This window comes from Chryseobacterium aurantiacum (assembly GCF_003020585.1).
Taxonomy (GTDB): Bacteria; Bacteroidota; Bacteroidia; order Flavobacteriales; family Weeksellaceae; genus Chryseobacterium; species Chryseobacterium aurantiacum.
The window spans coordinates 1-230686 of the sequence record NZ_PXUE01000005.1; the positions used below are offsets into that span (position 1 = coordinate 1).

218 protein-coding genes, 1 other RNA gene and 1 pseudogene (1 of these 220 cut by a window edge) are annotated in these 230686 nt (G+C 35.6%); 89 read left to right on the forward strand and 131 right to left on the reverse strand.

Going from position 1 to position 230686, the window contains the following annotated elements:
- Window positions 1-322 precede the first annotated feature (322 nt).
- From C7D53_RS16100 to C7D53_RS16120, 5 genes are all read left to right on the forward strand, one after another.
- Complete coding sequence (locus C7D53_RS16100; RefSeq protein ID WP_106917449.1) at window positions 323-652, forward strand: ArsR/SmtB family transcription factor; 330 nt, start codon at window positions 323-325, stop codon at window positions 650-652.
- 123 nt (window positions 653-775) lie between these two features.
- A complete protein-coding gene (locus tag C7D53_RS16105; protein ID WP_106917450.1) occupies window positions 776-1240 on the forward strand; it encodes an SRPBCC family protein in 465 nt (154 codons plus the stop codon).
- 128 nt (window positions 1241-1368) lie between these two features.
- Window positions 1369-1947 (forward strand): YdeI/OmpD-associated family protein, encoded by a 579-nt coding sequence (locus C7D53_RS16110; RefSeq protein WP_106917451.1) that lies wholly within the window; start codon window positions 1369-1371, stop codon window positions 1945-1947.
- Between the two features lie 16 nt (window positions 1948-1963).
- Window positions 1964-2362, forward strand: a complete 399-nt coding sequence (locus C7D53_RS16115; RefSeq protein ID WP_106917452.1) for a DoxX family protein — start codon at window positions 1964-1966, stop codon at window positions 2360-2362.
- A 146-nt stretch (window positions 2363-2508) separates the two neighbouring features.
- On the forward strand, window positions 2509-3063 hold the full coding sequence (locus tag C7D53_RS16120; protein WP_106917453.1) for a DUF4256 domain-containing protein: 555 nt from the start codon (window positions 2509-2511) through the stop codon (window positions 3061-3063).
- A gap of 380 nt (window positions 3064-3443) precedes the next feature.
- On the opposite strand, the gene C7D53_RS16125 is transcribed toward C7D53_RS16120, so the two are convergent.
- From C7D53_RS16125 to C7D53_RS16135, 3 genes are all read right to left on the reverse strand, one after another.
- Entirely contained in the window at window positions 3444-4124 is a 681-nt protein-coding gene (locus tag C7D53_RS16125) for a MarR family winged helix-turn-helix transcriptional regulator (protein ID WP_106917454.1), read from the reverse strand.
- Window positions 4125-4188: 64 nt separating this feature from the next.
- Complete coding sequence (gene hemH, locus C7D53_RS16130) at window positions 4189-5217, reverse strand: ferrochelatase (protein WP_106917455.1); 1029 nt, start codon at window positions 5215-5217, stop codon at window positions 4189-4191.
- A gap of 30 nt (window positions 5218-5247) precedes the next feature.
- Complete coding sequence (locus tag C7D53_RS16135) at window positions 5248-6534, reverse strand: cryptochrome/photolyase family protein (RefSeq protein WP_106917456.1); 1287 nt, start codon at window positions 6532-6534, stop codon at window positions 5248-5250.
- A gap of 141 nt (window positions 6535-6675) precedes the next feature.
- Here C7D53_RS16135 and C7D53_RS16140 point away from each other — a divergent pair, with 141 nt between their 5' ends.
- On the forward strand, window positions 6676-6978 hold the full coding sequence (locus tag C7D53_RS16140) for a hypothetical protein (RefSeq protein ID WP_106917457.1): 303 nt from the start codon (window positions 6676-6678) through the stop codon (window positions 6976-6978).
- 29 nt (window positions 6979-7007) lie between these two features.
- Here the strand turns inward: C7D53_RS16140 and C7D53_RS16145 are convergent, their stop codons facing one another.
- From C7D53_RS16145 to C7D53_RS21260, 16 genes and pseudogenes are all read right to left on the reverse strand, one after another.
- Window positions 7008-7379: a response regulator gene (locus C7D53_RS16145; RefSeq protein ID WP_106917458.1), complete on the reverse strand. Its 372-nt coding sequence runs from the start codon at window positions 7377-7379 to the stop codon at window positions 7008-7010.
- Between the two features lie 27 nt (window positions 7380-7406).
- The gene (locus C7D53_RS16150) at window positions 7407-7976 is read right to left on the reverse strand and encodes a chemotaxis protein CheB (RefSeq protein ID WP_106917459.1); all 570 of its coding nucleotides are present in this window, start codon (window positions 7974-7976) and stop codon (window positions 7407-7409) included.
- A gap of 12 nt (window positions 7977-7988) precedes the next feature.
- Window positions 7989-8819: a CheR family methyltransferase gene (locus C7D53_RS16155; protein ID WP_106917460.1), complete on the reverse strand. Its 831-nt coding sequence runs from the start codon at window positions 8817-8819 to the stop codon at window positions 7989-7991.
- Complete coding sequence (locus tag C7D53_RS16160) at window positions 8820-9185, reverse strand: response regulator (protein WP_185126709.1); 366 nt, start codon at window positions 9183-9185, stop codon at window positions 8820-8822.
- Window positions 9186-9200: 15 nt separating this feature from the next.
- Complete coding sequence (locus C7D53_RS16165) at window positions 9201-12803, reverse strand: response regulator (protein WP_106917462.1); 3603 nt, start codon at window positions 12801-12803, stop codon at window positions 9201-9203.
- Window positions 12804-12808: 5 nt separating this feature from the next.
- Window positions 12809-14284, reverse strand: a complete 1476-nt coding sequence (locus C7D53_RS16170; protein WP_106917463.1) for a hybrid sensor histidine kinase/response regulator — start codon at window positions 14282-14284, stop codon at window positions 12809-12811.
- 623 nt (window positions 14285-14907) lie between these two features.
- The gene (locus tag C7D53_RS16175; RefSeq protein WP_106917464.1) at window positions 14908-15207 is read right to left on the reverse strand and encodes a hypothetical protein; all 300 of its coding nucleotides are present in this window, start codon (window positions 15205-15207) and stop codon (window positions 14908-14910) included.
- 183 nt (window positions 15208-15390) lie between these two features.
- Window positions 15391-15981 (reverse strand): GTP cyclohydrolase II, encoded by a 591-nt coding sequence (ribA, locus tag C7D53_RS16180; RefSeq protein ID WP_106917465.1) that lies wholly within the window; start codon window positions 15979-15981, stop codon window positions 15391-15393.
- A gap of 25 nt (window positions 15982-16006) precedes the next feature.
- The gene (locus tag C7D53_RS16185) at window positions 16007-16555 is read right to left on the reverse strand and encodes a lipocalin family protein (protein WP_106917466.1); all 549 of its coding nucleotides are present in this window, start codon (window positions 16553-16555) and stop codon (window positions 16007-16009) included.
- A complete protein-coding gene (locus C7D53_RS16190) occupies window positions 16545-17234 on the reverse strand; it encodes a lycopene cyclase domain-containing protein (RefSeq protein WP_106917467.1) in 690 nt (229 codons plus the stop codon). Before C7D53_RS16190 ends, C7D53_RS16185 begins: the two co-directional genes overlap by 11 nt.
- The gene (locus C7D53_RS16195) at window positions 17231-17683 is read right to left on the reverse strand and encodes a sterol desaturase family protein (protein WP_106917674.1); all 453 of its coding nucleotides are present in this window, start codon (window positions 17681-17683) and stop codon (window positions 17231-17233) included. Before C7D53_RS16195 ends, C7D53_RS16190 begins: the two co-directional genes overlap by 4 nt.
- A 1-nt stretch (window position 17684) precedes the next feature.
- A complete protein-coding gene (locus tag C7D53_RS16200) occupies window positions 17685-18152 on the reverse strand; it encodes an SRPBCC family protein (RefSeq protein ID WP_106917468.1) in 468 nt (155 codons plus the stop codon).
- 58 nt (window positions 18153-18210) lie between these two features.
- The gene (locus C7D53_RS16205; protein ID WP_106917469.1) at window positions 18211-19047 is read right to left on the reverse strand and encodes a phytoene/squalene synthase family protein; all 837 of its coding nucleotides are present in this window, start codon (window positions 19045-19047) and stop codon (window positions 18211-18213) included.
- Between the two features lies 1 nt (window position 19048).
- Window positions 19049-20539 (reverse strand): phytoene desaturase family protein, encoded by a 1491-nt coding sequence (locus tag C7D53_RS16210; RefSeq protein WP_106917470.1) that lies wholly within the window; start codon window positions 20537-20539, stop codon window positions 19049-19051.
- Window positions 20540-20583: 44 nt separating this feature from the next.
- Window positions 20584-21240 (reverse strand): MarR family winged helix-turn-helix transcriptional regulator, encoded by a 657-nt coding sequence (locus C7D53_RS16215; protein WP_106917471.1) that lies wholly within the window; start codon window positions 21238-21240, stop codon window positions 20584-20586.
- Window positions 21241-21600: 360 nt separating this feature from the next.
- Window positions 21601-21813, reverse strand: a pseudogene (locus C7D53_RS21260) (RteC domain-containing protein); the annotation flags it as partial.
- A gap of 111 nt (window positions 21814-21924) precedes the next feature.
- On the opposite strand from C7D53_RS21260, the gene C7D53_RS16225 reads away from it, so the two are divergent.
- The gene (locus C7D53_RS16225; protein ID WP_106917473.1) at window positions 21925-22425 is read left to right on the forward strand and encodes a hypothetical protein; all 501 of its coding nucleotides are present in this window, start codon (window positions 21925-21927) and stop codon (window positions 22423-22425) included.
- 53 nt (window positions 22426-22478) lie between these two features.
- Here the strand turns inward: C7D53_RS16225 and C7D53_RS16230 are convergent, their stop codons facing one another.
- Window positions 22479-23513 carry a threonine aldolase family protein gene (locus C7D53_RS16230; protein WP_106917474.1) on the reverse strand — a complete coding sequence of 345 codons (1035 nt, stop codon included), beginning with the start codon at window positions 23511-23513 and terminating at the stop codon, window positions 22479-22481.
- 85 nt (window positions 23514-23598) lie between these two features.
- Between C7D53_RS16230 and C7D53_RS16235 the strand changes: the two genes are divergently transcribed.
- Window positions 23599-24252 carry a metal-dependent transcriptional regulator gene (locus C7D53_RS16235; RefSeq protein ID WP_106917475.1) on the forward strand — a complete coding sequence of 218 codons (654 nt, stop codon included), beginning with the start codon at window positions 23599-23601 and terminating at the stop codon, window positions 24250-24252.
- 46 nt (window positions 24253-24298) lie between these two features.
- Here the strand turns inward: C7D53_RS16235 and C7D53_RS16240 are convergent, their stop codons facing one another.
- Entirely contained in the window at window positions 24299-26728 is a 2430-nt protein-coding gene (locus C7D53_RS16240; RefSeq protein ID WP_106917675.1) for a TonB-dependent receptor, read from the reverse strand.
- A 283-nt stretch (window positions 26729-27011) separates the two neighbouring features.
- Here C7D53_RS16240 and blaIND point away from each other — a divergent pair, with 283 nt between their 5' ends.
- Window positions 27012-27731 carry an IND family subclass B1 metallo-beta-lactamase gene (gene blaIND / locus C7D53_RS16245; RefSeq protein ID WP_106917476.1) on the forward strand — a complete coding sequence of 240 codons (720 nt, stop codon included), beginning with the start codon at window positions 27012-27014 and terminating at the stop codon, window positions 27729-27731.
- Between the two features lie 73 nt (window positions 27732-27804).
- Here blaIND and C7D53_RS16250 read toward each other — a convergent pair whose 3' ends face one another.
- Genes C7D53_RS16250 through C7D53_RS16260 form a run of 3 tightly spaced genes read right to left on the reverse strand, consistent with a single transcriptional unit; the run spans window position 27805 to window position 30846 of the window.
- Entirely contained in the window at window positions 27805-28944 is a 1140-nt protein-coding gene (locus tag C7D53_RS16250; protein WP_106917477.1) for a hypothetical protein, read from the reverse strand.
- A 27-nt stretch (window positions 28945-28971) separates the two neighbouring features.
- Window positions 28972-29874 carry a TssN family type VI secretion system protein gene (locus C7D53_RS16255; RefSeq protein ID WP_106917478.1) on the reverse strand — a complete coding sequence of 301 codons (903 nt, stop codon included), beginning with the start codon at window positions 29872-29874 and terminating at the stop codon, window positions 28972-28974.
- 54 nt (window positions 29875-29928) lie between these two features.
- Window positions 29929-30846 (reverse strand): type VI secretion system baseplate subunit TssG, encoded by a 918-nt coding sequence (locus C7D53_RS16260; RefSeq protein WP_228422389.1) that lies wholly within the window; start codon window positions 30844-30846, stop codon window positions 29929-29931.
- A 481-nt stretch (window positions 30847-31327) separates the two neighbouring features.
- Between C7D53_RS16260 and C7D53_RS16265 the strand changes: the two genes are divergently transcribed.
- From C7D53_RS16265 to C7D53_RS16295, 7 genes are all read left to right on the forward strand, one after another.
- On the forward strand, window positions 31328-32119 hold the full coding sequence (locus C7D53_RS16265; protein WP_106917480.1) for a S1/P1 nuclease: 792 nt from the start codon (window positions 31328-31330) through the stop codon (window positions 32117-32119).
- A gap of 269 nt (window positions 32120-32388) precedes the next feature.
- Window positions 32389-33255, forward strand: coding sequence for a sigma-70 family RNA polymerase sigma factor (locus C7D53_RS16270; RefSeq protein WP_002979276.1), 867 nt, complete (start codon window positions 32389-32391; stop codon window positions 33253-33255).
- Window positions 33256-33433: 178 nt separating this feature from the next.
- Window positions 33434-34666 carry a hypothetical protein gene (locus C7D53_RS16275; RefSeq protein WP_106917481.1) on the forward strand — a complete coding sequence of 411 codons (1233 nt, stop codon included), beginning with the start codon at window positions 33434-33436 and terminating at the stop codon, window positions 34664-34666.
- A gap of 18 nt (window positions 34667-34684) precedes the next feature.
- Entirely contained in the window at window positions 34685-35479 is a 795-nt protein-coding gene (locus tag C7D53_RS16280) for an alpha-ketoglutarate-dependent dioxygenase AlkB (RefSeq protein WP_106917482.1), read from the forward strand.
- A 16-nt stretch (window positions 35480-35495) separates the two neighbouring features.
- Window positions 35496-36089 (forward strand): hypothetical protein, encoded by a 594-nt coding sequence (locus C7D53_RS16285; protein ID WP_106917483.1) that lies wholly within the window; start codon window positions 35496-35498, stop codon window positions 36087-36089.
- Window positions 36090-36099: 10 nt separating this feature from the next.
- Window positions 36100-36600: a GNAT family N-acetyltransferase gene (locus tag C7D53_RS16290; RefSeq protein WP_106917484.1), complete on the forward strand. Its 501-nt coding sequence runs from the start codon at window positions 36100-36102 to the stop codon at window positions 36598-36600.
- 37 nt (window positions 36601-36637) lie between these two features.
- On the forward strand, window positions 36638-37756 hold the full coding sequence (locus C7D53_RS16295) for an FAD-dependent monooxygenase (RefSeq protein WP_106917485.1): 1119 nt from the start codon (window positions 36638-36640) through the stop codon (window positions 37754-37756).
- 114 nt (window positions 37757-37870) lie between these two features.
- On the opposite strand, the gene C7D53_RS16300 is transcribed toward C7D53_RS16295, so the two are convergent.
- The 8 genes from C7D53_RS16300 to C7D53_RS16335 all read right to left on the reverse strand — a co-directional run bounded on the left by C7D53_RS16300 (window position 37871) and on the right by C7D53_RS16335 (window position 50728).
- Window positions 37871-40630 carry a multicopper oxidase domain-containing protein gene (locus C7D53_RS16300; protein ID WP_106917676.1) on the reverse strand — a complete coding sequence of 920 codons (2760 nt, stop codon included), beginning with the start codon at window positions 40628-40630 and terminating at the stop codon, window positions 37871-37873.
- Window positions 40631-40735: 105 nt separating this feature from the next.
- Window positions 40736-41209, reverse strand: a complete 474-nt coding sequence (locus C7D53_RS16305; RefSeq protein WP_106917486.1) for a DUF3347 domain-containing protein — start codon at window positions 41207-41209, stop codon at window positions 40736-40738.
- 118 nt (window positions 41210-41327) lie between these two features.
- Window positions 41328-41708: an HYC_CC_PP family protein gene (locus C7D53_RS16310; protein ID WP_228422393.1), complete on the reverse strand. Its 381-nt coding sequence runs from the start codon at window positions 41706-41708 to the stop codon at window positions 41328-41330.
- Between the two features lie 142 nt (window positions 41709-41850).
- A complete protein-coding gene (locus C7D53_RS16315) occupies window positions 41851-44088 on the reverse strand; it encodes a TonB-dependent receptor plug domain-containing protein (RefSeq protein ID WP_106917487.1) in 2238 nt (745 codons plus the stop codon).
- A 43-nt stretch (window positions 44089-44131) separates the two neighbouring features.
- Window positions 44132-44941 (reverse strand): 3-deoxy-8-phosphooctulonate synthase, encoded by an 810-nt coding sequence (gene kdsA, locus C7D53_RS16320; protein WP_076351837.1) that lies wholly within the window; start codon window positions 44939-44941, stop codon window positions 44132-44134.
- A 144-nt stretch (window positions 44942-45085) separates the two neighbouring features.
- Window positions 45086-45610 carry a DUF1697 domain-containing protein gene (locus tag C7D53_RS16325; protein WP_106917488.1) on the reverse strand — a complete coding sequence of 175 codons (525 nt, stop codon included), beginning with the start codon at window positions 45608-45610 and terminating at the stop codon, window positions 45086-45088.
- A 55-nt stretch (window positions 45611-45665) separates the two neighbouring features.
- The gene (locus tag C7D53_RS16330; RefSeq protein WP_106917489.1) at window positions 45666-47153 is read right to left on the reverse strand and encodes a hypothetical protein; all 1488 of its coding nucleotides are present in this window, start codon (window positions 47151-47153) and stop codon (window positions 45666-45668) included.
- A gap of 89 nt (window positions 47154-47242) precedes the next feature.
- Complete coding sequence (locus C7D53_RS16335) at window positions 47243-50728, reverse strand: glycosyltransferase family 117 protein (protein ID WP_106917490.1); 3486 nt, start codon at window positions 50726-50728, stop codon at window positions 47243-47245.
- 221 nt (window positions 50729-50949) lie between these two features.
- Between C7D53_RS16335 and C7D53_RS16340 the strand changes: the two genes are divergently transcribed.
- The 5 genes from C7D53_RS16340 to C7D53_RS16360 all read left to right on the forward strand — a co-directional run bounded on the left by C7D53_RS16340 (window position 50950) and on the right by C7D53_RS16360 (window position 57694).
- The gene (locus C7D53_RS16340; RefSeq protein ID WP_106917491.1) at window positions 50950-51987 is read left to right on the forward strand and encodes a PLP-dependent cysteine synthase family protein; all 1038 of its coding nucleotides are present in this window, start codon (window positions 50950-50952) and stop codon (window positions 51985-51987) included.
- Between the two features lie 82 nt (window positions 51988-52069).
- Window positions 52070-53341 carry an aminotransferase class I/II-fold pyridoxal phosphate-dependent enzyme gene (locus C7D53_RS16345; RefSeq protein WP_174567009.1) on the forward strand — a complete coding sequence of 424 codons (1272 nt, stop codon included), beginning with the start codon at window positions 52070-52072 and terminating at the stop codon, window positions 53339-53341.
- Window positions 53342-53420: 79 nt separating this feature from the next.
- Complete coding sequence (locus tag C7D53_RS16350; protein WP_106917492.1) at window positions 53421-54299, forward strand: DMT family transporter; 879 nt, start codon at window positions 53421-53423, stop codon at window positions 54297-54299.
- A 351-nt stretch (window positions 54300-54650) separates the two neighbouring features.
- On the forward strand, window positions 54651-55400 hold the full coding sequence (locus tag C7D53_RS16355) for a polymer-forming cytoskeletal protein (RefSeq protein WP_162926206.1): 750 nt from the start codon (window positions 54651-54653) through the stop codon (window positions 55398-55400).
- 104 nt (window positions 55401-55504) lie between these two features.
- Window positions 55505-57694, forward strand: a complete 2190-nt coding sequence (locus C7D53_RS16360) for a B12-binding domain-containing radical SAM protein (RefSeq protein WP_106917494.1) — start codon at window positions 55505-55507, stop codon at window positions 57692-57694.
- A gap of 207 nt (window positions 57695-57901) precedes the next feature.
- Here C7D53_RS16360 and C7D53_RS16365 read toward each other — a convergent pair whose 3' ends face one another.
- The 3 genes from C7D53_RS16365 to atpD form a co-directional block, all read right to left on the reverse strand.
- Window positions 57902-58720 carry a hypothetical protein gene (locus C7D53_RS16365; RefSeq protein ID WP_106917495.1) on the reverse strand — a complete coding sequence of 273 codons (819 nt, stop codon included), beginning with the start codon at window positions 58718-58720 and terminating at the stop codon, window positions 57902-57904.
- Window positions 58721-58800: 80 nt separating this feature from the next.
- Window positions 58801-59082, reverse strand: coding sequence for a FoF1 ATP synthase subunit delta/epsilon (locus tag C7D53_RS16370; protein ID WP_076351811.1), 282 nt, complete (start codon window positions 59080-59082; stop codon window positions 58801-58803).
- Between the two features lie 89 nt (window positions 59083-59171).
- Entirely contained in the window at window positions 59172-60680 is a 1509-nt protein-coding gene (gene atpD / locus C7D53_RS16375) for a F0F1 ATP synthase subunit beta (protein ID WP_106917496.1), read from the reverse strand.
- A 288-nt stretch (window positions 60681-60968) separates the two neighbouring features.
- On the opposite strand from atpD, the gene C7D53_RS16380 reads away from it, so the two are divergent.
- The gene (locus C7D53_RS16380) at window positions 60969-61889 is read left to right on the forward strand and encodes a bifunctional riboflavin kinase/FAD synthetase (protein ID WP_106917497.1); all 921 of its coding nucleotides are present in this window, start codon (window positions 60969-60971) and stop codon (window positions 61887-61889) included.
- Window positions 61890-61933: 44 nt separating this feature from the next.
- Here C7D53_RS16380 and C7D53_RS16385 read toward each other — a convergent pair whose 3' ends face one another.
- The 3 genes from C7D53_RS16385 to C7D53_RS16395 form a co-directional block, all read right to left on the reverse strand.
- Complete coding sequence (locus tag C7D53_RS16385; RefSeq protein ID WP_228422395.1) at window positions 61934-62416, reverse strand: hypothetical protein; 483 nt, start codon at window positions 62414-62416, stop codon at window positions 61934-61936.
- Between the two features lie 169 nt (window positions 62417-62585).
- Window positions 62586-66341: a DUF3857 domain-containing protein gene (locus C7D53_RS16390; RefSeq protein WP_106917499.1), complete on the reverse strand. Its 3756-nt coding sequence runs from the start codon at window positions 66339-66341 to the stop codon at window positions 62586-62588.
- A gap of 16 nt (window positions 66342-66357) precedes the next feature.
- On the reverse strand, window positions 66358-66711 hold the full coding sequence (locus C7D53_RS16395; RefSeq protein WP_106917500.1) for an MmcQ/YjbR family DNA-binding protein: 354 nt from the start codon (window positions 66709-66711) through the stop codon (window positions 66358-66360).
- A 176-nt stretch (window positions 66712-66887) separates the two neighbouring features.
- On the opposite strand from C7D53_RS16395, the gene C7D53_RS16400 reads away from it, so the two are divergent.
- Window positions 66888-67547 carry an NAD(P)H-binding protein gene (locus C7D53_RS16400; RefSeq protein ID WP_106917501.1) on the forward strand — a complete coding sequence of 220 codons (660 nt, stop codon included), beginning with the start codon at window positions 66888-66890 and terminating at the stop codon, window positions 67545-67547.
- Between the two features lie 124 nt (window positions 67548-67671).
- Here the strand turns inward: C7D53_RS16400 and C7D53_RS16405 are convergent, their stop codons facing one another.
- The 11 genes from C7D53_RS16405 to C7D53_RS16455 form a co-directional block, all read right to left on the reverse strand.
- Window positions 67672-68247: a glutathione peroxidase gene (locus C7D53_RS16405; protein WP_106917502.1), complete on the reverse strand. Its 576-nt coding sequence runs from the start codon at window positions 68245-68247 to the stop codon at window positions 67672-67674.
- Between the two features lie 37 nt (window positions 68248-68284).
- On the reverse strand, window positions 68285-68947 hold the full coding sequence (locus tag C7D53_RS16410; protein ID WP_106917503.1) for a histidine kinase: 663 nt from the start codon (window positions 68945-68947) through the stop codon (window positions 68285-68287).
- A gap of 114 nt (window positions 68948-69061) precedes the next feature.
- Window positions 69062-69784, reverse strand: a complete 723-nt coding sequence (kdsB, locus tag C7D53_RS16415; protein ID WP_106917504.1) for a 3-deoxy-manno-octulosonate cytidylyltransferase — start codon at window positions 69782-69784, stop codon at window positions 69062-69064.
- Window positions 69785-69926: 142 nt separating this feature from the next.
- Window positions 69927-70913 carry a phosphatase PAP2 family protein gene (locus tag C7D53_RS16420; protein WP_106917505.1) on the reverse strand — a complete coding sequence of 329 codons (987 nt, stop codon included), beginning with the start codon at window positions 70911-70913 and terminating at the stop codon, window positions 69927-69929.
- Window positions 70914-71045: 132 nt separating this feature from the next.
- The gene (locus C7D53_RS16425) at window positions 71046-71636 is read right to left on the reverse strand and encodes a hypothetical protein (RefSeq protein WP_106917506.1); all 591 of its coding nucleotides are present in this window, start codon (window positions 71634-71636) and stop codon (window positions 71046-71048) included.
- Between the two features lie 112 nt (window positions 71637-71748).
- On the reverse strand, window positions 71749-73002 hold the full coding sequence (locus C7D53_RS16430) for a pyridoxal phosphate-dependent aminotransferase (RefSeq protein WP_106917507.1): 1254 nt from the start codon (window positions 73000-73002) through the stop codon (window positions 71749-71751).
- A gap of 27 nt (window positions 73003-73029) precedes the next feature.
- Complete coding sequence (locus C7D53_RS16435) at window positions 73030-73929, reverse strand: hypothetical protein (protein ID WP_106917508.1); 900 nt, start codon at window positions 73927-73929, stop codon at window positions 73030-73032.
- Between the two features lie 21 nt (window positions 73930-73950).
- Window positions 73951-75666 (reverse strand): phospho-sugar mutase, encoded by a 1716-nt coding sequence (locus C7D53_RS16440; RefSeq protein WP_106917509.1) that lies wholly within the window; start codon window positions 75664-75666, stop codon window positions 73951-73953.
- An 82-nt stretch (window positions 75667-75748) separates the two neighbouring features.
- Window positions 75749-76450 (reverse strand): GIN domain-containing protein, encoded by a 702-nt coding sequence (locus C7D53_RS16445; protein WP_106917510.1) that lies wholly within the window; start codon window positions 76448-76450, stop codon window positions 75749-75751.
- Window positions 76451-76875: 425 nt separating this feature from the next.
- On the reverse strand, window positions 76876-77826 hold the full coding sequence (locus C7D53_RS16450; protein WP_106917511.1) for a glycosyltransferase family 2 protein: 951 nt from the start codon (window positions 77824-77826) through the stop codon (window positions 76876-76878).
- 15 nt (window positions 77827-77841) lie between these two features.
- Window positions 77842-78444, reverse strand: coding sequence for a DUF4199 domain-containing protein (locus C7D53_RS16455; RefSeq protein ID WP_106917512.1), 603 nt, complete (start codon window positions 78442-78444; stop codon window positions 77842-77844).
- Window positions 78445-78575: 131 nt separating this feature from the next.
- Between C7D53_RS16455 and ffs the strand changes: the two genes are divergently transcribed.
- Window positions 78576-78673, forward strand: an RNA gene (gene ffs / locus C7D53_RS16460) — signal recognition particle sRNA small type.
- Window positions 78674-78789: 116 nt separating this feature from the next.
- On the opposite strand, the gene C7D53_RS16465 is transcribed toward ffs, so the two are convergent.
- The 6 genes from C7D53_RS16465 to gyrA form a co-directional block, all read right to left on the reverse strand.
- Window positions 78790-79476 carry a metal-dependent hydrolase gene (locus C7D53_RS16465; protein ID WP_076351782.1) on the reverse strand — a complete coding sequence of 229 codons (687 nt, stop codon included), beginning with the start codon at window positions 79474-79476 and terminating at the stop codon, window positions 78790-78792.
- Between the two features lie 130 nt (window positions 79477-79606).
- On the reverse strand, window positions 79607-80053 hold the full coding sequence (locus tag C7D53_RS16470; protein ID WP_106917513.1) for an SRPBCC family protein: 447 nt from the start codon (window positions 80051-80053) through the stop codon (window positions 79607-79609).
- A gap of 17 nt (window positions 80054-80070) precedes the next feature.
- The gene (menA, locus tag C7D53_RS16475) at window positions 80071-81000 is read right to left on the reverse strand and encodes a 1,4-dihydroxy-2-naphthoate octaprenyltransferase (protein ID WP_106917514.1); all 930 of its coding nucleotides are present in this window, start codon (window positions 80998-81000) and stop codon (window positions 80071-80073) included.
- Window positions 81001-81098: 98 nt separating this feature from the next.
- Window positions 81099-81935: a 1,4-dihydroxy-2-naphthoyl-CoA synthase gene (locus C7D53_RS16480; protein WP_076351776.1), complete on the reverse strand. Its 837-nt coding sequence runs from the start codon at window positions 81933-81935 to the stop codon at window positions 81099-81101.
- Window positions 81936-82093: 158 nt separating this feature from the next.
- Entirely contained in the window at window positions 82094-83119 is a 1026-nt protein-coding gene (locus C7D53_RS16485) for a tetratricopeptide repeat protein (RefSeq protein ID WP_106917515.1), read from the reverse strand.
- Window positions 83120-83146: 27 nt separating this feature from the next.
- Entirely contained in the window at window positions 83147-85732 is a 2586-nt protein-coding gene (gene gyrA, locus C7D53_RS16490; protein ID WP_106917516.1) for a DNA gyrase subunit A, read from the reverse strand.
- A gap of 148 nt (window positions 85733-85880) precedes the next feature.
- Here gyrA and C7D53_RS16495 point away from each other — a divergent pair, with 148 nt between their 5' ends.
- The gene (locus tag C7D53_RS16495) at window positions 85881-86195 is read left to right on the forward strand and encodes a DUF4286 family protein (protein ID WP_106917517.1); all 315 of its coding nucleotides are present in this window, start codon (window positions 85881-85883) and stop codon (window positions 86193-86195) included.
- 59 nt (window positions 86196-86254) lie between these two features.
- Here C7D53_RS16495 and C7D53_RS16500 read toward each other — a convergent pair whose 3' ends face one another.
- From C7D53_RS16500 to C7D53_RS16510, 3 genes are all read right to left on the reverse strand, one after another.
- Window positions 86255-86431, reverse strand: a complete 177-nt coding sequence (locus C7D53_RS16500; RefSeq protein WP_317047262.1) for a quinol oxidase subunit 4 — start codon at window positions 86429-86431, stop codon at window positions 86255-86257.
- A gap of 132 nt (window positions 86432-86563) precedes the next feature.
- A complete protein-coding gene (locus C7D53_RS16505) occupies window positions 86564-87055 on the reverse strand; it encodes a GNAT family N-acetyltransferase (protein ID WP_106917519.1) in 492 nt (163 codons plus the stop codon).
- A 5-nt stretch (window positions 87056-87060) separates the two neighbouring features.
- Window positions 87061-87573: a DUF421 domain-containing protein gene (locus C7D53_RS16510; protein WP_106917520.1), complete on the reverse strand. Its 513-nt coding sequence runs from the start codon at window positions 87571-87573 to the stop codon at window positions 87061-87063.
- 384 nt (window positions 87574-87957) lie between these two features.
- Here C7D53_RS16510 and C7D53_RS16515 point away from each other — a divergent pair, with 384 nt between their 5' ends.
- Window positions 87958-88491: a DUF3828 domain-containing protein gene (locus C7D53_RS16515; protein ID WP_106917521.1), complete on the forward strand. Its 534-nt coding sequence runs from the start codon at window positions 87958-87960 to the stop codon at window positions 88489-88491.
- A gap of 35 nt (window positions 88492-88526) precedes the next feature.
- Here C7D53_RS16515 and C7D53_RS16520 read toward each other — a convergent pair whose 3' ends face one another.
- The 7 genes from C7D53_RS16520 to C7D53_RS16550 all read right to left on the reverse strand — a co-directional run bounded on the left by C7D53_RS16520 (window position 88527) and on the right by C7D53_RS16550 (window position 97487).
- Window positions 88527-88661, reverse strand: coding sequence for a bacteriocin-like protein (locus C7D53_RS16520; protein WP_076351761.1), 135 nt, complete (start codon window positions 88659-88661; stop codon window positions 88527-88529).
- 172 nt (window positions 88662-88833) lie between these two features.
- A complete protein-coding gene (locus C7D53_RS16525; RefSeq protein ID WP_106917522.1) occupies window positions 88834-89238 on the reverse strand; it encodes a hypothetical protein in 405 nt (134 codons plus the stop codon).
- Between the two features lie 268 nt (window positions 89239-89506).
- Window positions 89507-92338: an excinuclease ABC subunit UvrA gene (uvrA, locus tag C7D53_RS16530; RefSeq protein WP_106917523.1), complete on the reverse strand. Its 2832-nt coding sequence runs from the start codon at window positions 92336-92338 to the stop codon at window positions 89507-89509.
- A gap of 235 nt (window positions 92339-92573) precedes the next feature.
- A complete protein-coding gene (gene bla, locus C7D53_RS16535) occupies window positions 92574-93464 on the reverse strand; it encodes a class A beta-lactamase, subclass A2 (RefSeq protein ID WP_106917678.1) in 891 nt (296 codons plus the stop codon).
- A 93-nt stretch (window positions 93465-93557) separates the two neighbouring features.
- On the reverse strand, window positions 93558-95441 hold the full coding sequence (locus C7D53_RS16540) for a type VI secretion system baseplate subunit TssF (RefSeq protein ID WP_106917524.1): 1884 nt from the start codon (window positions 95439-95441) through the stop codon (window positions 93558-93560).
- A gap of 23 nt (window positions 95442-95464) precedes the next feature.
- The gene (locus C7D53_RS16545; protein WP_076351749.1) at window positions 95465-95905 is read right to left on the reverse strand and encodes a GPW/gp25 family protein; all 441 of its coding nucleotides are present in this window, start codon (window positions 95903-95905) and stop codon (window positions 95465-95467) included.
- A 169-nt stretch (window positions 95906-96074) separates the two neighbouring features.
- Window positions 96075-97487: an APC family permease gene (locus tag C7D53_RS16550; protein ID WP_106917525.1), complete on the reverse strand. Its 1413-nt coding sequence runs from the start codon at window positions 97485-97487 to the stop codon at window positions 96075-96077.
- A 142-nt stretch (window positions 97488-97629) separates the two neighbouring features.
- On the opposite strand from C7D53_RS16550, the gene C7D53_RS16555 reads away from it, so the two are divergent.
- Window positions 97630-98145, forward strand: a complete 516-nt coding sequence (locus C7D53_RS16555; protein ID WP_106917526.1) for a DUF4920 domain-containing protein — start codon at window positions 97630-97632, stop codon at window positions 98143-98145.
- Window positions 98146-98239: 94 nt separating this feature from the next.
- Here the strand turns inward: C7D53_RS16555 and C7D53_RS16560 are convergent, their stop codons facing one another.
- Complete coding sequence (locus tag C7D53_RS16560; protein WP_106917679.1) at window positions 98240-99349, reverse strand: M14 family zinc carboxypeptidase; 1110 nt, start codon at window positions 99347-99349, stop codon at window positions 98240-98242.
- 959 nt (window positions 99350-100308) lie between these two features.
- Here C7D53_RS16560 and C7D53_RS16565 point away from each other — a divergent pair.
- The gene (locus tag C7D53_RS16565) at window positions 100309-100845 is read left to right on the forward strand and encodes a helix-turn-helix transcriptional regulator (protein ID WP_106917527.1); all 537 of its coding nucleotides are present in this window, start codon (window positions 100309-100311) and stop codon (window positions 100843-100845) included.
- A 477-nt stretch (window positions 100846-101322) separates the two neighbouring features.
- On the opposite strand, the gene C7D53_RS16570 is transcribed toward C7D53_RS16565, so the two are convergent.
- From C7D53_RS16570 to atpB, 28 genes are all read right to left on the reverse strand, one after another.
- Window positions 101323-102492 carry a proline dehydrogenase family protein gene (locus tag C7D53_RS16570; protein WP_106917528.1) on the reverse strand — a complete coding sequence of 390 codons (1170 nt, stop codon included), beginning with the start codon at window positions 102490-102492 and terminating at the stop codon, window positions 101323-101325.
- A 63-nt stretch (window positions 102493-102555) separates the two neighbouring features.
- Entirely contained in the window at window positions 102556-103485 is a 930-nt protein-coding gene (locus tag C7D53_RS16575) for a UbiA family prenyltransferase (RefSeq protein ID WP_106917529.1), read from the reverse strand.
- 10 nt (window positions 103486-103495) lie between these two features.
- Complete coding sequence (locus C7D53_RS16580; protein ID WP_106917680.1) at window positions 103496-104422, reverse strand: mevalonate kinase family protein; 927 nt, start codon at window positions 104420-104422, stop codon at window positions 103496-103498.
- A gap of 202 nt (window positions 104423-104624) precedes the next feature.
- Window positions 104625-106115, reverse strand: a complete 1491-nt coding sequence (locus C7D53_RS16585; protein WP_106917530.1) for an MFS transporter — start codon at window positions 106113-106115, stop codon at window positions 104625-104627.
- Between the two features lie 106 nt (window positions 106116-106221).
- Window positions 106222-107400, reverse strand: a complete 1179-nt coding sequence (locus tag C7D53_RS16590; protein ID WP_106917531.1) for an acetyl-CoA C-acyltransferase — start codon at window positions 107398-107400, stop codon at window positions 106222-106224.
- Between the two features lie 58 nt (window positions 107401-107458).
- A complete protein-coding gene (locus tag C7D53_RS16595) occupies window positions 107459-107869 on the reverse strand; it encodes a hypothetical protein (RefSeq protein ID WP_106917532.1) in 411 nt (136 codons plus the stop codon).
- Window positions 107870-107871: 2 nt separating this feature from the next.
- Window positions 107872-108276, reverse strand: coding sequence for a hypothetical protein (locus C7D53_RS16600; RefSeq protein WP_106917533.1), 405 nt, complete (start codon window positions 108274-108276; stop codon window positions 107872-107874).
- A gap of 296 nt (window positions 108277-108572) precedes the next feature.
- Window positions 108573-109955 (reverse strand): nucleoside permease, encoded by a 1383-nt coding sequence (locus tag C7D53_RS16605; RefSeq protein ID WP_106917534.1) that lies wholly within the window; start codon window positions 109953-109955, stop codon window positions 108573-108575.
- A gap of 22 nt (window positions 109956-109977) precedes the next feature.
- On the reverse strand, window positions 109978-110577 hold the full coding sequence (locus C7D53_RS16610) for a bifunctional nuclease family protein (RefSeq protein ID WP_106917535.1): 600 nt from the start codon (window positions 110575-110577) through the stop codon (window positions 109978-109980).
- Window positions 110578-110758: 181 nt separating this feature from the next.
- Window positions 110759-111706, reverse strand: coding sequence for an electron transfer flavoprotein subunit alpha/FixB family protein (locus C7D53_RS16615; RefSeq protein ID WP_106917536.1), 948 nt, complete (start codon window positions 111704-111706; stop codon window positions 110759-110761).
- A 41-nt stretch (window positions 111707-111747) separates the two neighbouring features.
- Window positions 111748-112494, reverse strand: a complete 747-nt coding sequence (locus C7D53_RS16620) for an electron transfer flavoprotein subunit beta/FixA family protein (RefSeq protein WP_106917537.1) — start codon at window positions 112492-112494, stop codon at window positions 111748-111750.
- A 149-nt stretch (window positions 112495-112643) separates the two neighbouring features.
- The gene (locus C7D53_RS16625; protein ID WP_106917538.1) at window positions 112644-113351 is read right to left on the reverse strand and encodes an SDR family oxidoreductase; all 708 of its coding nucleotides are present in this window, start codon (window positions 113349-113351) and stop codon (window positions 112644-112646) included.
- 77 nt (window positions 113352-113428) lie between these two features.
- A complete protein-coding gene (locus C7D53_RS16630; RefSeq protein WP_106917539.1) occupies window positions 113429-114322 on the reverse strand; it encodes a T9SS-dependent choice-of-anchor J family protein in 894 nt (297 codons plus the stop codon).
- Between the two features lie 362 nt (window positions 114323-114684).
- On the reverse strand, window positions 114685-115599 hold the full coding sequence (locus C7D53_RS16635) for a T9SS type A sorting domain-containing protein (protein WP_106917540.1): 915 nt from the start codon (window positions 115597-115599) through the stop codon (window positions 114685-114687).
- A gap of 211 nt (window positions 115600-115810) precedes the next feature.
- Window positions 115811-117190: a dipeptidase gene (locus tag C7D53_RS16640; protein WP_106917541.1), complete on the reverse strand. Its 1380-nt coding sequence runs from the start codon at window positions 117188-117190 to the stop codon at window positions 115811-115813.
- A gap of 171 nt (window positions 117191-117361) precedes the next feature.
- Window positions 117362-117637 carry a hypothetical protein gene (locus tag C7D53_RS16645; protein ID WP_106917542.1) on the reverse strand — a complete coding sequence of 92 codons (276 nt, stop codon included), beginning with the start codon at window positions 117635-117637 and terminating at the stop codon, window positions 117362-117364.
- Between the two features lie 55 nt (window positions 117638-117692).
- The gene (locus C7D53_RS16650) at window positions 117693-118841 is read right to left on the reverse strand and encodes a class I SAM-dependent methyltransferase (protein ID WP_106917543.1); all 1149 of its coding nucleotides are present in this window, start codon (window positions 118839-118841) and stop codon (window positions 117693-117695) included.
- A gap of 140 nt (window positions 118842-118981) precedes the next feature.
- A complete protein-coding gene (locus tag C7D53_RS16660) occupies window positions 118982-120145 on the reverse strand; it encodes a methylmalonyl-CoA mutase family protein (RefSeq protein ID WP_106917544.1) in 1164 nt (387 codons plus the stop codon).
- An 85-nt stretch (window positions 120146-120230) separates the two neighbouring features.
- Window positions 120231-120587: an FtsB family cell division protein gene (locus tag C7D53_RS16665; protein WP_106917545.1), complete on the reverse strand. Its 357-nt coding sequence runs from the start codon at window positions 120585-120587 to the stop codon at window positions 120231-120233.
- 4 nt (window positions 120588-120591) lie between these two features.
- On the reverse strand, window positions 120592-121206 hold the full coding sequence (udk, locus tag C7D53_RS16670) for a uridine kinase (protein ID WP_076351707.1): 615 nt from the start codon (window positions 121204-121206) through the stop codon (window positions 120592-120594).
- A gap of 210 nt (window positions 121207-121416) precedes the next feature.
- A complete protein-coding gene (locus C7D53_RS16675; RefSeq protein WP_106917546.1) occupies window positions 121417-121722 on the reverse strand; it encodes an ATP-dependent Clp protease adaptor ClpS in 306 nt (101 codons plus the stop codon).
- A gap of 11 nt (window positions 121723-121733) precedes the next feature.
- On the reverse strand, window positions 121734-123092 hold the full coding sequence (locus C7D53_RS16680; protein WP_106917547.1) for a hemolysin family protein: 1359 nt from the start codon (window positions 123090-123092) through the stop codon (window positions 121734-121736).
- Window positions 123093-123356: 264 nt separating this feature from the next.
- Window positions 123357-124220 (reverse strand): ATP synthase F1 subunit gamma, encoded by an 864-nt coding sequence (gene atpG, locus C7D53_RS16685; protein WP_106917548.1) that lies wholly within the window; start codon window positions 124218-124220, stop codon window positions 123357-123359.
- 77 nt (window positions 124221-124297) lie between these two features.
- Window positions 124298-125875 carry a F0F1 ATP synthase subunit alpha gene (atpA, locus tag C7D53_RS16690; protein ID WP_106917549.1) on the reverse strand — a complete coding sequence of 526 codons (1578 nt, stop codon included), beginning with the start codon at window positions 125873-125875 and terminating at the stop codon, window positions 124298-124300.
- A gap of 16 nt (window positions 125876-125891) precedes the next feature.
- Entirely contained in the window at window positions 125892-126431 is a 540-nt protein-coding gene (gene atpH / locus C7D53_RS16695) for an ATP synthase F1 subunit delta (RefSeq protein WP_106917550.1), read from the reverse strand.
- 2 nt (window positions 126432-126433) lie between these two features.
- The gene (locus C7D53_RS16700) at window positions 126434-126928 is read right to left on the reverse strand and encodes a F0F1 ATP synthase subunit B (RefSeq protein ID WP_106917551.1); all 495 of its coding nucleotides are present in this window, start codon (window positions 126926-126928) and stop codon (window positions 126434-126436) included.
- A gap of 101 nt (window positions 126929-127029) precedes the next feature.
- Window positions 127030-127248 carry an ATP synthase F0 subunit C gene (locus C7D53_RS16705; RefSeq protein WP_007844726.1) on the reverse strand — a complete coding sequence of 73 codons (219 nt, stop codon included), beginning with the start codon at window positions 127246-127248 and terminating at the stop codon, window positions 127030-127032.
- Between the two features lie 42 nt (window positions 127249-127290).
- Window positions 127291-128418 carry a F0F1 ATP synthase subunit A gene (gene atpB / locus C7D53_RS16710; protein ID WP_106917552.1) on the reverse strand — a complete coding sequence of 376 codons (1128 nt, stop codon included), beginning with the start codon at window positions 128416-128418 and terminating at the stop codon, window positions 127291-127293.
- Between the two features lie 614 nt (window positions 128419-129032).
- Between atpB and ffh the strand changes: the two genes are divergently transcribed.
- Window positions 129033-130394, forward strand: a complete 1362-nt coding sequence (gene ffh, locus C7D53_RS16720; RefSeq protein ID WP_106917554.1) for a signal recognition particle protein — start codon at window positions 129033-129035, stop codon at window positions 130392-130394.
- Between the two features lie 77 nt (window positions 130395-130471).
- Here the strand turns inward: ffh and C7D53_RS16725 are convergent, their stop codons facing one another.
- The 6 genes from C7D53_RS16725 to C7D53_RS16750 form a co-directional block, all read right to left on the reverse strand.
- The gene (locus C7D53_RS16725) at window positions 130472-131137 is read right to left on the reverse strand and encodes a porin family protein (RefSeq protein ID WP_106917555.1); all 666 of its coding nucleotides are present in this window, start codon (window positions 131135-131137) and stop codon (window positions 130472-130474) included.
- 74 nt (window positions 131138-131211) lie between these two features.
- Window positions 131212-131880 carry an outer membrane beta-barrel protein gene (locus C7D53_RS16730; RefSeq protein WP_106917556.1) on the reverse strand — a complete coding sequence of 223 codons (669 nt, stop codon included), beginning with the start codon at window positions 131878-131880 and terminating at the stop codon, window positions 131212-131214.
- Between the two features lie 75 nt (window positions 131881-131955).
- A complete protein-coding gene (locus tag C7D53_RS16735; protein WP_106917557.1) occupies window positions 131956-132606 on the reverse strand; it encodes an outer membrane beta-barrel protein in 651 nt (216 codons plus the stop codon).
- Window positions 132607-133065: 459 nt separating this feature from the next.
- Window positions 133066-133563, reverse strand: coding sequence for a hypothetical protein (locus C7D53_RS16740; protein WP_106917558.1), 498 nt, complete (start codon window positions 133561-133563; stop codon window positions 133066-133068).
- 145 nt (window positions 133564-133708) lie between these two features.
- Complete coding sequence (locus C7D53_RS16745; RefSeq protein ID WP_106917559.1) at window positions 133709-134386, reverse strand: porin family protein; 678 nt, start codon at window positions 134384-134386, stop codon at window positions 133709-133711.
- A gap of 115 nt (window positions 134387-134501) precedes the next feature.
- Complete coding sequence (locus C7D53_RS16750) at window positions 134502-135461, reverse strand: PhoH family protein (protein WP_106917560.1); 960 nt, start codon at window positions 135459-135461, stop codon at window positions 134502-134504.
- 132 nt (window positions 135462-135593) lie between these two features.
- Here C7D53_RS16750 and C7D53_RS16755 point away from each other — a divergent pair, with 132 nt between their 5' ends.
- The 9 genes from C7D53_RS16755 to rplI all read left to right on the forward strand — a co-directional run bounded on the left by C7D53_RS16755 (window position 135594) and on the right by rplI (window position 142048).
- Entirely contained in the window at window positions 135594-136421 is an 828-nt protein-coding gene (locus tag C7D53_RS16755; protein ID WP_106917561.1) for an SAM hydrolase/SAM-dependent halogenase family protein, read from the forward strand.
- 63 nt (window positions 136422-136484) lie between these two features.
- Window positions 136485-137792, forward strand: coding sequence for a dihydrolipoamide acetyltransferase family protein (locus tag C7D53_RS16760; RefSeq protein WP_106917562.1), 1308 nt, complete (start codon window positions 136485-136487; stop codon window positions 137790-137792).
- 62 nt (window positions 137793-137854) lie between these two features.
- Window positions 137855-138046, forward strand: a complete 192-nt coding sequence (locus C7D53_RS16765; RefSeq protein WP_106917563.1) for a hypothetical protein — start codon at window positions 137855-137857, stop codon at window positions 138044-138046.
- Window positions 138043-138387, forward strand: coding sequence for a hypothetical protein (locus C7D53_RS16770; protein ID WP_106917564.1), 345 nt, complete (start codon window positions 138043-138045; stop codon window positions 138385-138387). The genes C7D53_RS16765 and C7D53_RS16770 overlap by 4 nt, the downstream gene beginning before the upstream one ends.
- 194 nt (window positions 138388-138581) lie before the next feature.
- The gene (locus C7D53_RS16775; protein WP_106917565.1) at window positions 138582-139211 is read left to right on the forward strand and encodes a hypothetical protein; all 630 of its coding nucleotides are present in this window, start codon (window positions 138582-138584) and stop codon (window positions 139209-139211) included.
- A gap of 42 nt (window positions 139212-139253) precedes the next feature.
- Window positions 139254-140606, forward strand: a complete 1353-nt coding sequence (locus C7D53_RS16780; RefSeq protein ID WP_106917566.1) for a chloride channel protein — start codon at window positions 139254-139256, stop codon at window positions 140604-140606.
- 150 nt (window positions 140607-140756) lie between these two features.
- Window positions 140757-141098: a 30S ribosomal protein S6 gene (gene rpsF, locus C7D53_RS16785; RefSeq protein WP_034695444.1), complete on the forward strand. Its 342-nt coding sequence runs from the start codon at window positions 140757-140759 to the stop codon at window positions 141096-141098.
- A 32-nt stretch (window positions 141099-141130) separates the two neighbouring features.
- A complete protein-coding gene (rpsR, locus tag C7D53_RS16790; protein WP_034706728.1) occupies window positions 141131-141433 on the forward strand; it encodes a 30S ribosomal protein S18 in 303 nt (100 codons plus the stop codon).
- 111 nt (window positions 141434-141544) lie between these two features.
- A complete protein-coding gene (gene rplI, locus C7D53_RS16795) occupies window positions 141545-142048 on the forward strand; it encodes a 50S ribosomal protein L9 (RefSeq protein WP_106917567.1) in 504 nt (167 codons plus the stop codon).
- 196 nt (window positions 142049-142244) lie between these two features.
- Here rplI and C7D53_RS16800 read toward each other — a convergent pair whose 3' ends face one another.
- Window positions 142245-143048 carry a helix-turn-helix domain-containing protein gene (locus C7D53_RS16800; protein WP_106917568.1) on the reverse strand — a complete coding sequence of 268 codons (804 nt, stop codon included), beginning with the start codon at window positions 143046-143048 and terminating at the stop codon, window positions 142245-142247.
- A gap of 214 nt (window positions 143049-143262) precedes the next feature.
- Between C7D53_RS16800 and C7D53_RS16805 the strand changes: the two genes are divergently transcribed.
- The 3 genes from C7D53_RS16805 (at window position 143263) to C7D53_RS16815 (ending at window position 147417) form a co-directional block, all read left to right on the forward strand.
- Complete coding sequence (locus tag C7D53_RS16805; protein WP_106917569.1) at window positions 143263-144519, forward strand: TolC family protein; 1257 nt, start codon at window positions 143263-143265, stop codon at window positions 144517-144519.
- A gap of 5 nt (window positions 144520-144524) precedes the next feature.
- Window positions 144525-145571 carry an HlyD family secretion protein gene (locus C7D53_RS16810; RefSeq protein ID WP_106917570.1) on the forward strand — a complete coding sequence of 349 codons (1047 nt, stop codon included), beginning with the start codon at window positions 144525-144527 and terminating at the stop codon, window positions 145569-145571.
- Between the two features lie 283 nt (window positions 145572-145854).
- Window positions 145855-147417, forward strand: a complete 1563-nt coding sequence (locus C7D53_RS16815) for an MFS transporter (protein WP_106917571.1) — start codon at window positions 145855-145857, stop codon at window positions 147415-147417.
- Between the two features lie 46 nt (window positions 147418-147463).
- On the opposite strand, the gene C7D53_RS16820 is transcribed toward C7D53_RS16815, so the two are convergent.
- Entirely contained in the window at window positions 147464-147973 is a 510-nt protein-coding gene (locus C7D53_RS16820; protein WP_106917572.1) for a hypothetical protein, read from the reverse strand.
- 19 nt (window positions 147974-147992) lie between these two features.
- On the reverse strand, window positions 147993-149627 hold the full coding sequence (locus C7D53_RS16825; RefSeq protein WP_162926207.1) for a hypothetical protein: 1635 nt from the start codon (window positions 149625-149627) through the stop codon (window positions 147993-147995).
- A 224-nt stretch (window positions 149628-149851) separates the two neighbouring features.
- On the opposite strand from C7D53_RS16825, the gene C7D53_RS16830 reads away from it, so the two are divergent.
- Window positions 149852-151213: an aldehyde dehydrogenase gene (locus tag C7D53_RS16830; RefSeq protein WP_106917574.1), complete on the forward strand. Its 1362-nt coding sequence runs from the start codon at window positions 149852-149854 to the stop codon at window positions 151211-151213.
- Window positions 151214-151310: 97 nt separating this feature from the next.
- Here C7D53_RS16830 and C7D53_RS16835 read toward each other — a convergent pair whose 3' ends face one another.
- The gene (locus C7D53_RS16835) at window positions 151311-151880 is read right to left on the reverse strand and encodes a thioredoxin family protein (RefSeq protein WP_106917575.1); all 570 of its coding nucleotides are present in this window, start codon (window positions 151878-151880) and stop codon (window positions 151311-151313) included.
- A gap of 80 nt (window positions 151881-151960) precedes the next feature.
- Between C7D53_RS16835 and C7D53_RS16840 the strand changes: the two genes are divergently transcribed.
- From C7D53_RS16840 to C7D53_RS16850, 3 genes are all read left to right on the forward strand, one after another.
- Window positions 151961-152845 (forward strand): lysophospholipid acyltransferase family protein, encoded by an 885-nt coding sequence (locus tag C7D53_RS16840; RefSeq protein WP_106917576.1) that lies wholly within the window; start codon window positions 151961-151963, stop codon window positions 152843-152845.
- 6 nt (window positions 152846-152851) lie between these two features.
- On the forward strand, window positions 152852-153829 hold the full coding sequence (locus tag C7D53_RS16845) for a glycosyltransferase family 2 protein (RefSeq protein WP_106917577.1): 978 nt from the start codon (window positions 152852-152854) through the stop codon (window positions 153827-153829).
- Window positions 153830-154001: 172 nt separating this feature from the next.
- The gene (locus tag C7D53_RS16850; protein WP_106917578.1) at window positions 154002-154556 is read left to right on the forward strand and encodes a 3'-5' exonuclease; all 555 of its coding nucleotides are present in this window, start codon (window positions 154002-154004) and stop codon (window positions 154554-154556) included.
- Window positions 154557-154674: 118 nt separating this feature from the next.
- On the opposite strand, the gene apaG is transcribed toward C7D53_RS16850, so the two are convergent.
- The 8 genes from apaG to glgB form a co-directional block, all read right to left on the reverse strand.
- On the reverse strand, window positions 154675-155064 hold the full coding sequence (gene apaG / locus C7D53_RS16855; protein WP_106917579.1) for a Co2+/Mg2+ efflux protein ApaG: 390 nt from the start codon (window positions 155062-155064) through the stop codon (window positions 154675-154677).
- An 80-nt stretch (window positions 155065-155144) separates the two neighbouring features.
- Complete coding sequence (gene odhB / locus C7D53_RS16860) at window positions 155145-156398, reverse strand: 2-oxoglutarate dehydrogenase complex dihydrolipoyllysine-residue succinyltransferase (RefSeq protein ID WP_106917580.1); 1254 nt, start codon at window positions 156396-156398, stop codon at window positions 155145-155147.
- Between the two features lie 39 nt (window positions 156399-156437).
- On the reverse strand, window positions 156438-159251 hold the full coding sequence (locus C7D53_RS16865; protein ID WP_106917581.1) for a 2-oxoglutarate dehydrogenase E1 component: 2814 nt from the start codon (window positions 159249-159251) through the stop codon (window positions 156438-156440).
- Between the two features lie 125 nt (window positions 159252-159376).
- On the reverse strand, window positions 159377-160417 hold the full coding sequence (locus C7D53_RS16870) for an SRPBCC domain-containing protein (protein ID WP_106917582.1): 1041 nt from the start codon (window positions 160415-160417) through the stop codon (window positions 159377-159379).
- Between the two features lie 70 nt (window positions 160418-160487).
- Window positions 160488-161756: a glucose-1-phosphate adenylyltransferase gene (locus C7D53_RS16875; protein ID WP_106917583.1), complete on the reverse strand. Its 1269-nt coding sequence runs from the start codon at window positions 161754-161756 to the stop codon at window positions 160488-160490.
- Window positions 161757-161870: 114 nt separating this feature from the next.
- Window positions 161871-162053 carry a hypothetical protein gene (locus tag C7D53_RS16880; protein ID WP_106917584.1) on the reverse strand — a complete coding sequence of 61 codons (183 nt, stop codon included), beginning with the start codon at window positions 162051-162053 and terminating at the stop codon, window positions 161871-161873.
- A gap of 68 nt (window positions 162054-162121) precedes the next feature.
- Complete coding sequence (locus C7D53_RS16885) at window positions 162122-163528, reverse strand: glycogen synthase (RefSeq protein WP_106917585.1); 1407 nt, start codon at window positions 163526-163528, stop codon at window positions 162122-162124.
- 2 nt (window positions 163529-163530) lie between these two features.
- Window positions 163531-165462, reverse strand: coding sequence for a 1,4-alpha-glucan branching protein GlgB (gene glgB, locus C7D53_RS16890; protein ID WP_185126710.1), 1932 nt, complete (start codon window positions 165460-165462; stop codon window positions 163531-163533).
- Between the two features lie 198 nt (window positions 165463-165660).
- Here glgB and C7D53_RS16895 point away from each other — a divergent pair, with 198 nt between their 5' ends.
- The 8 genes from C7D53_RS16895 (at window position 165661) to C7D53_RS16930 (ending at window position 174970) form a co-directional block, all read left to right on the forward strand.
- Complete coding sequence (locus tag C7D53_RS16895; protein WP_228422397.1) at window positions 165661-166785, forward strand: alpha/beta hydrolase; 1125 nt, start codon at window positions 165661-165663, stop codon at window positions 166783-166785.
- Between the two features lie 80 nt (window positions 166786-166865).
- Entirely contained in the window at window positions 166866-168281 is a 1416-nt protein-coding gene (locus tag C7D53_RS16900; protein ID WP_106917588.1) for a leucyl aminopeptidase family protein, read from the forward strand.
- A gap of 141 nt (window positions 168282-168422) precedes the next feature.
- On the forward strand, window positions 168423-169637 hold the full coding sequence (locus tag C7D53_RS16905) for an ATP-grasp domain-containing protein (RefSeq protein ID WP_106917589.1): 1215 nt from the start codon (window positions 168423-168425) through the stop codon (window positions 169635-169637).
- Window positions 169638-169667: 30 nt separating this feature from the next.
- Window positions 169668-170381: an alpha/beta fold hydrolase gene (locus C7D53_RS16910; RefSeq protein WP_106917590.1), complete on the forward strand. Its 714-nt coding sequence runs from the start codon at window positions 169668-169670 to the stop codon at window positions 170379-170381.
- A gap of 212 nt (window positions 170382-170593) precedes the next feature.
- Window positions 170594-171547 (forward strand): ATP-grasp domain-containing protein, encoded by a 954-nt coding sequence (locus C7D53_RS16915; RefSeq protein ID WP_106917591.1) that lies wholly within the window; start codon window positions 170594-170596, stop codon window positions 171545-171547.
- A 31-nt stretch (window positions 171548-171578) separates the two neighbouring features.
- Window positions 171579-172697, forward strand: coding sequence for a carboxylate-amine ligase (locus tag C7D53_RS16920; protein WP_106917592.1), 1119 nt, complete (start codon window positions 171579-171581; stop codon window positions 172695-172697).
- A 34-nt stretch (window positions 172698-172731) separates the two neighbouring features.
- Entirely contained in the window at window positions 172732-173565 is an 834-nt protein-coding gene (locus C7D53_RS16925; RefSeq protein WP_106917593.1) for a type 1 glutamine amidotransferase, read from the forward strand.
- A 220-nt stretch (window positions 173566-173785) separates the two neighbouring features.
- Window positions 173786-174970: an ATP-grasp domain-containing protein gene (locus tag C7D53_RS16930; protein WP_106917594.1), complete on the forward strand. Its 1185-nt coding sequence runs from the start codon at window positions 173786-173788 to the stop codon at window positions 174968-174970.
- Window positions 174971-175050: 80 nt separating this feature from the next.
- On the opposite strand, the gene cphA is transcribed toward C7D53_RS16930, so the two are convergent.
- On the reverse strand, window positions 175051-177681 hold the full coding sequence (gene cphA / locus C7D53_RS16935) for a cyanophycin synthetase (protein WP_106917595.1): 2631 nt from the start codon (window positions 177679-177681) through the stop codon (window positions 175051-175053).
- 201 nt (window positions 177682-177882) lie between these two features.
- Here cphA and C7D53_RS16940 point away from each other — a divergent pair, with 201 nt between their 5' ends.
- The 19 genes from C7D53_RS16940 (at window position 177883) to C7D53_RS17030 (ending at window position 194716) form a co-directional block, all read left to right on the forward strand.
- Entirely contained in the window at window positions 177883-178770 is an 888-nt protein-coding gene (locus tag C7D53_RS16940; protein ID WP_106917681.1) for a cyanophycinase, read from the forward strand.
- Between the two features lie 475 nt (window positions 178771-179245).
- On the forward strand, window positions 179246-180301 hold the full coding sequence (locus tag C7D53_RS16945) for an MFS transporter (RefSeq protein WP_106917596.1): 1056 nt from the start codon (window positions 179246-179248) through the stop codon (window positions 180299-180301).
- A 15-nt stretch (window positions 180302-180316) separates the two neighbouring features.
- The gene (locus C7D53_RS16950) at window positions 180317-182548 is read left to right on the forward strand and encodes a molybdopterin oxidoreductase family protein (RefSeq protein ID WP_106917597.1); all 2232 of its coding nucleotides are present in this window, start codon (window positions 180317-180319) and stop codon (window positions 182546-182548) included.
- A gap of 10 nt (window positions 182549-182558) precedes the next feature.
- The gene (locus tag C7D53_RS16955) at window positions 182559-183134 is read left to right on the forward strand and encodes a 4Fe-4S dicluster domain-containing protein (protein WP_106917598.1); all 576 of its coding nucleotides are present in this window, start codon (window positions 182559-182561) and stop codon (window positions 183132-183134) included.
- A gap of 10 nt (window positions 183135-183144) precedes the next feature.
- Complete coding sequence (locus tag C7D53_RS16960) at window positions 183145-183675, forward strand: QcrA and Rieske domain-containing protein (protein ID WP_106917599.1); 531 nt, start codon at window positions 183145-183147, stop codon at window positions 183673-183675.
- 15 nt (window positions 183676-183690) lie between these two features.
- On the forward strand, window positions 183691-183972 hold the full coding sequence (locus tag C7D53_RS16965; protein WP_106917600.1) for a DUF6755 family protein: 282 nt from the start codon (window positions 183691-183693) through the stop codon (window positions 183970-183972).
- Window positions 183953-184954, forward strand: coding sequence for a GTP 3',8-cyclase MoaA (moaA, locus tag C7D53_RS16970; RefSeq protein ID WP_106917682.1), 1002 nt, complete (start codon window positions 183953-183955; stop codon window positions 184952-184954). Before C7D53_RS16965 ends, moaA begins: the two co-directional genes overlap by 20 nt.
- Window positions 184955-185084: 130 nt before the next feature.
- The gene (locus tag C7D53_RS16975; protein ID WP_106917601.1) at window positions 185085-185699 is read left to right on the forward strand and encodes a molybdopterin-dependent oxidoreductase; all 615 of its coding nucleotides are present in this window, start codon (window positions 185085-185087) and stop codon (window positions 185697-185699) included.
- A gap of 29 nt (window positions 185700-185728) precedes the next feature.
- Window positions 185729-186925 (forward strand): molybdopterin molybdotransferase MoeA, encoded by a 1197-nt coding sequence (locus C7D53_RS16980; RefSeq protein WP_106917602.1) that lies wholly within the window; start codon window positions 185729-185731, stop codon window positions 186923-186925.
- On the forward strand, window positions 186913-187278 hold the full coding sequence (locus C7D53_RS16985) for a winged helix-turn-helix domain-containing protein (RefSeq protein WP_106917603.1): 366 nt from the start codon (window positions 186913-186915) through the stop codon (window positions 187276-187278). Before C7D53_RS16980 ends, C7D53_RS16985 begins: the two co-directional genes overlap by 13 nt.
- The gene (gene mobA, locus C7D53_RS16990) at window positions 187226-187798 is read left to right on the forward strand and encodes a molybdenum cofactor guanylyltransferase (RefSeq protein ID WP_106917604.1); all 573 of its coding nucleotides are present in this window, start codon (window positions 187226-187228) and stop codon (window positions 187796-187798) included. The genes C7D53_RS16985 and mobA overlap by 53 nt, the downstream gene beginning before the upstream one ends.
- On the forward strand, window positions 187795-189858 hold the full coding sequence (locus C7D53_RS16995; RefSeq protein ID WP_106917605.1) for a TonB-dependent receptor plug domain-containing protein: 2064 nt from the start codon (window positions 187795-187797) through the stop codon (window positions 189856-189858). Before mobA ends, C7D53_RS16995 begins: the two co-directional genes overlap by 4 nt.
- An 11-nt stretch (window positions 189859-189869) precedes the next feature.
- Window positions 189870-190103: a MoaD/ThiS family protein gene (locus C7D53_RS17000; protein WP_106917606.1), complete on the forward strand. Its 234-nt coding sequence runs from the start codon at window positions 189870-189872 to the stop codon at window positions 190101-190103.
- 12 nt (window positions 190104-190115) lie between these two features.
- A complete protein-coding gene (locus C7D53_RS17005; RefSeq protein ID WP_106917607.1) occupies window positions 190116-191210 on the forward strand; it encodes a ThiF family adenylyltransferase in 1095 nt (364 codons plus the stop codon).
- On the forward strand, window positions 191197-191640 hold the full coding sequence (locus tag C7D53_RS17010) for a molybdenum cofactor biosynthesis protein MoaE (RefSeq protein ID WP_106917608.1): 444 nt from the start codon (window positions 191197-191199) through the stop codon (window positions 191638-191640). Before C7D53_RS17005 ends, C7D53_RS17010 begins: the two co-directional genes overlap by 14 nt.
- Entirely contained in the window at window positions 191637-192542 is a 906-nt protein-coding gene (gene moaCB, locus C7D53_RS17015) for a bifunctional molybdenum cofactor biosynthesis protein MoaC/MoaB (protein ID WP_106917609.1), read from the forward strand. The genes C7D53_RS17010 and moaCB overlap by 4 nt, the downstream gene beginning before the upstream one ends.
- Window positions 192543-192612: 70 nt before the next feature.
- Window positions 192613-193398: a molybdate ABC transporter substrate-binding protein gene (gene modA / locus C7D53_RS17020; protein WP_228422399.1), complete on the forward strand. Its 786-nt coding sequence runs from the start codon at window positions 192613-192615 to the stop codon at window positions 193396-193398.
- A gap of 17 nt (window positions 193399-193415) precedes the next feature.
- On the forward strand, window positions 193416-194096 hold the full coding sequence (gene modB / locus C7D53_RS17025) for a molybdate ABC transporter permease subunit (RefSeq protein ID WP_106917611.1): 681 nt from the start codon (window positions 193416-193418) through the stop codon (window positions 194094-194096).
- Window positions 194093-194716 carry an ATP-binding cassette domain-containing protein gene (locus C7D53_RS17030; protein ID WP_106917612.1) on the forward strand — a complete coding sequence of 208 codons (624 nt, stop codon included), beginning with the start codon at window positions 194093-194095 and terminating at the stop codon, window positions 194714-194716. Before modB ends, C7D53_RS17030 begins: the two co-directional genes overlap by 4 nt.
- Window positions 194717-194729: 13 nt before the next feature.
- On the opposite strand, the gene C7D53_RS17035 is transcribed toward C7D53_RS17030, so the two are convergent.
- From C7D53_RS17035 to C7D53_RS17050, 4 genes are all read right to left on the reverse strand, one after another.
- Window positions 194730-195143 carry an RrF2 family transcriptional regulator gene (locus tag C7D53_RS17035; protein WP_106917613.1) on the reverse strand — a complete coding sequence of 138 codons (414 nt, stop codon included), beginning with the start codon at window positions 195141-195143 and terminating at the stop codon, window positions 194730-194732.
- Between the two features lie 234 nt (window positions 195144-195377).
- Window positions 195378-196661 carry an alginate export family protein gene (locus C7D53_RS17040; RefSeq protein WP_162926208.1) on the reverse strand — a complete coding sequence of 428 codons (1284 nt, stop codon included), beginning with the start codon at window positions 196659-196661 and terminating at the stop codon, window positions 195378-195380.
- Window positions 196662-196695: 34 nt separating this feature from the next.
- Window positions 196696-198027: an MFS transporter gene (locus C7D53_RS17045; protein WP_106917615.1), complete on the reverse strand. Its 1332-nt coding sequence runs from the start codon at window positions 198025-198027 to the stop codon at window positions 196696-196698.
- A 36-nt stretch (window positions 198028-198063) separates the two neighbouring features.
- Window positions 198064-199539, reverse strand: coding sequence for an MFS transporter (locus C7D53_RS17050; protein ID WP_106917616.1), 1476 nt, complete (start codon window positions 199537-199539; stop codon window positions 198064-198066).
- A gap of 355 nt (window positions 199540-199894) precedes the next feature.
- On the opposite strand from C7D53_RS17050, the gene C7D53_RS17055 reads away from it, so the two are divergent.
- Complete coding sequence (locus C7D53_RS17055) at window positions 199895-200737, forward strand: isoaspartyl peptidase/L-asparaginase (protein WP_106917617.1); 843 nt, start codon at window positions 199895-199897, stop codon at window positions 200735-200737.
- 97 nt (window positions 200738-200834) lie between these two features.
- The gene (locus tag C7D53_RS17060) at window positions 200835-201071 is read left to right on the forward strand and encodes a YtxH domain-containing protein (protein WP_076351621.1); all 237 of its coding nucleotides are present in this window, start codon (window positions 200835-200837) and stop codon (window positions 201069-201071) included.
- A gap of 147 nt (window positions 201072-201218) precedes the next feature.
- Here the strand turns inward: C7D53_RS17060 and C7D53_RS17065 are convergent, their stop codons facing one another.
- The 4 genes from C7D53_RS17065 to C7D53_RS17080 form a co-directional block, all read right to left on the reverse strand.
- Complete coding sequence (locus tag C7D53_RS17065) at window positions 201219-201752, reverse strand: PH domain-containing protein (protein WP_106917683.1); 534 nt, start codon at window positions 201750-201752, stop codon at window positions 201219-201221.
- A 119-nt stretch (window positions 201753-201871) separates the two neighbouring features.
- A complete protein-coding gene (locus C7D53_RS21110) occupies window positions 201872-202732 on the reverse strand; it encodes a PH domain-containing protein (protein ID WP_185126711.1) in 861 nt (286 codons plus the stop codon).
- Between the two features lie 12 nt (window positions 202733-202744).
- Window positions 202745-203614 carry a PH domain-containing protein gene (locus tag C7D53_RS17075; protein WP_106917618.1) on the reverse strand — a complete coding sequence of 290 codons (870 nt, stop codon included), beginning with the start codon at window positions 203612-203614 and terminating at the stop codon, window positions 202745-202747.
- 141 nt (window positions 203615-203755) lie between these two features.
- Window positions 203756-204619: an SHOCT domain-containing protein gene (locus C7D53_RS17080; RefSeq protein ID WP_106917685.1), complete on the reverse strand. Its 864-nt coding sequence runs from the start codon at window positions 204617-204619 to the stop codon at window positions 203756-203758.
- Between the two features lie 271 nt (window positions 204620-204890).
- Between C7D53_RS17080 and C7D53_RS17085 the strand changes: the two genes are divergently transcribed.
- The gene (locus C7D53_RS17085) at window positions 204891-205856 is read left to right on the forward strand and encodes a dimethylarginine dimethylaminohydrolase family protein (RefSeq protein ID WP_106917619.1); all 966 of its coding nucleotides are present in this window, start codon (window positions 204891-204893) and stop codon (window positions 205854-205856) included.
- A 22-nt stretch (window positions 205857-205878) separates the two neighbouring features.
- Here C7D53_RS17085 and C7D53_RS17090 read toward each other — a convergent pair whose 3' ends face one another.
- The 5 genes from C7D53_RS17090 to C7D53_RS17110 form a co-directional block, all read right to left on the reverse strand.
- On the reverse strand, window positions 205879-206361 hold the full coding sequence (locus C7D53_RS17090; RefSeq protein WP_106917620.1) for an SHOCT domain-containing protein: 483 nt from the start codon (window positions 206359-206361) through the stop codon (window positions 205879-205881).
- Window positions 206362-206491: 130 nt separating this feature from the next.
- Entirely contained in the window at window positions 206492-207859 is a 1368-nt protein-coding gene (hisS, locus tag C7D53_RS17095; RefSeq protein ID WP_106917621.1) for a histidine--tRNA ligase, read from the reverse strand.
- A gap of 121 nt (window positions 207860-207980) precedes the next feature.
- Complete coding sequence (locus C7D53_RS17100) at window positions 207981-208436, reverse strand: HRDC domain-containing protein (RefSeq protein WP_228422401.1); 456 nt, start codon at window positions 208434-208436, stop codon at window positions 207981-207983.
- A gap of 14 nt (window positions 208437-208450) precedes the next feature.
- On the reverse strand, window positions 208451-208783 hold the full coding sequence (locus C7D53_RS17105) for a single-stranded DNA-binding protein (protein WP_106917623.1): 333 nt from the start codon (window positions 208781-208783) through the stop codon (window positions 208451-208453).
- 165 nt (window positions 208784-208948) lie between these two features.
- Complete coding sequence (locus C7D53_RS17110) at window positions 208949-209974, reverse strand: methyltransferase (protein WP_106917624.1); 1026 nt, start codon at window positions 209972-209974, stop codon at window positions 208949-208951.
- A gap of 233 nt (window positions 209975-210207) precedes the next feature.
- On the opposite strand from C7D53_RS17110, the gene C7D53_RS17115 reads away from it, so the two are divergent.
- The 9 genes from C7D53_RS17115 (at window position 210208) to C7D53_RS17155 (ending at window position 215989) form a co-directional block, all read left to right on the forward strand.
- On the forward strand, window positions 210208-211101 hold the full coding sequence (locus tag C7D53_RS17115; protein WP_106917625.1) for an arginase family protein: 894 nt from the start codon (window positions 210208-210210) through the stop codon (window positions 211099-211101).
- 10 nt (window positions 211102-211111) lie between these two features.
- Window positions 211112-211714 carry an HPP family protein gene (locus C7D53_RS17120; protein WP_106917626.1) on the forward strand — a complete coding sequence of 201 codons (603 nt, stop codon included), beginning with the start codon at window positions 211112-211114 and terminating at the stop codon, window positions 211712-211714.
- A 5-nt stretch (window positions 211715-211719) separates the two neighbouring features.
- Window positions 211720-212064, forward strand: a complete 345-nt coding sequence (locus C7D53_RS17125; RefSeq protein ID WP_106917627.1) for a hypothetical protein — start codon at window positions 211720-211722, stop codon at window positions 212062-212064.
- Window positions 212065-212094: 30 nt separating this feature from the next.
- On the forward strand, window positions 212095-213003 hold the full coding sequence (locus C7D53_RS17130; protein ID WP_106917628.1) for a TIGR01777 family oxidoreductase: 909 nt from the start codon (window positions 212095-212097) through the stop codon (window positions 213001-213003).
- A 29-nt stretch (window positions 213004-213032) separates the two neighbouring features.
- Complete coding sequence (gene nudK, locus C7D53_RS17135) at window positions 213033-213614, forward strand: GDP-mannose pyrophosphatase NudK (RefSeq protein ID WP_106917629.1); 582 nt, start codon at window positions 213033-213035, stop codon at window positions 213612-213614.
- Between the two features lie 32 nt (window positions 213615-213646).
- Window positions 213647-214108 (forward strand): hypothetical protein, encoded by a 462-nt coding sequence (locus C7D53_RS17140; RefSeq protein WP_228422403.1) that lies wholly within the window; start codon window positions 213647-213649, stop codon window positions 214106-214108.
- 47 nt (window positions 214109-214155) lie between these two features.
- On the forward strand, window positions 214156-214614 hold the full coding sequence (locus tag C7D53_RS17145) for a DUF2750 domain-containing protein (RefSeq protein ID WP_106917630.1): 459 nt from the start codon (window positions 214156-214158) through the stop codon (window positions 214612-214614).
- Window positions 214615-214677: 63 nt separating this feature from the next.
- Complete coding sequence (locus C7D53_RS17150; protein ID WP_162926209.1) at window positions 214678-215331, forward strand: DUF2306 domain-containing protein; 654 nt, start codon at window positions 214678-214680, stop codon at window positions 215329-215331.
- Between the two features lie 277 nt (window positions 215332-215608).
- Entirely contained in the window at window positions 215609-215989 is a 381-nt protein-coding gene (locus tag C7D53_RS17155; protein WP_106917632.1) for a VOC family protein, read from the forward strand.
- 85 nt (window positions 215990-216074) lie between these two features.
- On the opposite strand, the gene C7D53_RS17160 is transcribed toward C7D53_RS17155, so the two are convergent.
- Together C7D53_RS17160 and C7D53_RS17165 are read right to left on the reverse strand one after the other, a co-directional pair.
- On the reverse strand, window positions 216075-218543 hold the full coding sequence (locus C7D53_RS17160; protein WP_106917633.1) for an SEL1-like repeat protein: 2469 nt from the start codon (window positions 218541-218543) through the stop codon (window positions 216075-216077).
- Between the two features lie 18 nt (window positions 218544-218561).
- Window positions 218562-220865 carry a tetratricopeptide repeat protein gene (locus C7D53_RS17165; RefSeq protein WP_106917634.1) on the reverse strand — a complete coding sequence of 768 codons (2304 nt, stop codon included), beginning with the start codon at window positions 220863-220865 and terminating at the stop codon, window positions 218562-218564.
- Window positions 220866-221088: 223 nt separating this feature from the next.
- Between C7D53_RS17165 and C7D53_RS17170 the strand changes: the two genes are divergently transcribed.
- The 5 genes from C7D53_RS17170 to C7D53_RS17190 all read left to right on the forward strand — a co-directional run bounded on the left by C7D53_RS17170 (window position 221089) and on the right by C7D53_RS17190 (window position 225181).
- The gene (locus C7D53_RS17170; protein WP_228422405.1) at window positions 221089-221853 is read left to right on the forward strand and encodes a hypothetical protein; all 765 of its coding nucleotides are present in this window, start codon (window positions 221089-221091) and stop codon (window positions 221851-221853) included.
- Window positions 221854-222010: 157 nt separating this feature from the next.
- A complete protein-coding gene (locus C7D53_RS17175) occupies window positions 222011-222766 on the forward strand; it encodes a hypothetical protein (RefSeq protein ID WP_228422407.1) in 756 nt (251 codons plus the stop codon).
- A 174-nt stretch (window positions 222767-222940) separates the two neighbouring features.
- The gene (locus C7D53_RS17180; RefSeq protein ID WP_106917636.1) at window positions 222941-223837 is read left to right on the forward strand and encodes an aspartyl protease family protein; all 897 of its coding nucleotides are present in this window, start codon (window positions 222941-222943) and stop codon (window positions 223835-223837) included.
- Window positions 223838-223976: 139 nt separating this feature from the next.
- On the forward strand, window positions 223977-224381 hold the full coding sequence (locus C7D53_RS17185; protein ID WP_106917637.1) for a helix-turn-helix domain-containing protein: 405 nt from the start codon (window positions 223977-223979) through the stop codon (window positions 224379-224381).
- A 68-nt stretch (window positions 224382-224449) separates the two neighbouring features.
- Window positions 224450-225181: an SDR family oxidoreductase gene (locus C7D53_RS17190; RefSeq protein WP_106917638.1), complete on the forward strand. Its 732-nt coding sequence runs from the start codon at window positions 224450-224452 to the stop codon at window positions 225179-225181.
- 119 nt (window positions 225182-225300) lie between these two features.
- Here C7D53_RS17190 and C7D53_RS17195 read toward each other — a convergent pair whose 3' ends face one another.
- The 3 genes in view from C7D53_RS17195 to C7D53_RS17205 are tightly spaced (at most 9 nt apart) and all read right to left on the reverse strand, a layout consistent with a single transcriptional unit that may run on beyond the window.
- A complete protein-coding gene (locus tag C7D53_RS17195; protein WP_106917639.1) occupies window positions 225301-228489 on the reverse strand; it encodes an efflux RND transporter permease subunit in 3189 nt (1062 codons plus the stop codon).
- A 7-nt stretch (window positions 228490-228496) separates the two neighbouring features.
- Window positions 228497-229558, reverse strand: a complete 1062-nt coding sequence (locus C7D53_RS17200; protein WP_106917640.1) for an efflux RND transporter periplasmic adaptor subunit — start codon at window positions 229556-229558, stop codon at window positions 228497-228499.
- Between the two features lie 9 nt (window positions 229559-229567).
- Window positions 229568-230686: the 3' portion of a TolC family protein gene (locus C7D53_RS17205; protein ID WP_106917641.1), read on the reverse strand. The gene runs 234 nt beyond the window's last position; the window shows 1119 of its 1353 coding nt (coding positions 235-1353); its start codon lies off the right edge, out of view; it ends in the stop codon at window positions 229568-229570.

Here is a 230686-nt window from a genome sequence, read left to right on the forward strand (position 1 = left end):
ATTTAATGTACTAAGAAATCGCTCGCTGATTAAGCTGATATAGCAGATTCCTGTTATGCTTTCTAAAATCTGCGTGATCTCCGAAATCTGCGTGAAAACATTTAATATACTAAGAAATCGCTCGCTGATTAAGCTGATATAGCAGATTCCTATTATGCTTTCTAAAATCTGCGTGAAAATATTTAATGTACTAAGAAAACAAATAATTACCTAGCAAATTCATAGAGTATGAAGAATTTTAATCATAATAATAAAATATTTAACAGAAAAAATTTGCGTAGCTAAATAACTACATATATATTTGTAGTCAAATAACGACGTAATGAATTTAAGAAGAGATGTATTTCAGGCGATATCAGATCCTACCAGAAGATCCATATTGATGTTGGTTGCGGCACAATCTATGACTGCAGGGGCTATTGCATCCAATTTTGATACGGCAAGACCAACCGTTTCCAAGCATCTCCAGATCCTTACAGAATGTGAGTTACTGAGATCAGAACAAAACGGTAGAGAAATTATCTATCACCTAAATCCCAATAAAATGAAAGAAATAGCCGACTTTATAGAACCATTCCGCCAAATGTGGGATGAGAAATTCAACAAACTGGAAAGTGTCATGAAAGCCTTCCAAAACTTAAAAAATGAATAATTAGAGATAAATAAAGAACAATCATTTCTTACCCTAAAACATTCAAACTCTCCCACTCTAATACTCTAAAACTCTAATACTCTAAAACTCTAATACTCTAAAAATCAAAACAAAACACCAAATATGGAACTTAAAACAAAAATCCACGCAGAAGACGGAAAACAGGAAATCTTTATTACCAGAGAATTTGATCTTCCTGTAGAGCTGCTTTTCAAGGCGTATACAGAAGCTGAACTTTTCGAACAATGGATGGGAACCAAAGTGACAAAATTTGAAAATAAGCAGCATGGAAGTTACCGATTTGAAACATCAAACCCTCAGGGTGACGTAATTTTCAGTGCTAACGGAACCATTCACGAAATTATTCAGAATGAGAAAATTACAAGAACTTTTCAGATGGAAAACACTCCTTTTCCTGCACAGTTCGAGTTTTTAGAATTTGAAAAACTAACGGATACCAGCAGCAAAATCACCATCCAGTCCATTTATAAATCGGTAGATTTTAGAGATCAGCATTTGAAAATGCCTTTTGCACAGGGCATTAATATGGCACATAATCGTTTGCAGAAACAGCTAGGTAGCAAGTAGCAGATTATAGGTTTCAGGCTAAACATTGTAAAAATCACCTCATTTCCCCTAGCCCAATAACCCTCCCACTCTAATACTCTAATACTCTAATACTCTCTAACACCCTCAAACCCTTAAACATAAAACCCATGAATCAAAAAGTTGATTTTTTCTTCGATAAAGCCATACAATGGAAAGAAGAATTTGAAAAATTAAGAGCAATTGCCCTAAGCACCGAACTTGTAGAAGATCTAAAATGGGGCTGTCCCTGTTATACCTACGAGGGTAAAAATATTTTCTTAATTCACGGATTTAAAGAATATTGCGCACTTCTCTTTTTTAAAGGTGCTTTAATGAAAGATCCGGACCAGATCCTGATCCAGCAATCTGAAAATGTACAGGCTGCAAGACAAATTCGTTTTACAGACTTGCAACAAATTGCTGATTTGGAAAAAAATATTCAAGCTTATATGTTTGAAGCCGTTGAAATTGAGGAATCAGGAGCTAAAGTTGAAATGAAGAAAACCAAAGAATTTGAAATGCCTGACGAGTTTCAATCTAAACTGGACAATGATTCCACGTTAAAAAAAGCTTTTGAAGCCTTAACCCCTGGAAGACAAAGAGCTTACCTCCTCCATTTTTCCTCCGCTAAACAGTCTAAAACCCGTGAAGCCCGCATTGAAAAATGCATTCCACAAATCAGGAACGGAATAGGATTAAAAGACTAACTATAAAAAACAAATCATGAACACACCACAACAATCACAAAAAAGAACAAGGATCATCTATTGGATATTCACGCTTTGGATGGCCCTGGGAATGGTTTCTACAGCAATTGTCCAGCTGATGAAAAGTAAAGATGAACTGCTCAATTTCACTAACCTTGGCTATCCATCTTACCTGATGACCATTATCGGAATATGGAAAATCCTTGGCGTTATTGCCATACTGATTCCTAAACGCCTTCTTTTAAAGGAATGGGCTTATGCCGGGTTTTTCTTTGTAATGTCAGGAGCTGTTATTTCCCATCTGATCGTGGGTGACACGGGTGGCAGAACTTTTCCGGCAGTATTATTATTCGTGCTGGTTTTCATTTCCTGGTATTTCAGACCTGCAGACAGAAAAATCACTATTATTGATTAATAAATCTTTAAGAAAAAAATCAAAAATTTATCTTCAACAAAATCTTTGTTCCTTAAATAATCTATTAGCAAAATTTACCCCTTTACAATTTCCAACATCACAAATCAACTCTATTCAAAAGAGTAAACTGTAAAACAAAATTTGATATGAAAAAGAAACTGACCCAAGAACAAATCAACCAACTTTTAAAAATAATAAAAGTTCGATTCGAAAAAAATATGTCTCGCCATAAGGATCTGAAATGGGAGAAAATTCAGGCCAAGTTGGTAGCCAACCCTGAAAAACTATGGTCTTTACATGAAATGGAAGATACAGAAGGCGAACCTGATGTTGTAGATTATGATAAAAGAACGGATGAATACATCTTCTTCGACTGCTCCCCCGAAAGTCCCAAGCGTAGAAGTCTTTGCTATGATTATCAAGCCTGGAATTCCCGAAAAGCCAACAAACCTGAAAGCAACGTTATAGATAAAGCTTCTGAAATGGGAATTGAACTTCTAACCGAAGAACAATACCGCCAACTTCAGGAACTTGGAAAATTCGATCAAAAGACTTCAAGCTGGGTACAAACTCCGGCTTCCATCAGAGAACTGGGAGGTGCAATCTTTTGTGACAGACGTTACAATAAGGTATTTATGTATCATAATGGTGCAGATTCCTATTATGCAGCAAGGGGCTTTAGGGGGAGTTTGAGGGTTTGAGGATGTTAGAGTGTTAGAGTGTTAGAGTGTTAGAGTGTTAGAGTGTTAGAGTGTTAGAGTAAGTTCATTATTCTATCCTAAAAGCGCAAAATTTTCAACAGATAATCATTTTATATTTATATCCAATTTTTAATATAAAACTAGGGGCTACTCTATAGAAATGTTATTTACTTTACCAAATTTAATGCATATTGCACAATATGCAGCGTTATTTTGTTTGGATCATCTAACAGCTGTAATTTCCTATCATTGGCTTTTTCAAAGGAAACGAGCAAACATAGGATAAGTTGGATAAAAAAATCATTGATATAGGGTAAGTTTAATTAAAAACCTTTCACCTGAATGCTTTATGCTACAAAGACGATATAAGAGGCAATATTCTAAGAAATTTTAAATGTATACTCATCATAAACAGTATTGATAAGTTGCTCTGAATTAATATTTCGCGAAAAAATAGGGTAATGGAAACGATCCAGCTTATTAAGGATACGTATAAGTTCCATCTTTTCTGTGTGAGTAAGATTTCCTGCAACAATATTGGTAGCCTGGCGGATCTTTTTCATTTGGCTTTCCAAGATCTTGAGTCCTCTTTCAGTAATACGGATCAATTTACTTCTTTTATCTAGATCAGAATCTGTTTGCTCAATAAGTCCCTGACGCAGAAGTCTGGTAATAATGAGCATCCCTACAGGTTTTTCATGAATATTTTTTTTGATAAGAGCCATCTTCGTCATCTCACCAAAAGCTTTCAGATTAATAAGATAGATAAAGTCTTCCTGAGTGGAAAATTCAGAGTCCAGGATAGCAGACTTTGAATAGGTTTTAGCATACCGGTTAAGATGGACAAGCAATGTACTTATTGCACTTTCGGCTGTTCTTCCATTCTCTTTGCCTTCCCAGTAGGGTTCTTTGGGATTATTATTCTGTTCTGTATTCTCCTTATCAGAAATCCAAGCTTTAAAGCCTTGAACTGTTCCCGGATATAATTCAGGATAAGCCGCGGTTTCGTTTTCGAACTCCTGCAACAGGTCTATATAATCTTTAATAAGTGTATAATTCATATCCGTTAAATAGTTTACAAAAATACCTAATTTTCTAAAGAATCGTGCAATAATATACTCAAAACTAAAGGAAATAAAATTGTTGTAGTTGCTCTTCGCACAAGGTTCGGATCACTTCAATCCAGCGATCCTCGTCATTCAGGCAAGGGATATAGGTGAAATTCTCACCCCCAGCTTCCAGAAAGAGCTCTTTTCCTTCAACCGAAATTTCTTCAAGAGTTTCCAGGCAGTCTGAAACAAATGCCGGGCAGACCACTGCAATATTTTTAATGCCTTTTCCTGGAATAGTTTCTAACGTATGGTCTGTATAAGGCTCTATCCATTTGTCTTTTCCCAATCTGGATTGAAAAGAAACAATGACCTTATCTTTTGGTAATTCTAGTTTTCTGATGACCTGTTCAGTTGTACTAAAACACTGGTGGCGATAGCAAAATGCATGGCTTGGATGGGAGTCTTTATAGCAGCAATCATTCATATTACATGTTTTTGTAGGGTCTGTTTTGTAAATATGTCGCTCAGGAACACCATGATAGGAAAATAATAAGGCATCAAAATTTTCAGGAAGTTTCTCCCTTATATTTTCCGCCAGACAATCTATATAAAAATCTCGGTTATAAAAAGGCTGTACATAGTTTATTCTTACATCTGGAAATTTCTTCTTTCTAATTTCTTCTGCTTTTTCAATCACTGTTTCAGTGGTACTCATTGCATACTGCGGATAAAGGGGAAAGAGTACAATTTCTTTGATCCCTTTTTCAACAAGATTCCTGATCCCTGTTTCAATGCTTGGTTCTGAATACCTCATGCCTATTTCCACAGGGATATCCACCAGATTCTGCAATTTTTGCTGTACCTTTTTTGTGATTACAATAAGTGGAGAACCTTCGTCTGTCCATACGGTTTTATAAGCTTCTGCAGATTTTGCAGGCCTGGTTTTAAGGATTATTCCCTGAACAAGAAGCGCCCGGAAGATCCAACGATAATCAATTACTTTTTCATCCATCAGAAATTCATCCAGATATTCCTTCACATCTTTTACAGCAGTTGACCTCGGTGATCCAAGATTAATTAATAAAATTCCTTTTTTTGCCAATGTTATTTATTTTATAATTGAATGGTTATACTAGTATTCTGCGAGTGCTTCTTTATAGACCTTTAATGCTCTCTCCCTTGCTTTTGCATGTTCTACAATAGGCTCTACACTGTAATCTTCAGGAAGCCATTTTCTGATGTAGTAATTATACTTATCAAACTTTTTTGTCTGTTCGTAAGGATTGAAAATCCTAAAATAGGGCGCTGCATCACAACCACAGCCTGCAGCCCACTGCCAGTTTCCGTTATTGGCCGAAAGGTCATAGTCTAATAATTTTTCAGCAAAATAGGCTTCACCCCATCGCCAGTCAATAAGCAGGTGTTTAGTAAGAAAACTGGCTGTGATCATTCTTACCCTATTGTGCATAAATCCTGTTTCATTAAGTTGTCTCATTCCCGCATCTACAATGGGATATCCTGTTCTTCCCTCACACCATGCCTTAAATTCATTTTCATTATTTCTCCATCCAATATTCTCATATTTTGTTTTAAAGCACCGATGGACAACACTCGGAAAATGATATAGGATCTGCATAAAAAATTCTCTCCAAATAAGTTCATTAAGCCAGGCTTCATTATGTTTAAGGGCATATTGTACACATTTCCGAATCGAAATGGTTCCAAAACGCAATGCTGTACCAAGACGGGTGGTATGATCCATTGCGGGGAAATCACGGTAATCTCCGTAAGAATCTATTATATCCCTATTCAGTTCAGGTTTTACAAATTCAAGATTTGATTTCTTAAATCCGATCTCTTTTAACGAAATGATATCCGACGGCCCTCTATAATTGGCAAACTGATCCAGGTTTGTATCAAGCGTTTTTATATTTTTTAGATTTTCTTTCCATTTTCTTGAGTATGGGGTAAAAACAGTATATGGAGAAAGATCATTTTTCAGAATATCATTTTTTTCAAACATGACTTGATCTTTAAAATCCTTCAGCTTGATATGATAATTCAGAAGAAGATCAGCTATATGCCAATCCCTTTTTATAGCCTGCGGTTCATAATCCCTATTACAAAAAACACTATCTACATTAAAATCCTTGATTATTTTTTTAAAGACTTCCATTGGAGTCCCATAATAAACATAAAGTCCACTATCATACTTCTTAAGTTCTTTATGAATCTGCTGTAAAGCCTGATGGATATAGTCTACCCTTCTGTCACTTTTATTCTGAAGATTATTTAAAATATCAGTATCAAAAATAAAGATAGGAACAACTTTTAACCCTGTATTAAGGGCATGACAAAGCCCTGTATTGTCTTCCAGTCTGAGATCTCTCCGGAACCAAAAAATATTCACTTTTTTCATGATTTGATCTTTAAAAGATAACTCTTATTTTTCAATATTAAAACACAAATATACTAATAATAATCAATAAAGTATATTAATACACCAATAATATACATGGCATAAAGTTTGTCAAATTTTAAACAGAATAAAATAAGTATTATGGACTCGTGGGAAACTGAACGATTAGATGTGATGAAAGATCAAAAACTCATTGCTGAGTATTTTCAGTGGGTTATAAAGAAAGATTTGAATATTCATATAAATGTAAGTAATGAATATTTTGCCACCCATAATATTGTATCCAAAAAATTAATTCTTGTCAAGACTTTTTCAAACATCATTTTTGAAAACCCTGATCTTTATTTTTTATTGTCTTCTTTGATTCAGGATATCAATAGCGGATCATTAACAAAAATCAGAATCCACGACCTTCTTAAAAAGAAAAAACTCCCAGAAAATTGAGAGTTTTTATAGATTTATATGACAGACGTTTATGCTTGTGCTTTTATATACTTATCCACCATTATTTCCAGATCATCCAGATTAAAAGGTTTTGAGACATAATCATCTGCCTGAGCCTGTGATGCTAAAGCTACAATATCATTATTGGCAGTAACGTAGATAACAGGAATATGCTTAAATGCTTCGGTACTTTTAAGAAGTTTGGTCGCTTCTACACCACCGATTTTCGGAATCCAGTTATCCATCAAAATAACGTCCGGCTGATAGTCTGCCACTTTCTCAAGGATGTCATGTGATGTTTCTGAGATTTTTACCTCATATCCGTTTTCTTCAAATATGATCGTAATTACTTCTAAAATTGCCGTATCATCATCAAAAATTAAAATTCTCTTTTTACTCATATTATTTATATATTTTTTTCTAAAATTTTATAATTGTTTTATATAGTTTGCTAAAGTACCTGGTGTAATCATCAGGTCGTAATCAATTTCGTCCATAGCATGTCTGGGCATATATTCTATTTCTGCGGTTTCAGGATCCTGAATCCATACTTTTCCATTATGCTTTTTGATATAACTTAACCCTTCTACTCCATCAGCATTAGCCCCCGACAAAAGAACACCAATTACATATTCCCCATAAATCTCTGCCGCAGATCTGAATGTCACATCTATTGATGGTCGTGAATAATTCATTTTCTCAGAGCTGTCTAATGACATATTTTTATCATTCTCAAACAATAAGTGATAATCGGCAGGAACAATATATATGGTATTCTCTTCAATCTGTGTTTTATCCTCAACCTCCACAACGGATATTCTTGTAAACTGTTGCAGTAAAGTCCTAAGAACATCTCCTGATTGTGCTTTACGATGAATTACCAGTAAAATGGGAATATGAATTTTATTATCCAGGTTTTTAATCATTTCAATAAGGACCTGAAGACTTCCTGCTGATCCTCCAATAACAATTAATCTCGTATTGCTTTGTGACTCCATACGTATCAGATATTAATGATGATCAATTTTTTTCCAGATCTTCTGATCTTCGATCTGATGATAATTCTTGTCAATAGTAGAAAATCGTAAGGTTTCTTTAGCTCCCAATGCAAGAAAGCCCAAATTTTCCAAGCTGTTATCAAAAAGCTTGAAAACTCTTTCCTGAAGGTCCCTGTCAAAGTAAATCAGAACATTTCTGCATACAATCAGTTGAAAACTATTAAAAGAGCTATCTGATACAAGGTTATGAGTTGATAAAATCAGTTTTTCCTGCAAGCTTTTATCAAACCTTACACTGTCATAATTGGCAGTATAATAATCAGAAAAATCTTTTATTCCACCGGAAAGCATATAATTTTCTGAATAAAGTTTCATCTGCTGTAAAGGAAAGATCCCTGCTCTGGCTGTTTCAAGAACAGCTGGATTCAAATCAGTACCATAAATCAAGGATTTATTATAAAGGCCGGCTTCTTTCAGCAGAATAGCAATAGAATAAGCCTCCTCTCCCGTTGAACAGCCTGCAATCCAGATCCTGATGAGCGGATAGGTACCTAACTGAGGTAATATTTTTTTTCGTAATGTTTTAAAAAAAGAGGGATCTCTGAACATTTCTGTAACATTCACTGTAACTTCCTCTACAAAACGTTTTAAATATTCACTATCATTCATAATGGTATATCTAAGTTCTGCAAAGCTTGTGAACCTGTCCAATAGACATATACGGTTTACTCTTCTTTTAAATGAAGCCCTGCTATAGCCAGAAAAATCATAGCCATAAAGCTGATAAACATCTCTGATAAGATATTCTATTTCTTCATCTCTTACGATACTTGGTTCCAGCATCTATGAAATTTTTTGTATTGCTAGTATTAAAAGATCCACATCAATTGGTTTTGATACATAATCATCTGCTCCTGCTTCCATACATTTCTGACGATCCTCAGGCATTGCCTGCGCAGTTACAGAAATTACAGGAACATGCTTGATTTCGGGAGTAGTTCTTATCATCCTGACTGCCTCATAGCCATCTATTCCGGGCATCATCATATCCATCAAAACAATATAGGACGCAGATCCGAATTTCAGTATTTCTAGAGCCTCCTGAGCCATTGTACAGGATTCAACTGCATATCCACGCGCTTTAAGAGTTAATTTCAATGCAAATATATTGCGTGGGTCATCATCCACAATTAAGATTTTCTTATCCATCAGAATTTTATCTGTTTAACTTTCATACATCCAAACACGAAGGAGCGATAATAACTGATCAATATCTACTGGTTTTGAGATATAGTCAGAAGCTCCTGCCGTAATACATTTTTCACGCTCCCCGATCATAGATTTAGCAGTAATAGCTATAATAGGTAATTTTTTAAATGCCGGCATATTTCTTATTACCCTAATAGTTTCATAACCATCCATTTCCGGCATCATCATATCCATTAAAACAACATCCACATCAGGATTTTGGCTGATTTGTTCAAGGGCGTGCTTACCATCCATGGCTACAATTACTTCAACCTTATACTTTTCAAGTGCCTTAGTTAAAGAAAAAATATTGCGTACATCATCATCGGTAATAAGGATTTTTTTTCCACTAAGAACTTCCGTTAAAGACCCAAGCATCTTGCCTCTGCTATTTTCAGTTGAACCATTTTTCTCTTCCACCAGATGTAGGAATAAACCTACTTCATCCAAAACTCTCTGATAAGAATGTGCTGTTTTCACAACAATGGAGTCTGCATATTGTTTTATTTTAAGTTCTTCTTCTTTAGATAAATGATGTTCAGTAAAAATAATGATTGGGAGATTCTCCAGCCCTTCATAGCTTTTTATTGATTCAATAATATGGTAATCATTCCCTTTTTCAGCCCCAACATCCAGGATTACACAATCAACAAGATTTGAAGTAAGTGCTTTTACGCTATCTTCAACATTGTGTTCCACAGATAAGGAAATATTGAAATTACTCAGAAAATAGGACAATGCGCTGGCATGTTTGGCATTTTCCTCAACAATCAAAACTTTTTGAGGTCCCTTTTGTAATGCTTCTTCAATTTTCTTAAATACATCAGTCATTTTATCGAGGGCTACCGGCTTATTAATAAAATCAACCGCACCCTTCATAAGGCTTTCTTTTTTCACATGAAGCGCAGACATCATGTGCACAGGAATATGTTTCACATTAGGATCCGACTTTAGTTCGTCCATCACTTCCCATCCATCTTTTACAGGAAGTTGAACATCCAATAAGATCGCATGAGGATGATATTGCTGAGCTGCTGAAAGAGCGTAATCACCCCTAACAACCACAATCCCTTTATAGGCCTGCAAATGGGCATATTTCAGTAAAGCTTTTGCAAAATTAGTATCATCTTCAATAATAAGAATGATTTTATCCCCTTCCTGGATGTTCTCTCTGTCATCCTCAATATCTTCTGGTATTTTTAAGGTATTTACTTGAAATGCATCTCCTTTATCAAGGATATTTTGGATTTCTTCAACATCTTCACGAATAATCTCTACCAGGTCCTGGTCTGTTTCAGAATGAGCAATTTCAGTGAAGGGGTAGATAGGAATAGCAAAACTGAATTCACTGCCTTTATTCATTTCACTTTCCAGAACTAATTCACCACCTAAAAGTTTTGCAATTTCACGGCTTATGGAAAGCCCCAGACCGGTACCTCCAAATTTTCTTTTTGTAGATCCATCCGCCTGCTGGAATGCTTCAAAGATAATTTTCTGTTTATCTGCTGCAATGCCAATACCTGTATCTTTAACTGAGAATATAATAAATTCAGGCTTTTGAGAATGTCTTTTGATATGTAAATCAATGCTTCCTTTTGTTGTAAATTTTAAAGCATTAGATAACAGGTTTCTTAGGACCTGATCAATTTTGAGACGGTCACTTTCAATGACTTTCTCTGTGTCTGAATCAATTTTAATATTGAATGGAAGTGCTTTTTCCTGAAATATAGGACTGAAAAGGTCTTTGAGATCTTTTACGATGTCTTCAACTGTCACTTTCTGGTATTCCAATGTCATTTTACCAGATTCTATTTTTGCAAGGTCAAGGATTTCATCTATTAGGGTTAATAAACTTGTTCCTGAACTTTGGATGACTCTGGCAGATTCTACCTGATCTTCATTAAGGTTTTCATCCGGATTTTCTGCCATTAGCCTTGATAAAAGAAGGATTGAATTAAGGGGTGTTCGCAATTCGTGAGACATATTGGCTAAGAATTCAGACTTATATTTTGTGCTAAGTGCAAGTTCCTCTACTTTTTTCTGAATCTCATTATTTCGTTCCGCAATTAAATGATTTTTTTCTTCAAGTAATCTTGAGCGTTCTTCCAGTTCTGCATTGGCCTGCATCAATTCTTCCTGTTGTACTTTTAACTCTTCTTCTGAGGCTTGAAGCTTTTGTGTCTGAGCTTCCAATTCAGTATTGAGATTTTCAAGCTCAGAGTGCTGTACCTGTAATTCTTCAGACTGAGCCTGTGTCTCTTCCAGGAGTTGTTGTTCTTTTTCTCTTCCTTTGGCAGCATTCAGGGCTATTCCTATATTCACACAACACTCCTCAAAATAACTGATTTGGTCTTCCTCGAAGTTGGAGGTAGATCCCAATTCAAGAACTCCTATTACAAGTCCATCTGCAAAAACAGGTATCAGAATTATTCCATAAATCTTAATGGTACTGCTGGCAAAGGTTACGACAAAGTCTTCTTCACAAAGATTATTATATACCTGTGTCTTACCATTCAGGAAAGCCTGTCCAACCATTCCCTCTCCAGGGTCAAAGGTTCTTTTCATGTTTGTTTCTAATCCAAATGCTTTATTAAGCCTTAGAATACCCTCATCAAAAAGATAAAGTGAACCGTTGATACAATTTCCATATTCAATCAACTGGTGCAAAGCCTTGTCTGATACTTCCTGCACTGATGTATTCCCAACCATGGATTCATTCAGCAAAGCAAGTCCTTTCTGTCTCCAGTCGCTTTTATTAATTTTATCAAAGGATGCTTTAAGGGATTCGGTCATGTGATTCAGGGATTCTACAAGATCTCCAAGATCATCTTCAGAATTATCCACTGCTTTCTCGCTGTAATCACCATTGGCTACTCTGTTCGCAATTTTCTGAATGGCACTTACACGTCGCATCATTTCCTGATCCTTATCTCTAAGCATTTTCTCAAGTTCGTCTCTTCTGATAAGATCTGCACGCATTTTAAAATAGAAAAATGCAGTCACAACTACTGCAGCCAATGCAGAAAAAACAATAAAAATCACTGTTGTTTCGGATGAACGTGTTAAATCTTTATTTTTAATTTCAACCTGGCTCTCCTCATATTGTACAAAGTCTCTTACAATCTTACGGCATTCATCCATATAGGCTTTACCAGTAACAATCTGCTGCTGGGTCATGACAATTCCTCTTCGTCTGTTTTCCACAAGGTTTTTCAGATTATCCATCACCTGACTGACTGCTATTTTTAATCCAGAGAGTCTTTCCTGTTGGTTCTTATCCTGTACTCCTAATGACTCTGCCAGCACCAAAGCTTTAGAATATTCTCTAACGCCACGTTTGTATGGTTCCAGAAAATCTTCCCTACCAGTCAACTGATAGCCCCTGTTTCCCGTTTCTGCATCCAGCAGGGCTACAAGAATATCTTTAACAGCCGTTACAGAACGCCTGCTTTGGGAAAGATTTTCACGGTGGTTCATCTGATTCTGGATGCTCCAGTATGAGGCCACTGAACTAGTTATTAAAATCAGAAGGGAAAGACCTATCCCAACCTGAAGATTTCGTATAATTTTTTTAGGCATGAAAATTAATTTAGAGGTAGGGTAAAATAAAACGTAGAGCCCTCGTTCACGATACTGGAAACCCCAACACTTCCATGGTGCTGTTTGATAATTTCAGCACATATATACAGGCCGATTCCCATTCCCTGGAACTGCAATGACGATTCTTCTACACGATAGAACTTTTTAAATACTGCCTCCTGCTTAAAATCAGGAATTCCAATCCCAAAGTCAGTCACATTTACTCTAACTTCCTGGGCTTCCTTATCTACAAATGTTGTCACAATTACCTGATTATTGTCAGGCGAATACTTAATGGCATTCGTAAGAAAATTAATGAGTACCTGCTCAACGCGAATCTCATCCAATGGAATTAAGATATCGGGTTTTGTTCCGTGGCGCTCAATTCTTACCTGCTGCTCATCATGGGTCTGCAATATTGTTTCAACCGCATTACTGATAACGCTTTCCAAATTAACAGGCTTTTTATTAATCTTAAGTTTGCCATTTTCAATTTTTGAAACATCCAGAAGATCTGTGATAAGGCTATTCAGTTTTTCAATCTGCCCCTGAACTTTAGTAACAAATCCGGCTTCTGGACTTTCTTTGTCTAATTTCAGCTTTCTTTCCAATAGCTGAACGTATGCTTTAATACTGGTTAAAGGAGTTTTTAATTCATGGCTTGCAATACTTAAAAACTCATCTTTTTCCTTTTCTACTTTTTTCTGATCGTCAATATCAGTAAATGTTCCTACCCAGTTTTTAATACGATTTTCATCATATACAGGAGTTATTCTCAGTAAATGATACCGGTACTTACCTAAGACAATATTTTTAATTCTGATTTCTAATTCCAGTGCTTTTCCTTTTTTTCTGCATCTCTCTAATTCTTCACCTATATCCCGATCATCAGGATGTGTTTCAGGGAAATTTTGCTCTGTGTCGGAATATTGGTACCATTTACCATTAACAAAATCCACAATCCCGTCCTCATTAAGCGTAAATGCAATCTGAGGAAGTGACTCTAGCATCAAATGAAAGTGATCTATCTGGGACTTCATGGTAACCTGTAACTCTCGTCTACCCTTCACTTCAAGTTCAAGATTTTGCTGTGTTTTTTTCATGGCAAGATTCTTCTCCTGAAGATTATAGAATGTTTTTACCTTAAGCAAAAGTATCTCGGGATCTACGGGTTTGGTAACATAATCCTTAGCGCCGGACGCGTAGCCTTGTGTTATAAATTTTTTATCCGTATTGACAGCCGACAAAAATATGATAGGTACATCTTTCGTCTTGCTGTAATCCGAAAGTGTTTCAGCAACTTCAAAGCCGTCCATATCTGGCATCTGAACATCTAAAATAATTAAGGCATAGTCTTTTTTCAGCGCTTTACCAAGAGCCTCTTCACCGGAGCAGGCCGTTTCGACCTGAAAATCCTTAGATTCAAGTAATTTTTGAAGTGAATAAAGATTACTTTGGTTGTCATCAACAATTAAAATCATAGAAATTAAAATCAATAATTAGTTACGGATACTTAAGCCTCAAAAATACTCACAATATTTCGAAAAACAGCAATTTTTAAAGGTTATATATGAAGATTTGATACCACATTATATTGAAAGAAATATGAATAGCATAGGGATTAAAATCCTTTGTCAGGTACAAGAAAATCTGCATTAATTTTCAGAAAAATAAAACTATGAAAAAGACAATAAGCTGTATGAATATCGAGGTAAAAACTCTTTACTTATTTGGAGGTGAAACTATGACCTTTAAGGCCAAAGAATTCATTTTAAAGAGGGGAAACATTTACAATATTATTTCCAGATTATTAGTAGCAAAGTAAAACTGAATACATTTAGTGGAAAAGGAAAAGAATCTATTCATGACATCATGGATAAAAATCAAAGTCTTGGATACCCTTCTATTGTTTATTGAAAAGTTTGAGCCAGTGAACAGAACAGTAAAAAAGAGGGTTAACTGGAAGGCTGTAGAATTCTATACTAAAATTGTATGTCATTTCTAACTACGGCTTTGTAATAAACTCAAAAAATAGTACATAAAAAAACTATTATAAACAACAATGACCGGAATCTTACGATTCCGGTCATTGCTTAAACTTACATTAATTGGTTTTTTTTCTCCATTCTGCCTTTACATCTTCAGCGGCATCTTTGGTACTTTCCCATGCCTCATCGGCTTTATCCTTAATATCTTCCCAAGCATCGGAAACATTTGACTTTACTCTGTCTAACCAGTCTTCCTGCGTAGCTTCCTGATCATTACCTCTTTTTTCATTGATGTAGTCTTTCGCTTTATCTGCTAATTCACTGATCTTCCATTTTGCATTATCAGCTGCATTTTTTAAAGAGTTTTCTGTTTCATTAACTGCATTTTCCGCTTTGTTGTAATCTGAATTATTCATAATATAATATTTTAGTAATTGGTATATAAATAAACAATGTCTATGCCTAAAACATGATTTACAATGTTAAAATTTCTTAAATTCTCAAAATAGAATTGATGGCCTTACTTTCTTTCTATCTATACCATTCATATTCAAAGTCATAACTATTTTTATACTAATACCAAGAATAAATTAAACATATTATATGTTCTCCAAAAGGTGACCAAAGTATTTTTTCTTCTTCGCAAGATAGCTTTCATTTACTTCATTGGAATCAATTTCCAAAGGAATTCTGCTGTTGAAAATAATTCCACTGTTCTCTATTGATCGGATCTTATCAGGGTTATTTGTCAACAGATTAATATTTGTGATCTCCATCATAATGAGTATTTCAATGGCAATATCAAAGTTTCTTGCGTCTGCCGGGAGCCCCAGTTTCAGATTAGCCTCAACGGTATCCAATCCTTTTTCCTGAAGCTCATAAGCCCGGAGCTTGTTGATGATCCCAATATTTCGCCCTTCCTGACGGAGATAGATTATCACTCCTCCATTTTCAGACATATATTTCATGGCAGCATCCAGCTGTTGTCCACATTCGCATTTTTTGGAGTGAAAAACTTCTCCTGTTATGCATTCCGAATGAAAACGTACATTTACTGTCCCTACAAAATCTGTATTTTCTGCCACCCAAACCAAATGGGGACTCCAGTCTTCTTCATTTTCTGAAAATGCATATACTGTGAATATCCCATAATCTGTAGGTATTTTTGATTGTGCTTGTATTTTGAGCATTTTTTATGATTTTAATTAGTATAATCTATTTGTCGAACGGACTTTTTTTATCCTGCTTTACCCAGATAAGTTTTGATGTATCGTAACCGATCTCCTTAGCCTCAGTGATAAAATGTTGTTTTACATTATCCGGAATAGTCTTCTCACGGGACAGAATCCAGAGATAATCTAAGTTTTTCCCTGCAACCAACGCATATTTAAAATCTTGTAGAGCAACTACGTTATATCCGGCATAGAAAGGACCAAAAAAGCTAACCTTAAGTGCAGCAATGTTCTTATCTCCTCTAAATTTAGCAGTCCCATTGGCAGACACCCATTTGTTCTTTTTAAAATTATACCCACTGTTGACTACATTTACAGTTCCATCTGGGTTAAGGCTATACTGCGCAATTGCATTATCAAGATCTTTTTCAAAATAATAATCGAATCTTGCTATTTCATACCATGTTCCTAAATACCTATTGACATCAAATTGTTTGACAGGTTGTGCTTTCTCAGGCATCGAGGAACAGGAGGTCATACTATTCAACAACACAAAGCATAGTAATACTGTAGGAATTATTCTATTTTTCATTTTCAGTTATTTTTTTAAAGAAATAAATATTAAGTAAAAACTGGCTGTAACCGTACACGGCATCTTCAACAGGAATCGTTCCCATTCTAATGCCTAAAAACTCATCAGGATTATAATTAACAACCGGAGAAGGAATTAAAGAGCCTGTCAGGATTCCATTCACAGCAAAAAAGCCAGGCATCAAGATCAGATAAACCAGACTGGCCATTCCTATCCATTCTTTTTGAGCGATAAAATGCAGATAGCAAAGCGTAAATAGCGTTACAATTACCGTCAAAAAAGTATATATTCTTTCATAATACAGAAGCCCTACGACACCAAGAACAATAAAAGACGTAAATACAATGAGATTATTAAAGGATCTAGTCCAACCAAGGGTAAAATACTTTTCCAGGCAATAGTAAGTAAAAACACAGGCGAAAGGAATGCAGTAAAAAAAAAGCCATTCCTCTATGGGAAGTCCCGCTATTTTAATTCCTAGTGTATACTTGAGATCAAACCACCATACACCTTTTGCAGTAAACCATATATCCCAGGCAATAAAAGGAATTGCCACAATAGTGGATGACAGCAGAAATTTTCCGAAAAGCTTATTAAACTTTATTCTTCCATCAAAAGAAGCCAAAAAGCAGATAATGACGGTGAAAAAGTTAATCAGTATGTAAGTATAGGACATCATTTTTTATTGAAATACATTTTAAAATATTTGACAGGAACCCACAGAAAACCGAAACACTCTCCGTCTTCTTTTCCCAAATGTTTGTGATGCTGCTTATGGGCACGTCTAATGGCAAGGAAATATGGGTTCTTTGTGTGGGTAAAGACCTTTGCCCTCTGATGGATAAAAACATCATGCACAAAGAAATAGGCCATTCCGTAAAGGCTTATTCCCAGGCCGATAAAAAACCAATAACTAAAATCCTGCTGTACTCCAAGATATAATAAAGCAATAGCCGGACTTGCAAAAATGAAAAAGAACCAATCATTTCTTTCAAGTTTGCCATCATGGCTATGATCATGATGATCCCGGTGCAGGAACCACAAAAAGCCATGCATAATATACCTATGGATAAGCCATGTAGCTCCTTCCATTGAAATAAATACTCCCAAAACGATCAGAACATTCATTTTAATTACATTTATTGTTAAAAAGATCATTCAAGACCTTATATCTGAAATTAAAAATATTTTTAAGCTTTTCTTTTACGAATAACTGATGGGCTATTTTACCCAAAATCCCCAGCGGGAGCTTATAGTCCACTGTATCCTTCATCAATACTCCGTACTCATTGGGAATAAATTCATGAAAATGATTCCAGTGCTTATATGGACCTTCTTTTTGAAAGTCTGTAAAACTTTTATAGTCTTCAACCTGGCTAATAATGGTCTTCCATCTCATTGGGATTCCCAACAAGGGAGAAACCGTGTAATCTATTTCCATTCCTTTAAAAATAGGCTTATCCTTCACATTTGAAAGAACTACAAAGCCCATGCTCTCAGGGGTTATTTCCGATAAATTATGAGGGGATGAAAAAAATTTCCTTGCCGTTTCAATATTGCAACTCAGTTGTTGTTCTCTGTATAATCTGTACATCACTTATTTTTTATTGATCGTTAAACACTGCAAAAAATCATTTTCACCCGGAATTCTACTCTCAAAAATAAGCAGACTTGTACCGGATATAACTTTTAAATGCAACCAGCAGCTTTTGCGAATTAGCAATTCTGATTCTTTGCTGCAATATATTCTGGGAACTTGTTTTTTTTATTTTTTCAAACAGGGAAAGATAATATCTGTAGGCAAGATATACTCCGAAAATGGATGAACCCGGCAGTTTTTTAATTCCCTGTAATGCTTCTTTGAATTCTTCTTCAATTTCCTTTTCAATCACCGTTTTTACTGTATTATCAAAAACTGAAATATTCAGGGAAGGAAAATAGGTCCTTCCTAAAATTTGATAATCATCCTTCAGATCCCGCAAAAAATTAACTTTCTGAAAAGCTGACCCCAATTTCATGGCAAAGGGTTTAAGCTTATCATATTGATGCTTGTCACCTTCTGTAAATATCTGGAGACACATCAGTCCTACAACTTCCGCAGATCCATAGATATACTCCTTATATAGTTCGGAATTATAATCCATTTTGTGAAGATCCATTTCCATACTGTGCAAAAACTGATCAATTAGCTGTCTGTTTATGTCATACTGACGGACCGTTTCTTGAAATGAATGCAAAATGGGATTGAGTGATATACCATCTTCCAGTGCCTCATAGGTTTCAGCCTTTAATCTCTTGAGAAGCTTCTCTTTATCATAGCCATGAAAACTATCTACAATTTCATCCGCCAGGGGCACGTATCCGTAAACGGCATAAATGGCAGGCCTTATGGATGGCTTCAATGCCAGTATTCCCAATGAAAAACTTGTACTGTATTTTTGCGTAGTGTACTTACTGACTTCGTAAGACAACTCATCAAACAATTTTTTCATATTATTTTATTTTTAGTTTACATACTTCAGATGCTACAATTTTTCCTGAAATTATCGATGGAGGAACACCAGGTCCCGGAACCGTTAACTGCCCTGTATAAAACAGGTTCCTGATCTTTCTGTTTCGAATCTTGGGCTTCCGTACTGCCGTCTGTGATAAGGTATTGGATAATCCGTAGGCATTGCCCTGATAAGCATTATAATCCGAAATAAAATCACTTACACAATAGCTTCTTTTATATTCAATTCTGGAAATAAGCTCAGCTTCACTGGTATGTTTTTCAATTCGTTCAAGCATTTCAATCAGGTATTTTTCTCTTACAGATTCCTCATCATATATTCCAGGGGCAAGAGGTAACAGTAAAAAAAGATTCTCACAACCCTCAGGTGCGACCTCCGGATCTGTTTTAGAAGAACAACATGCATAAAAAAGTGGTTTGGAAGGCCATTTCTTATTTTTATAAATACAATCTATATGATTGTCAAGGTCGTTTTCGAAAAATAAGGTATGATGTTTTAAGTGAGTAATCTTCCCCTTGATCCCCAGGTAATAAATGAGGCATGAAGGTGCAAAGGTTCTGGTTTCCCAGTATGATTCATTGTAGTTTCTAAGAGATTTAGGTAGTAACGTTTCTGAATGATGATAATCTGATGAGGCGATTACGGCATCAAACTCATACGTTTGACCATCTACTGTTATTGAAGACGCCTTTCCGTTTTCTGTATTTATTTTCTGTACTTCATGATTAAAATGAAAGATTACCCCTTGCTTTTCCGCCACTTTCTTCATGGCTAGCACAAGCTGGTAAAAACCTCCCATAGGATATTTTGTTCCCAAAACATACCCTCCGTAATTCATAAGACTGTATAGAGCAGGAATATGCTTTGGAGAAGCACCCAAAAATATAACCGGAAATTCCATTAAGGATCTGAGTTTGGGATCAGTAAAATACCTTGAAACATAATTTCTGAAATTACTTAAAAGATCAAGTTTCAATGCACTTCCCGCTATTTTTAAAGAAGCAAATTCCAGCCAGTTATAACAAGGTTTTGTTACAAAATCTTTCATTCCTACTTCATATTTAAATTGGGCAGCGTGCATAAACCGATCATATTGCCCAGCCGCACCAGTTTCTATTTTTTCAAACAACTCACGGATATCATCATTTTTTCTAGGAACTGAAATCTTTTCTTGTGAAAAAACCATTTCAAACTGAGGATCCAAAGAAACAAGATTAAAAAAATCGGATGCTTTACAACCAAAATCGCTAAAAAAGCCTTCGATAATATCAGGCATCCAATACCAACTGGGGCCCATGTCAAAAACATATCCCCCATCCGTTTTAAATTGTCTTGCACGACCACCTGGCTGATGATTCTTTTCAAATACATGTACCTCATTTCCTGACTTTGCAGCATAAGCTGCCGCTGAGATCCCGGAAAATCCGGAGCCTATCACCGCAATTCTCTTTCTTAATTTTCCAGTATTCATTGTTGTTTATTTAATAGTTTTTTACAGGTTCTTTTAATATGTTATCAGTTCAGTCTTTTGTGCACGATATCCAGCAAGTCTGTAGCTTCAATATTCATACGGTAAAAAGAATCATGAAATTCATCCAATTTAGAAAGTATAGCAATGAGCAGCATTTGTTCAGAATGGTTCAAATTTCCCACTACTACCCTTGAAGCTTTGCGGATCTCATCCATATGTTCCTCCAGTACAGAAATTCCTTTTTCGGTTATCAGAATATGTTTGATTCTTTTATCTTTCTGAGAGACGGTCTGTTCAGCCCAGCCATAACGGATTAAGCGGTTAATAATAAGTATTCCGGAAGATTTCTCACTTACATTATGCCTTATAAGCTCCATTTTTGTCATAGCTCCCATTGTTTTCAGGCTTATCAGATAAATAAAATCATCCTGGCTTGAAAAAACGGAATTACCAATTGACCTGGAGTACGTTTTTGCATACCTTCCCATTTTTATCAATAAGGTATTGATTATACTTTCAGAACTTCTTCCTAATTCCTTCCCCACCCAATCCGGATTTCCCTGCTCAGAATAAGATTTTGAAGAAGCATTGATCCATTCTGTAAATCCCTGAAGATCATTACTGTAAAGTACATTATCTTCATTCTGTTCCATGAATTGCTGAACAAGTCCAACAACTGCTTTTATAAGATCAAAATTCATATAGAATAAATTAGTATACAAATATACTTATTAAGGTTTATAAATATACTTTTATTTATTTTATTTTTATCCTTTACAATTATAACTGAGTGTTTAAAGCATTTATTTATAGAAAGAAAAATAAAAAACCTGTCTTTAAAAAGGCAGGCGTGAAATAGTATATAAATCAACTTAATTGTAATTTATTCTAAAAAATGCATTAAAATAACTTGATATATAAGGAATAAATCAAATTATCATTGCCATGAAAATAGCCATTCTGCTTAATTTTGAAATTCTGGAAGCTATAATAGGGCCAGATTTTGAAGAAGACCAGTACAGTAGTGATTTGTCATTTATTTTTTCATAAACATATCCTTCAGTTTCATTGATGGATTTCAGGAGATATTTTTCCAAAAGGTCATTGACTAAATCATGGGAAGTAGCAAATTTTTCATCGCAGTTATATATTCCTGATTCAAGCTTTGTTGTAAGGTCAAATTGGTTTCTGACAAAATATATTTGATTCAGAAATCCTGCTTTTCGTCTGTAGTATTCATAAAAACCAATATGATGCTGGTAAAAATTCTTTATTTATGCGGGACTTTATTCCTTTTTACATTTTTCTGAGAGCTAAGGACTTTTTATATACAAATACTATTATTAATTTAGCAGCATAGAAATTTGATTATAATAATTAAGGATATGAAAAAATTAATCTTATTGGGTGCTGTTTCAGCTTTTTTAATCAACTGTAATAAAAAGGCAGAAGCTCCCGCTCCGAAAGTTGAAACGGATACCATTGCTGTAGCTGAGCCTGTAGTGGATACATTAGGTCCAAAATCTTTCTGTTATATTGGAGCCACAGGAAAAGACAGTGTTTTTGCTTCTATAGATGACAATCTTGGAACCATTACCGGAAAATTATCTTACAAAAACAGCGAGAAAGACAGCTCAAAGGGTGATATAACAGGTTTTAAGTCTGGAGATACTTTGAAACTGACGTATGAGTTCACTTCTGAAGGTAAAAAAAGCAAAAGAGATATTTACTTTCTTCAAAAAGATAATGTCTTAACCGAGGGTATTGGAGATCATAAAGAAGAAGACGGACTATCTAAATATGCCGACGAAAAAAAGATAAGCTATAAAGAGGGACAAAAACTGAATACAGCAGATTGTAAAGTAGTTAACAAAGCTTTAAAATAATTGCTAACCTCTATATTAACAAAACCAGCCCTCATGAGGGCTGGTTTTACATTTTATGGTAATTCTCTTTTTATTATTTCAATAAATTGATTTACAGCATCATCACCCGTACTCCAGGATGTGATAAGGCGAATCGCAGAAAACTCCTCATTTATTTTCTTCCATACATAAAATTCAAAGTTTTCAGATAAAACCTGGATCAGGCCATTACTTACAATCGGGAAAATCTGATTGGTATAGGTATCCGAAAGAAATTCTACTCCTTTTTCCTGCAATGCCTGTTTTATTTTCATAGCTTGTTGATTGGCATGCTTGGCCAATTCAAAATACAGATCATCCTTCATGAGTTCCAGAAACTGAATTCCCAGCAGTCTTCCTTTGGCCAATAACGCTCCTTTCTGTTTGATATTAAATGCAAAATCCTCTTGAAGTACAGGATTATTAATCACAATAGCTTCTCCTATCAACGCTCCGTTCTTGGTTCCTCCAAGGTAAAATACGTCTGTAAGCTCAGCAACTTTCTCCAGGGTTAGATCACTGATTTCTGAAGTTAACCCATGTCCTAGTCTCGCTCCGTCCATAAATAAGTAGAGGCGATTTTGTCTGCAAAATTCAGAAAGTTCTTCCAGTTCTTTTGCCTGATAAATAGTACCCAATTCCGTAGAATTTGATATATAAACAAGCTTTGGCATTACTTGATGAGGAACATTTCTATGGTTTTCCAAAACTGGAATAATATCGGATGGTCTTAGTTTTCCGTCTTCAGTTTCAATACTTAATATTTTGTGTCCGGTAGCTTCAATGGCACCGGTCTCATTATTTAAAATATGTCCTGTAGAGGCAGAAACTGCACATTGATAAGGTTTTAAAACAGATGAAATCACTATTAAATTCGCCTGTGTTCCTCCGGAAACAAAGTAAACCTCTGAATCTTTCTTATTTATTTTTTCCTTAATTAATTCTTTTGCTTTCAAAGAATATTCGTCCTCACCATAACCGGCCTGCTGGTCAAGATTATATTGTAAAAGAGCTTGCAAAATATTGGGGTGACATCCCTCAGAATAATCGTTTTTGAATGAAAATTTCATCTTGTAAAATTAAAAAAAGTTAAAATAACAAGAGTGATCTTTCCATATTATTTTGTTAGTTTTGTATTGAAAATCATCTAACATTTTGAGAACAACCCTAACAGAAGAGAATTACCTGAAAGCTTTGTTTCATTTAGTTGACAATGAAGGAAAGGTGACCATTAATGAACTCAGCAAATTTTTAAATGTAAAAATGCCGAGCGTTAATAATATGATGAAGAAATTTGCTGAGAAAAAGTGGGTCATTTATGAGACCTACAAACCCCTGATTGTAACAGAAAACGGAAGACGGGAAGCCGCCCTTGTAGTTCGCAAGCACAGACTTACAGAAATGTTTCTGGTCAAAAAAATGAATTTTGGCTGGGAAAATGTGCACGAAATTGCCGAACAACTGGAGCATGTACACTCTCAAATTTTCTTTGATAAAATGGATGAGATTCTTGATCATCCTAAATTTGATCCTCATGGAGAACCTATCCCCGATAAAGATGGTAACATCATCGCTCAGGATCTTCAGAAATTAAGCAGCTGTAAAGTTGGAGAAACAGTTGTTTTTGCTTCAGTTACGCTCTCTGACGACGCTTTCCTTACTTACCTGAATGACAGGAAGCTTCTTCTTAATACCAAGGTAATAATTACCAAGATTGAAAGTTTTGACAAGTCAATGACTATCGAAATTGATGGTAAGACTGAAATTCTAAGTAAAAAGGCAACGGAAAAGATATTGGTAAAAAAATAAATAAACAAAAGGTGGCCTTATAATACGGCCACCTTTTGTTTATTGATTAAAAAGGAACAATAAGCTTTAAAGATATATTTCTTCCCATATTATACATATTTCCTAAGTATTTTAACCTGCTAAGGTGGGACTGATAGGCTCGATCCAATACATTATTTACCTGAAATTGCAAGATTGCAGAATGGTTTTCAGAGTAGTGAATGGCAACAGAGGTTCCTACATTAAATAAGGTATAATCGGGTGTTGCAGTTTCCGTATTATCCAATCCCATATATCTGTTCTGTGCTGCTGAAAACTCTACTTCTGCTGTGGGAGTAACTGATGAGATCAATTTTGATTGAAGAGATATTTTCTGCGATAGGTTTCCAGATAATTTTAATGGAGAAATCAATGGAAGGTATTCTCCCTGAGTCTCTTTATTTTTGAATATCTTATCACGGTTGAATCCATAGATAACAGATAGGCTGGTTTCAAAATTAAATCCTTTCCATTTTTCAGGATGCAACGATACCCAAGCTTCCATTCCATAAAGCTGAGCTGAAGACTGCTGATACTGATAGGTTTTATTTCCCTGTGCATCTACAACAGGCTTTCCCTGCCCATCCACAAGTAACGAGAGATAAATATAATTCTGAATATTATTGTTAAACCAACTTACATCCGCAGAGAAATCCTTGAATCTTGTACTCACTCCCAAATCTTCCTGTAATGAGAACTCAGGATTGAAATTTCTGTTTCCTTTATAAATAATATGAGCTCCGGGATCCAGTCCGTTAGAACCAATCTCTGTAATGTTTGGTGCTCTGTAGCTTCTTCCAATATTAGCCTTAAGGCTGATCTGTTTCGTCAATTGAAAGGCAGATCCAATACTGGCTGAAAGCCCTCCGAACGTCTTGTCGTAAGATGCAAATCCAAGTCTGGTATTGGAAGATGCCTGAGCAACATGCTCTTCAAATTGGGTTACCGGATTGGTTTGTATGTAGAAATTTCCCCAACCTAATTTTCGAATATCATAACGGGCACCACCACTTATATTGAATCTTTTATATTTCCATTTGATATAAGTATAGATACCTCCCTCACTTAAATCATAATCGGGAATGGGAAAATCTGTAGCCGATTTATTTTTATTATTCTGAACCATTCCATTAATACCCGCAGAAATTTCAATTGCTGAAAATTTAGGGAAATTATAGCGTATTCCATAGTTTAAAGTATTAAGACGTACATACATTCCGGGTTGCGAGGGAGCAGTGGGATGATTATACTCTCTACGGATATTTTGTTGTAAAGCCAGCTGAACATCCAGATCACCTTTCCCAATCTGCTGATTGTGTTGAATATACAATCTATAATGTTGAATTCTCTGATGTAAAGGAGAAAGGGTGTAAGAATTGAGGTTTTTTTCTGAAACAACAGGTCTTTTTTCTGCATCATCCTCATCTCCCTCTCCTATCTGGTATGTAAATTTTCCGGTATTTGGATCCCGGCTTCCATCTGGTATTCCCTGAAGGTTATCATAAAGTGTAAAATTAATTTTTGAAAAACCGGTATTTGTTTTGCGCCCTAAGAGAAAAGAGAAGTTTTTTTCTTCAAAATTGGTATTATAAACTCTGCCGTCTATAGCATTTCTGTAGTTTTTTGCCATTCTGTAAGAAGCATTCAAGGAAGCTATAAGAGAATTTTTTTTGTAGCCCAACTGCATCCCATTTCCGATCAGATTATTATTTCCTTGATATTCACTGGTTATTTTTCCATGTACTATGCCATCATTCTGAGTTGGTAAATAAGGAAAAAGGCTCACTACCCCCGCCAAAGCATCAGAACCATACATTAAACTGGCTGGCCCTTTTATGACCTCTGCCCGTTCCACAATATAGGGAGCGACTTCTATACCATGCTCATCTCCCCATTGCTGGCCCTCCTGACGAATACCGTCGTAAAGAGTCAATACCCTATTATAACCCAATCCCCGAATAAATGGCTTGGAAATATTAGGTCCGGTTTCTACAACGCTTAACCCCGGAGCAGATTTCACCAATGAACTGATGATATTGGTAGCTACTGCCCTTTCAAGCTGTTTGGAAGATATACTGAGGATTGCAACTGGTGTTTCTTTAATTAAAGTCTCCCTTGAAACTCCTGTTATTGCTATTTCATCGATGCTATTACTATTACGGATGAGTATAATATTGGGAAGCTGTGTATTTTTTCTTCCTACATGGATTTCCTGTTCAAATTCTTCATATCCTTTAGCTTTCACCAAAAGCTGGTAATTTCCAGGAACCAGATTTTTAATCACATAATCACCATTTTTATCAACCGTAGTTTTTGCTGAAATGTCTTTCAGTATTACTTCAGCAGCCGAACTGCCTCCATTTTCAAAAAGTATTTTCCCCGTCACTTCTGTCTCCTGAGCTTTGACCATCGAAACAATGGAGATCGCAAAAACGGACAGCATCAATCTGAATTTCATAAACATTAAGATTTTTATTAAAGTCTGTTAAACATTAAAAAATGGTTATTAATAAAAATCAAAAGTAATAAAAAAAACACTATCGCAACTATGTTGCGATATTTAATTTTAAATTATTTTTCCACTTGTTTTTCTGAAAAGCAATGATAGTATAATTGTTAAAAAAGGGTTAAACTCTCCATCCTAAAATATATGAAGATTTATTTTTAACTAGGTTTGCAAAACTTTCTACAGACTTTATCATTCCAACAACTACAAAACTTAATTATTACTTAAAAAAATTATGAAAAAAAGCATTCCATTTTTAATTGCTTCTATGTTGCTGAGCCCGCTTGCAAATGCTCAGGTAAGAGATTTTGTGATTGAACCTCCCATTCAGCCCAACTTTTATATTTACAAAACTTTCGGAGTATTCGGAGGTAAGGAATATTCTACCAATGCTGTTTATCTGGTAACTAAAAAAGGAGTTGTTTTATTTGATGTTCCATGGCAGAAAACACAATACCAAAGCCTTCTTGATACAATTCAACAACGACATAACCTTCCTGTAATTGCGGTATTTGCTACTCATTCACACGAAGACAGAGCCGGAGATTTAAGCTTTTATAACAATAAAGGAATTAAAACCTATGCAACGGCAAAAACCAATGAATTACTAAAGAAAGACGGAAAAGCTACCTCTACAGAAATTATAAAAACAGGAAAACCTTACCACATTGGTGGAGAAGAATTTACAGTAGACTTCCTTGGTGAAGGGCATACTGCTGATAATGTAGTAGTTTGGTTCCCAAAGTATAAGATATTAGATGGCGGATGTCTGGTAAAAAGTAAAGCGGCGGTTGATCTTGGATATACAGGAGAGGCCAATGTTGCACAATGGCCACAAACTATGGCTAAACTAAAGTCTAAATATGCCCAGGCAACTCTGGTCATTCCGGGACATGATGAATGGAAAGGAGGCGGACATGTAGAGCATACTCTTGATCTGCTGAACAAAAAATAAATTTGCTTATATTTTTTTACAATAAAAAATCCCGAATGAAAATTCGGGATTTATATTTTAGTAACAGATGGTATTAATCCAGTACACTCCAACCTCTCTTAGGATTAGAATTGCTAGAAACCTCCTGCTCATTAACAATAATATTTTCTTTTCTCTGACCGATATAATCCAGTTCACTTAGTTTAGCAAAAATAGTTTCTAAGCTTCTCAACATCTGCTGGATGTAAAGTAATGGTTCACCACAATTGTGGTGGTCATAATTAGTCTCTGCCACAATAGAAAGCTGGTTCAGTAAGGTATGTGGGGCAATTTCACTCCATTCTAAACTGTAGTTCAACATTTCTTCTAATTCAGCTGGAACCAGAAGCTGGGTTGAGTTGTATAAATGAAGCGCCAGTCTTGCAAACGATTCAATTAAAAATACAGGTGGCTGCCAAGGGGTAATGTTTCTGAATTGGAAATACATATCCCCAAAGTTGTTCACCATCGTACTACACAAAAACTTAACGTTCTGCGCCAATGCTGTATTTTGATTTTTGTGAGACGCTTTTTGAATGATTTTAAAAGCATACTGCTGTAGATTTCCGATGGATTTTGCAAAGCTTCCATAATAATCTACCAAAGCAGGATGGCTCTGAATAGAAGTACACGGCGGAATAAAATTGGAATCTACCTGTGCAATATTTGCTTTTAGATCTACTTTCCCGATTATCAGATAATTCCCTCCAGAATAACTGCTGTTCAGGGAAGTTACAGGAAGTAGCTCAATATGATGGTTAGGCTGTGCATTAGGGTGGCGTGGCGGAATTTCTTCCGGGTCAATATCTCCAAACGGAACTTTGTCAAAAGGATTTACAGAAATCAGAATATAATATTCCCCGTCTACCTGCTCCTCGTTCATGGACTTTGCCAATGATTTCACACTGATTCTTCTATCGATCAATTCTATACGATATCCTGCCATAGTTACAGCGCTGCATCTTTTGATCACCAGCTGCACATCATTGGTTGCAGTATTATGAACATCAAAAATAGTACGGTCTGTAAACTCTGTAGAAATAGGCAGAAGCCCATAGTTATATGTAGTAATCCCAAGTGAATTGGAATCTCTGATGGTATCAATTAAGAAATTATCCTGATCATTAAGGTGTCTCTGGGAAACTTTCATCCCATCCACCCAATTGATTGCAAAATGTTTAATAGGTTGTATCATGCTTAATACTTTTTAATTTTTTTGTGTTTATGATTTTCTTGTGACTCCCTCCTCTTCATGCTGAATAACTCTCTTACAAATAACCACTTCATTTTCAGAAATGCTGTTTGTATTAATGTCCTGGTCGAAATCTATATATTTTCTAAAGCTGAAAAACGATTTTTTAGTATAAAAGATCCAGTAATAAGGCTCTCTTATCTCATCTGAAAGGTGAATAATAGATCCCGGATTTTTGTGGTTATAATCATCCACTACTCTATAAAACCAGTCTCCAAAAGTAATCCCTGTAGGAAGTGTTTTTGCTTTAATTCTGAATCGGTTTGAATCTTCAAGGTTTTTACTCAATTCAACATTTAATACCATTAACCTATCAAAGTCAACCCCATCAAAATCAGGAAGTTTCTGCTCCGGAGAATATCTCCATGTCTTATAGATATCAAAAGGAATGCTGATAAACTGAATATAACAGTAGTAAAATACCATTGGTACCAAAAAGATCAGCATACTGGTGGCTGCCATTACAGCATATCCCGTTCCTTTGCTCATCCAGTTAAATAACAAGGTGAACAAAAATCCTCCCAATGCTATACACGTTAAAGAAAGTATAGACTCAAATAGAATATTCATTGCCAGAGATTCGATATGCTTTTTAAAATATCTATGCAATAAGTTCACGTGAATGATTCCAAAAATAAGATAAATCACCTGTGCAATGAGATACCAATAAGGATTAAAAAGATTTCCGGCAAATCCAAAAACACCCGGAATAGCCAGGCACAAGCTGCACAGAAGAACGTATATAATAATGACTTTAATTTTTATCGCAGGTTTATTTCTCCTGATAATTCCCAGGATAAACATCATTATAATTGCGATTAAAGGCATTAGGATATACCTTAAAAAAATACCTTTTACTGAAGAAATTTCCATTTTTTTCTTTTCGAATTTATACTTTGTTGGTAGTTGTAAATATAATAAAATAATTTAGAGGAAAGTAGAGTATCCAAGGCGGCTGGCATTTCTTTCATCATCCATAAGGCTGAATGAGTATTCTTCCTTTTCTGTGACAAAATTTTCCTCAATATCCACCGTTACCGGCAGAAAATAATCATATAGAGCCTGAAGAACATTTCTGAATGGACTTCCGGGAATATATTTCTTCATCTCCTCATAAGGAATTGGGCCAATATTAACCACCCAGTTCCGTTGTCCGTCCATATGTCTTCCACTCGGAATATAAGTAACACCCAGCCTTGAATTCCCCAGCAGCATAGAATCATTATTTTTTTCTATCTCATCAATAATATTGGGAGAAAAGGTTACTTCCACCGGTACTTGTAGAAATGCAGTCATACACCTTTCAAACCATTTTTTATCTCCGCGGATCTGATGGAAAAAGGGTAAAATATGCATAAAGACATAGGCATTTTTCTTATCCAGCATATTAATCAGGGGCCAAAGTTCACTTACGGTTTCCAGTAAGGAATCTGTATGACTAGAAATATCAAACTCTGATTCTTTAAGTAAAGAACTGATCTCCGTAAAAAAAACTTCCAGCTCAAAAGGACGGAAAAATTTGCGGGCATCATCTTCTACTCTTTTCTGTTTCCGAATTTCCCTTACAACGGTATCTACATTTTTTCTGGAGGCTCCAAGTGACGGCGGATGAAATAATCCCTCCGGAAGATAATCATAAATCCCCTCCCGATAGCTTTCTATCGTGAATACTTCCTCATCAAAGCCTAGATAACTGCTCGAAATGCTTTTAATATCCTTTAGATAAGCACGGTCATTAACACCGACCCTTTCAATAAAAATATTGCTTACTGTCCGGTGATATTTTAAAAGGTTAACAGCCACTGCTTCAGCCTTAAAGTCTGTCTGCAGCTTATTGTAATTCATGTCTACAATATTATTCTCATGCATAGTGTTTCCTGTGATTATGACTTGTAAAGATAATATATCTCGTAAGTTTGAAAAAATATTTTGCCAATAATTTTATTCTAAAAATACTAATTTATTGACATTAAAAGGAATAATTTAAAGTAAATTCCGTAAAAATACGGTAAAAAGCATATTTGATCCTTGTTTAAAAGTAAAAGTTTAATGCTCAAAACCAGTTATTTAAAATTTTGTTCCGCTATTTTGTAAAATCATTTGCTATACAATTCTTTCACTCCATTATACATTATACATTATACATTATACATTATACATTATACAAAAATAATCTTCCTCGTCAACTTCCTTTCAAACCTAGTACAATTTGCTATTTTATTGAGATTAAATTTTATTAACACTTTATTATGGAATAAATTCAGGATAATTAACGCTCATTCGGAAAGCGGGCCGTATCTTTGCAGACTGAAAATTGTTATTTAAAATGAAAAGTATTTATTCTAAAATTCTGATTTTAGCATTCATTTCTTCTTCACTTTATTCTTACGCGTGGGGACTTACAGGTCACAGAGTCATTGCTGACATCGCCGAAAACCACCTTTCGAGAAAAGCAAGAAGAGAGATCAAACAAATAATGGGGAAAGAGCGTTTGGCATATTGGGCCAACTGGCCAGATTTCATCAAGTCTGATACTACAGGCGTATGGAAGCAGGCTTCATCTTGGCATTATGTAAACATTGATCCACAAACAGACCTTAAGGCTTTTGATCAAAACCTGAAGATGCAGGCAGGTCCAAGTCTTTATACTCAGGTAAACACATTATCCAGCCAAATTAAGGATAAAAACACTTCTGAAAAGGACAGAAAAATTGCATTGATCTTCCTTATTCATATTATGGGTGATCTTGCTCAACCTCTACACGTAGGAAGAGCTGAAGATTTGGGAGGAAACAAGATCAATGTTACCTACTTTGGAGAAAAAACAAACCTGCACTCTGTTTGGGACGGAAAATTAGTTGATTCTCAAAAATACAGCTATACCGAATATTCCAAGCTTTTGGATATCAAATCTAAAGAAGAAGTAGCACAAATTCAATCCGGAACCCTGGAAGACTGGTTGTATGATTCGCACAAAATTGCCAATAAAATCTATGCACAGACTCCAAACGATTCAAAATTGTCCTACGACTACCAGTATAAATTCAACGAAACAATGGAGAGACAGCTATTGTACGGAGGATTAAGACTGGCGAAAGTATTGAATGAATTGTTTTAATTACTGACTACAGTTTAAAATATTACTTATAATTATAAAACGGAACTTCGGTTTCGTTTTTTTTTTAATTTAAAGTTCCTGCACTATTTCAATGTTTAAGCTTTAAAAATAATGTTCTTACCCAACTTCTAATTAAATGAACCTTTAAATTCTTACCTCTTGATTTTTCCTATACTACTACTTTTTACAAAAAAAATCAAAACAAGTGTAACCTTTTCACTTTGCCAAACGTATATATTATAGTAACTCTTTTTTTGAGGATAAAATAAATGAGACAATTAAAAATCACTAAGCAGGTTACCAACAGGGAAACTGCTTCATTAGACAAGTATTTGCAGGAAATTGGTAAAGTGGAACTAATTACTGCGGACGAGGAAGTAGAATTGGCACAAAGAATACGTGCTGGCGACAGAGCCGCACTAGAGAAATTAATCAAGGCCAACCTTCGTTTCGTGGTTTCTGTATCCAAGCAATACCAAAATCAAGGTCTTTCCCTACCCGATTTGATCAATGAAGGTAACCTAGGATTAATGAAGGCGGCAAAAAGGTACGATGAAACTAGAGGTTTCAAATTTATCTCTTATGCAGTATGGTGGATCCGTCAATCAATTTTACAGGCGTTAGCTGAGCAATCCAGAATTGTAAGACTTCCGTTGAACAAAATTGGTTCCATCAATAAAATTAATAAAGCATACGCTCACCTTGAGCAGGAAAATGAAAGACCACCTTCTCCGGAAGAATTGGCTGAAGTTCTTGACATGAGTGAGGAGGACATTAAAGAATCTATGAAAAACTCCGGAAGACACCTGTCTATGGATGCTCCTTTAGTAGAAGGGGAAGATTCTAACCTTTATGATGTATTGCGTTCAGGAGAATCACCAAGTCCTGATAAAGACTTAATGCTTGAATCTCTACAAATAGAAATTGAAAGAGCATTGAATACTTTAACTCCAAGAGAGGCTGACCTGGTAAGATTATACTTCGGACTGAACGGAAAACACCCAATGACTTTAGAAGAAATTGGTGAGACTTTCGATCTTACAAGAGAGAGAGTTCGTCAGATCAAAGAAAAAGCAATTAAGAGACTAAAACACAATACCAGAAGTAAGATCCTTAAATCTTACCTAGGTAAATAATTTTAGCGCAAACTATTTATAGGCGGAGTCTGTTTTCAGGCTCCGTTTTTTTTATTTTTGTATCTATGGATATTTTATTCAAAGATTTTGATTTGCATTCTATTGATAAGCATTTGTAACAATTTTTAAAATACCTTCAACTAATACCATTACACCATTTAATTCGAAAAGATTAAACATGACTACTCTACCATTTGAAAACAAAATTTCTAAAGATAAAAACGTTCTTGTCATTTTACAAAACGATAATACTATCAATTCTGAGATTCAATACCTCATCGAGAATTTCTGCGGATTGGTGATCAATACCCTTTCTGATACAGAGATTGACTTTAGCAATAAAAAAATATACGTATGTGGAGACCTCAGCCTACTTACAGAGACCACTTTCTTTCTTAACATTATAGAAGAGCTTTCGGTTAATGATCAAAATTACAACCCGGAAAAATCAAAAACAGTAACACTGGGAGAAGTTCCAGTAGTTATCAGCAATGCCGGTGTTTACTACAGGAAACTGTTTGTGGATGAACGCAATTTTGATAAAATAAAATCTGAACATGATTTTCAGGAACTTACAGAATCCAATAAGGAAAGCAAGGCCCTAAGAAAGGGAATTTACCTCAGCAAAGTTACTAAAGAAACTGCCGCAGACGGAAAAGAAGCCTTTCATTATAACCTTCTGAGATGCTCCAGTAATTTAACAGGGCCTACAGATAATTTCCGCAGTATGGATACAAAAATTATCAACACATTAAATAAGTGTGTGCAGGAAAGTTTCGAAAGAAAAACAGAGCTTAATCACGCTCTGGTACAGATCTATGAGAATAAAAAGAAAACTGTTGATTCTGAAAAGGAAGTAAAAGCTAAAATCAAGGCCCATTCGGATAAAACCAAAGACATGCCTAAGGAAGGACTTATTGCGTTTTGTACTTTTTACGATGATTCTAACAATGAGCAGCTGAAACCATCAACTACCGACAGGTTCGATTGGTGTTATAAGCAAACAAGCGCCCTGACAAGATTGCACTTCAAGCTAAAGAAAAATGTAGAGGATGATGCACTGGAAAAGGAATTCAGTGTTACTTTATACCCAAATTCAGCTTTTATAATTCCACTTTCTACCAACAGGTTCTATACCCATGAAATCAAGCCTTCTGTTTTAGGTGTTGATCAAATTCCTATAAGAATGGGGTATGTAGTGCGTTGTTCTAATCTGGAAGCCATGCATACAGATGATCAGACTTATATTAAAGAAAACGACAACTATATTAAACTTGAAAAAATGACTCCTGAACTTCAGGAAGAATTGCGCAGTTCTTACTATGAAGAAAACATCTCTGAAAAGATGATGGAATATGGGAAAATTCATTTCAGTATGAACACCGGTGATTATGAAAAACCTATTTTTTAAATATATAAATAAAGAAAAATGAGTTTCCCTGAATTTTATATCATCAATCTTCCCTTGGAAGAAAATCTTTTCGATCCATTATTTAATTCTGCTGAATTTGAATCTACCGGAAAAGGCAGGCTTGGCAACCATCTTGTCAATACAAATGGGCTACTTATTCCGATTGTGAGAACCACCACCCGATATGCGATTCCAGCTAATGCCTTTTTAAGTATTCATCATGAGCTTGTTGATAAGATTAATGATACCTTGCAAGAGAGTCACAGGGATGTACCAGTACAGAAATTCAACAATGCTTTAATTGAAGTGTATGATTCTACCTATTCCAAAATGAATTATCATTCGGATCAGGCTCTGGATTTGGACAGCAATTCTTTTATCGCACTTTTTTCATGCTATGAAAAACCTGATAAACTGGAGGAGTTTCATTTAAGGAAACTTGTTATTAAAGACAAGGTTACCCATGAAGTGGCAGAGGTTATTCTCCATCATAATTCGGTGGTTTTATTTTCTGTGGACACCAATAAAAAATTCCAGCACAAAATTATATTGAATTCATCATCAAATTCAAATGCAAAATCTAATAATAAGTGGTTGGGAATAACTTTTAGAACTTCAAAAACCTATATTCAGTTCAAAGATGGTCTTCCTTGTTTTTCTACTGGTGAGATATTTGCATTGGCAGATCAAGATCAGGAATCTGAATTCTTCCAACTGAGAGGACAGGAAAATAGATCTCTGGACTTTATTTACCCCAATTTACTGTACACCATCAGTAATGCGGACCTTTTAAAACCTATCATCAAATTATAATTTTAAAATAATCACAATGAAAAAAATACTTTTAGCTTCTGTAATGGCTTTATCCTTGCTTTCATGTAAGGAAAATAGGGCTGAAAATGCTCCAATTGTTGAAAATGCTGTTGACAATGCAAAATCTTCCATCTCCGGCTCATTAAAATCGGACCGTTATGAAAATCAGATTGATCAAATCTATTCTGAAATAATTAAGAATGATAAAAACCTTAAAGCACTTGACGATAAAGTACAAAAAGCGGATCAGGAAACTCAAAAGGTTTTGCAGAACTATAACAAAGTACTCAGTATATCTGAATCTTATTATCGGCAAGCAGAATATCAGATGAAGTCTATTACTGATTCACTGATTAAGAAACAGGTTGAAACAGCGGTTAAAACCAGTGCTGAGAAATACAATCTTAAAACCGGAAATATAAAAGTACTTATTGTTCAGATCAATAAAAATAATGAAACGTTAGATAATTTATATACAGCCTTTAAAATCAGAAAAACACTTGTAGAAATTGAAAAGTTTCAAAATGCCCATCCTTTAAAAACAGACAGCCTGGAAAGCTTTATCAAAAGGCAAAATAAATTAATGGAAGAATTAAAGAATATAAAATAAACAACCTCTTATGAAATATACTACAAAATGGCTTACAGATAAGACACGCGTCACAGAGCTGGTCGACTTTTTTATCGCCCATAAAACAGACTCCTATATCTCCCATAGTGAAATTATGTATGGAAGGGCTTTAGATTCTAATCATTGGAATCCTGACCTCAGAGCAGTATTCACAGAGCAGCTTATGACTGACTATGACTACAGTGAGGCTTCAAAATTGAATATATTAATTGCAGAAAATGACAACGGAGAGATTGTAGGAATGCTTGTTTTCAATGTTATTAACAGTCCTTTTAAAAAGTATGCTATTTTGGAAGATATGCTTTTAGATGAATCTGTAAGAGGTCAATCTCTTGGGAGTAAACTTTTGGAGGAAGTAATCCAGGAATCCAAAAACTGGAATGTCAGTTTTATTATGCTGGAAAGTGGTGTTGATAACCATGGAGCTCATCATTTTTTCTGTAAATATGGTTTTAAAAAAGTATCCGAAAGCTATATGCTAACCCTATAAATTTACAACAGGCTTTATATAAAACAAACCAATACTGATGAATTCAATTTCAATCATAGGAGCCGGAATTGGCGGTCTTACTCTTGGAAATATCTTGAAGAAGCATCCATATGATTTTACGATCTATGAATCAGCCCCTGCAATAAAGCCTGTAGGAGCCGGAATTATGATGGCTGTCAATGCGATGCAGGTTTTTGATCAATTGGGTTTAAAAGAAAAAATTGAGAAAGCAGGAAATAAAATCCATAGAATCACCCTATCCAACGAATCAATGAAACCGTTTTCAAAAACGGAGATTCTTGAACTGGAAAAAAAGTATAATTCCTGCAATGTAGCTATTCACAGAGCTGAACTACAGAGAATTCTTGCAGAAAATTTAGATCCTGCGGCTATTCGGCTCAATCATTCTTTAAAGACCATTGAAAAAAAAGAAAACTATATCTTGGATTTTGATAATGGAACCCGGGTAGAAAGTACAATTGTCTTTGGTGCAGATGGTATAAAGTCTCCTATTAGAAATCAAATATTAAAAACAGGAACCATCCGAAGTTCCGGACAAAAATGCTGGCGTGGGCTTGTAGACTTTGAGCTGCCTGAAAAACATCATCATGAGGCCTTTGAAATGTGGGGGAAAGGAAAACGCTTTGGCTTTGTAAAGATCTCGGAGAAAAAAGTGTACTGGTATGCCTGCATCAATGAGAGGAGCTTTGGCAGATATTTGGAACTAACAGACATTTTTAAAGAGTATCATTCTTTGGTTTTGAAACTTATTGAAGCTACAGCAAAAGAAAATATCATCTGTAATGAAATTTCCGACCTTACTCCTATTTCTAAATGGTATTCTGAAAACCTATGCCTGATTGGTGATGCTGCCCATGCTACCACTCCTAATATGGGACAAGGTGCCTGCCAGGCCATTGAGGATGCTTATATTATTGGAAGGTTACTGGAGAATAATCAGGATTTCAATTCTGTATTTGAGGAATTTCAAAAAATCAGAAGAAGAAAGGTTGATTATATTGTGAGTACAAGCCGTACGATTGGAAAAATTTCTCAGTGGGAAAAGGGAAATTCACTCCGTAATTTTCTGATGGGCTTAATTCCGGAAAGCATTAATGAGAAAATGGCAAAGAAAATTATTGAATTGGAAATGTAGTTTTACTGTACAGAGATTGGTAGTAATTATTTACAAAAATCTACATAATCTGAGAGAGATAAAAAATCCATCAATATAAAAAGACTGCCCCAAGAGACAGTCTTTTACTTTATATTAATAGGTTAAGGTAACTCCCGCTCCAAATCCCATTTCGTTATCATAGTTTCCGGAAAGAGATAGCCATTTCTGAACAATGTATCTCAGTCCTGTAGAAAATTCACCATCAGAATTGACAGCAAAATTCCCTCTTAATCTTCTGGAAATTGGAATATCTTCCCTGCTCAGTTCCAGCAATACTTTCCCATTTTGGTCTACACTTGCATCAGCTGTTATCAGCATTGGTAATACGTACTGCATCCCGACCATAAACGCATATCTGCTTTTAGAAGCCTTCTGCTGTCCGAACCACGTTTTCTTACCATGAAAATCCATTCCCATATCTTCTGCCATCTGTCTTTCCATAATTTCATGGTTCTTCTGAACCCTTACCCCCGCATAAGGAAGTGCCCATTGGAATTTTCCTAAAAATCTTCCCACTTTTGCACTTCCCTCAAAATGATCAAAGTTCCAGTTAGAATGAAATTCATTTAGGTTTGCCCATCTTGGTCCAAACATTGTCATGGTTTCTGCATGTATTTTATTGCTTGCAACATCCAGCATAGCCATAGAGCTTACCATCTTGTTATCCTGTAAGAAGTTTTTCCAGGCCAGTTTTCTGTTAGGAAGCTGCGGATTTGGTTTTGAATTTTCATAGCTGAATATTCTTCCCATTCCGGCCATCATATGATAAAGGATATGGCAGTGGAAGAACCAGTCTCCATCCTGATTGGCAGCAAATTCAATGGTAGTGGTTTCCATAGGCATAATGTCTACTACATTTTTCAAAGGAGAATATTCACCTTTTGAGTTAATCAGCCTGAAATCGTGACCATGTAAATGCATTGGGTGGCGCATCATGGAGTTATTGTACATTTTAATCCTAAGAATTTCTCCTTTTTTAACCAAAATCTTATCTGTTTCTGTAACCGTTTTATTGTCCAGTGTCCATAGATAGTGGTTCATATTTCCCTCCAGCGTAAATTTCATTTCACGAATACTGTCTGTTGGAAGAATTGTTTTTTCCGGAGACTTTAAAATATTGTAGGATAATCTTTTGATGGATTTTTCTTCTTTCATATTCATTCCTGAATGTTGGGAATGGTCTTCCTCTTTTTTCTCTTCTTTTGTTTTTACGCCCATCATTTCATTCATATGCTTCATTGTTGCTTTTCTTTGACTTTCGGGAAGTTCAGGATACATCACTTCATTCATGTCCATCATCTGGTTTCCCATTGTCATGTTCATTGGTTTCATGTTTCCGCTCATTTCCATCATTCCGTTCATCATTTTCATTCCTTCAAATAGCATTAATCTAGGCAGGTTGGGAGCTTCTACTTTATCACCCGATCCTAGCCAAAGTGAGGCATGTCCTATTCTGTCTTCTGAGGTAGCTCTGAACTCAAAGCTTTTACTTTCAGGAATAGTAACTTCAATGTCATATGTTTCAGAAACACCTACAATCAGGCGGTCTACTTCTACAGGAACCACATCATTTCCGTCATTTCCAACTACCTTTATTTTTCCGCCTCCATAGTTTAGCCAGAAATAAGTGGATGATCCACCGTTGGCTACTCTTAATCTTACCTTGTCTCCCGCTTTTAGATTGGAATAATCAGAACTTGGCGCACCGTTGATTAAAAATTTATCATAATACACGTCACTTACGTCCATTGCTTCCATTCTTTTCCATTCATTCAGTGCTTTTGTTCCGAAGTTTCCGGACTTTATCGCTTCCCAATAACTTTGAACGGCATTTTTCTTTACTGCATACCAATCTGTATTTGCCATGTGAAGTCTTCTGGCAATTTGCATGGGATCATCATCACTCCAGTCTCCTAATAGCACAGGGATTTCTGCATTATATTCTGTCTTGGGCTCTCCCTCTCTTTTTTTAAAGACCAAAATTCCGTTCATTCCTATTTGTTCCTGAAGGGCTTCGTGCGAGTGGTACCAATAAGTTCCGTTTTGAGAAACCCTGAACTTATACAAATGCGTTTCTCCTGGTTTTACAGGCTTTGTCGTAAGATAAGGCACACCATCCTGTTCGTTGGGCAAGATAACACCATGCCAGTGAAGTCCTGTATTTTCCTTAAGCATATTATGCAGATAAATCTCTGCTGTATCTCCCTCTGTAAAATACATCGTAGGAGCCTGCAATTTTCCGTTGATGGCAAGTGCTCTTCTGTTTTTACCTGTGAAATTGACAATAGTATCTTTTACATACAGATCATAACGAACTGTTTTTCCTCCAAAAGTAAGTCTACCATTTTCAGAATTTCTTTTTAGAACTAGTCTTTCTTCTTTTTGATCTTCAACTACAGCATGTTGATGCTGTTCTTTTTCAACTAGGTCCATTCCGCATTTAGGACATCTTCCCGGTTGATCTGAAGTTACTTCAGGATGCATAGGACAGGTGTAGGTGATTTGAGATTGAGGTTTAGATTGTTGAGGAGAAGTCTGACTTTTAGGTTTCAAATCAGGTTTGACTACCTGAGCTTTCTTTACCTTTTTAGCATCAACTTTTTTATCAACCTTGGTCTTATTGACCTTACTTTCTACTGGTTTTGTTTTGGTCTCTACTTTCTGTACAGGTTTTACTACCGGCTTTGCAACCACTTTGGGCTGTATTACAACTGTTTTCTTTACCAAGGTCATTTTGCACTTTGGGCAGTCTCCTGGTTTTGAGGAAACTACTTCTGGATGCATAGGACAGGTATAATAGGTTTTTGTTGTTTGTGCGAAAGTAAAAACAGAAAACAAAAGCACCAGAAACATTATTAGCTTTTTCATAATATTCCGAACTTTTTAGAAGTTGCATGACTTAAATTTAAACATAAATTAAATCATGCAACTTATTGTTTTAAAGATCAATACAACACATTATTTAATTTCTGACTTTACACTTCCACAAGTAAGCATAGACTTCCCATAGTATGGGTTTGCGATCTGTTTTTCGTCACTTAACCAGCTTGCATCAGCCATTGGGCAATATTGTACATACACCGGTTTTTCGGAAAGCTTGAACTCTTTTGTCAGAGCAATCATATTATCGGAAAGGTTGAAGAATGTTTCTCTCTGGGCAGCAACAGTTCTTGCATCAGAAATAGCGGAAGCATCTTTTCTAAGGATATTAAGGTTTCCTTCTGATACTAACTTATAATCAATGGTAGACGCTGTTTTAATGAATTCTGTTGCAGCCTTTGAAGTTTTGTCTGCATCATCTGAAGCTAATGCAGATTTTATTGCAATATAGTTCTGATACAGTTTTGAAACCTGGGCGTCTTTTTTTGATTGTGCTGAAAGTGAAACGATTGAAAATAAAGATAGGGCTGCTGTAATGATATACTTTTTCATTGTTTTAAATTTTAGAATTAATTTTTTAATAAAGAATAATGGATGACACATAAGTACATGCGTCTGAACGTGTCGCCTTGATCGATATTATTGGAATACCGAAAACGACAAACCCATTCTAAATTCTAAAATTACAATGATGGAGATAGATAGGTACCGGTTTGTATTCCGGAGGCCCATTGATCTGAATTTGAGTAAATTTTGATGCTGAAAAAGACTTGTCTGCAAAGAAAAACTGATGAGTGGCCGGGATTTCAGAGATATGTCCTAAAAAGTCAACATTCATCAAATCTGATTTTTGAGAATCATCAACTTTTACAATTTTAATTTCTGTTTTACAACATCCTTTTTTTTCCTTTACCCCACATTTTCCACAGATATCGTCTGTTTTCTGGCTTACAGAAACAAATTCCTGCATACAATAATGAACGCTAAAAGCTGCTCCGGAAGAAAATCCGAAGTAGAAAATAGAAAACAATATGGCAAGAATCTTTTTCATTGTTGTGACAAAGTTAAAAATATCCCGTAAACCATTGTTATAAAATTTTGTATTGTTGTTATAAAATTAAGGTAAACAAAAAAGCTCCTGAATATTCTCAGGAGCTTTTGTATTTTTTGTTATCTCTTACCGAGCAACGGCATTATAGTTTAAATTCTAATTTTACATTAAAGAAACGTCCTGTAAGACGTACCGGAACAGGATACATATAATTGGTATTATAATCCGTGATCCATTGGTTGGCAACAGTATTATTGATATTAAATGCATTGAAAACCTGAACTCCTAATGATAATTCCTGGAAATTTCCCCAGAAGCCATATCTCTTATTTTTATCTTTCGGATCAATGAAAACTTTTGTCAATCCGATATCTACCCTTTTATAAGCCGGTAATGTTTGCTGATAGTTATAAGCTGATGTAAAATCAGGCTGCCCATTACTGTTAAACATTACAGGAGAACCTGTTGGTAGTCCCATTGCATACACTAAGGTAAGATTTACCCTCATGGATGGGAACTGTGGCATATAGTCCTGATAGAACATGGCAACCCTCAACCTTTGATCGGTAGGTCTTGGAATATTTCCTCTTCCATCAATATTTTCATACACTCTTGCATAACTTGCAGATAGCCAAGAATCTACTCCCGGAACAAATTCTCCGAATAATCTTGTATCAATTCCGTATGCATATCCTTTTGAGTTATTCTGTCCTGAGTAACGGATCCTTACATTATCCATATAATACGGGATCAGATTATCCATTTTCTTGTAATAAAGCTCCGTTGTTAATTTAAACGGTCTGTCATACATATAAAATTCATAGTCATTGGCAAGAATCAACTGCATCGATCTTTGTGACTTGATATTGGAGTTGAAATTTCCGTCCAAGTCTTTGATTTCCTTATAAAATGGTGCCTGATAGTAAATTCCTCCGGAAAGTTTGAATAGCATATCAGATTCCCAGTCTGGTTTTATGGCAAACTGGAACCTTGGAGAGAATAATGTTTCCTTATTGAAGCTCCAGTTGGAAACTCTTGCTCCGGCATTGATAAATACCTTGCTTGCCCCCCAGTAAAATTTCTGAGAATATTGAGCATAGGCAGATAGTCTTGTAGGCTCTATATCATTTTTTCCGGCAATATGATAAAACATTCGAAGATCTCCTGTAGTTCCTGTTCTTGGATCAATAACCTCCGGTCTTGGAAGGCTATATCCTGCAGAATCTACCAGCTTCCATTCGTTGGTAAGGTCTTTCAGGTTCTCCTTTTCATACTTAAATCCAACTTCAATATCGGTATTTATATTTGGAGAAAACTTTGCTCTGAACTGGGTTCCGTAGGTTCTTACAAATAAATCATTTCTGGCATGCTCTGTCTGTCCTCCCACATCATAGGTAGCAACAGGCTCCTTTGTGATGGGGTCAAATGTTTGCAGATCATATTCTGATCGGATGGTATAGTACTCTTTCTCTCTGTTTTGATAGGCAAAACTATCCAATGTTAATCTCCATTTATCGGAGGGTTTATAGTTCAGGGAGAATGTACCCATCATATTTTTATACTGGTCATTTTCCTTACCAGCATAGCCGATGTTTACCTGAATAGGCTGCTGAAGACTTCCAAAGGTTACACTTTTTGCCCTAGGAATCATTTCATAATCATTCTTGGAGTAATACCCTATGAATGACATGGAAAGTTTATCATTAACATGATAATTAAGATATGACTGGAAGTCCCAATACGTAGGGTTAAAGTCTGTATCTTCTTTTAGAGTATTAAGAACAAGATTGGTATTTCTGTATCTTCCGGAAAATAAAGCGGTAAACTTTTTATTTTTGGATGCCAAACCGGTTGTTAATCTACCTCCTATTAAACTTGCTTCTCCTGAAAGTTCAAATTTTTCAGGTTCACGGTAATAGATATTTAAAGCAGAAGACATTTTATCCCCATATTTGGGTTCAAATCCTCCTGCTGAGAAATTCACGGTTGAAACCATATCCGGATTGATGATACTCATCCCTTCTTGCTGAGAGTTTCTGATCAGGAAAGGTCTGTAGATCTCAATATCGTTGATGTAGATAAGGTTTTCGTCATAGTTTCCACCACGTACCATATACTGGGAAGATAGCTCAGTATTGGAGTTTACAGAAGGGAGTGTTTTAAGTAGTCCCTCTATTCCGCCACTGATGGAGGCTACTGCCTTGGCTTCTTTTGCAGAAATTCTTACGTTGGTAAGGTCGTTTGTTCTTCCAGTTGTTTTTTTCTGGAATACGACTTCCTCTATATCGGTTACTTTAGTGGTCGCCGTATCTTTTTTTCTTTGTTGGGAGAAAATCAGCATAGGGACCATAAGGCTTAGCGGTAAAACTAGTTTTTTCAAAAGAAATATTTTAGAATTTCTAAAATTAATGTTTTTTTAACAATTACAAAATCGATTCTCTAATTCTTGTTAATTTTTGTAACAAATCTTCTAATAAATCTAATCTTAACATGTTTGCACCATCAGACAAAGCTGTTTCCGGGGTTGGATGAGTCTCAATGAAAATTCCGTCTGCTCCTACAGCAATTCCTGCCTTGGCAACGGTTTCAATAAGATCAGGTCTTCCACCTGTTACTCCTGAGCTTTGGTTAGGCTGTTGTAAAGAATGGGTAACATCCAGAATTACAGGCGCATATTCTCTCATCGTAGGAATTCCTCTGTAATCAACAATCAGGTCTGTATATCCGAAAGAATTCCCTCTTTCAATGATCGCTACTTTCTGATTATCAGAATCTGTAACTTTCTGAACGGCAAATTTCATGGATTCCGGTGAAAGGAACTGTCCTTTTTTCAAAGTAACACATTTCCCTGTTTTTGCTGCAGCCACCAATAAATCGGTCTGGCGTACAAGAAAAGCAGGAATCTGAAGTACATCCACATATTGTGCTGCCAATGCGGCATGCTCATTTTCATGAATATCTGTTGTAGTAGGAATGTTGAATGTCTCTCCTACTTTTTTAAGGATTTCAAGAGATTTTTCTTCTCCAATGGATGTAAAAGAATCTACACGGCTTCGGTTTGCCTTTTTGAAACTTCCCTTAAAAATATATGGAATATTGTACTTGTCTGTAATGTTAATCACTTTTTCAGCAATTCTTAAAGCCATATCTTCTCCTTCAATAATACAAGGACCTGCAATAAGGAAAAAGTTCTTTGAATCTTTGTGCTGAATATTATCTAAATACTGAATCATTTTGTTGTAATTAAAAGTTCAGTAAAAATACTGAGAAAGTTTCAGACTTGGAAATTATTTGGGATTTTAGAGTAATTAAAAATTTCATGGATTAATACGGTGCAAAAAACAGCAATCAGAAAGGAAGGAAGTACATCCGCAATTCTAAAACTTTTTTAAAATTTTCTCAAAAGTATTGGTATTTCTGCTGGTCAACTGATCTTTAAGACTTTTCTTACCCAACACCTTTCCAAAGGTAGAATCCAGAGTATTTCCTTTTGAAACCTGCCAGTAAAATATATCATTGACAATTTCTGCCTTTTCATCTTCTGCATGACTAGCTTTCTGAAACTCTTCCATCAGGGTATTTTCCACTCCGGGTATTCCTACAAAGGCATAGATATGTAGATTTTCGTTCTTTTCAAAAGGAATGCTGTTCCAGAATGCCTCTGTTTCTTGTTGTGATTTCACAAACAGAAAAGCTTCATAGGAAAAGTACTCTGACATTGCTTTTTCCAGAATTTTCTTTAAATCATCAACATTTTTATCTGAAGAAAAAACAATATTTCCGGAGGCCAGTATAGAACTCACCTCTTTCATTCCGGCATCTTTAAAGACCTGACAGACATCTGCCATTTTCATATTGGTTCCTTTTACATTAACGCCGCGAAGAAAAGCACAATATTTCATAGATTAGGTGTTAGGTTATAGATAATGGATTGCAGGTGTTTATAGCTTCTTTCTTTTAATCAACCCTTATGTATAGATTGTAGTCTGTTCCTGAAGGTTTTAGATTGTAGATTTTTTCTAAAATCTTATGATCGCTTTTCAGGTGATCTTTCACCCTGAATTCTTTCAAAACTCTATAATGAATTTGATAATATTCGGCATCCTTTCCTTCATACAAGTTATGATAAGAAAGAAGGTATTTGGGTTTTCTTGTTTTTACTGTATTGATCCAGTAATTCGTTTTGTCTTTTTTGATTTCTTCCTGAATCTGCTTGTCTACAAGCCCCACCTCATCAATGGTCTTTAATCCTGAAAAGTAAGGTACATAACCTGCAGGCTCCAGCAAGATCCATTGGTTTTTATCTTTTTCATATTGGTTTAGAAACACGCCAATAGTTCTGCGGTAGTTCCATTCTCCATTTCCTGTTGCAATGGAGTGAATGGTCTGGAAAGCCAGCATTGGAAGAATATAGAAAATAATAAGCAATGACAGCCATAGGTTTCTTCTTTCCTTTTGCTCTAATACAAAGATAAGAACCGGAACAAAAAGCAGAATCTGAGGAACCCAATAATACCAATCGAATAAGCTTTTTTGAGAGATAAAAATCATCTGCTTTGCCCATCCGAAAATAAAGATTATCCATAAGAAATAGTTTCTTTTTTCTCTCTGTCTGATCAGGTAAATGAAGCAAAGCAATTCGAAAATAAGGACAATGATGGTTATCGGATTAAAATTTCCCGGAACCTTCAGCATTCCCCAGAAATTACCAAAGCTTACCATGAAATAGTTAATATGCTGCCCTAATGTAAAATGCTGTTCGTACAATAATTTTTTTGCTGTAATGGTGTTGTTAACCAGCTCTCCAAAGTAGAACCAATTAAAAGCAACCGTTGACAAAATCCCCAGAATTCCTCCAAATACATAGCTCCATCTGATTTTTTTGTTCCAAAACAGGTCTACAAAAAATATAATTCCCAGGAATATAACGGTATCAATCCTTGTAAACATAATCAAAATCGGGAGGAGAGTCAGAACCCATTTTTTCCCTTTATTGAATCCGTAGTATAACAGGGCCATCTCCAGAAAAAACAGTATTCCGTATTCCATCCCAAGGATTGAAATCTTAATGGCAGGTGGTAAAATACCAATCAAAAATATAAATAAAGCTTTATGCCAAGGGTTTTTAAGAACCAGATGAGAAAGAAACAGCGTTCCTATCGTAAAAAGTATGGAGTTGAAAATCAAAAGGGGTTCAATAAAGTTTTCTTTACCGAAAACCAGATTGAAAATATAAGATACAAAAACATACAAATGAGTGGTAGAAGCAGAGATTTTAGTATCTCCGTTGAAGCCAATTACTCCATAATCCAGTAGGTTCTGGGCCACCCTCCAGGTGATGAAAGCATCTTCCTGAATGTAATGCGTCAATAAAAAAAGAAGTTTAAAAATAACCGTAGCGATTACGGCATAGATTGGGAACCTGCTATTTTGTGTTTCTGCCATTATGCATTTTTAGTTCCACAAATATAATCTTAAAATTCAGGATTCCCAATAACAAAAAAACGGAACCGAAGTTCCGTTTTAAAAGTATTTTATTGTGTTGCCTTGATAATCGCTGATGTGATCTGATCTTCTTTTTCTTTTGAATAAGTAGAATCATAAGGCTCCATGACATCAAATAAGTATTGATAGAATGGTGTGATCTTCTGAACTTCTTCAGATTCTTTTATGGCTTTTTCTTTGCCCATCTGCTGAAGTTCCTTTACAAAGGCATTGAATTTCTTATCAATTGGCTCAATGGATTTTACCAGATAAGCATATCCTTTTTCTTTTTGTCCAATCTTAGTATAAGCATCTGTAACCGCTGCCACTACTAATGAATACTCCATCGGTTTTGTTCTCATCTGTCTTCTCAGGTAACTTTGGTCAGACTTTGAAAGGCTTAAGTAGTAATCATACTCTTCAAAGATTCCTTTTTTAAGAACTTCTGCCAGCTGTAGTCCTTTTTGCTCTTGTCCTGCAATAATATATCCGGATACAATTGAACTTAAAGAACGTGGATCGTTGTATTTCTCTGCAGGAATTTCTTTTGCTGCAAGATCCAATATTTCTAAAGCTTTCGCTTTTTGTCCGTTTAGTGCAAGTGCCGATGCAGCTCTGCTTGCTGACATTCTGTAGCTGATGATATTGGAAGTAGCCGTTTCATCAAAATGAGTCTTCAGATTTTTGAAGTTACCCCATCTGAAGTTTTTCACCACATTATAAAGAGAGTTCGCATCTACTCTTCCCATGTCCCCGTCTACTGATGGTGGCGTTTGGATTGGAATCAATCTGTAGCTGAATCCATCAAACTGAAGATAATCATTAAGGTAGAAAATGTTTTCGCTATCGTAAATACCTCCCGAAGAGAAGTTAATAGGACGCTTCCAATCAAAGTTCGCCAATAGGTCTAATAAGATCAGGTTGTTTTTATAAAGTGTATTTCCTTTATAGGTAATCATAATCTTATCTACTACGTTAGGAAGATCAGCCTGATTGATGATACCTGCCTTAAGAGCGTTTGCTTTATTTACAGGAAGAATGAACTTGTTTACCGGAAGAATATTATACTTCTCATACTTTTCTTCTCCGAAGTACATTTTCAATAACTGGTCTTTTTCAGGAGACTTAAACTTGATAAAGTTAATAGCTTCTTTCAATGTCAAAGAATCCTGTGTAAGATACTTTCTGAATGCCTGGAATTCTGTATCCGGAACTCCTTGCTCTTTCAACATAGAGAAAACTCCCTCCCAGTCATCTTTCTTCATCATATAGATCTGATCGTTTACTCCGTCTCTATAATCTTCGTGTGTCAATTGGCTTGGGATTCCCATCGCGTTGTACGTTCTTCTCTTCACCTGATCCAGGTTCCAAGGAGTGGATGCAAGAGTAAAGTTAACCACTTTTACATCATCTCTGAATCTTTCCGTTTCCTGAATAGCCCAAACCGGGTAAGTATCATTATCACCATACACGAATAAGATGTCATTCTTTGGTAATGATTTTAATACTGAATAAGCATAATCATAAGCAGTATATCTGTTACTTCTGTCGTGAACATTATAGTTCTGGAAGCCCATCATAAAAGGAACACCCAGTAAAACCACTCCCAGTGCAATATTAGCACCGTTTGATTTTATCTTAGATTGAAGGAACCAAAGGATTGCTCCGGCTCCCATTCCGATCCAAATAGCAAAAGCATAGAATGAACCCACCATTGCGTAATCTCTTTCTCTTGGTTCAAATGGTTTTACTCCTGTATAGAAAATAATCCCGACACTTGTCAAAATAAATAGAGATAATAATGCATAGAATCTACCAAAATCTCTGTTCAATTGGAAAAAGAATCCAATTAAACCTAAAATTAGGGGTAGGAAGAAGAACTTAACCGTACTCTCATTCTTGAATTTAGCAGGCATTTTATCCTGATTTCCTACGTTTACATTATCGATAAAAGGAATACCCGAAATCCAGTTTCCTTTTGTACTTTCCATATTTCCTTCAAGGTCATTCTGTCTTCCGACATAGTTCCACATTAGGTATCTTACAAAGTAATATCCGTTTTGGAAAGAAATAAAATAATCCATATTCTGAAGCAATGAAGGCTTCTGAACATTGATCAGGTTATAAGGTTTTACCTTTAAATAATCTGATGCGGTAATTGATTTATCTTCGTACTTACCTCTCAGTTCATCAAAAATCTGCTTAGCCTGAGGGTTGTCTGCTACGTCTTCATTAGCATAGTTGAATGTAAAATCAGGAGCACCATACATTGAAATATAGTTCGCCATTACATCTTTATCCTCATTAAACATTCTTGGCATTAAGCTTACCTGAGACTTGCTGAAAACATAGTTGAAGCGGTCTCCGGTTTTTCTATAGGTTCCGGTTTTCTCATCTTTTTCGTAGATTTCTCCGGTTTTTTTTGTTTTAAAGCTTCCGTCTTCATTCTTTTCAATTCCATTCGCATCAAGGAAAGCCGTATAGTTCTGTCCATATATTGTTGGCCAGTCACCATATTGCTCTCTGTTATAATAATCCAACATCCCAATTGCCGTATCCGGATCATTAAGGTTCATTGGTGGATTAGCATTGGCTCTGATTGGAATAACCATCCAACAAGAGAACCCGATCATCATAAAAACCACAGATAAAGCAGCGGTTTGATACATGTTCTTTTTTGCCTTTCTTGCATATTTAATCAGGAAATAACAAATTGCTACCATTAGAATAAAGGCTACAATTGTTCCTGAATGGAAAGGAAGGCCAAGACCGTTTACAAAGAAAATTTCCAATCTTCCGAACATAGTCATGATCAAAGGGAAAATAATTTTGAAAACAACAATCAAAATCCCCAATGTAATAAGGTTGGCCCAGATGAAATTCTTCCAGGTAAACTTATAATTTCTTGCATAATATACAAGACATACTGCAGGAATGGCCAGCATACCCATCATGTGTACCCCAACAGAAAGTCCTAAAACAAAGAAAATAAGGATAATCCATCTTTCACTGTCTGCCGCCTTATACTCATTTTCCCACTTTGTGATCAACCAGACCAAAAGCGCGATAAACATAGAAGCCATTGAGTAAACCTCTCCTTCTACCGCAGAGAACCAGAATGTATCTGAGAACGTGAAGCAAAGTGCCCCAATAGCTCCGGCAAATAAAATAGAGATTTCCTGATGTTTTGTAATTTCTTCAAAATCCTTGTTAAGGAGCCTTCTCACAAAATGAGTGATCGTCCAAAACAAAAATAAAATAGTAAGCGCACTGAACAATGCAGACATCGCATTAATTACGATGGAATAATTTTCGCCTTTCCCTAATGCAAAAATGGCTGCCACGGCACCCACTATCTGGAATAAAGCAGCTCCGGGAGCGTGCGTTACTTCAAGTTTTACTGCAGAAGAAATGTACTCTCCACAATCCCAAAAACTGAAATTGGGTTCTATTGTGGACAAGTACGTGAAAAACGCAATGACGAAAATCACCCATCCTAAAACGGTGTTCCATTGCCTAAAAGTCCAATTTTTCATAGTATTAAATCAATTATGCGAAAATAGGGCTTTTATATTATTTTATATTGTTTTTAACAAATTTTAAAAAATTGGCTTGGTATTTGTGATTAAAGTCCTGTTAAAACTGTAAACAGGAAAATAAATTTTAAGAAACAGCGTCTGAGAAATCAAACAAAAGTTTAGTAATTATTTATTTTTTTGTATTTTTGCAGTCAGATTTTTATTGAAAATAACAAATAATGAGTAATGTTTACGATAATATTCTTGGCCTAATAGGACATACTCCGATGGTGAAGCTAAATACTGTTACAAAAGATATTCCAGCAACCGTTTATGCCAAGTTAGAATCATATAATCCTGGACATTCCACCAAAGACCGAATCGCACTTCATATTATAGAGAACGCAGAGGAGAAAGGCTTATTGAAAGAAGATTCCGTAGTTGTAGAAACTACTTCCGGAAACACAGGGTTTTCTATTGCAATGGTATGTATCATTAAAGGATATAAATGTATTCTCGCAGTAAGCGACAAAACAAAACCTGAGAAAATTGCTTATCTAAAAGCATTAGGAGCTACTGTTTATATATGTCCTGCCAATGTGCCGGCGGATGACCCAAGATCTTATTATGAAGTAGCGAAAAGAATCGCTTTGGAAACTCCCAATTCTATTTACATCAATCAGTACTTTAATGAACTGAATATTGATGCCCATTATCAGACTACAGGTCCTGAAATCTGGGAGCAGACAGAAGGTAAGATCACTCACCTTTTTGCCTGCACCGGAACAGGAGGTACCTTATCTGGTTCAGCAAAGTTTTTGAAGGAGAAAAACCCAGATATTAAAATTATTGGGGTGGATGCAGATGGATCTATATTAAAGAGCTATCACGAGACAGGTGAGATTCACAAGGAAGATGTACATCCTTATCAGATTGAAGGAATGGGGAAAAACCTTATCCCTTCTGCTCTACTTTTTGATAAGGTAGACGAGTTTGTAAGGGTAAATGATGAAATGGCGGCCTACAGAACCCGAGAAATAGCTTTGAAAGAAGCCATTATGGGAGGTTATACTACAGGAGCCGTAACACAGGGATTGATGCAGTATGCACAGTCTCATGAATTAACAGAAAATGACGTAGTTGTTTTAATATACCCGGATCATGGTTCAAGATACATCACTAAGGTATACAGTGATAAGTGGATGGCCGAACAAGGGTTTGTCAACAACTGTGTTCACAACTATGACGAAGTCTTCAAGACAGAGTTTATTAAATAGTAACAAATAAAATCACGATATAATAAAGCCTTTTGCGTGTTCTACAAAAAAGGCTTTTTTACTTAAAAATTACGATACAATGTTGGATATTTTTGAAAGAATAAAAGAAAATCCAGGACCTCTTGGACAATTTGCAGATTATGGAGAAGGTTATTTTATTTTCCCAAGATTAGAAGGACCTATCGGCCCTAGAATGCAATTTCAGGGTAGAGAAGTAATTTTCTGGAGTGCCAATGATTATTTAGGATTGTGTAATCATCCTGAAGTAATAGAAGCGGATGCAAAAGCGGCTGCAGAATATGGAATGTTCTATCCTATGGGAGCAAGGGCTATGTCTGGAGAAACAGATCAGCACCTTCAGTTGGAAAGAGAATTGGCAGACTTTGTAAAAAAAGAATCAGCATATTTATTGAATTTCGGTTATCAGGGAATGGTTTCTACCATTGATGCCTTGGTAAGCAGAAATGATGTTATTGTATATGATATGGATTCTCATGCCTGCATCGTGGATGGGGTAAGACTTCATTCCGGTAAGAGATTTACCTACAAGCACAACGATATGGAAAGCCTTGAAAAGAATCTTCAAAGAGCAACAAAGGTTGCCGAAGAAACCGGAGGAGGTATTTTGGTAATTACTGAAGGCGTTTTCGGAATGAGAGGTCAACAGGGAAAAATCAAGGAGATCTGCGAGCTGAAATCAAAATATCAGTTTAGATTGTTGGTAGATGATGCTCACGGTTTCGGAACATTAGGTAAAACAGGTGCAGGAGTTGGTGAAGAGCAGGATTGTAATGATCAGATTGATGTATACTTCTCTACGTTTGCTAAATCAATGGCTGGTTTTGGGGCATTCCTTGCGGGTGACAAAGAAATCATCAGATATCTTAAGTTTAACCTAAGATCACAAATATTTGCAAAATCTCTTACAATGCCAATGGTAATTGGAGGTTTGAAAAGATTGGAGCTATTGAGATCAAGACCTGAGATCAAGGCTAAGCTTTGGGAAAATGTTGAAAAACTACAAAGCGGATTAAAAGAGAGAGGATTCAACATTGGGGACACCAATACTTGTGTAACTCCGGTTATGATGCAGGGAACTCCTGTGGAAGCTACTCTACTGGTAAAAGATTTAAGAGAAAACTATGGTATTTTCACCTCCGTGGTGGTATATCCTGTAATTCCTAAGGGAATGATTCTTTTAAGGTTAATTCCTACCGCTTCCCATACGGATGCAGAGATTAACGAAACTCTGGCCGCATTTGAAGGAATTCATGATAAATTAGTAAGTGGTTACTATAAAGATCAGGAACAAAAATTACTACAAGAACAAGGATTAAGCTTTAAACCAATTTAATCTTTAAACAAAATAAAAAAAAACCACTGATTGATTCAGTGGTTTTTTATTTTAAAAACTATAAAAGCTATAAAAACAAATGAAACTCAGGGGTTATATGTTGGGCGTTTTGTCTGCCGTTTCTTATGGATTGATTCCCATTTTTATTCTGCCTATTAAGCAGGCTCATTTTTCAATGGACATTACCCTGTTTTACAGGTTTTTCTTTTCAGCGTTAATGGTGGGTGGATATCTGATCTATTCCAGACAAAATTTTAAGGTCAATAAAAAAGAGGCTTTAATATTAGCCATCCTGGGAATATGCTATGCTCTTTCTTCAGAATTTTTATTTATAGGGTATGATTTTCTTACTGCAGGGATTGCCTCTACTGTTTTATTTGTCTATCCGGTTATTGTTGCCTTGATCATGTTTTTCTTTTATAAGGAAAAACTGAACCGGTTATCTATAGTCTCTTTACTTCTTGCCTTTGCAGGGGTAATTGTTTTGTGTCTTAAAGGAAATGGACTGGAGATTAATTTTGCTGGCTTGGGAATTGTGATGCTGAGCGCTCTTTTTTATGCACTGTACATGGTGATCGTCAATAAGTCTAATCTTAAGGTATCCGGGTTTAAGCTCACTTTTTACTCCATGCTTTTTACTTCCATGTTCTTTATGACAAAAGCTGTAATAGGCAATCAGTCTTTCGCTATTCCTTCAACGGCGATCTTTCTCAACTTCCTTATTTTTGCTTTTCTTACTACGGTTATCTCCAGTCTTTGCCTGGTATATGCCATTAAAAATATAGGTTCTACACCCGTTGCCATTTTAGGAGCTTTGGAGCCGGTAGTTGCAGTCATGGTAAGCGTATTGATATTTCATGAAAACTTCACAACTAATTTATTGATCGGTATTACGCTTATTCTGCTGGGAGTTATTCTGAATGTGGTTTCTGACCGAAGAAAAGTAAGTCATATTTAAAAATGTTATTTTCTAACTATATATAAAAGCCGGACCAAAGAGTTCCGGCTTTATTATTTTACAATAAAAAGATCAATTATTACTGTTTATTATAAACAAGATATCACTATAAAATAGTACGCTGTCTTAGTTATTCCAACATTATAAGATTTTATTATTATGGATGGATATACCGGGATTATCAATACTGATAATACACAGAAAAAATCAATTCCAATACTCTAAAAAATATTTGAAAATAAATTTAACTTTCTGAAATAGCACGATTTATCTGCTTATATTGCATCTATCTATTTTTAATAATAATCCACCTTTTTCTATAGAGATTTATAGGTGCCATATAGTACACAAATGATGAATGAACTGCAACAACTCACAAAAGATCAATTATATAACAAGCTCAAAAACAGGTCTGAAAACTTTAATGCCACTGTTTGTACCGCCTTGGAAAATACCCTGTTTGATGAACATTCTTTAAGTGATGAAGATCTTTCAGAATTCCTTCAAATGCTGGATGAAGAAACAGTAGAAAAAATAAAAGAAGCTTCCACAGAAGTAAATGACGAAGAAGATTACCCAAACATTGTCCTCGCAGAAAGCAAAAGCATAACCACCTCTCTGGATGTAACCACACAAAATGGAGAAGGATATAAAATTGTTCTTATTGAACATGATATTAATCTATCCGGAAACCTTTTTATTGAAGAATATATTGTCCTTATTATAACTGGAAATATAAAAGCTAAAAATATCATTGTCAACGGATCACTTTACTGCTCAGGAAATGTTACCTGTAATGTTTTGTTTGGAGCTTCTTCCAATGACAACGAAACCCATATTGAAAGAAATATTTCTTCAGTGCTCATTGCCGAGAATGGACATTATACCGTTGCCAAAGGAAATATTCATTCAAAATATTTGATTAGCTTTCATAACGAAATAGAAGGAAAATCAGGTCGGTTTATTGAAAATCCAAGTCTGGAAGTAGCAGATGATATTAAGCAGCTAAATCCTGAAATGATAGATGAAGATGGCTATTTTGACGAAGATGCTTTCTTGAATCTTATTAATATTCACCCTGTAGAAACCCTGTTTAAGTAATAAAGAATCCGTATCCTCCGGGAACCTGTTTTCTTTCAGCTTATAATCAATGCAAAAAATTTTTTTCTGAAAAAACTTTAGAATAACTTTGCAAAAAATTTCTGTTGAAAGACCTGCTTCTTATTACCCCGCCTTTTACCCAACTTAACACTCCTTACCCTGCAACTGCTTATATTAAAGGATTTTTAAATACTAAAAATATTTCCAGTTATCAAATTGATTTAGGAATAGATGTTATTTTAGAGTTATTTTCAAAAGACGGGCTTCAAAAGGTATTCAACAAAGAAATTAATCTTCAGGATACATCTGAAAATTCGCAGAGAATTTATGCACTAAGAGAGGAATATTTAAAAACCATAGATCAGGTTATCCCCTTTTTGCAAGGTAAAAGTCCTACTCTGGCAAGACAGATCTGCAGTATGAATTTTCTGCCGGAAGCTTCCCGTTTTAACCAATTGGATGACATGGAATTTGCTTTCGGAAATATGGGTTTGCAGGATAAAGCAAAACATTTGGTAACTCTTTATTTAGAAGATATATCCGATTATATTGTTGAAAATATAGATTCAGATTTTGGATTCAGCAGATATGCAGAACGTCTTGGAAAAAGTGCAAATTCCTTTGATGAATTATATTCAAAATTAACTGATCAGCAGACCTTTATTGATGAATTTACATTAAAAATTCTTCATGAAAAAATAGAGGCTGTTCAACCAAAATTAATTTGTTTTTCAATTCCTTTTCCTGGAAATTTATACTCTGCTTTCCGATGTGCCCAGTTTGTAAAACAAAATTTCCCACACATTAAAATAGCAATGGGTGGTGGATTTCCCAATACAGAATTAAGGGAAATCAAAGATCAAAGAGTATTTGAGTTTTTTGATTTCATTACCCTTGATGATGGCGAATTACCTATTGAACTTCTCTGTCAAAACCTGGAAGTACAACCGGAAACAGCAGAATACAAAAGAACATTTTTAATTGAAAATCAAGAAGTTGTTTACAAGAACAATTCTAAGAGACACGATTATAAACAGGCAGATATCGGAACACCGGATTATACTGACCTAAAATTAGATCAATACATTTCTGTAATTGAAATCGCCAATCCTATGCATAGCTTATGGAGCGACGGAAGATGGAATAAACTGACGATGGCTCATGGATGCTACTGGGGAAAATGTACTTTCTGTGATATTTCCTTAGATTACATTAAAATATACGAACCTATTTCAGCCAAAATTCTCGTAGACAGAATGGAAGAACTGATCCAGACAACTGGTGAAACCGGATTCCATTTCGTAGATGAGGCAGCACCACCCGCTTTGATGCGCGAAGTAGCACTGGAGATTCTTCGAAGAAATCTTGTGGTTACCTGGTGGACTAATATTCGTTTTGAGAAAAGCTTCACTAAAGATTTATGTTTTTTATTAAAGCTTTCAGGTTGCGTTGCAGTTTCCGGAGGATTAGAAGTCGCAAGTGATCGTCTCTTAAAATTAATTGATAAGGGAATTTCTGTAGAACAAGTGGCAAAGGTAACAAGAAATTTTACCGAAGCCGGAATTATGATTCATGCTTACTTGATGTATGGCTACCCAACGCAGACCGTTCAGGAAACAATTGATTCTATGGAAATGATTCGCCAGCTATTTGAAATGGGAATTTTGCAGAGTGGTTTTTGGCATCAGTTTGCAATGACCGCTCATTCACCTGTCGGATTGAACCCTGAAGAATTTGGAGTTACTCCAATCAAGCAGGAAATTTTATTTGCTAATAATGATATTGATTTTACAGACAAAACCGGAATCAATCATGGTAAATTTAGTTCAGGTTTAAAAAAGTCTTTATTCAATTATATGCACGGAATTAATTTCGAGCTTCCGCTTCAGGAATGGTTTGATTTTAAAATTCCGAGAACAACCATCCATCCCGATTATATACACGACAGTTTATTGGAAGAGGAAGATTTTAAATTTAAAGGAAATTCAAAAGTTGTCTTTTTGACCAAAAATGTAATCGCTGAGAATCGCATAAAAAATAAAAAGAAATACTCTGGTACATATACGCTTCTTACATTCCACTTAAAAACCAATATTATAAAGGTAGAATTGGAAGAAGATAAAGCAACATGGCTAATGAATGTCTTAGAAGAGAATTCTATAGAAAATCTAAAAAAACCTACAGTTCAGCAACTTAAGAATCAATTTGAAGAAAATTTCGAGGATTTTGAACTATTTTGGTTCTCAAAGCCAATGCAGCAATTAAAGGAAAATGGGGTGATTTTGAGTTTATAAAAAGATTCGGATTTTTTTCAGAGATTTTAAAAATTCGGGTGATTTTTCTTAAAAACAGGAAATAGCTACCCTTTTTGTCTTTCTGAAGAAATCTAACTAAGGATTTAAAATAACAATATAAAAGAAAAACCTTGAAATAGTCTTTCAAGGTTTTTTTATTTTTAAGTTTGGGCTAAATTATTCTATTCTTATTAAATATTCCATCAATTAATTAGGTGTATCTTTTGAAACAGGCCCCACTGTTACTTTTTCCTGTATTTTAATAAAATTGGGGTCCATCATCGCCATACGTTCAGCAATAGCTTTATAAGTTGGATATTTCAGAATAGATGCTCTTCCTGACATTTCTTTGTATACCACAAAAGATTTACCTCCGGCTGTTTTCAGTTGCTTCGTTGTTGTAATATATTTTCCAATATATTTACTTTTAGCATCATAGATCTCAATATCGATAAAGGTTTTATCTACTATCTTATCATCTGATCCAAAGCTTACCGGTAAATTGGTAAAATATCCTACAGGAACACCATTGCTTAAGATCTCACCCACTTTGTTTACCTCAAGATTAAGTTTATCTATTTTTTTTCTGGTTGTATAGGCATCTTTCGTTTTATTATCCAGCTTTCTTTTTGGTACATTTGAAAATAGTTCATCAAGGGTTTTCACATTGATTCCTTTATTATCAATGATTTTAAGACCTTTCACACAGGTATATACTGCGGACTTTTCTTCTCCGGAAAATGCAGAAGGTGAAATATAATCCAGCTCTATGGTTTTATCTCTGTTATATACTCTATTAATCTGTATATAGCTGTCTCTCACTGAGTCTACAATACTTTTATCAATAAACTTTATGGTATACAGTGGTGTTTCCTTCAAATCCATAAAAGTATATTCATTGGATTTATTGGAAATTTTGGCAACCGGAATCCCATCTAAATTGATAATTCCTCTTTTGGTCTTAATATTCTGGGCATTAAGAAAAAGGCCCAGTATTGTAAAGAATATGATTGTACTTCTCTTCATAGAATCAAATTTTTACATGAAATAAAAAAAGTGTAACCAAAGTTACACTTTTTTGAAAATATATTTAGCTTTTCATTTAATTATTCACAAAGGATGATTCCTTTATTATGATTAAATTCTACAACACCGCTTTTAATAGAATAAGAAAAAACAGAGTCTTTATCGTTTTCTTTGGTTAAGTTTTTAGCATAAGCTTCATCTACAGAATTAGCAAATAACTTTACTTTACCACCGATTAAAGAAGAAACGATTCCTGCGTGGTTTTTCATGATGTGGAATTCACCATTTTTTCCAGGCAATAATACTGAGTTTACCTCTCCTTCAAAAACTACGTATTCTGGTGTTAAAATTTTTATATTCATTTTAATTTAGATTTGAAGATTTCAGATTTCAGATTTCAGACAACCTTAAAGTCTCATGTCTAGTATCTGATATCTTTATGTCTAATTTATTAAGCGTTTTCAGCTAACATTTTTTGTCCTGCTTCGATAGCTTCCTCGATAGTTCCTTTCAAGTTGAAAGCAGCTTCTGGTAAGTGATCTAATTCACCATCCATAATCATTGTAAATCCTTTGATAGTATCTTTGATATCTACCAATGATCCTGGAATACCTGTAAACTGTTCTGCTACGTGGAAAGGCTGAGATAAGAATCTCTGAACTTTTCTTGCACGGTAAACAACAGATTTATCTTCTTCAGAAAGTTCTTCCATACCAAGGATTGCGATGATATCTTGAAGAGCTTTGTATCTTTGAAGAATTTCTTTTACTCTCTGAGCACAGTCATAGTGTTCTTGACCGATAATTTCCGGAGCAAGGATTCTTGAAGTAGAAGCCAATGGATCTACCGCTGGGTAAATACCTAATGAAGCAATCTTTCTGTCAAGTACTGTAGTTGCATCTAAGTGAGCAAACGTAGTTGCAGGAGCCGGGTCAGTTAAGTCATCCGCAGGTACGTATACCGCTTGTACTGAAGTAATTGAACCATTTTTAGTTGAAGTAATTCTTTCCTGCATCGCACCCATCTCAGAAGCAAGAGTTGGTTGGTAACCTACCGCTGATGGCATACGACCAAGAAGTGCAGATACCTCAGAACCAGCCTGAGTAAAACGGAAGATGTTGTCTACGAAGAAAAGTACATCTCTACCTTGTCCGCTTTCACCACCATCTCTATAGTACTCCGCTAATGTAAGACCAGAAAGTGCTACTCTCGCTCTTGCACCAGGCGGCTCGTTCATCTGTCCGAAAACGAATGCTGCTTTTGAATCTTTCATAGCCTCTAGGTCTACTTTAGAAAGATCCCAACCTCCATTTTCCATAGAGTGCATGAAATCATCACCATACTTGATAATACCTGATTCCAACATCTCTCTCAAAAGGTCATTTCCTTCTCTCGTTCTTTCACCTACTCCGGCGAATACTGAAAGACCTCCGTGTCCTTTTGCAATATTGTTAATTAACTCCTGGATCAATACTGTTTTACCTACACCAGCACCACCGAACAAACCAATTTTACCCCCTTTTGCGTAAGGCTCAACTAAGTCGATTACTTTAATACCTGTAAATAAAACTTCTGCAGAAGTTGAAAGTTGATCAAATTTTGGAGCTGGTCTGTGAATTGGAAGACCACCTTCCTTAGAAATATCTTGAAGTCCGTCGATAGCATCACCAACAACGTTGAATAGTCTTCCGTTTACAGCCTCTCCGATTGGCATAGTAATAGGATTTCCGTATCCAATTACATCTTGACCTCTCTTAAGACCATCAGTAGCGTCCATTGCAATACATCTTACTGTATCTTCGCCAATATGTTGTTCTACCTCTAAAACTACTTTTTCACCGTTTTCTTTTGTAATTTCTAACGCGTCATAGATTGCTGGAATTGCTTCCACATCATTAAAGACAACGTCGATTACCGGACCAATAATTTGAGAAATTTTACCTTTAATTTGGTTTGCCATTGCTAAATTTTTTCTTGGTGCAAATATAGTGATTCTTCATAAACTCACAATTGGTAAAAAAAAGATTTTTATCATGCTTTTACAGATATTATGAAGTTCTTATTTTAATATGTAAAATTCAATGTTTTTCCCTATATTAGGAAGCTAATTTATATATTACGAAATTAGCTTATCTACTTTATTATATAATAGCCCCTTCATTTTAATATATTTCATTTTCAAATTTTCGGATTCCCTCCCTCACATTCAAAATAAAGGCTTTATATTTGCAGTCAAAATTTTTCCGTTTTGAAAGTTTTCAAGAATTTTAAAGATTATTCCTCTCAGAAGCCTCTAGCATTGTCTTTAGGTATGTTTGACGGAGTACATCTTGGGCATAAAAGTATTATAGATGAGTTAATTAAGGTAGGTACAGAAAACAATCTGGAAACTGCCATTCTTACTTTTTGGCCTCATCCAAGATTTGTTTTTAATCCCAATGAGGATCTAAAACTTCTGAATACCATAGAGGAAAAGAAAGAACTGATTGAAAAGTATAGCATCGATAATTTATTTCTGAAAGAATTTGATGAAGAATTCAGAAATTTAACAGGAGAAGAGTTTGTTCGCCAAATTTTAATTGACAAGCTTAATGTAAAATACCTTATTATAGGCTACGACCACTCTTTCGGAAAAAATAAAAGTGGAAATTTTGAACTTCTTCAAAAACTTTCTAAAGAACTTGACTTTGAGGTTGAACAAATGGAAGCCATTAATATTCATGAAAATAACATCAGCTCTACCAAGGTTCGTAATGCGCTTTTAACAGGAAATATTAAAGAGGCAAATGAAATGTTGGGATATTCTTTCCCTGTTTCAGGAACGGTTGTTCATGGCAAGAAAATAGGAAGAACAATTGGTTATCCAACGGCTAATATTGATACAGAATCTATCAAGCTTTTACCTAAAAAAGGCGCCTACATTGTTGAAGTTGAAGTAAAAGGACAACAATATAAAGGAATGCTGAGCATTGGAACCAATCCTACAGTAAACGGAGAAAAACTAACTGTTGAAGTATATATCCTTGATTTTGAAAGCGATATCTATGATGAAAAAATTACTGTAAGATTCAGAGATTTTCTTCATGATGAAATTAAGTTTGAAGGATTGGAAAAGCTTATTGAAAGGCTGGACGAAGATAAAAGACTCACAAAGGAGTTTAATTTTTAAGATATAAAAAAGGGCTATTCATTAATGAGTAGCCCTTTTTGTGTTTATTTTAAAACTTTTAAGTAGATTTTCTGTGTTTCATTGTTCAGTTTCACGTTAGGAAATTGCTTGTCATAATCAATGAATATATCTCCTTTCTGATCTGCTTTTCCGTTACCGTCAGAATCCCAACTCACAGTAACATAATATTTAACAGGCCCCATAGGTTTAGGTGTGATTTTAGTATCAGCATCTTTGGGTACTGGCAAATCTATGGTAAATGGCACAGATTTTTGCTCGTACTCTTTTTCAGTAATGAGAGTGGCCGGAGCATCTGCCAGTCTTTCATCGGCTCCATACAAACTTACCTTAAGCTTTGGATTCTTAATTGTAAAGCTTTCTGTTCCGGAGAATTCTATTTTAAGGTTGTCAGAAGAACTGCTATCTGCCACCGAAGTAGAAGCAGCCGTCGTTTTCTGGTCTGCCTTATTACAGCTTGATAACATTAATGTACCCGCTGCCATGAATAATAAAAGGTGATTTTTCATGTGTTCTTTATTATGTTAATATTAATTGACTTATTTCACTCATAATGGATAACAAAATCCATACCCAGATGATTAGGTTATTATTTTATGATGAATAATTTTAATATTGATTTCTATTTGGAGTAAAATAAAACCAGATCGTATAATCTGGTTTTAAGTTTAATAGTCTTTATTTATATCCTAAAATCTGGTTTTCTGCATTAATGGCATCTTCTACAAATTTTTTAAATTCCGGATATTGGTCTTTTTTAATATTATCCCAAGGAGTTTTAGATTTTCTGGTTATTTTTAATCTATTATTCTTTTCAAGCTCATAATGGATTGAATAATTAAAATTATTATACGCAAGGGTTTTATTTTCAGGGATTTCAATAAATTTCATTCCCTCAGGAATGTTAAGATATACTTCTTCAAAATACTCATTCTGTCTTTCATACTGCGTGTACAAAATATCCATATTCCTGTTTTCCGTAGCTACCACATCTTTTGTAAATGGTTTTGTGACAAAAGGAATCTTCATAATTTTCAGGCTGCCAACAGATTGAGGCTTATCATTGATATTGAACTGAACTTCATAGGATAAAGGATTGATAGTAAGATCCTTTCCCTCTAATAATTTCACTGATTTCACATTAATCACCTTATCTAAAATACCACCATACTCTTTCTCCATGCTTTTTTTACGATTTTCTTCTGTCTGTGAATCCTGGAAGAAAGTATTATAATAGCTCTTAGTCTCCCCCATTGTATATTGTCTAATCATAAAGTTTTGATCATCACCGTTAATCTGAACCTCACTTATTGATTTGAAAAGATTTTTCGTGTTGTTATCTGCTAATATATCAATAAGTTGAGCTGTATTTCCATTGTTTTTATCAGTATAAATTATCAGACCTTTCGCTTTATAATTTCCTTTAACAATTGCATTAAATGGTAAATATTTGTCTGTCATTTCAAGGAAAGTATCTTTTCCGTCGAGATTTACTTTTACAATACAGTGATTGAAACTTAAATTCGGCAATAGAAGACGCTGTGGAGAGTTATCATTGGTTTGTACCAAAACAAGATTAGATTTTAATCCTGCCTGATTTCCAAGAATTACAAATAGGGTTGACAAATCTTTGCAGTCTCCAAGCTTAGTTACCAATGTTTTGGATGGCTTTTGAGGAATAAATCCACTTTGACGGAAGTCTACAGAGCTATAAGTTATATTTTTTTCTATATAATTATAAATTTTCTCTGCTTTTTCAGTATCATTTATTCCTGAAGTTCCGTTGGGGAATATTTCCTTGAATGCTTTTTCTACAACTCTGTCCGAAACGAGACTTTTTCTTGTAAGATCAGAATACCAGTTGGAAATTTCCTGCCATGTTTTTATAGAATTAGCTGTTACTGAAATGGTTGCATCATAATAGGTTGGTCCATAATTTTCATCCATATTTACTTCCGGAAGGTTACTAAGTTTCCAGGTCTGAAAAAGTTTATTGCCTACTTTTTTCTTTGTGGAAGCCACCTCTGCGTTGTTGCTTTTTACCTGATAAGGCATATTTTCAGGGGTAATTACGGTAAATACAGATTCTACAACAGGATATTCGGAATTAAAATAAGAACTAAGGTTAAAATCTTTATAGAAACGTCCACTTCTTCTTTCTACACTTTCTTTTTGGATAAGAACTACGTCACCTACCTCAAGATTTGTAAAAACAATCTGATTATCAGACTTTTCACCCGGAACAATGCTGCCGTTTGGTTTTACGATTTCAGATTTTAAAACATCATCATAATAGTTAATGTAATATTCCTTAAGCTCTTCAATTCCGCTTTCTGAAGTAATTTCGTAAACATAGGTCGTTCTTTTTTTGAATCCTCCTTCAGGATAAACGTTTACAATATATTCATCCAATAATGTGGTAACTCCTTTTTTTCCTTTTGTACTTTTATTTCTTCTTTCTGAAGCCAGTTTTTTCAAATCCTTTACAGAAACCTGATCAATTTCATCTTCAGTCTGCCCCAAATCTCTTATCAACTTATACATACGTTCATTCTCAGCAAAATGAGAAAGAGATTCCTTTGCATACTTTACCGCTTCATCCTTATTTTTCTGTAGTGCTAAGATTTCTGCCTTTAACGCCATCAGAGAATAGGAATAAGGAAAGTTTTCAAGTCCCTCATCAATCTGTTTCATGATTTCAGGATCTTTGGGGTCTTCCTGTAAAAGAGATACATATTTAATTCTCAGAACATTTAAAGACGAATACATTTCGATGAACTTTTTAAGAAGCTTTTTTTCATCTTCTACCCTGTTGGATTTTTCATAATACTCAAATAATGAAGACATAATATCCAGATTATTTCTTGTAGCAATAAAATCTTCCAGTTTTTTAATGATACCACTCTGATCTTTTTTATCAGATTCTTCAAGAGAAGTTAGAAGAACAATATATTTTTCGTTATTGGCAAAGTTTTTTTTGATGTTGGAAACATGGGATTTCATTTTTTCTACATCGTGGTTTCTGGCAGATATGATAATGTCAAAAAGATCAACCATATCCTTCGCTTTTGTTTTGTTAAGAATCGCCTTGTATTTTTCAAGCTCCTGAATACTCATGCTTTTGGTAAGGTTGTCATCCGCAATTTTCATCACCGGAACCTGATAATACTCAGGATCATTCACTTCTATATTTTTAAGAATCTCTGTAATCTTTCCCTGATCTTCCATGTTAGCATAATATCTGGAAAGAAGCAACTGAATCAGTGAGGATTTCGGATATTTTTGAGTAAAAACATCTATTTTTTCTTTTGCCTTGTCATTCTGTTGATTATTCAGATAGCCTAATGTTAAAAGGTAGTCATAAATAAAATCATTGGGAGACTGTACAATTTTCTCTTTAAGCCTATGTTCAAATTTTAACTCTAATTCTTTAGGCTGAAGCTGGGCAATGGTACTTTTTTTATAGTCCCGATACGTATCAAAATAATTCAGGTTACTGATTTTATTGTAGTTGGTATCGAAAGGAACAATCATAAAACCAGCCATCTTATCAGCCTGTGAATCACTTTTAATAAGTAATCGGTTCATCCCTTTCGGTAATACTACTTCCACAAGATGTGATCCTGTAGAGGTATAACCGTCCTTTGTACTTGAAAGTATTTCTACATCATTCAGGAAAACCTTAAGTTCACTGCTTGCATTCACTTCAAACCATACTTTTCTCTCTTCCGGATTGTCTATAAATGTCTGTGCGTAGACAATTCCTCTCCCATATTCCAGTTCGTTGAAGAAAAAATTGAATCCGTCATTATCTTTATATTTTTTATTGTACCAGCCGATATTACCAAAATTTCCGGTATTGAAAAGTTTGTCATTTTTAGCATAGATTTCCGGTTCATATTCATTGTCCATGCCGCTTCCGTTCAGGTTTTCAAATACTCCGGCATATTGCCATTTATCAATTTTTCCAAGTTTCGAAAGGGCCTCTGCAGATCCTGAGAAATTGCCTCTCAGATAATCAAAATAAGTTTTAAACTCTATTATACCATTTAGATGGCCAAAGTTTTTACTGCCGTATAAAAGATCTACCTTTTTATAGGTGTAATCATCAATTCCACTTTCCTCAACATCATTCAGCATAAATTTTTCCTTGAAAACAGGATACAAATAAGCTTCTTCGTCAGTAACATTTACAAAATTACTAACAAAGGTTTCATCAAAGATAAATTTACCCATTTCCTGATCTATCATTGCATCCAGAAAAAGGCTTTCAAAGTTTTTAAGTTTTTGGGACTGTAGTGTTTTATCGTAAAAAGTTCTTGCTTCATCTCTTTTGTTGTTCAGCAAAAGTTCCCAGGTTTTGGAGTGATCCTTTGACTGGGCAAATGCTCCGACTGATAAAAAATATACAGCCGAAATCAAAATTTTTTTCATGCTATTAGTTTCGTTATTAAGAATTATTTATTGTGTTTTGAATTTTCTTGGTAAGGGATTTAAATACCAATTCATAGGAATGATCTATTAATTTTAAGATGAGTTCTCTCCTTAAACCATCTATTGAAACAGAATTCCAATGGGTTTTATTCATATGGTAAGCTCCTGTAATCTGAGGGTATTGCTCACGAAGTTCTGCGCTCCATTCCGGATCTGTCTTTACATTAATAGACAGCGGCTGTTTTTCAAGGCCCATCAGCAGAAACATTTTAGTATCCACTTTCATCACAAGAGTCTCGTTATCAAAGGGGAAATTTTCTGTAACTGCTTTTTTAGCAAGACAATAATCTAAAATTTCGTTGGCGTCCATGTTTATCAGTTTATAGGTAAGCAATATAGTAAAAATGATGATTGGGTTTAGTTCAAAAATATAATGTTCTGAGATGTACTGGTTATAATCTTTAATCCCATAAAAAATATATAAACTTTAGATCAAATTTAGTAAATTTAAGAAAGGAAAATATCATCACCTCAAAATACATTGTTATGAAAGCTCTAGTAATCGGTGCTACAGGCGCTACAGGAAAAGATTTAGTTAATCAGTTACTCAATGACAAGGATTTTGAGGAAGTAGATATTTTTGTAAGAAAACCTGTTAACATTGAAAATGAAAGGCTTAAAGTTCATGTTGTTAATTTTGAAAAACCTGAGGAATGGAAAGAAATGGTGAAAGGGGATGTTGCATTTTCTTGTCTTGGAACCACTTTAAAGGATGCCGGAAGTAAAGAAGCCCAGAAAAAGGTAGATTTTGATTACCAATATGAATTTGCTAAGGCAGCCAAGGAAAATAATGTGGAAGATTATATTCTGGTTTCTGCTTATGGTGCAAGTTCTAAATCTAAGATCTTCTATTCCAAAATGAAAGGGGAACTGGAAGAAGCTGTAAAACAATTGCATTTCAATAAAATTACCATTTTTAAGCCCGGAATGCTCGAGAGAAAAGACTCTGGAAGAACAGGTGAAGTGTTGGGCAGCAGAATTATAAAGTTTGCTAATAAGCTTGGGTTATTGGAAAGTCAAAAGCCTTTACCTACAGATATTTTAGCAAAAGCAATGATTAATTCTTCTAAAATAAAGAGCAATGGTTACTCCAGTATCAAGCTTGGTAATATTTTTTGTTTCGCAGAGAAAGTAATTGATAATTAAAGCTTTATTACAAAAACCAGAATCGTTTTAGGGAAAGAATCAGAAGTAAAGTTATTATTAATTTTTAGTCATAAAAAAAGTGGGTTCCAATGACCCACTTTTACTCTATAAATTTTACTGATTGTTATTTTAAATGCTTTGTAATTGATTCACTTGTTGGTTTTGTAGTACTTACATAAGTATCAATTAATTTACCATTTTCATCAATTAAGAATTTGGTAAAATTCCAAAGAATACTTGTATTTTTTACTCCGTTTAACTCTTGTTCTGTTAAGTATTTAAAAATAGGTGCGATATCGTCTCCTTTTACGGAAACTTTAGCAGCCATTGGGAATGTTACCCCATAATTTTTCTGGCAAAACGTTCCAATTTCAGTATTGGTTCCTGGTTCTTGCCCTCCGAAGTTATTGGCTGGGAAACCTACGACCACTAATTTATCCTTGTATTCTTCATATACTTTTTCAAGGTCAGCATACTGAGGAGTAAATCCGCATTCTGAAGCAGTATTGACAATAAGAATTTTCTTTCCTTTAAAATCGGCAAAGTTGATTTCCTTTCCATCAAGGCCTTCTACTTTAAAGTCATATATTGTTTTTCCCATAAGTTCTTTGGTTTTAGCTTTAGAAATTTCACTTTTTTGATTGGTGCAGCTTTGCAAAACGGCAACAAATGAAAACAGCAGTAAAAAAATATTTTTCATTTCTTATAAATTTTATGCAGGATAAACTGCAGTTGAATTAAAACTTAAAAATATTGGCAGGAAAAACTTTGTTGATGTCAATTCTGTTAAGCAACATTACATAATCTCCGTCTTTCTTTGAGCTTGAAGATTCAATTCTGAAAGGCATGGTAAGGTTTCCTACTTTTTTGTAGTCAGAATATACCACTGTTTCATCTTTTTTAATCTCCTTTAGCAGCATATAAGTTTTTGTATCAAAATAATATATATTCTTATTGACATTCTTGGTAAGCTCTACTTTATGACAATAGATCTCTCCTACTTTTTCTTTTCCCAGATATTTGGCAGCAAAACCTTTGCTCTCCCAATCAATGAAGTCATTATCAAAGCTTTCTGAAACATATTCAGGATATTCCTGAAGTTTATTGGCTGCATAGTTCATGGCATATCCCTTGTTTCCGTCAAAGCCTTCAATAGCCGTTTCCTTTCCACTGATAGTAATAATCGTTTTGGTAAGGTTAGGACGTTGCTGGTATATTTTTATAGGATATTCGTCCTTTATTCCCAACACTACTTTTCCTTGCAGCAACACCGAGTTTAAAAGCTTCCAACTGGTTAAGCCTCCCGATAACTCAATATTTTTATCTATAATTTCTTTGGCTGTCTGGGCAAAGGTTAAGTGTGAAAATATCAGGGCAAATACTAAAAATAATCTCTTCATTAATTTTATTTATAAATTCAAATATAAGGGGATTTGGGCGAAATAGCAAAAAGGAAAGGAATGCAACAAGGTGGAAAGGTAAAATTTCGAACCTGTTGGCTCCTTTAACGGATTTTAAATCAGTTTCCTTGCTTTTTCCAAATCTTCAGGAGTATCAATGCCTACACCAATGAAGTTGGTTTCTATCATTTTGATCTTCATACCATATTCAAGGTAGCGGATACACTCAATTTTTTCAGAGATTTCCAATGGTTTCATTTGTAGTCTTGAGAATTGTAATAGCGCTTCTTTTCGGAATGCGTAAACTCCAATATGCTTAAAGTAGCTTACATCGTAAGAAACTTCCCTGTGAAAAGGAATTACGGAGCGGCTAAAATATAACGCGAAACCGTTGTTATCAGTAATTACTTTTACGTTATTAGGATTTTCAACTTCTTCTTTCTCTGATAATTTTATTTTCAAAGAAGCGAGTGAAATCTCTTTATGATCATCTTTCTTGAAAACCTCAATTAGCTGCTGTAAAGGTTCCAGTTTAAGGAAAGGTTCATCTCCCTGAACATTGATAACGATATCGCAATCTATATTCTGTACGGCTTCCGCAATACGATCACTTCCTGTTTCATGCTGTCCTGTCATTACAGCTTTACCGCCATTCTTTACAATTTCATCAAGGATAATTTCAGAGTCTGTAGCTACAAAAACTTCATCAAAAAGCCCTGTTTCCACTACATTTTGATAGGTAGTTGTAATAACGGTTTTTTCTCCTAAAGTTTGCATGAGTTTCCCTGGAAAACGGCTTGCTTCGTAACGAGCAGGGATGACAGCGATTATTTTCATTTAATAAAAATATTAATTAAGTCTTTTTAATTCAATAGGTTTTCATTCCGCCATTTAAAAACGCGGCAATGTACCTTTTATATTTAGATCAAATGTAGTGAAAACTATCTTATTTACTACAAAAAACAAAGATTTCAGGGGTTTAAAAAGAGAGTTTTACCCCAACCATATTATATTCCCATTGACGGGATGCAACAAAGTTTAGGTTATATTTTGTTTTTCCGATGGTTCCCTCTGATGAAGTATATCTGCTTTTTGAAATGGTTTTTCCTATAAAATATCCCATTAATAGGGCTAACGGATAATCTGAAGCCCAGTGAACTTTACTTTGCATCATTTGAAAGCATAAAGCTCCCGCTAAGGTATATCCTACCGGTTTTATCCATTTTGCATCCGGGTAATTATCTGCAATTACGGTGATACCTGCCATAAAGGTGGTTAGGTGTCCGGACGGCATTGCATCATAATTTGAGGTATTCTTTCCAAATTCTGAAAAACTTGGGAAAGGATTCCATGCACCTCCTTTATTACCATTTATTTCTGCAATAAACGGACTTTCTCTTCCGGTAATTCTTTTAATGGTCTGAGTAAAGACTCCGGAAAGAATTAAACTTTCCATTAATCCGCTTGCTGTAGCTTGTGCTCTGTAATCATTTTTAATTAAACCATAAGTTCCAAAACCGATTCCCAGAAGAACTAATGTAGATCCGTTCCCAATCAGGTATAGGGTTGATCCAATATCTTTAGGTATTTTAAAGACTCCTCCAACTTTATGGTAGTTGTTGTCTTTATCCATACCCCATCTTTCTCCCAGCTCTCGTGAATTGTCTATTAATTTCTGATCAAATGGTATAAGGATCAACGTTGATGCAACTGCTCCTCCTAAATAGTAAGCATGATCTTTTGCAACAAAATCTTTATTGGTATCAATAAAATTTCTTGGTAATTTGGTTACAAAGTCCAAAAGCTTAGGCTTGGGATAGGTTCTTACTGAACCGTCTTTTAAGGTGTAGGTTTGTACTTTTGGCAGCTCCATTTCCTGTGATAGCTCTTTCACTTTCAGTGTATCAATCTCTTGTGAGCATACCAATATTGAAACTGGTAAGAGTAGAAATCTCAGTTTTTTCATCGTGTAATTTTCGACTTTATTATATTTAAGTGTGTAAAAGCCCCAAAGGTAATTCCTAGTTCATGTTACTACAAAATATTTATCTAATTTTTAATGTTTATTTAATTTTTTTCATAAAGTAATAATCTTTTATTAATTGATAAACTTGATCAGAAAAATAATTCCATACATCCAGGAAACATATAGAAAAGAATAGAAAAAACCGAATCCGAAACTTTTTAATAAGTCTCCTTTGCATTTTCCAGAGTTTTTAAAAACAAAACGTAGGGCTCTGAAAAAAATCCAGTATAAAATGGCTCCTAAAAATAATATTGCAGACCAAAAGAAAAGTCCGAGAAAATAGGAAAGATAGATAAGTACAATAGAAAATACAATCCATAAAACAATAGAGAGAATAGCGCCTCCTATTCCATCTCCTGCAATTGGTGAGTCAAAATCAAAATTATCAATTGTGGGTGCTTTATCAGGGTATTTTTTTAATCTTTCTTTATTTAAAATACTCCCAATATTGTCTTTTAATTTCAAACCATAATACAATCCTAAGCTGATAAACAGAAAAAATCCGCCCGCTAAAATAGATGTTGATAGAATAGAATTTTGAAATAATGACCGATGAACTCCCTTTCCGGAAATCCAAACACTTACAATCACTATAGCTATTATTGCTAATGTAGAATAAAATAGATATTTTGTTTCAAGAAAAGATCTTCGGGGAAGTTTCATGGACTTATATTTTAAATAAAAAACTTCGACTCCAATCAGTATGACACTGCTAATGATAATATTTTAACGATGTCATGCTGAACAGAGTCGAAGCATCTATTTTATGTAAAGATTACTTTAATTTGTTCAAAGCGCTCTCCAGTTTTGGAAGCATTACCTTGATCTCATCCACAGCTAATCCTCCAACAGAAGCACGGAACCAAGGTTCAGATTTATCTTCCCCGAATGCTGAGAATGGTACTAAAGCTACTCCAGCTTCATTAATTAAATAGAAAACCAAGTCAGAAGAGTTTTCAATGGCAGCTCCATCCGGTTTTGTTTTTCCGATATAATCTAACTTAATAGTAAGATAAAGTGCTCCCATAGGCTCTATACTGTCCACAGAAAGTCCTTTTACTTTTAAATCCTGAACTCCACCGTGAAGAACTTTTAGGCTTTCTTCAAGTTTTCCTTTGAAATCTTCTACGAATACATTTACATTTTCAGGGTTTTCATAGAATTTTGCAGTAGCTTCCTGCTCTGGCTTTGGCGCCCAAGCTCCCACGTGGGTAAGAAGTGCTTTCATTTTATCTATGATATGTGCAGGACCGAATCCCCATCCTACACGTACTCCTGTTGCAGCAAGACATTTAGAGATTCCATCAATATAAATGGTATATTCTCTCATTTCAGGGAAAAGAGAAACCGGATCTACGTGTTCTGCTCCAAAAGTAAGGTTAGAATAAATTTGGTCATACATTAAGTATAACGGCTTTTCATCTGCCCCTCTTTTTTTGTTTTCAGCGATCACCAATTCACAGATTTCTGAAAGTTGCTCTCTTGTAAACATTGTTCCTGTAGGGTTCAATGGTGAACAAAGTGCCAGTAAAACAGCTCCATCCAAATGAGGTCTTAAATCATCTGCTGTTGGAAGGAAGTTGGTTTCAGGTTTGGTTTTTACTTCTACAGCGTTGGCTGAAGTAAGGTAAGCGTAGTGATTATTGTTCCAAGACGGTGTAGGATATATTACTTTATCTCCCTCATCTACAATTGTTTTGTATACGGCATAGATCAAAGGTCTTGATCCTGCTGTAATCAGGATGTCGTTAGCTGAATAATCCAGGTTCCATCTGTTTTTCAGATCCTTGGAAACTTCCTTTCTTAAAGATAAAAGTCCGTTTGCAGGAGGATAGTTTGTCAGATTATTCTGATAGGCTTTCTGAATCTCTTCCTTCAGCAATGCCGGAATAGGATAGATATTAGAATTCAGATCACCAATAGTAAGATTGGCAATTTCTGCTCCCTTTGCTTTTAGATCATTTACCTCGTTACCAATTTTTACAATTTCAGAACCGATCAGGTTCGCTGCTAATTTTGAAACTTTCACTTTTTTCTTATTTAAAATTTACTAATATTATCTTCTCAAATTGATTCTCTCTTCTATCTGATCCACAGGTACATGGGCATCATAAGCGGCTATTAGTTCTTTAGTTTTTTTCGCAGTAATAGAATTTGGATATTTTTTGATGATTCTATTATATTCTTCTCTCTTATCATCATAAATTTTGCCTTCTTCGCTGTCATAAATTCGATCACCGTCCATTCCCAGAAGATAATCCAGCAAGTAATTATGATAATCCTGTTTTACCACTTTTATCAGCGGGCTTTTAGGATATTTATTCATAAAATTTTCCCAAACGATTAATCTGTCTCCTAATTCTTCCCAGGTAATCAAAAGCCCCCCATTCACAGCATAGTTATCTTTTCTGTCTTTTGCTATCTGTGAGATATAGGCATCATAATCCGGCGTTACCTTATTCTTAAAAACAGACACATAATAATCTGGTAATGAATGAATTTCGGTAAGTCCTTCTCCCATTACACGGAATTCAAGACCTGCTTTGTTGAGTTCGACGGCAATTTTCTTTACATTCTCCGGTAGGTTGTAGGTGTCGGGCTCTCTTGTATGATAATCAACATATTTATCCAGTATATCCATATGTAAATCATTCAGACAACTGGTATACTTGTCTCTTATTTTTACATAGTCTTCATAAACCTTGTCATTCTGTTCCGGGCTATTTCCTGCAATTTCTTTATCAATTTTGGTACGATACCATTGAAGTGCCGTGATGTAGTCATCCGTCTTATGATTAGGAGAACAAGCTGTATCAATAGGTTTATACTGATCTTCCTTGGTTTCGTTTTTTATAATTGAATCATTGGCAGGCTTTACATCCGAAACGGCAGTTTCTTTTTTACAGGAAACTACGGCTGCAGAAAGCAGGCAAACTGCTACAATTTTTTTTATCATCTGTCTGCTATTACCTTAGGATTAATCCAGTTTTAAATCTGTTTTAACTGCTTCGATTTTAGCTTCCAATGATTTTAATTTATCTTTAAAATCTGCTTCAGACTTAATAACGTCTTTTACTGAAACATAGAATTTAATTTTTGGTTCCGTTCCGGAAGGTCTTACACAAACTTTGGTTCCGTCCTGTGTATAGTAAATTAATACATTGGATTTCGGAATATCGTTCATTACTTTTTTCTCGCCATTAGAAACAGTGAAACTGGTTTGCTCTTTAAAGTCTTTCACTTCTTCCACTAATGAACCTGCCAATTCTTTTGGAGGGTTTTCACGGAAGTTCTTCATCATATTCTGAATTTCTTCAGCTCCTTCTTTTCCTTTTCTTACGATGTTTACCAGTCCTTCGTAATACATTCCAAGATCTTCATAGATCTCGATCATATACTGATACATTGTTTTTCCGTTGGCTTTACACCAAGCAGCAATCTCACAAGCCAAAACGATACTACCACAAGAATCTTTATCACGAACAAAATCTCCTGTCATGAAACCGAAACTTTCTTCTCCTCCACATACAAATTTCTGTGTTCCTTCAGCCTCACGGATCATTTTTCCGATCCATTTGAATCCTGTAAGACCCACTTTGCATTCAACACCAAATTTTTGTGCAATATCATAGAAAACATCAGAAGTTACAATCGTAGAACCGATAAATTCTTTTCCTGTAATTCTTCCTTGTTTTTGCCATTCGTGCAGAATATAGTAAGTAAGGATGGTATTGGTCTGGTTTCCGTTCAATAACTGCATTTCACCGTCAAGGTTTCTTACAGCAATTCCCAGTCTGTCTCCATCCGGATCGGTTCCGATAACAATATCAGCGTTGGTAATTTTTGCAAGATCCATTGCCATTTCCAATGCCGCAGGTTCTTCCGGGTTCGGTGAATCTACTGTCGGGAAGTTTCCACTTGGGATCATTTGTTCTTTTACAAGATCCACTTTTTTAAATCCTGCTTTTGCTAAAGCTTTTGGAATTGTGGTGTACGTTGTTCCGTGGATAGATGTAAAGACAATATTTAGGTTTTCTTTTCCAGCGTTCTGATAAGTAGAGTTTTCAATACAGGTATCGATATAAACATCGTCCTGCTCTTCTCCGATCCACTCAATCAGATCATCATTACCGTTGAATTTAATTTCTTCAAATTTTACAGAATAAACTTCATTGATGATGGCTTCATCATTTGGCGGAACAATTTGCGCTCCGTCATTCCAGTATACCTTGTAACCGTTATATTCCGGTGGATTGTGAGAAGCTGTTAATACAATTCCTCCGTTACATTTTTTATCACGAACTGTGAAAGACAATTCAGGGGTAGGTCTGTGATCTTTGAAAAGCAACACCTTAATTCCATTGGCCGTTAAAACATCTGCAACCAATTTTCCGAATTCTTTTGAGTTATGACGAACGTCATAGGCAATGGCCACCTTAATTTCTTCTCCCTTGAACTGTTCCAGCATATAATTTGCCAATCCCTGGGTAGCCTGTCCTAATGTATATTTATTTAAGCGGTTGGTTCCTACTCCCATTATCCCACGCATTCCTCCAGTCCCGAATTCCAGTTCTCTGTAGAAAGAATCTTCCAGATCAGGAGAATTGCTTTCGATCAAAGATTGTACAGCATCTCTCGTTTCTTTATCGAATGTATCACTTAACCAAAGTTTCGCTTTTTCTAATGTTGTCATATTTATATCTAGTTTGGAAGCTGAAAGCCTGAAAAATGGACGCTTTCTTTTCGTCGTTTCCTACATTCAGCTGATGATTTTTTTAATTTAATTTCTTATTTTCTACTCTTGTTGTCTTATCTACTTTAAACGCTCTGATCGGGTCATTATAATAGATAAATTTTGCTGTATTATGAATATTTCCTTTTAAAGAATCCTTTACATTTACTTCAGCATAATTTCCATTTTTGGAATCAATATTCAGGTTGGTTATTTTCCAGTAGGGAGCAATTAAACTCGCTGTATCTGAAATCTTTATAACAGCATCTTTTGACAATCCTAAGAAGTTGGCGCGGCTTCTATTCTGCATTTCCACCTCTGCTCTTCTCGTATTAACAGATCCCATAAATGTAGCATGGTTTTTCATATTAAGCTTGAAATTATCGGTTTTAATTTCGCTTGAAATATTCATTTCCACAGAGTCTGCAACGGCAACTTTTTCAAGATTATATTTTGAATAAATAGTTACATTATAAAAATCTACACTTTTTGTTCCTCTTTTTTCCTTAATAAAAAGCGTTTTGTCTTTTACATCTACATCAAGGTTATTTGCCACATTGGGATAGGTTTCTATTTCCACAAAGTTTTTAGGACCTCTGGCATAGAAAACACGAAATTTCCCGGTAAGATCCAGATTAACAAACTCCGGAACTTCCACATCTTTCTTTTCAATATTTCCTTTTGGAGAAACTTTTCCACAGGAAACCACCGCAACCAGCATTAATGTGTATAATACTTTTTTCATATTTAATTTTAAATATTCTACTAACGATCTTAGGGATCTACTCTATTGAAAATTTCCGGAATCTTTTATACATCCGTCATGAAACTTTCAATAATATCTTTTAACAAAAATAGGATTAAAATTTCTAAAAAACTTTGTCATTTGACAATAAAAAACCTGATAATTTTCAATTTTACTTTTTTTTTAGACCTAAGAAAAGAATAATTGCTCAAATAAAATTAAAGTCAATCATCTATTTTTGAAATCGCCCAGCACGTATAGTCATTTAATCAATTATTTTTTTTGATGAAATGGCCTAAAATCCCAACCTAATACTTTCTGGGCGTTTTTTCGGAATGGAGAAAGGATTAAATAAAAATACCTCAGAAAGAAGAACTTCCTGAGGTATTAATAGGGTTTGATTTTAGTTAATATGGCTTACAACCTTATATCACTTCGTCAATATTATAATTTTTATGTTCGCGGTTGGTTCTGATAATCATTTCTCCAAGGAACCCTGCCACAAATAGTAATGTTCCCATAATCATCATTGTTAAAGCAATAAAAAACCAAGGATTATTGGTAATTAAATGCCCATAAATACCTCTTGCAACATCAATTAGCTTTGAAATTCCCAACCAAAGGGCTGAAAGGAAACCGAAGATAAACATCAACGTCCCTACTGCTCCGAAGAAATGCATAGGTCTTCCTCCAAAGCGACTTACAAACCAAAGAGTTACCAAATCCAGAAAGCCTCTAATGAACCTTTCTGTTCCGAATTTCGAAGTTCCGTAAGGTCTTGCCTGATGCTGAACTTCTTTTTCTGTAATTCTTCTGAATCCTGCATTAGCCGCCAATACCGGAATATAACGGTGCATATCACCATATACATCCACCGATTTTACAACCTGCTTTTTGTAAGCTTTCAGGCCACAATTGAAATCATGAAGTTCAACTCCGGATACTTTTCTGGCTGCGGCATTGAATAGTTTTGACGGAACATTCTTGGTCATTACATTATCAAAACGCTTCTTTTTCCACCCTGAAACAATATCGTAATTATCATGAACTACCATATTATACAGCTCAGGAATTTCTTCCGGAAAATCTTGCAGATCGGCATCCATGGTAATTACCACATCTCCGTTTGTTCTTGAAAAGGCAGCATGAAGTGCCTGTGATTTTCCATAATTTCTGGAAAATTTAATACCGTGGATCTGAGGATGCTGTACTTTTAAGTTCTCAATAATGCTCCACGATAAATCCGTACTTCCATCATCTACAAACCATATTTCGTAAGACAAACTATTGGTTCTGCAGACGTTATCAATTCTTGAAAAAAGTTCTTCCAGAGAATCTTCCTCGTTCAGTAACGGAATAACTATAGATAAATTCATTTAATTTTAATAAAATTAGGCTTGTTCTGTTTCTTCGGGCTGATAGATCGTTCTCGTTCTGAAAAATGCTCCGAAAAACACTGACAAAACTACGTAAAATATAAGAATTGCTGCAAAATATCCTGAAAAATGACTTGCGGTAAGCATATCTTTTCCTTTCACAGCCTCTGGAGTGAAGCTTTGTAGCCTCTCTTTATACTTCTGATCCAGCTCATCAATGTCTTTTTGATGCTTCATAATCTTTCTGGCTGAAGTATATTCAGTATCCAATTCCGATTTCTGTCTTTGAACATATTGATAGTTCAGCAGCTTCTTTGCATCTGGATCTACAAAGTTTAAAAAAGAATAAATACTGAAAATTGAAAGAATTCCTCCGATGAACATCGGAACGAAAGCTCTTTTGAAAGCTTCTTTAAAACTTACCACTCTATGGTTGTTCCAGTATAATTTTACAGACCAAAATGCAGCTCCTGCATACAAGATAGGCAGAATAAACGCGTTGGCTTTCAGTGAAATATCAAAATAATTGATACCTGAAAAAAAAGTATATACTACAAAGAAAACAATCATTGTAGCAATAAAAAGTATAATTCCTAGTGTTGATGGACTTTTCGTCATATTTAAATTTTTAGAAAAAAGTTGAAAAATTATTCCTCTAAATGTCAGCTGTTTAGCTTTACCACTGCATTTTTTCGACTAATTTTCTTTAATAAAGTTTTGAAGTTTACAAATATTTCCTACCTTTGCAACGGCAAGTCCTAAACAACCAGCTCCTGAGAATCCTCCAGGGTGGGAACGCAGCAAAGGTAATTGGTCGTAGCGGTGTGATTTAGGTAGCTTGCCATTTTTTTTTGGTTTAAAGTGAGAAGAGAGGTAATTTGATAATTATCTTTTTTTGTTTTTAATACCTTACGCATCATTTTCATTTTTCTAATTTTTAGATTACCTCAGTTTTATTCTCTATTAAAATTCGAATGTTTCTCCCAGTTTTGGTAAAACAAGTTCTACATTTTTATCTGCAAAATGCTTTAAAGCACTTTCATGGTTGATCTCAATGGCAGGGAAAGTATCAAAGTGACATCCAATTACCTTTGGAGTTTTCAATAGTTCTGCTGCTGCAAAAGACGCTTTTCGTGGGCACATTGTGTAGTGGCTACCGATAGGAAGGATAGAAAGATCTATGTTCCCATACAATCTTGGAAATAATTCCATGTCTGCCATTACTCCTGTATCTCCTGCTAAATAAACATTCTTCCCTTCAGGAAGTCTGAAAATATACCCCACAGGAACCCCTCCGTAGCTCCCATCAGGGAAAGAACTGGTGTGGTGAGCCGGAACCATGGAAATTTTAAGATCGTCGATTTTTGCTGATCCTCCAAGGTTCACATCGTCTGTATTCTTCGCTGATTTGAAATAACCGCATACTTCAGGCACTCCAATTATGGTTGCTTCAGGATAATGCTGTAATACTTCTCCTACATCCGCGATGTGATCGCCATGTGCATGGGTCAGCAGGATGTAATCGATTTTTTGAGCGGTAATATCAAAACCTGATTCCGCTTTTTTGTAGTTGTAAAAAGGGTCGCTCAAAATGGTCTTGTCCTTATACGTGAACAAGAAACAATTTTGCCCTAAGAATTGTATTTTCATTTTAAATTTAGTTTAAATTTTTAAACACAAATGACTCAAATAGTTTCACAAACAGCACACTCATTAACGTTAGTGAAATTTGTGAAAACATCCGGGTTATTTGTGTTTTATTTAATCATAAGTCGTTAGCTTATTTCTGTGGAAATTTATCCTCAATCAGGTTCAGTTTAATTCCGTGTTCCAAATAGGCTTTACAGCCATCCAAAACCGTCGTAAAACCGCCTGTATTGTCATTAATCACTTTTAACAGATCTTCACCAGTCTGGCTGAATCCATAGCTTTTAATAACAACAAGGGTTCCTTTTTCCATTGTTTTAAACTCATAGTCTACATTTGTTGAAAGCGCTCCCCATTCTGTTCTGATCAGCTCATTTGGAATAATTTGCTGAACTTTTACTTCAGATTTTACGCCATACATTTCCCACTCCCAGGTTGCCGTTTTTCCTTCTTCAAGTTTTCCTGTAGATTTTGTAAACCAGAAATTGGTAGTTACTTCGGGATTGATGAATGCTTCAAAAACATCTTCAATCGGTTTTCTGATAAGCATTTGTGCTTCAACGTAAATTGTAGGACTCATAATATGATATTTTAGATTTAGTTAAATAAATTAAGTCCGGCTGCGGTAAGAATTGCCATTATAAATGTCATAATCCCAACCTGCTTTAAATATTGATCTAATTCCTTTGGTTCTTTAACCGACATGATGTTTCTTCTCAGTTTTGCCAATGGAAACAGAAGGATCATTACGATGAAAACATAATAATTTTGCTGTTGTATAAATCCATTTACTCCTAAAAAGATAAGAATTAGCACCAATGGAAGCTGTAATAACACCATTTCGTAGATCATTGCATTTTTGAATCCGATTCTTAATGCAAAACTGTTCTTTCCGGATATTTTATCACTTTCAATATCCCTCATATTGTTAAGGTTTAAAACCGCCATACTCATCATTCCTACTGCAGTTCCCGGTAATAACATATCCCAGCTGAAAGTTTTTGTAAAAAGGAAATAGCTACCACATACGGAAACAAGTCCAAAAAATACAAACACGAAGATATCTCCCAGTCCCATATATCCATAAGGTTTTTTTCCTACTGTATATCCAATTGCTGCCAAAATACTCGCCACTCCTAAACCGATGAAAATGTAAAATTCATTCATATAGTCCGGAATAAAAGCAACATAAAGTAGCGCAATGGTAGCGATGAAAGATAATGCTGAAAACAAAATCACAGCATTTTTCATCTGTTTGGCGGTAATTTTTCCTGACGCTACTGCTCTTGCTTCGGCTTCATTGATTCTTTTTGCATCTGTTCCTTTTACACCATCACCATAGTCGTTGGCATAATTTGATAAAATTTGGTACAATAGTGTTACCAAAAGTGCCAGGGCAAAGATTTTCCAGTCCCAGATTCCTCCTTCTCTATACAATCGCCACTTTGCTATGAATGCTCCCATTATAATTCCGCTAAGGGAAAGCGGTAAAGTTCTTAGCCTTGCGGCTTTTATCCAATCAGTCATACTATTTTTATGTATTCATGTAAAATGTATTCATGTAAAATGATAAAAACGACCCTTAGGCCATTAATACTTTTCACATGAATACATCCATATCATATTTACGATATCCATTTATCTTCTCCGAAGTTGGGCTTTCTTTTTTCAAGGAATGCATTTCTACCTTCTTGAGCTTCTTCTGTCATATAAGCCAAACGGGTTGCTTCTCCTGCGAAAACCTGCTGACCTACCATTCCATCATCGGTAAGGTTCATGGCAAACTTCAACATTCTGATTGACATTGGAGATTTTGCTAATATTTCTTGTGCCCATTCATAGGCTGTATCTTCTAGTTCTGCGTGAGGAACCACTTTGTTTACCATTCCCATTTCAAAAGCTTCCTGAGCTGAATAGTTTCTTCCTAAAAAGAAAATTTCACGAGCTTTCTTCTGTCCCACCATTTTAGCAAGGTAAGCAGATCCGTACCCTCCGTCGAAACTTGTAACATCCGCATCTGTTTGCTTGAAAATAGCATGTTCTTTACTGGCTAAAGTAAGATCACAAACTACGTGAAGGGAATGTCCGCCACCAACTGCCCATCCAGGAACAACCGCAATTACTACTTTAGGCATAAAACGGATCAGACGTTGAACTTCCAGAATATTTAAACGGTGTCTTCCATCTTCTCCAACATACCCTTGATGACCTCGTGCTTTTTGGTCTCCTCCGCTACAGAAAGCCCAACCTCCGTCTTTAGGACTTGGTCCTTCTCCTGAAAGCAAAACCACACCTATTGAAGGGTCTTCTGATGCATCATAAAAAGCATCATACAATTCTGAAGTTGTTTTAGGTCTGAAAGCGTTACGTATTTCCGGTCTGTTGAAAGCGATTCTTGCTACACCATTACATTTTTTATAGGTAATATCTTCGTATTCCTTGGCGGTTTTCCACTCGATCATCTTATTAAAATTTTTCTCAAAGATACGGAATTACAGAGAATTTCCGGGGTTAAATTTATTTATCCACTTCATAAAAATGCAGAAAGATTTCATTTCTTAAAAGCAAAAAACCGAAGCATTACTGCTTCGGTTTTTATTATTATTGAGTTACAAAATGCTTATTTTGCTCCAGCGCTAAGTTCAGCTTCTTTAGCTTTCATTTCCTTAACTTTATCTATGTTTTTTGTTACAACATAGATTTCTTTAAGTGTAGTAACTGCATCAATGTTCTTTGGATCTACTTTATACCAGCTTTCTGCAAATGGTAAAGCTTTAGCAAATCTTTCTCTTCTCGCATCAATTAATTTTGAAGCTGCATCCGGCTTATCTTTTCTGGTGGCGTTGATTTCTGCTACCACTTTAGGATCATCTCCAATTGTTGTATAAACTATGTTCTGATAAGCATTGGCAAAGTCAGGTTTAAGCTCTATTGCTTTTTTGAAAGAAGCTATAGCCTCTTCAACAGTAGCGGGAGTTTTAGCCTGCATTACTCCAAGATTATACCAGTTTGTAGCATCGTTAGGATTCTTAGCTAATTGCTCCTTTAAACCGGCAACAAATTTGTCCATGTTTCCAGACTGGAGGTATGCATTGGTTTGAGCTTCCTTCAATTTATTATTGTTAGGGAATTTAGCCAATCCTTTTTCAATGATCACAAGAGCTTCATTTCCTTTCTTCGCGTTAATAAGCAAAGTAGTTAAAGTTTCATACAAATCTGGCTCTACACTTGGTGTTTGCTCAGTTTTGAAATCAGAATAATCTGCATTTTTTTTCATAAGATCCCAAGTAGCCTTATCAAGGTTTACTACTTGTCCGGATTTTTTTTCTTTTGCAGTATAAGTTGTTTCTACTCCAGTATACCCTGAGTTTATTAAATCTGTATATATTTTGATTGCTGCATCGCTGTTATTTGCCAATGCGTGGCTAAGACCTGCATAATACATATACATTTTATTATCCTGACCGTTTGCCTTTAGTAAGTCATAGATTTCTATAAACTTAGGTGCCGCGGCTGCATAGTTTTTTGCATTGTACGCATCCATAGCAGCTTTATTTGTAGCCTGAAGCTGAGCGTTTACATCTCCTTTTTGTCCGAAAGCAAAAGCGGAGGCTACGATAGCCATACCTAAAATTAGTTTCTTCATAATAACTATTTTATATTAATTGTACATTTATTCTTCAGAATCAGAATTCTCATTTTCCTCTGCTGTATTTTCATTTTCAGCCTGAGGTAGTGCAGTGTTTTCTTCGTTATCAGTTGTTACTTCTGTTCCGTCTTCATTTTCTTCAGAATCTTCTTCTACATCTTTATCCATTGCTACTTTTGCAATGGCTGCAATCTCATCATTTTTCTTAAGGTTGATCAGTTTTACACCTTGTGTATTTCTTCCCATTACCCTCATTTCGTCCATTCCCATTCTGATGGCAACACCGGATTTATTGATAATCATCAATCCATCTTCGTCTGTTACGTTTTGAATAGCAATCAGGTTTCCTGTTTTTTCGGTAATGTTTAGAGTGATAACTCCTTTTCCTCCTCTGTTCGTAATTCTGTAGTCTTCTACTGCAGTTCTCTTTCCGTATCCTTTTTCAGATACTACAAGAACGGTTTCGTTTTCTACATCATTCACAACAATCATACCAATAGCCTCATCATTGTCTTCCATGGCAATACCACGAACTCCGATAGAACCTCTACCTACTTCTCTTACTTTTTCTTCAGGGAAACGGATACATTTACCATTTTTGGTAGCGATCATGATCTCAGAAGTACCATTGGTAAGGTAAGCTCCCAACAATTGGTCATTATCTCTAATTTCAATTGCATTCACCCCATTTACCCTTGGTCTTGAATAGGCTTCCAATGATGTTTTCTTGATTGTACCATTTTTGGTTACCATCACTACACTCATTTGATTTACATATTCGGAATCTTTAAGGTTATTGGTTCTGATATAGGCCTTAATTTTATCATCCGGTTCGATATTGATAAGGTTCTGTACTGCTCTTCCTTTGGCTGTTCTCGAGCCTTCAGGGATCTCAAATACTCTTAACCAGTAACATCTTCCTTTTTCTGTAAAGAACAACATATATTGGTGGTTGGTTGCAGAAACAATGTACTCAAGGAAGTCAGAATCCCTTGTAGTTGCTGCTTTATTTCCGACACCACCTCTACTTTGAATCTTATATTCTGAAAGTGAAGTTCTCTTTACATATCCTGCATGAGAAATTGTAAGAACCACAGCCTCGTTCGGAATAATATCTTCGATGGACATTTCTCCTCCTGAATAGTCTATTTCAGTTCTTCTTTCGTCTCCGTATTTTTCTTTAACTTCAATTAATTCATCCTTAATGATCTGGAATCTTCTTGGTTCATTAGCCAGAATATCTTCCAAATCACCAATTTCTCTCATAATAGCATCATACTCATCACGGATCTTATCCAGCTCCATTCCTGTTAAACGAGCCAATCTAAGATCAAGAATCGCCTGAGCCTGGATTTCTGAAAGTTCAAATGCTTCAATCAAGCCTTCTTTTGCAGCCTGAGGGTTAGCACTATGACGAATGATAGAAATAGCTCTGTCTAAAGAATCCTGAGTTCCAATTACTTTCATGAAACCTTCAAGGATGTGTGCTCTTTCTTTTGCTTTTTTAAGCTCATACTGAGTTCTTCTTACGATGACCTCATGTCTGTGCTCTACAAAGTGATGAATGATATCCTTTAGATTTAACTGCTCCGGTCTTCCATGTACCAACGCAATATTATTAACGCTGAAAGAAGTTTGAAGTGCTGTATATTTATATAAAAGGTTAAGAACAACATTTGGAATGGCGTCGTTTTTCAATTCGTAAACAACACGAAGTCCTTTTCTGTCCGATTCGTCTCTGATCTCGTGGATACCAGGGATTTTTTCGTCTTTTACAAGTTCGGCTGTTCTGGCAATCATTTCTGCCTTGTTAACCTGATAAGGAATTTCAGTAACGATAATTGCATTTCTGTTTCCGATTTCGTCAAAGTTAACCTTAGCTCTTAAGACTACTCTACCTCTACCGGTATGGAAAGCATCTCTTACTCCGTCATATCCATAGATAATCCCTCCTGTAGGGAAATCCGGAGCAATAATATGCTGCATCAGCTCATCAATCGTAATTTCTTTGTTATCGATGTAAGCACAGATTGCATCTACAGATTCTGACAGGTTGTGAGGTGCCATATTGGTTGCCATACCTACTGCAATACCTGAAGTACCGTTTACCAAAAGGTTTGGAATCTTAGTAGGCATCACGGTTGGCTCCTGTAAACTGTCATCGAAGTTATTCTGGAAATCAACGGTTTCTTTGTCTAAATCAGAAAGAACCTCATCTGAGATTTTTTTCAATCTTGCTTCGGTGTAACGCATTGCTGCTGGTGGGTCACCATCCATGGATCCGAAGTTACCTTGTCCGTCTACCTGAGGATAACGCAAGCTCCAGTCCTGAGCCATTCTCACCATTGCATCATATACAGAGGAGTCTCCGTGCGGGTGATATTTACCCAAAACATCCCCAACAATTCTCGCAGATTTTAAATATTTTCTATTCGAAAAAACCCCTAGTCCATACATACCGTAAAGTACTCTTCTATGAACGGGCTTCAAGCCGTCTCTTACATCAGGTAGCGCTCTTGAAACGATAACCGACATCGAATAATCGATATAAGACGACTTCATTTCATCAACAATGTTGATAGGAATTAGTCTTTCTCCTTCTTTTTGCATAAACAAATTTTATTATAATGATTGTCAGACCCTTAGCTGAAAGTCTGAAAATTATTCATTTCGAATTTTTATTAACGGGCTAATTTACGAAAAAAATGCCGATTTTTGCGCTAGAATTTATCCACAAAATCTTAAAAATTCTTAAAATATGAGCCTATTAAGTATAACTTTCCACTGTACGAAAAATAATCTGGAAGAATGGGAAAATTATATTGATGAAACATTGGTTTTAATGACCGAAAACTTAATGGATGTCAGCAAGTATATTCTCTCTGAAGTACACAGCGATTATATTGACGAGGGTAAAAATTACAATCTCCTTCTTATGTTTGATAATGATGAGCTGAGAAATGATTTTATTGAGAGCGAGCTAAAAAATATAGCTGAACATGTTGAAAATAAATTTGGGCAGGAAGTAATGATCTTCAATACTTTTTTAAATCCTAAGAAAACAAGACTTTAAAATAGAAAACCCCTGAAATTTCAGGGGTTTTTATTTTTATGACAATACATGATGTACTGTTAATATCTATGTCTTTTCTTTACCTGTCCTGGTGCATAGTCTTTAGCACTGCCTCCATATATCTTCTTTGCCTGTCCTGGCGGAAGCGGCTTTGCCCTATTCCCATGCCCATGATCATGAACCACACACGATGTCAACATAAACATCACAATAAGGGCTCCAGTAATTTTAACCATACTTTTCATTATTTTCTCTTTTTCAAACTTAGGTATAGAATATAACAATGTTGGTGCCAAATAATTCAAGGTTCAAGGTTTACAGTTATCTTAAACTTCTTTTGGAAATTTATATTTCTACTTGGTTACTATTTAGACAATTTCACTTCTTCTTTCCATCATCACCAGATCTTTCCATCCATCGTTGAGCTTTCCGATTTTTTTTCGAACCCCTACTCTTGTGAAGCCATTTTTCTGATGTGCTTTGATTGCAATTTCATTTTCAGGAAAAATATTGGTTTGTAAAGTCCAGAATCCGTGATCCTCGCTATCCAAAATCAGCTTTTTAAGCAGAACCGAACCCAAACCCTTACCTTGGTATTCATTATCAAAATAAATACTCACTTCTGCCACTCCTTTAAAGCACTCTCTTTTACTTACAGGTTTTAGGGCACACCATCCTACTACTTCATTACTTTCGTTTTCAAGCACCCAACGGCAATCATTGAAATAGGCCATGCTCCAGGCTTCAACAGTGGGAACTTCTGTTTCTAAAGTGGCAATACCACCATCTACTCCCTGTCTGAAAATCTCCAGTACTCTGGCTTCGTCGTTGGGAAGCATTTCTCTTAATTCGTAATTCATTGTATTTAATGGTATTTTCTTTTATTTTTTCTCTTAATTCTTGAATAATGGGTTTGCTTGCTTTTTTCATCCTCAGAAACCACACTGATATTTCCATCTACTTCCAACACGGATAGTTTTACATTCTTAATTTGTTCTATCCCATGCTCCCTGATTGCTTCCTCCAGTTCACCCTGTGTAATCTTTACTCTATTCAATGCTGCCTGATCTGCTACACCATCTCTGATCAAAATCACGGGATCATCTTCCAAAAAAGACTCAAAGGAACGATTGGAAAACATTAATCTTTTCAAGATAAAGTTAGCAGCAAACAAAACTAATGCCGCTACAATTCCTCCCTGCAATGAGGTATCAGGACCTACCATGGCATTCTGAACGGCATTGGAGATCAACAACAGCAAAACCACATCCCCTGCATTAAGCTGGGAAAGCTGATTTTTACCAAATAATCGAATCGCAATCACCATGAAAAGGTAAACGCAAAGGGAACGAACCGCAACATTAAGAATAGGATCCACAATTTTTTTTATCTAATTCAAATGTATTGATTTTTTGTTATTAAAGCTGTTTAAACTTTTTTATTAAACCAGAAATAAGATACAAAATTTTTTTAAACACTTAAGCTATTTAAGTTATATACTTTCTGTGTAAGTAGTACACTAAAGCTTTGTTGAAAATCAAAGATTTTCATCTTATGTGAAATTAATTCTATGGTATTTCCCTACACTTTCTAAAGTGTACTAAAATGTTAAAAAAAAATAAAATCTTTTGTGACTTTTGTGGTTAAGTTTAAATAGACTTATTGTATTGTTGTTTACATAAAATGTATAGTGACCCTATCATTCATTAAACAAAATTAATCCTTGGTATAAGATTTGCCATTTACCCCAAAAAACTCTTTAATGAAAAAACTATTGTTCTTATGTCTTGGTACTCTATTATTTTTTGTTTCCTGTGACAAAAATAAATCACAAAATACAGCCATTGAGACTAAAGTAAATGAACTTTACACAAAATACGGTAAGTCTAATGAAGCTGTTTATAATCAGCCTATTCCGGATGATTTATTTTCTCAGAGCCTGAAAAAATCTTTAGAAGATGCCATTCATGCATCAAAAACAGATATTGAAAAAGTAAAAAACAGTGATCATCCTGATGAAAAGCCTTTGATATTTGAAGGAGCTATTTTTTCAAGTTTATATGAAGGATATACAAGTTATAAAGTTCAATCTATTGCTGTGAATGGAAAAACTGCAGATGCAATGGTTAAGTTTGAATACAATATGGCCTCTCCAAAAGTATCATGGGTAGATACAGTACATCTTATTGACTCTGATAAAGGATGGAAAATAGATAATATTACCTTTGATTCCATAGGAAACTCCAAGGACCTTAAAGCAAGCCTGACTGAGTTTACGAAAAGTACACATGAATAAAAAAAGACCGCTTAGCATAAGCGGTCTTCATTTTTTTATGGACATTGAACGATTGGAATTTCGCTGCAAAAAACTTTGTCTGCCCATTCGCAATACGTACAATATTGTTTTGGCTGCCCTCCGTACACTGACTTCAAATCTGTCTTAGTCAGTTTCTTTAAATTTTTCATATAGTTTTAATTTATGGTTTGATAAAATTAAAACGAATTCTTTTCTGATATATTACAAATTCACCTATTAATCTTACAGAATTTTCATCTATAATATAAAAATAAAACATATTTAAATATGTAACTCAATCAATTAAAGACAGATATGATTTTTTTAAGCTTTTTTTGAGAATTATCTGTTATGAATCTCCACGGTTACAGGCATTACATAGGTATAAGCAACCATGTTATCACTCATTTTTCTATGATCTACTCTATAATCAAGCTCACTTAAAACAGTTTCAATTTCCTTGCTTACGGTTTTGCAGTCACCTGTTGAATGAACATTCACTATTTTTCCGTTTTTGGCAATATCAAATTTCACTACGGAATTCACTGTTCCTTGTCTGTATTCTGGGTTATCCAAATCAAAGTTTGACATCAATCGACTTCTTATATCATTAAAAGTCTCGCTCTTATTCAGCTGAATTTCCTGGATGGTATTATGATCTGTAGTTTGTGCCTGAGTTGTATTCATTACAGTAGCAAATCCAACAACAAAAAGTGAAGCGATTATTATTTGAATTCTATTTTTCATAACTACTTGGTTTTAAATATTATACTAACCTTATTTTGTATCTCTTACTCAAAGTTATTAAAAATAATTCATATTAAATTCACTTTCAGTTAACATTGAGTTAACATTGAAATTTAAAATACTGATTATCAATCATATAAATATTTAAAATAATTGAAAATTTAATATTGGAACTGCATATTACCTCATAAAAAAGGCTAAACTTGATGAGTTTAGCCTTTATATTTACTTTACTTAAAGAAGATTATCTTAAGTAATTTGATTTAATTTATTCCAATTCTCTCTTCAAGAACTTTCCTGTTAAGCTTTTCTTAGACTTTATAATTTCCTCAGGAGTTCCTTGTGCTACGATCTGTCCACCGTATTTTCCTCCTTCAGGACCTACGTCAATGATATGATCCGCCAGCTTGATGACATCCATATTATGCTCAATAATAATGAATGAGTTTCCTAGCTCTACCAATTGGTTGATGGCATCCATCAGGATTTTTACATCTTCAAAGTGAAGTCCTGTGGTGGGTTCATCCAGAATATATAAGGTGTTTCCGGTTTGTCTTTTTGATAATTCTGTTGCCAGCTTGATACGTTGTGCTTCACCTCCTGAAAGGGTTGTTGACTGCTGCCCCAGAGTAATGTACCCTAGCCCTACATCCTGCAATGTTTTTACCTTTGCAAAAATCTTAGGAATAGGCTGGAAGAAGTCCACCGCTTCATCAATGGTCATATCCAACACATCGGAAATAGATTTTCCTTTGTAACGTACTTCCAGCGTTTCTCTGTTGAAACGTTTTCCGTTGCAGGTTTCACAATGTACATACACATCGGGCAGGAAGTTCATCTCGATTACCTTTAATCCTCCACCCTGACAGGTTTCACATCTTCCTCCTTTTACATTGAAAGAGAATCTTCCGGGTTTGTATCCACGGATTTTACTTTCCGGTAGTTCTGCAAAAAGGTTTCTGATATCTGTAAACATTCCAGTATAGGTTGCCGGATTTGAACGTGGCGTTCTTCCGATCGGAGTCTGATCAACGTCTACAATTTTATCTATATTATCAAGTCCTTCAATTTTTTTATAAGGTAAGGGCTCCTGAACTGCTCTGTAGAAATGCTTGTTAAGGATTGGATATAAGGTTCCGTTGATCAGGGAAGATTTTCCGCTTCCTGAAATTCCGGTTACTACAACCAGTTTTCCCAAAGGAATATCCAGAGTAACATTTTTAAGGTTGTTTCCTGTAGCTCCCTTTAACAGAATATTTTTTCCACTACCGACTCTTCTTTCGGCCGGCACTTCAATTTTTCTTTTTCCGTTTATATATTGGGCTGTAATAGTATCTGCCTTTAAAAGATCTTTAGGCTTTCCCTGCCAAAGTATTTCACCTCCAAATTTTCCTGCTCTTGGTCCAATATCCAGAACCTCATCGGCTTCCAGAATCATATCCTTATCATGTTCTACCACCAATACTGAGTTTCCGATATCTCTAAGATTCTTTAATGAATGTATCAGTCTTTCGTTATCTCTTTGGTGAAGTCCGATACTTGGTTCATCCAGAATGTACAAGACGTTTACCAACTGAGATCCGATTTGTGTTGCCAAACGAATCCTTTGGGATTCTCCTCCTGAAAGGGTCTTGGAACTTCTGCTCAAACTCAGGTAATCCAGACCAACATCCAATAGAAACTGAAGTCTTGTTTCAATTTCCTTTAGTATTTCGTGGGCAATGATTTTATTTTTTTCTGAGAATTTATCTTTCACATCCGCCAGCCAGTCTTTTAGATCTGCCAAGCTTAGTCCGTTAACCTCAGCAATATTTTTTCCATCGATTTTAAAACTTAAACTTGATGGCTGAAGGCGGGTTCCATTACATTCGGGGCATGTTTCTTCTGTTGTAAAGTGTCTTTCCAGCAAAATAGCCTCGTAAGATTCTTTTTCATCAATAATTTCCTCCATGAAAGCAATTAAACCATCGAAACTAATCTTTATTTTCTTGGTAATTCCTGCATATTTAAGATCTTTATTGAATTCTTTGTGGCATCCGTTATAGATATAATCCAAAGCTTCTTCGGGAATATCCTGTAATGGTGTTGTCATTCCCAGTCCGAAGATCTCCAGAATATTTTTTATTTGTGCAAGGATCCATTTATTGGACTTGATATCTTCCAATGGCAATAATCCTCCCTGATTGATTGATAGTTTAGGATTATCAATAAAATAATCTGTATTGATCTTTTTGATGGTTCCCAGTCCTTTACAATTTGGGCAGCTTCCTTTTGGTGAGTTGAAAGAGAATGTATTGGGTTCTGGTAATGCCAGTGAATGTCCTGTTTCTGCATCCATCAGGTTTTTGGAGAAATATTCAATATCTGTACTTCCCAGTTTTTGAATTCCGATGATTCCCTCTCCCATTTCCATGGCCGTTCTCAGGGATTTTTCCATTCTGCCTTCGGAAGCGCTTTCTCCGATAATCCAACGATCGATGACAATGTCAATATCGTGGGTTTTGTAACGGTCAAGTTTTAAATCATATTCAATATCCTGTAGCTCCCCATCAATTCTTGCCTGTCCGTATCCTTTTTTGGCCATCTGTACAAAAAGTTCGTGGTAATGACCTTTTCTGGAACGTACAACAGGAGCCAATAGCATGATCTTTTCTCCTTTATAGTTTTCTTTAATGGTATCAAGAATCTGGTCTTCCGTATAACTTACCAGTCTCTGTCCGGTAGACAAAGAGTAAGCGTCTGAAACCCTTGCATACAGAAGACGAAGAAAATCGTACAATTCTGTAACAGTTCCTACAGTAGAACGAGGGTTTTTATTGGTTGTCTTCTGCTCGATGGCAATAACGGGTGAAAGTCCTTCAATTTTATCTACATCAGGACGTTCCAATCCACCCAGGAACTGACGTGCATAGGCGGAAAAAGTTTCTATATAACGACGCTGACCTTCGGCAAAAATAGTGTCGAATGCCAGTGATGACTTTCCACTTCCGGAAAGCCCGGTAATTACAACCAGTTCGTTACGCGGAATTTTAACATTAATATTCTTTAGATTGTGTTCACGTGCTCCGTAAACTTCTATATATTCTGTTGATTTGCTCATAATTCGGAGTGACTTTGCCTGAAAATCACAACGTGCAAAATTACGGAATTTTATGGAATTTTTTTTATTATAAGGGGTATAAAAATTTCATAAAAAAGACTTTATTTTCCCAAGGAAAAGTTTTCTTAATCCTAATTTTGACAAAGGGCTATCTGCGGGCTCTGTTATTAGGTTTTGGCTTAGGCCAATAGCTCTACCTATATAAAAAACGGGCTAAAGCCCGTTTCTGTTGAATTTATTTTTTGTTTGTATAATATTCCCAAACAGCATTGCTAATGTCTGCAATGATCTTTTCTGTGTCTGCCATTTCTTCGTTGATATTCTTCAAATAGACTGAAAGAATAAAATGTTTTCCGTTGGGTAGTTTTACAATTCCTACGTCATTCATGGCTGCTCTCAGATTATTTTCATTTCTACTGGAGATTCCTGTTCTATGTGCCACTTCTGTTCCGGCGGGCAGACCGGCTTTCATCCAGGTTAGCCCTCTTGAGGTTTCTACCATGATCTGATATAGGTATTTTGTGGTTTCTTTTTTCAAAACCTTTCCCTTATAGAATTTTTCTAAGAGATCTGTTGTGGCTAAAGGTGTTGTGGTGTTCAGATAAAATTTGTCAAAGGAAGACATTTGTTGTTCGTTCACTTTTATCGTAAAATCTTTTATGCCTTGTTGATTAATAAATTTTTGAACTGAGTCTGTTCCTCCGATAATATTGAGTAAAATATCACAACCATTATTATCGCTATGAGAAACCGTATATCTTAATAGTTGGTCCAGTGTCAGGTACAGATTTCCATCCGGATATTCTTCACGGATAGGGCTCCATGTTTCGGGAAGCAGCACTTCTTTTTTAATGAAAAACTTTTGGTTAAGCTTTAATTTTCCCTCATCAACGCGATGTAGGACCGCCAATGCAATATGAAATTTGAAAACACTCATCAGTGGCGTTTCTTTATTTCCGTTGATGCTAAGCGTGTCTTTATCTTCTATCCCTTTTACAGATATTCCTACGGTGGCGTTTTTTGTTGATGTAATTGTATTGATCTTATTTCTTAAATCTTGTATTGTCTGGCTTTTTACATGAAGGCTAAAAAGGGAAAGTGATATAAAAAGTATTGTTTTTTTCATTGAAATAGTAAGACTGTTTGTATTAGTGTTTAGGCCTGAAATAATAAAAATGCCGTATTTCCTACGGCATTTCATATTTTAAATTAATTAAGTTTACATATCCTGGAATTCAATATCCTCGTTAGTTACTTTCACAAGGTATTCTATACCATCTATAGCTTTGGCGATAATCTGATTTCTTGTAATATTGGCCATATTTTCCCAGTAGGCTCTTCCGTAGAAAGAGTAGTTTTGTGGAATGATCTCTACCTCAACTGTTCTTACAAAGCCTTCCTTAGGTCTGTTGCTGATCATGGTTCCTCTTTTTACTCTCACTTCTCTTAATTCATCTTTCAGAACCATTCGGCAATAGTTTTTAACATCTTCAAGGGATATAATTTTATCTCTTGTAGTTAAAGCATATTTATAGGCTTGTATACTGTCTGTACCTTTCTGTTCTTCGGCTCCTCCCAAAGTTTCGGTAAGCAATACAACAGTCTGCGACTTCAATTGGTTGGATAATTCTGTCCCGGGACGCATATGGTTGGCCAGCGTACAATGCGTGATCCAGAAAGCTGCGTAGGTATGATCTGTTTTTTCTACAGGCTCCATAATTACGTAGTTTAGTTCCTGTCTGATATTTCTTTTGGCATTGTTCACTTTCTGCACCATAGATTTCATCTTATCAGACATTTCACTAAGAACACCTTTTACATTATCTCTGTTTAAAAGGGAGAACGCTGCAATTTCATCCCTCGTCAGCTCTAAAACGTTGGCTATCATATCCACCGCATTTCTATTGGTGAAACGTTCCATTCCTCCTTTTCTTACGGTGTACAGTCCTTTTTTAAGATCATCGGCAGGGGTAAATGGAATTTCGGTATATCTTCTTCCGTCTCCATCCTGCACCTCATCTACGTATAGGAAATGTTCTCCTTCATCAGTTACCAAAGGAATATTATTTCCCATGATATCAAGGCTGTATTCTGTTTTTTTCCAACCTCTGTTATAGATTGGGAAAGCATTCAATACGAATGAGAAGTTATCAAGAATCTCTGCTGAAAACTGGGGTGGAAATTCAAGGGTAAGCCATAGATAACGCTTATTATCAAGATATTTTACAATCTCATCTTTTCCTGCAAGGAAATCAAGATTCTGAGGAAGCTGTCCGGGCTCAGAAAATAAACTGCTGGAAAGTCCTGTAATTTCAATGAATTTATGACGATAGATACTTTTAATATCTTCAATAACCTTGTTTCGGATAGATTGCTCCTTGAACATCTGCTCATAGCCATCCGGATTACTTTCTGTGAGATAACTTAGCCCTTCTCTTACAAATAAAGGGTTACCGTTACTTGATACGGTAATGTAAGGCAATAATTTATATACAAAATCCAGATGTTCAAAAGCTGGATTGGAACAAAATACACTCATGTATTTAGGAAAGTTCTCACTTGCATATTTACTTACATCTACTCCTATTGTAATCTTTCTGTAGTCTTCAGGTCTTCCATTAAATCTAGCAATAGGAATTTTATTAAACCTGTCATCAATACTGTAGCAGGTATTTCCTACAAACATTACTGAAGTGTGAACTTTATTAATTCTTACATTCCCCACAGGAGTGAAAGGAATATTCACTTGTTTATCCGATTCTGATTTTACAGTGGAGGTCATTTGCTTACGGAAGAAAAACTCCGTATGTTCCAATAATACTTCGGTAGACTCATAAGGCTGTGTAAAAGCAACGGCATGAGCAGGAATAGGATGAGTATAAATGGATGGGGTCAACAGTTTTGCCAGTTTTTCCAGAATTCGGGCATTAACGGTCTGTATTTCATTATTCGCTTTAAAAACTTCTGTACTGAATGCATCTATCAGCAGTTTTACAAACGGATCTAAAGACTGTGGACTCTTCAACCCCCAAACTTTAGTTGCATTCTGCAGCATTCTTGCTTTTACAGATTCTTTAGAATAAATATTCTGATCTAAATTCATAATTTCTTTTGCTGTTAAAAATATTAATCAATAGACATGGGGCTCAGGAATAGTTCTGTTGAAAAACTAAAACGCTCTCCTGTTTCCTCCATCTTGGCATTGATGGCAATTCTTACTTTCTTTTTGATTTCGGTGTGTTCTTTTGTATCGTAGCTGTGTTCTACAAATTGTATGTTGGCATCGATTTGCGGTTGCACAATGCGAGGTTCGTACTCCTGAATCTGTCTTTTAAGGCTTTTGACAAAAACATTTTCCCAGATGGCACTTGTTACTCCATTATCGAATTCCAGGTTCCAAACATCGTTTCCATAGTTTTCATCATATCTGTTTTCTCCTTTTTTGGTGGTGATCAGCAGCATAATATTGTGGGCAATACTTTCCCCCATATCGCAGGTATCGATACTTCCTCCTTCGGTCATTAGAGTAGATGGCACGAAAGGCATTCTGTAATTTGGTGTATCCATAACTTCTAGTTTTTACTTCATGGTTTCGTTTACTTAAAAACGAAATACCAAAATACACATTTTCACTAAATAATTGTCATAATAAATTAAAATATTATTCAAAGATCAGGGCTACCAAACTGAATTGATAGCCCTGAAACCATTATCTATATTATATTCATTATTTTAATTAGCTGTCTGCATTTTTTCGGTTAATAAAATAGTACACCGGAAGTCCCAGTAGAACCAAGACGAAGCCGGGCCAGGTATATTGTTGCTTATATATTAAAAGTAAGATGCAAAAACAGGTTCCTATAATCAGGTAAATAATTGGAGTTACCGGATACAGCCATGTCTTGTAGGGCCTTTCCAGTGCAGGTTGTTTAATTCTTAAATAAATTACTCCAAAAACGGTAATCATATAGAATAGAACAATTACAAAGGAAATCATATCCAACAGGTTTCCGTATTGCCCGCTCAAACATAACAAGGAAGCCCATACTCCCTGCATCCACAAGGCATTTTCCGGTACTTCATTTTTATTGTTTTTTACAGCAGACTTAAAGAACATTCCGTCTTTTGCCATAGTCTGGAAAACTCTCGCTCCTGCTAGAATCAGCCCGTTGTCACATCCAAAAGTGGATACCATTACCAATAGAGCAATAATAATTGTTCCTGCACTTCCAAAAATGTTCTGAGATGCAGCAACAGCTACCCTGTCATTGGCAGCAAATGCAATCCCGTCCCTATCTAAAGCATTTAAATAGACAAAGTTAACCGCTATATAAAGGATCATTACGGCAGAAGTACCATAGATCATTGATTTTACAACGTTTCTCTTCGGATTGTCAATTTCTCCGGATACAAACGTTACACTTTCCCATGCTACAGAGCTAAAAACAGATCCTACCATTGCTGCGGCAATACCTCCCAATAAGGTCATTCCTCCAATGGGTTCCCATCCCTCTTTCAGAAAGTTTCCGCTAAGATCCTTTTTAAGATTACTGAAAGCATCTGTACCTAGGCTGAAATTTTCCGATAAATGAGAGAAATCAACCAGTATAAAACCTAATGCAATTAAACCTAATAAAGCTATGATTTTAGATCCTGTGAAGATATTTTGAAGAATTTTACCACTTTGTACACCTCTTGTGTTAATGTAGGTAAGCAATAAAATGACTGCTATAGCAAGAATTTGGATCCATGTAATTTTAAATTCTCCACTTTGAATAATTGGAGCCGCATCATTAAGAGAAGGGATCAGATAGGCCGTAAATTTACCAAAAGCCATTGCCACTGCAGCAATAGTTCCGGTCTGTATGACTGTAAAAAGTCCCCAACCGTAAAGAAACCCCATTCTTCGTCCAAAGATTTCTTTCAGATAGGTGTATTGTCCACCAGCTTTGGGAAATAATGCAGAAAGTTCTCCATAGCTTATTGCAGCGGCCACCGTCATTACACCTGTTATAATCCATACCACAATCATCCAGTATCCGGATCCCAGGTTACGCATCATGTCAGCACTTACAATAAAGATCCCACTTCCGATCATAGACCCCATTACAAGCATAATGGCATCCCATAGTTTCAGTTTTTTTTGCATAGTCAAGTATAGGCGTCAAATATAAACAAATCTACCTTTCATTTTGAATTTTATTAAAAATTTACAGAAGTAGCCGTTTATTATTAATTTTTATCGATTTATGATTCGATTTTAATTAGTATTTTTGGGAAAAATATTAACAATGAAATTTAAAGCCCTATTATTTGCTGTTGCTGTAAGTACTTCCACCCTTGCTTTTGCTCAGGAAACATCTCAAAAGAAATTCTCACCACCAGCAGGAAATGCTTTAGTAGGTGATACTTATGGAGCTGGTGTTGCTTCCAATACAGAATCTAAGGCTATTACCGTAGAAAAACTGGGAAAAAAGCTTAAAAAAGAGAATAAAAAACTGGAAAATATTGCCATCAAAGGGAAAGTAACAGATGTATGTGAGAAAAAAGGATGTTGGCTTACTATTCAGACTGAAGATAACTCACAGTTTTTCGTAAAAATGAAAGATTATGCATTTTTTGTTCCTACTGCCCTGAAAGGAAAAAATGTAGTATTGGAAGGAAATGCAGAAAGAAAAGTTATTTCTGTGGATGAACAAAAGCATTATGCAGAAGATGGAAAAAAGCCTCAATCTGAAATTGATGCCATTACACAACCTAAAGAAGAAATCAGATTCTTAGCAAGCGGAATTAAAGTCGTAAACTAAGATTCAGATCCTATTGAATATAGGCTTATCGCATACACTGCTGATAATGCAGACCTAAAAAAAATATAGGCAATCCTTTGGATTGCCGATATTTTTAATCTTCTATTGTAAAATCCACCACTGCATCAAGTTTTGGATATCTATTTGCAGAAACAAACTTCTTTCCCGTACAATCTACTTCCAGCCAGCCTTTTCTTTTTTTCACATCTCCTGCTTCCATTACAAAAGGGATAAATGAAATTTCATCTTTCCCGTCCTCTTTCATCTCCCTATATTGAACCGCAATATCCAGAATGCATTCATGTTCAGTATTCAGCTTTACATTTCTATAGATAATATCATAATGTGTTTCCTTGTTTTCCGGAATTTCAAGATAGGCTTCCCATCCTGTAATATCAGAATTCAGTTCACTAATAGCCTTTAATGCATAATAAAGAGCAATTGTATAATACTTTCTTGTTCCTTTTCTGGTATAGTCATCTACAAAATGTCCACCTTCGAATAATATAGTAGGCATTCCTGCCTTAATAAAATTATCTCCTGTAGAAGTTGGGTAGAACTCATCAGAATATCTTCCAATCTGATCCGGGATCATTTCTTTAAGATGATTATAAACACTCCCAATTACGGCCATACATTTTTTTCTGTTTTCAGTTACGGTTCTTTCTACATTTTCAGAAGGAGCCAGAAAAGAAAGTGTAGCAGGATGAATACCATCAGTAGTAAAAATGGTTCTCTGCTCATGGAGGTTTAAAGCATAATCATACTTCTTTGAGGACACTGCATTCTTTAGAAATTTAATCTCCTTGCTTGCTTCATTGTGAAAATCTCTGTTCAGATCTATATCGGCAGCATTCAGCCTTGTCCATCTTTCGGATCCGTCAGGGTTTAGCATAAAGATAAAATCTAACCTTATTTTACTGAATAAGTCTTCTTTCATTTCAGGAGCCTTATCAAGACTTGTCAAAAGATCAAGCATCGCGTGGGTAGCATTCGATTCATTGCCGTGCATTTGCGACCATGCCAGTACCTGAATGTTTCCGGTTCCGATGCTTAGCTGATAAATGGGTTTATCTAAATATGATTTTCCGATCTCCTTAATATAATCGCCGAGATTCGTCTGTAGGTAGGAAAATAATTTTTCAGGGGAAATATAGCGATTAGAGAAATCGGGGCTTGGAGAATAGATCTGTTCAAAATTCATTGTTGGAAATAATTTACAAGAATCAAATTTAACCATTTTAAGGCAAAAAATAAACATAAACATATGTAAACTGCGACAAAACAATGTAAACAAGGTCAATTTTCTATTTAGAATTGTAATTTACAAAAGTTAAATAATAAGGTTGAGTGTATCATAAGACTATTAACATACGTAACATTGCTAAACAGCATGGGTTGACAAATTGTCTGTTGATAAAATTGTGGATTGCGAATAATTTAATTGAACATATTTAAAATACATTAAATCAGCTAGTTATGAAATTTATCTCAATATTATTTGTAAGGATACTTGAAGTCATTAAAAAGCTGTTTTAAGCCAAATGAGCATATTTTTATTAAACAAGAATATTGTGGAAAACCTAGAAGTTTACCTATTCACACATTTGTAAATAGTCGAAAATTTTGAAATTTACTTATACATTAATTCTAAATACTTCTTTTCCGTTCATTTCTAAAGTTTACAAAAAGTTAATCTGGCTCAGAAAAGATATTTATCTATAAAAATTAAGATAAGTAGGTATAAAAGGTGATTTACAAACGTAATTTACATTTATATACAACTCAATTATGGGCTTATAGTACAGTTATAGCCTGATTTAAGTGAATTTTACACCCTTTTTAATTTTTATAGTCAATTAACTATGTAAACAGATAGAATAGGGAAATTTAAGGGTAAAATAGAGCTCATATTTGTCTGAATTTACATTTATAATCAGTTTTATAGTAGCAAAAAAAGATATACTCATCATTTGAGGCTTAGGGAATCAAATACTGCTATTCAAATAAATACAATTGTAATTGGTACATAACTATATGATTATTAATGACATGATATTTGTTTACAAATGTATTTCACAAATACTTCAATTTGTTTACATTTGTATTTTGCTTTTGTAAATTATATTATTTACATTTGTAAAATAATTAAAGGCTTATTTTATGAGTTTAAATGAAAGAATTTCAAAGGTTATAGAGTATTCAAATCTTACCCCATCTGAATTTGCAGATGAGATTGATGTACAGCGCTCCTCAATTTCGCACATTACGTCCGGAAGAAATAAACCTTCTCTGGAGTTTATCATAAAGATAAAGTCTCGTTTCCCCGAACTTCTTTGGGACTGGTTGGTCACAGGTGAAGGTGAAATGCTGAAGGCAGAATTACCGGAAGTTGAGATTTTAGGGAACCAAACGGAAGAAGATAAGGTAAGGACTACCCCTCTGCCGGATCTTTTCACCATGATGAATAATGATGATGATTTTGGGGCAGAAGAAACCGAAATAGAACTTCCTCAATCTGGTTCTGGAGAATCATTTATATCATCCGAAGATAAAGCTCAGGAAAAAATATCGGATTCTCAGCGATTAGGAAATTCGCCGGAAGAAATAATTAGCCAAGTAATTGGAAATCAAACAAATAAAATAAAACGCATTGTTCTGTTCTATGATAACGGAAAATTTGAAAGTTTTGAACCCTAAAACTGCAAAAACCCGGTCAAAGAAAATGGCCGGGCTAAAAAATATTTGAAGAAGAAAACTAAAGCTATTTGCTTTATTTATTTTTTAAATTTATATGAATCCATTCATAGAGTTCTACCCTCTCACTTATCAATATAAGCATATGAGCATTTTAAGGGATCTATGTTTTTTTTATTTTAGTAAGAGCTGCTATTCTCAGTGAGTATGAAAATTTATGTCACTTTGTATAGGAAAACAGTAAGTGAAGATATTTCATGCATTAGTTTTTTATAGTTTTATCAAATATAAAAATTTTAAACTAAATTGGCAATAAAAATTAAATTATTTTAACAAATAATTAATACTACAAACAAATAGATTCAGAATCATTAATTTATGATACTATTTAAAATTTACATAAATAGTTTATTTTTTTGTTGAGCTCCCATAAAAAAACCTGCAAAATTTGCAGGCTTTATTTTTTATTTGATAACAATCTTATTGTCTTTTTCTTCTTTCTAGTTCTTTCTTGATCAACCCAAGCTCCCTTCCGGTTTGTCCGGCTACTGAAGTGTTTTCCTGAGCTCTTCTTGTAAGATATGGAACAACATCCTTTACAGGTCCATATGGAAGATATTTAGCCACATTATAGCCTTTATCTGATAAGTAGAATGTAATATTATCACTCATCCCGTAAAGCTGTCCAAAATAAACGTGTGGATTTCCACTTTCCAAAGACTTAGCCTTCATTTTATCCATAATCAATTCTGAAGAGATCTCATTATGGGTTCCAAAGAATGCAGATACTTTATCCAGATGGTTCATAACAAAGTCAATTCCTGAATTATAGTTTTTATCTGAAGCATCTTTGCTAGGCTGAATTGGATCCGGATATCCTTTTTCTGCAGCTCTGGCTCTCTCTTTCTCCATATAAGCACCACGAACAATCTTATATCCGATAAAATAATTCTTTTCTCTTGCTCTCTGAAGATTAGCTTCCATATATTCCAGTCTTCCTGTTCTGTACATTTGGATGGTATTCCAAACGATAGGTTTTTCCTGGTTGTATTTCTCCATCATCTCTTCGCAAAGGTGATCTGCCGCGTCCTGCATCCAGGTTTCTTCAGCATCTACCATTACTTTTTTATCATTTTCATGACAAAGACTACACACTTCATCAAATCTTTTTACTACTCTTTCCCATTCTTCTTTCTGACTTGTAGTAAGCTCTGCTCCTTTTCCAACAGCTTCATAAAGATCAATTCTTCCGAATGCTGTAGGTTTAAATACGATAAAAGGAATTGCAGGATTTCCTACTGAGAACCTTACAATATCCTTAATTTCCTTGCATACCGCATCAAAGGTTTCCTCATCTTCCTTACCCTCTATGGAATAATCAAAAATACTTCCAACTCCTCTTTTGAAAAGCTGTTTCACCACCTTCATACTTTCTTCACGGGTTTCTCCACCACAGAATTGTTCAAACAAAGTGCTTTTTACAATTCCTGTAACGAACGGAAAGTTATTGTGTACTGTGAAATTAAGAACAGAGGTTCCTAGGCTTGTAAGAGCGGGCTGTTCAATCATTTTAAACATCCAGTAAGCCTTTCTCAATTGCGCATCCGACTTATCTGCAAATGCAACTTTTGTATCATTAAAAATGGGCATTCCTATTTATTAAATTTAGTTATGCAAAGGTAATAATAACCTCAGTTTATTTAAAGATTTTTTTTACAATTTATGCTCAATTCCATTGAGAAGCATTGCAATGATTCCAACGAAAACCCAAAGACGTAACACACTTAGTATAAGAAAGTTATTTCTTCTTGAACCTTTCAAGAGAAGAAAGACACAAAAAATCATTACAAATAGCCCACCGGCAAAGTAATAAGCCATAAAGCCTTCTACTCCGGTTTTGGTAATAATCTTCATAGAAACAATCATCGTTACAATCAGTAAGGAAATCAGGATAATCTTTGTATTTCTTGCTTTAAAGTAATTGGGAATAGTAGTATATCCAAAGGTTTTATCTACACTTCTTGTAAGGGTATCCTTTACAATATCAATACATAAAAGGATAAGAAAAAGAAAGACCGCCATTAGAAAAACTTTCTTGGAAAAGGTTTCATAATATACCATCATTCCAAAGAACGGATAAAGGGTAAGGCTTACAAAAGTAAGGTTATTGACTATAAGCACCCGACTTAATTTATGGCTGTAAAACCACATAAAAAACTGATAAACCACAAAAAAGAGGAAAACATTATGAGAAATCATCCATGCTACTCCTAAGGAAATGGCACTAAGTCCCAAATAGGCATATAAAAAATACTTCTGTTTGATGAAGCTTTGTACTCTTGTTCTAAAAGGTTTTACAACAGAATCCTTTTCAAGATCATAAAACTGGTTGATAATTCCGCCTGCTAAAATGGTAAGAACGGTGCAGAAAATAATGCCGTGCACTTTAAAATCAAAGACAAATTTTTTGAAAGATTCATCCTGATTGAAAAGGAAGAAAGTAGAAACGTAAAGGGCAAATGTCAACAGGGCAGCTACAAAAAAGCGCGCTCCGAGCAAAAAGCCCACGAATTGTGAAAATCTATAGGATAAAGATTTTGAAATATAGTTCTTAGATTGGAAAGTTTCTTTTTCAGAATTCATTCCAATCTATTTAAAATCTGTAAATCACTTCTTTTTGGAAGCCGTCAAGCATTTTCTCTGCTTTTTCGTAATCTTGGGTAAAGCCCAAAATGTAGCCTCCACCTCCGCTTCCGCAAAGTTTTAAGTAATAAGCATTGGAATCCAGTCCTTTTTTCCAGATCTTAAAAATACTTTCAGGAATCATAGGACGGAAATGTTCATACGCCCAGTGAGAAAGCTTTTTAAGGTTTCTAAAGAAAGGATTCATATCTTTTTTCAGGAAAGATTCAATACATGCGTTGTTATAACGGATAAATTCTTCTTTCAGTGTTTTACGGAATCCTTCGGTCTTCATTTTTTCAAAGAAGATTTGTATCATTGGACCGGTTTCACCTGTGATTCCGGAATCGATAAGGAATATAGCTCCTTTTCCCTCTTGTCCTTCAGGAATGGATACTCTGTCTAGATTTTCTTTGTTTTCGATAAGAATGGGCAGGTTCATGTAACAGATCAAAGGATCCATTCCAGAACTTTTACCATGGAAATAGCTTTCCATTTCACCGAAAATTGCTTTTAATTTTTTAAGATTTTCCTTTGATATATTTTCAGGATTCAGTTTACTGACTGAATATTTTTCAAAGATAGCAGCAACTAATGCACCTGAACTTCCCACTCCATATCCCTGCGGAATATTAGAATCAAAGAAAAGTCCGTTTGAAATATCGCTTTTAAAACTTTCAATATCCAATGTAAAATCATCAGAAAGATCAAGCGTTGTAAGAAAGTCTGAATATTTCTGCAGATGCCTGTTGGAGTTAAGTTCAAATTCAGAACCTAAATCTGAGAATTTCAAAGTTCCTTTATAGAAGCTGTAAGGTACTACAAGCCCCTGGGAATCTTCAATCATTCCATATTCTCCAAACAGAATTATTTTTGCATAAAATAGAGGGTTGGTCATCTTGACAATAAATCTTTTTGCAAAGTTAAAAATTATTCCGCTGAATATAAGCAAAACCCAGGCCGAATTATCAACCATTTTGCTTTTATTCCACTCAATTACTATTTAAAAATACGAAAAAAGCTTCATATTTCAAGATTTATTTGTTGAAAATATCTAATAAGACAAAAAAAAGACGTTAAAAATAACGTCTTTTAATTTTTTATAATGTTTCTCTGTCTTTTCGCATTGTAACTTTCAGGAATCGGATCAATACTAATCCTGCCCCGAAAAACAATGTCATAGATAAAGCTGCAATACGCATGTTATTAAAGTGCTCAATTAATGTTGCAAAGATAAATGTACCAATAATGATGGCAATCTTTTCCAATACATCATAGAAACTGAAATAGGTGGTATTTTCCATAGAATTTTCAGGAAGCAACTTTGAGTACGTAGATCTGGACATTGCCTGAAGACCTCCCATTACCAATCCTACTACTGCGGCCACACCATAGAACTGATATTCTACTGTAGGATTTTCCTTATTTAAGAAATAAGCCCATAAACAAGCTACAATCCATAAGAAAATGGCTATTGAGATTACGTTTCTGTTTCCTATTTTTTTTGACAATCTGGAGAAAATAACAGCCCCGATAATGGCTTCAATCTGAATCACCAAAAGAGTCCCGATCAGTTTATCCTGCGCAAGGTTAATTTCACTTTTTCCAAATAGGGTTGCCATAAGGAAGATTGTCTGCATTCCTACACTGTAAAAGAAGAAGCTCGAAAGGAAGAATTTTAGGTTTCTATCCTTAAAAAGTTCTCCACCGACTTTAAACAATTCGTGAAAACTTTCTTTCGCAATATCCTTATAAAAGCTCATGTTGTCTTTCAATACTTCAAAAAAGCCGCCCTGCTCTTCATGTCTTTTAAAGATGTTTTTGTAATTCAACAATACAAGATCCTTAGGAAGCTTATCTTTTACATCTCCAAACTGAGGCAGATGCTTAAAGGTATATTGTGAAAACCCAAACCACCATGCACCGGTCAACAGGAAGCTGATTCTTGTAAATAATAGTTGTTGCGCTGCTCCTTTAGCAAAAACCTGAATCAATATCAAACAAATTACTACTAAAACTACCGAGCCCAGGTACCCATAGACATATCCTCTTGCCGAAAGTGCATCCTGCCTGTCAGGAGTTGCAATATCCGGAAGAAATGAGTTATAGAATACTAAACTTCCCCAGAACCCGACACTTGCCGTGATACTGAAAAGAAGCCCGAGAAATACGTTATGCATTCCCGTGAACATAGCCAATCCCATACAAGATGTTGCTCCCAGATAGCAGAAGAACTGCAGGAATGATTTTTTATTACCGATGGTATCCGCCAGGGAAGATAAAAATGGAGATAGTAATACCACAATAAAGAATGATATTGTTAATGAATAACCATATACCGCATCGGGTTGGTATTCATTACCAAAGATCTTGATCATATGCCTCACCGGGACATCAATCCACTTTTTTGTTTCTGCTACATATTCCTTTTTTTCGTACGCTGTGGTAAGAATAGAGTAATAAATAGGGAAAATGGTAGAGGTAATAACCAGGGAGTACACGGAGTTTGCCCAGTCATATACAGCCCAAGCCTTCATAATCTTTGGATTATTCTTTATGTTTTTAGGCTGTCGATTCTCAGTTTCAGACATTTCAATTAAATATTAGTAGCACAAAAATAGAAAAACCATTAAGAAATGGGTTATTTTTTAAAAAAATTATACATTTCTTAATGGTAATATATTCTGAAACAGAATATTAGATATTTTCAATAACAATAGCAGAAGCTCCACCACCACCGTTGCAGATAGCTGCAGCACCGTATTTTGCATTATTTTGCTTCAATACGTTGATTAAGGTAACGATGATTCTTGAACCTGAACTTCCCAGTGGGTGTCCTAATGCTACAGCTCCTCCGTTTACGTTAACTTTAGAAGCGTCTAGTTTAAGGATTTGGTTATTTGCCAATCCTACTACAGAGAAAGCTTCATTAAACTCGAAGAAATCGATATCAGAAACTTCCAGACCTGCTTTTTTAAGAGCGATAGGCAATGCTTTAGCTGGTGCTGTGGTAAAGTTTTCAGGCTCTTGTGCTGCATCAGCATAAGAAACTATTTTTGCCAATGGCTTAAGCCCCAATTCTTCCATTTTCTCTTTAGAAACAAGGATTAATGCAGATGCTCCGTCATTTAATGTAGAAGCATTGGCTGCCGTTACGGTTCCTCCTTCTTTTTTGAAAACAGTAGGAAGGGTTGTAATTCTGTCAAAGTTTACTGCCTTATATTCTTCATCTTCAGCAAAGATGACAGGATCTCCTTTTCTTTGAGGAATAGAAACAGGAACAATTTCTTCGTTGAATTTACCCTCGCTCCAAGCTTTTGCTGATCTTTTATAAGACTCTATAGCAAAGTTATCCTGATCTTCTCTTGTAATGCTGTAATCTACTGCACATTTCTCTGCGCATACACCCATATGTACTTTATTGTATACGTCTGTAAGACCGTCCAGTACCATACCATCCAACATTTTGATATCTCCTAGTTTTGTAGCAACTCTTGCATTATAGTAATGAGGCACTAAAGACATGTTTTCCATACCTCCGGCAACAATTACTTCTGCATCACCAGCCTTGATAGCCTGTGCTGCCATTGTTACAGCTTTCATTCCTGAAGCACAAACTTTATTTACTGTAGTAGAAGGGGTGTTGATTGAAAGACCTGCTCCTAAAGCAACCTGACGAGCTGGCGCCTGTCCTTCTCCTGCCTGCAAAACATTCCCCATATAAATTTCCTGAACATTGGCAGGATCTAAACCGATTTTATCTAATGCTCCTTTTACGGCAGTAGCTCCTAGTTTTGTAGCTGGAACTGTTGACAAACTTCCCATAAAACTCCCCATAGGTGTTCTTACTGCGGAAACAATGAATACTTCTTTCATGTATATAATTTTTATTTTTAGCTAAAATGAAACTACTGCTCCACTTTTATAATTAAATTTATTTTACTTTTACGTATACGGCATTAAATTCAGAATTCCCAATCTTAATATTCACTTTAAGAAGATCGTCCTGAGTTGCCACCACTTTATTATTAAAAACTTCTCCTACCTGAATGGGATCTGTTTTATCACTTTTTTCCATGACAATTGCTTTATAATTACAATCATCTACAAAAACCAGTGTTGATTTTATATAATCTTTACCATTGTTTAAATATTCGGTTTGAATATTATCCTTAATGGTCATATACCAAATGCTTTCCGGATAATTAGACCGTACAAATTTCCCCTCCTTTATATTGGAACATTTAGTAGGGTTATCCGGGGTTTTCTGTTCAGTTTTCTGGGATTTGACCTGAGTTGCTGCCAACACCAAAATCCCAACTGAAAATACTTTAAAAAGGTTCATACTTATAGTTGTGTCCGTTGATTTACTTTTTTATTATTTCCGGCTAAAACCATTAGAAAAGCGCCTAAAAATTCTACAGCCCAACCCCACTTTAATTTAACAACTCCTGCAAAAGCCTCTCTCCAGGATTTGAAAGGTAAAAAGCTAAAGTATTCTAAAGACTGCATTTTGACAGCTACCAAGGTGAATGCAAATAAAACAATAAGCAAAATGCCAAAAAACCTTACGATTTTTGTATTGTTATTTACAACTCCAAATACGGCACATGCGGCAAAAATCCAACACATAATAGCCAAATAGTGATCAAGCTTCCAATAGTTCCAGTTTCCTATGATAGGAACATGCACCAAAGGAAGAAAACTGCCTACAACCACTAATAGTAATCCTAATAATTGAATATTTCTCATATTTACTAAAGTGCCAAAATACAAAAAAAAACACATTTTTAAATCATCTGTTTCTAAACATATGTTTCGCTTTCCTAATAACCATTAGTTACAATAAAATAGTTTTTGATTTGACAATTCAACAACAATAAAGCAATTTTATTATTAAATTTAAAAATCAAAAATACTGATACGATAATTTTTAAATCACATTTTATGCTCATTGAAAGGCAAGCATAATTATGAAATGGATTTTAAATAAAAAAAATACACTCTCTTGCGAAAGTGCATTTTTATATTTTATTATTTTAATTGAATTAATGCTTTACTGAAGATACATCTTCAGGCTTATGCTTGTGCTTAAATAAAACAGCGAAGAATATAGCAAGAACCAATGAATAAATTGCGAATGAAAGCCATATCTGATGCCAGTCTTTTACCATAACAACAGTGGAAAGGGTACCATCTGAGTTTACCACTGCATTAAAGCTATTTTTCAGAATTTCAAGGAATGTAGGATTATCCGGAGAGGTTTCTAAATAAGTAGAAAGATCTGTGGCCGTTGTAAATTTATGGGTAAAGAATTTATCAATCGCCCAGCCTGCAATATAGCTACCAAAAACAGCTCCAAAACCATTGGTCATCATCATAAATAATCCTTGTGCAGATGAACGAATTTTCCTATCTGTTGTAGTCTCTACGAAAAGCGATCCTGAGATATTAAAGAAATCGAAAGCCATTCCGTATACGATACATGAAAGAATGATTAAAGACAATCCAAATCCGTCCGGAACTCCATAGGCAAAGAATCCAAATCTTAGTACCCATGCCAGCATAGACATCAGCATTACCTTTTTTATACCGAATTTTTTCAGGAAAAAAGGAATTGCTAATATAAACAGTGTCTCTGAAACCTGCGAAATTGACATAATAATTGTAGACCTCTGCACTACGAATGAGTCTGCGTATTTCGGGAAGTGAGCAAACTCACTTAGGAAGACATCTCCATAAGCATTCGTTAACTGAAGGGCAGCCCCTAAAAGCATAGAAAACAAAAAGAACAATGCCATTTTATAGTCTCCGAAAAGTTTAAATGCATTTAATCCTAATTGCTCTGATAATGGTGAATTTTTATCGATTAATTTCTGTGGTGGGCATTTCGGCAAAGTAAGGGCGTAAATCCCTAGAAAAATGGCAACAGCTCCACCAATATAAAATTGTCCTTCCGTCGCTTTATTTCCACTAAGGTTGGTAATCCACATGGCTACAATGAAACCAATGGTTCCCCATACACGAATTGGCGGAAAATCTTTTACTACATCAAAATTATTATTCTTCAAAATCGTGTAAGAAATTGAATTAGCCAAGGCAATGGTAGGCATATAAAAACACATGGCAACAAGCATTACCGAGAAAAAAGAATTCGGATCTGCAGAATGCGGCAATATGAAAAGTATAACCCCATAAAGGATATGTAGTACTGAAAAGATACGCTCGGCATTTATCCAACGGTCAGCGATAATTCCAGTAATGGTAGGCATAAAAATAGAAGCAATTCCCATTGTTCCGAAAACAGCTCCAAACTGTGTTCCTTCCCAATGTTTTGTGCCAAACCAGAAGTTTGCCATCGTTATCAGCCATGCTCCCCAGACGAAAAACTGGAGAAAGCTGAGGATGGTCAGTCGTAATTTTAAATTCATAGTTTATATAAAGTATCTCTTTTTAGTCAATTTTCTTTTTCCTTCTCTTGATTTCTTCCTGGATTTCAAGAGCGGTATCATAATCTTCTTCTTTAACGGCGTCATCCAATAATTTCTGAAGTTCTTCCATGGAAAGAGACGTTAAGGCATCTTCGGTTTGTACCGTTTCTGAAAAAGTCTGTTCTTCTTTCGAAACATCTTCCAATTCCAATAAAATTCCAGCCTCGTTTAGCACTTGCTGTGTTGTAAAGATGGGAGCATCAAACCTCACAGCCATAGCAACAGCATCTGAAGTTCTTGCATCAAGGATTAATTCTTCTTCGTTAACCTTGTTTTTAAAGTTAATATTTGAAAAGAATACGCCATCTACAATCTGATAAATGATAACAGAAACCAGCTCATAATTGGCAGAAACTATAAATTTTGTGAATAAGTCATGGGTAAGAGGACGCGGTGGATGGATATCTTTTTCCAGTCCAAGAGAGATAGATTGGGCTTCGAAGTTTCCTATAACAACAGGTAATTTTATGTGTGTTTCTTCATGCTCCAGTAACAATGCGTACGCCCCTGATTGTGTCTGGCTGTACGATATTCCGCGAATAATTAGCTGTTTATAATCCATAGCTACAAATATAGATTAATTTTTTGTTGTGATTTCACTTTTTTACACAAAAATAAAAGCCCGGAAAGCCGAGCTTTTATTGTATTGTATATGATTATCAATGGTCAATCGTGAATTTTACTTCGCCTGTTAATATTAAAAATATACAAGCAAAGTGAATTGACTATTCACCATTTCTTATCTATCCTTTTATTGCCTTGATTTTCTCTGTTAATGCAGGAATAATCTGGAAAGCATCTCCTACTACTCCGTAATCTGCAGACTTGAAGAACGGTGCTTCAGCGTCGCTGTTGATTACTACAATAGTTTTTGAAGAGTTTACTCCGGCAAGGTGCTGAATTGCTCCTGAAATCCCTACTGCAATGTAAAGGTTCGGTGCAATGGCTTTACCTGTTTGTCCTACGTGCTCAGTGTGAGGTCTCCATCCGATATCAGAAACAGGCTTAGAACATGCAGTAGCAGCTCCTAAAACGTTTGCTAAATCTTCAATCATTCCCCAGTTTTCAGGACCTTTCATTCCTCTACCTGCTGAAACAACTATTTCAGCTTCTTTAAGGTCTAGTTTACCTGAACTTTGTTCGTGAGAAATTACTTTAGTATCTTCATTGGCTACTGATAAGTTTTTAACTTCTTCTGAACCTGATACTGCATTTTCTTTAACACCAAAAGCATTCTGAGAAACAGTAATGATTACCCCGTTTCCTTCAGCTTTTGCATGCATGAATCCTTTTCCTGAGAACGCTCTTCTCTTTACCTGGAAAGGAGAAAGGCTTTCCGGAGCTTCCAAAACATTGGTAATTAAAGAATAGTTCTTCATAATTGCCAACATTGGTGCTACTGAGGAAGCATCTGTAGTGTGAGGGAAAACAATAATGTTTCCATCTACCACTTCATTTACAGCTTGTGCAAATGCTTTAGCTGAAAAGTTTTTAAGACCTTCGTCTTTAATATTGATAACATTGGATGCTCCATATTTGTATAATAAATCTGAAGAATCGGTAGGGTTTACAGAGATTGCTGTAACAGTGTCACCTGCTTTATCTGCAACTGCTTTAGCATAAGAAACTGCTTCGAAAGCTGCTTTTTTGTAAACTCCATTTATATTTTCTGCGTATACGAATACTGCCATTTTCTTAAATTTAAAGATTAAAAAATTAAAGGATTAAAAGATTAGATCACTTTAGCTTCTTCGTGAAGTAGTCTTACCAATTCATCTAAATTGTCTGGAGAAACCATTTTCACAGCAGCTCTTGGTGGAACGCTATCATAAGATACTCCCTGAACTTTTACTTCAGATGAAGTAGGTTCTACTACCTGTAAAGGTTTTGTTCTTGCAGACATAATTCCTCTCATGTTTGGAATGATAAGGTCTTTTTCGTCTACCAATCCTTTCTGACCTGCAATAATTGCCGGTAATTTTACAGAAATAGTTTCTTTTCCTCCTTCGATTTCTCTTATCGCAGTAGCTTCACTTCCGTTTACATCTAATCCTACAGATGCATTTACGAAAGGCTGGCTTAGCAATTGAGCTACCATTCCCGGAACAGAACCTCCGTTATAATCAATTGATTCCTTACCACAAAGGATAAGATCATATCCTCCGTTTTGAGCTACAGCAGCAATTTCTTTTGCTGTAGAATAGCTATCCTTTGGATCAAGGTTTACTCTTACTGCATCATTTGCACCGATGGCTAAAGCTTTTCTGATTACAGGTTCTGTAGCAGCATCTCCTACGTTGATTACTGTTACAGTTGCTCCCTGAGATTCCTGAAGTTTAACCGCTTTTGTCAACGCAAATTCATCTAGCGGGTTAATTACCCACTGAATTCCATTTTTGTCAAATGCAGACTTATCTGCTGTAAAGTTAATTTTGGAAGTAGTATCCGGAACACTACTAATACAAACTAATATTTTCATGTGTACTATTTTATTTTTTCTCTTTTAGGCATAAAATCATGACAGTTTATGCAGAGATTTTGTTTAAATTAATTTTTGCTAATATAAATAAAAAATATATTATGCATGCATAATACTTACTAAATTATTATTCAATACATTAGATGTATTTACTTCGCTGGCTGGGTTGCTCTAAACTCTATTTTACTAGGCAGAACCCTCGAATTCATCTTTAAAATATCTAACACCAGGTTCCCCATATCTTCCGGCTGAATCTTCCAACTGTCTTTTTCTGAAGGAATATTTCCATTAAAATGGGTGGCTACAGATCCGGGCATAATGACGGTGGATTTGATATTATATTTTCTTAGATCAATCATGGCCGCCTGAGTAAACCCTACTACCCCGAATTTTGAAGCGTTATAGCCTGTTCCGTTTTCAAAGAAGTTGGCTCCTGCCAAACTTGAAATGGTAATATAATACCCCTCAGTCTTTTTCAATTCTTCTACAGAGGCTTTTAAAGTATAGAAAACACCGGTAAGATTTGTTTCAATCATGTCATTCCATTCTTCGGCAGACAGTTCATCTACGGGCTTAAATATTCCCAATCCTGCATTGGCTATTACATAATCCAGTCGTCCGAATTTTTCAGTGATATATTTTACTGCTGCTTCTTCACTTTCAAGGCTTCGTACATCAGATACTATTCCCAGTACATTTTCTGAGTACTGCTTTAGCTCTTCTTCGGCCTTGAGTACGTCCTCTTTTTTTCGTCCTGAAAATGCCACTGAGATTCCATTTTCGAGTAAGATCCTGGCGATTCCAAAACCTACTCCTTTTGTTCCTCCTGTGATATAAGCTGTTTTATTTTCTGACATTATTCAATATTTAATTCTCTAAAATAACAAAAACGCTCCAATTGGAGCGTTTTACTGATACTAAGATTTATCAGGTATTATTTTTTGATGAATTTATCGGTAGTTTTACCGGCTTTCGTTTCAATATTAATGATATAGCTTCCTGGATTTAGGTTTCTTACATTTACCTTATCACCATTCAACTCTGCAGGAACTTTTCTTCCGCTGATGTCATAAATTTCAATATTGTTTACTTTTTCCTTAGAATTAATGTTAAGAACATCAGTTGTTGGATTAGGATAAACAGAGATAGCAGAAGCAGACGTTTTAGAAACTTCAGAAGTTGCTAACGTCCCTGTTGTAGTAACTTTGAAGTCATCAACACCAAATCCAAATTGGTCTTGCGAAATACATTGGATCGCAATATGAACATTCTGTCCATTAAAAGCATCTAGGTTATAAGTATATTGATGCCAAGTTGCATCTGCCGGTGTTGTTACTGGGTTTGGACTTATTACAGTAGTAAAACTTGCTGTCGCTGTAGTTGTTGTAGATACCAAGACCTTAAACTTTTCAGCTCCAAAAGTTGAATCGCAAGATTTAGCCCAGAAAGTAAGTACATTTCCTGAAGATCCTAATTGAACTTTTGGACTAATCATCCAATCATTATTCCACGGTGAAGAACCTGCAGCAAAGCAAACCATCATTTTAGAACCTGTTCTAGCAGTCCAATTAGATGTAGCAGTAGGAGTCAACGCTGGAGTTGTAGCGGTAGAGTTAAAAACCTGAAAAGATTTTGCTGCTCCAGAATTAAGAAATGTAACACCCTGAAAACCGTAAGTTGTTTTTAAATCAACATCTGTTAATGTCCAATTTCCTACACCACTGATTGCAAAATCAGTATAAGTGTCAAAACTATCTTCAAAGATTGTAGTTTGAGCATTTAATGAGCTTAATCCTAGGAAAGCTCCCAATAGTAAAATTTTCTTCATGATAAATTATTTTTTAATTATCGTAAATATATAAAATCCCAACCATACAACCAAATAAACAATTAAAATTTCATTAAAAAAAGAAATAAATTGAATTATATATTCCAATTTAAAGGAAAAACTACACACTCATCATATACAAAAAGCTTTTAATCCAAAACATAAAATAAACAAATATTATAATTTACATTAAAAATTTACACACAATCAAGTGTATTGCTTAATTTAAATTCACTCCTTTACAATCCATTGAACTTTCTATATCGGAATTTCAGCCTTAGATACTCATTATCAAACTAATAAAAGAACAAATTTAAAACGCTCCCTATGGAGCGTTTCATTTTTATTAAAGATTTTGTTACTTATTTTTTTATAAATTTTTCGGTAAAATTTCCTTTTTCGGTTTCAATATTTAATAAATACTCTCCCAATGGTAAATTTTTTACATCTACTTTCCCATCATTTAATTGAGCTTCAATTCTTTTTCCAAGCAGATCATATATTTTAACATTTTTGATTTTACTTGGCGAATTAAGGTGTATAAAGTCGCTCACAGGATTAGGATACAGTACTATTCCCTTTTTATCTGCTCCTGTTTCTTTCACAGACATCATCGTTTCACTATTGATCTTAATATTATCAATATAAGCGATTCCCAAACCATTATTGTGAACGAAACGCAATTGATCAATACTAAAAGCAGAAACTGCATTTCCCGTATAGATCAAGACGTCATTGAGGTAATATCTAATATCAGTAGCGGTTCCTACTACCTTGACTCTACACCAGGTATTAGGGCTCCATAGTCCGGAGGTAGCTATCAATCCTAGAATTCCTGAAACGGAATCTAAAATCTTCATCTTTCCTGCTTTATCAAAATCCACTCTTACAACATATTTCTCTTCCAGGCTATTTACCGCCTGAAATCCGAAGACAGAGCCATTAATCTGGGACATATTTATATCAAATGTAACTGAAAAGTTGGTAAAGCTTAACGGTGTCGGAAGGTTATAAAAGCCGCCAATAATAGGTTCAGACTGAATTCCGAAAGTGGATTCTCTAACGATTTTCAGGGAATTGTTTCCGTCTGTAGCATGATCCTGACTAATGATCTGATTGGTTACATTTTCGGGAACGCCTCCTGTTGGAGTGCTGATCCATGCTCCTTGTCCGTGAATATTTCCGTTTATAAACCCTTCATTGTTTTCAAAGGAAATAGTTTGTGCAAAGGAAAGCACTGCAGACAAGGCAAGTGCGATTGAGTAGTATTTTTTCATATGGTTTCAAGTTTGGATTAAAAATAAGAACTTTCCACATAAAGTGAAATATCTTTAATGAAATAATAATTAAAACTCTTAAATTCAATGAATTTAATTTCAAAATGTCATTAAAAATATCACCTGAACTATTCAACCATACTCAAAATAAGACAAAAAAATAAGGCATTTCTTTACAGAAACACCTTATTTATATGGTAAGTAGATTTAATTACTTTGAATAATTTTCAAAGAACAACGGAATACTTTCAATTCCTTTGTAGAAATTAAATAATCCATAATGTTCGTTTGGAGAGTGGATCGCATCAGAATCCAGTCCAAAGCCCATCAATACAGATTTAGCCCCTAAAACCTTTTCAAACATAGAAGTGATAGGAATACTTCCCCCACTTCTGTAAGGTAATACTTCTTTACCAAAAGCCGTTTCCATAGCTTGTTTAGCTGCCAAGAATTCTTTGGTATCGCTTTGTAGAACATAAGGCATACCTCCATGGTGAGGCGTTACTTTTACTTTTACCGTATCTGGTGCAATTTTCTCAAAATACTTTGTAAACTTCTCTGTAATTTCTTCCGGAGTCTGATAAGGAACCAAACGCATTGAGATTTTTGCAAATGCCTTTGATGGAATAACCGTCTTGGCTCCTTCTCCTGTATAACCACCCCAGATACCATTACAGTCTAAAGTAGGACGAATTGAAGCTCTTTCTAACGTTGTGTATCCTTTTTCACCTTCCACTCCGCTTAATCCTATTGACTTTTTGAATTCCTCAGGGTTATCCTTTAGTTTATTCATTTCAGTTCTGTCGGAATCTGATACTACTTCTACATTGTCATAGAAACCGTCAATAGTAATATGTCCGTTTTCATCAATTAGGTTAGCAATCATTCTGGAAAGTACGTGAATCGGGTTGGGAACCGCTCCACCATAAAGCCCTGAATGAAGGTCTCTGTTTGGGCCTTCCACCTCTACTTCTACATAGCTTAATCCTCTTAAACCTGTAGTAACAGTAGGTTGTTCGTTGCTATAGATATGAGTATCCGAGATCAGGATACAATCACATGATAATTTTTCTTTATTTTCATTCACAAAGTCTCCTAAGCTTACAGAACCTACCTCTTCTTCCCCTTCCAGGATGAACTTAACGTTACAAGGAAGTGTGTTGGTTTTCATCATCGCTTCAAAAGCCTTTACATGCATGAAGAACTGTCCTTTATCATCAGCAGAACCTCTTGCGAAGATAGCACCTTCCGGATGAAGCTCTGTTTTTTCAATATAAGGTTCAAAAGGAGGTTTTCTCCATAGTTCCAATGGATCTGCCGGCTGCACATCATAATGCCCGTATACCAATACCGTTGGCAGGTTTGTATCTATAATTTTTTCTCCAAAAACAATAGGATATCCTTTTGTTTCGCATATTTCAACATGATCAGCTCCTGCATTTCTAAGGTGTTCTGCACATACATCTGCACACTTCAATACGTCATTTTTATAAGCCGGATCTGCAGAAATAGAAGGAATTCTCAATAACTCAAATAATTCATCCACGAAACGCTGTTTGTTTTCGTTAATGTAATTTAATGTCTCTTGCATTGTAAAAATTTGTTTGGTTAAAATTAAAAAAAAAGCCCCGCAGGACCAAGTAAAAACAGAGGATTTTCTGAACAATTAGGTTATTCCTCTGTAATTAACCTATGAACCAATTTTTTTGAAATAAAAATGCCCTGTAAACAAACAGGGCAATTGTATATTGTATACTTATAATTAGTGTTTAGCTTCCGGAGCCTTTTCTGTAGTTTCAGCAGGCTTTGCAGCAGCAGTACTATCTTTTTTAGGAGCCGCAGCTTCAGGCTTTGCAGCCTCTTCTTTGTGTTCAGCAGTAGCTTCATGTCCGTGAGCTTCTCCTCCTCCCTGTACATCATCAGAATATCTTTCTACTCCTTCTTCTAGTTTCAGAGTGTTTTTATTCCCCCCAGCAGGTACTTTTTTACAACTTACAGCTACCGTTGCAATCGCTAAACATATAATTAATTTTCTCATGCTTAAATTTTAGATTGCCCAAAATTAAGAAATCCTGCTTTTTTCGGCAACATTTTTATACTGATTTTAAAATTATTTTCCCTTTTTTGGATTGTGTAAAAATAAGGTAGTCATTTCCTCCATCTTTTAGTCCATATTTCTTCTTGATTTCCTCGGGCTTTAAAGGATAGTTTTTTGAAATAATATTAAACTGACTTTTCTTTTTAACATTTTTAGAATCAATAACTTCCATTTCAAAAACTCTTCCGGGAAAATCTTCTTTTTTCTCAGCAGATGTATAAAGATGAGTATTAGGATGAAGTTTTTTTAATCCAAATTTTTCTGAGATTAAATTAAAGGCCCCGGTCTTTAAAATGGAATTATTGGGGATATAAATGAACTTTTCAGGTTCGGAATACTCTGATTTGGCATTTTCCTCTTCCCCAAAAGTAAAACTAAAAGCAGATTCTCCGCTCTCGAGGTTCACACAATTGCAAATAATATCTTTCTTATTTTCTTTGGATAAAAAGATCACCACTTCTTTTACATCGTTTTTCAGGGCAATGCTATCAATCCTGAAAACATTGGATAAAGCTGAAACAAGATATTTCAGATCAATTAACGGAGAAAGCTTTATGATAACCTGCTCTGATATTGATAGTAACTTTTCCTGGATTTCAAGGATGTTTGGAGAAAGATCTTCTAAAAGAAAGACCTTATTTTTATTTTGATCTCTGCGTGCCGGATCTAAATAAATGATATCAAAACTTTCCTGATTTTCATTTAAAAAATCTTCTAATTTCTGATTAACAAATCTTGCCTGCTTTCCTAATGTATTCCAATTGTGTTCTACAATCTCTAAAAGCTCTGTATTTTGCTCTACTAAAGTGATATCTTCAAAGTTTTGAGACAGATAATACGCGTCTATTCCAAAACCACTTGTAAGATCAATGAATTTTTTGCCTTTTAAAATCTCAGACTTATAAAGGGCTGTTTTTTCAGATGATGACTGCTCTAAACTAAGCTGTGGAGGGAAAACAATTCCATCTGTCAATAAAAAAGGAAATTTTCTTTCTGCCACTTGTTTTCCTTTGATCTGCTGTACAATTTTCAGCATGGAAACCTCCGGAAACGGTGATTTTTTCAATAATAACGAATGCAGGTCTGTATTTAGATTTGCATTGATATAGTTTTGGATTTCTTTGTTTAGTATTTTATTTTCCACAGATTTCACAAATTGCACAGATGATTATGCATATTAAATGTTTCCGTTTATTTTTCTGACAACATTTTTATCTATATAATCTGTATATAAATTAGCTAATTTTGAATAGGTTGGTAATTGACTGTGATGAATATTAGATGTTATTCAAACATTTCTGCCCAACGAACGGCCTTTATTTCTTTTTCATTATAAAGTTCTTCAATTGACCTTTTGACATCCAATTTGGGGTATAAATTAACTCCAATCAGCTTTATCTTGCCTTCTTCAATCCATTGTTGCTCCTGAACGGCTTGTTCATAGATCTTTTTCTGAATAATTCCTTGTCTTAAAAGTTCAAGATATCCGCCTGCATCTTCTATTTCTACGAATAAAGCCCAAGATTTGTCTGCTATTTGTTGGGTAACATCTTCAACGTAATAACTTCCGTTGGATGCATCTTCAAATACATTGATGATACTTTCGTAAGCTAAAACAATCTGTTGTTTGAAAGAAATCTCTTCAGAATTGTCTGTACTTCTGCTTACCAAATAATTATTGGTGTACACTGCATCTGCCCCTCCAATCATGGCTGCGGCAAGTTCTAAAGTAGATCGAATAAGGTTATTTTCATTGTCGGAAACGGCCTTATTTCTAAAAGAAGTTTCAGCGAAGATATAAGGAACTTCATCCAGGTTATACTCCTTAGAAAGCTGATTAAAAACCATTTTAAAGGCTCTCAACTTTGCCATTTCGAAGAAATAATTGCCTCCTACCGCTATTTTGAAGATCAATTTGTTCAAAATTTCCGGTCCGTATACTTCTACCAGCTCTTTGGTTTTTGCCAAAGCAATACCAAGCTGTTGATAGATGGCAGCTCCAGCATTCTGATGTAAAGAAATATCTACACAAATACTTCTTTTAAAGCCCTTTGCCAGTAATTCTTTGGCCAATTGGTCATCAATATTTCCGTCTTTTTCGTTAAAAACATCAATAAGAGAGAAGTATTGATCTTCTTCTTTTGGACTAATATGTCCTGCAAGATCTTTATTATTGACAAAAATGGTCTTTTCATCAAGATTTTCTACGTTTTGATCCAGCACAAATGCAAATACTTCATCTTCCAGACTTTCGTGGTATTTGGCCACCAAATGGGTACTTTCCTCAACTTTTGGCAGGTTTACCAAAGGTTTCTGAACGTCTGTGTAAAAAGGTCTTACTTCTATTCCCTCCAGATTTTCCTTTTCTAAAATAGGGTAAATATCCTCTGTTTTAAGTTGCTTTTTTACTAAATTTTCCCAGGTTGGAAGTGTAGCTGTATTTGACATTAGTTTTATTTAATTTATAAATCTGTCATAGTGAACCCTGCTTTGTAAGTAAAGTTCACTATTGACCTATTTTATTCAAATTGTATTATTTTTTTGCGACTTTTGTACTGTCTACCACCAGAATAAAGATTTCTTCATTCGGTTTTTTCATAAAATAATTTTCTCTTGCGTATTTTTCTTTTTCTGACTTGTTGTTCATCAGTTTTTTATAAAAAGCATCATTTTTTTCGTATTCTTTTTTATAATACTCCAGTTGCTCTTCATACTTATGAATCTCACCATTCAGTTCATTGATTACAAGAAATGAGGTTTTGTCAAAGAAAATCATCCATACCAAAAACAGACAGATCGTAATGGTATACTTATTCAGAATATAAGTCTGGATAAGTTTAAACGTTTCAGATTTCGGCTGAATGTCTTTGATAAGTTTGTTTTCTTCCATTTTTTTAATGTTTTCTCAACGAGTTTTTAATAACAGTGGTTAAAAAATCAATCGCTACGGAATTCTGTTTCATATTAGGGATAATAAGATCGGCATCATTTTTAGATGGCTCAATGAATTCCTGGTGCATTGGTTTCAGGGTAGTCTGATAGCGGTGTAATACTTCGCTCAGATCTCTTCCTCTTTCCTGGGTATCTCTTCTGATACGCCTGATTAGTCTTTCGTCAGAATCTGCATGAACGAATACCTTCAGGTCAAATTCTTTCAGTAACTCTTTATTGGTAAGAACCAGAATTCCCTCTACCACCAATACGTTTTTAGGTTCTACAGTTACATGATCTCCTGTTCTGGAATGCGTTACAAAGCTATAAATAGGCTGTTCAATAGACTCATTATTTTTTAAAGCTTTAACGTGTTTTATCAGTAATTCAAAATCAATGGACTTCGGATGGTCATAATTTAAGGCCTCTCTTTCCGTCAAGGTTAGATTCTGGTTGTCGTGATAATAGTTATCCTGAGAAAGGATATTCATTCCTTCAATATCAAGCTGCTGAAGTATTTTATCAACAACTGTAGTTTTGCCGGATCCTGTACCTCCGGCAATTCCTATTACAAGCATTATTTTTTTGTTTCTTTATAGTTGGTACAAATATACTATTTTAGATAAAATATGGCAATGTAAGACTATTGAGAAATTAAAAGATTAAATAATTAAAATGTTAAAAGATTTTTCGGAGAGGTTATTATCCTTTGTGATCTAGTGCTGTCGCCCGTGTTTCATCTGCGAATTCAATAAAAAAATCCGACAATATATTTGCCGGATTTTATTTTATACGATTTCACTTGTTAATTCGCGTGAAATTAATTTTTCGTGCATAGGCTTCAAAACATCCAGTGAGCCTGTTTTCACGGTGCATTTGCCCTTATAGTGAACAAGCATTGTACATTGCTCTGCCTGTTCCATGGTATGTTTGCATATTTCTATTAAAGAATCAATCACATAATCAAATGTGTGGATATCATCATTATGCAAAACTAGTTTATAAACGTCATCCGTATCATCCAATACAAGGACTTCTTCTTCATACTGACGTTTCGGGTTTTCGTAGTCTTTTATGCTATTATAAAAATTCATTCTAAGTTATTTTAAACTTCGCCAATTTTATCTGCTAAATTATCAATGGCATTGGGCTCCTGATACACCAATTCTACAAGTTCAACACTCTTATTGTTCATTTTCAATATCTTGAAATGATAGTTATCAAGGTCAAACTCCTGATTTTCTTCAGGAATTTCTTCCAATGCGTGAAGAATGAATCCTGCTAATGAGTTGTATTCGCTTTCTTCCGAAAGAGGAAGCTTTTTGGGTAAGAATTCATTGATCTCGTCCAAAGGTTGTGTAGCCTGCACCCAGTAGGTATCATCAGCTATTTTGTCTACTATTTTCTCTTCATCATCTTCTTCATCTTGAATTTCTCCTACAAGCTCCTCCAGAATATCCTCTAATGTGATAATTCCCTCAGTTCCTCCAAATTCGTCGATAACAATAGCAATATGTTGTTTTTTAAGCTGGAACGTTTTCAGTAAGTCTGAAACTTTTTTACTTTCCACCACGAAAAAGGCATCACGCATCAAATCTCTAAGATCCTCATGATCAAGATCTCCTTTTCTCTTTACAAACTCCCTAATAATTTCCTTGGTATAGAAAATTCCGATTATATTATCGATAGAATCAAGATACACCGGAATACGGGAATAACCACTATCCATTATTGTATTGATAATATCATTAACATCTTCTTCAAAATCAATGGACGTAATATTCTGTCTTGGAACCATGATTTGTTTGGCAGAATGATCTGTAAAATCAAATGCATTCTTGATAATCTCATAATTCTCTTCTTCAATCTCACCACTGTCTGCACTTTGTTTTACCAAAAGCTGAAGCTCTTCTGTAGAGTGAATTTCCTGCTCTGACGCCGGGTGAATTTTCACCAATCTTAAAAAAGTATTGGACATTGAGTTCATCAACCAAATAAATGGTTTAAAAACAGTATAAAAAACCCTCAATGGAACTGCTGTTGCCATTGTGGTTGCTTCTGATTTTCTTATCGCAATTGATTTTGGAATAAGCTCACCAAATACAATATGCATAATTGTAATTAATACAAAACTGGTGACCACTGAAACGGTGGTAATGGTAGTTTGGGTTAAATCTACATTTAAAGAGTGGAAGATGTTTTCAACAATATGATGCAGGGCACTTTCTCCTACCCAACCCAGGGCAAGGGATGCCAATGTAATTCCTAATTGTGTAGCGGAAAGATATTCATCCAAATGCTTGATGATATGTTCTGCCTGCTTTGCCATAGAATCTCCTTCTGCGGCTTTTAATTGAATTTGTGAGTAACGAACTTTAACAATTGAAAATTCTGCGGCTACGAAAAAGCCATTTAGTAATACAAGAAATAAGGCCAGCAAAAGCCTGACTATGTCCGAGTCCATTTAGAAGTTGTATAAATTTTATTAGGTACAAAGATATGCAAAATATAAATAACCTGAGATAAGTTATTTTAGTGTGTTGATTTTTCGATGGAAAAACGACATTGTAAGATATACCTAATTTGGATTTAAAAAAATAATCGGACCCTGTATTGGTTTTTCATATAAAGAGCAGTTTTTTGAGTAATAAACAAGGGTTTTCATCTTTTATATAACAAAAAAAGCATCGATAGTATCGATGCTTTTGATAGTATGTTAAAATAATTCTTACGAATTTTTCAAAGCTTCTGCTCCGGAAACAATTTCCAAGATTTCGTTGGTAATTGCAGCCTGTCTTGCTTTGTTGTAGAAAATCTTAAGATCATTTCTAAGGGCTTCTGCATTATCTGTTGCTTTATGCATTGCCGTCATTCTCGCTCCATGTTCAGATGCTACTGAGTCTAAGATTGCTTTGAAAACCTGAGTTTTGATAGACTTTGGAATCAAGTTATCCAAGATCTCTGCTCTGTTAGGTTCAAAGATATAATCTGTTTCAACCTGTGGCTCTGTGTGTTCAGGCATTGAGATTGGAAGAAGCTGTTCTGTGGTTACTTCCTGAGTAGCAGCATTCACGAATTTGTTATAAATAACATAAACTTCGTCAAATTTCCCCTCTTTGAAGCTTGTCATTACACCTTCTGTAACATTAGCAACCATGTCAAAGTTCAGGTTATCATAAACAGAACTTCCATTAGCATATACTGTACGATTTCTTCTTACAGCATCATATACTTTTTTACCTACAGGAAGAACTTCAATCTCATACTGAGAGTTGTTCTGAAACTGAAGGTTAAGTTCTTTTACGATAGAAGAGTTAAAAGCTCCCGCAAGACCTCTGTTTGAAGTAACAGCGATGAAAAGTATTCTTTTAACCTCTCTTTTCTGAGCATATACAGAAACCTGGTCAGGATCAGAGCTAGAATTTACATTCTGGATAAGTTCCTGTAATTTTTCAGAATAAGGTCTTAACATTACAATTGCGTCCTGTGCTTTTTTAAGTTTCGCAGCGGAAACCATCTTCATAGCACGGGTAATCTGCATCGTAGATGAAATTGACGTAATTCTGCCTCGTATTTCTTTTAAGTTTGCCATTAATTTGGGTTCAAAGTTTAAGGTCTAAAGTTTAAGGCTTAAAACTTTATATTTTAAACCTTAAACATTGAATTTTTTTAGTTGTATTTAGAAGCTAAATCGTTAGCTGCCTGCTTAAGAACGCTTGTAATATCGTTATCGATTTTCCCAGCCTTAATTGCAGCCATAGTATCTGGGTGCTTAGATCTTAGGAATTCGATATATTCGTGTTGGAATTCTTTAATCTTTCTGATAGGAACGTTTCTCATTAAGTTTTCTGTTCCAGCATATACAATTGCTACCTGACTGTCTACAGGAAGCGGTGCATTTACCGGCTGCTTAAGGATTTCTACGTTTCTTTCTCCTTTAGAGATTACAGCTAAAGTAGAAGCATCAAGGTCAGAACCAAATTTAGCAAACGCTTCAAGTTCTTTATATTGAGCCTGGTCTAATTTTAGTGTACCAGAAACTTTTTTCATTGATTTGATCTGAGCGTTACCTCCTACTCTCGATACAGAGATACCAACGTTGATCGCTGGACGAACCCCTGAGTTGAATAGATCAGACTCCAAGAAGATCTGTCCGTCTGTAATAGAGATTACGTTTGTAGGGATATACGCAGAAACGTCACCAGCCTGAGTTTCGATAATTGGAAGTGCAGTTAATGAACCACCACCTTTTACGATTGGCTTAAGAGACTCTGGTAAGTCATTCATTTGACTAGCGATATTGTCATCAGCGATAACTTTCGCAGCTCTTTCCAATAGTCTTGAGTGAAGATAGAAAACGTCTCCAGGGTAAGCTTCACGGCCCGGTGGTCTTCTTAATAGTAGAGAAAGCTCACGGTAAGCAACTGCTTGTTTAGATAAATCATCATAAACAATTAAAGCTGGTCTACCAGTGTCTCTGAAGAACTCCCCGATAGAAGCACCTGCCATTGCAGAATATACCTGCATAGGAACTGGATCTGATGCGTTAGCTGCAACAATTACAGTATATGCTAAAGCTCCTTTATCAGAAAGTGTTTTAACAATTTGTGCTACTGTAGATGCTTTTTGACCAATCGCAACATATATACAATATACAGGATTACCTGCATCAAAAAATTCTCTTTGGTTAATGATTGTATCAATCGCAACAGTAGTTTTACCTGTCTGTCTGTCACCAATGATAAGCTCTCTCTGCCCTCTTCCTACAGGAATCATCGCATCAATTGCAACGATACCTGACTGTAAAGGTTCAGTTACCGGCTGTCTGAAGATAACTCCAGGAGCCTTTCTTTCCAATGGCATTTCGTATAATTCTCCAGTAATAGGACCTTTACCATCGATTGGGTTACCAAGAGTATCTACTACTCTTCCTAACATTCCTTCTCCTACTTTGATAGAAGAGATTCTGTTTGTTCTTCTTACTGTATCCCCTTCTTTTACTAATTTACTTTCACCAAGTAGAGCAACACCTACGTTGTCTTCTTCAAGGTTAAGTACAATACCTTCTACATCACTAGAAAATTTCACCAACTCTCCGTATTGTACGTTTTCTAACCCGTATACACGAGCAATACCATCACCGATGGTTAAAACTGTACCTACTTCCTCAACATTTGATTGAGTGTCGAAGTTGGCCAATTGCTGTTTTAAGATCGCAGATACTTCTGCCGGATTTATTTCTGCCATTGTATGGTTGTTTTTCTTAATTTAATTGAAAATCTTTTTTAACTTGGTTCAATTTTGTCTTCACAGACGCATCTACCTGCTGGTCACCTACTCTTAGGATGTATCCTCCTAAAATATCCTGGTTGATATTTACCTTCAAATCAAAACTTGAATTAGCATTTACCAAATTTGTAGATCTTAGGATCTGATCAATATTCTCTTTGGAAAGAGGTGTTGCTGTAGTAAGTGTTACTCTTTGTACACCGTTGATATCTTCAACTTTATTGATGAATTCCTGAGCGATATTTTTTAATTGGCTTTCACGTCCGTGTTTAATAACCAATGTGATCAAATTCTGGGAAGATGTTGAGAAACCTTTGAAAATTTCGTTTGCTACCTCTATTTTCTTTTTTGCATCAATGTAAGGCGTAAGGAAGAATTTGTTCAAATCCTTAGATTCAATCATGATCTTCACTACATCTTGCATTTCAGAAAATACGGCAGCTGTTTGACCTGATTCATTAGTGAAATCAAGTAAACCCTGTGCGTATCTTTTCGCTACTTTAGATGTAAGCATTCTTAGTTAAGGTTAGATTTGTTGATATAATTTTGAACTAATTCATTTTGAGCTTCAGTGTTATCTAGCTTTTGTTTCAAGATAGATTCTGCAATGTTTACAGATAAAGCACCGATCTGATTTTTAATGTCTGCCATTGCAGCATTTTTCTCAGCGTTGATAGTTTGCTTAGCAGCTTCGATTAATTTATCTCCTTCAGCTTTAGCAGCGTCTTTAGCTTCACCTACGATTCTGTCTTTAATTTCTCTAGCTTCTTTAAGGATAGCATCTCTTTCAATTTTAGCTTCACGAATGATTCTTTCGTTGTCAGCTTTAAGATCTTCCATCTCTTTTTTAGCCAATTTAGCTTGGTTTAATGCATCAACGATAGAAGTTTCTCTTTCATTAACAGCACTTACAATTGGTTTCCAAGCGAATTTAGCTAGAAGAAACAATAGGATAACAAAAGTAAGGGTCATCCAAAATAAAAGTCCAATTCCAGGTTCAATAATTCCCATATCTGTAAATTCTTTTTTTAAGTGTTATTTATGGATTGTTTTTTAAAATTCTTAGCAGCAGCCAACCGCTTAACTGCTAAGAATGTTTTTTTGAGGATAGATTACTTGATGAAAGCACCAAAGATGATCGCGATAAGACCAGCACCTTCAATAAGACCAGCAGCAATAAGCATTGCTCCTTGAATCTTACCAGCTTGTTCTGGTTGTCTAGCGATAGCATCCATTGCGTGACCACCGATTTTACCGATACCTAGACCTACACCTAGTACTGCTAAACCGATACCTACGTAAATTAATCCTGCTCCTGTTGATAAATCCATGATAAATAAATTATATTAGTTAAAAAATTATTTTAATTTTAATTAGTGAGCGTGTTCTTCGTGACCGTGCTCATGGTCGTGTTCTGCAACTGCAATACCGATAAATAAAGCGGATAATACAGTGAAGATGTATGCTTGCAATGCAGCAACTAATAATTCCAATACAGAAACAAATAATGCTAATGGAACTGATGCAAATCCTAAGAATGGAGACTTGAAAATGAAGATCAATGAGATGATCGCCAAGATCATAATGTGTCCCGCTGTAATGTTAGCGAAAAGTCGCATCATCAAAGCGAAAGGCTTTGTAAAGATTCCGATAATCTCGATTGGAACCATGATTGGATACAATAAGATTGGAACTGGCGGCATAAAGATGTGTTTCCAATAATCTTTATTCGCACTGAATAATGTAATTAATAATGTAATGATACCTAATACAGCTGTGATTGCAATGTTACCTGTAAGGTTAGCTCCTCCAGGGAAGAACGGTACCAATCCGAAAAGGTTATTGAACCAGATAAAGAAGAAAGCCGTTAATAAATAAGGCATATATCTCTTATACTTTACTGACCCGATGTTTGGAATAGCCACTTCATCTCTGATAAATACAATTACCGGCTCCATTAATTTTCCAATCCCTTTTGGAAGTTGTGACTTCTTGTAATTTCTTGCCATTCCTATGAACACTATTGCCATAAAAATCACTGACAAGAACATTGAAGCTGCGTTTTTTGTTATTGAAAGATCAAAAAACACTTCGTTTGATTTTTGTTTCCCACTGATGATTGAAAATAAAGTTGCTTTTTCAACACCTTTAGTAGAAACTACTTGTCCGTGCTCTAAAGTATACCCATCATGTTCGTGTCCGTGAGCAATACTGCTTGAAAGAAAAGTATGCCATCCTTCATTATCTTTAATGATAACTGGCAAAGGGATAGAAACGTGATGTTCTTCACCACTATCATCTTTTGTAGTCCATAAATGCCATTCATTCGAATCACCAATGTGCTCCATGATCATCTTGGTCGCATTGAAGCTATCCTGTGCCTCTTTGTTCTCTACTTTTTCAGCTAACTTTTCTCCTTCAGATTCGTGTTGCGCAGAAGCTAAACCACTAATAAACACAAATAAAAATGCGAAAAATAATGAAGAAATTTTTCTGTTCATATCTCTTTTTTAATCGTGTGCAAATATATCGATTTTATTAAACTTTACCAATATTAAAAATTGATTTTTATCATCAAAAAATTCAAGACTTATTAATGAGTTTTATTATAGGTAAATAAATGAGGAATGATGCCACTATAAAGCAGATCACTATAAAGAGAAAATTAGACTTGGTCTTTTCTATAATTAATAAAGAAATAGCCAGCCAAATAACATCCTTGGCTATATTCACAACAAGAAACTTCATTCCTGCATCTGCTTTACCAAAGAAATACTTTTTAAATATCATATATACTATTATATTAAAAAATACTACTAATAATATAATAATGAAACAATCTAGAAAATTCATGCTGCAAAAATAAGATTATAATTTTTCAAACAAAACAAAACTAATATTCTTCTATACTATATAAATAAGGAATAAAATCAGAGGAAAGAAAAAAAAACAACAACCCGCAGAAACCATTATAAATCATAAAAACAAGCCTGCTTCCCTATTCCCTTACCCTTTCTTTTTCTAAATCTTACTCTAATCCTTATAATATTAAGTCTATAATACTCAGGTTTCTTAAAAATTCCTTATTTTTGCAAACCTATAATTTACAATAAATATGTTTAATAGTTTACAGGATAAATTAGACAAGGCATTACATAATATTTCCGGACGTGGAAAAATTACCGAAATCAATGTAGCGGAAACCGTAAAGGAAATTCGTAGAGCATTGGTGGATGCCGACGTTAACTATAAAGTAGCCAAGGATCTTACTAAAAGAGTTCAGGATAAAGCATTAGGAGAAAACGTTCTTACATCGCTTACTCCAGGGCAATTGATGACGAAAATTGTTCATGATGAACTAGTAGATCTAATGGGAGGTTCTCAGGAGGGAATTAATCTTTCAGGAAAACCATCTGTGATCCTTATTGCAGGTCTTCAAGGTTCCGGTAAAACCACTTTCTCCGGAAAACTTGCTCATTATTTACAAACAAAAAGAAATAAAAAGCCTTTATTGGTAGCATGTGACGTTTATCGTCCTGCTGCAATTGATCAGCTAAAGGTATTAGGAGGACAGATCAACGTTCCTGTTTATACAGAGGACGGAGCTACCAACCCTTCTACTATTGCTGAAAATGCCATCAACTTTGCAAAAGCCAACAATCACGATGTAGTAATCGTGGATACTGCAGGTCGTTTAGCCATTGATGAGCAGATGATGAACGAGATTAAGTCTGTACATTACTTCATCAAGCCACAGGAAACACTTTTCGTAGTGGATTCCATGACAGGTCAGGATGCTGTGAATACTGCTAAGGCGTTCAATGATGCTCTTAACTTTGACGGGGTTGTTCTTACCAAGTTAGATGGTGATACAAGAGGGGGTGCTGCATTAACCATCCGTTCTGTTGTTGAAAAACCAATCAAATTTATATCTACAGGAGAAAAAATGGAAGCCCTGGATCTTTTCTACCCGGAAAGGATGGCGGACAGAATCCTGGGAATGGGAGACGTTGTTTCCTTAGTAGAAAGAGCACAGGAGCAGTTTGATGAAGAAGAAGCTAAGAAACTTCACAAAAAAATTGCTAAAAACGAGTTTGGTTTTGACGATTTCCTTAAGCAGATCAACCAAATTAAGAAAATGGGTAACATGAAGGACCTTATGGGAATGATTCCTGGGGTTGGAAAAGCAATTAAGGATGTAGAGATCAGTGATGATGCCTTTAAACACATTGAAGCAATCATCTACTCTATGACACCTGAAGAAAGAAGAAGACCATCCATTATCAATACTCAGAGAAAGAACAGAATTGCGAGAGGTGCAGGAAGAAAGATTGAAGATGTAAATCAGTTGATGAAGCAATTCGATCAAATGGGAAAAATGATGAAGATGATGCAAGGGCCTCAAGGAAAGCAAATGATGCAGATGATGAGCAAAATGCCAAACATGCCTGGAATGGGCGGAATGTTTGGGAAATAATTTAAAAACGAATTATATTTTCATAAAAAAACTCTCAGAATTTCTGAGAGTTTTTTGTTTTTTTTATTTGATCTAGGCTATTTAAACTTATACCCTACTCCAAACTGAAAGAAATTCATCTTTAGCTTTTCGTTGTTTACAGGGTTTTTAATCATATTAGTTAATCCAAAGCTATAGCGAGCATCTACAAATAGTCCTTTGTAAACCTTATAATCAGCTCCAAGGAATAAACCAAAGTCTGTAGATTTTAAAGAGTTGTCAAAAAAATTCTCCAGTCTTCTTTCCCCTTCATCAAGCGCAGCCTGATTAGTCACCAACGCTCCACTTACATCAATTTTAACGGTATTATTTGCTTTAAAGCTTACGTAAGGACCTCCATAAACAGCTAATTCAGGCATTGCATAATATCTTGCAGAAATAGGAATCACAATCCTGTTAAAGTTCATTTTTTCGATCACTTTAACACCTGATAACCCAGGCACTGAAACCTCCATTTTTCCTCCAAGGTTAGCATATTCCACTTCTGCCTGAAGGGCAAATTTATTATTGATTTTATGTTCAACCAATGCTCCAATATAAAATCCGGACTTAGACTTCAGGCTGCCTCCTGCTCCATCAAGCTCGAAACTATTTTCATTGGAATTTAATGTTGATAAAGCATATCCTGCTTTTACTCCAAAACCGGTTTGTGCATTCAATCCTGCAAATAAGGCAATTGCAGATGCTAATAAGATTTTTTTCATGGTTATATTATATGAAATTTTAGACTAGAAAAAGCCTTAGAACAGTATATTAAGGCTTATTTTGTGTTTATTTATTACTTGGCAAATACGTATTTAACTCCGAAAGTTACAGAAGATAAATTCAATCCGAATTTATAGTCGTTTACCCTCTTAGCTCCATCAATATCTCTCTTGTGGGTATTGTACCCGAATTCACCAATTGTAGCCTCAATAGACCAGTTCTTGTTCAAGAAATAGTCAAAACCTGGCTGGATGTTAACCCCAATGGCTGTATAGTTATTCTTCCCGGAAAAAGAATTAAAAAGCAATGGATCTATTCCCATCTCCACACCATCACTGTTTAGAACCACTTTTTCTTCACCAAATTCCAATGGAACCTGTAATTGTCCAAAGAAATATAGTTTATCAGACAAGGACCAGTATTTTCTTATAAAAGGAGCCACAACAAATGCATTGTCCGATTCTTTCGTAGTCAATACTGTACTAATGCTTGAGTCCCCTATTTTGTATTTGCCATCCGTACTTTTATACCCTAGACCCAGTCCTATGGCAAGGTTGGCATCAATGAAATAACCTACAGTAGGAATTACTTTTACAATATCTTCCTTTATTGTAACATTCACATTACTTAGTTCTTTATGATGATACTCTATTTGCCCTGAAAGATATACTGTTTTTTTTGCAATCTGAGCATTGGAAATGCCGAAAAGCGCAACAGCAACTGTTAATAAGAATTTTTTCATGAGATATTATATAGTTTTTTAATCAAAAAAAGCCCCAAGAAAATCTTAGGGCTCTATTTTATAATGTTTTGTTAATTACTTAGCAAATACATATTTAACTCCGAAAGTTACAGAAGATAAATTCAATCCGAATTTATAATCGTTTACTCTCTTAGCTCCGTCTACATTTACTTTGTTTGTGTTGTAACCAAACTCACCAAAAGTAGCTTCGATAGACCAGTTTTTGTTTAAGAAATAATCTAAACCTGGCTTAACGTTAACTCCGATAGAAGTGAAGTTATTTTTAGTAGAAGTAGATGAAGTAACAGTAGTTCCTCCAACTGTAGTTGTAGAAGTACCTTCGTCTTTATTTTGACCGAATACCATTGGAACTTCTAATTGACCGAAGATATATAATTTGTCAGCTAAAGTCCAGTATTTTCTTACGAAAGGAGCTACAACAAATCCAGAAACAGTTTCTTTTCCATCGATTGTAGTTGTACCAAGTGTAGAAACAGTTTTTGTGTTATCGTTTTTGTAACCTACACCTAAACCTACTGCTAAGTTAGTGTTTACGAAATAACCTACTGTAGGAAGAACTTTGAAGCTCTCAACTTTAGTATCGTTATTGTTATTTTCGTTCTGAGAATACCCTAATTGTCCTGAAACATATGTAGTACCTTTAGCAATCTGAGCATTTGATAAACCGAAAAGTGCAACAGCACCCGCTAATAATATTTTTTTCATTTTAAAAAATTTTAATACTTTCTGGAGGCAAATTTACAGTGGTCCCCATTAATATTAAAATTTGTTAATGTGATTAATATCATTGTTAAAATTTAGCGTTTTGTAAAGATAAATTGTATTCAATAAAGCCCTTTGAGTTTTTCACAATATTATGAATAAATAAACTCCAATTTATCAACCAGAGCCGAATATGTTTGGTTTTTCAAATTTAGCAATTTTAGTGAAATTCTCTCTAATTCCCCTAATACAGCTAAAAACGCCTTCTTAAAATATTAACATTTAGAGTATTAAGTCTTAAAATTTAAACAAATGTTTATATTACCCACTTATTTTTACCCTCTCAAAAGGAGATAATCACAAGATATTGAGAGCTGAGGCTAAAAGTATAATACATTAAGATTCTATTATTAATAAAAAACTCCGGCCTTGCGGCCGGAGTTTTGTTATGTTCAACTTTCCTTATTTAATAAAGAAGTTATATCCTAAGTTTACAGCACCAATATTCCAGTCGTCTCTGTACCAACCGTGGTCACGTCTGTTGCTTACAGATTGGTATCCTATGTACAACTCTCCTTTAGACATTTGGTATCCAAATTTTGGCTGAGCATAGAACCCACCATCAATTCCGTCTTTTGTAGAAATCCCGTATCCTAAGTCTAATCCTACAAAAATAGGCGCTCCTTTAAATTTATATTTACCAGAAACAGCTACAGGAATAAATCCGAAATCATCAAAGTGATCCTTTCCAAAGAAATGAGAGTACCCAGTTGCTACCCCCAGGTCAAAACCTTTACCGATATTCCACATATAAGCAGCATCTACTCCTAATGTAAATGAAGATACATTGCTTGCATCAGACACAGGAACTCCAATGTGTCCACCTAATTTTAAACCCTCCTGTGCTTGTGCAGCACCTCCTAAAAGTGCAAAAGCACCTATTAATAATACCTTTTTCATTTTTTTAGCTTAAATTCTGGCTCAAAAGTACTAATTATTTTCATCATAGGGAGCATATTTCTAGGGGTGACATTCTTTACAATAAAAAAGCAGGACAAAATTTGTCCTGCTATATATGATGATTTTTATTTCTAAAATCTCAGAATTAGTTTCCTCCAAATTTGAAACCAACACCTACCTGAACGAAGCTATTTTTTAATGTTCCGTTTTCTCCATCCTCTTTCTTCATAAGATTAGAAACCCCTAAGTTATATCTTGCATCAAAGAACAATCCGTTTTCAAGAGTGTATTCAGCACCAGCAAAAGGAGCTAAATTCAACTTATTCATGTGGCTTTTCACATCTTCAGTTTCAGTTGTAGAGTCAGAGAAAGGTTGACCTAGCGCTGTTCCAGATAATGTTGCTGTAGTTTTTATTTTCGCTGAAATAATAACCCCCACATTCACACCAACTCCGAAAGCTAAGTTTTCAGTTACATAATATTTTGCACTTACAGGAACCTGTACAGTTCCTAATTTCCAATCAGACTTTTCAGTACCTGTAACGTCAACACCCATTAAGTTATAAGAAACCGCCTCTTCTTGTTTACCACCTATTGGAGAGTATAAAACTTCTCCCTGTACAGCAAACTTTTCATTGAATTTATACTCGGCCATTGCTCCAGCGTAGAAAGTAGACTTTGCATCGAAATTGTAAGTTTTCCCCTCTCCACTTGCTTTAAGCATTGATAAAGAGTATCCGGCCTTAGGACCAAATTTAAATTCTTGTGCGTTTACAGAAATTCCCAATACAGCGACTGCTGCAGTAAGTAAAAGTTTTTTCATTGTTATTAGTTATATTTTAAGGACAGCAAAGCTAATTATTTTTTTCAAATTAACAAACTTTTAAAATAAACTAAAGGTTAACGAAAGGTTAATAGAAACTTTTGCTCATTTGGGACTAGTCATTTCTTACTCTTTTATCTTCATCGTTATAAGCCAGAATGATCTTTCTAACAACAGGGTGTCTTACTACATCCTCTTCTGTAAGATGCACAAAACCAATCTCATTTACTCCGTTCAGAATTCTCATTGCTTCTTTCAATCCAGACTGTTGATTCTTTGGAAGGTCAATTTGACTAGGATCTCCTGTAATAATAAACTTGGCATTCATCCCCATCCTTGTCAGGAACATTTTCATTTGGGCATGAGTGGTATTTTGTGCTTCATCAAGAATTACAAAGGCATCATCAAGAGTACGTCCTCTCATAAAAGCCAATGGAGCAACCTCAATTACTTTTTTCTCCATAAAGCCTTCCAGCTTTTCATGAGGAATCATATCACGCAGTGCATCATATAAAGGTTGTAAATACGGATCCAGCTTCTCCTTAAGGTCTCCTGGCAAAAATCCAAGACTCTCCCCTGCTTCCACAGCCGGTCTGGTCAGGATAATCCTTTTTACTTCCTTATCTCTTAAAGCCCTTGCAGCCAATGCCACACTGGTATATGTTTTTCCGGTTCCGGCAGGACCAATGGCAAAAACCATGTCTTTTTTCTCAGTTTCCTTTACCAGTTTCTTAAGATTAGTCGTCTTGGCCTTAATAATCTTCCCGTTTACTCCTTTTACAATAATATCTTGATCGAAGATCAGTTGCTTCTCATTTTCATCTTTAATATTGAGAATATTTTCAACGTCTTTCAGCCCAATTGAGTTATTTTTAGAGATAAACTTGACAATATCGTCAAGTTTTTGCTTTAATATGTCTAAAACTTCCTGATTTCCCATGGCAAAGATAACGTGATCCCTCCCTGTAATCTTAAGAGTCGGAAAGCTTGATTTTATTAAGTTGAAATATTGGTTACTAACTCCATAGAAGATTTTCGCATCGATATCTTCCAAATCATATGTTAATTCAAACATGCAGTATTTTTATTTTAGATTTTAAAATTAAAGCTTTTTTTCAAATTTATATTAAATTCTTTTCAACAATCTTTCGGGCATTCTTTTTATTTTAAATAACTTTGCAATACTACACTATTCTATAAATTGCTCATGTCAATTATTACCCTTACTTCGGATTTCGGAAATTTAGATTACAGAGTTGCCGCTGTGAAAGGCAAAATTCTGTCTCTAAATCCTGAGGTTAATATTATTGATATAACCCACGACATCCAGGCATTCAACCTTATACAAACTTCATATATTGTAAGAAACGCTTACAAATACTTTCCAAAAGGAAGCATTCATATTCTTTCTGTGGATAGTTTTTATCATAAATCAAGAAAAAATATTATTTACAAAGCAGATGGTTCTTACTTTATGGCCTCTGACAATGGGCTTTTGAGCCTTATATTTTTTGATATTAAACCTGAAGCAATCTATGAACTCACCCTAAACAATCGTTTTGATGATATCATAGATTTTACTTCTACAGACATCTTTGTTCCGGCAGCCGTACATTTGGCAAACGGAGGTCTTCCTGAGGTTATTGGAAGAAAAATAGATACTGCCAAACAATTAATGTTTCCAAGGGCCGTTTATAATGAGTCTGAGGGAATGATTATTGGCGAGGTTACCTACATTGATAATTTCGGAAATATAATCTCAAATATCAACAAAGATTTCTTTGAAAATATCAGCAAAGGATACAACGGTTTCACCATAAAATTCAGAAACTTGAGTCTTTCGAGGATATTTTCAAGCCATACGGAAGTTGTTTCAGACTGGGAAAGAGAGACCGAATTTCACGGGCAGTCTGCCGCTATTTTCAATGACAGTCAGTTATTGGAGCTTACGATCTATAAAGGAAGTAAGAAAAACGGCGCGAAAAGCCTGTTTGGATTGAATGTGGGCGAAAATATCTACATTGAATTCAGCTAAAATTATATATTTCATAAAAAAACCGATTTTTTTTATATATTTGTCAAAATCTAAAAATCAAAAATGGCAGAATACAAATTATTGCTTCCTTCCATGGGAGAAGGGGTTATGGAAGCGACAATTATCACTTGGTTATTCAATGAAGGTGATAACGTAAAAGAAGATGACTCTGTAGTAGAAATTGCAACAGATAAAGTAGATTCAGACGTTCCGACACCGGTTTCGGGGAAAATCGTAAAAATTTTAAAACAAAAAGACGAAGTTGCAAAAGTAGGCGAAGCCATTGCTATTTTAGAAATTGAAGGAGAAGGCACTGCATCAGAGGAAGTAAAAACTGAAACTCCGGCTGCTACTCCGGATACTGAAACTTTAACAACAATTGAACAGCCTTTACAAACTGCTGCTGCTTCAAATGTAGAGTTCTCGGGAGACCTTTACTTATCTCCACTTGTAAAATCAATTGCACAACAGGAAAACATTTCTGAAACTGAGCTTAAAACCATTAAAGGAAGCGGCTTAGAAGGAAGAATTACTAAGGAAGATATATTAGCATATGTTGCCAACAGAGGAAACCAACCTGCTCCACAGGCGGCTCCGGTACAGGCAGCAACTACGCCAAAACCGGCGGTTTCTGCACCTGCAGCTACGATCCCGGTAAGCGCTGGTGATGAGATCATTCCAATGGATAGAATGAGAAAGATCATCGCTGAAAACATGGTGAAAGCAAAACAAATTGCTCCACACGTAACTTCTTTCATTGAAACAGACGTTACCAACGTTGTAAAATGGAGAAATAAAAACAAGGCGATCTTCGAAAAACGTGAAGGTGAAAAGCTTACTTTCATGCCAATTTTCGTGAAAGCTGTTGTAAAAGCAATCCAGGACTTCCCAATGATCAATGTTTCTATAAACGGTGAGAACATCATCAAAAAGAAAAACATCAACATTGGTATGGCTACTGCTCTTCCAGACGGTAACCTTATTGTTCCTGTAATTAAAAATGCAGATCAATTATCACTTTCCGGTCTTGCAAAAGCAATCAATGATTTAGCTTACAGAGCAAGAAACAAAAAATTAAGACCTGAAGACACTCAGGGAGCAACTTACACAATCTCTAACGTAGGAAGCTTTGGAAACCTTATGGGAACTCCAATCATTCCTCAGCCTCAGGTTGCTATTCTGGCAATTGGAGCTATCGTTAAGAAGCCGGCTGTTCTTGAAACGGCAGATGGTGATGTAATTGCTATCAGAAACTTAATGTTCATGTCTCACTCTTACGATCACAGAGTGGTAGACGGTTCTCTAGGAGGAATGATGCTGAAACATGTTCATGACTATCTTGAAAACTGGGATCTGAACACAGAAGTATAAAACAAAAAGCCTTCCTTTTTAATTTCAAAGGAAGGCTCATTAATAACCAAAAAAGCTGAGATATGAAAAATGCAACCTTAATCGCGATAATATCATTAAGTGTAGTTATTCTTATTGATCTTATTCAGTTTATTCTTAGCTTTTTTGAGGTTTATTCCATAGGGATGTACCGTATTTTTGGAGTTTTAAACCTTCTAGGTTTTGTGGGAATTCTTCAGTTTTTTGTTAAATTATACAACAAACAGAAAGAATGAGTCCTGAACTTAGAGAGCTTTTTGAAATAAAGGAGGAGAAGAAAAAGAATAATCCGCCAGCCCGCCAGAACGTAACAAATCATGTTTTAATACGTCTTGTAGTGCTTATTTTCGGAACTATTGCATTTTCTTTTGCCATGAGCGAGGCAAGTGGATGGGCAGTTTTAGGTGTTGCAATCTATATGGTTGCTTTTCATTCGCTCTGGTTTCTTTTCATTCTTATCGAAACAATAGTTCTTCAAAGCAATGAAAAATTAAAGCTCAGAAATGCTAATCTAACTCTAAGTGGAATTCTTCTATTAATCTATGGCATAGCAGCTATTATGATATTTCTTGATTAATAGAGATCTTTAATATAAATCATAAAACGCTTCCAGTTTTGGAAGCGTTTTTTTTTTAAATACTCAACAAATCCCACTCATATTAAGCTAGGTTCTATCTTTAGAACAATGTATTTATTTTTATAGACTTTCATTTTATTTTTAAAATTTAAATCTTAAATTGTAATTTCATTCCTAAAAACAAGTAAACACATATGGAATTAGATTTCAGAAAATTAGAAGTCACTAAACTATTTGATTTTTCTAAAGAAGAGGAAAAGTTAATTATTGAGATTTATGATCAACTTTCTAAAATCTATAGTATCTCAGTAACAGACATTGAAGACTCCCCTTACAATCAGTTCTGCTTTGATAATACCAACCCTCTAAAAACGCCAAAAATCTGTTACTACATCACAAATAAAGACAAGACCAATACGTTTTATCTTTTTATTATTAATACGGTCGTTAATACTATAGGAGCGTCTAGCAAAGGCTCTCGAACAGCTGACAAATATGATACCATAGAAATTTGGGGCTTAAAAAAACTAGATGATGATTTTGGATTTATTTCCGTCACCAGAAAAAATATTGCTGATAAAATAGCAGAAATTTTCAGTAGTTCTGATAGCAATTTTAGAGACTTTAAAAATCATTCTTTTCAGGGAAGTGATTCAAGCAAAACCTTAGCATTCTTAAATCCAAGGAGAAAAGAAATCATAAAAGCTTTTCCGGACAAGGATTTTAGGCTTGATATCAAAAACAATATTTTAGGATTCGGATTACCCCAAACACTCAATGTAAATAATGCATTAATTGTTTCAAAGTTTTTAAATGAAATATAATTTTCATAATTTAACTGTAATTTCATCCCCCAACACAAACAAATGCTGAAAATCTTTACCCTTATACAAAAATCCCTTAAAAAATCTTTCGATAATATTCGGAATGAGCAACTGAAGTACAACCTGCTTCAGGCAATTCCCTTTTGGATAGGATCTGTTATTACAGGTTTTTTTGCCGTGCTGTATGCTCAGGTATTTGCGTGGGGTGAACATCTTATGAATTTCATTTTTGACTGGCATGCATGGATGATTTTCATTATCGCTCCCGTTGGATTCGTACTTTCGTGGTGGCTGGTAAAAGAATTTGCTCCCAATGCCAAAGGAAGTGGCATTCCACAGGTTATGGCTGCGGTAGAACTGGCTAACCCGAAAGAGCATACCAAGATCAGAAGCCTCTTAAGCCTTAAAATTATCATCTTTAAAATCATTTCCTCTGTTGTATTGGTAATTGGAGGGGGTGCTGTAGGCCGTGAAGGACCCACCATTCAGATTGCAGGTTCCGTTTTTAGAAAGGTCAATGAATATTTACCCGAATGGTGGCCGAAAATTTCCAAGAAAAACATGATCATGACCGGAGCGGCAGCCGGACTTGCAGCCGCTTTTAACACTCCTTTAGGAGGAATTGTATTTGCGGTAGAGGAATTATCAAAAACGCATATTAATTACTTTAAAACAGCTTTATTTACAGCGGTCATTATTGCCGGTTTAACAGCTCAGACTTTAGCCGGATCTTATTTATACCTTGGTTACCCCAAAACCAATGATGTCTCTTTAATGGTAATGTTTCCCATTGTTCTTGTGGCAGCCACAGCAGGTATTCTTGCAAGCCAGCTCTCTGTCATTATGCTAAAGATCAATGGATGGAAAAAGAAAAAATTAAAAACAGATAAAGCGAATGTTATATTTTTAGTGATCTGTGCTTTAATCATTGCTTCCATTGCCTATTTTATCAATCGGGAAGTTCTGGGTTCAGGAAAAGAGATTATGGAAAGGGTTCTTTTTACGAAAGACAAGCATGAAGATTGGTATGTTCCTATCTTAAGAATGCTGGGTCCTGCCCTATCCTTTACTTCCGGAGGTGCAGGAGGCATCTTTGCACCCGCTCTTACTGCCGGAGCGAGTATCGGATCAGTGATTTCTGGAGTCATCCATTTAACACCCAATGAAACCAATGTGGTAATCCTTGGCGGAATGGTTGCTTTTCTTACAGGGATTACCCGTGCACCATTCACATCAGCCATTATTGTTCTGGAAATGACAGACAGACATTCACTCATATTTCACCTGATGCTTGCCGGCATGGTTTCTTCCATTGCGTCCCTGTTAGTAAGCAGACATTCTTTATATGATGTATTAAAAGTGAATTTTTTAACCGAAATCAGATCAAAAGATTAGTTGTAATAAAAATAATTTCTTGTTAATCTGCCATCAAATCCCAAATCCAGCCAATATATAACTTTCAATTATTTCACGAATAATATTGTATATTACAAATATATTCTCTAATTTTGCACCTCGAAATAATTAACAAATTCATTTAACATTATGAACAATTACGAAACTGTTTTCATTTTAACTCCCGTTCTATCTGAGGCACAGGTAGAGGAAGCAGTGAACAAGTATGTAGATCTTATCAAAGAAAAGAACTGCGAAATCGTTGCTAAAGAAAATTGGGGATTGAAAAAGTTAGCTTACCCTATCCAATTAAAAAAGAATGGGTTCTACACTTTAATCGAGTTTAAAGGTGAAGGTACTGTAGTTGCTGATTTAGAATTAGCATTTAAGCGTGACGAGAGAGTAATCCGTTACCTTACTACAAAACTTGACAAACACGCTGTTGAATACGCTGTAACAAGAAGAGCTAAAGTAAAAGCAGCTAAAGCTTAATTATTAACCCTATTTTTTAAAAAAGACAAGACATGGCAATAGATGAAATGGCTAAACAAGCCTCTGCAGGAGGAGAATCAGAAGTAAAATTCCTTACTCCACTTGATATCAATACAAAATCTGAAAAGAAATATTGTAGATTCAAAAAATACGGAATTAAGCACGTTGATTACAAAGATGCTGATTTCTTATTACAATTTGTAAACGAGCAAGGTAAAATCTTACCAAGAAGATACACTGGAACTTCTTTAAAATACCAAAGAAAAGTTTCTGCTGCTATCAAAAGAGCAAGACACCTTTCTTTACTACCTTACGTAGCTGACTTATTGAAATAAGACAAAAAAATAAATAAAAGAAGAGAGCAATCTCTTCTTTTGTTGCTGAATAAATAATTAATTCTAACTTGATTTTAGAGTAATCTAAAATCTTAAAAAAGGACAACAACAATGGATATCATCCTAAAACAAGACGTAGAAAACTTAGGACTTGAGTTTGATACAGTAAGTGTAAAGCCAGGTTATGCAAGAAACTTTTTGCTTCCTAAAGGAATTGCACTTTTAGCTACACCTAAAAACAAAGCAGCTTTAGAAGCTACTTTAGAAGCTAGAAAAGAAGAAGAAGCTAAATTAATCGCTGCTGCTAACGCTGTAGTTGAGCAATTGAAGAAGACTTCTGTTACAATCCCTGCAAAAGTAGGTTCTGGTGATAAGTTATTCGGATCTATCAACAATGCAGATCTTTCTGCTGCTCTTGCTAAAGCTGGAGTTTCTGTAGAGAAGAAATACATCAAAATCCCAGGTAACACTATCAAGAGAACTGGTAAAGTAACTGCAAACATCAGATTACACAGAAACGTTGAGTACAATTTCGAATTCGATATCGTATCTGACGCTCCAGTTGTAGCTGCTCCTGCTGCTAAGAAAGAAGAAGTTAAATCTGAAGAAGCTTAATAAGCAACAGAGAATTTCTCACCATACAAGACCACTTCAATTCAATTTGAAGTGGTTTTTTTATGTAATAAAGGATGAAAATCAAAGAGCTCGGATTCAAGAATTAATATAAGGTAAATTATAATTGTCCCATCAACTCAAAAACTCTAACACACTAACACTCAAAAAAAACCTCCAACACAACAACATCCCCCAATCACCTATCTCCTCTTAATTTCTGCTGATATTCCGTAGGAGCTACCCCAATTACTTTTTTAAAAATATTACTAAAGGAAGACAGGCTATTGTAGCCCACCATCATCGCGATCTCGTACATATTATATTTACTTTCAAGCATCAGCTCAAGGGAACGGGTAATTCTCAGGGCCCTTAAAAAACGAACGTAGTTCATCCCCAAAATCTCCTTAAATTTCCTGGAAAGGGTTCTTGTACTCATTCCGAATTCTTTAGCCGTAGATTCAATGGTAAGGGGCTTTTCCAGGTTAGCATGAATATATCTTGCAATCTTCAGCAGGGTTTCATCTTTTGGAAAAGGATGTTGAACAGGAAACGCCAGCTTTTTATCTCTTTTTTCGGGCAGAATCCCTTTTAAGGCTTTAAGGAAATAATATTTTGGACCGTCATTTTTTGTGATTTTTCCATCCCAGTCTTTGGTATACAAAATCATCTCCCGAAGCAGTTCATTGACTGAGTAAATATTAATTTCATCAAAAAAGCCACTTTCATTTTCTTCTTTTTTAAAGTAAAAATTATATAAATCGACCTTAGGACTGGTTGAAAAAAGATAATGTGGAGTTCCTGCAGGAATCCACATGAAGCACCTTGCCGGAAGATACCAATGCTTCAGATCTGTAAAAACATGCACAATGCCGCCCTCTGCATACACTAACTGTGCAGAACTATGATAATGAATATCTGTTGTAATGTTGCCTGTAAGAACATGATAGACATAAAATTCAGCATCTTCTTCTTCTACTTCTTTAAAATGGCTGTTATTCATGAAATAAAGGTATGAATAAATTTCAAAATGGCGTAAATGAACAAATCTTTTTCTTGTTTCACAAATACTGTCTGATAGAGTCCGTCGTACCTTTGCCCTATCAAAATCATTTTAGCAAAAATCCCTTAATTAATTTATGAATATGATATTTAACGCATGCCGATATCAGTGCATAGCGTTGTGCCTACTATTGAGCAATTTTTTTTACGCACAGATGATAGACTACCAACACCTTGGCCTACAACAGGCTATAGAGATTGGTCTAAAGAATAACAAAAATATTCAGATCAGCCATCTAAAGCAGGAAATGTCCGCAACCAAAGAGAAAGACCTTAAAATGGAAAAACTTCCGGACATTGAGTTTCATACGAGCTATACGCAGGTTACCAATCTTTTCCAGTATCAGGATGGCGTATTTAGTAAACCTACAAAATATGATGCCATTAACGGAATGTATGATTTCACATTATCTGCATCCATTCCTGTGTATATGGGGGGAAAGATTAAGAATACAGAGAAAAAAGCTGCTATTGACACTGAAATTTCAACTTTAAGAACGCATCTTGATGAAAGACTTCTAAAAATGGAGATCATTACTGCCTTTTTACAAATTCACCATCTAAAAGAACAACAGATTCTTATTAATGACAAGATGAAGGAAGACTCGGTAAACATTAAGCAGGTAAAAGCTCTAAAAGCAAATGGTGTAGTAACAGTAAATGAGGTTTTAAGAACTTCCCTACAGCTGTCTAATCATAAAATGAGCTGGACAGAACTAGATAATGACATACAGATTGCCGAGCATAAGCTGAAAACTATTCTTTCGCTTCCGGAACCTCAGGAAATGCATGTAGATACGGAGGATCTGATCTCCGATAAAGCAGCGATCCCTTACATCAATGACCTTACAGAAACGGCATTAAGCAAAAACGAATCTGTTGATATTACTCACAAAAACCTTTCATTAAAGGAACTGGATCAGAAAATTACCAAGGCAAACTATTTACCCAGAATAACTGCCGGTGGAGAATATTTTTTAAAGTATCCCAATATGATGTTTTTCCCACCAGAACCTTATGCCTATCGTCTGGGAATGCTTGGAGTGAATTTAACCTATCCCATCGAAAACCTGTACAAAAACAAATACAGAATGCAGCAAGCAAGAGAAAATATTGACCTGGCAAAGCTTCAAATTGAAGAAAATGAGGAAAAAATAAGACATAGTGTATATGAGGCTTACAAAAAGTTTGAAGAAACGGATCAAAAGGTAAAAATTGCTGAAGAAGCCATTGATCAGGCGAAAGAAAACTATCGTATTGTAAGAACAAAATATGCGAATAAGCTAAGTCTTATCACAGAACTTATAGATGCAGACAATACTTATCTGGAAGCTGAATCTAACCTTATCTCCGTAAAAATTAACAGACAACTAAAATACTATCAACTCCAATATACGATTGGAAACTTATAAAAACTATGGCACAGAAACAGCTGACACAAAAGGAAAAAAGAATCAACAAAACAATTACTCTACTGGCCTGGATTCTTATCATCAGTGGGGTTACAGGAATGATAAGCTTTTATCTTTTCACAAGGAAAAATATTACGACCAATGATGCGCAGATAGAACAATATATTACTCCGGTATCCAGTAAGGTTTCAGGATTTATTAAAAATATAAAGTTTAATGAAAATCAATTTGTACATAAAGGAGATACTTTACTGATCATAGACAACAGAGAGTTTGTCAATCAGGTGCAGATGGCTGAAGCCAGTCTTCATGCTAATACAGAGAATATTACAACGATTCAAAGTGCTGTGAATACCAAAGAAAGTGATACCAAAATAATTGACGCCAAGATTGCCTCAGCCAAAATTGACATCTGGAGAACAGAACAGGACTATAAAAGATATAAAAATCTACTGGCAGAAGATGCCGCTACAGAACAGGACTTTGAAAATGTAAAGGCTTCCTACGAACAATCAAAAGCCAACATGCTAGCTTTGGAACAACAGAAAAATGCAGTAAGAGCCGGAGCCAGCGAACAACAAACAAAAGTTGCTCCTGCGAAAAGCCAGATTCAGCAAAGCTCTGCTAGCCTGAATAATGCTAAGCTCTTCCTTTCATACACTGTAATCACGGCTCCTTATGATGGTTGGGTAGGTAAAAAAACGATTCAGGAAGGACAACTGATTAAAGAAGGACAGGCTCTTGTACAAATGGTAAGCAAGGAAAAATGGATTATTGCCAATTACAAGGAAACCCAGCTTGGGCAAATCGACCAGAAACAAGAAGTCATTATTACAGCAGATGCTTATCCCGGTATTGAATTCAAAGGGAAGATACTTTCTGTTTCCCCAGCCTCAGGATCACAGTTTTCTCTGGTAAAACCAGATAATGCAACCGGAAACTTCGTCAAGATTGAACAAAGATTTCCTGTAAAAATTATTCTTGACAACAATAAAGAAAACGAAAAACTGCTTTCAGGAATGAATGTTCTGGTAAGCGCGAAGAAGATATGAGTTTGAGTGTGGGAGAGTATTAGAGTATTAGAGTGCAAAATTATCTTCAACCCAACACGTTTCAGACTTTACAATTAAATTATTTTTTTTTAGCGAAAAGGCAAAACCGCAAAATAGCGAATCTGCAAATTTTTTCTTTTAGCATATTTGCCATTTTACCTTTTACTTTTACACCTTTGCCCTTTTGTCTTTTCGCATTTTATATTCCGACAAAAAAGAGGATTAATCCTCTGTTCACAATTTTATAATTCGTTTTCATTCCTCTTTTCCACTATTAAAAATTATGCAACATAATACTGTCTATCATAAATGGGTACCACAATGGCTAAAGCTGCCACTTCTGGTGCTGGCTTTATTTCCCCACCTGATGTTGTTGTCTCTGCTACATTCCAACAGTGCTTTCACCTCTTCCTTTATGGATGTAGATTCTGACGACATCCAATACCTAATGATTTTGATGTACGGAACATTTGTTGTTACCCTTTTAGTTTTGCAACGATTTATGGCTTATTTCAGTGTAAAATACTATGTTCTTCTGATGTCTTCCATATCCGTAATCATTCTTTACGTCTTATCTGTCACTAATGATTATCATGTTATTTTAGTCATTCGGTTTCTGGAGGGTATTTTTGGATTGCTTGAAGGAGCCATTTTCCTTCCTTTAATTGTTGCAGAATTAAAAACAAGACATGCCAAGGTCCTGGCTTACTTATTTATGTATGCCATTATGCTGACAGGTGGTACAGTAACCACCTCTTTATTGAAATCCAGCATTGAAAACTATAATTTTCAACATATGGTTCTCATGATGGTTTATTTTCATGTTTTTGTACTTATCATAGGGATAGCTATTTTTAATACGAACAGATTTTTCCCTAAAAAACCGTTGTATCAATTGGATATATCTAGTTGGTTCTTGCTTTGGGTATGTCTGCAGGCCGGAGGTTATGCTATTATTTACGGTAAAAGACTGATGTGGTTTGAATCTGATACAATCATCATGTGTCTCTTTATATTTTTACTTTCCGGAGGGTTATTTATGCTTAAACAAAGAAACTCAAAAAGACCATTATTCCATTTTGAAGTTTTTAGCTCTAAAAATGTAATTGCAGGAATGATTCTGTTTTTCATCTTTTATTTAATCCGTTCAGGGCTGAATAATGTCTACAGCATTATGGCAACAGTCTGGAAATGGCCTTGGGATTATATTGTAAACATTCAATACTGGAATGTTGCAGGGACCCTTTTAGGCGTTCTTTTATCAGGAATATGTCTTATTAAGGGAGTTTCATCAAGAATTGTATTCTTTACAGGGTTTCTTTTACTGGCAGTAGATTGTGCTTGGTTTACCTATACTTTTTATCCGGATACTACCCTCTCCACAATTTGTCCTCCTTTATTTTTACAAGGTGTAGCTCAAGGATTATTGTTTACACCGCTCGTTTTCTTTCTAATCTCAGGAATGCCGGAAGAATATGTTGCCAACGCTACTGCTCTCGGAACAACAACCCGTTTCTGGACCACCGCCATTGGATATGCCTTAATGCAAAATCTGATGCTCTTTTTAACCTTAAAACACGCGGATACACTAAGCTTCAATCTTACAGATACCAACCCTATTTTCTATAGCCAATGGAGTCAGATTTTTGGATCTAATATCTCAAAATTACCCTTCAATGAATCCCTTTCCATGACTGCAGGAGCTTTTAAAGCAAAAATAACAGCCCAATCCATATTACTTTCCAATATGGAGATCTTTACCGGATTATTTTGGCTGGCATTAATTACGGCCCTTCTATTACTCCTTTATCATCCTGTAAAAATTGCAGTGAGAAATATTATGTAATTTTATATCATAAACACTAACCTAACTTGCCAACCAACTTACCATATCATTCACCCCAGAACGTCCAGACTGAACCATTGAAAACAGCGAGCTGCTTCTTCACTGTATCATAAACTATCATCCCTGCTGTTGGCGCAATTATATTAAGATGCGGACTGGCAACTTTGGGCAAGATCATCGCCTTATCAATGTCTTCCAGTACCAAAATTCCAGAAGTAGCCGTTGGGATTCCTACTGTAACCTTTGCCGTTGCATTATCATTCAAAGCATTTTGTAAACCTGAATCTGCACTTCCCGTAGTATCAATGGAAAGATCAACCCAAGTATTATTTTCGTAGGATTTTATTTTTTTATCGGAAAGATCAAAAACCAAAGTACCGTTAACGGCATTCTGTACACTTGCAATATTGGTTACCCATGGCAGAATCATTCCACGATTTTCAGATCCAAATTCCAATGAAGACGAAGCGGATTCCAATGTGCTTTTCCCAATTGCAACTTGTGAATAAGATAAAAGGGAAAGCATTAAACTTATCATTAAAACTGTTTTTTTCATTTTGATTTAATTTAAAAAATTAATCCGGACATGTCTGCTTATTAAAACATCTCCACCCCGTAGAAGTTCCGTTAATATTCACTTGTAAACAATTCCGAGTAGTATTGTATACCATCATTCCCTCTTTTAAATCTACCGTTGGAATCGCTGCAACCTGAACATCTGATAACCTGTTTAATACAAAACCTTTTGTTTTAGATTCTAGCACCAGCCAGCCTCCTTTTCGTATTCCGGGCCAGTTTGAGTCTCCGGAATCGGCTCTGTTCAATGCTGTAATTCCTAAATTGGAAGTAAGAATTGTTCCTGAAGTAATGGCAGGCTTGTAACAAGTTGTAGTGCCAGGGACTATAATTTCTACCGTTGCAGTATCGCAATTGGTAGGATTTGATTGCTGACAAATTTGATAAACAAGAGTATATGTTCCTGCCGGTGTTCCTGATGCTACCTGAATATGGCCATCATTTACATTTAAACTAATATTAGAGTTTGAAGTTGAAACCTGAGACATTATTACGTTGGAAGTGGTAGCTGAAGCACCATTATACGTTTCAAAATCATTATCCAGAACAATTCCTACTGATGAACTTCCGGCATTTATTGTATAAGAATCATCAACAGCCATGGGAGGCAACATTCCATCAATTGTAGGACAGAATCCCGGATTAATTACGAGTGGCGCACTGCAGCTGTTGGTAGACTCACAATCAAAAGTAACATTCGTTAAAAAAGAAGGATTGCTATTGAAAAAAATAGAGCCCGGATCAGAAACTCCTGTACTTAACTTAAAATCAAGATTGGGCCCAATCACAGCATTGTTCACCTGTATGGCATTTTGAACTTCTATATATCCTTTTTTGGAAGAAGATGAAGGCCCGTGAAAAGCTGCATTACCACCTTGATATTGATTAATAGAGAACTTTCCTTCATTATAGATAATAGCACTGGCAGGAGCGTTATTCATATTTCCTGTTGATGTAAAAAGGCCAAAATTATAAATCTTACTGGAACCCCCAGACATATTGATGTCACCTCCCACTGTAAAAAAGCCTGTATTATAAATCGTTCCACCATTGATATTAAAACCACTGGTAGAGATAATAGTTCCGCAATTGATGTAAATACTATTCTCATTATTACTGTAATTACCTCCAATCGAAATAAATCCCCCACCCTCGTTTTTGAACTTTGTAACAGCAGAATTGCTCATGTTAAGGTTTCCGTGGATGTTTAAATTTCCTAGATTGTTGATAATATTATTAGTATTGTCTCCAAATTGTAAAACGCCTAGGTCTATAGTTCCTTCATTTAAAATCACATTATTTTGTCCATCCATTGTAAAATTCCCATTACCAGATCCTATGGAGACCTCCCCTCCATTAAAAACATGAACATTCAGGTCAGCAACTGTAGTAACTGACTGATTAAACTGAAGTTTTCCATGAACATCGAAATAAATCATCGCGTTATTAACTCCCGAAATATTATTTTGAAAAACAACAGTAACACCGGAAGCAATACACAATTTGACATTTGATCCAAAACTGGGATTACTGAACGTCATATCTGAGGTAAAACAGATGGTTTCATTATCCGGAAAATGATAATCCGGATCAGTAGGATTAGTAATTGTACATCCTAAACATTGCGAATACATGACATAACCTATTAACAAAAAAGTTAATAATAAAATTTTTCTCATCTTAATAATTTGGCGCAAATAAAACTACAAACTTTTTTTTCACAAAGCAATGATATAACAAATGTTTTTTAACAGTTTCTATGCTTTTTAAAAAAAATAAAAGATTATGGTAGGTTTATTGTTACAATTCTACATATTTACAACATCAAATATTATCAGATAAATCATAATCATATCGTATGGAAATTCAGGAAATTATATCAGGACAAAAGGGTTTCTTTAAAACTCAGCAAACAAAATCCAGTAAGTTTCGTAAGATGTATCTTGAAAAGATGAAAGACCTTATCATCAAACACGAAGATCTTTTATATGAAGCCATCTACAAAGATTTTGGTAAGTCAAAATTTGACACTTTCACTACAGAAATCTCCTTTATTTTAAATGATATTGATTATTATCTAAAGAATTTAAAATCTCTTACAAAACCGAAAAAAACACATACCAATTTGGTTAATCAACTAGGAAACAGCAAGGTGTATGCAGAACCGCTAGGCTGTGTCCTGGTCATAGGAGCATGGAATTATCCTTATCAATTATCTCTATCTCCCATTATTGCTGCAATAGCTGCAGGAAACTGCTGTATTCTCAAGCCAAGCGAAATTGCGGAGAATACCATGAAGGCAATGGCTAAAATCATCAATGAAAACTTTCCATCCGAATATCTATATGTGTATGAAGGAGGTATTGATGAAACCACAGAATTGCTAAAATTGAAGTTTGACAAGATATTCTTTACCGGTAGCACCAAAGTTGGAAAAATCGTGTACAAAGCTGCTGCAGAACATTTAACCCCTGTGGTTCTTGAATTGGGCGGGAAATCTCCGGTTATAGTAACCAAGAATGCCAATCTGGATATTGCAGCCAAAAGAATTGTTTGGGGGAAATTTTTAAATGCCGGACAGACCTGTGTAGCACCTGATTATCTCCTGATAGAAGAAGCGGTTCAGGAACAGTTTTTGGAAATGCTGAGGAAATATATTCAGGAATTTAAATACACACCTGGTTCTGAACAATACACCCAAATCATTAATCAAAGAAACTTTCAACGGTTAGCAAGTCTTATTGACAGAGATAAAATATACTTCGGAGGAAATCTTAACGAAGAACAGCGGTATATAGAACCAACAATTCTTCATAATATTGATTGGAGTGATGAAATTATGCAGGAAGAAATCTTTGGACCAATCCTCCCCGTCATTACTTTTAAAAATTATAACATTGCCCTGAATGCAGTTTTGGAACTGGAAAAACCTCTTGCCGCCTATCTTTTTACGAGTAGTAATGAAGAAAAAGAGCAGTTTACCAAAAAGCTTTCCTTTGGTGGTGGATGCATCAATGATACCGTAATGCATCTAAGCAATGATAATTTGCCATTTGGAGGGGTGGGAAGTTCAGGAATTGGAAATTATCATGGAAAATATGGCTTCGAAGCCTTTTCTCATCAAAAAGCTATTCTTGAAAAAGCAACATGGGGAGAACCGAATATTAAATATCCGCCTTATTCTGAGAAAAAACTAAACTGGATCAAAAAATTGTTGTGATCATCTTTATTTTCTCGAAGATCTTTCATATTTAACCAATCAATTAGAGCTTTAAGCCATAAAAAAAGTTGTTTCTGACTGAAACAACTTTTTTTATTTATCCTTTAGGCTTCCAAGTATTAAAGAACTCTTTTACCTTTTCTACACTGTATCCTTTTCCTTCTTCCAATACATCACTCTGCTGAACCTTTATCATTTTGCCATTTTGATCTAAAACAATAAACACAGGGTATCCGTATTTTTCACCAGGATTGTCATATTGAGCAAAAACTTTTTCATTTTTATTATCTGGAGAAAAGTTTAAATGATAGTATAAAAAGTTTTTATCTACAATCCCTTTTAATTCAGGAGTTTCCTGTACAAAATTATTAAAACGAAGACACCAGATACACCAGTTTCCTCCGGCCTGAATCATGATATTTTTTCCCTCTTTTTTAGCCTGGGCAACCAATTTCTTAATATCTGCCTGTGCATCTGCTTTTGGGTTATAAGGCTTAGGAAGTTTAGCCTTTTCTTCAGCTGCTTTCTTCTTTGCATCCAATTCTTTCTGTTCAGTAGATACAATAAGAGCTGTTTTTTGCTTCCCTTTATCCGGTAAATTCTTTACATCCTGTGAAAAAGCAAAAGTGCTTAGTCCCAGAAAAGCGATCAATGTCAATTTTTTCATAACATAAAAGTAAAAAAATAATACTTATCCCTCTGCAAAAATAGAACCATAATTTTATTATTACTAAATTTGCCTGTTTTATGAGCTTCTTAATTAAAATATTATACTTCATCTCAAAACTTCCGCTTAGAATATTATATATTTTCTCGGATGTTATGTTTTTCCTAAACTACTATCTGGTAGGTTACAGAAAAGCAGTTATTACCCAAAACCTGAGAAACTCCTTTCCTGAAAAGTCTGAGGAGGAAATCCGAAAAATACGAAAGGCATTCTATCGTAACTTTTCTGATTATCTGGTAGAAACAATAAAGTCATTCAGTATTTCGGAAACGGAATCCAGGGTAAGAATGCAGCACATCAATCAAGATGTGTTTCATGATATCCAAAAGGAGGGCAAAAATATTATTTTGCTGGCTGGGCACGTTTTTAACTGGGAATGGATAAATGCCCTGGCAAGAATTGTTCCTCAGAAGCACTGCCACCCTGTCTACAGAAAAGTAAACAGCGATTTCTGGGAAAATCAAATGAAGAAAGTTCGTAATAAGTTTGGAAATGAGGCCTTGGAAGCCAATGAGGTGATTCTTAATATTTTCAGGAATAAAAATGACGGAGATTCTATTTATATGTTTGTAGCAGACCAGACTCCACACTCTTCTCATGTCAATTACGGACTAGAATTTCTTAACCAAAGAACTCCTGTATTCATTGGCTATGATAAGCTGGCAACCAGAATGGATCTTGCCTTTATCTATTGTGAAATGAAGAAAGTAAAACGTGGCTATTATCAGGTTAACTACTATAGAATATATCCGGACAATGAAAAATTCACGGAACATGAAGTGGTAAAGAAATTCCATAAAATGCTGGAAAACACCTTACATAAGCATCCTGATAACTATCTTTGGTCACACAGAAAATGGAAGTATCAGGATTCTATTAAGACCTATGATGCTGAAAAAAAATAGATTTACATGCAGAAAAAACTGGCTGTTGCCATCTTAAACTGGAACGGAAGAAACTGGCTTGAGAAATTTCTTCCAAGTGTAGTTCAATTTTCCCAAGACGCAGATATTTATGTCATTGATAATCTTTCTACTGATGATTCTCTGGAATTTCTGAAGACTCAATTTCCTGATGTGAAAATTATTAAAAACAGCAGCAATCATGGTTTTGCTGGCGGTTATAATGAGGGTTTAAAGGAGATTAAAAATGAATATTACTGTCTTCTTAATTCTGATGTAGAGGTTACAGAAAACTGGATAAAGCCTGTAATGGAGCTTCTTGAGAAAGATTCATCCATCTCGGCGGTTCAACCGAAGATTTTATCTTTCCACAATAAAAATTATTTTGAGTTTGCCGGAGCTGCCGGTGGATTGATTGATAATTTAGGATATCCATATTGTAGAGGCCGTATTTTTGATGAACTGGAGGAAGATAAAGGACATTACGACGACGAAACAGAGATTTTCTGGGCTTCGGGATGTTGTTTTTTTATCCGTTCAAAAGATTTTTGGGAACAGAATGGCTTTGATGCAAGATTCTTTGCTCATCAGGAAGAAATTGACCTTTGCTGGAGGCTTATCAATAAAGGAAAAAAGATTTTTTATACAGGAAAATCAAAGGTATATCATGTAGGGGGAGGAACTTTAAACAAACAAAGTGCCCAAAAAACCTATTTAAACATCCGAAACAATCTGTCTATGATGCTTAAAAACCTTCCTTTTCCCAAACTAATCTGGCTTATTTTTTTCAGACTTTGTCTGGATGGAGTTGCAGGGATTTATTTTGGATTAAAAAATGGATTTCCTCACCTTTGGGCTGTAGTAAGAGCTCATTTTGGATTCTACGGACAACTTCCGGGTACTTGGAAGCTTCGTCAAAAACATCAGAAAGACAGATTCTATCAATCGGAATGGTTGATTTTTAAACATTTTTTGGGTGGAAAATAAAAGATAACAGGTTATAGGTTGCAGATAATAGGTAATAGGAAAAATCACAGGGGAAGCTTTTCAGGAGAAAAAGTCAGAACTTCAATTAACTGTCAACTTTAAACCCAAAACGTTGAACGTTAAACTCTAAACCAGAGAACTGGTAACTTGTAACAACTTATAATTTAAAACAATGGATTTTTGTGCTATAGATTTTGAAACCGCAACTCATGAGAAAAGCTCTGCATGCGAGATGGGAATTTGTATTGTACAGGATTCTAAAATTGTAGAGACTAAAACCTGGTTGATTAAACCGCCAAGTTTTCCTTATTTTAATAAATTCAATATTGATGTGCATGGGATTCATCCGGAAGATGTGAAAGATGCACCTACCTTTGATGAAATATGGCATGAAGCTCAGGAAATGATGTACGGAACATTAATGATTGCTCACAACGCCGGTTTCGATGCTTCGGTATTAAGGGGATGCCTGGAACATTACGGAATGTTTACGCCCAATCTGAACTATCTTTGCAGCATACAGCTTGCTAAAAAATCATGGAATTATCTCCCGAAATATGGTTTAAAACCTCTTGCTGAATATCATAAAATAGAATTCAAGCACCATAGAGCCGGTGCTGATGCCGAGGTATGTGCGAAAATCTCTTTATTGGCATTTGAGAAGCTCTTCCTCACCAGCAATGATGAAGTACAAGAGTATATGAAAGCAAAAATCAAGAGACTGTAATAGTCATACAAATAAACCCGGGTTTTATTTTATAACTTATTTTTTGTCCTAATTTTCTTACGACAAAATCATTAATTAATACAATGTATGTTGTTTATTTTACATTGTATAACACCAACTAATTGCTTAAAACTTCAGACAACAGGTTAAACTTTGGGATATCAATCTCGAAAGTTTCTTGTGTTTCCAGGTTTTTAACAAGGTATTTTCCACTCATATTTCCTACTCCGGAACGAAGCATTACATTGGAAAAGTAAGCGAAATTATCGCCGGTTTCTATCTCAGGAGTCAGGCCTATTATTCCGTCCCCTATAATCTCTGTATATCCAAATCCTACATCGAAGATTAACCATTTTCTTTTCAATACTTTTATAGGAAAGCTTCCGTCATTTTCTATAGTAATATTGTATTTGAAGACATAACGGTTTTCGGATGGATAACTATTCTTGCTATCATATTCAGGTATAACTGAAACTTTGATATTGGAAGTCATTTTTGAAAACATCATTATAGTATTTTCTTAATTAAATACAAAAATCTCGCCTTTTTAAGGCGAGATTATATATTTATATTATAATTTTATTAAAACTATAAACCAAGGCCTTTTCTTTCGTCACCTCCCATTAATATTTCAACAGGGTTGTCGATACCTTCTTTTACCGCTACAAGGAATCCTACAGATTCTTTACCGTCGATAATTCTGTGGTCATAAGACATTGCAACGTACATCATTGGTCTGATTACAACCTGTCCGTCAACAGCTACTGGTCTCTGGATAATGTTGTGCATTCCAAGGATAGCAGATTGTGGAGGGTTGATGATTGGTGTAGATAACATAGATCCGAAAGTACCACCATTTGTAATTGTGAAAGTACCACCAGTCATTTCGTCAACAGTAATCTTACCGTCTCTTACTTTTGTAGCAAGATCCTTGATGTTTGCTTCAACTCCACTGAAAGACATGTTTTCTGCATTTCTCAATACAGGAACCATTAATCCTTTAGGACCTGAAACTGCAATTGAAATATCGCAGAAGTCATAGTTAATTTTGAAATCTCCGTCGATAGATGCGTTTACATCCGGATACATTTGTAATGCTCTTGTAACAGCTTTTGTAAAGAAAGACATGAAACCAAGTCCTACTCCGTGTTTTTGAGCAAATTCTTCTTTATATAACTTTCTTAATCTGAAGATTTCAGACATGTCAACTTCGTTGAAAGTAGTTAACATCGCTGTTTCATTCTTCACAGAAACTAATCTTTGAGCGATTTTTCTTCTTAAAACTGAAAGTTTAGTAGTTGTAGTTGTTCTAGCACCTGTAGCTGTCATAGGGCTTCCTCCTAATGCAGGAACTGCCGCCAATTCAGCATCAGTTTTAGTGATTCTTCCGTCTCTTCCAGTTCCTGAAACCTGACCTGCAGCCATTCCTTTTTCGTCAAGGATTTTCTTAGCAGCCGGAGATGGAGCCCCTGTTGCGTAAGTTTGTGGCGCAGCAACTGGTGCAGCTGGTTTTGGAGCTTCCTGTTTAGCTGGTTCAGCAGCCTTTGGAGCTTCTTCTGTCTTTGGAGCTTCAGCAGCAGGTGCACCACCTTCTGGTCTAGCAGCATCCATATCAATTAAACAAACTACCTGACCTACTTGTACTACATCACCTTCTTCTGCTTTTAAAGTGATGATACCACTTTGTTCTGCAGGCAATTCAAGAGTTGCTTTATCTGAGTCTACTTCAGCGATAGGTTGATCTTTTTCTACATAATCACCATCTTTTACAAGCCAAGTTGCAATTTCAACTTCTGTAATTGATTCGCCCGGTGAAGGAACTTTCATTTCTAAAACTGACATATTGAGTATTTTTTATTTTTTAATTGATTATTATTTTAATTAAGCTGTAACTGGTCTTTTTGCAGGAGCATCATCTCTGTCGAAAACTCTGTTGATCACTGCATTTTGGTTTTTCTCAAACATTTTGTGGCTACCTGGAGCCGGAGCACCGCTTGGTACCGGAGAAACTACCTGGATTCCTGTATCTCTGAAGTTTCTTAGGATATAAGACCAAGCCCCCATGTTTTCTGGTTCTTCCTGAGCCCAAACCAATTGTGTTCTGTTCTCGTACTTGCTGAAGATGGCTTCAATAGCATCTGTCTGAAGCGGATAAAGCTGCTCAAATCTTACCAATGCAATATTTTCACAGTTCAATTCTTCTTTCTTCGCTAATAATTCGAAGTACAGCTTACCTGAACAAAGAACTACTTTTTCTACTTTTTTAGGATCTGCAGTTGGATCATCTAAGATTGGCTGGAATGAACCTGTTGCAAAATCTTCAAGTGGAGAAACCACTTTCGGGTGTCTCAATAAAGATTTAGGGCTCATTACGATCAATGGTTTTCTGAATGCCCACTTCAATTGTCTTCTCAATAGGTGGAAGTAATTGGCTGGTGAAGTAATGTTAGCAACAACCATATTTTCATTAGCACAAAGTGTTAAGAATCTCTCCAATCTTGCTGAAGAGTGTTCTGCACCCTGTCCTTCTGAACCGTGAGGCAATAACATTACCAATCCGTTTTGAAGTTTCCATTTTTCTTCTGCAGCAGCTAAATACTGGTCAACAATGATCTGAGCTCCGTTCACGAAATCTCCGAACTGAGCTTCCCAGATTGTTAATGTATTTGGAGAAGCCATTGCATATCCATAGTCAAAACCTAGAACACCATATTCTGAAAGGTGAGAGTTGAATACGTCAAATCTACTTTCTGAAACGTGTCTTAATGGGATATATTCTTCTTCTGTATCTTCTGTTTTTACAACTGCATGTCTGTGAGAGAATGTTCCTCTTTCTACATCTTCTCCAGAAATTCTTACATTGTGACCTTCTACAAGAAGGGTAGCATATGCTAACCACTCTCCTAACGCCCAGTCTAATGAATTTCCATTAATAGCCTTGATACGGTTTTCGAAAAGTCTTGTAATTTTATTGATGAATTTTTTATCTGCAGGAAGGGTAGACATTGTAAGGGCTAACTCTTTCAACTTAGCCAGGTCATATTTTGTATCAACCGGTAATTGAGCTACTCCTCTTTTTCCAATTGGATAATTTACCCAATCTTCAGCCATAAATAAATCCATAACGTTTTTCTCAATCTCCTTGGAAGCATCAAAGTCTTTATCTAAAAGAGCCTTGAAGTCTACCTCCATCTTTTTGATGATGTCATTAGAGATTACGCTATCATTGATTAATTTATCTTTATAGATTTCTCTTGGGTTTGGATGCTTGGAAATAGCTTTGTAAAGATTTGGTTGTGTAAATCTTGGCTCATCTCCTTCGTTGTGTCCATATTTTCTGTATCCTAAAAGGTCGATGTAAACATCTTTTCCAAACTTCGCTCTGAAGTCAGCAGCAAAATGGATAGCATGAACTACCGCTTCAGCATCGTCAGCATTTACGTGCATTACAGGAGATTCTGTAACTTTTGCAATGTCTGTACAGTAAGTTGAAGATCTTGCGTCATGGAAGTTTGTGGTGAAAGATACCTGGTTGTTTACAACAATGTGAACGGTACCTCCTGTTTTGTATCCTTCAAGAGTCATCATCTGCGCTACTTCGTAAGCAATACCCTGCCCCGCAATAGCTCCATCTCCGTGAATGATAATTGGTAATACTTTAGAATAATCTTTGTACTTATCATCTACTTTCGCACGGCAGATTCCCTCTACAAGAGCGGCTACTGTTTCAAGGTGAGACGGGTTAGGAGTAAGGTTAATGCAAACTTCTTCTCCTGAAGCTGTTTTGATCTTTTTAGATGATCCTAAGTGATATTTAACATCCCCTGAGAATACATCCTCTTCGAACTCTTTTCCTTCAAATTCTGAGAAGATCTGCTTGTAAGATTTTCCGAAGATGTTTGATAATACATTTAATCTTCCTCTGTGTGCCATTCCTAATACCACTTCATCTACTCCTAATTGAGAAGATCTTGAGATCAATTGATCTAAAGCCGGGATTAATGATTCTCCTCCTTCCAGTGAGAATCTTTTCTGACCTACAAATTTTGTATGAAGATAATTTTCAAAGGCAACAGCCTGGTTTAATTTTAATAAGATTTCTGTTTTTTCATTTGCAGAAAGACTTGCGTGGTTTTCGTTTACCTGAAGCCATTTCTTAATGAAATCTTTTTCTTCAACATTGTTGATGTACGTATATTCTACTCCGATAGAATCACAGTAGATATTTTCCAGGTGCTTGATAAGGTCTGCCAAAGTAGCAGGCTCTTTCATTCCTGTTTCAACTGCACAGTTGAATTTTGTATTTAAATCCTCTTTAGAAAGACCGAAGTTCTCGATGTCCAAAGTAGGTGTATAGTGTCTTCTTTCTCTAACTGGATTCGTTTTTGTAAACAAGTGCCCTCTTGTTCTGTAAGCCTCGATAAGGTTTACTACTTTAAACTCTTTCTTGATGTGTTCAGGAACTTCTCCGTTTGTTACTGCCTGAGAAATTTGTTGTACTGCAGGAGCAGCGTTGGCCGGAGCCTGAATAAATTGAATGTTATCGTCATCTCCATAATTCTCCAAAGCAAAATCGAAGCCTTGAAAGAAAGCTTTCCATGATGGTTCTAAAGAATCTGGGAATTTTAAGTACTGTTGGTATAAATCCTCAATTAACTGAGAATGAGCTGCGTTTAGGAATGAAAATCTGTCCATTATTACAGTTTATCTATTTATTAAAATTTATTTGTAGAATTAATCTTCAAATTTAATAAAAAAAACCGAGTTAGAACAGTCTGAAACCGTTAAAAAAAATTAAGAAAAAAATTATTGAAAAAAAATTACTTATACACTGATAATGAGAGCTTCATGTTCACCTCCTGCCCTTCCATAGGACGTTCAATAAAGGTCTGACGGATATCTCCAAAGCGCATCTCATCTTTTTTGGCTTTCTGAATCAGCTGCTGAATGGCCCTAATTCGGCCTTCGTAGTTCCCTTTGTAGTACATTACGTAGTTTTGAGACGGATTTACGGACCTAAAATTAAAGTTATTGTCAGACACCCCAATTTTCTTGGAAAGAGGAATTCCGAGGAAGTAAGAAACCTCCTTGTCTTTGTAATTATCGGCATCAGTCATCAGAATTGGATATCCGAATTCATCATCTCTTTTTCCAAGGTCCATTGTCACAAAATTATACACCTTGTTGTAGTTCATTACAATATTTTTGTAAAGCGCATCCTTCTTATTGGAAGTACTTACGTTAATCCCCAGCAATAGCTTATCTTCTTCATTTTCTACCATCAGACTATCATACTTAATGGCAGCCATTTGATTGTCTTTTTCAACCTTATTTCCCAGTGCATTTTTAAGATTCACCATACTTTTGGTGATATTTTCCGCAAAACGATCTTCAGTCCAGAAGTTTTCTACCCTTCTCCAGACAGACAGCTTTGGAGTATGCACGTACCAGATTATTTTTGTTTTTTCAGCAGAAACAGGCTTAAATTTAACATCAACCAGCGTTGGATTTTCATTTTTATCCTCAAAAAGCTGATATTTCAGGGTTTTATTTAGGTTTTCATATCTGATGAACATTTCACCATCGGTATCATTTTTAGAATCTACGTAACTGATGGCGCTTCCCTGTCCTTCATAAGGCGTATAATAATCTATATCCATAGACTGTGAACTGGTGAAAAAATTATTCCATCTGGTAAAACTCTGCAGGTTATTAAACTGTGAAAAGACTTTATCTACCGGATAATCAATCTCTTTTTCAACGGTAAAATTTTTGTTTTCATCCACAAAATAATACATGGAAGCAGCATAAGCTCCACCCAAAAGAACAATAATTACAGTTACTATTTTAAAAATACGCATCGCACAAAAGTAATACAAATAAAAAAAGTGAACAATATGCTGTTCACTCTTGTTTTATGTTTAACAATAATTAACCTATATGAGTTCCCGGAGGAAGTACTGCTCCTTTTTTTACCACTACAATTCCGTCTTGTACAGAATGGGTTCCGTAGTCTCCATCGGGAATATGTTTTCCGCCAATGATTTTTACATTGTCACCAATATAGCAGTTTTTATCGAGGATTGCTTTTTCAATATAGCAGTATTTTCCGATTCCCATATTCGGGCGGCCGCCTCGGTCATTCATTACAATTTCTGTTGTATTCTGATAGAAATCCGCACCCATCACATAGGAATTAACAATAGTGCTTCCTTTATCTATTCTTGTTCTGTTTCCAATTACAGAGTTTTCAATTTTATCTGCCATGATGATGCATCCGTCTCCAAAAACAGCCTTACTTACATACGATCCATTAATTTTTGATGGTGGAAGCATTCTGGCCCTTGTGTAGATAGGCGAGGAAGAAAACAGGTTAAATTGCGGAAGATCCAGACAAAGGTCCAGATTGGCTTCGTAGAATGACTCTATGGTTCCAATATCCGTCCAATATCCTTCATACTGATAGCTTAGGGTCTTATATTTTCCGATGGAGCTTGGGATAATGTCTTTACCAAAATCATCTCCGGCTCCCTCTTCAAACATCTTTTTTAGAATATTCTTGGTGAAAATATAAATCCCCATGGAAGCTAAAAATTCTTTTCCTTTATGTTTATTTTCATCGGAAACTTCAGATTTTAAGCCATCCAGCGTATCATAGCCTGGTTTTTCATAGAAAGAGGTGATATTTCCTTCATCATCAGATTTTAAGATCCCAAAACCTGTAGCATCCTTAGCATTTACAGGGATTGTTGCAATGGTAAGATCTCCTCCGTTTTCGATATGAAAATCGAGCATTTCCCTGAAATCCATCTGATACAACTGGTCTCCTGATAGGATTAAAATATAGTCGTAGTCATATTTTTCAAGATGCTTCATAGATTGGCGCACTGCATCTGCTGTTCCCTGATACCAGCTTTCGTTTTCCACATTCTGTTCTGCAGCAAGAATGTCTACAAAGCCTTTACTGAAGATATCAAAGTGGTAAGAATTTTTAATATGTGAATTTAGGGAAGCCGAATTGAACTGGGTTAATACCAAAATTTTATTCAGTCCTGAGTTCAGACAGTTTGAAATAGGAATATCTACCAATCTGTATTTTCCTGCGATAGGTACAGCTGGTTTTGACCTTGTAAATGTTAAGGGGAATAATCTTGTTCCTCTGCCTCCTCCCAATACAATAGAGATTACATTTCGATTCATAATTATCTTGCGTTTTTTTATTTTATTAAGTCAACTGTTCTATTTTTGAGGTCTGCATGAAGTGTACAGCAGTCAATCCTCTTATTATTTTTATCATAACTATACACTACAACTTCATATATTCCTGATTTCTGAATTGCTGAGTTGTTTTACATCTTTATCTACTCCGTCAATTTCTATATTGCATTTTTTAAGCTGATCCCTAAAAGGTTTGTTAGTAATTAAAACATCCATGATATCAACTCTTTTCATTGCAAAGTCATCAAGATCTTTTTCATCCCTTTTTAGAATATACATCACTGGTCACTTTTCCACAGGAAATAACCCCAATACCCAATATCAGAAAAAAGGAATTTCTTATCATATCAGCTATTATATAAAGCTAAATATTTTTCCGCAGATTTCTCCCATGAAAAATCAAAATTCATGTTAGCATGAATAAGATCATCCATCACTCCTTTTTGATTATAGATTTCAAGGGCTCTGTTCATTGCATGAACAATATCATCTACTCCCGGATAGGTAAAGTTTAAGCCTGCCCCGCCTGTTGAAATATCTTCCACGGTATCTTTCAATCCGCCAGTATATCTTACCACGGGAACTGTTCCGTATTTCATAGAATACATCTGGTTCAGACCGCACGGCTCTACCCTTGAGGGCATCAATAAGAAGTCTGCCGATGCATAGATCTTATGGGAAAGATGTTCTTTATATCCTACATCCAGAGCAAAATTGGTATAGGTATAATCGTATTCCTTTAATTTATTTTCAACATAGGTATTTCCTGAACCCAAAATCATGATATTTAAAGATCCATAATTTTGCTTAATGCTTCGCCACACTACATCAGGAAGCAGATCTGCTCCTTTTTCCGTAGCAAATCTTCCTATGAAAGCAAACAGGGGCAGTTCCGGCTTCAATCTGTATTCTTTACACAGCTTTTCTTTATTTTTCTTCTTTTGGGCAACTGCATTTTTTATATTAAAATTAAAGTCCAGCATGGGATCTGTTTCAGGGTTCCATACTTCTGTATCAATCCCGTTGATAATTCCATAGGCTTTTCCAAATTCCTGACGAACCAGGCTTTCCAACCCTCGAAAACTTATGAAAAGTTCTTCAAGGTATCCTTCAGAAACAGTAGTAAAAGCGTGAGAGCATTTAATCATACTTGCCAACGGATTGATGTATCCGTTCCAGTCCATCAGTCCCCATTTATAAGCGTCAAAGGATGGCATATAGTTCGCCATGCTCCAGCTCATCATTCCCTGATACTCTCCATTATGAATGGTTCCTATGGTTTTTACGCCTTGCAGAAATTCAAATTCCGGGCAATGTTCAACCATAAAAGGCACCAATCCGGTGTGATAGTCGTGACAATGCAGGACATCCGGTTTTATTTCCATAGCGCATAACCAATGCAGAATTCCCTGTTGGAAAGCTAGAAACTGAAAACTTTCATCCTGATAACCATAAGGGTTATCTCTATCCAGCAGCCCCGGAATTTTCACCATATAAAGTTCAAAACCCAAAACATCGGAAGTTTCTTTCAAGACCTGAACCTGAAGCATATTGGATCCCTGATGAATAAATCCATCAAAAACTTTCTCAAATTCATGATCATAAACAAAAGCTTTGTTATACCAAGGCATTACTACCTTAGCTTTTATTCCTTTTACCTTATTCTGATACTTTGGGAGTGCCCCGACTACATCCGCCAGGCCCCCTACTTTTGCTACAGGATAACATTCCGTACTTAAGTGATAAACAACCATTTCTATCTTTTGTGTTTAATTCTGTGTAATTTATACTTTTTATCTTTCTTCTGCCTAAGGATAATGCCGGCTAGTGGAGGCAGCCTTACCGTAATGGAATTTTCTTCATGTTTTTCATCCATTATTTCAGGATGAACTCCGCTTCCGCTATATTGTTCATCATCTGAGTTTAAAACGACCTCCCAATGTGTTCCTTCCGGAATCCTTATTTGGTAATCTATTACTTTTGGAGCCAGATTCAAGGCTACCATTACCACATCGTCTCTTTTTTTTCCTTTTCTAAGATATACATAAACCGAATTTTCCAGGTCATCTGCTTCTAGCCACTCAAAGCCTACTTTATCAAACTGATTTTCATAGAGAGCAGATTCTGATCTGTATAAATGATTAAGCTCCTTTACCAGATCTTGTAATCCTTTATGAACAGGATATTTTAATAAATGCCAATCCAGACTTTGGGTAAAGTTCCATTCGCTGGTCTGGCCAAATTCATCACCCATAAAAAGCAGCTTCGCTCCGGGATGGGTATACATATATACATACAAGGTACGAAGATTGGCAAATTTCTGCCATTCATCACCCTTCATTTTATAGATTAAACTTGCTTTTCCGTGCACTACTTCATCATGTGATAAAGGCATCATATAATTCTCATTATACATATACATGGAAGCAAACGTAAGTTTATGATGATGAAACTTCCTGTTGGTAAAGTCTTCTTTAAAGTAATCCAGCGTATCATGCATCCAGCCCATCATCCATTTCATTCCGAAACCAACTCCTCCATCATGTACGGGCTTGGTAAGCAATGGGAAATCTGAACTTTCCTCGGCAATAGTCATAATACTATTTCCAAATTCCTTATAAACAGCTGTATTAAATTCTTGTAGAAAGGCTTTCGCTTCCAGGTTCACATTTTCGCCATATATATTAGGCTCCCACTCCCCCTCGTTCCTTGAATAATCCAGATGGAGCATTGAGGTTACCGCATCTACGCGCAGTCCGTCAGCATGATAACGATCCAACCAAAACATCGCATTGGAAATAAGAAAAGATTTGACTTCATTTCTTCCGTAATTGAAAATGTGTGATTTCCAGTCGGGATGGAAGCCTTTTCTGGGATCTTCATGTTCATATAAGTATGATCCGTCAAAACGGTAAAGTCCGTTAGCGTCTCCCGGAAAATGAGCAGGTACCCAATCCAGAATAACACCTATATTATTTTTATGAAGTTCATCAATCAGAAACATCAAATCCTGTGGTGACCCAAAACGTGAAGTTGCTGCATAAAATCCTGTAATTTGATAGCCCCAACTTGGATCATACGGATATTCCATAACAGGCATGAACTCTACATGCGTAAAACCCATTTCCTTTATATACGGTACAAGCTTTTTTGCGATGTCACGGTAATTCAAAAAATGGTTAGGATGATCTTCCTCTCTTACCCATGAACCTAAATGCATCTCATAAACAGAGATTGGAGCTTCCAGGCTATTTCTTTCCCATCTATTATCCATCCATTCCTGATCATTCCATTCATACCATGTTGTAGAAACCAGTGATGCTGCCTGAATATTTTGTTCCCAACTTAATGCATAAGGGTCACTCTTTTCCAAAATTTCACCTCTTTCTGTCTCAACAGCGTATTTATATAAAGTTCCCCAGGTTAATCCATCAATGAATCCTTCCCAAATCCCCGATCCGTCCCATCTTGGAAACAAAATATGGTCTTTATGATTCCAGTTATTGAAATTACCTATTACTGAGACTTTCTTTGCATGGGGTGCCCAAACTGAAAAATAAACTCCCTTTACACCATCCTTTTCTACAGAATGTGCTCCAAACTTACCATACAGCTTATAGTGTCTACCTTCTTTGAAAAGATACACATCATGATCAGTGAAAAGCGTATAGGTTTTAACAGAATTCATCAAGATCAGTTTGTATTTATATTTTCCCTGAAACTACGAAAAATACTAACAACCGCGATTAATTATTCATCAAATAATTATCAAGTTAGTTTTCTTCTTTCGTCTATCTATCAAATATATCATTTTTTAATTCACTTTTTTATGATTCCAAAACAATCTTTTTTATAAATTTAGCATTCTAATATTTATTAAACACTTATGATGAGGTTTGAACTTTATACCGATGAAAAAGACGACAGGCCAGTATTTATTACGGGAAATTTCAATAACTGGAATCCTAAGGACTTCAATTATCAGCTTACACAAGAGGATCCATGCAACCACTCCATAGAGATTGACAATCAAATACTTCCGGAAGAAATTGAATATAAATTCACCAAGGGAGGTTGGGAAAACGTTGAGCTGGACAAATACGGAAACATCACCCCTAACCGAAAGGCTAAAAAATCCATAGAAAAAACTTCCGACATTGTAGAAAAATGGAGATTAAACTGGGGACCCTTCAAGAAAGAATTCTTTCCTGTTGCTGAAGTAATTTCTGAAAAATTTTATATTCCACAGCTTGATCGCTATCGTAAGGTTTGGGCCGTACTTCCGTATGATTACCATACGTCGGATAAACACTATCCGGTCTTATATCTTCAGGATGCGCAGAATCTCTTCAATGAGGGAAGTGGCTACGGAAACTGGGAAATAGACAAAAAATTATCCATTCTTGCAGAATATGGACGAGGTGATGTTATCGTCATTGCTATAGAACATGGAAGTGAGGACAGAATAAAGGAATTTATTTTCGATAATGATAATATCGCCAATGGTTCCGAGGGTAAAAAATACATCCGTTTCATTACAGATACCCTAAAACCTTTTGTGGATGAAAATTATCGTACCAAAAAAGATCGTGACAATACCGGAATTGGAGGCAGCTCATTAGGTGCGCTTATCAGTATTTACAGTGGTTTTCTTTATCCGGAGGTCTATTCTAAGTTATTGATCTTCTCGCCGTCTCTCTGGGTAGAACCAAACAATAATTTTCCAATGATGAACTTCAGGGTTCCTTTTAAGACAAAAATATATTTATATGGAGGAGCTCAGGAGGGATCCAAAATGGTAAAAAGAATCCATATTTTTGAGGAATATTTGAAAAGATGGGAGAAAAAGAATCTTTTTGACTTTGAATTCAGGACCAATATTAATCCGGAAGGAACGCACAATGAATTTTACTGGTCACAGGAATTTCCAAGGGCCATTGAGTGGCTGTTCTACGATAATACAGAAAACCCTGTTGAGGTAAAACCACAACAACAAAGCATTAAAAACTAAGCTTACAAATTGTCATTAATGAAATCTATCTGCAGAAATGAAGATGATCCTTTCATTGAGCCTAAAAATAATCTCTACGTATGAAATTAATCAACAAAAAAAATAAAAATTACACTCAGGTTTTCCACTTATTCACTGAAGAAGAATGGACCAAAACAGGCAAAAACTTCAATAAAAATATTGCCACTTTCTTCACAGGAAAGAAACATGAAGTCTTTGTAAACGCCCATGAAGAAGGAATAACTTACTTTATTGGACTGGGAAAATCTACCTTTCAGAACTTTGAAATCCAAGAGGTTGCTGTAAAATTTTCACAAACTCAAAAGGAAAAACTACAACCCGCTCCTACCTTAATGCTTGCCGATTTTCTTAATGAAAAGCAATTTGAAGAATTTGTGAAAGGATTACTCATTGGAACTTATAACTATCCTTTTGAGAAGACTCACCCTTTCTGGAATACAAAATTTGAGCTTCATTTTGAGAATTTAAGCCAGAAAAAACTGGATCATATCGCTCAAAAAGCTGAAGCACTAAGCAATGGACAAGTTGCCTGCCAGGATTGGCTGAACAAGCCTGCCAATTTTAAGAAACCTGATATTTTCAGTGTATATCTTAAAAATCTGGCCAAAAAATATGACCTAAAATATACAGTCTTCAACAGAAAAAAATGTGAAGAACTTGGTTTGGGAGCCTACCTTGCCGTTAATCAAGGAAGTGCCTATGATGCTGCTTTCACTATTTTAGAATACAAAACCACCGTTAAAAATTCCAAAACATTTGGTTTAGTTGGAAAGTGTGTATTGTTTGATACCGGAGGAATCTCATTAAAAAATTCAGCCAATCTGCATTACATGAAATCTGATATGGGTGGCGCTACGGCAGTGCTTGGAACACTGATCTATGCTGCTGAAATGGAACTTCCCGTGAATATCACAGCCATTCTTCCTGTCACAGATAATGCCATTTCTGAAAACGCCCTTCTTCCAAGCGATGTGATTACCGCCTATAATGGAAAAACAATTGAAGTTCTTGATACAGATGCTGAAGGCAGACTGATTCTTGCTGACAGCCTTTCTTATCTATCAAAAAATTACAAAACAGATTTCCTTATTGATCTTGCTACCTTAACGGGAAGCTCAGTGAGAATGTTTGGAAATACCTGTGGAGCCTTGTTTTCCAATGATGAGGAACTGAAAAATATGCTAATAAAAACAGGTGACCAAACCAACCAGAGACTCTGGAACCTGCCTTTATGGGATGTATGGAAAGATGATATTCAATCTGATGTGGCAGATCTGAAAAACCTCTCAATGAAGCCTGTGGGTGACTGTATTATTGCGGCAAAATTCTTAGAACATTTCATTGAAAATCACCCTAAATGGGCGCATTTGGATATAGCTGGGGTAGCCTTTGGAAATGTGGGTTATGCCAAGGAAAAAGCAGCGACTGGTTTTGGGGTTCAATTGTTGGTGGATTTAATCGAAAATTATCACTAAAAATTAGTTTATTACAAAAAATCTCTGTATACTTGATTAGTAGTTTTTCAAAAACACACCATATTTCAATTTTTGATATTAATCAAATAATAAAAATATAGTTTTATTTTTGAAAATTTACTAAAACATAAAAAACATTATATGGAGGAGAAAATTATAGTATGTATTTCGTGCTATTACAAGGGCTATGACTTTATGGATGAAATGAAGAAGCTCGGTAATAAAATCATATTAGTAACATCAGAAAACCTTAAAGAAAAAAACTGGCCGTGGCATGCCATTGATGAGGTATTTTATATGCCAGAACTCAAGCCATCAGTATGGAATCTTGAACATCTTATCCAGGGATTTTCACATCTAATGAAAACCCGAAAAGTAGATGCTGTTGTAGCCCTTGATGACTACGATGTAGAAAAAGCAGCCTTAATCCGGGAGACTTTTCGTATTCCCGGAATGGGGCAAACTACCCACCGTTACTTCAGAGATAAACTGGCTATGCGGCAAAAAGCAAAAGATTCGGGAATTAATGTTCCGGAATTTACAGCTGTTTTCAATGACGATATTGTCAATGATTTTGTTGATAAAGTACCTGCTCCTTGGGTATTGAAACCCCGCTCAGAGGCTTCTGCATCGGGAATAAAGAAAATTACAACTAAAGAACAGCTTCATGAAGCTTTGGAAGTTCTTGGAGAAGAGCGTCATCTTTTCTTATTGGAAAGCTTTAAACCCGGAGATGTTTATCATGTAGACAGCCTTACCTTCAATAAGGAGATTGTATTTACCTCTGCCTCAAAATATTTGGCCCCGCCAATGCAGGTCTCTCATGAGGGTGGCGTTTTCAGATCCAAAACATTAGGAAGATATTCTGAAGAATTTAAAGCTCTGGAAGAAATCAATGCTAAAGTACTTTCTAATTTTGGACTTATCAACGGGGCAACCCATACAGAGTTTATCCGCGGTAAAGAAGACAAAAAATGGTATTTCCTTGAAACCTCTTCAAGGGTTGGCGGTGCACATATTCCTGATCTGGTAGAAGCATCAAGCAATATCAACATCTGGAGAGAATGGGCCCAGATTGAGGATGCCCTCCTAAGAAATAAAAATTATAACGTCTTGCCTCCTACAGGATATTATTCAGGATTGATTATTGCTTTAATCAAAGAAAAAGAGCCGGATTACAGCCAATTTGAAAGCGAAGAAGTGGTAAAGTTTCTTCCCATAGACTACCATGTCGGAATTGTTTACAAATCCAGCGAAGCTTCAATAATAGAGGAAAGATTGGACAGCGCCGCTGAAATGATCAATGCAGAAATGCTCAACATTCTGCCTCCCAAAAGCAGCAAACTGAGAAGTTAGAATATATAACCATAAAGTAAAGAAATTTCAATGTCTCATATAGAACATACAGAGTATTATTCAAATATACTGGGAATAAGCCTTAAGGTGGAAGTAACCGGACATTACGGGCACCCCATCATTATGTTTCCTACTTCTCAGGGGCAATATACCCAGAATCATGATTTTCATCTTAACGGAAGTATCAACTGGTTTGTAGAACAGGGAAAAGTAAAGCTTTATAATATCCAAACCATTGACAGCTGGAGCTTTTATGATGAAAAAATATCACCACAGCAGAGAATCAGAAATTATGAACGGTATGTACAATTCCTGATTAAGGAGTTCGTACCTTATATTCAGAAGCTTCATAAAACCCATCGCGTGGCAGTTGCCGGAGCCAGTTTTGGAGGCTATCATGCTGCCAACTTTGCTTTGAGGTTTCCGGATGTAGTATCCCACTTGTTTTGTCTTTCAGGGGCTTTCAGCATCAGAAATTTTATGGATGGTTATTCTGATGATCTGGTTTATTTCAACTGCCCAAGGGAGTTTGTAAGAAATGATGATGCCTGGAAATACAAACACATGCACATTGTATTAAGCACTTCTGATCAGGACATCTGTAAAGAAAAAAATGTTGAAATGGCTGAGATCTTAAGGATAAAAGGTATTGAATTTTGGTATGATGAAAGAAAGTGGATTGGTCATGACTGGCCATTGTGGAGAATGGTATTTCCAACATTTATAGGAGCCTATTTCTCTTAGAAACTATTTTAAAAGAATGACAAACAGTTTAAAAGGTACATTCAAGTTTTTTGAAAATCTGTGGTTTTCAACTTTTCAAAATAAAACCCGTGAAAGTCTTGTATTCTCCTTTTTGAGAAGAACTGTAAATCCAGGACTTGATCCGTTGGTTTTAAAACAACATATAAAAGCATATTTAAAATAAAAAATATACACCATTAAAAACAGAAATTATGACAAAAAAAGTAGGAATTCTATTCGGCATGGAAGATACATTTCCCTGGGCATTTATAGATAAGGTGAATGAACTGGGTGCCGGAGATATTGTAGCTGAACCTGTTACCATTGATAAACTGGAACAAGGAGCAGATTATGGTTATGCAGTGATTATCGACAGAATTTCGCAAGACGTTCCCTTTTACAGAGCTTATTTGAAAAATGCAGCCCTTAATGGCACTTATGTAATCAACAATCCGTTCTGGTGGAGTGCTGATGAAAAGTTTTTCAATAATGCATTGATGAGCAAACTTGGAATTCCACTTCCAAAAACAGTCTTGCTCCCATCGCACGAAAGACCCACTGACACTTCAGAAACATCATTCAGGAACCTGAAGTTCCCGCACGACTGGGAATATATTTTTGACTATGTTGGATTTCCTGCTTATATGAAACCCCATGATGGCGGAGGCTGGAAAAATGTTTACAGAGTAGAAAATCCAGATGATCTCTGGAATAAGCTGGGAGAAACCCAACAACTGGTTATGATGGTTCAGGAAGAGATTGTCTTTGATGATTATTACAGAGTATATTGTTTAGGCCAAAAATATGTTCATATCATGCCATATGAGCCTAGAAACCCCCATCACCTGAGATACGCAACAACGCATCAAACACAAGGTGAAGAGCTTGAAAAGCTATTAAAAACTATTCATGATTACACAATCAAAATGAATAAAGCCCTGGGATATGATTTCAATACGGTAGAATTTGCCATAAGAGATGGTATTCCTTATGCCATTGATTTCTGCAACCCGGCACCTGATGCAGACAGAAACTCTGTAGGAGAAGAAAATTTTGCATGGATTATAGAGCATTCAGCAAAGCTTGCCATTGAAAAAGCCAAGGAATATGTTCCGGGAAAACCCAATATCGCTTGGGGAACTTTTGTGAAAGATTCCATAAAATAACATTGAAAAAGAATTAAAAAAACACAACAAAATGCATCAATTTACTATTGGAATCGAAGAAGAATATCAGATCATCGATGTAGAAAGCAGAGACCTTATTTCTCATGTTTCAAAAATTATTGAAGGTGGAAAAGCGGTATTAAGTGAAAATTTAAAACACGAGATGCACGAATCCATGATTGAAATGGAGACAGGAATCTGCCAGAATATTCAGGAGGCCAGAGCTGAGCTGACCAATTTAAGAAGACATCTTATTAATACAGCTCATGAACAAGGGCTGCGTGTTTCCGGAGGCGGAACCCATCCTTTTTCTCATTGGTCAGACAACAACATCACACAGGGAGAAAGATATATCAAAATTGTAGATGATATGGGAGATGTAGCCCGGGAAAACCTTATTTTCGGACTTCACGTACACATAGGAATTCCCAACCGAGAAGAAGGAGTAAGAATTCAAAATGTGATGCGTTATTTTCTTCCGCACGTGTATGCCCTTTCTACCAATTCACCTTTTTGGATCGGAAGATATACAGGATTTAAATCTTATCGACAGGAAATTTTCGTGAAATTCCCCAGAACAGGTATTCCAAGCTACTTCAATTCATTGGCAGAATTTGACAGTTATGTTGATCTTTTGATCAAAACAGGCACCATAGACAATGCCAAGAAAATTTGGTGGGATTTAAGAGTTCATCCTTTCTACCCTACCATTGAATTCAGAATTTGTGATATGCCATTGAGAATTGATGAAACTGTATGTCTTGCCGCCATCATGCAGAGTTTGGTTGCTAAGATTTATAAACTACATCAGCAAAATCTAAGCTTCAGAAGTTATAGAAGACTTCTATTGAACGAAAATAAATGGCGTGCTTCCAAAAGTGGTATTGAAGCCCATCTGATTGATTTCGGAAAAGAAGAATCGGTTCCCTATCCTCTTTTATTAAAAGAACTTTTAGAGTTTATTGATGATGTTGTAGACGATTTAGGATGTCGCCATGAAGTAGAATATGCCTGGAAAATTCTGGAAAACGGAACCGGTGCAGACAGGCAGCTACAGATTTTCAAAGAAACCGGAGACCTTACAAAAGTTGTAGATTATATGATCTCAGAAACAGAGTATGGCATAACACATGGTGAACCCGCTTCGTAATATTTTTGGTAACTTTACAAAAAATTAGCATGTAATGAAAGATATTCGAATTGCCTTGCTGGACATGAACAACAATCATGTAAATCAAGGCTTTAGAAACATTAAAGAAATTTCCGAGACGTTTCAGCAAAATTCTGACGAAAATGTAATCATCAAGACATTTGATGTAAGGTTTAAAGACGAAATGCCAGAAATTGGAGACTTTGATATTTTTATTTCTTCAGGCGGACCGGGAACTCCACACAAAGAAGGTTTTGAGTGGGAAGAAAGGTTTGCTAATTTTTTAGATACCGTTTTTGAACATAATAAATACAACGAAGATAAAAAATATCTTTTCCTGATTTGTCATTCATTCCAACTGGCAAGTATTCATTGGAAGCTGGGAAATATCTGCAAAAGAAAATCTTATTCCTTTGGTGTAATGCCTGTTCACAAAACCAGAGAAGGCAGAGACGAATTCTTGTTGAAAAATCTACAGGATCCTTTTTATGCTGTAGACTCCAGAGCCTATCAATTCATTGAACCAGATCAGGAACGTTTTGAAGAATTAGGGATGACGGTTATGGCTATTGAAAAATTCCGACCTCATATCAATCTCGAAAGAGCTGTAATGGCTGTTCGTTTCTCGGATGAGATATTCGGAACTCAGTTTCATCCTGAGGCAAGCCCACAGGCATTGATAGAAAACCTGAAGGATGACAAGAACAGAGAAGCCATGATTGAAAATTTTGGAATGGAAAAATATCTCGAAACCATGGACAGAATAGATGATGAAGATAAAATCATCCTGACCAGAAACCAAATTCTTCCCAGATTTCTTCAGTTCGCAAAAAAAAACATTTTGAAAGAAGTTGAATCTTTAGCTTAAAAGATTAATTAATATTGGCTACAAAAGTCACAACAGTTTTTTAAAACCCTAATAGCTTTAAATTACTAAACTATTGGAGAAGTACAATTAGATTCTTGTGACTTTTGGGGTTAACATCTATTTAAATTTAATCTTGGATTTCAAGTTTATATTAAATAGTTACAAAATATTAAATCGGGCAATTTTGTTCGATTTTTTTTAACATCACAAAAGAAAAAATATGATCCCAAAATATAGAAAACAGTTTAATCAGGAGTTTTCAGAAGAGAAATACGAGCAGCTTAAGGATATTTTAAAACAAAAAAGCGGTGTAGAAGCTGGCTTTAGAACTTCAGAAAGTCCTATTTTCCTTACTAAAGAATTTGAAGGTAAATTACTGGAGGCGAGTGAAAGTATTATTACCCAAATTAAGGCTCTTCCCTCTGAAACTCTTCAAAAAGCAATCCCGGAAAACTGTAGGGTTCCCAATGATACTGATCAACCTCATTTTTTCACCATAGATTTTGGAGTCTGCAAAAATGAAAATGGAGAAATAGAACCACAATTGATAGAACTTCAGGCTTTCCCGTCATTATATGCCTTTCAAAAAAACTTTGAAGACACCTTTTGTGAAGTCTACCCTTTTCTCGCAGATATTAGAAATACAATGCCCCAAAGCACTTTTCAGCAACATTTAAAAGAATTAATTGTAGGTGATGAAAATCCTGAACATGTAATTCTTCTTGAAATCTTCCCTGAAAGACAGAAAACAGCCATTGATTTTGCTTTTACGGAAAAATTACTGGGCATAAAAACAGTTTGCCTTACAAAAGTAAAAAAAGAGGGTAAAAAGCTGTACTATGAAAACAATGGAAAATTAGTCAAAATTAAAAGAATATATAATCGGGTAATATTTGATGAACTGGACAGAATTCCTGATCTTGTCACTGAATTTGATTTCCGTGAAGAGGTTGATGTAAAATGGATTACCCACCCAAATTGGTTCTTTAAAATCTCAAAGTTTCTTTTACCTTTATTACAACATCAATTTGTTCCAAAAAGCTATTTTCTGCATCAGTTTCCGAAAACAGAAAATCTTGAAGACTTTGTATTAAAACCACTATTTTCATTTGCAGGAAGTGGTGTTAATTTAAATCCCACCAAAGAAATCACAGATGCTATTGAAGATAAGGAAAATTATATTTTGCAGAGAAAAGTAACCTACGAACCTATTTTTGAAGACATTAACGGAGAGTTTTCAAAAGCAGAGATCCGTTTACTGTATATCTGGAAAGAAAATGATGAACGTCCTATTCTGTTGGAAAACCTGGGAAGGATGACAAAAGCAGCAATGGTGAATGTAGATTTCAATAAGAAGGATGCTATCTGGATTGGAAGTTCCAATGCTTTTTTTGCAGAAAGTTAATTGATAAAATATAACAATCGTGATAAAAAAACGGCTGTACAGTGTAGTACAGCCGTTTTCTTTATTTTAACTTATAATTTTTACAGGTTTTTGTTGTCTTCCAGCAATTCTCTGGCCTGATATTCCTGTACAAGGTCAATAGCATTAGAAATAACATCACTTAAAGCAGTAATGAAAGTTCCTTCCTCTGCCATTCCTATGGCATGTTTTAAAGCTTCAATTTCTTTAGGAATAATCTCATAGCTTACATCTTTACCAGCTTCATTAATTCCGTCTATAATCAATCCGTTAATTTCTTCCTCTGTTCTTCCACGAAGGTGTTTTTCATTTCGGATGATAATATAATCGAACATTCTTCCGGCAATTTTTCCGCATTCTTTAATATCGTTATCTCGTCTGTCTCCAACACCGGAAATAATGCCTATTTTCTTTGTAGATTCTACATTTTTCAGATAATCTTCAATTGCTTCATAACCTGATGGATTATGGGCAAAGTCAATCAGAACCTTAAAGTTTTTGAATTTAAAAACATTTAATCTTCCCGGAGTAAGCTGTGCACTTGGAATAAAGGTTCTTAATGAATTGGAAATATCCTCAATACCAAATCCCTGAAGATAACTTGCCAAACTTGCAGCCAGTACATTTTCAATCATAAATCTGGCTTTTCCTTCCATTGTAATCGGGAAATCCTTTGCCTTTCCGATTCTGATCTTCCAGTCTCCTTTTTTAATGGTTACAAATCCCTCTTCGTAAACACAGGTTATTCTTCCTTCCTTGGCGAATTTTACAATATGTGGATTATTTTCATCCATACTGAAGATAGCGACATTACTGTCTAGATCATTCACTATCTTCATGGAATACTCATTGTCAGCATTCAATACGCTCCAGCCATTTTTTTTGACACTATCAAGCACCACTCTTTTCACCTTGGCAAGATCTTTTAAGCTATGGATATCATTCATGCCCAAATGATCCTCCTCAATATTGGTCAATACCCCGATATCACATTGCGAAAATCCTAATCCGGAACGTAGAATTCCTCCTCTTGCGGTCTCAAGAACAGCAAACTCTACAGTAGGATCCTTTAATATAAATTCCGCTGAAATAGGCCCGGTAGTATCACCTTTTGACAGCATTGTATTCTGAATATAAATTCCGTCTGAAGTTGTAAATCCTACTCTATAGCCGTTACTCTTTACAATATGTGAAATCAACCTTGTAGTAGTTGTTTTTCCATTCGTACCCGTTACCGCAATGATAGGAATTGTGAATGGTTTTCCTTGCGGATAAAGCATATCCACCACCGGAGCGGCAACGTTTCTCGGAAGCCCTTCACTTGGGGCAAGGTGCATTCTGAACCCCGGTGCTGCATTCACTTCTATAATGGCCCCACCACTTTCCTTTAAAGGCTGGGTAAGGTTTTCTGCCATAATATCAATTCCACAGACATCCAATCCGATGATCTTGGAAATTCTTTCTGCCATCGTAATGTTTTCAGGATGAACCATATCGGTAACATCAATTGACGTCCCTCCTGTCGAAAGATTGGCTGTAGACTTTAAATAAACCACCTCTCCTCTTTGTGGAATGGTTTCAAGGGTATACTGAAGTTTATCAAGCAATTCCAGAGTATCCTTATCTACCTCAATCTCGGTAAGAACATTTTCATGCCCATATCCACGTCTTGGATCCTTATTTTCTTTTTCAATAAGTTCCTGGATATTATGATCTCCGTCCCCCACAATATGAGCAGGGACTCTTCTTGCCGCAGCAACCATTTTATTATCAATCACCAACACCCTGAAATCATATCCGGTAATATATTTTTCAACAATTACCTTTCTGGAATATTTTTGAGCGTGCTCCAATCCTATTTTAGCAGACTCCCAGTCATTAACATTAATAGAGGAACCTTTTCCGTGGTTTCCGTCCAAAGGTTTTAAAACAATTGGGTATCCTATTTTTTTGATAACATTTGTTAAATCTTCCTCATCTACCACCAGATCTCCGATAGGTACAGGAATTGCTGCATCGTGGAGCATTCTTTTGGTTAATTCTTTATTGCAGGCGATATCTACAGCAATGGAACTTGTTTTTCCGGTAATGGTGGCCTGAAAACGCTGCTGATTTACCCCATATCCAAGTTGTACCAGGGAGTTTGTTCCCAAACGAATCCAAGGTATTTTTCTGGAAACAGCTTCTTCTACAATACTTCCGGTAGATGGTCCCAAGCGAACACGCTCCCTTATTTCCTTTAATTTGTGAATACAGGCATTCACATCATAATCTGTACCGTCAATTAAGGATTGTGCAATCTTTACCGATTCTTCAGCAGCATAAATTCCCACATTTTCTTCAAGATAATTGAACACTACATTATACACTCCCGGAGTTTTTGTTTCCCGGGTTCTTCCAAAGCCAACATCCATCCCTGCAAGGGTTTGTATTTCCAGGGCGATATGCTCTATGACATGCCCCATCCAGGTTCCTGTTTCCACTCTATGGAAAAAACCACCTTCCACTCCTTCTGAACACCTATGGGTGATCAGTGACGGGAGTAATCTTTCAATTCTCTCCCTGAATCCTTCTATTTTATTGGTAGGATAATTCTCCATTTCCTCAAGGTCCAACCTCATCTGTATCAGCTTCTTTCTTCTGATACTCCAGATATTAGGACCACGTAGTGCCTGAATCTTTTCGATTTTCATAGTCTATTGGCATTTTAACAGTTAATAATAACTCTTTTCAAAATCAAATATAATATAAAAGCCTAAACAAAACTACAGTAGGCTTGAAGATTTACTAAAAAAGAATTAAATTTAATTAACATTTCTAAAACATTAAAAATCAACTAAAGATGGCACGAATTTCGCCAAAGAATGTTAATTATTTTTTATTTTTGTACCATGATGAAACCTGTTGGAAAATTAATAGTAATTGGAGGAGCTGTAAACAAGGGAAGTTTTTCAGAAACCGATTATGATCAGAATATCGAAAAGAATCTTAACTTTTTTGAGCGTGGGATCCTACGAAAGATTATCAATGAATCAAAGCACAAAGAAGATTCTGTCATTGAAATTGTAACAACAGCCTCCCAAATTCCTCAGATTGTAGGTTCGGAATATAAAAAAGCATTTGAATTTCTTGGTGCTAAAAATGTAAATGTTCTCGACATTCATAACCGTGAAGAAGCCAATTCTGATGCTATGGTAGCAAGGGCTAATGCTGCGGATGTGATGATGTTTACGGGTGGAGATCAGCTGAGGCTGACTTCTATTCTGGGTGGAACAAGATTTCACGATACTATTTTACTAAAGTATCAGGAACAGGACTTTATTTACTCAGGAACTTCTGCAGGTGCCGCCGCTGCCTCGGAAAATATGATCTATCAGGGAAGCAGCTCTGAAGCACTTCTAAAAGGAGAAATCAAAACTACGCAGGGATTAGGTTTAATTGACAACGTAATCATTGATACTCACTTTGTACAAAGAGGAAGAATAGGACGCCTTTTTCAGGCAGTAGTGAATAACCCAAGAACACTGGGAATCGGACTTGGAGAAGATACGGGACTTTTCATCCATAATGATGTGATGACCGCCGTAGGTTCAGGTCTTGTTATTCTGGTAGACGGAAGATTCATAAAAGACACCAACCTTACGAACATCAACCTGGGAGAACCCATTTCCATTGATAATTTAACGGTTCATGTGATGTCTATGAATGATCATTATGATCTTACAACAAAGAAGCTTACTATTGAGAACTCTCAGTTCAATCCAATTCCTCAGGATAAATAGTTAAAAATAATATAAAACGGAACTTCGGTTCCGTTTTTTGTACCCTATGATCTGTTAAGAATTCACACAAAGCTTATTACATTGCTTTATTCTTTAGTTTATCAGGTTAATAATGAACTGCATAAAAGTATTTATCTGTTATCATTAATCAAACAGATCGAAAACCTTTCCATTTGCTTATATCCTACTTCACGAAAAAATTCCAAATAAATCCTATACATCGAATAGCTCAGAATAGCCTAATGATTATAGTGATTTGAGACACAGAATCAGAAAAAATTATTGAAAAACATGTGTTTTTTTATAATATGACGTAAATCATAAATATTCAATATTCTGATTTTAAACACATTAAATCATTTTTAATATTTTAAATAAGACATTAATATCCTATTTAAAATAAATTACTTTATCTTTGTTTAAGCTAATCATGAAAGCAATTTAATGATTAAGTAGCTAATTAAAAAAAACAAAAATGTTCAGGATTTTTACGGATATTAATAAGAAAGCATTCATAAATGCGCTTGTTGCTACTTTCGTGGTTATAGCAATCACAGTTATTGGTTCTTTACAATTACAAAATTTCGATGCGGCCCTCATTATCTATTTTTTTGGGACCATCAGTATGACCTTTGGGGTGGTCTATCATCATTCTGTCTGGAAGCAAAGGCCTCCTACCAAAAAGTACTGGCAAAGGACCTGGGAATTCGTTTTCAGTAAAGATTACCTTACCTATATCAAAGAAATTATACAATTATCCGTACGTAATATCTTATTCCAAAGATTTATTGTTCCTCGAGGAAAAATGAGATGGTTTGGTCATTTTTTGTTAGCTAGCGGCTGTCTTATCTCTTTCGCTGTTACTTTCGGGCTTACATTCGGCTGGATGCATTTTACTTTAAAGGAAGGTACTACAACAATGTATGAAACTCACATGTTTGGAATTACGGTGATGAGTTTTCCTCTTAACTCTATTGCAGCATTGCTTCTCTTCCACATTTTGGTATGGACGGCTATTATGGTAATTATAGGTAGTTTGATTATGATGCATAGAAGATTTGTAGATGAAGGCCTCATTGCTACCCAATGGTTTGAAAGGGACTGGTTACCCTTAATTCTATTAATTGCCGTATCGGTAACAGGTCTAGGCATCTGGTTCGATTATTCATATCTGGAAGGTAAAATGAGTCAGTTTATGGCCATTACCCATGCTATAACCGTTGCCATGTTTCTGATGTGGATTCCATTTGGAAAATTTTTTCACATCTTTCAAAGACCGGCACAGGTGGGAGCAAACATCTATAAAATTGAAGGAAAAAAAAGAGGACTGCAAAAATGCCCTCATACCGGAGAAGAGTATACCACAAAAATGCACATTGATGACCTAAAAGAAATTACCAAAGAAATGGGATTCGATCTTGAACGTGAAGACGGAAAAAATTATCTGGAATATAGTCCAGAGGGAAAAAGATCCTGCTTTGCAAAAGCGCATCTAAAAGCAAGACAAGAATCAGGTAGTTATTTTGGTTAAAAAAAATTATTGAAAATGGCAAAATTACCCATATCAGCAGATGAAATCATAGAAGTATTCGGACCGCACAAGCATTACCCGAATAAGGAAAGTATAAGATTAAATTCTCAAAACCCAGACAGTCTTGTCAAAACCCATTGTTGCTTTTGTGGCTTACAATGCGGTATCCAACTTAAAGTAAAAAACAGCAAGGTCGTTGGTTTTGAACCCTGGAAAGAATTTCCATTCAATGAAGGGAGACTCTGTCCGAAAGGTGTACAGCGCTACATGCAGGATAACCATCCCGACAGGCTTTTAGCGCCCTATAAAAGAATAGAAGGTAAAGGATTTGTTCCTATAGAGTGGGAAGAAGCCTACGATGTTGTTATTAAAGAAATCAAAAGAATTCAAAATACATACGGACCCAATGCATTTGCTATGCTGTCAGGAGTTTCGCTTACCAATGAAAAAAGCTATATGGTAGGGAAATTTGCCCGTGTAGCTCTTAAAACAGCCAATCTTGATTATAACGGGCGGCTTTGCATGGTGAGTGCAGGAGCCGGAAACAAAAAAGCTTTTGGTCTTGACCGCTCTTCAAACAGCTGGGAGGATCTTGCTCATGCAGAAGTAATCATCATCACTGGAGCGAATGTAAGCGAATGTTTCCCCGTACTCACTTATAAAATATGGGAAGCCAGAGATAACGGAGCAAAAGTCATTGTAATAGATCCCCGACAGATCCCGATTGCACGTACAGCAGATCTGCATTTGCCATTAAAACCGGGAACAGATGCAGCTCTAACCAATACAATGCTGAAAGTCTTAATAGATAATGACTGGCTTGATCATGACTTCATTAATAATCACACTTCAGGATTTGAAGAAACTATCGCTTCAGTACAGGAATGTACCTTAGAATGGGGAGAAAAAATTACAGGAGTACCCGCTGATTTAATATACAAAGCCGCAGAAATGTGGGGAAAAGCCAAAACCAGTTTCTTAATGCATGCAAGAGGGATTGAACACCAGTCTAAAGGCGTACTGAATGTTTTAAGTTGTATCAATTTAGTTCTGGCAACAGGAAGATTGGGAAAACCCTACTGTGGATATGGAACGATTACCGGACAAGGAAACGGACAAGGAGGACGTGAACATGGACATAAATGTGATCAGTTGCCAGGAAACAGAGATATAGAAAACCCTGAACACCGACAGTATATTTCAAAAGTATGGGGAATCAATGAAGAAGAATTACCCGGAAAAGGACTCAGTGCCTATGAAATCATTGAAGCCATAAACAGAGGTGAAATAAAGGGATTATTATCCATATGTTTCAACCCTTTGGTCTCTTTACCCAATAATAAAAATGTAAGAAAGGCCCTGGAAAAACTGGAATTCTATGCAGGTATAGATTTCTTTCTCTCAGAAACCCTGAGACATGCAGACATAGTCCTTGCAGGATCTTTACAGGAAGAAGAAGAAGGCACCGTGACATCAGCAGAAGGAAGAGTAATCCGCATACAGGCAGTAGTAAACCCACCCGGAAAAGCAAAAAAAGACAGTGAGATCCTGATGGAACTGGCACGAAGGTTAGGTGTGGGAGACAAATTCAGTTATGCGCGCAGTGAGGATGTCTTTAATGAGTTGAGAGTAGCTTCCAATGGCGGTTCAGCCAACTATTACGGAATTACCTATGAAAGAGTGGAAAAAAACATGGGAGTCTTCTGGCCCTGCCCATCTGAAGACCATCCCGGGACTCCTAGACTTTGGGAAGACCGAAAATTTAACACTCCAGATCAAAAGGCTCACTTCAACCCCACTCCATATAGAAGCCCTGCTGAAGAACCAGACGAAGATTTCCCTATCGTTCTGACAACAGGAAGAGTGGTAAGCCAATATCTCAGCGGCTCTCAAACAAGAAGAATAGGCAAGCTGGTAGATCTTTACCCGGAACCTTTAATGGAGATTCATCCCAAAATGGCAGCCAGATACGGAATTGAAAAAAATGATCTGGTGAAAGTAACTACAAGAAGAGGAAGCGCTCTATTTCCTGCAAATATTGTAGAAACCATAAGGGAAGACACCCTATTTATACCTTACCATTGGGGAGGCGTCAATTCAGCAAACCAACTTACAATTGATGAACTGGATCCTGTTTCAAAAATACCGGAATTTAAAGTCTGTGCCTGCCAAATAGAAAAAACAGGAAGAAAAAAGGGAGAAAATTCGGAAGAACTAGCCTACCTAAGCAGAGATATTCATTATTAAATTAAAAAACATGGCGGAGCAATTTGAAAAATTTAATGACATGGAATTTTTTCTGGATATGCAGCGCTGCATTGGCTGCCACTCTTGTGAGATGGCCTGTGCAGAATGCGAGACCAACGGAGAAACTTCTATGATTCATATACATTATGTAGACAGAGCAGAAACTATCCAGACCACGGTTCAGGTATGTATGCATTGTGATGATCCTATTTGTGCTAATGTGTGTCCCGCAGATGCCATTACCAAGGACGAGTTTGGGATTGTTCATTCTGCAGATACATCCAAATGTATTGGTTGTGCCAATTGTGTAATGGGATGCCCATTTGGAGTTCCTCAGATTCCGGACCAGAATGCTATGCTCATGATGAAATGCAATATGTGCTATGACAGGACCAGTACAGGACTGAAACCGATGTGTGCTACTGTTTGTCCTAGTGGAGCATTAACCTATGATACAAGAGAAAATGTAGCGAAAAAAAGACCTAACAGTACTCCTGTAAACCGTTTCATCTTCGGAAAAGAAGTTGTAAAAACAAAAGTGAATCTAATGATGCCTAAAGGCAGTGAAGAATTAAAAGTTTTTTAAAGCAGATAATATGTCAAACGATAATAAAAAAATTCCTGCATGGAAATCTGATTTCCCTATCAAAAAAAGAGAAGCAGCCTACGTTTCCCGAAAAGAATTCATTAAACTGATTACCTTTTTTTCAGGAAGCCTTGCCCTTGCCAACACTGCCATTCCATTATATAATTATTTCCGGGATAAAAAAGAAATTGGAGAATATTTCGTAGGCCTTACTACCGATCTGAAAATAGGAGGTATGAGAACATTCTATATCAATGAAGATCATAGAAATCCTTATATGCTGATAAGGCTTTCAGAAGAAAAATGGAAAGTATTTGAGCAAAAATGTACCCACCTTTCCTGCTCCGTGTTATATAACCATGAAGAAAATGTTATTGAATGCCCTTGCCACCATGGATTTTTCAGTCCTGAAGACGGTAAAGTGCTTCAGGGGCCGCCGCCTCGCCCACTTCCTCAATTAACTGTAGTGATCAAAGAAGACAAGATTTTTGTAAGGGATTTTGTGCAGGATGCCTCAGAAGAAACAGGAAAACATTCATAAAATAAAATCACTGCTATGTCATACAGAAAAAAAACTGCAAAAAAAGTTACTTTCAGAATTAATGAAATGCTGGTTACCATTATCAGCATCTACATATTGCTGGTGAGCATCCAGATGTGGCTTTTGTTTGGAACAATTAATAAAGCTTTGGATCAGGAACATTTGGATTTTGCGGCTTATTCTGCTATAGGTTCTGTGATCCTGTTTTTAATAGCCATCTATTTCCTGCGGTATGTAAAATATATCCCAACAGGTACTAAAAATGAACCCGATGAAAATGAGAACCATAAATACTGATTTACGGGACACCTTTGGCAGAAAGCATGATTATCTGAGGCTATCCATAACCGATAGCTGTAACTTCCGATGCTTGTACTGTATGCCAGATGAACCCTTTACCTGTACCTCATCTTCCGAACAGATGAGTAATGAGGAGATTTTTGAAATTTCAAAGGTTTTTGTTGAACGTTTCAATATAAATAAAATCAGGATCACAGGGGGTGAACCTTTAGTAAGAAATGGATTTTCTACAATCATTGAAAAACTTGCTTCTCTAAACATTAATATCGCTCTTACAACAAACGGAGTATTGCTTCACAAGTATTTCGATCTGTTCCAAAAATTAGGAATCAAGGATTTAAATATAAGCATAGATTCTCTAGACAGGAGCAAATTTAAGCACATTACAAAAAGAGATCAATTTCAGAATGTCTGGAATAATATTACAGAAAGTATTGATCGAGGGTTTAATGTAAAACTTAATGTAGTCGTTATGCGGGGGTTTAACGATAATGAAATAGCAGCATTTACAGCACTTTCACATCAATACCCTATTGAAGTACGATTTATTGAGTTTATGCCTTTTTCAGAAAATGCATGGGAAAAAGACAAGGTCATTTCAATTGCTGAAATGCTCAGAATTATTTCTGAATATCATGATTACTATAAAGTACAGGACAATGTCCATGACACTTCCCGAAAATATAAAATCAATGATAAAAGTAAAGGTTTTTTCGCCTTTATCTCTACAATGAGCCATTCATTCTGTGAAGGGTGCAACCGGATACGGCTGACTTCTGACGGTAAAATGAAAAACTGCCTTTTCGGAGCTGATGAGTTTGATCTTTTAAAAATGTTTCGGGAAGGAAAGGATATTGAAAACTCTATTCAAAAAGGAATTTTAAAAAAACACAAAGAAAAAGGAGGACAGTTTTCCGACCTTGAAACTGTTTGTAGCAAAGAACTTGTGAACAGAAGTATGATAAAAATAGGAGGTTGATTTTTTTTACCATCCGACAGGACAAAAAAAACATATCGAAAAAGTTTATTAAAATAAAAAACAGAGATGCGAAAGACAAAATGATTGTCTCTCGAATTTCAACTCGCTGAACTCAAAAACAGATTGCTCTATGGAAAAAATAACAAAACTGGCCGCTCTGATAGTAGCCATACTGGTTATGCTACAATGCAAAAAAACAGAATTAACTAGCCATTTACAAAAGGATACTCCTGCTGTTTCTCAAAATATAAAAGCCAGCGAAGATCAGCATCAACATACTCATACCGATCAAGATGATTCAAAATACATAAGTAAAGAGCTTAAAATAATTGGAGACGTAGTAAACCCGCTTACCATTACAGTAGATTCTTTGAAAAAAATGAATGTCAGAGAGTTTAAAGATTTTAAAATTGTATGCCAGTCTGGATTGACCAAAGAAAGCATACACTCCACAAAAGGCGTGTTACTGAAAGATATTCTTGAAAAAGCTAAAATCATACAAAAAGATCATACAGACCGCAATTTTTACATTGTTGCAAAAGCTACTGATGGCTACAAAGCAACTTTTTCATGGGGCGAAATATTCAATAACCCTACTGGAGAGCAAATTTATGTTGTATTCGAACAAAATGGAGAGCCTTTAAAAAATAAAGGAGAAATGGTACTGGTAAGCCTCAATGATACTAAAACAGGTCCCCGCCATGTAAAATGGCTTAAAAGCATAGAAGTTACCCGGGTACAGTAGAGATGTAGAACAATAAAAATGAATGGAGAATGAATTATTTTATCGAAGCAGCCGAAGCAAAACGAATTATAGAAGAAAATATCTTTAAAGCTTCCAGTATACAACTTCCATTGTTAGGTGCACTTGGGTTTTATTCTTCACAATCAATAGAAGCACCTATAAATGTTCCTTCTTTTGATAACTCGGCAATGGATGGTTATGGTTTTCACTTTTCAGATGGGGATGTATTTTCCAAACTCAGGGTTATTGATGAAATTCCCGCCGGTCCCTTTAGCAGATCATTGAAATTAAAAGAAGGTGAAGCCGTAAGGATATTTACCGGGGCTAAGGTTCCTCAGGAAGTTGACACAGTAATAATGCAGGAAAAAGTACAATATGATGGAGACTATATTACATTTGATCCTTTAGGAATACGCAAAGGGGACAATATTCGACTGAAAGGCTCGCAAACCAAAAAAGGAGATTGCATTCTCTCGGGAAACACCTTGATAACATCTTCTGTTATTGGTTTTCTTGCCGGATTCGGAATTGATACCATTAACGTTTTTAGCCCTTTAAAATTGGGATTACTAATCACAGGAAACGAATTAGTGGAAATAGGAAACCCACTGACAGATGGAAAAATATACAATTCTAATCAATATATGCTTCAGGCTGCATTAGCTGAGATTCATCAATCATTTTGTTTTGCACAACATGTAAAAGATACGTTTGAAGATACATTTTCGGCGGTACAAAAGTCTATTGACGAGGTAGATGTTCTTTTGATTACTGGTGGAATTTCAGTTGGAGACTATGATTATGTAAAAGCATCTTTAGAACAAACAGGAGTTGAAATACTTTTTTATAAGATAAGACAGAAACCCGGAAAGCCATTACTCTTTGGAAAACTCGGCAAAAAATATGTCTTTGCATTACCAGGGAATCCTGCTTCTGTTTTTTCATGTTACCATCAGTATGTAAAACCATTTCTACTAGGCCTTGCAGGCAGAACCAATTTTTATGAAGAACAAGACTGGGCCGTCTCAGAAACGTATAGTCAAAAGAAAAGCACAGAGCTGACCCAATTTCTGAAAGCCTATCATCATCATGGAAAGGTAACCATTCTGAATGCACAGGAATCTTATAAAATGAACTCCGCTGCTCAGTCTAATTGTCTTGTTGAATTTGCAAAGGAGAAAACAGAAATAAATATTGGTGAAAAGATAAAGATTTGGAAAATGTAAAAGTAAAAGGCCGAATCTGGATAGAAACAGACTATGGTTTAAGAATAGGTAAAGGCAGGACCGCCCTGCTCGAGCAGATTGACAGGCTTGGATCCATTACCGAAGCCGCAAAAGTATTGAGAATACCCTATCGGAGAGCATGGGGAATCATACAGGATATCAATTCCGCCTCTTTGCAAAAACTTGTTATAAAGAAAGCTGGGGGAAAGGCAGGAGGAGAAAGCTGCCTCACAGAATACGGAAAGAATATCGTAGAAGAATTTAAAACAGTAGAAGAACACTTCCAAAAATTTTCTAAGGATGAAAGCAATCGTTTTAGCAGGAGGAAAAAGCTCCAGGATGGGACAAGATAAGGCACTGATGAAACTCAACGGCAAATATATGATTGAATATATTACCCATACACTTTCTCAGTTTTTTGATGAGGTCCTGATTTCCGGGAGTCTTTCCAAGTATGATGGCTTTCAGAACAATGTCATAGAAGATTTGGTAAATGGTAAGGGTCCAATGGGTGGTATCTATTCTGCTCTGGAATATTGCAAGGAAGATATTTTCGTATGCAGCTGTGATATGCCGTTCATTTCTCCGGACCTGATCAAAAATATTCTTCAGAGAAAAAAGGAGAATAGAATAAATGTAGTTTGTCTAGGCAAAAAAATCTATCCCGTTTTAGGCATCTATCCTCTGTCTATTATTAATGATTTAATGAAATCTATTGAAAGTGAAAATCTCAGAATGACTCAATTTCTGGAATTACAAAATACCCACTACATTGATTATAATGACAGTCCGACAGATCAATTTTTGAATATAAACACGCCGGAGAATTTCCAGAATGCAGAAACTATAGTCAACAAAATTTACAAGCAATGAAAAAGATTTATGTAACGGCAGGAGCTATTCTGCTATCAATAAACGTAATCGCACAAGAAAAACCAAAGATAGATTCCCTAAAAAACTATTATGAGATACAGGAAGTGAATATCTATGGAAAAGAAAAAAATGAAGGCCCCATTCACAAGATTACGATGCAGCAGATTCAGGATTTTAATAAAACAAATGTTGTAGATGCAGTCAACCTTTTGCCCGGAGTAGCCATTACACAAATGGGTGCAAGAAACGAGGGAAGTGTTTTGGTAAGAGGATTTAACTCACTTAGAACACCTGTCTTTTATGATGGTATTCCTATTTATACGCCTTATGATGGTAATTTTGATTTAAGTCGTTTCACCACATTCGATATCAATAATATTTCGGTAGAAAAAGGGTTGGTTTCTGTACAATATGGTCCCAATACGATGGGAGGAGCCATCAATATTGTATCCAGAAAACCAATAAAAGCCTTAGATATAGATGGTCAGTCCGGAGTTGGTTTTGCTGACGGGACAGGAGTTAATTCCTACTTTACATCACTCAACATCGGAACAAGACAACATAAATATTATATCATGGGTTCCGCATCATTATTGAAAATTGATAATTATTTGATTTCAAGAAAATTGGAAAGAACTGCATTACAACCCTCATTGGAAAGAAAAAATTCTGCATCAATGGATGTTCGGCTTAGTGCAAAATTCGGTTATACTCCTAACCAGACAGATGAGTACTCTTTCAGTATCATCTCCCAAAATGCAGATAAGGATATTGCACCGAATGCATTGAAAACAGGAAACAGCAACTGGCGAAATTATCCAACGTATGATAAAAGGAGTATGTATCTGAAAACAAGAACATTGATTGCAGCCAAAACTTTTGTAAGTTTTACCGGATACTATGATACCTATTACAATAAAATGAAGCAGTACGATGATGATCAGTACATTTTACTCAACAAAAATTCTTCTTTCACAAGTGTATACGATGATTATTCACTGGGGGGAATTTTAAATCTGACAACAGAAGCCATTAAAAATAACGTGATTACCTTATCCGTCAATAATAAATTCGATTCTCACAAAGAGTATAATGAAGAAATTCCGGCAGACACAACCACTGGGCAAAAATTCAAAGCTGGAGAACCTGAGCAAAATTATAAAGACAACACATTTTACGTAGGCCTCGAAGATGTAATAACCATTAATTCTTTTATAAAAGCCATTGCTGGAGTTTCATACAATTCAAGAAATAATATGAAAGCACAGGAGTATGGAACCCATTATGTCACTGGAGAAAAAAATGTATTGTATGATTTTCCGAAAGGATCTGATAACGCATTCGATTATAAGGGAGGGATCATTGTGGAACCTGTAAAAGATCATTTAATCACCTTATCAGCTTCAAAAAGATCAAGATTTGCCTCTCAGAAAGAAAGATATTCCAGCCGTTTTGGAAGTCAGGTTCCTAATCCGGATTTGAAATCAGAATATACCTGGGCTTATGATATAACCTATTCTGCCAGGTTAGGGAATAAATTTAATTATGAGATTTCAGGTTTTATTAACAATATAAGAGATGCCATTTTTGCCAGAACCGTAGGCACTTTAGACAATGGAAATCCTATTAGCCAAAATGTAAATATCGGTAAGGCCGTCTTTCAGGGTTATGAGCTTGCGTTTGGATATACTCCAGTCAAAAACTTGACTTTAGGAGCCAATTATAGCTATATCGATATGAAAGATAAAACAGAAGGAAGCAGTGAGAAATTCACCGACGTTCCTAATCATAAAATAATGGCATACACAAAATTAGAAGTACCGAAGTTACGTACATCACTTAATGTGAATGCAGAATTCTATGGAAAAAGATATATAACAAGCACCGGAGATCAAGCACCAGAGTTTACATTACTTAATGCTAAGCTATCTGTAAACATTGTGAAAGGGATCAATTTTGACTTTGGTGTTAGAAATTTATTCGACAGAAACTATTATCTCTCTTACGGATATCCCAAAGAAGGAAGATCTTTCATCACTGCCCTAAACTATCATTTTTAAAATTTAAGCTAATGAAAATAAAAATATTTGGAAAACTAACCGACCTTTTTGGAGGGAAGGTATATGATCTTCCTTCTGAAAACATCACTTCAGTTTCTGATCTAAAATCGAAACTTGTAGAAAAACTCCCTGAATTGGCTCAAACAAACTATTTAGTAGTCGTTAACGGAGTAAAAGCAGAAAACAGCACCCTACTATTTGAAACATCAGAAATTGCCCTATTACCACCCTATTCCGGAGGTTAAAATTGAAGTAAAATGGATTTAAACAGATACAACAGACAGATGCTTTTACCAGATTTTGGAAAAACTGCACAGGAAAAACTTTCACAATCATCCGTTTTGGTCATTGGTGCGGGAGGTTTAGGATGTCCTGTTCTTCAGATTCTGGCGTCTTCGGGAGTTCATTGCATAGGGATAGCAGATTTTGATGACGTAGATCTCCATAATCTTCATCGTCAGTTCCTGTTCACAGAAAAAGAAATTGGTCAACCCAAAGTAACCGTTGCAGCAAACCGACTTAAGGAAATAAATTCTGAGATAGAGATCAAAATCTTTAAGATACCCGTTAATGCAGAGAATGTCATTTCTATCATCAGAGATTTTGACGTTATTGTAGACTGTACAGATAATTTCAGTACCCGTTACCTCATTAATGACGCCTGCTTTATCCGGCAAAAGCCACTGGTCTACGGATCTATCTTCAGATACGAAGGTCAGGTTGCTATTTTCAATGTGATGAAAGACGGAAAGATAACCAATTATCGGGATCTTTTCCCCAATTCCCCAAAACCAGATGAGGTTCCAAACTGTAATGAAGCCGGTGTTTTGCCTACCCTTTCATCCATTATCGGAACCATTCAGGCCAACGAAACCATCAAATTATTGATTGGTTCACCTGAGGTGTTGGTACACCAATTATTAGTCTTTGATTTACAGAAATACCAATTCATGACCATTCAGTTTGAAGAAGATCAGAACAAAATATTTCCCAGAAATGAAAAAGAACTTAAAGACTTTAATTATGAAAAATTCTGTGGGATCAAAACTGAAGATGAAATAAATTCTCCTGTTCAATTAAAGAAATTCCTAAAAGAAGAACAGTCTGTTTTAGTGGATGTCCGGGAAATTGATGAATACCCAAGGTTATCGGAAATTAAGCTTAAAGAAATTCCTTTATCTGTTTTGAATGAAAATATAGAAACCTTAAAAGAATTTAATCATATCTGCTTTATCTGTGCTTCAGGAGCCCGAAGCAGGAAAGCAATGGAAACGGCAAAATCTTTTTTACCTGAAAAAAATATTAAACATTATCCTTCGGGAGCAAAATCAATAGAAGATGAAAAAAATTAAAAACATATTTATAGAAGGTCCCATCAATCCGGATTTTGTTGCAGAAAGTATCAGGAAACATTCTTCTAAGCTTCAAATAGGAGGACATAGCATCTTTCTTGGACAGGTGCGTGAAGATGAATCAGATGGAAAAAAAGTCAACTCCATAGAATTTACCGCCTATCAGGAATGGGCACTCCAGAGCGCTTATGATATCAGAGAGGAAGTGATCTCCAAATACGGTTTATCCTGCGCTCACATCTATCATTCTTTGGGAAAAATACAAAAAGGTGAAATCTGTTTTTTTGTATTCACCTCATCACCTCATCGTAAAGAGGCCATTAAAGCCTGTGATGAAATAGTAGACCGTGTAAAAAAAGAAGTTGCCATCTGGGGAAAAGAAATATTTGAAGATCATACCCATACATGGAAAGAAAATAAACAATTATGATAAACATTACCCACAAATCATACACATTAAGAAAAGCAATTGCCGAAGCAACAGTAACGGTAAGCTCGCACGAAACCATTGATGCCATCCTGAATAACAAGGTCCCAAAGGGCAACGTTTTTGAAATGGCCAAAACCGCAGGATTATTTGCGGCTAAAAGGACAAGTGACCTTATTCCGGACTGCCATCCCCTGCCTATAGAATATGCCTCTATCAATTTTGAAATAAAAGAACAAAATATCACCATCACTTCAGAAATTCATACCATTTATAAAACAGGTGTGGAAGTGGAAGCCATGCATTCGGCTTCTGTAGTGGCATTAACGATATATGACATGCTGAAGCCCATTGATAAAAATATTGAAATCCAAAATATTCGGCTTATTGATAAAAAGGGAGGAAAATCAGACATCAAAGATTCGGGAGAAGGATTAAAAGCCTCCGTCATCGTTTGCTCCGACAGTATTTTTGCAGGAAAAAAACAAGACAGTGCAGGAAAAGCCATCATTGACAACCTGAAAAAAAATAAGGTAGATATCGAAAATTATATCATTATTCCTGATGAAGTAGAAGATATTCGTGCTACAGTAAAAGAAAGCGTAGCAGCAGGGATCAATCTTATCCTCATTACTGGAGGTACCGGTCTTTCTAAAAGAGACGTTACACCGGAAGCTTTATATCCTATCCTGGAAAGACAAATCCCCGGAATAGCTGAAACGATGAGGAATTACGGGCAATTGCGCACACCCTACTCCATGCTTTCCAGAAGCTTAGCGGGTACAGTGGGAGACTCATTAGTTATTGCCTTACCTGGTTCTACCAGAGGCGCCTCTGAATCTATGGATGCTATTTTCCCGGCTGCTCTGCATCTGTACAAAATAATAAACGGAGGGCAGCATTAACTATCTTTTTACGACAAAAGGATTGAATATTTTTGAACCCATAAGGCCAATTTAAATTTATAATTCATGTATGAAATCAGTTTGTAACAATATCTTATTTTTTGCTTTTTCATTTCTACTCCTTTTCATGGGCTGTAAAAAAGCAGATAAAAAGCCTGTCAGTGAATCTACTTCTCTCTCAGTGGCGGCAGCCGCTAATTTAAGAGACGTATTAATGGTTTTGAAGCAAAGCTATATTAAGGATAATCCGGGCTGTACAATAGAAATTACATTTGGTTCGTCGGGAATGCTTGCCCAGCAACTCTTAAATGGTGCTCCTTATGACCTCTTTCTTTCCGCAGATACCAACTTCCCTCAAAAGTTGAAGCAGGCCAATAAAACAGCCGATAAAAGCAAAATCTATGCTTATGGGAAACTGGCCGTCTGGAGTAAAAATATAGATGTATCCAAAGGTCTTGAAGCCCTTTCAGATCCTAAGATTCGTAAGATTGCCATTGCCAACCCAAAAATTGCTCCCTACGGAAAAAATGCGGTGGAAACTTTGCAGAAATCAGGGCTGTATACTGCAGTAGAAAATAAAATTGTTTGGGCAGAAAACATCAGCCAGGCTGCCCAATTTGCCTCTTCGGGCAATGCTGACATTGCTTTTATAGCCTTATCCAATGCCCTCAATAAAGAAATGAATCAAAAAGGAAAGTATTATGAATTGTCCAAAGAAAGTTCACCCATTGCCCAAAGCGGTGTGGTCATCAAAGGAAAAAATATAACTCTTTCTCAACATTTTTTCAGTTATCTGACCAGTAAAAAAGCAGATGAAATATGGCTAAAATATGGCTACGGAACCATAGCACATTAATATAACCTACAATAAAAATGGATCAGGATTTTATATACACTTTATTCTTAACGGGCAAGCTTGCTTTGATAACTACCTTAGCTCTAATTATTTTAGGGCTTCCGGCTGCTTATTGGCTTGCTTATTCCCGTTTCAAAATGAAGGTAGTGATAGAAGCTCTTTTTTCCATGCCTATGGTTTTGCCGCCTACCGTAATGGGATATTACCTTTTGGTGGCATTCAGCCCCGAAAATGCACTGGGGAAGTTTATGTATAGTGCTTTTAATGTACATCTGGCTTTTTCATTTCAGGGAATTCTTATTGCCAGTATCATTGCCAATATTCCTTTTATGATTCAGCCTTTACAAAATGGTTTTGCTGCTCTGCCGGATGAGCTTCGGCAAGCTTCCTATACAATGGGGAAATCAAAATGGATTACTTTTCTTAAAGTTTTGCTTCCTAATATCAAGCCATCCATAATCACAGGTATTGCTCTTACATTTGCTCATTGTATAGGAGAATTTGGTATTGTAATGATGGTAGGAGGAAATATTCCAAAAGAAACAAGAATAGCCTCCGTAGCCATCTACGATCAGGTTCAGGCTTTGAATTTCGAAGCAGCAAACCAATATGCCTTGATCCTCTTTATCCTCTCTTTCCTCATATTACTGTTGGTATATAGTGTAAACCGAAAATTCAGACTTAATGTGTACAGATGATTAAAATTGATATTCAACATCAGATTCTTACAACGGAAGGCCTTATACAGCTTAAAGTAGATACGCAGCTTCAAGAAGGCAGTTTTGTTCGTGTTTCGGGGCCATCAGGAGCCGGAAAAACAACTCTGTTCAGAATGATCGCAGGAATTATATGGCCGGATTATGGCTCTATTACCGTTAATCAAAAAACGCTTGTTGATAGGAAAAATAGTATTTTTATTCCTCCTCAGAAAAGAGAAACAGCTCTTATGTTCCAGAATTATGCGTTATTCCCAAATATGACAGTTAGGGAAAATATAGCTTTTGCCCAAAAAGAAAAAGATGTAAGGTATATAGATCATCTTTTGGAAGAATTTGAACTCATAACCCTAAAAAATCAGAGGATTTCTAAAATATCTGGTGGACAACAGCAAAGGGTTGCTTTGGCAAGAGCATTGGCGCAGCAATCATCAATTGTACTTTTGGATGAACCTCTTTCAGCAGTGGATGAGAGAATGAGAGAAAAAATGGCTCGGGAAATCATCAGCTATCACCAGCAAAACAGATCTACTATTTTTATCATCAGCCACAATGAAAAAGACTTTATGGACATCTATGATTCTTATATAGATCTCTGCTAAAATAGTAAGAAGGTTAAATCATTACATTCCCAAAATCTTTCAGATCCTTGATTTTATACTGAAACATAATCATCAGTTTTTCTTTTATCTGGGCAGCAACATGATGAATAGGGCATGGATTGTGCCCTCCACATTCTTTTAAGCCGAGAAGACAGGAAGAAAGAACTTCTTTCCCTTCAAAATTTTCATAAATATCTCTGATACTAAGCTCTTCATATTGCTTATCATCTAAATAAAATCCGCCTCCTCTTCCCTTTCCCGAAGAAATAAGACCGTTTTTGGTGAGCTGCTGAAGAATTTTTGAAGTAAATGCAGTAGGAGTTCCAATCTGTTCAGATATTTCAATAATACCAATTTTCCTCTTTTCCAAAGCCAGAATAATACAGGCTTTGATGGCATATTGGCAGGTATTTGAAAAAATTATCATCTCTTTTTTAGATGTATTGTATGAATAAATTTTGAAAAGAACTCTTTTATATTTAAGTTTTTTCTCGAAACCAAAGATAAAAAAAATATTATGAACACATAATCATTATGGGCATTAATCCCTTTCTATATTTACATTCATGATAGAAAAATCATTAATGCACATAATGTTTATGTGCATTAATGATCATGGTACTATAAAAGGCTGCCTCATAAGAGCAGCCTTTTGATTAACTTATTTCAATTTAAATTGGGGTGCAATTTTAATCCCTATCCATGACCATGTTTGTAAGTCTTTAGGCTGATAATTGTTTTTGATAAATTCCATGCTTTTGCTTCCGAACATAAAAGAATGTCCAAGATGTAATGTAATGATCTTTCCAAACTGGTGCTGAAATACGAAATCGACTTCAGTTCCTAAATAAGAGGAAATGTTTTCATTTTTTGCTGTTTTCCCCAGCTTACCATTGGAAGTAAAGGCATGCAGATTGGCAGTCAGTATAGAATTCGGACTCAATTTGGTAGTGGTTTTCAGATAATAGTCATTCAGTCCAAAACTATTGAAATAATTCCCCACATAAAAATAATCCATATAACCATTAAAAATGTGATTAGTACCATATAGTGGGCTAAACGACTTGTTCTTGCCAGAAGAAGTATCATAATTTTTTCCGGATAACCACTCTGTTCCAATTATACCATGGAATTTTGAACTGATGATAAAGTCTGCATTTAGGGAAAATTGATAGGCAGATTTACTTTGTGCCTGTGTATTTTTCCCTGTCTGATAGTAAGTAGAGCCAAATATTCCAATATTTCCAAAATACTTTTTGAAGTTCACTCCTACGGTCAACATATCATAATGTGCCCCTGAAAGGTTTTGGAGTACGTTATTCATCACAATCGTAGAGAACTGAAATTGATTGGAATTGGAATATTGATAATGAAGAACCTGAAGAGATTTGGTAATTTCCTCACTTTCTGCAATACCATAAATTTCACGTTCTTTACTGTCATTAGCATCATTATCGTCATTATTATAGGTGACTACGGCTTCCAGCTTTGAATTTTTATTTAAATTGAATATCCCTTTTACAGCATCAAAACTTCTTCCCTGCATACTCCAGTCCAATGGTCCTATTAATCTTTGATCATCATAAGAAAGTATTTGCCTACCCAATTTCACTCCTACTTTTGAAGAGATTTGGTATTTTGCCCAAGCCTCATTCAATATAAAGTTTTGATTTTTTCCCGTAGTAGAAGCAGTCTCGCCCCATGTTCTCACATCCTGTGCAGAAAAGTAGATCTCCAGGTTTTTGTAATAATAATCTACCCCTAGCCTCGCTCTGGAATATATCGTAGTTTCGGCAGATTTACCTTTGGGGATAAGAGTCTTTACTCCATTATCCAATTCTCCACGGCTTCTCAGGTCAAAATTCATTTTCAGACTGTCCATCTGAGCGTGGGCATTGCTGAACGCGAAAGTTAAAATCCCGGCAATAATTATTTTTTTTACCATTTGTTTGAGAGTTTTATCTTTTATATTGATTCTTTTAGCAAGGTCTTTCACAACCTTTTCTTACATAGAAATACCAATTCACAGAAGTAGCCATTACACAGCCGGCAATCAGAAACCAGAAAAATAAGCGTGCATCCCCTGAAATGATCCTTGACTGATTAATCAGAACATTGAAGACAAACGGTCCAAAAGCTGCTACAGCTGCTGTCCATCCAATGACACCTGCTGCCTTTCTCGGAGATTTTGAAAAAATGACCGGATACTGTTTGAAAGTGGCAGCATTCCCAATTCCTGTAAAGAAAAATATACAGAGAATAATGGCTAAGAATGAAGAGAAATCTTCTTTACTGTTTGGTGTAAGATATCCTCCAAAAATAAGGGTTAAAAAGAGAAGAATTAAGCAAAGGCCTGTAATATGGGTAAGAAAAGCTCCTCCTATTTTATCTGCTACTTTTCCAAAAATAATCCTTGTGGCAGAACCAATCAAAGGTCCATAAAATGCATATTTCAGAGGATCAAGGTCTTTGTCTAAAGGAACGTAAAGATTCTTTATCATAAGCGGAAAAGAGGCTGAAAGTCCTGCAAAAACCCCAAAAGTCATAATGTAGGTCATGGTACAATATAGCGTATGCTTATCATTAAAAATATCCAGTTGTTCTTTAAAAGTAGCCATTACAGGAATACTTTTTAAAGAGAACCATGCCCAGATCCCTGTAATTAGCAATGGTATTATATAAATGAATGCAATATTTTCAAGGTAAATTTTCTTTCCGGTTTCAGTAATGATTTCTCCCCCGCCTAAAAAAGAAAATAAGCTTAAACTAATGATAAAAGGAGATAACAGCTGTACAAGGCTTACTCCAAAATTACCAATACCGGCCTGTATACCCAATGCTGTTCCCGCTTTCTTTTTTGGAAAAAACAATGACGTGGAAGGCATGTAAGAGGAAAAGTCTCCTCCTCCAATTCCTAATAAAAAGCCTATAATCATAAAATAGGAAAATGAAGTCTGTGGGTCCATCACTGCAAATCCCAACATAAGAAGAGGAATAATTTTTATGAGGGTACTTATTGTAATGACTTTTCTTGTTCCATAAATAGGAATAAGGAAAGTATTGATGATTCTCAAAATCCCCCCGGCAAGGCCGGGCATTGCAGCCAGCCAGAAGAGCTGGTCATCTGAAAACTTGAATCCAATCTGCGGAAGTTTAATTACCACAACACTATATAAAAACCATGTTGCAAAGGAAAAAAGCAATGCTGTAGTAGTTACTGTAAGGGTTTTCCATGCAATTTTTTTCCCTTTACTGTTCCAGAACTCTTCATTGGTAGGGTCATAATTGGATAACCATTGTGAATTATTCATAATGTATTATTATTTGATTAGAAATTATTAATGAATCTAAGGCAGGTGTTCAAACCTGTCTTTGAGATGGGGTGCTTCCTGATTTGTCATTTTCTTAATTACCCTATTCATCCAAAACAGGGAGACTGCCGAAACAGCAAATACAAACATCCATGAACTTGTCCACAATCCCGAAAAGTCAAGGAGGTAGCCAAAAAGGATAGGTCCTATGAAACCACCCAGCCCGCCTATCAGCCCTACCATTCCACCTACAACACCTACTTCGTTAGGAAAATATTCCGGGATATGCTTGTAAACGGCAGCTTTACCAATACCCCATATAATTCCAATGAGGATAACGAGAATAGAAAATATCCAGATGTGGGCTTCAAATTTGATAAGGGTAATTCCTTGTGCTAAAAGCTGTTTTTTTTGTACTTTTTCGTTTTGTTGTACTAATACTTGTTGCCACGAAAAAGTTTCCGGCAATACAGAAGTATGTTGGGGGACTTCAGGTTTTGATTGGATGCTAAGATGTTCACTTCCCAGAACTATTTCATTAGCAGTTACAGTACTGACAACACCTGCTTTTTTAGCCGTAATTCCTTTTCCCGGAGTCATAATTTCCATCTTAGGGAGCATAAGAAAACCACTAAGGATCAAAGATGAATACAGTACCCAGTACATTACTTTTCTGGCTCCGAATTTATCTGACAAATACCCTCCCAACGCTCTGATTACCCCACTAGGCAAACTAAAAGCAGAGCTTAAGAGTCCTCCTAAAACCAAAGAGGTTTTATAAACACTTACATAGTAAGGCAATAGCCATTGAGAGAACGCAACAAACAACCCAAAAACAAGAAAGTAATACAATCCGAATCTCCATACCCTTATTTTGGAAAGTGGCAACAGAAGCTGACCTATAGATTTATTTTGGGATTCTGCTTTTTTATTTTTAACAAGAAATATAAAGATAAGTCCAATAATAATCAGGGTGATTCCGTATAGTACGGGAAGCATTCTCCAACCGTTTTCGGGATCATTTTTAGACAAAAAATTAAGTAAGGTCGGGGCGAAGAAAGTTGTTAATGCTGCACCGGCATTTCCCATTCCGAAAATCCCCAAGGCTCTTCCCTGCCATTCTTTAGGATACCATACGGAGGTAAAAGCAATACCTACTGCAAAGGCGGTACCTACCATTCCAAATAAAGCACTCAATACAAAATAGACCCAATAGGAATTAGCAAAGTAAAGTAGAAACAAAGGAATACTGCATAATAATAACAGTATGGAAAAAACATTTTTCCCGCCATATCTATCTGTAAGGATTCCTAAAGGTAGCCTCATGATAGAACCTGTAAGAATAGGAATACCAAGAAGCCAACCTGTTTCAACTACCGACCAGTTGAAGATGTTATTATCTACCAGATAAGTCACTAAAACTCCATTCAGGGTCCAACAGGCAAAACAAACGGTAAAAGCCAGTGTATTCAGAAATAGTATTCTATGGGCGTTGGATAAATGTGTAGCCATAAGCGTTCTTGTGTTTTCTGAAACAAAGATAAATTTAAATCGGATAAAAATATCTTATTTAATATTTTTTTTAAATTTTTATGCTAAAAATCATATTATCTCCAAATAAGATTATAACTTAGAATGTAATGAGGACAGTGACCTTTTTTTCTGTCATCTTAATATACTTTTTGAACCAGAAGTGTACGCTCTCGTAAAATAGCTATGTCTATTATTGAGAACTATTGAGCTATTCAGAAAAGATATAGGAAAATTAAACCTTATTAATATTTTTTATTAGCGAAATTTATTAATATTGTTGAGTTATTATTTCAATGATAAAGCTCTACTATCTATTAACTATCACATATATTTTATGAAAATCATCATCCACGGCGGTTTTTTTTCGGAAAGCGATCAAAGCCATGAGGTAAAAACAGCAAAACAAGACTCTTTAAAGCAAATAGCCCAAAAGGCCTTCGAATATCTTCAGACTCATACAGCCTTTGATGCGGTTGCCTATGCAGTTTCTTTATTGGAAGACGATCCTTTATATAATGCGGGGATTGGTTCCCAAATTCAAAGTGATGGGGTAATCCGTATGAGTGCCGCCATTATGAATGGTGAAACTCAAAAGCTAAGCGGTGTCATTAATATTCAGGATGTAAAGAATCCTATTTTTGTAGCCAAGGACCTTATTGGGGAAGATGACAGGGTTTTAGGTGGACAAGGTGCAAAAAAGTACGCTACGGCGCATGGGTTTGAGAATTTTTCTACAGAAATACCGCAAAGAAGAAACGAATATGAAGCAAAACTTCATAATGGAGGAAAAGGTACAGTTGGCTGTGTTGCTATTGATAAGGATGGAAAACTTGCTGTGGCTACTTCTACAGGGGGAAAAGGCTTTGAAATTCCGGGGAGAATCTCAGATTCTGCCACAGTGGCCGGAAATTACGCCAATGCTTTTTGCGCGGTAAGCTGTACGGGTGTGGGAGAAGATATTGTAAGCAATGCCACTGCTGCAAAGATTGTGACAAGAGTTACAGACGGAATGAGTTTAGAAGCTGCATTCAATAGAACTTTTGATGAACTTAAAACCATTGACGGATTTGCAGGGGCCATCGCTATTGATAAAGAGGGAAATGTTTATCATCAAGATTCATATCCTACTATGGTTTTTGCCAGCTTTGACGGTGAAAATTTTGAAACCTTTTCTTAATTTTAACATTTTTTTATAATTCTGCTTAATTTTTTGGCACGTATTTTACATGTTTATTAATAACAAATTTTAATATTAAATCTTAAAAATAGAAATCATGGGAAACAAAACAAAAGGCTTATTAGCTTTACTAGGATTAGGTGCTTTAGCTTATTGGAAATATAAGAATTCAACTCCTGAAGATCAACAGGCTGTAAAGGATAAACTTAATACAGCAAAGGATAATCTTAACAAATGGGGAAATGACATTAAAAATAAAGCCAATGACGTTGCTTCTCAAGTTCAGACTAAAGTAGATGAAGCTAAAACAAAGGCTGAAGATTCTTTAAACTAAAAAACAGAAAGTAGTTTTTTTTAACATTCATATATAGAAAAAGTCATCGTAATTACGCGATGACTTTTTTGATTCTTATATTTCAAAAAGATTCATAACATAAGTAGAAAGACCTCCTGAAAAGCAGTCACTAAATTTGTTTTCAAATCATTCACCAAGTAGTTTTTTCTTCTGCTCGGTAAATTCTTCTTCGCTTAGCACCCCATTCTCTTTAAGCCTTCCCAGCTGTTCTAACTTATCCAAGGTGCTTGGCTCAGATTTACCTTGGAAATATTCTTTGGGGCGGGACATAAAATCTCTGACTTTTTCACAGAATAATTCTGCGTCATACTTTCCTACTCCATCAATTTCTACAATATCATCCGAAACATGAATATCTATGGAAGCCAGCATCAATTCGGTTTCATATTGTATGGAACTTATTTTACTGTAAGAAAAGTCCTCAACTTTTAGCCCATACATAAATTCTTTATCTACAAAGATCAATCTTCTGTCAGTCGCTACTAAGATAATATGATGCGTTGTAATTTTATTTCGGCCCTCAACAAGATAAACTATCTTCTCATCATCTGACAGTATATCGGGTAATTCCCGGATTTCTTTTCTTGCAAAAAAGGTTGGATTAATATCCAGTTGTTCAAGTTCTTCTTTTATTTCGTCTAATCTTGATTTTTTACTCATAGCAGTAGTTTATGGGCCTAAATTACTATTTCCCGGCAATAAAATAATTTAATTCAATAAAACATTAGATTTTAGAGACAATGAAAATATAATAACCCTACAGAGGCTTATCACTTATATTATTGAAGTTGTTCCAAAAGCTTCTTTTTTTGTTCTGCAAATTCTGCATCTGTCAAAACTCCACTTTCCCTTAGCTTTCCCAATTTTTCTAACTGTTCAAAAACTTCTTCTGTTGATAATCTTTTTATGTTTTTGGGTTGTGTCTTATTTTGTACTGCAGGATTCGTTTGTGTTTGCTGAGGCTGGTTATTATACATTCCCTTTATCGTATCATAAAATTTTTCGGCATCTTCTCTATCAAGGTAGCACTCGAACTCTATTACTCTTTCATCCAAATGAAGTTTAATAATTGGTGATCGCGGATCTGTAACAAAACTTACAGATTTAATACTGTGATTGGGATAATCAATGATCTTTGCAGCCCCAAACATCGATTTTGATACGGAAAGCATTCTTTTTTGTGTTGCAACCAGGATTCCGGCATCTAATGTCTTTACAAACTGAGCATCTGTAACTGCAATAATCTTTTCATCTTCGGGAATAAGGTTAGGAAGTTCCTTAATTTCACCTTTGGTAAACACAGAAAGGTTTACATTAAGACTTTCAAGTTCGTATTTTATTTTTTGCTTTCTGCGTTTATAGACTTCTCGAGAAATACTTTGAGGTTCAGAATCCGTAGTCGCAGGGAGATTTTCTTCTGCAATTATAGGTTGATTCTGCTCTGCTTTCTTGTTTTCTATCATGTTGTTAATATCATCAATCCCAAACTTATTAAGATTATACAGCAGTTCCTGATTGATATAACTTATTTTATCTAAACATTTATTACACAAAACACCACCGTCTGCAAGCTTATTTTCTCCTAGAAGCGTATCCATAGACGTTAATTCTGCTTTGCACAATGAACAGTTATTACTCATTTTCTTGTTTTTTTATAATTTATCCAGCAGCTTTTTTTTCTGCATTTCAAATTCTTCATTGGTTAAAATACCATTTTCTCTCAATTTCCCGAGCTTCTCCAGCTTTTCAAAGACAGCTCCTGCATCTTCTTCTCTTATTGATTCCTGATGTTGTGGCCTTAAGGGGTTTTGAGGGCTGCATATATAGATTTGTATGGCTTCATAAAAAGACTTTGCAGCATTTCGGTTATTAAGCTTAAACTCGGCTTTTATTCCTTCGTTTGTATATAGTTTCAATTCGGAAGAAACCAATCCGTAGCTATGCTGTACCGAGACAATCTTGTGATGAAGAAATTCATTTTCCCTGGCATTGCCTAAGAGGTTTTTATCTATAAATATCACCCTGCGTTCTGTTGAAACTAAAATCCCATCCAGATTATTATTCAGATATTTTCCCTCAGCAATGGCAATAAGTCTTTCGTTTTTATCCAAAACATTGGCCAGTGCATTGATCTCAGCATTTGCAAAAATACTGATTAGAGGATTTAAGGCGGTAAGTTGATTCCTTATTTCGTCTAACCTTGTAGGTTTTTCAGGCTCTTTTTTACCAAAATTTATCTGAAATGAATGGGAAAATGTCACTACCGTTCGTGATACCGAGGTATCTACCACAGGTTCCAGCTCTATTTCCTCTTCTTTTTCTTCTATGCTTTCACCCAGTACAATATCTCTTACCTGCACCAAACTATAATTACCAAGGTCGTATACAAGGTCTTTATTAATACTGGTTGCTTTATTCAGACATTTATTACACAGAATACCGCCGTCTGCAAGTTTATTTTCTCCCAGCACTGTATCCATGGGTGTTAATGGATTTCCACACAGAGCACAATTTGTGTTCATTCTAGCTTTTATTTTTAAAAAATTTTAAATCAAAACAGAGATAAAAACAACCTGTTCCAATTTATATCCAATCAAATTACAAATTATGATTCATTTTCAATCGAAATGTATATCATTTGTTTTTCCGTACTTGAAAAGTTTTTAAAGCCTTTCTAATAGCTTTGCTTTTTGAGCAGTAAACTCTTCTTCACTTAAAACTCCCATTTCTCTTAGTTTCCCAAGCTTTTCCAACTGTGAAAAAATCACTTCCGGAGATTCTTTTGAAGCATTAAGGGAAGCTTGTGAGGGCTGAGCCTGCGTATTCTGATACAAAGGTTGTGGTTGTCTTGGTTGCTGACTGAGCGGCTTTGTCGGTTCGTTAATACGCCCGTTTGCGATATTACAAAATGCTCTTCCATCACTCTTATTATGCAGTTTAAATTCAGCTGCACCTCCTCTCGTATTGACTTTCAGAATAGAATACAAAAGATTTTCAACCTGTTCTAAAGATACAATATCCTGATGGGTGAACTCTCTCTTCACAATTCCTCCCAAGAACTTTTTATCCATGAAAATCACTCTTCTCTGGGTTGAAAAAATAATTCCCTCCCTTTTACTATGAAGATCGATACATTCTGCAATGGCGACCAATCTTTCATCTCCGTCAAGAACTTTATCAAGTTCATTTACCTCTTCATTGGCCAAGACACTTAGCCTGGCATTAAGGGCTACAATCTGGTCTTTGATTTCGTCAAGTCTGGTTGGTGCATCATATTCAAAATTATTAGATCCTGCATAGGGAGAGCTGCCGGGATTTTGGCTTGCATCAATTTTACTTTTAAGGAACATTCCTGTAATTTCAGCGAAATAAAACTGATCAAGATTATTGATAAGATCCCTATTGATCGTAATTGCTTTATTAAAACATTCAGCACATAGGTAACCGCCATCTGCAAGTTTATTTTTTCCTACAAGCATATCCGTAGACGTTAGCGGTGTTCCGCATAATGCACAAATAATATTCATCTGGTTTTATGTTTAAAAGTTTTTTATTAAAACAGAATATATCTTTTTACTCTATTTTCTATTATCGACCCAAAATACAAATTCTGATCCGAATTTTACCTTCAAAAATATTCAAATCTTATCGTTTTTCAGACTTTTTTTCTCTTGCAATTAAAATTTGCATGCCTTATTCTGCTATTTACATTTATTTTTGATTGAAATTTAATTTTTAAAGTGTTCCATAAGGCTACGGTTTGAAAATTGATATGGTTTAAACTTAAAACCGCATCCTATGATTTTTGTTGAAAATGAATTTGCTCCCCTGAAAAAGGTAGTACTCGCCCAATCTGAATTTGGTTTTCCAAAAGAACCTCGTCCGGAAGACCTGCGATTCTTATCTAAGGAGGCCGTTCATGAAAATTTTGAGAACAAGGGAAAAGATTATGCTGAAGCCATTCCGGAACTTCAAAAACAATGGGAAACAGAGAGGGAAAACTTAAAGAAAATTCTGGAAAAATATGATGTAGAGGTTATTCGTCCTCGTAAGCTTACTCATGCTGAGAAAAGTGCCGTAGGAAATGCAGGATACTCTAATTTTTTTGTAAGAGATCCTTTTTTTACTGTTGGGAATTTTGTTGTGGAATCATCACTTCGTTTTCTGCATAGGAGGAATGAAGTCTTTCCTGTACGGGATTTATTTCTTCAGGAAATTTATCCGCAGGATTGTTGTTATATTGCTGTTCCGCAACCTGAAATTTCTGATCCAGAAGATAGCACTCTAGGGAAAGGACCTTTTTTGGAGGGTGGAGATGTTTTAATCCTCGGCCAACAGGTTTTCGTTGGAAATTCAGGATTGGCATCCAACAAGCTGGGAATTGAATGGTTAAGAAAACTTTTAAAACCATCAGGTTACACCGTGGAAGAAATTAGGTTACATCCGGATATTCTTCATCTTGATTGTGCTCTTGGGTTGGTAAAAGACGGATTAATGATTGTTTGTGAAGAAGCCTTTATAGATGGACTTCCTCCCACATTAAGAAATTGGAAAAAAATAGATGTAACTTTAAATGAAGCAATGAATCTGGCTACAAATGGACTTCCCATATCTCAAGATGTTTATATTACTGATCCTGCATTTAAGCATTTAGGTAAGCAAGTTGAGCAGCAAGGCATCACAGTAGAATATATTGATTTTTCAATAAGCAGGAGCTTTGGAGGTTCTTTCAGGTGCAGCACACAGCCTCTTTTAAGACATTAATAAAAATCACATACAAAATGGCTTATAGTTTTTCTAAAAGCCTTTTCTTTTGTTCTGCAAATTCTTCATCAGTAAGTACTCCGTTTTCTCTAAGCTTTCCCAATTGATCCAAAAGTTCAAGAACAGGTACTTCAGATTCTTCTGCTTCCTGATATCCAAGGGCTGCATTTACCTTTTTACAAAACCCCAAGGCAAGCTTTAGATCGGCAGTTTCAAATTGAAAGGTATTGTCTTCTGTACTTATTTTTATCAGAGGTTGCAGATAATCTATTTTTACTATTCTTTCATGGGGTACTACTTCCACACTATCTGTTCCTAATTCTTTAAAAATCAACCGAGTGCCAGTTGACAAAAGCAACGTTGCATTTTCATTATATAGTCCGTCAATAATATGAATTATTTTTTCACCTTCCATCAAAATATCCGGAAGCTGATCAATATACTCTACTCCCCATACTAGTAAATTTGGGTTAATATATTGAACTTGGTATCTTATATTTTGCATCAACTCTTTCCTAAAAATAAAAAATTAAGATTGTTTTCTAAGTCTGAATTTATTAAATTTTAATAAAAACAGCTCAAGGTTGTTCTTTATAAAAGACCTTGAGCTGTTCCATTATCTATAAAATTATTTTTTATCCCAAAAACTCTTCTAAAGAAACCGTTTTCTGTTCTCCGGCTTCAAGATTTTTAAAGGTTACTGTTCCATTTTTTATTTCCTCTTCACCAAGGAAGACAAGGTTTTTAATTCCTTTCTTTTCAGCGTAGGTAAATTGCTTGTTTATTTTTGCGCTTTCAGGGTATAGTTCTGCTGAAACTCCTTTTCCTCTTAGCTGCATAATCAGCCTTAGTGCTTCAGTGGTTTCTTCTCCTCCAAAATTAGCAAATAGATATTCTGTTTTGGAAGTCGCTTCTTCTGGAAATAAATTTAATTCTTCCATTACTAAATAAATTCTATCCAATCCGAATGAGATTCCTATTCCCGGAATATTCTTCACCCCGAAAACCTCTGTAAGGTTATCATATCTACCACCACCTCCAATGGAACCCATTGCTACCTCATCAGCTTTCACTTCAAAGATTGCTCCGGTATAATAATCAAGTCCTCTTGCCAGCGTAATATTGAATACCAGATTCTGCATATCAACCCCTAAGTTTAAGGATTGAGTAAGAACAAACTCTAATTCCTCCACACCCTGTAATCCAATTTCGTTACCAACAAACTTTTCTTTCAGTTGAAGAAGATTTTCTAGTGCATCATCAGATTGTTCAAATAAGAAATCTAATTTATCAATAGATTCCTGAGAAATTTCTCTTTCCAATAGTTCTTTAACAACTCCGTCTTTTCCAATTTTATCGAGCTTGTCTAAAGCAACGGTAAAATCAATCAGTTTATCTGTAATTCCTGCATATTCGGCCAATCCGGAAAGGATTTTCCTATTGTTCATATGAATTGTTACAGGAACTTTCAAATCAGAGAATGACTTCAGATATAATTGAACCAAGTCAACTTCCTGCAATAAGCTTTCGCTTCCTACTACGTCTGCATCACATTGGTAAAATTCTCTATATCTTCCTTTTTGAGGTCTGTCTGCTCTCCATACCGGCTGTATCTGAAATCTTTTGAATGGAAATGTTAATTTACCATGATTCATGGCTACAAATCTTGCAAAAGGCACAGTAAGATCATAACGAAGCGCTTTATCTGTAAGGGTATCTGAACTGAAAGGTTTCTCCAACGCTCTTTGAAAGTCATGAAGCATTTGGGTCTTTTTGTCTTCCTTCGCTTCATTAATACTTGAATTCAGAATTTTAAAAATTAGACGATCTCCTTCTTCCCCGTACTTTCCTGTTAAAGTAGAAAGATTTTCAAAACTTGGTGTCTCCAATGGCTGAAACCCGAATAATTCAAAATTATTCTGTAAAATATTGATGATATATTTTCTTCTGGAAACTTCCTGTGCCGTAAAATCTCTCGTTCCTTTTGCTAAACTTGGCTTCATTTCTTATATGTCATTTTGATATACGCAAAAGTACGGAATTACAAGGAATTTACACAGTATAAAAAGCCGAAGAAATAATCTTCCTCAGCTTTTTAATTACAGGGTCATTTATTCTGAAAAATCAAACACTTTCCAAGATTTCCAGGATTTCTTCCCCATAATTTTCAATCTTATGCTTCCCAAACCCTTTAATATCAAGCAATTCTTCCTTTTTTGCAGGTTTATACTTGGCTACTGATACAAGTTCTTTGTTGCTTGCAATAAAGTAAGCCGGGAGATCCTGCTCCCTTGCTTTCTCAGATCTCCAAAGTTTCAGAGCATTGAGGATCTGTTCTTCATCATAACTTAAAGAATCATTTTCTGCAGAGTATTTAGTAACCTTTGGTTCTTTTACTGTATTCTTTAGCAGTTTTTGTTCTTCAAAATACAGAATAACAGACCAATAACATTCATCATTTACAAAAGCTGTTTCTACTTTTATAATCTCGTTTGCTTCCAGAAAATCATCCAGCATCTTCTGATCCTTGTAGAGCAATTCCTCAGGAAGTCTGATTTTAAAAACTTTTACTTTCATCATTTGTGTTTTTATAATTATTTACCGCCTAACAGCAGGATCTCGTCTGCACGAATCTCTGTAATATATCGCTTAACGCCTTCTTTATCATCATATGATCTGTATGTAAGCTTTCCTTCTATGGCAATTTCTTTTCCCTTAGGAACATATTTTTCAAAAATTTCTGCTGTCTTTCCAAAAGCAATCAGATTGTGCCATTGTGTTTCTTCTACTTTTTCGCCTTTAGCATTTGTGTAATGATCGCTGGTAGCTAAAGATACACTTGCTTTTACATTTCCATTATCGAAGTTTACCATTTCAACTTCTTTACCTGTGTAACCAATTAATGTTACTTTGTTTCTTAGTGACATAACTTTTAGATTTTTAAAGATTAATATTTTCAGATAGGAGACGTTCACTGTTTTCTCAAATCTCTGTTGCAAAGTTTGGAATATCACCAAGGATCAGTCGGTTATAAACTATTTAAATTCATTTGTATTCGTTTGTTGTCGGATATTTGTTTTTAAGGAAGTCGCCTATTCTTTCACGCATTCAATAATACTTTTAGCTTCTGTTCCAATATGAATGAGACGGTTCAATTTCAGACCTGCTTTTTCTACGATCGTTTTAAATTCACTTAAAGTTCGTTCTCTTCCGGTAAGACAGGCCATCATTACAATATCCAAAAGTTTTGCAAGATGAGGTTCGTTTTGAGAATGATCGGGTATTACAGCATCTATGATCAACAACCTCGCCCCTTTCGGCATAGCATCATAGCATAATTTTAAAATCTGTATACATTCACCATCATTCCAGTCATGGATAATCCATTTCATAGTATAAAGATCCGCTCCTTTGGGAACTTTATCAAAGAAACTACCGGTTTCTGTGGTGCATCTGTTTTTTAAATTTTCGGGGATTGATTTTAGGGTTTCGTTTATTACATGAGCTTCATCAAAAATAATTCCTGAACTTTCAGGCGCAGAATTCAGGATAGTATACATCATTATTCCATTTCCGCCGCCTATGTCAGCAATAGTTTTGTAGGGTTTGAAATTATAATATTCAATGATGCCTTCCAATTCCATGTTGGATAATCCGGTCATCCCTCTTCCAAAAGTAGCAGCCAGCTCAGGATATTTTTTATAATATTCCCAAAGATTCATTCCATGAACATCTTCAAAAGGGACTTTCCCTGTCTGAACGCTGGTAGTAAGTTTCATAAAGCCGGGAAAATGCTCTCCCAAATTAGCCAATACAAAATCTTTCACAGATCCGGGTATGTCACTTTGCAAGGTTGCCCCCAGATCATTCAATACAAAGGCATTATCTTCTCGTTCCACAAAAATACCAACACTGCTTAATGCCCTAAGAATTCGATAAAGCGCTTTTTCATTTGCTTGAACTTCCTTTGCCAATAAGGAAATTGATTTTGGATCTTCAGTAAGCCGGTCTGCAATGTTCAGTTCTGCAGCAGTCTTTACACAGCCTGCAATCCACATACCGCCCAATATTTCAAACATTTTTAAAGTATTTTCAGGTTTTATTGCTTGATTTTTCATGGTAATAGTTTTGGTTTTGGTTTAATGCTTCTTAAATTACACATTTATAATTCAATACTAAGTGAATTTATCACTTTTTCTATAACTTACTTATTGACAATAAAATACACCCCTAAAAAACCATGAATAATTTACTATTAAAACCCATTAAAATATAAAAATTAAAAATCAAGACCTATGCAATACTATCCATTTACAAACGGATAATTCCGTATATTTGTGAAAATTCATTTATGAAAAGGGACATCAATATTTTTGAGTTTCCTCTCAATTTGGGGCTAACAAAAAAAGAACACGAGATTGAACCTGGTGTCCGAAAGCTTCCGGACTGGCTTATAAAATTTGATTTTCATAAAAGAATTGATCCTAAAAATATTTTCAGGCTGGAAGCTCCAAGGTATTCCATGGATTTTGATGAGGAATCAAACGTCAGAAATGCAGACCTAGTTATTGAATATGCTAAAAAACAAGTTGACTGTCTTCTCAAAAATAGTAAAAACACTTTTAACATTATCCTTGGTGGAGATTGCAGTATTCTGATTGGCAATGCTGTTGCTTTGAAAAAATTGGGAAATTTCGGGCTCTTTTACCTGGACGGCCATACAGATTATATCCCACCACAGCTTTCTTCAAGCGGAGGAATTGCGGGAATGGATTTGGCTGTTGTTTCGGGAATAGGACATGAAAAGCTCACCAATATTGATGGGCAAAAGCCTTACTTTTTAGAGGAAAATATTTTTTGCTGCGGAAATGCTGAAACGGATGATGATGAATATGTGAACCAAATTATCAATTCTGATATCCATTATTTTGACCTTGATAGCCTGAGAGAAATCGGATTCAAAAAAACGGCTGAAGATTTCCTGAAAATGATTGATAAAAAAGGCCTAAATGGTTTTTTGATCCACCTTGATGTAGATGTACTTAAAGATGAATTGATGCCTGCTGTAGACAGCAGAATGGAAGATGGTCTCCGTTATGAAGATCTTAAGGAAATACTGGAGCCGCTGATTGAAAATCCGCTGTGCTTTGGGATAGAGATTACCATTCTGGATCCTGATTATGATGAAAATGGTACTTATACCAGACCTTTTGTAGAAAATTTAATTCAAATTATAAAAAAATAAAGAAGAATAAATGAAGAAGACAATAAAAAGAACATTCAGAGTCTCAAAATATGTAATTTATAAGGAAACTCTCGTTGATTATAAGGAGCATTTTTGGTCATTTTTAGGTGCTTTTTTTGGAATTGGATTAATTGCGTTTATTCAGTCTCATTCTTTAGCACAGACTGAGAATATATTTCTAATCGGTTCTTTTGGTGCCTCAAGCGTTCTTATTTATGGGGCCATTCAGAGTCCTCTGGCACAGCCTAGAAATCTGGTAGGTGGGCACGTTCTTTCAGCATTGGTAGGAGTTACCGTTTATCAGATCGTTCCGGATATCATATGGCTTTCTGCTCCACTGGCAGTAGCTTTTTCTATTGTGTTGATGCAGTATACAAAAACCCTGCATCCTCCTGGTGGAGCCACCGCACTGATTGCTGTGAGCTCTACGGGAAAAATCCCGGAATTAGGCTATTGGTATGTCATTTCTCCTGTTCTTTCAGGATGTATTATTCTTCTGATTGTGGCTTTATTTTTTAATAATATAACGCCCAATAGAAGCTATCCTTCCCATAGCAGTTTTATGAGATTATTGAGAAAAAAACATGCACACGCACACAAAGTGAAAAAATAAAAAATATGAATTGTCTGGAATGTGGCGAAAAAATAATCGGGAGGTCTGATAAAAAATTCTGCAACGATGCCTGCCGAAATGCCTACAATAATAAGCAGAACAAGGATTCTACAAACCTGATGCGAAATGTGAACAACAAGCTTCGCAAGAACTACCGTATCTTGAAAGAAATAAATACCGATGGTAAGACAAAGGTTGCAAAGTCTAGACTAGATGGCTTAGGTTTTGATCCTGAGTATTTCACCAACCTGAAAGTTTATAAAAATGGTTCAGAATATAGGTTTATCTATGATTATGGCTACAAAATTTTGGACGATGACTTTGTTCTGATTGTGAAAAGCCAAGTATAAACCATCAGCATCACTCTTAAATGTATTGTTATGAAAGAAATTGTCTTGATTACAGGAGCCAGCGGTATGATTGCAAAGGAACTGGTCAAAAAGATAGGTAACGAATATGATATACGATTGCTTACCCGAAAAAAAGTGCACAGCAATGAGTATGAATGGGATTTAAAAAAAGGAAGCATTGACGACTCTGCTCTGGACAATGTTTCTCATATCATTCACCTGGCAGGGGCCAATATCTCGGAAAAACGTTGGACAGCAGAGAGGAAAAAGGAATTAATATCCAGCAGAATTGATTCGGCTGAATTGCTTTTGAATACCTTAAAGAAAAAAAACATTCGGCTTAAGTCTTTCATTTCCGCTTCAGGCATCAATTATTATGGCACTGAAACCACAGAAAAAATATATACCGAGCAAGACCCTGCGGGCAATGATTTCCTAAGTGAAGTGGTTGTTCTTTGGGAAAAGGCCGCAGAGCAATTTAAAGAGCAAGATATTGCTGAAAGAGTGGTCAAAATACGTACTGCTGTTGTGCTTTCTGAAAAAGAGGGGGCCTTAAAAAAAATGGTACCGTCTATCAAGTCTTATATTGGCTCGCCTCTAGGCAGTGGAAAGCAATACATGCCGTGGATTCATATTGAGGATATTTGTTCAATTTATGAATTGGCTTTAAAAAATTCAGGTATATATGGTGCTTATAATGCTGTATCCCCACAACATGCTACCAATACTGATCTCACCAAGAAGATTGCTGAGGTACTGAACAAACCTTTATGGATGCCTAATGTTCCCGGATTTATTTTAAAATTAATTTTCGGAGAACTTGCAAATGCGATACTGGAGGGCTCAAGAGCCTCTTCACAGAAAATTCAGAACGCGGGTTTTCAATTTAAATTTCCAGATCTAAAGAACGCCTTAACAGATCTTCTAAAAACTCAATAATTATAAAAAGTAAAAGACTTAATATCAATATGCAAAATCCAAATATTAGTATTTTAAAAACAGAGATCCTTTCAGATAACTGGTATACTTTAAACAAGGTAACTTTTAATACTCTAAAAAAAGACGGAACTACTGAAACGCAAAGCAGGGAAGCTTATGACCGCGGAAATGGCGCTGTTATCCTGCTTTACAACACAACAACCAACACGGTTATTCTAACCAGACAGTTCAGACTACCTACCTATATCAATGGAAATACTACAGGAATGCTTATTGAGGCTTGTGCAGGGCTTTTAGACAATGACAACCCTGAAGATTGTATAAAACGAGAGACCGAAGAAGAAACAGGCTATAAAATATCCAAAGTTGAAAAAGTATTTGAAGCTTATATGTCTCCCGGTTCTGTAACGGAAATTCTCTATTTCTTTGTTGCTGAATATTCCAGTGAGATGAAGATAACAAACGGTGGCGGTCTTGAAGAAGAAGGCGAGAACATTGAAGTTTTGGAACTTTCTTTTGAAAAAGCTCTTACAATGATTGACTCCGGAGAGATTAAAGATGCAAAAACGATTATGCTGCTGCAACACCTGAGACTTAAAAATATTATATAGTTTAACAGCGTTCATATTGAAGCAATTGATGTATGAAGATAAATCAAGTTTTGATTACAGCTTTTATTCTATTTTTAACAGGTTGTGGCCAGGTTGATAAAGACCCAAAAGCAACAAAAGCAAATATCATAAAAATGGATAACTCAGAAATTATTAAACACGTAAAACTTGCAATAAGCCCTAAATTCCAAGACTGGGTTCTTTTCAAAAACGGGACTTACATTATTTTTGATAATGCCGACACCATTAAAAATGTAAATGATGAAGCAATAAAGCAGATGAAAGAATTCGGGCCGGTATTTGCCGGAGGCCCTGCCGGTGATTTCAGTACTATTCATTTAACCCAAACGGATGGCTGGGTCATTTCAGGGCATGGCTACGGAATGTACACCTATGTAAACCCTTCAGAAATTGAAAATAAAACACCCAATGATATTGAAATTGGATTATTTGGCAGAACAAAAAGGGATATTGATGGAAAAAACCTGAAATAATATACACAAGCAGTCGTAAAAACTAGCTTATCATAATTACTTTTAAAATGATACAGGATCACATTACCGTTCAAAACCGTTATAAAGATTTCATAAAAAAAATCAGTGAAACAGAAACCGTATACGCCTTAAAAGATGAGAAAGGATATGCAACCTCCTACTCCAACGAAATTGAAGATGAAAATGGCGAACCAGTACAGATTATTTGTTTTTGGTCAGATGCTGCCAGAGCAAAATCCTGTGTGGATCAGGAATGGAATCATTATGAGATCTCTTCTATTTCCCTCAGAGAGTTTATAGAAAACTGGTGCTTGGGGATGAACAGTGACGGCATCATTGTAGGAACCAATTTTGACAGCCATCTTTTCGGCTATGAAGCCGAGCCTCTAGAGGTCATTATGGATAGTATTAAAGAGCTTAGAACTACCGGAAAATCTCTGGAGCTGAGAAAATTCGAAAATATGGAGGACCTGGAAAGCCAGATCAGGGAAATTTTGAAAGATTAGTGTACATATCGTTATATCAGCCAACAAATGCTAAAGACCTCGGGAATAAAAATTATTAAAATAATGGCTGGATTTTCAGTCATTATTTTCAGTATTCTGATGCTGAAAACGATTTCACAATATACTTCCCTGGACAAAAATGTCGGCTTTCTCGCATTTAAACAAAATGTAATTGATAATCCTTACTGGATGACTTTCTTCTACATCCATATTTTTTCGATAACACTTTGTCTTTTGGCTGGTTTGACTCAGTTTTCAAATCTGTTTTTAGAGGAGAATAAAAAGCTACACAGAATCATCGGAAAGATCTATGTTTACAATATTCTTATCATTAATGTCCCTGCCTGCTTTGTATTGGGACTATTTTCAAATGGTGGATTAACAGGAATTGCAGGATTTCTGATTCAGGATATTCTTTGGGCTTATTTCACCATTCAGGCAGTGCTTTACATCAAAAAAGGAAAGGTGACAGATCATAAAAATTATATGATTCTAAGCTACGCGATCACCACGACTGCCATTACATTCAGAATCGTTAAAAATTTATTTTATAATGAAAAGTATCATGACTATGAGCTTTTCTATGGTCTCAATGTCTGGCTGGCCCTTTTTATTAATTTGTTGATTGCCTATTTAATTCTTAGAAAGAACAGTTCTTTATTACCGTTCAAAAGAGACATTCGCCAGAAAAATAACAACGGCGGCAAAAAGTATTGATAAAAATGAAACCAGGAAAACCAGTAAGTTTAAAAATATGGCATAATTACTCTTCATTGTCCATCTTTTGCAGTAACGCATGATAAGATAAGCAATTCCAGCAAAAATTGCCAAAACAAGTACTAAATAAAGAAATTCCCAGTTGATATAGCTAAGCTCCCAGCCCATAAAGTTATTTTAATCCAATATAATATTTTTTTTTGAAAGACACCAGAATAGCTGCAAATCTCACTGATTTCAGGTATTTTTATGAAACATTTTACTAAAAAGAAAAATAATGATAATAAAGAATATAGATCACATTGTATTAACAGTCGCCAGCATAGAAAAAACAATTGAATTTTATACTCAGATCATGGGATTTGAAGTAGTAACATTCGGAGATAATCGAAAGGCGCTCATCTTTGGGAATCAAAAGATCAACCTGCATCAAAAAGGTTACGAATTTGAACCTAAGGCTGATACTCCAACCTGTGGATCTGCAGATCTTTGCTTCATTTCAGAAACAGATATTCAGGAGGTATTGGAAGAACTGAAACAGAAAAACATCCAGATTATTGAGGGGATTGTAGACAGAACCGGTGCTGTGGGGAAGATAAAATCAGTTTATTTCCGTGATCCGGATGAAAATCTCATTGAGGTAAGCAATTATTATTAAATAATCAGTTTAAACCATTAAGATTAACGAAGACATAACATTTCATTATGACCTTATTTATTCTTAATGGTTTAAAGATTTTATATTATACCTCCATATCATTCTCTTCTCCAAATGCTTTCCAGTAGTTGTATTTCTCCTGATTGGCAAAGGTTGGATCTTCTTTGTAAAAATACAGAAGCCTATCCAAAGCATGGGTATAAGTGGAATATTCCAACGCTTTTTCGTAGTGACTGATTGCTTTTTTTATGTTTTGCTTTACGCCTAGTCCTCCATCATACAAAATTCCGTAATAGATATTGGAATAGGTATTTTCGCTGTCTTTTCTTAAATAGCGTTGAAGATTGCTATAATCTCTTTTTTGATAATAGATCTCGGAGATCTTATCCTCATTGAACTGAAATTTCTTTTCTGCCTGCTTGTAATAATCCAATGCAATATCATAGTCCTGCAATACATAATCACCATAGAAGTATAACAATCCCAGATTTTGCATGGCCAATCCATTTCCCAGCTCTGCAGACTTGCGGAAACATTTTAAAGCTTTTTTTATGTTCTGGGGGTATCCTATACCATTTTGATAATGATAGCCAAGATTATTCAACGCATAGGTCTGGTCCTGTAATGCTGCTTTTTCATACAGGGCAAGCCCTTTCTGAAGGTCATAGAACTTCGGAGGGGTAATGTCATCTGTATAAATATAGCCCAGTTCTACCATCATATCTGCATTGCCTCGCTCTACTCCTATTTTGTAAAGCCTGATAGCGTCTTTTAGATTTCCTTCTTTAGCATATTCTTCAGCACGGGATGCCAAGGTTTCATCATCAAAATAGGCTTCATAGCCGGACCCTGTCTTTTCTTTCCATGTATTGTAGAAATTAAGAAAATATTGCTGGTCTTTTCCCCGAAGATTATATCTTTTGTCATAAAAAGCACCCATTTGAGAATTGGAAACCTTGTATAATTTTCTTTCCGAATCTAATATAAACATTTCATACCCTTTAAAAAGGCAAAGCAACTGTTCATCATATTCTATTCCTTCGCAGATATAATCGTAAATCTCACTTTTAAAATCTGTCTTTTGGTCATAATATAGCATTCCTCCGGAAACTAGGATGCGAAAGACTTCCTGTTTACAGGCTTCAATTTTCTTATATTCTTTAGATGACGGAATCATCCAGCGGTCTTCTGATGCGTCATACAGCCCTATTCCATTTTGGTCGGAAAGCAGAAATACATTTTTCATAAACTGGGAATACCAGTCTCTGTGAATGTTTTCAATGGTATTGTCTTCTAGTCTAAATTGTTCATTACTTGTATCGTAGACATACCAAACCTTGTCTTTTTTGTAAGCAAAAGCTGTATAGCTATAGTCTCCCAAAACCATCATTACATCAATTTCCGAATCTAAAAGGCTTCCATCCGGTTTTATAACGCTTGTCTTTTTCTGAAACTTGTTTGGATTGACTCTGTAATAGCCATTTGAGATATGAACCAGTGAATCTTCGGGATGTTCTCCGAAGTAAATTCCATTCATTGTATAGTAAGATCTCTTGGAAGTTCCTGTCTTTTTACTGTAGATCAAATCATTATAATCATACTCAAAAGGGGTTTCCGAATGGTCTGCAATAATCTGTTTGTTGGATAGATTAACTACGCGGTAATTTCCATCTTTTTTTACATTAAAAAGTCCGTTATACCAAAGAATATCCAGTTCTTCATATTCACAAGGGATGATAAGTTCTCCAGAAGCAATGTCTATCATTCCCCACTGATCACCAACCTCTACATTTCCATAATTTTTTTTGTCGATAGGAAAAGTATCAATAGCATCATCATAAATACATTCAATGAGAACCTTTCCGTCATTTCTCAGGTATCCAAATTTTTCATTTTTTTCAGCTACGGCAATACCTTCAGTATTAAATGCAAAGATTTCATTATAAACGGGAGGCGTTACTATGTTCCCTTTAATATCCATCAGTCCCCAGAGTCCATTTTCCTCAAAAGGTTCTGATGGGTTTTTATACAATTCATCATTCCAGTATCCCAGTCCATATTCTATCCAGTCTGTTTCCAGCAATTCTAAAAAGGAAGAATACCCTCTTCTTGCAAAAATTTCTTTTTCCAGCCAGGGCAGGTCCTGATTTCGCATTGCTTTTTCATAGAGCCTATTTTTTTCTGTAATTTCCAATACCCAGTCTTTGGCCTGATCTTTATGGCTCTCTTCATTCATGTTGAATACATCCGTTGCATTCATAGAAAAGGTATCATAAGGAAGTGCCTCCAAAAACTCAAACATTGTATTAACCGGCTCGTAGTATACCTTTTTATAATGGAGTTGATAATGGTCTGCCAACAGTTGATAAAAACGTCTTAATCTTGAAACCCCTTCCTCTTTATCAAAAAAAAGTCCTTTCCCTTTCGATCTGGGATTTCCACCAAATAAAGGCATGAACAGTTCCGGAATTTCATAGTTCCATTCTCCAAGATAATAGGGATATACATCTTTGGTCTTCGAATCAAAATTATAGAGATAAATACGGTGTGCCATATATTTTTATTTCAACAGTTAGAATCCAAACTTAGAAAACAGTCCCGGTTTTTTCCATGAAGCCTTATATTCATCTGCAACAGGATCATACTCAGAAAATGAGAGTACATGGTCCAATAGAGCGTGGGCATCCTTAAGATTTCCTGCTTGGTACAGTACAAGGGCTTTTGCCAATTCTACGCTTTCCATAAGATCATCATATCCCCATTCTTCATCATTGTAGATTTTGGTGAATCTTTCTGCCAGCATTAAAGTCTGGTCTTTATTATTAAGCTTTGCATAGATTCGGATTCCGTAGCTTAACCAAAGCACATAGTCTTCCGCATCCATAGCATCATCATTTTCAGCATCGTATTGAGTGAATATGGAGGCTGCCTCTTCACAATTGCCCTGAAGAAAATTACTTTTAACGATCATATAAATAGTCTTGGCCTTATCAAAATCGTCTAAAAGGAAGTCTTTTTTATTCTCCAGATATTTTTGGGCTGCTTTTGCTGTCTCTTTGTAGTTTTCTTCTTCGTTATAGATCTGCATCAAGGCATACTGTGGATTGGGTTCCTTGGGAAAACGTTCTGCCAGATCATTGTAATAAGTTAATCTGGTATCATGATTTTCACTTTCCAGGCGTTGATAAAGAATTCCCTCCAAAACATTTTTGCCTGCTTCCAGATCTCTGTAATTATAATCACTGATCTCAGGATTATCCATGGTGTGCTGATAGAAGTAATTAAGAGCTTCTTCAGCATCAGAATACACTTCAGGAGAGCCTTGTAAACCCAATACTTCTATCTGCCTTGCTCTGTAATAAAGATTTTTATATAAATAGTCTTCATCATCCTCATCATACAAACTGAAATAATTATTCAGAGCTTCTTCTGCTTTTTCATGGTTTTCTTCGAACAACAATGCATCTATTAGCACAAGATGAAGTTCCCTGAATTCTGAATATTTCAACCCTTCAGAAGCTACTTTTATTGCAGAAAGATGATCACCCAGCAAAGAATGCTTAATCGCCAGATTATTGCAGCACATGGCTCTGGTATGCATGTCATTATAATAGTTGCTTTCAAACTGGTCTTCTTCATAATACCTTTGAAATGCTTCATAAGCCTGTTGATAGACCAAAGTATGCACTTCAATCCATTGGATCTGGTCTTCCTCACTCTCTATTTCCTCTATAAATTCATTGAGACAAACTCCTTCGTTATAAATATTGGTAGGTAAATCTGTAAAGTCTGGAATTTCAGAAGGGATGGTTTTATGTAAATGATATTCTGATTCTACCTTACGTCTCCATGCGGTTGCATTGGAAGATCGTTCCAAAGCTTTTTCCAGTAAAGGAATAGCTTCAGAATATTGTCCTGCATCATAGAAATACGTTCCTGCAAAATGGTAGCCGGAGAAAGTCTGCGGATGGCTGTTGATAACCTCCAGGGCGTGCTGCTTGTAGAAATCATCTGTAATTTTCAGCATATCAGCATAATTTCTTTCAATGATCAGCTGATAATAAAAAACATCAGGATTATTGAATCCATTTTGAATTAATTCTGCAAAACGTTGATGCCATTCCACTAGTTTTTCTTGTATAAACATGGCGCTGTTACTCCCCTGAATGGCTTTCAGCATCATCTTCAATGAGAGATCCGGCGCATTATTCTCATAGGCAATATCTGCAAGATTTATAAAATCAAAATCCTCTCTGCTTACAAATGTAGAGTGCTCGCGATCAATTAGCGCAGTAAGTTCTTCTCCTGAGATCATTTTTTCCCGATCCAGAAGGTAGATTTTTTTGATCCAGAAGAGTGATGTATTTTTATCTCTCAGTTCACGGTTGTCTGCAAATTCTCTCTGAAAATAATACATTCCTGCTTCAAGACTATTTAAAAGAGGCTTGTTGTCACCCAGAGATTCATATATTTTGACTAAAAAATCATAGCCATACACTTCATTTTCAGAGTCATCCAATAGGCGTTCTGCATAGGCTATAAATTCTGCCTTATTTTCTTCAGTAATATGTTTTTTCGTCCTGCCTATCTGCATCAATGTGTATTCATTGCTTAAAGGATAATTCAGGATGTTATAAAGTGCTCTTATGTTGTTGGGATTCACTTTTAGAATTCTACGTAAATAAGGAATCACCTTGTCATGAATAGCAGCATAGGCTTCTTCGTGCCCTTCGTAGTAAACCTTGTCGTGGTAGGCTACTGCCATTAAGAATAAAACCTCTTCATCCTCAGGATTAGACAATAAATATTGTTCTCCCTCTGCAATACACTGCTCCAGGTCTCCCTGATAAAACAGTTGCTCTAATTTGTTATACATTATTAATATTTTGTTCTAATAATTCTATCTTTTCATTTGCTGTCTGCCCCCTATCAATTTGGACATTCTACTATATTGTATGCAAAATATAAAAAACAAAGTGAAAAACAAACGACAATGCTTATAAAATCAGGAGAAACACCCAATAAAAGCAGTTTTAATTCTTTAGATTTTGGTTTTAAATGATTATTTTTAATCCCAAAATTCAGGAAATTCGGACACTATGCATATGAAAAAAATGATGATGGGGCTTTCACTCGCTTTATCGGTTGCTGTTTGGGGACAAAAGAAGTCTGTTCAGAATAGCAAACTCACTCTTTACAGTTACCAGACTTTTGGTTGTGACAATAAGGGATATTTTGATTCTTCAAAATATAAAAAGGAGGAGATAGATGGTACTTACCAACTTTTATATCCCTTGGACTGGTCTCCATTTTCTTCTCTTATTGTTTTTAATCCAACAAAATTTGACCACACTCGCAGCAACGGCATTCAGCTTTTACAACAAGCCGAAAAAGAATATCTGACAAGAAAAAAAGAACTGTCCGGGATTACAATAATAGATCTTCCGATATGGAAAAAAAAGCATGAAGAAGCTATGGCACTTTTGGAAAACGAATATCAGCTCAGAAAAGAACTTCTTAGGGCTTATTCTAATCCTCAATCCCTTAAAAGTAGTACATTTTACAATACCTGTAAAGAATATGTTGATGCCATCACCACCCATGATAAGGAGAAAATGTATTCGGTATGGAAAAGTTTATTTGAGCCAAAAAATAATGAAGAGACCTATTCTGGTACAAAGGATGCCTTTAATGCTAAATGGAACGATCAACGAAAAGATGATTATGCACTTATTGATCTCATTAATGCCTTCAGTAATTGTGCGAACCACAGTTTCAGAACGAAGACAGATGAGGAGGGCACTCTGTTGAAGACTTTCGATAAGGTTTTTGTACAACTGAAAAGGGATTGCGACGAGCCATAAACCGTCTGTTTAAAGCAAAAAATTAAAATATTTATTAAATTATAAAAATCGATAGATAAAATTCATCTAATTCTTTAATTTTCAAATTTAAAGCCTTAATTTTGCACTGAAATTTTAGAAAATTCGGATTCTTTCTACCACTATGCGCGTAAAAAATATGATGATTGGGCTTTTCATAGCCTTATCTGCTCCTGTTTGGGGACAAAAAGGCCCTACAAAAACAAACAATCTGACACTATATAGCTATCAGACATTCAATTGTGATAACAAGGGATATTTTGATGCCACCAAATATGAAAAAGAAGAAATAGACGGCGTTAATAAACTTTTATACAAATTCAACGGGGTTCATTTTGATACCAATCCGATCTTTAAGCTATCAAGCCTTGAGGATGTTCGTAAAAATAAAGATATTCATTTAGAAAATCTGGAAAAACAGTATCAGGAAAAGAAGAAGGAACTTTACAGCCTTAAGGTAATCAACCTTCCTGTATGGCAAAATTTGTATCAAGAGGCCATCAAAACCTTTGAAAATGAATATGAACTGAACAAGGAAGAAATTCTTGCGTTTTCCGACCCCACTACTCTTAAAGACAGCAAGTTCTATGCAACCTGCAAGGAGCCTATTGATGCTATATCTTCTCCTGACAGGGAGAAAATGTTTGCCTCATGGAAGATGTATACAGAGCTTAAAAGTAAAAATAATGCAGATCCGCAAGGGGTGATGAATAGGTTCAATGCTAAAATGGAAGATCCTCAAAAGGAAGATTATGCGCTTATTGATATGATTGGCCTTAGTTTTCATAACTGTGCCAACAGCAGCTTCAGACAGAAACGTGATGACGAAGGAACGGTTTATAAAAGCTTTGACAAAATCTTTACAAAGCTGAAAAGAAATTGTGATGAACCCTAAAGAAAATTAAAGATTTAAATATTATTCTGACAGTACTCGTTTTGGGTGCTGTTTTTTTATTTAAAAGTCCAGAATAACAGTTAGGTTAAAGAACGGTTAAGGGAAGGTTAATGACGTTCTATTTCTTTGCCTCGGCTATAAATAGGTCTATTTTCGCTGGAAAATAGTACTCATATGGATTTTATTTATCTTTTTTTAACGGCATTTATCAGCATGGCTGTTTCGGCACAAAAGGGACCATTCGTCATCCCTTTTTCTCTGGAAAACAATTCTGTGTATCTTGAATGCAAGGTGAACAAAACGGATAGCATCAAATTTTTATTTGACACAGGAGCAGATGGATCTGTCATCAATATCAATTCAAAGAAAAAAGTAGCTCTGAAAATTGACGGCAAGTCTGAAAACAAAGGTTCCAATGGAGTAAATACAGTGGATTACAGCAGCCACAATATGGTACAATTCGGAGGCATGCAGAAAGACAATGTTACTTTTACCCTTATTCCTTATGGTACAGTGAATTTTGACGGTGTTTTCGGTACAGATATGATGAAAGGGAATATCATAGAGATTGATTATCACAAAAATGTAATCCGTTTTTATGATGAAAATGATACCTCCATTGATTATTCAGGATATGAAAAAATGAAGCTTCATATGGTTGACAACTATCCTACAGTGGAGAGTAGTATGACTGTGAATGGTAAGCAATATTCAGGACTTTTCGGTCTTGATTCCGGCGCAGATGATGCTTTGACTATAGCCTCTCCCTATGCTAAAAAAAACGCCTTTAGCAGTAGCATGAAAACTATAGGAAAGGCCACTGCACAGGGCTCAGACGGATCTGTTTACGAAATGCCGGTGGTACTTTGCCCGTCCATTCAGTTTGCACAGAAATATCTTTACAATGTCCCCATCACACTTTCCGGTTCTACAGAAGGAATTGATGCCTCAGAAAAAATAGCGGGATTTTTTGGAAATGGATTTTTAAAAAGATTCAATACCATTATTGATTTTAAGAACCGGTATATTTATTTTAAGCTGAATAAAAACTTGTATTCGGAGTTTAACTAATTATTTTAAAATGATAATTGATCATAAAAAACACGTATTTGGTTTTGAATTTGATAGCAATATAAAAAGCTCGGCTATTCCTCTTTCTTCAGAAATATAATGAGGAGTTTCCTGCTGCCAGATCTGTAAATAAACTAGAATGAAAAAACAGGATAAAAATATTTCTTTCAGACAAATAGAAATAGTAAATCAATTTCTTGCTGAATTAGACCAACATCTATCTGATCTTCAGTCAGGAAAAGCTGAAACAGCATATGAAGTTAATCAATTTGCAGAGTTATTGTTTATCAATCCGAATCACTTAAGTGATACTGTCAAAGAAGTCATAGGAAAATCACCATGTGCGGTGTATGAAGAGAAACTGATTGTTATTTCTAAAGATATGATCATCCATACCAACAAGCCTATTAATGAGATCGCAAGAATATTAGACTACGATCCGTCCAATTTCACGAAGTTTTTCAAACGATTTACTGGTAAAACTCCCAAAAAATACAGAAACGACAATCATCCTGATCTAAAAACAGAAAAGGTTACCATTTAAACAGAAAAGGTTACTATTTTGTCTGTCATACGCTTTTTAATTTTACACTATTATTTAATGATAAAATTATGACAAGCAAAAAGACAGCTCTGATTACAGGAGCAAATAAGGGAATCGGTTTTGAAACAGCAAAACAACTTTTACAACTTGGGTATTTCGTTTTCGTGGGAAGCAGAGATCTTGACAGGGGTTTAAAAGCTGTTGAAACCTTAAGGAGTTTAGGCTATATGGATGTCGATGTTTTGCAAATTGATGTCACCAATCTACTCTCTGTGCAACAAGCAAGAAATGAATTGGAGTCTAAAATTTCCAAACTGGATGTTCTGATCAACAATGCAGGAATAATAGGAGAAATGCCTCAAAATGCATCTTCAATTTCTTTAGATAATATCAGAACCGTTTACGAGACCAATTTTTTTGGAGTAATCCAGGTAACCCAACACTTTTTGGATTTAATGAAAAAATCCGAACATCCTAGAATAGTAAATGTTTCCAGTGATCTTGGTTCCTTAACTAATCATAGCGATCCCAATTATGAATTTTATGAGGTTAAACCTATCGCCTACTCCAGCTCAAAAACAGCAGTCAACACTTTTACAGTAATGCTTGCTTATGAGCTTAAAGACACCAATTTTAAAATCAATAGTGTCAACCCCGGATTCACCGCTACTGATCTTAATGGATTTACCGGATATCAAACTCCTGAGCAAGGAACTAAAGCTATCATACAATTTGCTACAATTGATGAAAATGGGCCTTCTGGAAAATTTTTCAGTGATGGATTTGAAGTAGCCTGGTAACTCTATTAAAAAAACTTAAAAAGTAGAATATTTTCATTATAATAAAAAAGAGTGATGATGTTGAAACAAAAAAGCGCCTCAGAAATTCTGAGGCGCTTTCGGTTAATTAAAGGTTTAATTTATTTATCTAAATGCTTAGGAGTAAATCCGTCCTCATTTAGTTCTCTGTGTACGTATTCAGCTTTCATTTCAGCTTCGTAGTCTACTTTAGTATCTTTACCCATTCTTCTTAGAACAGAGTCAAATAGAGAGTATACTACCGGAACAATGATCAAGGTAAGGAATAGAGATGATGTTAAACCACCAATAACTACCCAAGCAAGACCTTTGTTCATTTCTGCTCCTGCTCCTGTTGCCAATGCAATCGGTAACATACCGAAGATCATTGCAATGGTTGTCATCAGGATCGGACGAAGACGTGCGTGGTTGGCCTGCACCAAAGCATCGTGTGTATTAGCTCCTGCTGCCTTTCTTGCATTGGTAAAGTCAACGATAAGGATCGCATTCTTCGCTACAAGACCAATCAACATGATCATACCTAGCATGGTAAAGATGTTCAATGAATTGGCAGTTAAGGCAAGGATAACCATTACCCCAATCATTGCCAATGGAATAGAGAACAACACCACGAAAGGATATACAAAACTATCATATAGTGAAACCATTACCAGGTATACCAATACAATAGCCGCTAATAGTGCAATTCCTAAAGTACCGAAACCTTCCTGCTGATTCTCCATATCGCCACTCCAGATGTAATCTACACCAATTGGTTTTTTCTTGCTATCCATGAATTGGTTTGCCCATTCATTGGCAACGTCACCTACTGGTCTACCTACTGCTTTTGCTCTTACTTTTACAGATGGAGATTTATCTCTACGCTCAAGCAAACTTGGTCCTGAACCCATCTTTACATCTGCAAATTGGCTCAAACGAATTTGTTGGCCCTGAGGGTTTGTAAACATTAGGTTTTTAACATCATCAATGGATTGTCTGTTCACATCTCCAAAACGGATATTAATATCATATTCATATTCTCCGGCTCTGAATTTTCCGTCTGTATTTCCGTTGAATGCAGTCTGCATCGTTTGTCCTACACTTGAAAGATTCAATCCTAAAGAAGCCATTTTATCTCTGTCAATAGACACCTGTACTTCAGGGTTACCTGAATCTGTAGATAATTCTGCATCTACTGCTCCAGGAACTTTTTTCAATAATTCTAAGATTCTTGTTGCTTCTTTTACAGCTATTGCATTATCCGGAGCTGTTACTACCATTTCGATTGGAGCATTTTCAGCACCCATAATACCGATTGGAGCAGTTTTGAACTCAACTCCTGTAAACTTCTCTTCTAGCTCTCTTTTTATTTTTGCAGCTTTGATGTTGGTACTTTCAGAACGTTCAGATTTGTCTGTTAAGTTTACCTGAACCTCAGATTGGTACGTTGTTGCCTGAGCACCACCAAAACCTGTAGACTGCTGCCCCACTGTTGTAATAAGGTCTACAACATCTTTATCATTTCTTAAGAACTTCTCAACATCTAATGTTAATTGGTTTGTTTTTTCAACGGTTGCATCTTTTGAAAGTTCCATCTGTACCAAGAACTGACCACGGTCAATTGGCGGGAAGAATTCTCCTCCAATGAAACCAAATGCTACCAGCATGAATGAACTGATTAAAACAATAAATGTGATAATCACGGTAGAAATCCTTCTCAACGTTGTTTTCAGACACCATTCAAGAATTCCTGTGATCCAGTGCGTGAAGCTGTCAATTAATCCTTCAAACCAAAGAATGAATTTCTCGAACCAGTTTTTACCTGTTAAATGCTCTAGTTTACCAAATCTTGATGACAACCAAGGAATGATGGTAAATGAAGCCAACAATGATAATAAGGTCGCAATAACCACCGTGACGCAGAACTGAGCCAAAATGTTTGCCACAAGACCTGAACTCATTGCAATTGGTAAGAATACCACCACAATTACCAATGTAATGGCAGCAACGGTAAATCCGATTTCTGAAGCTCCGTCATAGGCTGCTCTGATCTTGCTTTTACCCATCTCCATGTGACGGTAGATGTTCTCAAGTACAACAATTGCATCATCCACAAGGATACCTACCACAAGTGAAAGTCCTAGTAAACTCATCAAGTTCAAGGTATATCCCATTAGGTTCATCCCAATGAATGCTGCTACCAATGAAGCAGGGATAGAAACCATTACGATAAATGCATTTCTGATACTGTGAAGGAATAATAGCATTACAATTGCCACAAGAATAATCGCCAAGAATAAGTCGAAAATAACGTGGTTTGCAGATTCCAGAGTAAATTCTGTTGTATCGTTTACAATTTTTACTTTTACTCCCTGAACTTTATAAGCTTCTTCTACTGTTTTAATGGTTTTCTGAACACTTTCAGATACAGCCACCGCATTTGCATCAGACTGTTTTTTCACCTGCATCAAAATTGTAGAAGACTGGTTGAATCTCGCTACTTTTTCAGCATCTTTCTGAGAGTCAAAAACTGTCGCAATATCAGACAAACGTACTTGTGCACCATTTTTGTTGGAAACAACAAGGTTGTTCATTTCTTCAATAGACTTATATTTCCCTGATAATCTGATGGTAGATTTTGAAGTTCTCGTTTTCAAACTACCTGTAGGGAAGTCAAGGTTTGAGGAAAGAATTGATTGTTGTACATCTGCTATAGAAAGTCCGTACCCCTGTAATTTTTTCTCATCAAGGTTCACCTGAATTTCTCTTTCCTGTCCACCTACAAGATCAACCTGAGCCACACCGTTTACACGAGAGAAAATAGGTTCTATCTTTTTATCTAATAAGTCATAAAGGTCCTTACTATTTAATTTATCAGATGAAATACTCATTGTGATAATAGGTAGATCATCTAAGGAGAATTTATTCAGTGACGGTGCTTTTACATCATCCGGAAGGTCTGCCAAAATAGCATTTACCTTTCTCTGGGCATCATTCAAAGCATAGTCAACATCTGCCCCATCGTTCAGCTGAACCATGATAACGGATAAACTTTCGTATGAAGAAGATTCTACTTTTTTTACGTTTTCCAAAGAACCTACGGCATCCTCAATCTTTCGGGTGACGGATGTCTCCACCTCTGCAGGCGAAGCTCCAGGATACACCGTGGAAATAGTTACCATGTTGGTTTCAAACTTCGGAATCAATTCGTATCCCATGAGTGTATAACTCAGGATACCTCCCAACGTCAGAATTGTAAATAATACAATTACCAACGAGGGTCTTTTAATCGATATTTCTGCTAACTTCATATATCGTCTACTTTATAATGTTCACTTTAGATCCGTTGTCCAGGTTGATCTGTCCGCTGGTAACCACTTGCTCACCTCCGTTCAATCCACTCAATACCTGTACTTTATCTCCGTAAACTTTTCCAATGGTTACTTTGATCAATTTAGCAACACCGTTCTGAACAACAAATAATTGTCCTGAGCTTACCCCATTTACAAACGCTTCTGCAGGAACAGTCAGCATATTCTGAGTTTCTGCACCATTGTTTGTACTAAATTTAGCAGTTGCATACATCCCGGCTTTTAGGTTTCCTCTGTTCTGAACTTCAATTTCAACTGGGAAATTTAAAGAAGCATCACTTTTGGGAGCGATAAATGTAATTCTACCTACAAAAGAATCCTCAGGTAAGACGTTAACCTTGATTGGAACTTCCTGCCCTAGCTGAATTTTTCCGATCTGGCTTTCGTCTACCAATACAGAAAGCTTCAGGCTGTTGATATTAACGATTTCAAACATAGAAGTTCCTACGGAAACAACTGTTCCGGGCTCAACCATTTTTTTATTAATTGTACCGCTGATTCCTGCACGGATACTTGTATCGTTTACTCGTACTCCTTGAGCTTTAACGGCTGCCTGCATGTTTTTCAGCTGAAGTCTTGAGTTATCAAGCTGTTGTTTTGTAACTCCACCAGTCTTGTATGCGCTTTCGTAACGTTGGTTATCGATAATGGCATTCTGTAGGTTGTTTTGAGCCTGTGTAACGTCAACTTCGATAGCATCTCTTTTTATTGTTGCTAAAACCTGACCTGCACCTACTCTTGACCCTTCTTTCACTAAAACGCTTACAATACGTCCTGAGATTTCAGAAGATTGATTCATCTCCTGCTTAGGAAGAAATGTTCCGTTTGCAGAATAGTCTGTATCTATATTTTCTCTTGCAACCGTTACAATGTTTACGTTGATTTTATCTACCTGCTTGGCAACTTCCTTTACTTCCTGAGTCTGCTTTTCTTTGTTACCTGCAATCTTATATGCGGCCAACCCTACAAGTACAGCTGCTACGATGATATATATTAAAGTTTTTTTCATTTTAGTTTATTATAAGTTTTGTAGTGTGTTCAATTCACCCTTAGCTTTTATTAGCTTGATCTCCGCTTGCTTGTAATCCAACAACGCATTAGAATAGTTCTGTTTTGCCTGTGTTAAAGCATTTTCAGAATCCAAGACTTCCGTAAGTGTTGCTAAACCGTACTGATAATTGGATTGGGTATTTTTCTGTACTCTTTCCGCAAGATCTACGTTGTCCTTCATGCTCTGGATGTTAATGATTGCATTTTCCATATTGGTGATGGAGTTTTTGTAATCCAGATCCAAACTCAGCTGTGTTTTTTGGATGTCCTGATCTAAATCCTGAAGATCAATTTCTGCCTGCTGAATTTTAGCTTTTGTAGCTCCCCCTGTGAAAATAGGAATATTAACATTCAGACCGATTGCTGAATAATCACTCCAAAGCACTCCATTATTAAGACCATTGGTTAAAGGAAACTTCTTTCCCATCCCGGCCCAACCATAGTTTGCCGTAAGGTTAACAGTAGGGTAAAGATATGCTTCTGTAGCTTTTTTGTTAAACTGAAGAAGCTCTCTGTTTTTATTTAAAACTCTGATTTCTGTACGATTATCAAGGTTAACGTTACTTGCAATCAGTTCAGGTTTTGGCTCAATCGTTTTTTCTTCAAGCTCAATATCTGTATTGATAGGAACACCCATATAAAATTTCAGAGCATTTTTTGAAAGTTCAACAGAGTTAATCAACTGCTGTCTGTTTGAACCGATATTAGTAAGCTGTACATTGGTACGATCTAAGTCTATGCTTTTTGCAAGACCATTATCTACCAAACTTTTAATAACATTTCTCACTTTCTCAGTATTCACATAGCTAGCCTTTACTGTTTTAAGGTTTTCTTCCTGTACAAACACTTGATAATAAGCTGTTGCTACATTTTCAATGATCTGCTCATTGGTCAACTCAGCATTCAGTACGTAAAACTCTCTTGTAGATTTTGCAGCCTTAAGTCCTGTGAAAACTCTTTGGTCAAACAATGCCTGCTGAAGCTGAACAACAGCACTGGAGCTCCAAGGTTGTCCCAGCTGAGCTCTGATTCTCTCTCCTCCAAATTCAAGCAAAGATTCCTGAATAACCGGATTGTAGGTAAGTCC

Bases quoted from the DNA above. Each gene is read 5' to 3' on its own strand.
- C7D53_RS16100 (WP_106917449.1), top strand. From the start codon at position 323: ATGAATTTAAGAAGAGATGTATTTCAGGCGATATCAGATCCTACCAGA.
- C7D53_RS16105 (WP_106917450.1), top strand. From the start codon at position 776: ATGGAACTTAAAACAAAAATCCACGCAGAAGACGGAAAACAGGAAATC.
- C7D53_RS16110 (WP_106917451.1), top strand. From the start codon at position 1,369: ATGAATCAAAAAGTTGATTTTTTCTTCGATAAAGCCATACAATGGAAA.
- C7D53_RS16115 (WP_106917452.1), top strand. From the start codon at position 1,964: ATGAACACACCACAACAATCACAAAAAAGAACAAGGATCATCTATTGG.
- C7D53_RS16120 (WP_106917453.1), top strand. From the start codon at position 2,509: ATGAAAAAGAAACTGACCCAAGAACAAATCAACCAACTTTTAAAAATA.
- C7D53_RS16125 (WP_106917454.1), bottom strand. From the start codon at position 4,124: ATGAATTATACACTTATTAAAGATTATATAGACCTGTTGCAGGAGTTC.
- C7D53_RS16135 (WP_106917456.1), bottom strand. From the start codon at position 6,534: ATGAAAAAAGTGAATATTTTTTGGTTCCGGAGAGATCTCAGACTGGAA.
- C7D53_RS16140 (WP_106917457.1), top strand. From the start codon at position 6,676: ATGGACTCGTGGGAAACTGAACGATTAGATGTGATGAAAGATCAAAAA.
- C7D53_RS16145 (WP_106917458.1), bottom strand. From the start codon at position 7,379: ATGAGTAAAAAGAGAATTTTAATTTTTGATGATGATACGGCAATTTTA.
- C7D53_RS16150 (WP_106917459.1), bottom strand. From the start codon at position 7,976: ATGGAGTCACAAAGCAATACGAGATTAATTGTTATTGGAGGATCAGCA.
- C7D53_RS16155 (WP_106917460.1), bottom strand. From the start codon at position 8,819: ATGCTGGAACCAAGTATCGTAAGAGATGAAGAAATAGAATATCTTATC.
- C7D53_RS16160 (WP_185126709.1), bottom strand. From the start codon at position 9,185: ATGGATAAGAAAATCTTAATTGTGGATGATGACCCACGCAATATATTT.
- C7D53_RS16165 (WP_106917462.1), bottom strand. From the start codon at position 12,803: ATGCCTAAAAAAATTATACGAAATCTTCAGGTTGGGATAGGTCTTTCC.
- C7D53_RS16170 (WP_106917463.1), bottom strand. From the start codon at position 14,284: ATGATTTTAATTGTTGATGACAACCAAAGTAATCTTTATTCACTTCAA.
- C7D53_RS16175 (WP_106917464.1), bottom strand. From the start codon at position 15,207: ATGAATAATTCAGATTACAACAAAGCGGAAAATGCAGTTAATGAAACA.
- ribA (WP_106917465.1), bottom strand. From the start codon at position 15,981: ATGCTCAAAATACAAGCACAATCAAAAATACCTACAGATTATGGGATA.
- C7D53_RS16185 (WP_106917466.1), bottom strand. From the start codon at position 16,555: ATGAAAAATAGAATAATTCCTACAGTATTACTATGCTTTGTGTTGTTG.
- C7D53_RS16190 (WP_106917467.1), bottom strand. From the start codon at position 17,234: ATGATGTCCTATACTTACATACTGATTAACTTTTTCACCGTCATTATC.
- C7D53_RS16195 (WP_106917674.1), bottom strand. From the start codon at position 17,683: ATGAATGTTCTGATCGTTTTGGGAGTATTTATTTCAATGGAAGGAGCT.
- C7D53_RS16205 (WP_106917469.1), bottom strand. From the start codon at position 19,047: ATGAAAAAATTGTTTGATGAGTTGTCTTACGAAGTCAGTAAGTACACT.
- C7D53_RS16210 (WP_106917470.1), bottom strand. From the start codon at position 20,539: ATGAATACTGGAAAATTAAGAAAGAGAATTGCGGTGATAGGCTCCGGA.
- C7D53_RS16215 (WP_106917471.1), bottom strand. From the start codon at position 21,240: ATGAATTTTGATCTTATAAAAGCAGTTGTTGGACTTGTTCAGCAATTC.
- C7D53_RS16225 (WP_106917473.1), top strand. From the start codon at position 21,925: ATGAAAAAATTAATCTTATTGGGTGCTGTTTCAGCTTTTTTAATCAAC.
- C7D53_RS16230 (WP_106917474.1), bottom strand. From the start codon at position 23,513: ATGAAATTTTCATTCAAAAACGATTATTCTGAGGGATGTCACCCCAAT.
- C7D53_RS16240 (WP_106917675.1), bottom strand. From the start codon at position 26,728: ATGAAATTCAGATTGATGCTGTCCGTTTTTGCGATCTCCATTGTTTCG.
- blaIND (WP_106917476.1), top strand. From the start codon at position 27,012: ATGAAAAAAAGCATTCCATTTTTAATTGCTTCTATGTTGCTGAGCCCG.
- C7D53_RS16250 (WP_106917477.1), bottom strand. From the start codon at position 28,944: ATGATACAACCTATTAAACATTTTGCAATCAATTGGGTGGATGGGATG.
- C7D53_RS16255 (WP_106917478.1), bottom strand. From the start codon at position 29,874: ATGGAAATTTCTTCAGTAAAAGGTATTTTTTTAAGGTATATCCTAATG.
- C7D53_RS16260 (WP_228422389.1), bottom strand. From the start codon at position 30,846: ATGAATTACAATAAGCTGCAGACAGACTTTAAGGCTGAAGCAGTGGCT.
- C7D53_RS16265 (WP_106917480.1), top strand. From the start codon at position 31,328: ATGAAAAGTATTTATTCTAAAATTCTGATTTTAGCATTCATTTCTTCT.
- C7D53_RS16270 (WP_002979276.1), top strand. From the start codon at position 32,389: ATGAGACAATTAAAAATCACTAAGCAGGTTACCAACAGGGAAACTGCT.
- C7D53_RS16275 (WP_106917481.1), top strand. From the start codon at position 33,434: ATGACTACTCTACCATTTGAAAACAAAATTTCTAAAGATAAAAACGTT.
- C7D53_RS16280 (WP_106917482.1), top strand. From the start codon at position 34,685: ATGAGTTTCCCTGAATTTTATATCATCAATCTTCCCTTGGAAGAAAAT.
- C7D53_RS16285 (WP_106917483.1), top strand. From the start codon at position 35,496: ATGAAAAAAATACTTTTAGCTTCTGTAATGGCTTTATCCTTGCTTTCA.
- C7D53_RS16290 (WP_106917484.1), top strand. From the start codon at position 36,100: ATGAAATATACTACAAAATGGCTTACAGATAAGACACGCGTCACAGAG.
- C7D53_RS16295 (WP_106917485.1), top strand. From the start codon at position 36,638: ATGAATTCAATTTCAATCATAGGAGCCGGAATTGGCGGTCTTACTCTT.
- C7D53_RS16300 (WP_106917676.1), bottom strand. From the start codon at position 40,630: ATGTTTCTGGTGCTTTTGTTTTCTGTTTTTACTTTCGCACAAACAACA.
- C7D53_RS16305 (WP_106917486.1), bottom strand. From the start codon at position 41,209: ATGAAAAAGTATATCATTACAGCAGCCCTATCTTTATTTTCAATCGTT.
- C7D53_RS16310 (WP_228422393.1), bottom strand. From the start codon at position 41,708: ATGAAAAAGATTCTTGCCATATTGTTTTCTATTTTCTACTTCGGATTT.
- kdsA (WP_076351837.1), bottom strand. From the start codon at position 44,941: ATGATTCAGTATTTAGATAATATTCAGCACAAAGATTCAAAGAACTTT.
- C7D53_RS16325 (WP_106917488.1), bottom strand. From the start codon at position 45,610: ATGAAATATTGTGCTTTTCTTCGCGGCGTTAATGTAAAAGGAACCAAT.
- C7D53_RS16330 (WP_106917489.1), bottom strand. From the start codon at position 47,153: ATGGCAGAAACACAAAATAGCAGGTTCCCAATCTATGCCGTAATCGCT.
- C7D53_RS16335 (WP_106917490.1), bottom strand. From the start codon at position 50,728: ATGAAAAATTGGACTTTTAGGCAATGGAACACCGTTTTAGGATGGGTG.
- C7D53_RS16340 (WP_106917491.1), top strand. From the start codon at position 50,950: ATGAGTAATGTTTACGATAATATTCTTGGCCTAATAGGACATACTCCG.
- C7D53_RS16350 (WP_106917492.1), top strand. From the start codon at position 53,421: ATGAAACTCAGGGGTTATATGTTGGGCGTTTTGTCTGCCGTTTCTTAT.
- C7D53_RS16355 (WP_162926206.1), top strand. From the start codon at position 54,651: ATGATGAATGAACTGCAACAACTCACAAAAGATCAATTATATAACAAG.
- C7D53_RS16365 (WP_106917495.1), bottom strand. From the start codon at position 58,720: ATGAAGAGAAGTACAATCATATTCTTTACAATACTGGGCCTTTTTCTT.
- C7D53_RS16370 (WP_076351811.1), bottom strand. From the start codon at position 59,082: ATGAATATAAAAATTTTAACACCAGAATACGTAGTTTTTGAAGGAGAG.
- atpD (WP_106917496.1), bottom strand. From the start codon at position 60,680: ATGGCAAACCAAATTAAAGGTAAAATTTCTCAAATTATTGGTCCGGTA.
- C7D53_RS16385 (WP_228422395.1), bottom strand. From the start codon at position 62,416: ATGAAAAATCACCTTTTATTATTCATGGCAGCGGGTACATTAATGTTA.
- C7D53_RS16390 (WP_106917499.1), bottom strand. From the start codon at position 66,341: ATGAAAAAAATTTTGATTTCGGCTGTATATTTTTTATCAGTCGGAGCA.
- C7D53_RS16395 (WP_106917500.1), bottom strand. From the start codon at position 66,711: ATGGACGCCAACGAAATTTTAGATTATTGTCTTGCTAAAAAAGCAGTT.
- C7D53_RS16400 (WP_106917501.1), top strand. From the start codon at position 66,888: ATGAAAGCTCTAGTAATCGGTGCTACAGGCGCTACAGGAAAAGATTTA.
- C7D53_RS16405 (WP_106917502.1), bottom strand. From the start codon at position 68,247: ATGAAAAATATTTTTTTACTGCTGTTTTCATTTGTTGCCGTTTTGCAA.
- C7D53_RS16410 (WP_106917503.1), bottom strand. From the start codon at position 68,947: ATGAAGAGATTATTTTTAGTATTTGCCCTGATATTTTCACACTTAACC.
- kdsB (WP_106917504.1), bottom strand. From the start codon at position 69,784: ATGAAAATAATCGCTGTCATCCCTGCTCGTTACGAAGCAAGCCGTTTT.
- C7D53_RS16420 (WP_106917505.1), bottom strand. From the start codon at position 70,913: ATGAAAAAACTGAGATTTCTACTCTTACCAGTTTCAATATTGGTATGC.
- C7D53_RS16425 (WP_106917506.1), bottom strand. From the start codon at position 71,636: ATGAAACTTCCCCGAAGATCTTTTCTTGAAACAAAATATCTATTTTAT.
- C7D53_RS16435 (WP_106917508.1), bottom strand. From the start codon at position 73,929: ATGATAAAAAAAATTGTAGCAGTTTGCCTGCTTTCTGCAGCCGTAGTT.
- C7D53_RS16440 (WP_106917509.1), bottom strand. From the start codon at position 75,666: ATGACAACATTAGAAAAAGCGAAACTTTGGTTAAGTGATACATTCGAT.
- C7D53_RS16445 (WP_106917510.1), bottom strand. From the start codon at position 76,450: ATGAAAAAAGTATTATACACATTAATGCTGGTTGCGGTGGTTTCCTGT.
- C7D53_RS16450 (WP_106917511.1), bottom strand. From the start codon at position 77,826: ATGAATTTATCTATAGTTATTCCGTTACTGAACGAGGAAGATTCTCTG.
- C7D53_RS16455 (WP_106917512.1), bottom strand. From the start codon at position 78,444: ATGACGAAAAGTCCATCAACACTAGGAATTATACTTTTTATTGCTACA.
- C7D53_RS16465 (WP_076351782.1), bottom strand. From the start codon at position 79,476: ATGAAAATACAATTCTTAGGGCAAAATTGTTTCTTGTTCACGTATAAG.
- C7D53_RS16470 (WP_106917513.1), bottom strand. From the start codon at position 80,053: ATGAGTCCTACAATTTACGTTGAAGCACAAATGCTTATCAGAAAACCG.
- menA (WP_106917514.1), bottom strand. From the start codon at position 81,000: ATGACTGATTGGATAAAAGCCGCAAGGCTAAGAACTTTACCGCTTTCC.
- C7D53_RS16480 (WP_076351776.1), bottom strand. From the start codon at position 81,935: ATGATCGAGTGGAAAACCGCCAAGGAATACGAAGATATTACCTATAAA.
- C7D53_RS16485 (WP_106917515.1), bottom strand. From the start codon at position 83,119: ATGAAGAAACTAATTTTAGGTATGGCTATCGTAGCCTCCGCTTTTGCT.
- gyrA (WP_106917516.1), bottom strand. From the start codon at position 85,732: ATGCAAAAAGAAGGAGAAAGACTAATTCCTATCAACATTGTTGATGAA.
- C7D53_RS16495 (WP_106917517.1), top strand. From the start codon at position 85,881: ATGAGCCTATTAAGTATAACTTTCCACTGTACGAAAAATAATCTGGAA.
- C7D53_RS16500 (WP_317047262.1), bottom strand. From the start codon at position 86,431: ATGGTTAAAATTACTGGAGCCCTTATTGTGATGTTTATGTTGACATCG.
- C7D53_RS16505 (WP_106917519.1), bottom strand. From the start codon at position 87,055: ATGAATTACGAATTAAGAGAAATGCTTCCCAACGACGAAGCCAGAGTA.
- C7D53_RS16515 (WP_106917521.1), top strand. From the start codon at position 87,958: ATGAAAAAACTATTGTTCTTATGTCTTGGTACTCTATTATTTTTTGTT.
- C7D53_RS16520 (WP_076351761.1), bottom strand. From the start codon at position 88,661: ATGAAAAATTTAAAGAAACTGACTAAGACAGATTTGAAGTCAGTGTAC.
- C7D53_RS16525 (WP_106917522.1), bottom strand. From the start codon at position 89,238: ATGAAAAATAGAATTCAAATAATAATCGCTTCACTTTTTGTTGTTGGA.
- uvrA (WP_106917523.1), bottom strand. From the start codon at position 92,338: ATGAGCAAATCAACAGAATATATAGAAGTTTACGGAGCACGTGAACAC.
- bla (WP_106917678.1), bottom strand. From the start codon at position 93,464: ATGAAAAAAACAATACTTTTTATATCACTTTCCCTTTTTAGCCTTCAT.
- C7D53_RS16540 (WP_106917524.1), bottom strand. From the start codon at position 95,441: ATGAATTTAGATCAGAATATTTATTCTAAAGAATCTGTAAAAGCAAGA.
- C7D53_RS16545 (WP_076351749.1), bottom strand. From the start codon at position 95,905: ATGGATACACCAAATTACAGAATGCCTTTCGTGCCATCTACTCTAATG.
- C7D53_RS16550 (WP_106917525.1), bottom strand. From the start codon at position 97,487: ATGCAAAAAAAACTGAAACTATGGGATGCCATTATGCTTGTAATGGGG.
- C7D53_RS16555 (WP_106917526.1), top strand. From the start codon at position 97,630: ATGAAATTTAAAGCCCTATTATTTGCTGTTGCTGTAAGTACTTCCACC.
- C7D53_RS16560 (WP_106917679.1), bottom strand. From the start codon at position 99,349: ATGAATTTTGAACAGATCTATTCTCCAAGCCCCGATTTCTCTAATCGC.
- C7D53_RS16565 (WP_106917527.1), top strand. From the start codon at position 100,309: ATGAGTTTAAATGAAAGAATTTCAAAGGTTATAGAGTATTCAAATCTT.
- C7D53_RS16570 (WP_106917528.1), bottom strand. From the start codon at position 102,492: ATGCCCATTTTTAATGATACAAAAGTTGCATTTGCAGATAAGTCGGAT.
- C7D53_RS16575 (WP_106917529.1), bottom strand. From the start codon at position 103,485: ATGAATTCTGAAAAAGAAACTTTCCAATCTAAGAACTATATTTCAAAA.
- C7D53_RS16580 (WP_106917680.1), bottom strand. From the start codon at position 104,422: ATGACCAACCCTCTATTTTATGCAAAAATAATTCTGTTTGGAGAATAT.
- C7D53_RS16585 (WP_106917530.1), bottom strand. From the start codon at position 106,115: ATGTCTGAAACTGAGAATCGACAGCCTAAAAACATAAAGAATAATCCA.
- C7D53_RS16590 (WP_106917531.1), bottom strand. From the start codon at position 107,400: ATGAAAGAAGTATTCATTGTTTCCGCAGTAAGAACACCTATGGGGAGT.
- C7D53_RS16595 (WP_106917532.1), bottom strand. From the start codon at position 107,869: ATGAACCTTTTTAAAGTATTTTCAGTTGGGATTTTGGTGTTGGCAGCA.
- C7D53_RS16600 (WP_106917533.1), bottom strand. From the start codon at position 108,276: ATGAGAAATATTCAATTATTAGGATTACTATTAGTGGTTGTAGGCAGT.
- C7D53_RS16605 (WP_106917534.1), bottom strand. From the start codon at position 109,955: ATGAATTTAAAATTACGACTGACCATCCTCAGCTTTCTCCAGTTTTTC.
- C7D53_RS16610 (WP_106917535.1), bottom strand. From the start codon at position 110,577: ATGGATTATAAACAGCTAATTATTCGCGGAATATCGTACAGCCAGACA.
- C7D53_RS16615 (WP_106917536.1), bottom strand. From the start codon at position 111,706: ATGGCAGTATTCGTATACGCAGAAAATATAAATGGAGTTTACAAAAAA.
- C7D53_RS16620 (WP_106917537.1), bottom strand. From the start codon at position 112,494: ATGAAAATATTAGTTTGTATTAGTAGTGTTCCGGATACTACTTCCAAA.
- C7D53_RS16625 (WP_106917538.1), bottom strand. From the start codon at position 113,351: ATGTCAGAAAATAAAACAGCTTATATCACAGGAGGAACAAAAGGAGTA.
- C7D53_RS16630 (WP_106917539.1), bottom strand. From the start codon at position 114,322: ATGAAGAAAATTTTACTATTGGGAGCTTTCCTAGGATTAAGCTCATTA.
- C7D53_RS16635 (WP_106917540.1), bottom strand. From the start codon at position 115,599: ATGAAAAAATACTACTCAATCGCACTTGCCTTGTCTGCAGTGCTTTCC.
- C7D53_RS16640 (WP_106917541.1), bottom strand. From the start codon at position 117,190: ATGCAAGAGACATTAAATTACATTAACGAAAACAAACAGCGTTTCGTG.
- C7D53_RS16645 (WP_106917542.1), bottom strand. From the start codon at position 117,637: ATGAGAAAATTAATTATATGTTTAGCGATTGCAACGGTAGCTGTAAGT.
- C7D53_RS16660 (WP_106917544.1), bottom strand. From the start codon at position 120,145: ATGTCAAATACAGCTACACTTCCAACCTGGGAAAATTTAGTAAAAAAG.
- C7D53_RS16665 (WP_106917545.1), bottom strand. From the start codon at position 120,587: ATGGAAGAAAACAAACTTATCAAAGACATTCAGCCGAAATCTGAAACG.
- udk (WP_076351707.1), bottom strand. From the start codon at position 121,206: ATGCTTGTAATAGGAATTGCCGGAGGTACAGGATCCGGCAAAACTACA.
- C7D53_RS16675 (WP_106917546.1), bottom strand. From the start codon at position 121,722: ATGAATTTTTATAATAGCATAAAAGACTACGAAAACCCGAAACGTCAG.
- C7D53_RS16680 (WP_106917547.1), bottom strand. From the start codon at position 123,092: ATGGACTCGGACATAGTCAGGCTTTTGCTGGCCTTATTTCTTGTATTA.
- atpG (WP_106917548.1), bottom strand. From the start codon at position 124,220: ATGGCAAACTTAAAAGAAATACGAGGCAGAATTACGTCAATTTCATCT.
- atpA (WP_106917549.1), bottom strand. From the start codon at position 125,875: ATGGCAGAAATAAATCCGGCAGAAGTATCTGCGATCTTAAAACAGCAA.
- atpH (WP_106917550.1), bottom strand. From the start codon at position 126,431: ATGCTTACATCTAAAGTAGCGAAAAGATACGCACAGGGTTTACTTGAT.
- C7D53_RS16700 (WP_106917551.1), bottom strand. From the start codon at position 126,928: ATGGGAATTATTGAACCTGGAATTGGACTTTTATTTTGGATGACCCTT.
- C7D53_RS16705 (WP_007844726.1), bottom strand. From the start codon at position 127,248: ATGGATTTATCAACAGGAGCAGGATTAATTTACGTAGGTATCGGTTTA.
- atpB (WP_106917552.1), bottom strand. From the start codon at position 128,418: ATGAACAGAAAAATTTCTTCATTATTTTTCGCATTTTTATTTGTGTTT.
- ffh (WP_106917554.1), top strand. From the start codon at position 129,033: ATGTTTAATAGTTTACAGGATAAATTAGACAAGGCATTACATAATATT.
- C7D53_RS16725 (WP_106917555.1), bottom strand. From the start codon at position 131,137: ATGAAAAAAATCTTATTAGCATCTGCAATTGCCTTATTTGCAGGATTG.
- C7D53_RS16730 (WP_106917556.1), bottom strand. From the start codon at position 131,880: ATGAAAAAATTCTTATTAACAGTTGCTGTTGCGCTTTTCGGCATTTCC.
- C7D53_RS16735 (WP_106917557.1), bottom strand. From the start codon at position 132,606: ATGAAAAAAATATTATTAGCGGGTGCTGTTGCACTTTTCGGTTTATCA.
- C7D53_RS16740 (WP_106917558.1), bottom strand. From the start codon at position 133,563: ATGAAAAAGGTATTATTAATAGGTGCTTTTGCACTTTTAGGAGGTGCT.
- C7D53_RS16745 (WP_106917559.1), bottom strand. From the start codon at position 134,386: ATGAAAAAACTTTTACTTACTGCAGCAGTCGCTGTATTGGGAATTTCT.
- C7D53_RS16750 (WP_106917560.1), bottom strand. From the start codon at position 135,461: ATGTTTGAATTAACATATGATTTGGAAGATATCGATGCGAAAATCTTC.
- C7D53_RS16755 (WP_106917561.1), top strand. From the start codon at position 135,594: ATGTCAATTATTACCCTTACTTCGGATTTCGGAAATTTAGATTACAGA.
- C7D53_RS16760 (WP_106917562.1), top strand. From the start codon at position 136,485: ATGGCAGAATACAAATTATTGCTTCCTTCCATGGGAGAAGGGGTTATG.
- C7D53_RS16765 (WP_106917563.1), top strand. From the start codon at position 137,855: ATGAAAAATGCAACCTTAATCGCGATAATATCATTAAGTGTAGTTATT.
- C7D53_RS16770 (WP_106917564.1), top strand. From the start codon at position 138,043: ATGAGTCCTGAACTTAGAGAGCTTTTTGAAATAAAGGAGGAGAAGAAA.
- C7D53_RS16775 (WP_106917565.1), top strand. From the start codon at position 138,582: ATGGAATTAGATTTCAGAAAATTAGAAGTCACTAAACTATTTGATTTT.
- C7D53_RS16780 (WP_106917566.1), top strand. From the start codon at position 139,254: ATGCTGAAAATCTTTACCCTTATACAAAAATCCCTTAAAAAATCTTTC.
- rpsF (WP_034695444.1), top strand. From the start codon at position 140,757: ATGAACAATTACGAAACTGTTTTCATTTTAACTCCCGTTCTATCTGAG.
- rpsR (WP_034706728.1), top strand. From the start codon at position 141,131: ATGGCAATAGATGAAATGGCTAAACAAGCCTCTGCAGGAGGAGAATCA.
- rplI (WP_106917567.1), top strand. From the start codon at position 141,545: ATGGATATCATCCTAAAACAAGACGTAGAAAACTTAGGACTTGAGTTT.
- C7D53_RS16800 (WP_106917568.1), bottom strand. From the start codon at position 143,048: ATGAATAACAGCCATTTTAAAGAAGTAGAAGAAGAAGATGCTGAATTT.
- C7D53_RS16805 (WP_106917569.1), top strand. From the start codon at position 143,263: ATGATAGACTACCAACACCTTGGCCTACAACAGGCTATAGAGATTGGT.
- C7D53_RS16810 (WP_106917570.1), top strand. From the start codon at position 144,525: ATGGCACAGAAACAGCTGACACAAAAGGAAAAAAGAATCAACAAAACA.
- C7D53_RS16815 (WP_106917571.1), top strand. From the start codon at position 145,855: ATGCAACATAATACTGTCTATCATAAATGGGTACCACAATGGCTAAAG.
- C7D53_RS16820 (WP_106917572.1), bottom strand. From the start codon at position 147,973: ATGAAAAAAACAGTTTTAATGATAAGTTTAATGCTTTCCCTTTTATCT.
- C7D53_RS16825 (WP_162926207.1), bottom strand. From the start codon at position 149,627: ATGTATTCGCAATGTTTAGGATGTACAATTACTAATCCTACTGATCCG.
- C7D53_RS16830 (WP_106917574.1), top strand. From the start codon at position 149,852: ATGGAAATTCAGGAAATTATATCAGGACAAAAGGGTTTCTTTAAAACT.
- C7D53_RS16835 (WP_106917575.1), bottom strand. From the start codon at position 151,880: ATGAAAAAATTGACATTGATCGCTTTTCTGGGACTAAGCACTTTTGCT.
- C7D53_RS16840 (WP_106917576.1), top strand. From the start codon at position 151,961: ATGAGCTTCTTAATTAAAATATTATACTTCATCTCAAAACTTCCGCTT.
- C7D53_RS16845 (WP_106917577.1), top strand. From the start codon at position 152,852: ATGCAGAAAAAACTGGCTGTTGCCATCTTAAACTGGAACGGAAGAAAC.
- C7D53_RS16850 (WP_106917578.1), top strand. From the start codon at position 154,002: ATGGATTTTTGTGCTATAGATTTTGAAACCGCAACTCATGAGAAAAGC.
- apaG (WP_106917579.1), bottom strand. From the start codon at position 155,064: ATGATGTTTTCAAAAATGACTTCCAATATCAAAGTTTCAGTTATACCT.
- odhB (WP_106917580.1), bottom strand. From the start codon at position 156,398: ATGTCAGTTTTAGAAATGAAAGTTCCTTCACCGGGCGAATCAATTACA.
- C7D53_RS16865 (WP_106917581.1), bottom strand. From the start codon at position 159,251: ATGGACAGATTTTCATTCCTAAACGCAGCTCATTCTCAGTTAATTGAG.
- C7D53_RS16870 (WP_106917582.1), bottom strand. From the start codon at position 160,417: ATGCGTATTTTTAAAATAGTAACTGTAATTATTGTTCTTTTGGGTGGA.
- C7D53_RS16875 (WP_106917583.1), bottom strand. From the start codon at position 161,756: ATGAATCGAAATGTAATCTCTATTGTATTGGGAGGAGGCAGAGGAACA.
- C7D53_RS16880 (WP_106917584.1), bottom strand. From the start codon at position 162,053: ATGTATATTCTAAAAAGGGATGAAAAAGATCTTGATGACTTTGCAATG.
- C7D53_RS16885 (WP_106917585.1), bottom strand. From the start codon at position 163,528: ATGGTTGTTTATCACTTAAGTACGGAATGTTATCCTGTAGCAAAAGTA.
- glgB (WP_185126710.1), bottom strand. From the start codon at position 165,462: ATGAATTCTGTTAAAACCTATACGCTTTTCACTGATCATGATGTGTAT.
- C7D53_RS16895 (WP_228422397.1), top strand. From the start codon at position 165,661: ATGATGAGGTTTGAACTTTATACCGATGAAAAAGACGACAGGCCAGTA.
- C7D53_RS16900 (WP_106917588.1), top strand. From the start codon at position 166,866: ATGAAATTAATCAACAAAAAAAATAAAAATTACACTCAGGTTTTCCAC.
- C7D53_RS16905 (WP_106917589.1), top strand. From the start codon at position 168,423: ATGGAGGAGAAAATTATAGTATGTATTTCGTGCTATTACAAGGGCTAT.
- C7D53_RS16910 (WP_106917590.1), top strand. From the start codon at position 169,668: ATGTCTCATATAGAACATACAGAGTATTATTCAAATATACTGGGAATA.
- C7D53_RS16915 (WP_106917591.1), top strand. From the start codon at position 170,594: ATGACAAAAAAAGTAGGAATTCTATTCGGCATGGAAGATACATTTCCC.
- C7D53_RS16920 (WP_106917592.1), top strand. From the start codon at position 171,579: ATGCATCAATTTACTATTGGAATCGAAGAAGAATATCAGATCATCGAT.
- C7D53_RS16925 (WP_106917593.1), top strand. From the start codon at position 172,732: ATGAAAGATATTCGAATTGCCTTGCTGGACATGAACAACAATCATGTA.
- C7D53_RS16930 (WP_106917594.1), top strand. From the start codon at position 173,786: ATGATCCCAAAATATAGAAAACAGTTTAATCAGGAGTTTTCAGAAGAG.
- cphA (WP_106917595.1), bottom strand. From the start codon at position 177,681: ATGAAAATCGAAAAGATTCAGGCACTACGTGGTCCTAATATCTGGAGT.
- C7D53_RS16940 (WP_106917681.1), top strand. From the start codon at position 177,883: ATGAAACCTGTTGGAAAATTAATAGTAATTGGAGGAGCTGTAAACAAG.
- C7D53_RS16945 (WP_106917596.1), top strand. From the start codon at position 179,246: ATGTTCAGGATTTTTACGGATATTAATAAGAAAGCATTCATAAATGCG.
- C7D53_RS16950 (WP_106917597.1), top strand. From the start codon at position 180,317: ATGGCAAAATTACCCATATCAGCAGATGAAATCATAGAAGTATTCGGA.
- C7D53_RS16955 (WP_106917598.1), top strand. From the start codon at position 182,559: ATGGCGGAGCAATTTGAAAAATTTAATGACATGGAATTTTTTCTGGAT.
- C7D53_RS16960 (WP_106917599.1), top strand. From the start codon at position 183,145: ATGTCAAACGATAATAAAAAAATTCCTGCATGGAAATCTGATTTCCCT.
- C7D53_RS16965 (WP_106917600.1), top strand. From the start codon at position 183,691: ATGTCATACAGAAAAAAAACTGCAAAAAAAGTTACTTTCAGAATTAAT.
- moaA (WP_106917682.1), top strand. From the start codon at position 183,953: ATGAGAACCATAAATACTGATTTACGGGACACCTTTGGCAGAAAGCAT.
- C7D53_RS16975 (WP_106917601.1), top strand. From the start codon at position 185,085: ATGGAAAAAATAACAAAACTGGCCGCTCTGATAGTAGCCATACTGGTT.
- C7D53_RS16980 (WP_106917602.1), top strand. From the start codon at position 185,729: ATGAATTATTTTATCGAAGCAGCCGAAGCAAAACGAATTATAGAAGAA.
- mobA (WP_106917604.1), top strand. From the start codon at position 187,226: ATGAAAGCAATCGTTTTAGCAGGAGGAAAAAGCTCCAGGATGGGACAA.
- C7D53_RS16995 (WP_106917605.1), top strand. From the start codon at position 187,795: ATGAAAAAGATTTATGTAACGGCAGGAGCTATTCTGCTATCAATAAAC.
- C7D53_RS17000 (WP_106917606.1), top strand. From the start codon at position 189,870: ATGAAAATAAAAATATTTGGAAAACTAACCGACCTTTTTGGAGGGAAG.
- C7D53_RS17005 (WP_106917607.1), top strand. From the start codon at position 190,116: ATGGATTTAAACAGATACAACAGACAGATGCTTTTACCAGATTTTGGA.
- C7D53_RS17010 (WP_106917608.1), top strand. From the start codon at position 191,197: ATGAAAAAAATTAAAAACATATTTATAGAAGGTCCCATCAATCCGGAT.
- moaCB (WP_106917609.1), top strand. From the start codon at position 191,637: ATGATAAACATTACCCACAAATCATACACATTAAGAAAAGCAATTGCC.
- modA (WP_228422399.1), top strand. From the start codon at position 192,613: ATGAAATCAGTTTGTAACAATATCTTATTTTTTGCTTTTTCATTTCTA.
- modB (WP_106917611.1), top strand. From the start codon at position 193,416: ATGGATCAGGATTTTATATACACTTTATTCTTAACGGGCAAGCTTGCT.
- C7D53_RS17030 (WP_106917612.1), top strand. From the start codon at position 194,093: ATGATTAAAATTGATATTCAACATCAGATTCTTACAACGGAAGGCCTT.
- C7D53_RS17035 (WP_106917613.1), bottom strand. From the start codon at position 195,143: ATGATAATTTTTTCAAATACCTGCCAATATGCCATCAAAGCCTGTATT.
- C7D53_RS17040 (WP_162926208.1), bottom strand. From the start codon at position 196,661: ATGGTAAAAAAAATAATTATTGCCGGGATTTTAACTTTCGCGTTCAGC.
- C7D53_RS17045 (WP_106917615.1), bottom strand. From the start codon at position 198,027: ATGAATAATTCACAATGGTTATCCAATTATGACCCTACCAATGAAGAG.
- C7D53_RS17050 (WP_106917616.1), bottom strand. From the start codon at position 199,539: ATGGCTACACATTTATCCAACGCCCATAGAATACTATTTCTGAATACA.
- C7D53_RS17055 (WP_106917617.1), top strand. From the start codon at position 199,895: ATGAAAATCATCATCCACGGCGGTTTTTTTTCGGAAAGCGATCAAAGC.
- C7D53_RS17060 (WP_076351621.1), top strand. From the start codon at position 200,835: ATGGGAAACAAAACAAAAGGCTTATTAGCTTTACTAGGATTAGGTGCT.
- C7D53_RS17065 (WP_106917683.1), bottom strand. From the start codon at position 201,752: ATGAGTAAAAAATCAAGATTAGACGAAATAAAAGAAGAACTTGAACAA.
- C7D53_RS21110 (WP_185126711.1), bottom strand. From the start codon at position 202,732: ATGAGTAATAACTGTTCATTGTGCAAAGCAGAATTAACGTCTATGGAT.
- C7D53_RS17075 (WP_106917618.1), bottom strand. From the start codon at position 203,614: ATGAACACAAATTGTGCTCTGTGTGGAAATCCATTAACACCCATGGAT.
- C7D53_RS17080 (WP_106917685.1), bottom strand. From the start codon at position 204,619: ATGAATATTATTTGTGCATTATGCGGAACACCGCTAACGTCTACGGAT.
- C7D53_RS17085 (WP_106917619.1), top strand. From the start codon at position 204,891: ATGATTTTTGTTGAAAATGAATTTGCTCCCCTGAAAAAGGTAGTACTC.
- C7D53_RS17090 (WP_106917620.1), bottom strand. From the start codon at position 206,361: ATGCAAAATATAAGATACCAAGTTCAATATATTAACCCAAATTTACTA.
- hisS (WP_106917621.1), bottom strand. From the start codon at position 207,859: ATGAAGCCAAGTTTAGCAAAAGGAACGAGAGATTTTACGGCACAGGAA.
- C7D53_RS17100 (WP_228422401.1), bottom strand. From the start codon at position 208,436: ATGATGAAAGTAAAAGTTTTTAAAATCAGACTTCCTGAGGAATTGCTC.
- C7D53_RS17105 (WP_106917623.1), bottom strand. From the start codon at position 208,783: ATGTCACTAAGAAACAAAGTAACATTAATTGGTTACACAGGTAAAGAA.
- C7D53_RS17110 (WP_106917624.1), bottom strand. From the start codon at position 209,974: ATGAAAAATCAAGCAATAAAACCTGAAAATACTTTAAAAATGTTTGAA.
- C7D53_RS17115 (WP_106917625.1), top strand. From the start codon at position 210,208: ATGAAAAGGGACATCAATATTTTTGAGTTTCCTCTCAATTTGGGGCTA.
- C7D53_RS17120 (WP_106917626.1), top strand. From the start codon at position 211,112: ATGAAGAAGACAATAAAAAGAACATTCAGAGTCTCAAAATATGTAATT.
- C7D53_RS17125 (WP_106917627.1), top strand. From the start codon at position 211,720: ATGAATTGTCTGGAATGTGGCGAAAAAATAATCGGGAGGTCTGATAAA.
- C7D53_RS17130 (WP_106917628.1), top strand. From the start codon at position 212,095: ATGAAAGAAATTGTCTTGATTACAGGAGCCAGCGGTATGATTGCAAAG.
- nudK (WP_106917629.1), top strand. From the start codon at position 213,033: ATGCAAAATCCAAATATTAGTATTTTAAAAACAGAGATCCTTTCAGAT.
- C7D53_RS17140 (WP_228422403.1), top strand. From the start codon at position 213,647: ATGAAGATAAATCAAGTTTTGATTACAGCTTTTATTCTATTTTTAACA.
- C7D53_RS17145 (WP_106917630.1), top strand. From the start codon at position 214,156: ATGATACAGGATCACATTACCGTTCAAAACCGTTATAAAGATTTCATA.
- C7D53_RS17150 (WP_162926209.1), top strand. From the start codon at position 214,678: ATGGCTGGATTTTCAGTCATTATTTTCAGTATTCTGATGCTGAAAACG.
- C7D53_RS17155 (WP_106917632.1), top strand. From the start codon at position 215,609: ATGATAATAAAGAATATAGATCACATTGTATTAACAGTCGCCAGCATA.
- C7D53_RS17160 (WP_106917633.1), bottom strand. From the start codon at position 218,543: ATGGCACACCGTATTTATCTCTATAATTTTGATTCGAAGACCAAAGAT.
- C7D53_RS17165 (WP_106917634.1), bottom strand. From the start codon at position 220,865: ATGTATAACAAATTAGAGCAACTGTTTTATCAGGGAGACCTGGAGCAG.
- C7D53_RS17170 (WP_228422405.1), top strand. From the start codon at position 221,089: ATGCATATGAAAAAAATGATGATGGGGCTTTCACTCGCTTTATCGGTT.
- C7D53_RS17175 (WP_228422407.1), top strand. From the start codon at position 222,011: ATGATGATTGGGCTTTTCATAGCCTTATCTGCTCCTGTTTGGGGACAA.
- C7D53_RS17180 (WP_106917636.1), top strand. From the start codon at position 222,941: ATGGATTTTATTTATCTTTTTTTAACGGCATTTATCAGCATGGCTGTT.
- C7D53_RS17185 (WP_106917637.1), top strand. From the start codon at position 223,977: ATGAAAAAACAGGATAAAAATATTTCTTTCAGACAAATAGAAATAGTA.
- C7D53_RS17190 (WP_106917638.1), top strand. From the start codon at position 224,450: ATGACAAGCAAAAAGACAGCTCTGATTACAGGAGCAAATAAGGGAATC.
- C7D53_RS17195 (WP_106917639.1), bottom strand. From the start codon at position 228,489: ATGAAGTTAGCAGAAATATCGATTAAAAGACCCTCGTTGGTAATTGTA.
- C7D53_RS17200 (WP_106917640.1), bottom strand. From the start codon at position 229,558: ATGAAAAAAACTTTAATATATATCATCGTAGCAGCTGTACTTGTAGGG.